This is a genomic window from Klebsiella sp. H-Nf2 (assembly GCF_002806645.1).
GTDB classification, from domain to species: Bacteria; Pseudomonadota; Gammaproteobacteria; order Enterobacterales; family Enterobacteriaceae; genus Klebsiella; species Klebsiella variicola.
Window position 1 is genome coordinate 1 of the sequence record NZ_PIBL01000010.1, and the last position, 202,894, is coordinate 202,894.

Here is a 202,894-nt window from a genome sequence, read left to right on the forward strand (position 1 = left end):
TAAACTTCGTAATGAATTACGTATGTTCACTCAGAGACTTGGTGTTCATTTTTCGTCCGAGGACGTTAAGAATCCATGTCACTTTGAGTGCCCACACAGATTGTCTGATAAATTGTTAAAGAGCAGTTGCGACGCGCTTTAGCGCTCTGTCGCGAGGTGGCGTATATTACGCTTTCCTCTTTCAGAGTCAACCCTGAATTTCAGGATTTTTCTCTTCAACCGAACTGGCTGTTTGTGTGAAGTGATTCACATCTGCCGTGTCAGTGGGAGCGCATTATAGGGAGTTCGCCGGAAGTAGCAAGCGTTAAAATAGAAAAATCTTATCGACCGCTCATTATTTGAACTTTTCGCTTATTCATCTTCTTACCATTCAAGGCGCCATCCCAGTGTTCATGCGGCCTGCAGCGCAGTTTACGCTAATATCGTTTTTTGGCAAAAATGTGATTTTTCTCTCTTACCCAACGCCATTATCACGCCGATGGTGAATTAAGCACCACTCTTGACCCACGACAAAGCGCCCACCTGGCCCCCGTTTCTATAATCAGGCCCGTTTCTTCTTACTGGTAATAATCGATGGCTTATCAACTCAACATTAACTGGCCCGAGTTTTTAGAGAAGTACTGGCAAAAACAGCCGGTGGTATTAAAAAACGCGTTTCCGGACTTCGTCGACCCGATTACCCCGGACGAGCTGGCCGGATTAGCCATGGAGCCGGAAGTCGACAGCCGGCTGGTCAGCCTGACCAACGGCAAATGGCAGGCCAGCAATGGACCTTTTGAACATTTCGACGGGCTGGGCGAAACCGGTTGGTCGCTGCTGGCCCAGGCGGTAAACCACTGGCATATGCCCGCCGCCGAGCTGGTGCGCCCGTTCCGCGTACTGCCGGACTGGCGCCTGGACGACCTGATGATCTCCTTCTCCGTCCCGGGTGGCGGCGTCGGCCCGCATATCGATCAGTATGACGTCTTTATTATTCAGGGCATGGGCAGCCGCCGTTGGCGCGTGGGCGATAAGCTGCCGATGCGTCAGTTCTGCCCGCATCCGGCACTGCTGCACGTCGATCCGTTCCCGCCGATCATTGATGAAGATCTGCAGCCGGGCGACATCCTCTATATTCCACCAGGATTCCCGCACGATGGCGTGACCCACGAAACCGCGCTGAACTACTCCGTCGGCTTCCGCGGGCCAAACGGTCGCGACCTGATCAGCAGCTTCGCCGACTATGTGCTGGAGAACGATCTTGGCGGCGAGCACTACAGCGATCCGGACCTCACCTGCCGCGAGCATCCGGGCCGGGTTGAAGAGTATGAACTCGAACGTCTGCGCACCATGATGATCGACATGATTCGCCAGCCGGAAGACTTTAAACAGTGGTTCGGCAGTTTCGTGACCACCCCGCGTCACGAGCTGGATATTGCGCCGGCGGAACCAGCGTATGAAGAAGAGGAAGTAGTCGATGCGCTGCTGGGTGGCGAAAAGCTTTCCCGCCTGAGCGGCCTGCGCGTTCTGCATATCGGCGACAGCTTCTTCGTGCATAGCGAACAGCTGGACACTACCGATGCCAAAGCGCTGGATGCGCTGTGCCGCTATACCTCATTAGGTCAGGAAGAGCTCGGCAGCGGCCTGCAGAATCCGGCGTTCGTGAGCGAACTGACGCGGCTGATTAATCAGGGCTACTGGTACTTCGAAGAGTAAGAGAGCGGCAATACTGCGGGCGGCCACCTGGCGCTGCCCGCTGGCTTTCAGCCGTTATTGCGCCTATTTCGGCAACACCACAATAAACCGCGTCGAACGCCGATCGGACTGCACCGCCACGCTGCCGTGATGGGCGCTGACAATCGATTTCACAATCGCCAGACCGATACCGCTACCCTCGCCTTTGCGCTGGCGCGAGGGGTCGACGCGATAGAAACGGTCAAACAGCCGCGGAAGATGCTCGGCGGCAATCGGCGTGCCTGGGTTCTCCACCACCAGGCGGATCGTCTCGGCGCTTTCGCTCAACTGGATGGTCACCGCCTGGCCGGCCGGCGTGTAGCGGATCGCGTTCGACAGCAGGTTGCTGATCGCTCGCCGCAGCATCAGCGGATCGCCCGTCACCCGGCAGTGGCTACCGACAAAGCGCAGCGCCACCGCTTTCTCTTCCGCCCACGCCTCGAAAAACTCAAACACCTTATGCACTTCCTCGGCCAGATCCAGCGCCCGTTGTTCGGGGATCAGTTGGTTATTATCCGCCTGGGCGAGAAACAGCATATCGCTGACCATCCGTGACATCCGCGAGAACTCTTCAAGATTGGAATAGAGCACCTCTTCCAGCTCCTGCTGGCTGCGGCTCTGGCTTAAAGCGATTTCGGTTTGCGTCACCAGGTTGGTAATCGGCGTGCGGATTTCATGGGCGATATCGGCGGAGAAGTTGGACTGGCGGGTAAAGACATCCTCTATGCGCTCCAGCATATGGTTAAACGACAGCGCCAGCCGCTCCAGCTCGATAGGCACGGCCTGCGGGTCGAGGCGCACGTCGAGATCCCGCGAGGTAATATTCTGGATCTGGCGGCTTATCTGGCGGATGGGCTTATGCCCCTGATAGACCACAAACAGCACGATGGCGATGATCAGCAAACTGATTATCGTCGCCGCGGAAATCAGCTTCGCTTTCAGCTCATTAATATAGTGCAGGTGAAAATCGATGGATAAGGCCATCAGCAGGTGGTACGCCGGTTTGCCGTCCGCCTGCTTGCCCAGCGGCAGCATGATCAGCCGCCAGGCGCGGGTCTCCATTTGATGATTATCATGAACCATCTTCCGCGGCTGCGGGTCAGTCCATGAAATCACATTCCCGTCGCGCAGCTGCATCGCCAGCCCCGGCGTACTCAGTATATGGCTGAGATCCGGCCCGTCGGGCGACTGAAACAGAATATTGCCCTGGCCGTCGTCCAGACAGATAAAGACGTTGGCGTAACCCGCAATGATATTCCTCACGATCTCCAGCCGCCGCGCCTGCGGGTAGTCGGCGTGGTTGAGCACCGTCTCCAGCGTGGTGCTGAGCTGCCTGAGATCGTGCACGTCGCGCTCTTCAAAGTGGGCCTTCACCGAATGGATCATGATCCAGGTGAAAGCAAAGAAGGCAATGATGGTGGCGAGGCTAATAAAGAAGGTCAGCCGGGTGGCCAGGGAAAAGGGGCGCTTAGCGGCCATCCGGCACCTCAAGCATATAGCCGACGCCGCGCACGGTCTGGATAAGCTTCGGCTCGAAGTCGTTATCAATTTTGGCGCGCAGCCGCTTCACCGCCACGTCAATGGCGTTAGTGTCGCTGTCGAAATTCATATCCCAGACCTGCGAGGCAATCAGCGAACGCGGCAGCACCTCGCCCTGATGGCGCAGGAAGAACTCCAGCAGGGTAAACTCTTTGCTGGTCAGGGTGATACGCGTCGCGCCGCGCGTCACCTTGCGGCTGACCAAATCAACGCTGAGATCCGCCGCCTGAAACTGGCTTTCGACGATGACCGCTGCTCCACGGCGCAGCAAGGTCCGCACTCGCGCCAGCAGCTCCGCAAAAGCAAATGGCTTCACCAGATAGTCGTCGGCGCCCAGCTCCAGGCCCTTCACCCGATGCTCAATAGTGCCGAGCGCGGTGAGCAGCAGGATCGGCATCCCTTTATTGGCGGCGCGCAGCATGCGGACGATATCCCAGCCGTTCACGTCCGGCAGCATGATATCGAGGATCAGCAGATCGTAGTCGCTGGTCATCGCCAGGTGATAGCCGTTGAGGCCGTTATCGGCCAGGTCGACGACGAAGCCGGCCTCGGTGAGCCCTTTGGTCAGGTACTCTCCGGTTTTCTTCTCATCTTCGACAATCAAAATCTTCACGGCAGGCTCCTTCACGCGCGTTCTGTGCGGGTATTCAATTTTAGAGGAGCGCCTCCGGATAGCAATGAAATATCAGGAAAATGACAGCTTTGTCATTTTCCTGTCACGCCCTGAACAGAGCCCGCTACGTAAAGTAGCTGCCATGGATAAATCGTCGAAACCGTCTGCCGCCATGCGCCCAATAAAGCTTCTTACTCTCAGCGTGATATTCGCCTTAACCGGCTGTCTGTCACTTGCTCCGGACTATCAGCGCCCCGCAGCGCCGGTGCCGCAGCAGTTCTCTCTCAGCCAGAACAAGCTGGTTACCGCGACGGCGGGTTACCAGGAGACCGGCTGGCGCACCTTTTTCGTCGACCCGCAGGTGAAAAGCCTGATCGGCACCGCGCTGATAAATAACCGCGATCTACGGATGGCGACGCTGAAAGTGCAGGAAGCCCGCGCCCAGTATCGGGTTACCGACGCCGACCGTTACCCGCAATTGAACGGTGACGGCAGTACCACCTATGGCGGCAAGCTTAAAGGCGACACCACCACCAGCAGCGATTATGCCGCCGGCCTGAATCTCAGCTACGACCTCGACTTCTTTGGCCGGTTGAAAAACCTCAGCGAGGCCGACCGGCAGAACTTCTTCGCCAGCGAAGAGGCGCGGCGTGCGGTGCATATCCTGTTGATTGCTAACGTTTCACAAAGCTACTTCAACCAGCGGCTGGCGGCAGCGCAGTTGCAGGTGGCCAACGACACCTTACAGAACTATCAGCAGTCTTACGCCTTCGTTGAAAAACAGCTGCTGACCGGGAGCACCACCGTGCTGGCGCTGGAGCAGGCGCGCGGGATGATCGAGAGCACCCGTGCCGATATCGCCAAACGTCAGGGCCAGCTGGCGCAGGCCAATAACGCCCTGCAGCTGCTGCTCGGCAGCTACCAGCATCTGCCGGACGATAACGCCAGCAGCGCCATCGATCTGCAAGGCGTCACTCTGCCGCCATCGCTCTCCTCAGCGATCCTGTTGCAGCGGCCGGATATTTTAGAGGCCGAACACAGCCTGTTGGCGGCCAACGCCAATATCGGCGCCGCGCGGGCGGCCTTCTTCCCGTCGATTACCCTGACCAGCTCGCTCTCCGGCAGCAGCAGCGAGCTCTCCAGCCTGTTTAACGCCGGCAGCGCGATGTGGAACTTCATCCCCAAAATTGAACTGCCGATTTTCAACGCCGGGCGTAATCAGGCCAACCTCGATCTGGCGGAGATCCGCCAGCAGCAGCAGGTAGTCAACTATGAACAAAAAATTCAGTCCGCCTTTAAAGAGGTGGCCGACGCGCTGGCTCTGCGCCAGAGCCTGGCCGATCAGATTGCCGCGCAGGAGCGCTATCTCGCCTCGCTGAATATCACCCTGCAGCGCGCCACCGCGCTCTATCGCAACGGTGCGGTCAGCTATATCGAAGTCCTGAGCGCCCAGCGCGACATTTTTACCACCCGACAAACCCTGCTGGAACTCAACTATTCCCGTCAGGCGAATGAAATCACCCTGTTCACCGCCCTCGGCGGCGGCTGGATGGAATAACCCAAGGAGTCCCGATCATGAATTCACTCTCTAAAGTCGCCCTGTTCACTCTGATTTCTGGCGCGGTGTTCGCCGTCCAGGCCGCCGACCCGCACGCCGGCATGGCGATGCATGAACAGCCCGCCGCCGCGCAGGCGCAAAGCATCAGCGGAAAAGGCGTCATTAAAGCTATTGATATGGATAGCAAAAAAATCACCATCGCCCACGAGGCCATCCCGGCGGTGAACTGGCCGCCGATGACCATGCGCTTCACCATCACCCCGCAGACGCAGCTCAACAATGTGAAGAATGGCGACAGCGTGGACTTCACCTTCGTTCAGCAGGGCAACCTGTCGCTGCTGCAGGATATTCGCGCCAACTAATGGCCCGGCGACGGTAAGCCCCTCAACGACTAAATGGACGACACATGGCATCCCTGACACTGAAAAATACGGCGCTGATCCTCGGCAGCATGGTGATTGGCGGCGCGCTTACCGCGGCGCTGTACGCCCGATGGGCACCGACCCACGCTGCCGCTCCGGCGGCTGAGCAGCAGCGTAAAGTGCTGTTCTGGTACGACCCGATGTACCCGAACACCCGCTTCGATAAACCGGGTAAATCGCCGTTTATGGATATGGATCTGGTGCCGAAATACGCCGATGAGGAGAGTACCGCCGCCGGTGCGCCGGGGGTGCGTATCGACCCGACGCAGACCCAGAATCTCGGCGTAAAAACCGCCGCGGTCACCCGCGGGCCGCTGCGCTACGCTCAGACCTTCCCGGCCAACATCAGCTATAACGAGTACCAGTATGTGATTATGCAGGCGCGGGCGGCGGGCTTTATCAATAAAGTCTATCCGCTGACCGTCGGCGACAAAGTGAAGCAAGGCACGCCGTTACTCGAGCTGACCATCCCGGACTGGGTGGAAGCGCAGAGCGAATATCTGTTGTTGCAGGAAACCGGCGGCACCGCCACCCAGGTCGAGGGGATCCTCGAGCGTCTACGCCTTGCCGGAATGCCGGATGACGATATCCGCCGCCTGAAAGCCACGCGTAAAATCCAGACCCGCTTTACCCTCAAAGCACCGATCGATGGCGTTATTACCGCCTTCGATCTGCGTGCCGGAATGAACATCGCCAAAGATAATGTGGTGGCGAAAATTCAGGGCATGGATCCGGTGTGGGTCAGCGTGGCGATACCGGAATCCATCGCCTGGCTGATTAAAGACGCCTCGCAGTTCGCCATTCAGGTTCCCGCCTGGCCGGGCAAAACTTTCAGCATCAGCAAATGGACCCTTCTCCCCAGCGTCGATAGCGCCACCCGCACCCTGCAGCTGCGCCTGCAGGTCAACAACCCGGATGAAGCGCTGAAGCCGGGGATGAATGCCTATCTGCAACTGACCAGTGAAAGCGAACCGATGCTGCTGATCCCGTCAAAAGCGCTGATCGACAGCGGCAGCGAGCAGCGAGTGATTACCGTAGATAATGAGGGCCGCTTCGTGCCGAAAATCGTGCAGGTATTCCATGAATCCGCTGGCGTCACGGCCATTCGCAGCGGGCTGCAGGAGGGTGAGAAAGTCGTCGCCAGCGGCCTGTTCCTGATCGACTCGGAAGCCAATATCGCCGGTGCGCTGGAGCGCATGCGCGCGCAGGCTCCCGATGTCGCGGCCCCTGCCGCCCACGCGCACTGAGGAACGGAACCATGATTGAATGGATTATCCGCCGCTCGGTGGCCAACCGCTTCCTGGTGATGATGGCGGCACTGTTTCTCAGCATCTGGGGCACCTGGACCATCATCCACACCCCGGTAGACGCCCTGCCGGACCTCTCCGACGTGCAGGTGATCGTCAAAACCAGCTATCCGGGGCAGGCGCCGCAGATCGTCGAAAATCAGGTCACCTGGCCGCTGACCACTACCATGCTGTCGGTACCCGGCGCCAAAACGGTTCGCGGCTTCTCGCAGTTCGGCGATTCCTACGTATATGTGATATTTGAAGACGGCACCGATCCTTACTGGGCGCGCTCGCGGGTGCTGGAGTATCTCAACCAGGTACAGGGCAAACTGCCCGCCGGGGTGAGCGCCGAAATGGGCCCGGACGCCACCGGCGTCGGCTGGGTCTTCGAGTACGCGCTGGTCGACCGCAGCGGCAAACACGACCTCGCCGAACTGCGCTCGCTGCAGGACTGGTTCTTAAAATATGAGCTGAAGACCATCCCTAACGTCTCGGAAGTGGCGTCGGTGGGCGGCGTGGTCAAGGAGTACCAGATTGTCGTCGACCCGATGAAGCTGACCCAGTACAGCATCAGCCTCGGCGAAGTGAAATCGGCCCTGGATGCCTCTAACCAGGAGGCGGGCGGCTCTTCCGTCGAACTGGCGGAAGCCGAATATATGGTGCGCGCCAGCGGTTATCTTCAGACCCTCGACGACTTCAAAAATATCGTGCTGAAAACCGGTGACAACGGTGTACCGGTCTATCTCGGCGACGTCGCGCGGGTGCAAATCGGCCCGGAGATGCGCCGCGGTATCGCCGAGCTTAACGGCGAAGGCGAAGTGGCCGGCGGCGTGGTGATCCTGCGCTCCGGCAAGAACGCCCGCGAAGTGATCTCCGCGGTCAAAGCGAAGCTGGCGTCGCTGCAAAGCAGCCTGCCGGAAGGGGTTGAAGTAGTCACCACCTACGACCGCAGCCAGCTTATCGACCGCGCCATCGACAACCTCAGCCACAAGCTGCTGGAAGAGTTTATCGTCGTCGCGCTGGTCTGCGCCCTGTTCCTGTGGCACGTGCGCTCGGCGCTGGTGGCGATTATCTCGCTGCCGCTCGGCCTGTGCTTCGCCTTTATCATGATGCATTTCCAGGGGCTCAACGCCAACATCATGTCGCTGGGCGGGATCGCGATTGCGGTGGGGGCGATGGTCGATGCCGCCATCGTGATGATTGAGAACGCCCACAAGCGGCTGGAGGAGTGGGAACATCAGCACCCGGGAGAGAAGCTCAGCAACGACACACGCTGGAAAATCATTACCGATGCCTCGGTGGAGGTCGGCCCGGCGCTGTTTATCAGCCTGCTGATCATCACCCTCTCGTTTATCCCGATTTTCACCCTCGAAGGCCAGGAGGGCAAACTGTTCGGTCCGCTGGCCTTCACCAAAACCTGGTCGATGGCCGGGGCAGCGCTGCTGGCGATCGTGGTGATCCCGATCCTGATGGGCTTCTGGATCCGCGGCAGGATCCCGGCGGAGAGCAGCAACCCGCTGAACCGCTTTTTGATCCGCATTTATCACCCGCTGCTGCTGAAGGTGCTGCACTGGCCGAAGACCACCCTGCTGATCGCGCTCCTGTCGATCCTGACGGTGATTTGGCCGCTTAACCGGGTCGGCGGCGAGTTTCTGCCGCAGATCAACGAGGGCGATCTGCTGTATATGCCGTCAACGCTGCCGGGGATCTCAGCTGCGCAGGCGGCGGATATGCTGCAGAAAACCGATAAGCTGATCATGACGGTGCCGGAAGTGGCCCGGGTGTTCGGCAAAACCGGCAAGGCCGAAACCGCTACCGACTCGGCGCCGCTGGAGATGGTAGAGACCACGATTCAGCTTAAGCCCCAGGATCAGTGGCGACCGGGGATGACCATGGAGAAGATCGTCGAGGAGCTGGATAAAACCGTGCGCCTGCCGGGGCTGGCGAACCTGTGGGTGCCGCCGATCCGCAACCGCATCGACATGCTCTCCACCGGCATCAAGAGCCCGATTGGCATTAAAGTTTCCGGCACTAACCTGGCCGATATCGACGCCATCGCCGAGCAAATTGAAGGGGTGGCGCGCACCGTGCCGGGAGTCACTTCGGCGTTAGCCGAGCGGCTGGTCGGTGGGCGCTACCTCAACATTGATATTCACCGCGAGAAGGCGGCCCGCTACGGGATGACCGTCGGCGACGTGCAGCTGTTCGTCTCGTCCGCCATCGGCGGGGCGATGGTTGGCGAGACCGTGGAAGGCGTCGAGCGCTACCCGATCAACATCCGCTACCCGCAGAGCTATCGCGACAGCCCGCAGACCCTGCGCCAGCTGCCGATCCTCACCCCGCTGAAGCAACAGATCGTTCTCGGCGACGTGGCTGAGGTGAAAGTGGTCACCGGACCATCGATGCTGAAAACCGAGAACGCCCGCCCGACCAGTTGGATCTACATCGACGCCCGCGACCGCGACATGGTGTCGGTAGTACACGATCTGCAGCAGGCCATCGGCAAGGAGGTGAAGCTGAAGCCGGGCATCAGTGTCTCCTACTCCGGGCAGTTTGAGCTGCTGGAGCGCGCCAATCAGAAGCTGAAGCTGATGGTGCCGATGACGCTGATGATTATCTTCGTGCTGCTATACCTGGCGTTCCGCCGCGTCGGCGAGGCGTTGCTGATCATCACCAGCGTGCCGTTCGCCCTTGTGGGCGGGATCTGGTTTCTCTACTGGATGGGGTTCCATCTGTCGGTAGCCACCGGGACCGGCTTTATCGCCCTCGCCGGGGTGGCGGCGGAGTTTGGCGTGGTGATGCTGATGTACCTGCGCCACGCCATTGAGGCGGAGCCATCGCTGGAGAATCCGCAGACTTTCAGCGTCGATAAGCTCGACGAGGCGCTGTACCAGGGGGCGGTGCTGCGCGTGCGGCCGAAGGCGATGACCGTGGCGGTGATTATCGCCGGCCTGCTGCCGATTTTATGGGGCACCGGCGCCGGGTCGGAAGTGATGAGTCGCATCGCCGCGCCGATGATTGGCGGGATGATCACCGCCCCGCTGCTGTCGCTGTTTATCATTCCGGCAGCGTATAAACTGATGTGGCTGTACCGGCATCGGAACAAACGTAGCGAATAGCCCGCCGCGTTTACGCCGGTCCGGGAAATTGGCTATAGTGGCGCCATTCTTCTGGCCGGCGTGAACGTCCCTATGAATCTGAACCTGGTATGTTATTCCCTGCTGCTGCTCACCGCCGTGGGCAGCGCCCTGCTGCCCTACCCGCTGGCGATGTGGTTTTTACTGAGCAGCCTTCTGACATGGCTTATCTATGGCGCCGACAAGCTGGCGGCGCGCAAAGCCTGGCGACGGGTGCCGGAAACCACGCTGCTGGTACTGGGCCTGGCGGGAGGCTGGCCGGGGGCCATCCTCGGCCAGCAGTGCTTTCGTCATAAAACGCAAAAGCAGCCCTTCCGGCGGTGGTTTTTCGTCAGCGTGGCGCTGAACGTGGCGGCGCTGGCCGGGCTGTTCGTGGTTTATACCCACCTGCTCAGCCGCTAAGCGGCGAGGCTAGCGCGGCGTCTGGCGGATCCACACCAGGCGATCGACGTCAAAGCCCAGCTCGCGCGCGGTATTCAGGTAATCCTGCTTCACCGCCGCCGGAATGGTGGGGGTGCGCGACAGGATCCACAGATAGTCGCGGTTGGGGCCGCTGACCAGCGCGTACTGGTAGTCGTCGTCCAGGCGGATCACGTTATAGCCGCCGTAGAATGGCCCGAAGAACGACACCTTCAGCGCCGCGGTGGTGGGGGCGCCGGTGAAGTAGGCTTTTCCGTCGCTCTCATTCCAGCGTTTTTTGACCGGGTCATAACCGCGATTGACGACGCTGATCCCCCCATCGCTGCGGGTGCCGTAGGTGGCGGTCACCTGCTCCAGACCTCGCTCGAAGCGATTCTCCAGGCGGGCGACCTCATACCATTTTCCGAGGTAACGGCTGGCGTCAAACCCGCTAATCGGCTGAACGCCCTTCGGCGGTGTGGGCGATTTGCAGGCCACCAGGGTCAACGCGATAGCGACGCCAGTGACAACAGGCCATAGCTTCATGAGAACTCCTTTCATTTACGCGGTTGGGGGAAAGTGTAGTGCAAAGCCGCTACACTTCACGCCAGCCGACATGATTCGTAGTATATTGAGAATATTCTTTGTTAACAGGTGGCCTCCATGCCTTACTCCATCGGCGAATTTGCCCGACTTTGCGGGATAAATGCGACCACGCTTCGCGCCTGGCAGCGCCGCTATGGCCTGCTCAAGCCGCTGCGCACCGATGGTGGTCACCGTCAGTACAGCGATGATGACGTCCAGCAGGCGCTGAAGATCCTCGACTGGGTGAAAAAAGGGGTACCGGTCAGCCAGGTGAAGCCCCTGCTGTCGCGCCCCGGCGCACGGCGCACCAACAACTGGCTGACGCTGCAGGAGACCATGCTGCAGCGGCTGAAAGAGGGAAAAATCGAGTCCCTGCGCCAGCTGATCTACGACGCCGGGCGCGAATATCCGCGCCAGGAGCTGGTCACCGAAGTGCTGCGTCCGCTGCGCAGCCAGGTCTCCGCCAACGTGCCGGCCATCATGACGCTACGCGAAATCCTCGACGGCATCATCATCGCCTATACCTCGTTTTGCCTTGAAGGCGACAAGAAGGCGCCCGGGGATAACTTTCTGATCACCGGCTGGCACCTGACCGACGCCTGCGAAATCTGGCTTGAGGCGCTCAAACGTACCGGCCAGGGTCATCGCATCGACGTCCTGCCGGTGCCTCCCGCCGCCCTGGCGCCGGAGATTTTCCCGGAGCGCAACTGGCTGCTGGTCACCAGCGGTAAACTCTCCGCCGCCCGTCAGAGGCAGGTCGAACTCTGGCAGCAGCAGGTCGTCTCCCTCGAGGTGATTCCGCTCTAACCCCCTGTTTTAACTTACCCCCACTCTCTGTTCCGCCAGCGCCCGGTGGCGCGGCGGGCTCACGCTTGCCCTTCGCACCACCCGCGATTTACCCCCTCTTAAAACACCAATCATAACAACATGATTTTTAACACAAATAAAATATATTTTTCCACAAACTTGGACAAATAATTTTATTTGTGTAAGTTTTAAGTATGCCATTACAGCACCGTATCTAGCCAGGATGTGATCCATGAGTACCTCGCTGTCCGTGATTCGTCGTTTCGTTGAGTACTACGCCGGGCTGGATGCGCAGCCGCCCGCGGCGCTGGCCGCGCTGTACCATCCGGACGCGACGCTGAGCGATCCTTTTGGGCAGCATCAGGGGCTGTTCGCTATCCAGCGCTACTTTACCCATCTGCTGGCCAACGTGGAGCAGTGCCGGTTCACCATCGACACGCCGCTTTGCGACGGCCAGCGGTTCGCCGTGACCTGGACCATGCACTGGTCGCATCCGCGCATTGCCGGTGGAGAAACCCTGGCCCTGCCGGGTTGCTCCGTGGTGGGCATCGCCGGGGAGCAGATCCTCCACCAGCGCGACTACTACGATGCCGGGGAGATGATCTACGAACATCTTCCCCTGCTGGGCTGGGCGGTGCGCGGCGTGAAGCGGAGGGTACGATCATGATGACGGTGCTCATCACCGGCGCCAGCTCCGGGATCGGCGCCGGTCTGGCGAAATCCTTCGCGGCGGATGGCCATCTGGTTATCGCCTGCGGGCGCGATGCTTCGCGCCTGTCGGCGCTCAAGCAGTTCAGCCCCAACATCAGCGGGCGCCTGTTCGATATGACAGACAGGGACGCCTGTCGCCAGGCGCTGACGGGCTGTTTTGCTGACCTGATCATTCTCTGCGCCGGGACCTGCGAATACCTCGACCATGGGCAGGTGGATGCCGCCCTCGTGGAGCGAGTGATGGCCACCAACTTCCTCGGGCCGGTGAACTGCCTGGCGGCGCTGCAGACGCAGCTGGAGGCAGGCGATCGGGTGGTGCTGGTCAGCTCGATGGCGCACTGGCTGCCCTTCCCGCGCGCGGAAGCCTATGGCGCCTCCAAGGCGGCGCTGACCTGGTTTGCCAACAGTCTGCGTCTGGACTGGGAGCCGAAAGGGGTGGCCGTCACGGTGGTCTCTCCGGGCTTCGTCGACACCCCGCTGACGCGCAAAAACGACTTCGCCATGCCTGGCCAGGTGAGCGTGGATCGGGCGGTGGCGGCGATCCGCCATGGCCTGGCGAAAGGCAAAAACCACATTGCCTTCCCCACCGGCTTCAGCCTGGCCCTGCAACTGCTGGCCAACCTGCCATCGGGTATCCAGCGCCTGCTGTTGCGCAGGATGGTGCGCTCATGAACATCGCCATCATCGGCAGCGGTATCGCCGGGCTGACCTGCGCCTGGCGGCTGGCCGGACACCATCAGGTGACGCTGTTCGAAGCGGGCGCCACGCCGGGCGGCCACACCGCCACCGTGGATGTCGCCACGCCGCAGGGCACCTGGGCCATCGATACCGGATTTATCGTCTACAACGATCGCACCTATCCGCGCTTTATGGGCCTGCTCAGCGAGCTGGGGATCGACGGGCAAAAAACGCAGATGAGTTTCTCGGTTCACAACCCGACCAGCGGCCTGGAGTACAACGGTCACAGCCTGACCTCGCTCTTCGCCCAGCGGCGCAATCTGCTGAAGCCAGCCTTCTGGGGGCTGCTGAGCGAGATCGTCCGCTTTAACCGGCTGGCGAAACTGGCGCTAACCGAGGCGCTGGATCCGGGGGCGACGCTGGAGAGCTTCCTCGCCCGCCACCGCTTCAGCCCCTTCTTCGCCCGCCACTATATTCTGCCGATGGGGGCAGCGATCTGGTCGTCGTCGCTGCAGGAGATGCGTCGCTTCCCGCTGCCGCTGTTTTTACGCTTCTTTGAACACCACGGCCTGCTGGATATTCGCGATCGCCCGCAGTGGTACGTGGTGCCCGGCGGTTCCCGGGAGTACGTTCGCGCCCTGCTCGCCAGGCTCGGCGATCGTCTGGATCTGCGGCTCAACGCGCCGGTACAGCAGGTGGACCGTCACCCGACGGGGGTCACCCTGCGGCTGGCGTCCGGGGAGGCGCATTTTGACCAGGTGATTTTCGCCTGCCACTCCACGCAGGCCCTGGCGATGCTGGCGGCTCCCACCGACTCCGAACGCGAAGTCCTCGGGGATATCGGCTGGCAGCGTAACGAGGTGGTGCTGCACAGCGATCCGCGCTGGCTGCCGGAGCGCCAGCGCGCCTGGGCCAGCTGGAACTATCGCCTGAGCGACGGGGATCGGGCCCGGGCCTGCGTCACCTACAACATGAATATTCTCCAGGGGCTGCCCGCGGGCGCGCCGCTGTTCTGCGTCACCCTGAACCCGGACGCGCCGGTGGACGATCGCTATGTTTGGCAGCGCTTCGTCTATGAGCATCCACTGTTTAACCCGCAAAGCTGGTCTGCCCAGCTGCGGCGCGAAGAGATTAACGGCCAGCAGCGGAGCTGGTACTGCGGGGCCTACTGGTACAACGGCTTTCATGAGGACGGGGTGCGCAGCGCGCTCGACGTGGTGCAAGGCATCGCCGCGGCGGAGGGCAACTGAGATGAACAGCTGCCTCTATCAGGGCGTCCTGCGCCACCGTCGCCTGCAGCCGAAGGCGCACCACTTCGTCTACCGCCTGTTTATGGCCTGGCTCGACCTCGACGAACTGGACAGGCTGCCTGAGGCGGGTATCCGCCGCAACCGCCTGGCCGCCGCCGCCTGGTACGACGCCGATTATCCGCTGGGCGCGCCGCTGAAGGCCCAGGTGCTGAACCGGCTGGAGAGCCTGACTGGCAGCCGCCCGGCGGACCGCGTGATGCTTCTGACCCAGCTGCGCTACTTCGGCTTCCATTTTAATCCGGTCAACTTTTACTACTGCTATGACGAAGCCGACACCCTGCGCTGGGTGCTGGTCGAAGTGCGCAACACGCCGTGGAATGAGCGTCATTACTATGCGGTGGACGGCCAGCAGGCGCGCCCGCTGGAGAAAGCCTTTCACGTTTCGCCGTTTAACCCGATGGACATGGTCTATCACTGGCGCTTCAACGCGCCCGGCAAAACGCTGCACATGCATATTGAAAACCATCAGGCCAGCAAGGTGTTCGACGCCACGCTGGCCCTGAGCCGCGTGCCGTTGACCCGCGCCAACCTGCGCGGGCTGCTGCTGCGTCTGCCGCTGATGACCCTGAAAACCGTCCTCGCCATCTACTGGCAGGCGCTGCGGCTGTGGCTGAAGCGCGTGCCGCTGTACAACCATCCTGTCAGCAGGAGTGAACGCTCATGACCGATCCCGTCTTTGCGCTTGAACCCGATGTGCCGCGCAACGTGCGGCTCGCGCGCTGGCTGCTCTTTCGTCTGTTGAGCGGCCTCCGCGAAGGCTCGCTCACCGTGCGCGAAGGGGCGCAGATTTTTCATTTTGGCGACCCCGCCGCCGCACTGCGCGCCGAGGCGCGGGTCTGCACGCCGGAAGTGTACTGGCGTCTGCTGACCGGCGGCAGCCTGGCGGCGGCCGAGGCCTGGATGGACGGCGACTGGGAGAGCCACCAGCTGACGGCGCTGCTGCAGATCCTCGCGCGCAACGGCGAGGTGCTGGGGCGTCTGGAGCGCGGCTTTCGTCTGCTGGGCAAGCCCGTCGCCCGCCTGCACCACTGGACCCGCCGCAACACCCGCGCCCAGGCGCGGGAGAATATCGCCGCCCATTACGACCTCGGCAACGAATTTTATGCCCACTTTCTGGATGACGACCTACTCTACTCCAGCGCGTTGTTTACCGATGACCAGCAGGATCTGACCCAGGCCCAGCGGGCCAAGATGGCGCGTCTGTGCGACCAGTTGGCGCTCACTCCCGGCGATCATCTGCTGGAGATTGGCACCGGTTGGGGGGCGCTGGCCGAGTACGCCGCCCGCCATTACGGCTGCCGGGTCACCACCACCACCCTTTCCCGGGAGCAGCACCGCTGGGCTACCGAGCGCATGGCCCGCGCCGGGCTGCAGGATCGCGTCGAGGTGCTGCTCTGCGACTACCGCGATCTGCGCGGCGAGTACGACAAACTGGTGTCGGTGGAGATGATTGAGGCGGTGGGCCAGCGATACCTCCCGGCCTTCTTCCGCACCTGCCAGGCGCGCCTGCGTCCGGGTGGCAGAATGGCCCTGCAGGCGATCACCATCCAGGATCAGCGCTATCGCGACTACAGCAAAAGCGTCGATTTTATCCAGCGCTACATCTTCCCGGGCGGCTTTTTGCCCAGCATCACCGCGATGAGCGAGCTGATGACCCGCCATACCGATTTTGTGGTGCGCAACCTGTTCGACATGGGCCCGGACTACGCCCGCACCCTGGCCCACTGGCGGCAGCGTTTTACCCACGCCTGGCAGGATATTGAAAAGCTCGGCTTTGATGAGCGCTTCCGCCGGATGTGGCTCTACTACTTCGGCTACTGCGAAGCCGGATTTAACGCCCGCACCATCAGCGTGGTGCAGCTCACCGCGGAGCGGGTATGACACGCCCGGCGCAGCACCTGCTGATGGCCCTCGCGTTCGATGTTTACTGGACGCTGGTGGTGATGTTGCGCGAGCGCGGCCTGCTGATCTGGCTGACGCTGGCGATCTTCGCCTGGCTGCGGTTGCCGGCGGCCAGCCGTCCGCCCGCCCTGCTGTTGGCCGCGGCGGGCTGCAGCCTGGACGCCTGCTGGGCGCTGGCGGGGCTGATCGATTTTCGCGGCGACAGCCTGCTGCCCCTGTGGATGGTGGCCCTGTGGCTGATGTTCGCCGTCGTCTGGACCCGGCTGACCCGCACCACGACGCTTCCCGGCTGGGTGCTGGCCACGGCGGCGACCGTCGGCGGCCCGGTGGCCTACCTGATCGGCGCTCGCCTCGGAGCCATGACCCTGCTGGTGCCGATGGCGCTTGCCGTGGCCGCCATGGCCTGCGGCTGGCTGGTGCTCATGCTGTTATTCCATCTGGGGATGGGGAGGCGAAAATGAGATTCGCCCTGTTACTGCTGTGGCTGACCACCCTTGCCCCGGCGGCCCACGCCGCCGACTGGCTGACGTGGCGTCGCGTTGGCGAGGCGACCCTCACCTGGGGGCCATTCACCGTCTATCACTCGCAGCTGCGCACGCCCAATGGCCGGTATGACGGCCCGCAACAGGATCGGGCGCTGATCATTACCTACCAGCGCGACATCGATCGCGATGCGCTGGTGGACGCCACCCGTGACCAGTGGCAGGCGCAGGGCATTCTGCAGCAGGAGCCGCGCAGCGAAGCCTGGCTGCGCATGCTGCAGGGGATCTGGCCGGATGTTGCGCCGGGCAGCCAGCTGGCGTTCGTGGTCAGCGGCGGCGAGGGGCAGTTCTGGTACCGCGCCAGCGCCGCGCAGACCCCCTTTACCCCGCTCGGCCCGCGCCAGTCGGCGGCGTTCAGCACCCGCTTTCTCGCCATCTGGCTCGATCCGCGCACCACTTATCCCGAACTGCGTCAGCAGTTGATCGGAGGTACACCATGAAACGCATTCTGACCCTGGGCCTGGCGCTGCTGATGCTGATCCTCGCCGGCTGCAGCACCGAGGTCACGGAGTACCGGCAGCAGCAACCCGCCCTCGACATCTTTCACTATTTTCAGGGGCGAACCGAGGCGTGGGGGATGGTGCAGGATCGCAACGGCAAGCAGCTGCGCCGCTTCCATGTAGCGATCGATGGCGACGTCGTCGGCGACACCCTGACCCTCCATGAGCGCTTTGTCTATGACGACGGCGAGAAGCAGCAGCGGGTGTGGCGCATTCGCCGCACCGGCGATAACCGTTACCAGGGCACCGCCGGCGATATCGAAGGCGTGGCCAGCGGCCAGGCGGCAGGCAATGCCTTTCACTGGCGCTACAGCATGAACGTCGAGGCCAGCGGCAGCCGGTGGCTGCTGCACTTTGACGACTGGATGTTCCTGCAGGACGGCAGCCATTTGTTTAACAAAACCGAGATGAAGAAATTCGGCATTACGGTCGCCACCGTGACCCTTTTCTTTACCCGAACCACAGCAGAAGAGAGGACAGCGCCATGAACACGCAACCTGTCATTGGGATCAGCGGATGTTTAACCGGCTCAGCCGTGCGATTCGACGGCGGGCATAAGCGTATGGGCTTTGTGATGGATGAGCTCGCGCAGTGGGTGGCGTTTAAACCCGTCTGCCCGGAGATGGCGATCGGCCTGCCCGTTCCCCGCCCGGCGCTCCGCCTGGTGCAGACCCCGGTCGGGGAGATCCGCATGCGCTTCAGCCACGCCCCGCACGAGGATGTGACGGAGAAGATGGCTGATTTCGCCAGCGCCCACCTGGCAACCCTGGGCGAACTGTCGGGCTTTATCGTCTGCGCCAAATCGCCGAGCTGCGGGATGGAGCGCGTGCGGTTGTACGATGAAAAAGGCAATCGCGGGCGTAAGGAAGGCGTGGGGCTGTTTACCGGCGCCCTGATGGCGCGCTACCCGTGGCTGCCGGTGGAAGAGGATGGCCGGCTGCACGATCCGCTGCTGCGGGAGAATTTTGTCGAGCGCGTTTTCGCCCTGCATGAACTCAACGCCCTGCGCGCCCGCGGCCTGACCCGTCACGGCCTGCTGGCCTTTCACAGCCGCTACAAGCTGCAGCTGCTGGCTCACCACCAGGCGGGCTACCGGGAGATCGGCCCGTTCGTCGCCTCGCTGCATGAATGGGAGGATCTGGAGGCTTTCTTCGAGGTCTATCGCGAAAAGCTGATGGCGATCCTCAAGCAGCCCGCCTCGCGGAAAAACCACACCAACGTGCTGATGCATATTCAGGGTTATTTCCGCGACCAGCTGAACAGCCGCCAGCGCGGCGAACTGCGGGAGGTGATCCTCAACTATCGCGCCGGGCTGCTGCCGATCCTCGCCCCGCTGACGCTACTTAAGCACTATCTGGCCGAGTATCCGGATCGCTACCTGCAGGCGCAGAACTATTTTGACCCCTACCCGCAGGATCTGGCCCTGCGCCTGACGGTGAACTGAGGGAGCCTGGGCCAGTTGCCCGGCGGCGCTGCGCTTGCCGGGCCTACGGGGGGATCCCGTAGGCCTCCTCAGTCGTAGCCCGGCTAAGCGTAGCGCCAGCCGGGAACGCTCCTTCGACAACGTTATCGCATCAGAACCACGCCTCAAACATCCCGCCGACGTTCAGCGAATCCAGCTGCTGGTCCTGGGTGCCGTTGACCTTCGCGGTATGCTCGTTGTCCACCTGGCCACCGGTCACGTAGAAGCGCAGCATCGGGCGGAACTCCGGCCCCATGCCGATGGCGATGTTCTGCGACAGCGTCAGCTTCCAGCCGTGGTTATCCCCGCCCTGGTCGTAATCCACGCGCTGGTAGCCCGCTTCCAGCCAGGTGGAGTGCACGTCGTTCCAGAAATACATCGGCCGCACGATGGCGCCGTAGTTTTTACGGTTGTCGGTGTTGTCCTTGCCGTTGTCGTAGTCGTGGAAGGCCAGCAGGTATTCGATCTGCGCCTGCTGGGTGAACTTATGGCTGCCCTCGAAGCTGGCGTAGACCGTGGTCAGGTCGTCGGTTTTGTTGTAGACGCTGTTATCCGAGTTGTCGGAGTAGCGCAGGATCACCTTGTTCACCCCGCTGTCGTTGGTGTGGCTCAGCACCAGGCCGCCCTGCCAGGCTTCGAGGCGCGCGTCGCTGTCCACCGCCTTCGAGTCAAAACCGTAGTTGGCATACACCTCGACGTCGATCGGTCCGGCCTTGATGTTGTGGGTTTTGGTGGTCAGCGCGTAGTGGCCGTTGTCGCCGGTATCGGAGCTGCCGGTACAGGTGATACGCGACGGGTTGGTCTCGTCGGCCATCACTTCCGGACTACAGGATTTCACCTGCGAGACCGTCGCCACGTCAAACTGCACGCCGCCGATATCAAAGTTCTTCACCCCGGCGCCCTGGCCGTCGTGGTTCATCCAGAAGTAGTCGTTGATCCCCTGTTGCGGACGCTGGTGGAAGTCGCGCCCGGCCCAGATATAGGCGTTGGGGTTGGAGTCGAGGACGTTGGTGACGCCGACGTAGGCCTTCTTCAGGTTAACCTCGTCGCTCCAGTGGTCGAACATGACGTTGAGATCCCAAATGGCCCCCTGCGCGCTTTTGAAGGCCTTGCTGATCTGGAATTCGCCGCCGTTGCTTTCGTTGCCGAGACGGCCGATCGCCGAGGCGCCGTTATAGGAGCCGTCGACGCCGACATATTTCTGGTCGCCGGTCTGGAAGTGGGCGCCATAGCGGGCATAGCCGCTGAACTTGAGGCCAAACGGAATGGCCATATCCGGCGAGGCGGCGGTGGTCTGCGGGTTAGTGATCACGTCGACCTTTTTGTTGGCCGCGGCGTCGATTTTCGCCTGGCGGTCGGCCAGCGCTTTATCAACGGCTTTGGCGACGATGGCGTCGATCTGTTCCTGAGTAAATTCTTGCGCCATTACAGAGGTAAGCGGAAAAAACGCGGCGATAACCGCCATGGTTAATGGAAGCTTTTTTATCATTGTCATGAGTTTCTCAATATAGGTTAATTTTATTCAGACAATAACCAGCCTATTCTGAGCTGACAGAATATGTCGCTATCATCAGAACAAGTTATTTTTTATTTTGTACGGTCACAGAGGCATTACACAATTATCGCTACTTTCCCTCCTTCGCTGGTATTAAACAGGCGGTCTTTCGCCACTGACAAAAAACACAGCACGAACAAATAAACGCTATTTTTCGGCAGCGGACAAACAGCGTAATACATGCCCCCGCAGGGGCATGTCAGCAAAATTTAACCAAAGATATAGGTATTGACGAGATTTTCGAGTAATTCCTGACGCCCGCTCTGATGCTGCGGATTCAGATTATGCTGCTCAGCGTATCGGGCAATATTATCCAGCGACATCTGCCCGGTCATAATTTTCTGCCCCAGCTCGCCCTGCCAGCCGGCATAGCGTTTTGCCAGACCCTGATCGAGCTTGCCATCCTCAATCATGCGCGCGGCCAGCTTAAGGGACAGCGCCATCACGTCCATGGCGCCAATATGGCCATAGAACATGTCGTATTTGTCGGTGCTCTGCCGACGAACTTTGGCGTCAAAGTTCAGGCCGCCGGTGGTGAATCCCCCGGCTTTGAGGATCTCGTACATCACCAGGGTATTTTCTTCCACGCTGTTCGGGAACTGGTCCGTATCCCAGCCGAGCTGCGCATCGCCGCGGTTGGCATCAACGGAGCCGAAGATCCCCAGCGCGATGGCGCTGGCGATTTCATGGTGGAAAGAGTGCCCCGCCAGAGTGGCGTGGTTGGCTTCAATGTTCACCTTGATCTCATTTTCCAGACCAAACTGCTTCAGGAAACCATACACCGTCGCGACATCGTAATCGTACTGATGCTTGGTGGGCTCCTGCGGTTTCGGCTCGATAAGCAGCGTGCCGCCAAAGCCAATCTTATGCTTGTGCTCCACCACCATCTGCAGGAAGCGGCCAATCTGCTCGCGCTCCTGACGCAGGTCGGTATTCAGCAGCGACTCGTAACCTTCGCGGCCGCCCCAAAGAACATAGTTTTCGCCGCCGAGCTGGTGGGTGGCGTTCATGGCGGTCACTACCTGCGTGGCCGCCCAGGCAAACACCTCCGGATCGGGGTTGGTCGCCGCTCCGGCGCCGTAGCGCGGGTGGGTAAAGCAGTTGGCGGTGCCCCACAGCAGTTTCACGCCGGTTTGCTGCTGTTTCTCCGCCAGCACTTCGGTCATCACGGCGAAATTGTGCAGATATTCTTTCAGCGACGCGCCTTCTGGCGAGACGTCGACATCGTGGAAGCAGTAATACGGCACGTTGAGCTTGTAGAAAAATTCAAACGCCACGTCCGCTTTGCGTTTGGCCATTTCCAGCGCATCGCCCGCGGCCTGCCAGGGACGCTCAAACGAACCGGCGCCAAACATATCCGCGCCATTCCAGCAGAAGTTATGCCAATAACAGGCGGCAAAACGCAGATGCTCTGCCATGCGTTTTCCCAGCACGATTTCATCCGGATTATAGTGGCGAAACGCCAGCGGATTATCGGTTTTGGGTCCGGCAAAGCGAACGCGATCTACCTGGTCGAAATAGGTCTGCATGATGAACTCCGAAATTGAGAAACAGGAAAATTAACAACTGTGACACATCGTGTATTCTCATCGTCGGTTGCTCAATTACGTTATTTCACTCGGCGATTGAGAAAATGCTCAAATGTGAGCCATCTCGCAAATAAAACTATTTTAAATATCTCGCTTCGCGCGCGTATAGAGTACACTTCCTGGGGAATTCAGGTCTCCATACCAAATTAAAATGCCGGTTTTGTCACAATGCCTGCCTGCCAAAAAATTAGCGGCGGATAGCGGTTCAACGCAGGCGATACAGGCCTTTGCTTCGAAGATCACAGAAGTAAAAAAACATAATTATGTAATTTAAAAACGTAATAGATTCTTCCAGGTCAACTGTGTCAGAAAGTGTTTCACCTACACAAAACAAACCGGAGTCTGCTTAGAATGAGTAAAAACATAATGCACAGTCGGCATGAGGAATATCATAAATTAACCCGTGGAGAACGAATTGGTTATGGCATGGGCGACTTTGCGCAAAACCTGGTTTTCGGCACAATTGGGGGTTTTCTGGCTTTGCATATGCTGACGGTAAATACCATCAGCACGGCAACGGCAGGCTTTATTTTTCTTTTTGTCCGTATCATTAATGTGTTTTGGGATCCGATGGTCGGAACCTACGTGGATAAACGAACCTCGAAAGCGGGGAAATATCGTCCGTGGCTGTTACGAGCCGGCGTTCCACTGGTGATCCTGTCGGCATTACTGTTCGCGCCAATCCCTGGAGTGAAAGGTTCGGTGGCTTTCGCCTTTATTATTTATCTGGCGCTGGACCTGGTTTATTCCTTAGTCAATATTCCCTATGGCTCGCTGAATGCGTCACTGACCCGCGACCCGGAATCGATCGATAAACTGACCAGTACCCGCATGATGCTGGCCAACAGCGCCAACCTGCTGGTCTATACCCTGTTCCCGATGTTTGTGCAGATGGCGGCGCCTAAAGATCGCAGCCTGAAAGACACCGGCTTTTTTGGCCTTGAGCTGAATCTGGGCAACTATACCGATCCGTCGGCGAACTACGCCTGGTTTGGCGTGTATGCCATCTATATGATCATCGGCGCGGTGGCCCTGTTTATTTGTTATAAATTCACCAAAGAACGCGTTGTCGCGACCGCCGAGCAGACCGCCAACGTCAAAACCACTGACCTTTTCCACGAACTCAGACATAACCGCCCGCTGGTTATTCTCGGCATGTTCTTTATGCTGGCCTTTACCTTCATGTTCTTCATGAACACCGTTAACGGCTTCTTCAACCAATTCGTCGTCGGCCACTCCGAATGGATGGGCGCCGTGGGTCTCGTCGCGTCTATTCCAGGCATCGCCTTCCCGGTGTTCTGGCCGAAACTGAAAAAAATCTTTGGTAAAAAAGGCTTCTTCCATCTGTTCCTCGCCATGTTCATCGTCGGCGAACTGCTGACCTACGTCTGGTCACGCGAAGGGATGCACGACGCCCTGTGGCTGGCCTACATCGCCACCTTTATTAAACAGTGGGGCTTAACTTCCGCCACCGGCTTTATGTGGGCGCTGGTACCGGAAGTCATCGCGTACGGCGAATTAAAATCTGGCAAACGCAATGCCGCCATTATCAATGCCATTATGGGACTCTTCTTCAAGATCGGCTTCACCATCGGCGGCGCTATCCCGCTGTGGCTGCTGGCGGTGTATGGATTTAATGAAAGCGGCGCCATGCAGAGCGCCAGCGCCATCGACGGGATCATTATGACCGCGGTGTGGATCCCGATCGCGCTGGCCGCTATTTCGATGGTGATTATCCAGGCTTATCCGATCTCCGATAAACATGTTACCGACATTAACCGTCAGCTGGATGAGATCCGCGTGTAGTTAAAAAAATTATAAATCAGACCGATTCGTCACTTTCCATTTTAAAAGGTGTAATGAAATGTCACTTATTCAAAACCCGATATTACGCGGCTTTAATGCCGACCCCAGTATTATTCGCGTCGAGGATACGTACTATATTGCCAACTCGACGTTTGAGTGGTTCCCGGGCGTGCGTTTACATGAGTCGAAAGACCTGAAAAACTGGAACCTGCTGCCTTCGCCGCTCTCTACCACTACCCTGCTGGACATGAAGGGCAACCCCTCCTCCGGCGGCATTTGGGCGCCGGCACTCTCCTGGGCCGATGGGCAATTCTGGTTGGTGTATACCGATGTGAAGGTCACCGAAGGCGCCTTTAAAGACATGACCAACTACCTGACTACCGCGAGGGATATTCGGGGCCCGTGGAGCGACCCGATCAAGCTGAACGGCGTCGGGTTTGACGCCTCGCTGTTCCATGACGACGATGGCCGGAAATACATCGTCCAGCAAACCTGGGATCACCGGGAGTACCATCACCCCTTCGATGGCATTACCTTAACGGAGCTGGATACCAACACGCTGAAGTTAATGCCGGAAACCGCGCGCACCATTTACCGCGGCACCGCCGTGGCGCTGGTCGAGGGGCCGCACCTCTATAAACTGAACGGCTACTACTATCTGTTTGCCGCCCAGGGCGGCACCGTGTTTACCCACCAGGAGGTGGTGGCGCGGTCGAAAACCCTCGAGGCCGACAGCTTCGAAACCGAACCGGGCGACGTGTTCTTAACCAACGTCGATACCCCGGACAGCTACATCCAGAAACAGGGCCATGGCGCACTGGTCTCCACCCCGGAAGGCGAATGGTATTACGCCTCGCTCTGCGCCCGGCCGTGGAATCGCCCGGGGGAATCCATCTACGACCCGCGCGGCTGGTCAACCCTCGGCCGGGAAACCGCGATCCAGAAAGTGTACTGGGACGACGAGGGCTGGCCGCGTATTGAAGGCGGTCACGGCGGGAAAACCTTCGTCGAAGGGCCAAAAGACGCCATCTTCACCGAAAGCGCCAGCGATAATAGCCAGCAGGATGACTTTACCTCGCCAGCGCTCGACCCGAACTGGAATACCCTGCGGGTGCCGTTTACGGCCAAAATGGGCACCACCGGCAACGGCAAATTAACCTTAATCGGCCAGGGTTCGTTAGCCAATACGCATGACCTGTCGCTGATTGCCCGCCGCTGGCAGGCCTTCTATTTTGACGCCGCGGTGAAGGTAAAATTCGAGCCCTTCAGCTACCAGCAGATGGCCGGGTTAACGAATTACTATAACGACCGCCACTGGAGCTTTGTCTTCCTGACCTGGAATGAAATTAACGGCAAGGTCATCGAAGTCGGCGAAAATAACCGCGGGAAATACACGTCGTACCTGAAAGATAACGCCATCAAGGTGCCGGACGGCGTCGAATACGTCTGGTTCCGGACCAAAGTCCGCAAGCAGACCTACAGCTATGAATACAGCTTCGATGGCGTGACCTTCACCGAGATCCCGGTCCAGCTGGATGCCGCGGTGCTGTCCGATGACTATGTATTGCAGAGCTACGGCGGGTTCTTTACCGGCGCGTTCGTCGGCCTAGCGGCGGTAGACTACGCCGGGTACGGCACCCAGGCTGAGTTTTATCAGTTCGAGTATCAGGAGCTGGGCGATAGGTTAGCGGCCGATGGGAGTTATAGCTGGGAGGCTGGCGAGACGCGGGATAAGTAAGAAAGAGCGGGCCCACGCTACCGGTAAGGTAGCGTGGGGTTTGTGGTGTGCGGGAACGCAACGGTTATGCGCTTCCGATTTTTTCAGGCTTGCGTCGCAGGAGGCGAACGCGGTCTCCACTCCCACAGCAAGATCCGTCGTAATACTTAAAAAGCGATCCACCTGGAATCGCCGCATCTGGTGGGTTGATCGGCAAGGATTTTGCGAGCATCATCGCATTTATTTAGCTGCCAATGTCACACTATGCCCTCCAGCACGACCCTGCAACACGCGATCGAGAACATCACCATCTGGCGCAAAGGCGAACAGCGTGCGCCGCATAAGCCACTGTTGCTGCTGTATGTCCTCTCTCAGTACCAGCGCGGCCATGCGCGGATGTTCGATTACGCCTCGGAGATACGCGATGAGCTGCATAGCCTGCTGGAACGCTTTGGCCCGCAGCGCCGCCAGTACCGGCCGGACATGCCCTTCTGGCGCCTGAAAGGCGACGGCTTCTGGGAGCTGCACAACAGCGAGCAGTGTTCAACCCAGGGCAGCCGACAGCCGCCCGGCAAAGAGCTGGAGCTCTGCCACGTCGCCGGCGGCTTCGATGAGCCGCATTTTGCGCTACTCAACAGAAATAAGAAGCTGATCAATACCCTCGCCCATCAGATCCTCGAGGCGCATTTCCCGGAGAGTATTCAGGAAGAACTGGCTGAAGAGATGGGGTTTGATCTGCTGCAGATCCGTAAAGAACGCGACCCGCATTTTCGCCAGCAGGTGCTGCGCGCCTATAACTATGAGTGCGCGATCTGCGGCTTCAATATGCGCCATGATAATACCTCCGTCGCCCTGGAAGCGGCCCATATAAAATGGAAGCAGCACGGCGGCCCATGCGAAATCCCTAACGGCCTGGCGCTCTGCGCGATTCACCATAAGGCTTTTGATAAAGGATCCATTGGTCTGGATGAGGATATGCGCATCCAGGTTTCACCGGCGGTGAACGGCGGGGGCATCGTTGGCAGGCTGTTCTGGGATTTTGATGGTAAGCCGATTACCTTACCGCAGGGGAAAGAATGTTATCCCCAGGAGGGGTTTGTGGCGTGGCACCGGCGGGAGGTGTTCAGGGGGTGAGGGGGTATGGGGATGGTGATAAGCGGGTTTCGATGCTGCCTTCTCGCTCCTGAACATCAACAGATCCTTTCGTGTCTGCGCCACCATCGTCTTTAAGCCACATATACGGAGGAATTGGCATCTCATTTGCTACTTATCGTTGAAATTAACTGCAATGTCATAATGTAGAGTACAGTTGAAAGGCATATCACTATTATTAGCGATATATAAAAGAAAGTGTCATACATCGTATCGGCGTTCACACTCCCGAACAAGAAGTGGCAAATATCCCTTGCGATATCATAATCGAGATAGACTTCCGGCCTTGGAAGTGCACGTCCCAGAACCAAAAACAGCAATATAAAATAAATAATCTTACTGATTTTACGGGCAAGCGTTATTAGAGCCACTGGCAACAACCTCCACCCAACCGCGAGCCCTCAGGGAACGCATGCAGGGAACCTGTACTAACGATGTATTCATAAGCGCATTCCGGATTATGGCAAAATCAGAATTATGGGCGATAGTAATACAACCCTCGAAAACCGTCCCCGGATGCAAACGGAAATTACCGCGTTTCACACCTTTACCCACCTCTCATCGTCGATTCCGTGGTCGCCACGCCATAACGCAAACCAATCGCTATTCCCCCACCGTAGTTCGCGGAAGGATGTAATGAAACGATTGGTATTAGCCTGCTTTTATTTATTTTCAAAGATTTGGCTGTAGCTTCCGTTCTCACGCCGGGAGCGGATATCACTCTGGTGAATTCGTCAATGTTTGCTCGTGAAGGATATCGACGGCACAACATGATGCTGTCGATGTGTTCACATACCCCCCTGTTCATGAGTCATAAACCTGTTTCTGCCATGAACAAGTCAGAGCAAACACATATAAACTAATAATTTTAACATCCAAATTTTTTGCGTATCCAATCACTTATCGAATACTTATATGCGCTTTATTATTTATTAAATTAATACATCTCACACCAAGATAATCCATCATAATAATCAACCGTAAAGTGATATACTATGATGTTTTACGCCTTATTTAAATCAATGGTTCAAAATCATTTTGCAATACAATTTGTAACAATTAGGTTATGGTAACACTTATCAAGTTATTTATTCTCTTGTAAATTACCATCGATTATTTCTTGCAAAAATGATGTACATCCTCAGTCATTTATTTAAACATAGGATAGCTATATGGCAGACATAGAAGGGATAGCGCGGAAGTTATATAACATCATTATCTCTCCTGATACAGTTACAGGGCTTATCAATGGTGGATTATCTGTTCCTTTAGATTATGGTTATCTGATTTACGGTATCTTTGATACGGATACAAGATATGAACGTGAAACAGAAAGAATCCGTATGATGACCGCGATAAGACATGACATTCTTAACTATGAAAATATCGTTAATGCAGTTAAATTAATCTTTCAGTTATTTAATAAATATCTATCCGAATCAGAACAAGATAGAATATACAGAAGTGTAGTTACCTCTATCGTGGGTAGAATCTCTACGAATATTATCGCATCGAACATTGCTAAAGCCGTTATAGAAAAAACGTCATTTACTTATGTAGTATTTAAGGGGAAAGGGAATCCAATAGCTTTTTTAAGTACTATCCTCTTGTTTGGTGGAATGGCAGAGCGTTCCATCAGGACGTCTAATAAACTCAGGAATGAAGCGCCCGAGGTATACTCGTTGTTAAGGCCCTGCGATTATGATCTTCTTTATTTCTTATTTGCCGATGCGGTACAACCTTTTGTGGATGCCATCCATGCAGGGTACACTGAGGGCAACCCTGTGTTCGACAAGATTATGAAAAGAGTGGAAGATCATTTAAATACGAATGCTAAGGCTGAGTGATATGAAAAAAATTATCACGCCACTCGTCGATATAGTTCTCTGCACCTATATTATTACTGCATGCTTTATTTGCTTGACTGAGTTTAATAACTGGCAGAATAAAATAATCGCAGTAACGATTACAATCGGCAGCGCTTATATCATCGCCATTGCGTTGAATAGATTTCTGGGAACAAAGATAGGTGTGTTAAGCGGTGTTTTTAATTTACTATCAGGCCCGCTACTAATTATAGGCGCTATTGTTTGCATAGCCTTATTTGACCCGTGGCCGGTTAAGATTATTGGTCTGTTTTTATGGGTCATTATAATGTTTTGTTTACCTTCATTTATAAATAGAGATAAGGAATAATCATGTCAAATCCAGCATATCTTTGGCTAACCGATACAAACGGCTCCCCTATAACGGGTAGTTCTCTCGTTACAGGGCGTATTGGCGCTATTGAATTAAAAGCGGTAACGCACCACCTATCCATTCCTGTGGATGGAAACACCGGGAGATTAACAGGAACCAGAGTACATACGCCTATTACGGTACAGAAAGATTTTGATAAAACAACGCCCCTTTTATACAAAGCGCTGAGTGAGAACCAAACATTAAAGTCGGCAACCATAAAGATGTATCAGATCCTTGATGCAGGTGTTGAAAGCGAATATTTTAATATTATATTAGAGAATGTAAAAGTAACTGGAATTACCCCCAACTTATTTCCTGATTCTGGTACAGGCACACATAGCGAAACGATTCAGTTAAGGTATGAGGCCATCACCTGGAAACATTGCGATGGGAATATCATTTACAAAGATTCCTGGAATCATCGGGCAACAGCATAAACTCCCCTTAGACTAAAGGCCATTCAAAAAAGTGGCCTTTTCTAAGTTTAACTGATGATTTAAACCACCCTCGCCAAACAAGCCATCCAAATGCAACCGCATGGTTTGGAGGCATAGTATCTTAAGCCTATACCTCCTTGAGTATAACTGAATTAATTCAGCCCATTCGATACCTGCATTGCGATAAACCCCTATAACTTCCGCTGCTCCAGGCTGGAATAAATCGCTCTAATTTCCGCTTGTAAGCTTTCGCCACGGTATACCATCGACGTATCGTATCGTTTACAAGTGGCTACGGGCGTGGGGTCAGTCCATATTTAGAGCCATTAGGGTGAACGAAAAGATGCATACCGTTGCCATCGGTCAGCTTATATTGTTTGTCCGCTGGCATAGCTGTTCCGACTTCGATATCTTGTAACGCCATGCTTATCCCCTCCCTACTGGTAACAGCGTTATCGAACTTGGAATACCATCATTTATACCTATATCTGTTGGTAGATGTGCATTGAAGTGGGTTGACCTTGAGAGAGCCAGTATCGCGGGCGCAGGAATGACAGGTAAGCACTAAATTTCAGGCACAAAAAAAGTGCCCTTAAGCGACTTGATTGTGTCTTTTGGTGCGAAGGCCGGACTCAAACATCAACTCAACACAATGAAAAACAACAGATAAATAATTAACAACATGATTTATGCCCCCATTTGTGCCCCCAACCATTTTTTCACCACCATTCACCTTAGCTATCTGATATGACTTACAAAAAAAATTTTGAAAGCTTCTTTTGGTTAGGATCCGTAACTCGGAACCTAACCGGGACAAAGATGCTATAAAAAAGTTTTTTTGCATTTAACTACTCACACTGTTCACCTCTGACTTTTATATAATTATTTCATGGTATTAAGTGATGACCAGACGGTGAAGGGTGAACAGTCGATTGTTCATCCGTTGGGATAATCAGGCATAAAAGACCGGCGGGTGCCGGTCTGATGGTGGGTTATGTCGCTGCGGGTTCGTCGCACTTCGGCAGCCCGTCGCCGTTGCTGCCCCTGAGCTTCAGGTTAGTCTGTGTCCCCTGTTTTATCTGCCGCTTCTCGTAATTCATCCCGTACTCTTTCAGTATCACGGTTAGCCCCGGCCCGAACATTTCAGGCTGAGCACGTTTCTGTACCCGTTAGCCTTCATATCTACCTCACTTATCAACATAAGCAGATACGCCAAATCAATGCTATCAAGCTTGAAGCTTTAAACCTAAGTCCCATGGAAAAGTATAGATGTATGAGGTGCTTGAAACTGCTGCCCAGTTGATTTTTACGTTTTGTGAGTTGCTCAGAAGAGTTTCACTCTCCCTATCCCATTCGAAATCACTCGGTAACAACTGCCCAGGGACATGAGGCGACAATGCCCCAAAGGCAACATAATTCCATGCTCCTGGTGGCCCTTCTCTTCCTGAAACTACGAGTTCTTGATGCCGTGAGGATTCCCTATACTCCAAAGTTAAGTGTTCCTCTTCCATAAGGTCTTTTAGGGTTAATCTTCCCAGCGGTGGGAAGCAAAGGTGCCAAGATGGAAATTCGAAAGTTGTATCAGGGTCAATCAATGCCACTGCAATGGTTTCGATAGAATCATTTGTGTTGAATGTCAGAGAAACCAGTGAGTCTGAATACCTGTATCCCCACCATTTATCACCTATGCGGTTAGGAACACCTAGTTGCTGCTCAACCCAGCGAGATGGAGCACCAAGCTCTATCCCTGTGAATATATTTTCAGGTGTTCTACGTCGTTCGATACGAACATTAGGTCTTGCTAACTTTGACCTTAAAACACGAACTCCATGCTTACTCATTGCGAGCCAAATGAGTGCTATACCACCAACAAAACTTCCAACCGCATTAACCATAATATCCTTGACGGGTATATGATTTAATAGCATCTGCAATTGCACAATCCAGGCATCCTGCGCCATTGTTAACCTCACTGAATGCGGACGATTTGTCCGCCCTTAATATTTTAAAAATTACCTTCAAAATAATACCGTGACCACAGTACAGAATTATATGGTAGTGAGCAGAGTGTTGAGGATGATAAAAAGTTTTTTTGCATTTAACTGTTCACACTGTTCACCTTCTTATTTTTCTTTTTAATATCATAATGATAGATGGTGATCAGTTGGTGAAGAGTGAACAGTCAACTCTTCACCTCAGCGCGTTCCTGGCCTGTTTCCGGCGACCATCACCGTAATATGATGGTGATGAGGGGGGTAAAAAGTTTTTTTGGGTTTAACTGTTCACACTGTTCACCTTTTGTTTTTTATTAATACTTTCATAGTGATACAGGGTGAACATACGGTGAAGGGTGAACAGTGGATTGTTCACCCTTGAGGGAGGGGCAGATACAAAAAGACCGGCTGTTGCCGGTCCGGATAGGTTATGTAGCGGTGGGTTCGTCGCACTTCGGCAGCCAGTCGCCGTAGCTTTCCTCTTTCAGCGACAGGTTGGTTTGTATCCCCTGCTTTGTGTGCCGCTTCTCATAATTCATCCCGTACTCTTTCAGCATCATGGGCAGTCCCAGTCCGAACATTTTCAGGCTGAGCACATTCCTGTACCCGTTGGCCTCCATATAGGCCAGATACGCGTGATAGAGATATTTACGGTAATTACGCGGGATGATACTGGCATTACCAATAAACATCCCGTTGGTCTGCGGCAGCGCCTCCAGATAGCCACAAAAATCAAAGGTCGGGTCAGCGTCGCGCTTGATGCTGAGCGCCTCATTGGAGTTCTGCTGCGACTGGAGCAGCGCGCGGGCACTCATCGGGTCGCTGAACTGCTGCATCAACTGGCGCACGATCACGGCCAGCTCGCGGGCGATTTTATCCCTGAGCTGCGGGTCGCGCTCCTCCGGGGCTATCTGCTCCGGAAAGTGGATGATTACCCGGCGACGTGACACGCCGCCGCTGCGGTCGGTGAAGCGCATCGGATTGTTGTTCACGGCCAGAATCACCGCCGGAATATGCGTCGAGTACGGATTCTGGTATTTCGGGTCAACGGAGACCGCATCACCGCCGGTGATGGCCTTGAGCCCGGCACCGTCACCGCTCCATTTCTCCTGGTCAGGCAGACGAATGAGCGAGAAGCCAATCAGGGAGGCACGCTTGCGCGGGTCTTCCAGCGTGTCGATGTCCGCTGACGTGGCGTTATCCTCTCCGGCCAGCATCGTGGCGATTTCAGCCAGGATACTTTTCCCGCTGCCGCCGGGGCCGGTGACTTCGAGAAAGAGCTGCCAGTCGTAGCGGTTCGCCAGCACCATAAACAGTGCGGCCAGAATCACGTTACGTTTTGTCGGGTTGCCACTGGCCGCCCGGTTGAGCCAGCGCCAGAAGTTCGGCGCGTGGGTCTCCAGCGTTTCGCCCTCCACCGGCGGGGTGAAATCCACGTCACACAGGGTGCGCAGCCAGTGCGATTTACTGTGCGGGCTGAATATACCTGAGCTGGTATCGAGCACCCCGTTGCGAAAACCAATCAGACGGCGTGCCGGTGCATCCTGCTGGGGAATAATCAGTTTCAGGGTCTCCACCACCGAGGCAATTCTCCCCGATGAGAACGGGGCGCGCAGCCGCTGGAACAGCCCGGCCACATCGCGGGCAAAATCAGACGGCGTTATCACCTTCCAGATGCCGTTTTCATAGCGGGACAGAAGCTGGCCGTTGGCGTCCACGGCCAGCGCTTCACCGTAATGCTCATGCACCCGCATCGCCTTATCGCTGGCGCTCATGGCGGTAAATTCCGCCTCGCTCATGGTATCGAACGGGCTTTGGGCCGCTGGCCGGATGACGGCATAAATGGCTTTCCGCGTGGCGTCTTCGCCTTTCAGCATCACCGCATCATTCCAGTCACCGTACACCGGCGGCAGGGCGACAATGCCCTCACAGGCCTGAGCGGCTGCGGTGGCTTTGTTCTGGCCGGTGCCGTTCAGGTCACGGTCAGCGGCGAGGATAATCTGACAGGCCGGGTGCTTGCTGCGGGCCAGGCTCGCCAGAGAAAGGAGGTTCACGGACGACAGCGCCACCATGACGGTTTCTCCGGTCAGGTGATGCACGGTAAGCGCGGTCGCATAACCCTCCGCTATCCACAGGCGTTTCCCGGCCTGTTTCTGCCCGTCGATGAGATGGCATGCCCCTTTGACCTGCCCGCCCTTCAGGGTGCGCTTGAGCCCCTCAGCATTAATAAGCTGGAGGTTAACCAGCGCGCCGGTCCCGTCATACAGCGGCACCACCACATCACCGGCGCGGTAGGCCACGCCGCCGGTTTTGTGCGACGCGGTCAGCGTCAGACACTCACGACCGGCAAAGCCCTTGCGGGTCAGGTAGGCGTTGCCGGTGGCCGGGCGCGTTTTCTCCAGCAGTCTGACGGCCAGCGCGGCCGCTGCTTTACGGTCGGCCTCCGTTCCGGCGTCTGCGGCTGCAATCATCTCCGGGGCTACCGGCGGCAGGTGGCCGGTGACGGCGTTCACCTTCCGGGCGGCCTCAGGTGCCGATATGCCGAACACCTTCTCAACCAGTTTCAGGCCGTCACCGGCGCCGCACCGGTTGCAGTACCATGTGCCGCGCCCTTCCTGGTCATCAAAGCGAAAGCGGTCACTACGGGCATCACCGCCACAAATCGGGCACGCCTGAGGCCGGTTTTTTATCACTTTCATGCCCAGCGCCGAGAGAATGCGCGGCCAGTGGCCGCACGCCTGTTTTACGGTGTCCGTTACGTTCATTTTCATGGTTTTTTCTCCCTCAGTGCAGTACAGGCGATGTCAGATGGCGGGCGCAGAGCTCATCCATCACGGCGAGCCCGAGGAAGGACAGCGACGGGGCGGCTTTCAGCGGCCCGGCCTGCATCAAATCTTCCAGTAATGCACAGGCAATCAGACGGCCTTTTTCCTCGCCATGCTGGCGCAGGTAGAAGCCCTCCAGCTCGGCGGCGATGGCACTTTCCAGCGCGTCGAGGGTGAGGTGAGGATAGCGGTGCTGGCGTTCGCACAGGGTCAGCCAGGCACAGGCCACGGCGCGGCGATACAGGGCGGCACGCAATACGGGTGGCAGAGGCGTTTTCATACGTTGCCCTCCCCGGTGAACCAGCGGTGGTTGCAGCGCTCGACCACGCCGTCGAGCTGGGCGGTCATGAGGTAAATCACGGAAGTGAGCTGTAACTGCTGGGTCGGGTCACGACGCAGGGAAGTACAGTCCTGCACCTGCATCAGCTCGCCGACGAACTGACCGACGTTACGCAGGTGCTCCAGGCATTCGAGGTCTTTGACGGTGATGGCGGGCTGTTTCATGCGCGCACCTCCGCCACCGGCAGACGACCGGCAAACGAGAGGACGTAATCGCGGACGAGGGAAAGGCGTGCGGTGTGTTCATCCCCGGCGACAGCGCGGAGCATGCAGATACGGGGCTGACGGTCTGCGCGACGGACGGCGGCAAACACAAAGACAAATTGCGGGTGTGACGGGGTGAGGATAGTAGCCATGACGGCAGCCTCCTTGAAGTAGTTTGAAAAACTACCACCGGAAACGCCAATTTCACTGGTGGCAGCCCGAGCGGGGTTGGCGTAACCGGCCTTCAAGGGAACCGGCCAGCCCGAAGGCTGCCCCGCCCGGACTACCATTATCAGAAAAGAACCCTGGTGCACGAATAAACACCACAGCCCTGAAAATGGGTGTGCCTGAGCAACGACATAAAAAAACACGCATGGCGCGTGTCGTGTCGCCTTGAAGTTATTCGGAACGCCAATTCCGGCTGTCGATTTTGCGACAGCGGCAAAACTATACCTGGAAACGGCGAAGGGAAGCAAGCCAGAAAAAGGGGCTTTTTGCGGAACGGGCATCATCATGCGTCATAGCCCCGGTTGCGTTCGGCGATGCGGTCGGCCATCCACCCGGTGATTTCTGACTGCGCCCACGCCACGTTTTTTCCGCCGAGGGAGATTTGTTTCGGGAAAGCCTCCCGGCTGATGAGGTCGTAAATCGTGGAGCGGGACAGCCCGCACAGATGTATCACTTCGGGCAGACGGATAAAGCGCTCCTGAACGGCATCAGAAACCGGCATCAGCGGCGCGGCAGGGGCAGAAGACGGGGAAGAAAAAGCGGTGTGCATCGGGCTACCTCATAAAGTCCATACAGTGCCGGTCGTGTCCGTCCGGCCTCGGGTAGCTCCCTATTATGTTTATATTTTCTCTCGGGTCATGTGAGATTTTCGGGAAAACAAACATTGACTTTTCTCAGACTCAAACAGTGGCAAACGTTGGCAAACAGATGCAAATCACTGCATTACATTACAACAATATCTATTACTTTTAGTTATAAATATTTATCTATTAATCGAAATAAAGTCTAAGTGATATCGTCACTGCGAAAACCGAGGGTGAACAGTGGTGAACAGTGGGTGAACAGTCACCCCCTCAACTGTTCACCCATTATCTTACTGTATTACTTATATTTTTTCTTATGGTGAACAGTGGTGAATAGTTAACAGTAAAAAAACAAACGGTGAGTATGCTTTTCCTGAGACCTTTCTCTGGCAAGCCGGGTTTTAACGTCCTGTTTGTGCCAGAACTGCCACAACCGCAACAGGTCGTGTTGTTGTGTGTGCCCCGGCAGAATCACCTCAAGTTGAAACCACGAGGAAACCTGCCATGACCGACACCACCTTTATCCCTGATTACCTGAAACCGGCGCTGGAGCGACTGGCCGCCGCCAGAGCGGCCCATCTTGAACAGGCCCGCCGGATGGAAGACACCCTGACGGCCATCACCCGTGCGGAGGAGCAGAAAGCGGCGCTGGAGCAGGACAACGGCAGCGATACCCGCACCTGGCGCGCCGCTTTCCGTGCCGGGGGTGCCATGCTGACCGATGAGCTGAAAAGCGGCCATATCGAACGCGTGGCCCGCCGGGAGCTGGCGCAGGAATGTGACAACCTGACCGAAGTGCTGGCCTTTGAACGTGACCTGCTGAAAGTCGCCTGCAACAGCACCGCGCGGGCATTCCGCCAGGCGCATCATGCTGTACTGTCTGAATATGCGAAGGAAGAGCTTAACCGCGCGCTGAACGACACCCTCGGGCCACTGGTCCGGGCGATGGTGCTGAAAGCGGATGTGATGGCAAACCCGCTCGCCAACACCATTGGCCATCAGGGCTACATCGAGCCGGAGAAAGAGGTCATGCATCAGGTGGTGACCTTCCTGACCGGGAAAGTGAGCGCCTTCTCCGTCACGCCAGCCGATGAGCCGGTGCTCTCCCTGACCGGCTTCCCGGCCGTCGCGCTTCCGCACATGGACCACGACGCCGCCAGCACACCTGGCCAGCTAAAAGTCTGGCAGGAGAAAATCCGTCAGCGCGAGGCTGACCTGAAAGCGCGGGGGCTGCTGCCATGATGCACTGTCCGTTCTGCAAAAAGTCGGCGCATGCCCGCACCTCCCGCTATCTGTCGGAGAACGTCAAACAGCGCTATCACCAGTGCACCAATATTGAGTGCTCGGCGACGTTCCGCACCACTGAAGCCATCGACGAGGTTATCCGGCCCCCGGCGGAGAAAACGCCGCCTGTCGCGGAGCCGGTCACACCCCCGGCACCCCGTAAAGTTCAGGGCTGCTACAGCTCGCCATACCGTCATTAATCAGGGGAGAACTGACCATGACCAGCCTTACTCTACAGCAGGCTTTTGAAGCCTGTCAGAAGAACGAAACCGCCTGGCTGAACTGTAAAGCCGAACTGGCGGCCGCAGAGCAGGAATACCGGGAACAGGTGCTGGCCGGGGATGACCGTATACCGGGCAGAATGCAGAAATTACGCGACATTATCGATGTCAAAAAATGGGAGATAAATCAGGCCGCCGGGCGCTATATCCGCTCCCATGAAGCGGTACAGCGCATCAGTATCCGCAACCGGCTGAATGACTTTATGCAGGCACACGGGACAGAGCTGGCCGCCACGCTTGCCCCGGAGCTGATGGGACTCAGCCAGCAGCCCGCACTCCTGACCGGCCATGCGCTCGACCGTTCGGCGCATTACCTGCGCGAAGCGCTGTCCGTGTGGCTGAGTACCGGTGAAGAAATTAATTATTCGGCAGAAGACAGCGATATTTTAACGGCCATCGGATTCAGGCCTGACGCGGCTTCGCGGGTGGATAATCAGGAAAAATACACCCCCGCACAGAGTCTGATTTATGCCCGCCGGCGCACGGAACTGGCCAGCAGGTAGTCCCGCAAAAATCCCCGAAAATACCGCTATTTTTCCCGAATTAAGCCATGCATCCACAGGGTGCATGGTTTTGCATGCGTTCCTCCGTCCCGTCACTCCCTTCGCAGCCCTGTCCCGGCGCGGCCTGAGCCTGCCCATGCACCTGCATGAAAACCGACCCACGAAGCGTGCAGGCGAGGCGGGGAAAGCACTGCGCGCCAGCGGTAAAGTATTTATTTAATGATATTTAATTTCGCGGCCTGAGCGCGTCGCTGCGCTGCACGGGTTCACGGGAGTATCGATGGGTGGTGCGGTGCTGTTCGGGGGCGTGGCGAGCCTCTGAGGCGGTCAGGAGAAGTGCAGGAAAAGGTCGCCCGGCGGTGGACGAAACTAGTCATTCCGGCGTTATTTATATCGTTTCTAAAGCTGCCATTTCCCTGACGTATCCGGGCCTGTGGCAGCCTGAGCCTCGCCATGTACCTGCATGAAAACCGCCCCACGAAGCGGACAAGCGAGATGGGGAGAGCATTGCGCGCAAATATCCAAGTGATTTATTTAGTAATAAAAACAAACATATGTTATAAGCTCGAAAAGCCAACAAAAATCACAAATGGCGAATCCATCTCTATTCATCGGAAACAACCAAATAGAAATTATTTGCATTAGAAAGGAACTAATATGATAAATGCTTTTGAAAAATCCAACCTTTGGCAATTAACTTTGGGCTTGGACGACAATGAAGATATTGAAAGATTGAGGAATAGCTATTTTGACTTTAGAAGAAAAATTGAACCCTTAGTAAAAAACATTGAATTTGAAATCCCTGGGCTAACCATCCATGATATATCTCACATAGATTCACTTTGGGAAGTGGCCGATCAAATAATAGGTGAAACTCTTTATTTAAACCCCATTGAATCATATGTTTTAGGGGGCGCATTCCTGTTACACGATGCAGCTCATGTAAGTGCAGCATACAATGGTGGTTTCACTGCTTTAAAAGAAAGAGATGAATGGAAAGATCTTATCTCACTAAAATACAATAATACTGAGCCAGAAAAAAATTCCGAATCAGAAAAAATGGCTTTATTTGAAGTCGTTAGACAATTACATGCAAAACAAGCAAGAAATTTAATTCAACATTCTTGGAAATCTGAAACAAACCAGAACTATTACTTTCTTATAGCTGATGAAGAGATTAGAGACTATTACTCAGAAATAATTGGGGAAATAGCTGAAAGCCACCATTGGTCAGCAAAAAAAGTCAATGACAATTTCTCAGGAAGAATAATTAACCCCCCTGCATTCTTCAAAAGTACAAATTGGGAAGTCGATCCTCTCAAAATTGCATTTATTCTGCGTACAACTGATGCATCGCATATAGATTCGAGAAGAGCACCTACCTATGCATACAATATCCTTACCCCGCAAGGCCTTTCCAAGGATCATTGGCATTTCCAAAATAAACTTGGTAGAGCTAAATTGGTTGATGGAGAAAACCTTAGAATATCATCGGGTTCCTCATTTAACGAGGATGAACGTAACGCATGGTGGTTAGCATTCGATACAGCACGAATGATCAATAGAGAGCTTAAAGATGCTAATAGTTTTTTAATCGAATCAGGCCGCCCTCCTTTAGCAGCTAAATCAGTATTAGGCGCAGAATCACCAAAGTCTTTTTCAAAATATGTACTAGCAAATAATTGGGAACCTGAAGACATTTCAGTTCATGTGAGTAATCTTCCAAGGCTAATTTCAACATTAGGAGGGAAAGCACTATATGGGGAAAATAAATACGTAGCTCTAAGAGAATTAATCCAAAATGGGTTTGACGCTATCACTGCAGCTCGAAACCTTGGCTATCTTGAAAGTTTTGAAGGTCATATAACCATCCAACTAAATAAAATTGACAACAAGAGTTGGATGTTAAATATAACTGATAATGGCTTGGGAATGAGTAGATATGTGTTATCTGATGTCCTGCTCGATTTTGGTAAATCATTATGGAACCATGATACTGTCAGGTATGAACACCCAAAACTTGCGCAGACTGGTTTTAGTTCCATTGGTCAATTTGGAATTGGTTTTTACTCGGCATTCATGATATCTAACTATGTAAAAATCATAACGCACCGATATAAGTTGAAACCTGATGAATCCAATTCCCATTGGAAATTAACCTTCCCTAACGGCCTTGAAGAAAGACCATTCATTTCAAAACCAAATAGCCAAGAGGAATTAAAAAAACATGGTACTACTATCTCACTTCGCATTGAAAATGACACTCTAAATGATTTATTAAAAAAAAAGGAAGGAGAAATAATTAGTGAAGAGGAAGCACATGACGAACTCAAAAAACTAATAATGTGGATATTTCCTGCTTGTGAAATAGACTTGCATCTAATCACTAAAGAAAAAAGAGAAAAAATAATATCCGCAAATGATTGGCTGACAATATCTGACAAAGATCTACTTATAAGAATAAACAATAAAAGAACAGATAGCAAACTTTATCCATTGAAGATTGATGGGCGTACTGTCGGACGTGTAAGAATCACTAACCATTCTTATTATTTTAGTGATGAACATTCACCTTTGATTGTATCCTTCAAAGGCGCTCGTGCAGGAAAAATTTATGGTCTCGATGGTTTATGCTTATCGTTTGAAAATAACGGAAAAGCAGAGAGAAATGATGCATTACCGAACTATCCTCTTGAAAGCTGGGTTGATTGGGCTAAAGAAATTGTCAATTCAGAACCAATGCTCTCGATTCAATCTTTACTTAAACTTCACGTTCTCTTGCCAAATGATGATCTAAATGTTTGGTTAGACAGTCATAAAAGATGTTCGTTAGCAGAGATTAAAAATATGCTGGTTGTTTCAGATGAAATTCTCTTTCATGACGGATCTATCGATTACGATGACGATGATGGCGTAAGAAGATCAGATTTCGAAGGTGACTTAACGCTCGTAAATAATATTTTAATCATAAATTCAAATTTAAGCTATTATTTACACAGCGAATTCACATTTGAGAAATTAATTGAAAAATTTAATCTTCCTAGTATTAGTTATGTAGAAAAACTAGAAGGTTTGATTAAAGAGATTTGGGGGGGTTTTGAAGAAAAAAGTGACTACGAAACAATTGGGTTAGTTAACGGCACTGAAATAATAAGGTCTGTGACAAAATATTCTAAATTTACCTCTAAGTAACAAAAAGCATTGCAGCGAAAAGTTAAAAAATCGTTGCAATGCTTTTGACTATTATAATTTAGCAAAATCAAACGGAGTTACTAGTCTAAGTCTATTTATTTCAAGGTAATCAGCCCACCATTGAACCATCAGTCGGCGCTCATCTAAATGTTCAGATGTATGAATATACGCTGCACGTACATTATTACGCTCCGAATGGCTCAACTGCCGTTCTATCGCGTCATCGCTCCATAACCCTGACTCACCGAGCGCACCTCGCGCCATCGTCCTGAATCCATGCCCGCAAACCTCGGTTTTCGTGTCATACCCCATGGCACGCAACGCACTATTCACCGTGTTTTCACTCATAACTTTGGCCGCGTCGTGATCCCCTGGGAACAGCAGCTCTTTATCACCACTAATCTGCTTAAGCTGCTCTAACAAAATCATCGCCTGTCGACTGAGAGGAACAATATGCTCCTCTTTCATCTTCATGCCACGATACGAGTAACGCACACCTTTAATTTCTTCTCGTTTTGCAGGTACTCGCCATAGAGATTTATCGAAGTCGAATTCATCCCAACGCGCAAAGCGTAACTCGCTGGAACGTACAAAAGTTAGCAGAGAAAGCTCAACCGCGATCCGCGTCATTACACGGCCACGATATGCAGCAAGACGAGCAAGAAACTCAGGGAATCGGCTAGAGGGTAAAGCAGGATAGTGTCGTGCTTTGGTTGTTGATAAAGCACCGGCCATATCGCTAGCGGGATTAGAGTCGATGTAATCGTTCTGAACAGCATAACGCATAATGGCCGTGACACGCTGCTGAAGACGCTGGGCAACGTCATGCTTGCCACTAGCATCAACCTTTTTAATCGGGGCTAACAGGTGGCTGGTTTTGAGCTGGCGAATGTCAGACGAACCGATATGAGGGAAGATATAAAGCTCAAGATAGCGAAGAACGCGCGATCGATGGTCTTCACTCCATCGCTTGTTACTGGCATGCCATTCGCGAGCAATGGTTTCAAAAGTATATGCTCCCGCGTTTTCGGCCTGAGCTTCTTTCTGTTCGGCTTTTGGGTCAATGCCCTGTACTAACAGCTTTTTAGCTTCGTCGCGCTTGGCCCTTGCCTGAGCAAGCGTCACGGTAGGCCAAACACCAAAAGCAAGGCGATCCTCTTTTTTGTCAGAGGGGCGTCTGTATTTCATGCGCCAGTATTTAGACCCCTTAGCCGAAACTTCGAGATACAAACCGCCGCCATCGGCCATTTTGTAGGTTTTGTCTTTGGGCTTTGCGGTCTCTACCTGCCTGGCGTTGAGCTTCATTTTGGGGGCACATTTCTAATCGAAGTTAAGATGCCCCCAATTATGCCCCCAATGACATCCGGATTTCAACGGACAACCTCGGACAACTCAGGACGTAAAAATCGCTGCAAGCATTGATTTTTAAGGGATAATTGGACTTTCTCGGATGGTCTTGGAAGTACTAATGGTGCCGAAGGCCGGACTCGAACCGGCACGTATTTCTACGGTTGATTTTGAATCAACTGCGTCTACCGATTTCGCCACTTCGGCACTGAAGGGGATGTGGAAACGTTCTGGATTATACCTGTCGGCGGCGGCCATGCAAGCGACAGCGTGTCGTCATTGCGCTAAGTGTTGAAAAAAACAGCGCTATCCTGCGCGGCGTCACCTTTTGCTGCTATTCCAGGGCGCCAATGCCACCAGCAATCACCACTGCCCCCTCCTGCAAACCCAGCTCCACCTGCCAGCCCCCCCTCTTCTCCCCAAGTGCCCCCAAACCCCACTCAATCTTATCTCAACTTGTTCTCACCCCACTCTCACCAACATCCCCAACACAACCCAACAATCCCCATCCATCCCCAATATCCACTCCCACAATATTCCCCCAACCCCTACCACCCTCACCATTCCCATATATTCCAGAAAGTTTTAGCCAATGCCTTTTTGTTATTCATCCGCTCCGCAGCCAAATATTAATTTCATCAATATTTTTATAACTTTACATTAATGAAAAGTTTTCTTTTTGCCGTTTATTCCAGGATTTTCCTCAGGCGTGAAGGGTTCCGGTAAACACTATTTTTACTAGTCGCTGTACGAGTCTTGATGGACATATTCACTCGATGAATTAACTCAGGAGAATACTTGTGACGACGTTAAAACCTTTGCTGGCCCGCAACCGCAGCTGGGCGCTGCAGAAGTGTCAGCATGACCCGGACTATTTCGAAAAATGGATCGACGGGCAGCGGCCCCACTCGCTGTGGATCGGCTGCTCCGACAGCCGCGTTCCCGCCGAGGTGCTCACCGGCAGTCAGCCCGGCGAGCTCTTTGTCCACCGTAATATCGCCAACATGCTCGATCCCGCCGACGACAACGTCATGAGCGTCCTGCAATATGCCCTTCACTACCTTGAGGTGGAGCGGGTGGTGCTCTGCGGCCACTACGGCTGCGGCGGCGTGCAGGCGGCGCTCTCCCTGCCTACCCTGCCGCTGGCGCAGGAGTCCTCGGCGCTGGCTCGTCGCATCGGCCAGCTGCGCCACACCCTGCATCACGAAATTGTGCAGATCGCCGATGGGTGTTGTGTTGAGGCTTCCCCCGGCGCCGGAGCCAGTGCCAGCACCGACGTTAAGCGCACTCGCCATGCGCTGGACGCCCTGGTGGAAGTCAACGTTCGCGCCCAGTTCGCCCGTCTGCTGGAGGGTGAACCGGTGCAGACGGTGCTCGCCAGCGGGCGGCCGCTCAGCCTGCACGGCTGCGTCTACGATCTGGCTTCCGGCCATTTAACCACCCTCGTCGAACACCTCTCACCGCAGGAGCACGCCCCATGAACACGCTTCGTCAGGACTCTCTCGCCGGCATCGTCGTCTTCCTTGTCGCCCTGCCGCTGTGCCTCGGCATCGCCCAGGCCAGCGGCTTACCGCCCTTCGTCGGCCTGCTGACCGGCATCATCGGCGGCCTGGTCGTCACCACCCTCAGCCCCTCCCGTTTCGCCGTCAGCGGCCCCGCCGCCGGACTGGTCACCATCGTCGTCGCCGCCATTGAATCCCTGGGTTCCTTCTCCGTCTTCCTGATGGCGCTGGTGCTGGCCGGCGTGCTGCAGCTGCTGTTCGGCATCCTGCGGGCCGGGCGCTTTATCTCGCTGGTTCCCGCCAGCGTCATCAAAGGCATGCTGGCGGCGATCGGCATCCTGCTGATTATGCAGCAGATCCCCGTCGCGCTCGGCACGGCGGAAGAGACCGGGCTTGCCGATGTGGTGCAAGGCAATGCCGCTTTCTCCATCAAGGCGATTGCCGTCGCCGCGGGCGGTCTGCTGGTGCTCTGGCTGTGGGGCTCGCCGCTTATCCGCCGGGTGAAGAGCCTGCGCTGGATCCCCGGGCCACTGATCGCCGTCCTGCTCGGCTGCGTAACCACCCTGCTGCTGACCCATTTTGCGCCGCAGCAGCTGGCCGCCCTGCCGCGTATTACCCTGCCGGCGTTCGGCAGCCTCGGCGATCTGCTGGGCGAGCTGGAGTCTCCCGCATGGAGCGCGTGGCGCAATCCGTCGGTGTGGGTGGTGGCGGTGACCCTGGCGCTGGTCGCCAGCCTCGAAACCTTGCTCAGCCAGGAGGCGCTGAAAAAGCTGCGCCCGCAAAATCCGCCGCCTTCGCCGAACCGCGAAATGGTCGCCCAGGGCGTCGGCAATCTGCTCTCCGGCGTGCTGGGGGCGATGCCGATCACCGCGGTGATCGTCCGCAGCTCGGTGAACGTCAGCAATGGTGCGCAGAGCAAACTGTCGATCTTTATCCACGGCGTGCTGCTACTGATCTGCGGCCTGTGGTTCAGCGGCCTGCTAACCCTGATCCCGCTCGCCAGCCTCGCCGCCGTGCTGCTGTATACCGGCTATAAGCTGGCGACGCCGCGGCTGTTCATCGAGCAGTTCCGCCAGGGTGCGGCGCAGTACGTCCCGTTCCTCGCCACCATCGGCGGGATTATCGCCTTCGGCATGCTGGCGGGGATCGGGATTGGTCTTGCCACCCAGATGGCGTTCAGCCTCTGGCGCAGCCATCGCCACTCGCTGCAGCTGGCGCGCTACGATGACCACTACGTGCTGCGCATCCAGCAAAATCTGACCTTTATGCACAATCCGCACCTGCTGGCCCTGCTGGCGAAGATTCCGGAAAAGAGCGTGGTGATCGTCGAGCACGACAGCGTCGGCTATCTCGACCCGGACGTGCAGGCGGTGCTGGATGATTTTGCCGAGAGCGCGCCGCAGCGCGGCATCCGCCTTAATCAGTGGCCGCTGGCCAGCCGCTGACCTTAACGGGCGGCTGGTCCGCCCGCTTCACGACCCCTCCGATTGCCAAGCGCCGGGGAATACCATGCTCTACACTTTCTCGGTTATTACGCCAACCCCAAGGAAATGAACATGAGCATCATTAAAAGCTACGCCGCCAAAGAAGCGGGCGCCGATCTGTCGCTGTGGGAGTACGATGCCGGCGAGCTGCAGCCGGAAGATGTCGAAGTTGAGGTGGAGTACTGCGGGATCTGCCATTCAGACCTGTCGATGATCGACAACGAATGGGGGATGTCGAGCTACCCGCTGGTGGCCGGCCACGAGGTGATTGGCCGGGTGGCGGCGCTGGGCAGCGCGGCGCAGGATAAAGGACTGAAGATTGGCCAGAAGGTCGGCATCGGCTGGACGGCGCGCAGCTGCGGCCATTGCGACGCCTGCATCAGCGGCAATCAGATCAACTGCCTGGAAGGCTCGGTGCCGACCATTCTTAACCGCGGTGGCTTCGCCAATAAGCTGCGCGCTGACTGGCAGTGGGCGATCCCCCTGCCGGAGAGCATCGATCTGGCGTCCGCCGGCCCGATGCTGTGCGGCGGCATCACCGTCTTTAAACCGCTGCTGACCCACCACGTCACCGCCACCAGCCGCGTCGGGGTGATCGGCATCGGCGGCCTCGGCCATATCGCCATTAAGCTGCTGCGGGCGATGGGCGCGGAAGTGACCGCCTTCAGCTCCAACCCGGCTAAAGAGCAGGAAGTGCTGGCGATGGGCGCCGATCGCGTGGTGAACAGCCGCGATCCTGAAGCCTTAAAAGCACTGGCCGGTCAGTTCGATCTGATCATCAACACCGTGGCGGTAGACCTCGACTGGCAGCCGTACTTCGAAGCCCTGGCTTACGGCGGCAACTTCCATACCGTCGGCGCGGTGATGAAGCCGTTCCCGGTGCCGGCCTTTACCCTTATCGGCGGCGACCGCAGCATCTCCGGCTCGGCGACCGGTAACCCGTCCGAACTGCGCACGCTGATGAAGTTCGCCGGGCGCAGCAAAGTGGCCCCGACCACCGAGCTGTTCCCGATGTCGCAGATTAACGAAGCGCTGAAGCACGTTCGCGAAGGCAAAGCCCGCTACCGCGCGGTGCTGAAAGCCGACTTCTGATGATTCTCACCCGCCGGGCGGCCCGCTCGCCCGGCGTTTTCCCCGTCGCTTCATCAAACCGTCATCTCCCCGCCATGCCTCTGTAGTCATTGCTTCCCACAATCCGGGCTTCGATAAATGGCTGAACGAGATGCGCGTCACCATGAGAAAGACCTGGCTTCCCTGGCTGATCCTGTCGCCTTCCCTGCTGTTTTTACTGCTGTTTACCTGGTTCCCGCTGGGGCGTTCGGTGTATGACAGCCTGTTTGATACCCGCATGGCCAGCGACGGCGCACAGTACGTCAGGCTGGATAACTTCGCCCGCCTGTTTGCCGATAACGTCTTCTGGCAGTCGCTGGGCAATAACCTGCTCTATATCCTGCTGACGGTGGTGCCTGGGGTGACCCTCGCCCTGCTGCTGGCGATCGCCCTGAGCGAGAACCATCGCGTCAACCGCTGGCTGCGCACCGCCTTCTTCTTCCCGATGATTATCCCGATGGTCAGCGCCGCCGCGCTGTGGCTGTTTATCTTTATGCCCGGCCTCGGCCTGCTCGACCACTATCTGGCGAAGCTGTTCGGGCCGATGAACAACAACTGGCTGGGGCGCAGCAACAGCGCGCTGCTGGCCCTGGCGCTGATCGGCGTATGGAAGTTCGCCGGCTACTACATGCTGTTTTTCCTCGCCGGGTTGCAGAGCATTCCGGCCTCGACGCGGGAAGCGGCGCTGATGGAAGGGGCCAGCCGCACCCAGGTGTTTTTTAAGGTCACGCTACCGCTGCTGCGCCCGACGCTGAGCTTTGTGATCACCACCGCGCTGATCTACTCCATCACCCAGATTGACCACGTGGCGGTGATGACCCGCGGCGGGCCGGACAACGCCACCACCGTGCTGCTCTATTACATCCAGAATCTCGCCTGGGATACCCACGACCTCGGCAAAGCCTCCGCCGCCACCTTCCTGACCCTGGCCGGGCTGTTCGCCTTCTCGCTGATTAACCTGAAACTGCTGGAGAAAGGAGCCCACTATGAGCGCTGAAATCTCGCCGCTGCTGGTCCGCACGCCCGCCGCCGCCCGTCCGCTGTGGCTGCGCCTGCGCCGCTCGTCGCCCTTTACGCTCACAGTATTAATGTGCTGCCTGGCGCTGCTGTGGATCAGCCCGTTTATCTGGATGCTGGCGACCTCGTTCAGCGCTACCACCTTCGGTGACGATATGGCCTCGCTGCTGCCGCGCCTGCCGCTGACCCTCGATAACTTCCGCGACGCCTGGAACAGCGCCGACTGGCTGAGCCTGTATGCCAACACCATTATCTTCACCTTCGGCACCTTCTTCGTGCAGCTGTTGACCATCACCACCGCCGGCTACGTCTTCGCCTGCCACGAGTTTCGCGGCAAGCAGACGCTGTTTCTCCTGTTCCTGGTGCAGCTGATGATCATGCCGGTAGTGATGATGGTGCCGAACATGCTGACCCTGAAAACCTTCGGCCTGCTCAACACCCTCACCGGGGTGATGATGCCCTACTTCACCTCGGCGTTCGGCGTGTTCCTGATGCGTCAGGCGTTCCTCGCCATCCCGAAAGAGCTGGAGGAGGCGGCGCTGATGGAGGGCTGCCGCTGGTGGCAGGTGCTGTTCCGCGTGCTGCTGCCAATGTCCTGGCCGTCGGTGCTGGCCTTCGCCACCGTCAGCATTACCTACCACTGGAACGAGTACCTGTGGCCGCTGATGATGCTCAACGATCCCGATAAGCAGGTGCTGACCGTCGGGCTGGTCTCCTTCGCCATGGGCGCCGAATCCGGCGGCCAGTGGGGCACCATCGGCGCCGGGACGCTGATGGTCTGCCTGCCGCTGATGCTGGCGTTCATCCTTTTTCAGAAACAGTTCCTGCGGAGCTTCGGCTTCTCCGGGATCAAATAAGGAGTGATTCATGCTGTTAGCGCACATTTCCGATACCCATTTCCGCAGCCGCGGCGAGAAGCTGTACGGCTTTATCGACGTCAATGCCGCCAACGCCGACGTGGTCTCCCAGCTTAACGCGCTGCGCGAGCGCCCGGACGCGGTGGTGGTGAGCGGGGATATCGTCAACTGCGGCCGCCCGGAGGAGTATCAGGTGGCCCGCCAGATCCTCGGCAGCCTGAACTATCCGCTGTATCTGATCCCCGGCAACCACGACGACAAAGCCCATTTTCTGGAGCATCTTCACCCGCTGTGCCCGCAGCTGGGCAACGATCCGCAAAATATGCGCTATGCGGTGGATGACTTCGCCACCCGCCTGCTGTTTATCGATTCCAGTCATGCCGGCACGTCAAAAGGCTGGCTGACCGACGAGACCATCGGCTGGCTGGAAGCCCAGCTGTTCGAGGGCGGCGACAAACCGGCAACGGTGTTTATGCACCACCCGCCGCTGCCGCTGGGCAATGCGCAGATGGACCCGATTGCCTGCGAAAACGGCCACCGTCTGCTGGCGCTGGTGGAGCGTTTCCCGTCGCTGACGCGCATCTTCTGCGGCCATAACCACAGCCTGACCATGACCCAGTATCGCCAGGCGCTGATCTCCACCCTTCCCGGCACCGTCCATCAGGTGCCGTACTGCCACGAAGACACCCGGCCCTATTACGACCTCTCCCCGGCCTCGTGCCTGATGCACCGTCAGGTCGGCGAGCAGTGGGTGAGCTACCAGCACTCGCTGGCCCACTACGCCGGGCCGTGGCTGTACGACGAAAACATCAGTTGCCCAACGGAAGAGCGCTAACCGCCATGCTCAGTCTGCAAAACATCAGTAAACGTTTCGACGGCAAACCGGCGCTCAGCGCCCTGTCGCTGGATATTCACGAAGGCGAATTCGTGGTGCTGGTCGGCCCGTCGGGCTGCGGGAAAAGCACCCTGCTGCGCCTGCTCGCCGGCCTTGAGCCGGTCAGCGAAGGCCAAATCTGGCTGCATGATGAGAACATCACCGCCACCACGCCGCGCGAGCGCAACTTCGCGATGATCTTCCAGAACTATGCCCTGTTTCCGCATCTGTCGGTGCGCGACAACATCACCTTCGGCATGAAGGTGCGCAAGGAAGAGAAAAGCGGCTGGCAGCCGCGGGTGGACAAAGTGGCGCAGATGCTGCAGCTGGAGGCGCTGCTCGACCGCAAACCGGCGAAGCTCTCCGGCGGCCAGCGCCAGCGGGTGGCGATGGCCCGGGCGATCGTGCGCAATCCGCGGCTGTTCCTGATGGACGAGCCGCTCTCCAACCTCGACGCCCGCCTGCGCAGCGAAGTGCGCGACAGCATTATGGCCCTCCACCAGCAGCTGAAAACCAGCACCATCTATGTGACCCACGATCAGACCGAGGCGATGTCGATGGCCGACCGCATCGTGGTGATGAACGGCGGCCACGTACAGCAGGTCGGGCGCCCGGAGTATCTGTATGCCAACCCGGCCAACCTGTTCGTCGCCGGATTTATCGGTTCGCCGGCGATGAACCTGCTGTCGCTGCCCTGCGCCAACGGTGAAGTACTGTTGGGAGAACAGCGCCATCCGCTGCCGCCGCGCCACCGGGATCAGACCCGCGTCTGGCTGGGCGTTCGCCCGGAACATATTACCGACCGCGTGGAGGAGGGCCATCTGCGCCTGCCGGCCACCGTTCTGCAACGAGAACTGATGGGAGCCGATTACCTGCTCCACGTCAGCACCCCGATCGGCACCCTGCGCTTTAGCCGCCGCCACCGCGGCACGGTGCCGGAGAAAGGCGAGTCGCTACTGGTCGGCTTCTCACCTGCCGATGTGCATATTTTTCATGCTGAGACCCAGCATAATTTACTGATGGAGTGTAATCATGTTTAAACCTCTTACGGTAGTCGCGGTTGGCCTCAGTCTTGCCCTGAGCGGCGCGGCGCTGGCGAAAGAAAAAATAGACTTCATGTTCCCGGCGCCGGTGGACGGCAAGCTGACCATGGAGATGACCCGCGTCATTAAGCAATTCAACGACTCGCAGCAGGATGTCGAAGTGCGCGGGATCTTCACCGGCAACTACGACACCACCAAGATCAAAGCCGAATCGGCGCAGAAGGCCGGCCAGCCGCCGGCGCTGGTGATCATGTCCGCCAACTTCACCACCGATCTGGCGCTGAAGGATGAGATCCTGCCGATGGACGAGCTGTTTAAATATGGCGATCAAAAGGCCGGCGATTTTCTGCAAAAGGAATTCTGGCCTGCGATGCATAAGAACGCCCAGGTGATGGGCACCACCTATGCGATCCCGTTCCATAACTCGACGCCGATCCTTTACTACAACAAGACGATGTTCGATCAGGCCGGGATCAAACAGCCGCCGCAGACCTGGGCCGAGCTGCTGGCCGATGCCAAAAAGCTGACCGACGAAAGCAAAGGCCAGTGGGGGATCATGCTGCCGTCGACCAACGACGACTACGGCGGCTGGATCTTCTCGGCGCTGGTGCGCGCCAACGGCGGGAAATACTTTAACGAAGACTATCCGGGCGAGGTCTATTACGACTCGCCGACCGCCATCGGCGCCCTGCGCTTCTGGCAGGATCTGATTTACAAGGACAAGGTGATGCCGTCCGGGGTGCTGAACTCGAAGCAGATCAGCGCCGCGTTCTTCTCCGGTAAGCTCGGGATGGCGATGCTCAGCACCGGCGCGCTGGGCTTTATGCGCGAGAACAGCAAAGACTTTGAGCTTGGGGTGGCGATGCTGCCGGCCAAAGAGCAGCGCGCGGTGCCGATCGGCGGCGCCAGCCTGGTAAGTTTTAAAGGCATCAACGAGGCGCAGAAGAAAGCAGCGTATCAGTTCCTGACCTATCTGGTGAGCCCCGACGTGAACGGCGCGTGGAGCCGCTTCACCGGCTACTTCTCGCCGCGCAAGGCGTCATACGATACGCCGGAGATGAAGGCCTATCTGCAGCAGGATCCACGGGCGGCGATCGCGCTTGAGCAGCTGAAGTACGCCCATCCGTGGTACTCCACCTGGGAGACCGTGGCGGTACGTAAGGCGATGGAAAACCAGCTGGCGGCGGTGGTCAATGATGCCAAAGTGACGCCGGAAGCGGCGGTTCAGGCGGCGCAGAAGGAAGCCGACGCGCTGATGAAACCTTATGTGGATAAGACCGCGCTGGCGGAAGTGAAATGACGCTTTACCCGTCATCGTCACCCTCACCCTGGCCCTCTCCCTGAGGGAGAGGGGACGGTACGGCGTCGTGGTTGAGCCCTGAGTCCGGTTGAGGAAGGAAAAAAAGCAGGCCATACCCGGTATGGCCTGAAAATGTCACAACGATTAGATCCCTGCCGTTTCGCGGATATATTTGCGCGCTTTGACGGCGTATTCGAAAGGATTGGCCAGGGCAGGATCCTGCTCGGCTTCCACCACCATCCAGCCTTTATAGCCAAAATCGTCCAGCAGCTTGAACACCGGACGGAAATCGATCACCCCGTCGCCCGGGACGGTGAAGGTGCCTTTTTTCACGCCGTCGAGGAACGACAGGCCGTCGCGGCGCACCTGGTCGATCACCGGCGGACGGACGTCTTTCAGGTGAACGTGGTTGATGCGCGGCAGATACTTTTTAAGGATCGCCAGCATCGGCGCTTCGCCGCCTTCGGAATACCAGGCGTGGCCGGTGTCGAACAGCAGGAAGACGCGCTCGTCCACCAGCGACATAAACTTGTCGATTTCCGCGGTGGTCTGAATGCCGGTGCCCATGTGGTGGTGCAGACAGACCTGCATCCCCTTCTCCGCCGCCAGGCGACCGAGGGTGTTGTAGCCTTCCGCCACCCGCTGCCACTCTTCTTCGCTGAAGCACGGCTTCGCATCGCCGAGGATCGGTTTATCCAGCCCCTGGATGCTGCCGCTCTGCTCGGAGCAGCCAATCACTTTCGCCCCCATCGCATGAAGGAAGTTCATGTGATTGACGAATTCATCAATGGTTTTTTCCCGCTGGCCGTTGGCGAAAAAGGTGCTGAACCAGGCGTTGCAGATCTGAATGCCGCGGATGTCCAGCATCGGCTTGAGAACCGCCGGATCGCGCGGATATTTGCTGCCGACTTCACTGCCGGTAAAGCCGGCCAGCGCCATTTCGCTGACGATCTGCTGGAAGGTGTTTTCGCTGCCGAGTTCCGGCATATCATCGTTAGTCCAGCCGATCGGGGCGATAGCCAGTTTGACGTTATCTTTGTTCATAGTAGGGCTCCTGCCGCTGCGCCTTACCGGCGCAGCAATTCACGTTCAATGAGTTCACGGGTTTCCACTGCCTGGTATTTCATTTTTTCCGGGTAGCCAAACAGCGAGGTGGCGACAATAGGCTCCCCGCCGACCTTGAAGGTCTGCTCGGCGAATTTCATTTCGCGCAGGGTGCGGAACAGCGCGTCGAAATCCACATCCCCTTCCCCGACGCCTACGTGCTGGTGCACCACGGCATCCACGCCCGGCGGGTTAACGATATAGCGGCAATGTTTCGTATGATTGCGGGTGTCCGCAATCAGGACATGGGAGAGATCGCTCCCGGCGTAGCGCAGCATGCTCGCCACGTCGCCGACGCCTTTGTCGTAGAAAAAGGTGTGCGGCACGCTGTAGACGTACTTCACGTTATCGCTGCGGAACGACTTCACGATATCGACGGTTTCATTGTTCTCTTCGCAGAAATCCCAGGGATGCGCCTGGATCTCCACGCGGATGCCTTCCCGCTCAAAAATCGGCAACAGCTCTTCCATGGAGCGATAGAACATTTCATCGCAGATCTCAGGCTGATTCGGATCGCCGGAGAACTCGGTGTTGATCACCTGAACGCCCATCTCCACCGCGATTTCCACCAGCCGTTTCCAGTTTTTCACCGCCGCCTGACGGCGCAGTTCGTCCGGGCCGGACCAGCGGTAGACGCAGATAAACGACGACAGCTCAAGGCCGGTATCGCGCAGCGCCTGCTTGTACTCCGCCATGATCTCCCGGCTGGCGCGCGGGTGCTTGTAGAACGGGTTAATCTGCGGGTGCGGCGACTGTTCAATGTACTTGTAGCCCCACTCCGCTACCTGATGGACCATGCGGGTGATCCCGAGGTCCTTAATGACATCCACATCAAAGGCAATTTTCATCGTCGTTACCTGTGCAAAGAAGTTCCGTCAGCAAAACGCGCTTAACGTTTGTAGAATGCCGGGCACTCAGGCAGCGTCACCTCAACCGGCTCGCTGGTTCCCTGCGCTTTAATGCAGGCGTCCGCCGCCACCGACGCCGCGTAGCCGTCCCAGGCCGACGGGCCGTGCAGCTGGCCGGCTTTGACGTCGTTGATAAAGGCCTGCAGCTCGACGTCGTAGGCTTTGATAAAGCGGTCTTTCCAGTCGGTCAGAATGGCGGTCGACAGGCTGGCGGACTTGCGCATCTGGACGGCAGACGGCTCCGGCAGACGGGCAATCCCGGTCTCGCCAACCACTTCGCACTGGATGTCATACCCGTACTGGCAGTTCACGAACACTTCGACGTCGATCAGGGTGCCTTTTTTGGTTTCAAAGGAGACGATCTGCGGATCTTTCAGGCGCGCATGGGTGTGTGAGGTGGAGCGCGGGAAGCGCACCTGTACGGAACGGTAGTCATCGTTCAGCAGCCAGCGCAGTACATCCAGCTCGTGGATCAGGGTGTTGGTGATCGCCATATCGGTGGTGTAGTTCTCGCCGACCGACTGGTTGCGGTGGGCGCAGCGCAGCATCAGCGGCGCGCCGATATCGCCATCGTCGATCACTTTTTTCAGCGCCAGATAGCCTTCGTCGTAGGGGCGCATAAAGCCAACCTGCACCAGACGACGGCCGGCCTTCATTTCAGCATCGACGATGCGGCGGCAGCCTTCCGCAGACATCGCCAGCGGTTTTTCGCAGAACACTGGCTTACCAGCGGCGATGGCGGCCAGGGTGTACTCTTCGTGGGTCGGGTCCCAGGAGGTGACCAGGATGGCATCGACATCGCTGGCGTTAATCACGTCGTGGCCGTCGGCGTAGACTTCCGCCTGCACGCCCGGCAGCGCGACCGCCGCACGGGCGTTGTCGGCATTGATATCAGACACCGCCACAACGGTGGCGCCCTGCAGAACCTGGGTGCAGCGACGGATGTGTTCTTTACCGATAGCGCCAGCGCCGATGACACCTAATTTGAGCGACATAATGGTTTTCTCCGTAAGTCTGTAGGATTCAGGGTAGAGGTTCGTTTTAGTAATCACGCGCCTGGGCGCGCTTTTCATTAATCATTTGCGCCACCTTGCGGATCCGCTCAGAGAGCGCCGTCTGGGCGACCCCAACGTTCCACCAGCTGCCGTATTTGTGCACCATGGTCTTCGGCAGCACTTTAATATCAATCAGGGTGCTGACCGTTTCGCGACGGGCGGCGTCCAGTGCGTGGCGCAGTTCGTCCAGGGTGGTGACGCGCCAGGTTTTGCAGCCGTAGCCGGCGGCGATGGTGGCGAAGTCCACCGGCACCAGACCGCCCTGCAGCTGGCCGGTTTCCGGCTGGCGGTAGCGGAACTCGGTGCCGAAGCTGTCCATCCCGTGCTCCATCTGCAGGTTGTTGATGCAGCCGTTGGCCATGTTGTCGAACAGCACGACGTTGATCTTCGCCCGCTCCTGCAGGGAGGTGACCAGCTCAGAGTGCAGCATCATGAATGAGCCATCGCCGACCAGGGAGTAGACTTCGCTCTGCGGCTGCGCCAGCTTCACGCCCAGCGCCGCGTTGACTTCGTATCCCATGCAGGAGTAGCCGTACTCCACGTGGTAGGTGTTTTCCGCGCGGTTGCGCCAGACGCGCTGCAGATCGCCGGGCAGGCTGCCCGCCGCCGCGACGATCACCGCCTCGGCCGGCAGCGTTTCATTCAGTACCCCAAGGACGCTGCTCTGGGTCAGGGTGGAGTCGGTGATCTGGCGGAACTCGCGATACACCGATTCGCGATCGAGATGATCGTCGATCTCCGGCACAAAGGATTTTTCCTGCCACACCGCCTGGTAGACGCGCTGGGTCTCTTTTAACTGACGGCTCTGCACGCTCTCGATCTGCGCGCCCCAGCCGGCCTGCCAGCCGCTGTCCGCCAGCGCCGCGTCGAGGGCGGTCATCGCTTCCCGGGCGTCCGCCAGCATGGCAATGCCGTCCAGCTTCCAGGCGTCGAAGTTGCTGACGTTAATATTCAGGAAACGCACCTCCGGGTGCTGGAAAATCCATTTCGAGGCGGTGGTAAAATCGCTGAAGCGGGTGCCGACGCCGATCACCAGGTCGGCCTCTTTCGCCAGCAGGTTCGCCGCCAGACAGCCCGTCTCGCCGACGCCGCCGACGTTCAGGGGGTGAGAAGAGACCACCGTCCCCTTCCCGGCCTGGGTTTCGGCGAAGGGCACCCCGTAGCGCTCGGCGAAACGGGACAGCGCTTCGCCCGCGCCGGAGTATTTCACTCCGCCGCCGCAGACGATCAGCGGTTTACGGCTGGCTTTGATGGCCGCGACGGCGTCCGCCAGCTGCGCGGCGCTGGCCGGGCGGCGGTCGAGACGGTGCACGCGGCGCGCAAAGAAGGATTCCGGGTAGTCCCAGGCTTCGCCCTGCACGTCCTGCGGCAGGCATAGCGTCACCGCGCCGGTTTCCGCCGGATCGGTCAGGACGCGCATGGCGTTGATGCAGGCGCTCATCAGCTGTTCCGGGCGGGTAATGCGGTCCCAGTATTTGCTGACTGCGCGGAAAGCGTCATTGGTGCTGATGCTGAGATCGTAGCTCTGTTCAATCTGCTGGAGCACCGGGTCCGGCTGGCGGGTGGCGAAGACATCGCCCGGCAGCAGCAGCAGCGGAATGCGGTTGGCGCTGGCGGTGCCGGCGGCGGTGATCATGTTGGCCGCCCCCGGGCCGATGGAGGAGGTGCAGGCGATAATCTGCCGGCGCAGGGCCTGGCGGGCAAAACCGGTGGCCGCGTGGGCCATTCCCTGCTCGTTACGCCCCTGATAGACGCGCATATCGCCGCTGTCCTGCTCCAGCGCCTGCCCCAGCCCCAGGACGTTGCCATGGCCGAAAATCGCGAAAATGCCTTTCACGAATTTCAGCTCTTCGCCATCCACTTCCAGGTACTGGTTATCGAGGAACTTCACCAGCGCCTGCGCCGTTGTCAGTCTCAGTTTGCCCATGATGCACAATCCTTATTGTTCAGTATTTGTGTGTGGCGTCGCGCCGATGCCGCCGGGGCCGTCGTTCACGTCACTGGAATACCTGTGGATTATAGGCAAACATTTTTTTCATTAAATACAAATACAGAAGAAATATTTCATTTTGCGAGAGGGATCAAACTCTCTACCCATTTCATACGTTTCATTGACATTCCTGACAGGTTTTCGGGCGCTGTTTTGCCGCGCCAGACGGCTATATCCCCTTAAAAATCATAGGTAAAGAAACCGCTTCCGGCGTTTCATTTTCCCCCAGGTCGACAGAGGGGGCGATCCGCGCTCACGCGAGGCTCAGTGCGGCAGAGTGGTAGATCCCTCACACTTTTGGTTTTTTAATTTCGAACGAGTTTGCAAATGAAATATTTATTTCTCAAACTAAGGGTAACCAATAACCCTCAGGCTGTTCACGGAGTCGACGTCGGGATCCCGACCCTTCCAGGCAGCAGACACCAAAAAGGAAATCCTAGCTATGAATGCAGCAGTAAAGCGGCTCGACGTCATCTGTATAGGTCGGGTGGCCGTCGACCTCTATGCCCAGCAGATCGGTTCGCGGCTAGAAGACGTTGCCAGTTTCGCGAAATATCTGGGCGGCTCCTCCGGCAACGTGGCCTATGGCACCGCCATTCAGGGGCTGAAATCGGCCATGCTGGCGCGCGTTGGCGATGAACACAACGGCCGTTTCCTGCGTGAAACGCTCAACCGCGCCGGGGTGGATACCGAGTATCTGATTACCGACAAATCCCGCCTGACCGCGCTGGTGATGCTGGGGATTAAGGATCAGGAGACCTTCCCTCTGATTTTCTACCGCGATAACTGCGCCGATATGGCCTTAACGCCTGACGACATTAGCGAGGAGTATATTGCCTCCTCCCGGGCGCTGGCGGTGACCGGCACCCACCTGTCGCACGCCAACACCCGCGCCGCGGTGCTGAAGGCGCTGGAATACGCTCGCCGTCACGGCCTGCGTACCGCGCTGGATATCGATTACCGTCCGGTGCTGTGGGGGCTCACCTCGCTCGGCGATGGCGAAACCCGTTTCATTGAGTCCGGGCCGGTCACCAGCCAGCTGCAGGAAGTGCTGCATCTGTTCGATTTGGTGGTGGGAACCGAAGAAGAGTTTCATATTGCCGGGGGCAGCACCGATACCCTGACCGCGCTGAAAAATGTGCGCAATGCCACCAAAGCCACCCTCGTGTGCAAGCGCGGGCCAATGGGCTGCGTGGTGCTGGAAGGCGACATCCCGGACAGCTGGGACCAGGTGCCGCTGCAGCAGGGCGTGCGCGTGGAGGTTCTCAACGTGCTGGGCGCCGGGGATGCCTTTATGTCGGGCCTGCTGCGCGGCTGGCTTAACGACGAAGGCTGGGAGCAGGCTTGCCGTTACGCCAACGCCTGCGGCGCGCTGGTGGTTTCCCGCCACGGCTGCGCGCCGGCGATGCCGACCAAAGTCGAACTCGATGACTACCTGCTGCGTGCCGAATCGGTGCCGCGCCCGGACGTCGACGAGCGCCTCAACCACCTGCACCGGGTCACCAGCCGCCGTCAGCAGTGGCCGGAGCTGTGCATTTTCGCCTTCGACCATCGCAAACAGCTGGCCGACCTGGCACGGGAGACCGGGCGCGATGAAGCCTGCATTCCGCAGCTCAAGCTGTTGTTGTTAGCCGCGGCCGAAGCGGCGGCGCAGGAGGCGGGTCTCGATCAGCGCAGCGGCATTCTGGCCGACGGCACCTATGGCCAGCGTGCGCTCAACGCCATTACCGGCAAGGGCTGGTGGATCGGCCGCCCCATCGAGCTGCCCAGCTCGCGACCGCTGCGTCTGGAGCATGGCAACATCGGCTCGCAGCTGATCGACTGGCCGCTGGAGCATGTCGTCAAATGCCTGGTCTTCTATCATCCTGCCGACCCGGCGGCGCTGCGTGAAGAGCAGGACGCCCTGCTGCTCGAGGTGTGGCAGGCCTGTAACAAGTCAGGCCATGAGCTGCTGCTGGAGGTGATCCTGCCGGAAAATGGCCCGGACAAAGACGAGCGCCATTACCACACCATGCTGGAACACTTCTATCAGCTGGGGATCAAGCCGGACTGGTGGAAGCTGCCGCCGCTCTCCAGCGCCAGCTGGCAGCAGATCACCGCGCTTATCGAGCGCGAAGATCCGTGGAGCCGCGGGATCTTGATCCTCGGCCTCGACGCGCCTTCCGACAAACTGCGCGCCGGTTTCGCCGAGGCGGCCGCACACCCGATGATCAAAGGTTTCGCCGTCGGGCGCACCATCTTTGGCCTGCCGTCGCGGCGCTGGATGCAGGGTGAGCTCAGCGATGAGGCCCTGATAGAGGAAGTGAAACGCAACTACCTGACGCTCATTGGCTACTGGCGCGAAGCCCGCCGCTGATCCCCCGACGCCCGTCTCCGTCACCTTGCGGAGCGGGCGTTTTTCTGTTTCTTCGTGAAATGAATCGCGTATTTCGTCGCAATAAATGAAAAATTCGCTTCATTTGGTACACTGGAAGCCATATTCCTTCCATTTTCTCAGAGCGCACTCTATGGCCAATAACCCAACACAGCTGACCATCCTGCAGGATGAAATCAGGCGTCGCTACGATACGTTAAGCAAACGCCTGAAACAGGTCGCCCGCTATATCCTTGATAACAGCAATAGCGTGGCTTTCGATACCGTGGCCTCCATCGCGCAACAGGCGGATGTTCCCCCTTCCACGTTGATTCGTTTTGCCAACGCCTTCGGCTTTAGCGGCTTTAACGAAATGAAACAGATGTTCAAGCAACATTTGATGGAAGAGACCGCCAACTATACCGAGCGCGCCCGTCTGTTCCGCCAGACCACCAGCGATGAGTCCAGCCCGCCGGAAACGCCGACGGAAATCCTCAATATGTTCACGATGGTGAACAACCAGGCCCTGCAGCAGCTGGCGATGCAGACCTCCAGCGATGATCTGGAGCGCGCGGTGGCCCTGCTGGGCGAAGCGGAAAATATTTACGTCATTGGCCTGCGCCGGTCGTTCAGCGTCGCCTCCTATCTGACCTATGCGCTGCGCCACCTCGATCGCAAAGCCTTTCTGATCGACGGCCTCGGCGGCATGTTCACCGAGCAGCTGAGTCTGGTCGGCCCGAAAGACGTGGTGGTGGCGGTGAGCTTCTCGCCGTACGCCCGGGAAGTGGTCGAGCTGGTGGAGCTGGGCGCGCAGCGCAAAGCGCGGCAGATCGCGATTACCGACAGTCAGGTCAGCCCGCTGGCGGCCTTCAGCGATGTCTGCTTTGTGGTGCGTGAAGCGCAGGTAGATGGCTTCCGCTCGCAGGTTGCTTCCCTGTGTCTGGCCCAGACGCTGGCGGTTTCGCTGGCGCTGAACAGCAGTCAGGAGTCCGAGGCCAAGCAGAAGGCGTGAGATAAGCCGCCTGGCGTTAGTTGCCCGGCGGAGTTGTATAAGCCTGCGGGAGGATCCCGTAGGCCGGATAAGGCATTTATGCCGCCATCCGGCACAGCCACGGGTACGGTGCCTGACTGCCCGGCGGCGCTGCGCTTGCCGGGCCTAAGGTATATGCGCCTGCGGGGTGCCGGAGAGACTGTTATCGGTTTGCAACTTTCTCAGCCAGGCAAAAGCGTTTATCACGTGTAACTTCAGCGAAATTTGCGCTCCCGGTTAATCGTCTGCGTTATGTCACTCATGGCGCAGGGAGCGCACAGGGGGCGGCCAGTCGCCGCCGCCCCCTGTACCCCCGGGCTCCGGCCAGCAAAATCGCCACTGCGTGGTACCTTCGACTTATCCCTGCAGGCTTCGGGTCGGGCCGAGGCAGCGTCCCTGCAAAACACGGCCCTCAGCCCGCATCCATGCGGGCTGCCCCGGCCTTCCGGGAACGTCTCAGCGATTTTGAGGCCGTCAGCACCGGCAGTTTCAGTCGCACAAGTGGGTCAATCAACGGCAGGTCGCACGAACCCCAGGCCGGGCAAGGCGTGAGCCGCCGCCCGGCACAAAAACGGGTACGGTGCCTGCGGTGTCCTGCCCGGCGGCGCTGCGCTTGCCGGGCCTACGGTATAGGGGCTTAGGGAGGATCCCGTAGGCCGGATAAGCATAGCGCCATCCGGCACAAAGGCGGGTATGGCGCCGGAGGTGTCCTGCCCGGCGGCGATGCGCTTGCCGGGTCGGGGAGTGGGATTTCGCGGAGCGTTTCGCTAAAAAACACCCGCCGCCTTCAAACAAAAAGGCCGGTTAGCATCGCTAACCGGCCTTTTTTATCCGCTTCTGCAAAGCGCGTCAGTCGTGGCGCGGGTACTCCGGCGTGTTGATCCAGGCGTGGTCATCTTCCCAGGTGAACAACCATTTCCGATCCGGCCCGGCCATCACGTTCAGATAGTAGCTGTCATAACCGGCAATCGCCGCCACCGGATGGTAACCGCGCGGCACCATCACCACATCGTGGTTGTAGGGCGCCATACAGGCGTCCAGGCTGCGGTCGTCGGTGTAGACCCGCTGGAAGGCAAAGCCCTGCGGCGGATCGAAGCGGTGGTAGTAGGTCTCTTCCAGCTGCGTCTCTTTGCCCGGCTGGGCAGTATCATGCTTATGCGACGGCCACGAACTGGTGGCCCCCTCGTCGGTGTACACCTCCACCACCAGCAGGCAGTCCGCCTCGGCGCTGTCCGGCAGAATATTATGCACCCGGCGCTGGTTGCGCCCTTTCCCGCGATGCTCTACGCCGACGTCTTCCGGCCGAATGAGGCGTGCCGGGAAGCTGCCTTTGCCCGGCGCACTGCATACCGCCAGCTCCAGATCGGAATCGGCGGTTACTTCGACTTTATCCTGCGGCGGCACATATACCGACCACGGCGGGGTGCGTTCAAACGGCGACATCCGTTTACCAAGATTCGGGAAATCGGCATGCTGCGTTTTCACCGACGCCAGCCCGGCGACCAGCACCAGGCACAGCTCGCGATCGCCGCTCTCCAGCGTCACGGTCTGCCCTTTTTTCAACATCCAGACATCAAAGCCGATATAGCGCCAACCGGCGCTTTGCGGCGTAATATGCTGGATCTGTCCCTCTTTTCGCGATTTAGCCAGTAACGACATGGCGCTCTCCTTCGCCGATTAACCTAATGTCGGCATGCTGAATTCAGATACGGTCTGCTGCCCTGCCGGCCAGCGTACGGTGGCGGTCTTCATGCGCGTGTAGAAGCGCACGCCGTCCGGCCCGTGGACGTTCAACGCGCCAAACACCGAGCGCTTCCATCCGCCGAAGCTGTGGAACGCCATCGGCACCGGGACCGGCACGTTCACCCCAACCATCCCCGCCTGCACGTCGTGGACGAATTCACGCGCGGTGTGACCGTTGCTGGTGAAGACGGCGCTGCCGTTGCCAAACTCATGGCTGTTGACCAGCTCAAGGGCGCTGTCATAGTCCGCCGCGCGCACAATTCCCAGCACCGGGCCAAAGATCTCTTCGCGCCAGATTGTCATCTCCGGGGTGACGTGATCGAACAGGGTGCCGCCGACATAATAGCCTGCGTCATAACCCGGCACGCGCAGTTTGCGGCCATCGACCACCAGTTTTGCCCCTTCGCTTTCACCTTTATCAATATAGCCGAGCACTTTTTTCTGGTGGGTATCAGACACCACCGGCCCCATCTCGTTCTCTTCCTGGCCGCGCATGCAGCCCGGCCCCACTTTCAGCGCTTCCACCAGCGGCTTCAGGCGGGCGATCAGTTTGTCGGCGGTTTCATCTCCCACCGCCACCACCACCGGCAGCGCCATGCAGCGCTCGCCTGCGGAGCCAAAAGCACCGCCCATAATGGCGTTAACGGTGGCGTCGAGATCGGCATCCGGCATCACAATCGCGTGGTTTTTGGCGGCGCCGAACGCCTGCACGCGCTTGCCGTGGGCGCTGGCGGTCTTATAGATATACTCCGCCACACCGGAGGAGCCGACGAAGCTCACCGCCGCAATACGCGGGTCAGTGTACAGCTGCTCGGCATCTTCATTGCTGCAGTGTACGACGTTAAACACGCCGTCCGGCAGACCGGCTTCTTTCAGCAGCTCTGCCAGACGCACGGCGGCCGTCGGCGCCAGCGCGGGCGGCTTGAGGATGAAGCTGTTGCCGCAGGCCAGCGCCAGCGGGAACATCCACATCGGCACCATCGCCGGGAAGTTGAACGGGGTGATCCCGGCCACCACGCCCAGCGGCTGCATCAGCGAGTAGCTGTCGACGCCGGTGCCGACGTCAGAGGAGTATTCGCCTTTAATCAGGTGCGGGATCCCGCAGGCGAATTCGACCACTTCCATGCCGCGGGTCAGCTCGCCCAGCGCATCCGACCACACTTTACCGTGCTCGCTGACGATGATCCCGGCCAGCTCTTCCACGTGCTGCTCCAGCAACATTTTGAAGTTGAACAGCACCCGAGCGCGGCGCAGCGGCGTAGTACGGGACCAGCTGTCAAACGCATCGCGAGCAACCTGAATCGCCTCAGAGACTTCCTGCGCGGTTGACACCGTGACTTCGCGCACCGCTTTGCCCGTCGCCGGGTCGTACACCGGCATCGTTTCGTTGCTGCTGCTGATAACGGTTTTCCCGCCAATAAAGTTTCCTGTGATCGTCATGTTCTCGCCTCATAGTGAAGGGGGCCAGCGCACACCGGCCCGTCGCTGATTCTGCTGTGCTATAACCGTAGTAAAATGAAATTTATATTTCAACATTGTCGTGAAATGAAATTTCATTTTGGTGATAACAGTCGCATTTTGCGCCGACGGATTGCCTGTGCGCTTCCCGCATCACGCCTCGTTGCCTCTCGACGCCAGGCTTCCCGCCGCTGTCGCCCCCGTAGTCGGGGCCAGTGATATTTTGCGAGACAGCTCAAACATTCATCATTTCCATTCTTGCTAATTTTGGAATAAACGTTTTGACTGTTAGCCAATTGAACGAACCTCCCCCCTCTTCCGTCAGGAGTGTCCTATGGCCATCGCAATGCAACGTTTTTGTATTAACCGCAAAATCGCGCCAGCGCTCAGCATTGAAGCGTTTTTCCGTCTGGTGAACCGTCTGGGCCTGAATAAGATTGAGCTACGCAACGATTTACCCAGCGGAAAGGTGACCGACGATCTGAGCCATCAGCAGGTGCGCGAGCTGGCGGCGCGCTACCACATCGAGATCCTGACGATTAACGCGGTCTACCCCTTTAACCGTCGTAGCGAAGAGGTGCGGCAGCTGACCGAATCGCTGCTGAAAGAGGCCCAGGCCATCGGCGCCAAATCGCTGGTGCTCTGTCCGCTTAACGACGGCAGCGAAGTGCCGGCCAGCGAAACCCTGAGCGCTCTGCGTGATCTGTCGCCGCTGTTTGCGTTCTATGGCATCCACGGCCTGGTGGAGCCACTGGGCTTCCCACAAAGCTCGCTGCGCTCTGCTCACCAGGCGCAGACGCTGATCCATGACGCCCGCGTGCCGTTTAAGCTGCTGATCGACACCTTCCATCACCATCTCTACCCGCAGGCGGCGGACGAGTTCAGCCAGGTGGAGGTGGCGGACATCGGTCTGGTGCACCTTTCCGGGGTGGAAGATACCCGTCCGCGCGAGCAGCTCACCGATGCCGAGCGCATCATGCTAACCCCGCAGGATCGTCTCGGCACCTGCGAGCAGGTTAAAGCGCTGGAAGCCCGCGGCTATCAAGGGGTATACGCTTTTGAACCCTTCGCACCTGAGCTGGCGCAGTGGAGCGAAGCGGATATCGAGCGCGAAATTGAGCAGAGCATCGCGCTTATCCAGCGCCACTGCGCCTGAAGCCTGCTCTGGACAGCGTGCGCGGCGCGTGACGATTTTCCCAACGCCGGACGACGAGGTTGCCTATAATCGTCGCAGGATAAATGGAGGAATCGATCATGAGCTCACCCTTGTTGATTGCGCGCACGCTGGATAACGCGCTGTATTTGCTGCCCGCGATGGCCAACCGCCATGGGCTTATCACCGGTGCGACCGGCACCGGTAAAACCGTCACCCTACAAAAGCTGGCTGAGTCGTTCTCGGAGATTGGCGTGCCGGTATTTATGGCGGACGTCAAGGGCGACCTGACCGGCATTGCCGCCGCGGGGCAGAGCTCAGAGAAACTGCAGGCGCGGCTGGAGAAGATCGGCGTCAGCGACTGGGAGCCGCATGCCAACCCGGTGGTACTCTGGGATATCTTTGGCGAGAAGGGCCACCCGGTTCGGGCGACGGTTTCCGATCTTGGCCCCCTGCTGCTGGCGCGCCTGCTCAATCTCAACGAGGTGCAGAGCGGCGTGCTGAACATTATTTTCCGCATCGCTGACGACCGCGGCCTGCTGCTGCTCGACTTCAAAGACCTCCGCGCCATCACCCAGTTTATTGGCGACAACGCCAAATCGTTCCAGAACCAGTACGGCAATATCAGCAGCGCCTCGGTCGGCGCCATCCAGCGCGGGCTATTGACCCTGGAGCAGCAGGGTGCCGAACATTTCTTCGGCGAACCGATGCTGGATATTGCCGACTGGATGCGCGTCGATGCCAGCGGTAAAGGGGTGATCAATATCCTCAGCGCCGAAAAGCTCTACCAGATGCCGAAGCTGTACGCCGCCAGCCTGCTGTGGATGCTTTCCGAGCTCTACGAGCGTCTGCCGGAGGCGGGCGATCTCGAAAAACCCAAACTGGTGTTCTTCTTCGATGAAGCGCATCTGCTGTTCAACGACGCGCCGCAGGTACTGCTGGATAAAATCGAACAGGTGATCCGCCTTATCCGCTCCAAGGGTGTCGGCGTCTATTTCGTCTCGCAGAACCCGGCGGATATTCCCGACGCCGTGCTCGGCCAGTTGGGCAACCGCGTGCAGCATGCGCTGCGCGCCTTTACGCCAAAGGACCAGAAGGCGGTGAAAACCGCCGCCCAGACCATGCGCGCCAATTCGGCCTTCAGTACCGAACAGGCGATCCAGGAGCTGGGCACCGGCGAGGCGCTGATCTCCTTCCTCGATGAAAAAGGCAGCCCGTCGGTGGTCGAGCGGGCGATGGTTATCGCCCCCTGCTCGCGGATGGGGCCGGTCAGCGATGACGAGCGCAATGGCCTGCTGAATCACTCGCCGCTGTACGGCAAGTATGAGGAGGAGGTGGACCGCGAGTCGGCCTTTGAGATGCTGCAGCAAGGGGTGCAGGTCGCCACCGGGCAGCAGTCGGCCCCACCGGCAAAGGGTCAGCAAAGCGGTGATGACGATGGACTGCTCGGCGGCCTGAAAGATATTCTGTTCGGCAGCACCGGTCCGCGCGGCGGTAAACGCGACGGTATCGTGCAGACGGCAGCGAAAAGCGCGGTTCGCCAGGTCACCAATCAGATCGTCCGCGGCATGCTGGGCAGCCTGCTGGGCGGACGCAAGCGCTAAAAAAAAGCCCCCTCATCGTTGAGGGGGCTTATACGTTCCGGGCTTAACCCGCTAGGCCTTGCGCATCATCAGCCAGAGGCTTATCAGGAAGAAGCTGGCGCTCGGCAACAGCGCGCCGATGATCGGCGGTATGCCGTAGACCAGGGTCAGCGGGCCGAAAATTTGGTCCAGCACGTAGAAGATAAAGCCGAAGCTAATCCCCGTCACCACCCGCACGCCCATCGGCACGCTACGCAGCGGGCCAAAGATAAATGACAGCGCCATCAGCATCATCACCGCCACCGACAGCGGCTGGAAGATTTTGCTCCACATATTGAGCTGATAGCGTCCCGGATCCTGGCCGCTGGACTTCAGGTATTTCACATAGTTGTGCAGACCGCTGATCGACAGCGCATCCGGATCCAGGGCAACCACGCCGAGCTTATCCGGCGTCAGGTTCGTTTTCCAGGTGCCGCTCACCATCTGCGACCCGGTCACCTGCTTTGGATCGGTCAGGTTGGATTCATCCACCTGCGACAGGCGCCACACTTTATTTTCACTATCGAACTTTGCCGAGGCGGCATAGCGTACCGACTCTAAACGACGCTCCGGGTTGAAGGCATAAATGCTAACGCCCCCCAGCTCATCGTTGCCTTTCACGCGTTCGATATAGACAAAGTTGTGGCCATCTTTCGCCCACAGCCCTTGCTGAGTCGACAGCAGCGAACCGCCGTACATCTGCTGGGCGCGGTAGTTGCGCGCCATCTGTTCACCCTGGGGCGCCACCCACTCGCCGATCGCCATGGTCAGCAGCACCAGCGGGATCGCGGTTTTCATTACCGCCAGCGCTACCTGCAGCCGGGTGAAACCGGATGCCTGCATCACCACCAGCTCGCTGCGCTGGGCCAGCATCCCCAGCCCCAGCAACGCGCCAAGCAGCGCCGCCATCGGGAAGAAGATCTGGATATCCTTCGGCACGCTGAGGATGGTGTAGAGACCAGCGCCCAGCGCATCGTAACTGCCCTGCCCGGACTTTTTCAGCTGATCGACAAACTTGATAATGCCGGAGAGCGACACCAGCATGAACAGGGTCATCATGATGGTGTTGAAAATCGTCTTACCGATATAACGGTCAAGTACGCCAAACGCCTGCATCAGGCCGCTCCTTTATTAAAACGGGCGCGGAAGCGGCGCATCGGCACCGTGTCCCACAGGTTTAACAGCACCGCCAGCGCAAAATAGAGCAGGTTAATCGCCCACATCCAGATAGCCGGGTCCATTTTGCCTTTGCCGCCGTTCGACTTAATCGACGTTTGCAGCAGGAAGAACACCAGGTAAAGCAGCATCGCCGGCAGCATCGACAGCACGCGCCCCTGACGCGGGTTCACCACGCTGAGCGGCACCACCATCAGCGCCATAATGAAGACGGTCGCCACCAGCGTGAAGCGCCAGTGCAGTTCGGCACGCGCGCGGTCGGTGTGGGTTTGCCACAGGGTGCGCATATCCATCTGTTCGGTATTGTCCGGATCGGAGGTCACCGCCTGGTGGCCGATGATAGCCTGATAGTTATTGAAGTCGGTGATGCGGAAGTCGCGCAGCATCGCCGTGCCTTCAAAGCGGGTGCCCTTGTTGAGGGTCACCACCTGCGAACCGTCTTTCTGCTGCGACAGTTCGCCAGAATCCGCGACCACCACGGAGGGGCGCGCATTGCCTTTCGGACGCAGCTGGGCAAGGAAGACGTCATGGAAGCGGTTGCCGTTGACGCTCTCGATAAACATCACTGCGTTACCATCGCTGGCCTGCTGGAACTGGCCCTGGGCCAGCGCCGCCATGCCGGGGTTGGCTTTGGCTTCGGCCAGCACTTCGTCCTGATGGCGCGACGACCACGGCCCCGCCCACATGACGTTGACCGCCGCCACCGCGCCGGTGAACAGCGCGAGGATCATCGCCGCCTTGATCAGCACGGCTTTGCTCAGACCGCAGGCGTGCATCACCGTAATTTCACTTTCGGTGTACAGCTTGCCCAGGGTCATTAGCAGGCCAAGGAACAAACTTAACGGCAGGATAAGCTGCGCCATCTCCGGGATGCCGAGCCCCAACAGCGAGAGCACCAGATTGGTTGGGATATCGCCATCCACCGCAGCGCCGAGGATCCTGACTAATTTCTGGCAAAAGAAAATCAGTAACAGGATGAATAGGATCGCCAACTGGCTTTTCAGCGTCTCACGAACCAGATATCTTATGATTATCACTATAAATACGCCCGTAAAAACCCGTTTTATTGCAGGAAAATTGCTTGTTTCATGGCTTAAACGTCATTTATTCTCTTTGGTCGTTGAAAACATCGCTAAGATTAAATGACTCATCGGTTCTGCATGTCAGGATCTTTTCTGACGAACCCAGGCCTTAATAACGTTAAGATTAACACGAAGTCACCGCAACAGCGGACATGAGTTACGAAAGCTTGCAATTATATACTCAATGGATTTCGAGTTGTAAGAAGGCAGCAGGGCTGTGACCCCTGGCGCGCGCGTTATGCCCGCATCAGGTAAGCAGGCGCAGCCGGCGCATCTGCAACTTGAAAGGCGACGAGTATAGCCGTAGCCACCACTGTTGTCTTTAAGATTCAGGAGCATAGTGCATGGAGTTCAGTGTAAAAAGCGGTAGCCCGGAGAAGCAACGGAGCGCCTGTATCGTGGTCGGCGTCTTTGAACCACGTCGCCTCTCCCCCATCGCCGAACAGCTCGATAAAATCAGCGACGGCTACATCAGCGCCCTGCTGCGTCGCGGCGAGCTGGAAGGCAAACCTGGCCAGACGTTATTGCTGCACCATGTGCCAAACATTCTGTCTGAGCGCATTCTGCTGATTGGCTGCGGTAAAGAGCGCGAGCTGGATGAGCGTCAGTATAAGCAGGTCATCCAGAAAACCATCAACACCCTGAATGATACCGGCTCAATGGAAGCGGTCTGCTTCCTGACCGAGCTGCACGTCAAGGGCCGCAACAACTACTGGAAAGTTCGCCAGGCCGTTGAAACCGCCAAAGAGACGCTGTACAGCTTCGACCAGTTGAAGACCAACAAAAGCGAGCCGCGTCGCCCGCTGCGTAAAATGGTCTTTAACGTGCCGACCCGTCGCGAGCTCACCAGCGGCGAGCGCGCCATTCAGCATGGCCTGGCGATTGCCGCCGGCATCAAAGCAGCGAAAGATCTCGGCAACATGCCGCCGAACATCTGTAACGCCGCCTATCTGGCTTCCCAGGCGCGTCAGCTGGCTGACACCTACAGCAAGAACGTCATCACCCGCGTGATCGGCGAACAGCAGATGCGCGAGCTGGGGATGAACTCCTATCTCGCCGTCGGCAATGGTTCGCAGAACGAGTCGCTGATGTCGGTCATCGAGTATAAAGGCAACCCGTCTGAGGACGCGCGCCCTATCGTGCTGGTCGGTAAAGGCCTGACCTTCGACTCCGGCGGTATCTCCATCAAGCCTGCCGAAGGCATGGACGAGATGAAGTACGACATGTGCGGCGCCGCGGCGGTATACGGCGTGATGCGGATGGTTGCCGAGCTGCAGCTGCCGCTGAACGTCATCGGCGTGCTGGCAGGCTGTGAAAACATGCCTGGCGGTCGCGCCTATCGTCCGGGCGACGTTCTGACCACCATGTCCGGCCAGACGGTGGAAGTGCTGAACACCGACGCCGAAGGCCGCCTGGTGCTGTGCGACGTGCTGACCTACGTCGAGCGCTTCGAGCCGGAAGCGGTTATCGACGTCGCAACGCTGACTGGCGCCTGCGTGATTGCCCTCGGCCATCACATCACCGGCCTGATGTCGAACCATAACCCGCTGGCCCATGAGCTGATCGGCGCCTCCGAACTGGCGGGCGACCGCGCCTGGCGTCTGCCGCTGGCCGACGAGTTCCAGGATCAGCTGGAATCCAACTTTGCCGATATGGCAAACATCGGCGGTCGTCCTGGCGGCGCCATTACCGCCGGCTGCTTCCTGTCGCGCTTTACCCGTAAGTACAACTGGGCGCACCTCGACATCGCCGGTACCGCCTGGCGTTCCGGCAAGGCCAAAGGCGCCACGGGTCGTCCGGTCGCCCTGCTGTCGCAGTTCCTGCTCAATCGTGCGGGTTTTAACGGCGAAGAGTGATTGCCGTCTGATGCCCGGTGGCGCTACGCTTACCGGGCCTACGGAAAGATGCCGTTTGTAGGCCGGGTAAGCGTAGCGCCACCCGGCTTTGCATTTAAATCCACGACAAGAAGCCCCATATATGAAGAATGCAACGTTCTACCTTCTGGACAACGAAAACACCGTCGAAGGCCTGAGCGCCGTCGAGCAGTTGGTGTGTGACATTGCCGCAGAACGTTGGCGCAACGGCAAGCGCGTCCTGATCGCCTGTGAAGATGAGCAGCAGGCTATTCGCCTCGACGAGGCGCTGTGGTCGCGGCCGCCGGAGAGCTTTGTGCCGCATAATCTGGCGGGCGAAGGCCCGAGAGGCGGCGCACCGGTGGAGATTGCCTGGCCGCAGAAACGCAACAGCAGCCCGCGGGACATTCTGATCAGTCTGCGGCTTAACTTTGCAGATTTTGCCACCGCTTTCACAGAAGTGATAGACTTTGTCCCTTACGAAGAAAATCTGAAACAACTGGCGCGCGAACGCTATAAGGCGTACCGCATGGCTGGTTTCAACCTGAACACGGCAACCTGGAAATAATGGAAAAGACATACAACCCACAAGATATCGAACAGCCGCTTTACGAGCACTGGGAAAAGCAGGGCTATTTCAAACCGAATGGTGATGAAAGCCAGGAGAGCTTCTGCATCATGATCCCGCCGCCGAACGTCACCGGCAGTTTGCATATGGGTCATGCCTTCCAGCAAACCATCATGGATACCATGATTCGCTACCAGCGCATGCAGGGCAAAAACACCCTGTGGCAGGCCGGTACCGACCACGCGGGTATCGCCACCCAGATGGTGGTTGAGCGTAAGATTGCCGCGGAAGAAGGGAAAACCCGTCACGACTACGGCCGCGATGCCTTCATCGACAAAATCTGGCAGTGGAAAGCGGAATCCGGCGGCACCATTACCCGCCAGATGCGCCGCCTCGGTAACTCCGTGGACTGGGAGCGCGAGCGCTTCACCATGGACGAGGGGCTTTCCAATGCCGTGAAAGAAGTCTTTGTTCGCCTGTACAAAGAAGACCTGATCTACCGCGGTAAACGCCTGGTTAACTGGGACCCGAAACTGCGCACCGCCATTTCCGACCTCGAAGTGGAAAACCGCGAATCGAAAGGTTCCATGTGGCACATCCGCTACCCGCTGGCCGATGGCGCGAAAACCGCTGACGGTAAAGATAACCTGGTGGTCGCCACCACCCGTCCGGAAACCCTGCTGGGCGATACCGGCGTGGCCGTTAACCCGGAAGATCCGCGTTACAAAGATCTGATTGGCAAATTCGTGGTGCTGCCGCTGGTTAACCGTCGCATCCCGATCGTGGGCGACGAACACGCCGACATGGAAAAAGGCACCGGCTGCGTGAAGATCACCCCGGCGCACGACTTTAACGACTACGAAGTGGGCCGTCGTCATCAGCTGCCGATGATCAACATCCTGACCTTTGACGGCGACATCCGCGAAAGCGCGGAAGTCTACGACACCAAAGGTAACGAATCCGACGTCTACTCCAGCGAGATCCCGGCAGAGTTCCAGAAACTGGAACGCTTCGCGGCGCGTAAAGCCGTTGTTGCGGCGGTTGACGCCCTCGGCTTGCTGGAAGAGATTAAACCGCACGACCTGACCGTCCCTTACGGCGATCGCGGCGGCGTGGTTATCGAACCGATGCTGACCGACCAGTGGTACGTGCGCGCCGACGTGCTGGCCAAGCCGGCAGTGGAAGCCGTTGAGAATGGCGACATTGAGTTCGTGCCGAAGCAGTACGAAAACATGTACTTCTCCTGGATGCGTGATATTCAGGACTGGTGTATCTCCCGTCAGCTGTGGTGGGGTCACCGTATCCCGGCATGGTATGACAACGACGGCAACGTCTACGTGGGCCGTACTGAAGACGAAGTGCGTCAGGAAAACAACCTGAGCGCCGACGTTGCCCTGCGTCAGGATGAAGACGTTCTCGATACCTGGTTCTCCTCCGCGCTGTGGACCTTCTCCACTCTCGGCTGGCCGGAAAACACCGACGCCCTGCGTCAGTTCCATCCGACCAGCGTGATGGTTTCCGGCTTCGACATCATCTTCTTCTGGATCGCCCGCATGATCATGATGACCATGCACTTCATCAAAGATGAAAACGGCAAGCCGCAGGTACCGTTTAAGACCGTCTACATGACCGGTCTGATCCGCGACGACGAAGGCCAGAAGATGTCCAAATCCAAGGGTAACGTTATCGACCCGCTGGATATGGTTGACGGCATCACCCTGCCGGAGCTGCTGGAGAAACGTACCGGCAACATGATGCAGCCGCAGCTGGCGGAGAAAATCCGCAAACGCACTGAGAAACAGTTCCCGAACGGCATTGAGCCGCACGGCACCGACGCCCTGCGCTTCACCCTGGCAGCGCTGGCCTCTACTGGCCGCGACATCAACTGGGATATGAAGCGTCTGGAAGGTTACCGTAACTTCTGTAACAAGCTGTGGAACGCCAGCCGCTTCGTGCTGATGAACACCGAAGATCAGGATTGCGGCTTCAACGGCGGCGAGATGGTGCTCTCCCTGGCCGACCGCTGGATCCTGGCGGAATTCAACCACACCGTGAAAGCGTATCGCGAAGCGCTGGATAACTTCCGCTTCGATATCGCCGCCGGCATCCTGTACGAGTTCACCTGGAACCAGTTCTGCGACTGGTACCTGGAACTGACCAAGCCGGTGATGAACGGTGGCAGCGAAGCGGAGCTGCGCGGGACTCGCCATACGCTGGTGACCGTGCTGGAAGGTCTGCTGCGCCTGGCGCATCCGATCATTCCATTCATCACCGAGACCATCTGGCAGCGCGTGAAAGCGATCTGCGGTATCACCGCCGATACCATCATGCTGCAGCCGTTCCCGCAGTACGATGCTTCTCAGGTCGATGAAGCGGCGCTGACCGACACCGAATGGCTGAAACAGGCGATCGTCGCCGTGCGTAACATCCGTGCGGAAATGAACATCGCCCCGGGCAAACCGCTGGAACTGCTGCTGCGCGGCTGCAGCAAAGAGGCCGAGCGTCGTGTGAACGACAACCGCAGCTTCCTGCTGAACCTGGCGCGTCTGGAAAGCATTACCGTGCTGCCTGCCGATGATAAAGGTCCGGTCTCTGTGACCAAGATTATCGACGGCGCCGAGCTGCTGATCCCGATGGCGGGCCTCATCAATAAAGAAGATGAGCTGGCGCGTCTGGCGAAAGAAGTGGCCAAAATCGAAGGTGAAATTGGCCGCATCGAGAGCAAGCTGTCCAACGAAGGCTTTGTCGCCCGCGCGCCGGAAGCGGTGATCGCTAAAGAGCGCGAGAAGCTGGAAGGCTACGCGGAAGCGAAAGCGAAGCTGATTGAGCAGCAGGCGGTGATCGCCGCGCTGTAATTGCTCGCGGCTGTAATTGCTCGCGATAGAAAAAAGGCCGGAGCTTGCTCCGGCCTTTTTACATTACAGGAACGGCAGCATCGGAAAAAAACCGCCGCACAGTTTGTCCGATACCGTCGGCTGCGGTGGCGCCGCCGGCTGCAGATCGAGCGAATCGAGCTCACCGACCATCGTCGTGTTTTCAGCAATATAGCGTAGCAAATCAATCTTAAACCAGGGATAGGCCAGCCCCAGCGTCAGCGGTGTGAGAAACGTCAACGCCAGTAAACGCGGAGCAAGACCGAAAAACGTCAGGGTGGAACGAAAATGAACGCTGTCCCCCAGCACCAGGTTATTCATCGCGTGATTACGTAAAGCCACACGAAGGTATGCCATGGATAACACGATACCGATAGTGAGGAATACATATCCCCCTAATACCGCCCCAAGATGCCGCAATGCCATAAACAGGGCCGAACCTTCACTGCACAGACCAAACATACAGCCCGTAAGCAGTTGAGCGAATGCGGAAAATAAAAAGCCAATAAAAATGACGATAAACGGCAACAAAATCGCCGTTGCCCATAAAAAAATCACCACACAACGCTTAGTACTCACATAAATATTAAATTTATTTTTGCCTAAGGTTGCGCCTTTGCCGATGAGATCAAGCCAGTGGCTGTAAACCACACCGCTGGTTATCGCCATAATAACCAGCGCCAGCAAAAACAGCACAACGATCCCCAGCAGCATGCTATTTAGGCCATTGTAAAAGAGACGACTCCCCAGCATGGCGAACACCACCGCCGTTAGCACGTATATCAGCAAGGGTAAGCCGAGCATAATCCACCATCCGCGCAGCAGATGACACTGAACCCCAAAGCGAATATTCGCGAAAGAGGTCATGGTGGCATGGTAGCTTAACCCCTTAATTATCATTACCGGCAGCAGGATAAGAAATGCCAGCGTCTCCATCCCTTCACTACCGGGAGAGAAAATGGCAAGCGCTAAGCTGAGTAAAACCAGCACGACAAATATCAACAGCCAGCTGAGTAAAATCGTGATACCGCGCCCGTGATAGGCAAAGCGGGCGCCATTAACCTCCATATTCTCACAAAGATAACGGCGACTCCGTACCCATGCCCATGGAATAAATAACCCACAAGTAATTACAGAAAAAATAACATTAACCAGACAAATAATAAAATAGCGCCCGGCCTGACCATGAAAAACAAAAGAATGGCCAGAACGCTGCAATTGTCCTGAAATCATACTCATAAAAAAGTCGTCCTTGTACTTTAAACCATATATAAAAATAATAAATAATGCGCATCGGCATTAAGCGAGCAGAATATATTATTTTGAATTTTCCCGGCAATACATTTCACGCGCACCTTGCGCCTGTAAACGAATAATGGTATTAAAGAAATGTATGGTTATTTAAGCTAAAATTGAGTGATTCTATGAATCTTGCCGCGCCACAGACCTTTACTTTACGCCGTATCGCGGTACAGGATAACGCTGCGATAGCGGCCGTCATCCGCCAGGTATCGGCAGAATATGGCCTGACCGCCGATAAAGGCTATACGGTCGCCGACCCGAATCTCGATGAACTGTATGAGCTGTACAGCCAGCCGGGCTCTGCCTATTGGGTGGTGGAGAAAGAGGGTGAAGTGGTTGGCGGCGGTGGCGTCGCGCCGCTCGCCTGCAGCGAGCCGGATATCTGCGAGCTGCAGAAAATGTATTTTATGACCAGCGTCCGCGGCCAGGGACTAGCGAAGAAGCTGGCGCTGTTGGCGTTGGACTATGCCCGCGAGCAGGGGTTTAAACGCTGCTATCTGGAAACCACCGCCTTCCTGACGGAAGCGATCGGCTTATATGAACATCTCGGCTTCGAGCACATTGACGGGCCGCTGGGTTGCACCGGCCACGTTGACTGTGAAGTGCGGATGCTGAAAACGCTGTAACGCCTCGATATCGCAGGCGTCCCCGGTAGCGCTACGCTTACCGGGGCTACAGTTCGGTAGCCCCGGTAAGCGTAGCGCAAGCCGGGGGGATGTCCCGTGCTCGCGGTGCCGTTTTTTTGTCGGGTGGCGGCTAACGCCTTACCCGACCTACGGGCCCATACCCTTGCGAGCTGAAGCTCTCAACGCTATCTCTCTCCCCATGGCTACTGAAACTGCCGGTGTTAGTGGCTACCGGGGCTACAGGGCCCGAATACCGAGGGTTACGCCGCTACCGGCACACCGCTGTGAAAGCGGAACTCGGCCTCCGGCCTGAGGATCAGCGCCGCTTCCGCCTCGCCAAGCTGGCGCACCCGCTCGCTGATATCGTCTCCGGCAATCTTCTGCGCCAGATCCAGATAGTCCTGATAGTGACGCGCCTCGGAGCGCAGCAGCGACAGATAAAACTTCTGCAGATCGTCATCCAGCCACGGCGCCAGCGCCGCAAAGCGTTCGCAGGAGCGGGCCTCGATATAGGCGCCGCAGATCAACTTATCGATCAGCATCACCGGCTCGTGCGAACGCACCTCCCGCCGCATGCCGCGGGCATAGTTGCTGGCGGTGATTTTGACGTAGGGGATATCGCGCGCCAGCATCATCTCCCGCACCTGCCAGAAGTGATGTAGCTCCTCTTTAATCAGCAAAATCATGCTGTCCAGCAACTGGCGGCCCCACGGGTCGTCGGTCTGCGGCATGGCGCTTTTGTTGATCCGCTTATGCAGGGCGACGAAATCCGGCTCCGGCCCCCAGCGGTAGGTGAAGTCTTCATACGGCTTCAGGCAGGCCAGCAGCTCGTCGGCGTCGGCTTTATCCGCGACGTAGCGACGCACCAGCAGCATGGCGTTCTGCGCCGCTTTCAGTTCGCACACCATATGGTCGGTCAACAGCAGCGGCAGGTTTTCCGGCTTGCGGGCTTCGTCAATCCACGCCTGCGGCGTCGGGCAGTGCAGGAAGTTGATAATCGGGGAGAGTATCTGCGGGTAATCCATGGAGGTTCCTTGCTATACGGCGGCAGGCGCCGCCGTATCCATCTGCGACTTAGTGACGAACACCATCGTCGTCTTCATCGACAAAATCTTCGTCATCGTCGCCGTCGCCGTCTTCTTCACCGTTCGGGTCCTCATAGTAGGTGCCCCAACCGTCATACTCGACGTCATATTTTTCTGCCAGCGTCATCAGCTGTTCCACCTGGGCATCGATCAGGTCTGCATTCAGCGCGCATTCGCTCAGAATATCGCAGCAGATGACCATGTCACCCTCTTCCACTTCCAGCTCTTCGGGCTCGGTCACTTCATAGCCCAGCTTGAACGCTTCCACCGCCACTTTCTCCAGCGTTTCGAAATCGTCTGCAGAGAGGTGATGCTCAATCGTGTACAGTGCGTCCGGATCGCTGCCATCCTCCAGCAGCTCTTCGATAATCAGACGCGTCTCTTCACGCTGTTCTTCCAGGTGTTCCGGGTTTGCCATGGCTCGTTCCTCATAATGTGCGGCAGTTGTCCCTATTGTCACATACCGCCGTCATTGCCTCCACTTCTCAGTGAAAGATTTCGATCACAGACTTGCAAATGAATATTCATACATATAAATTGAATTTTAATTCAATTAGTGGCCTATGCCAGGTGAGGGAACCATGTCTGCGTTTTACCAGAAGCATTTTTTAAAGTTACTCGATTTTACGCCTGCAGAAATCACCGCCCTGCTCGAGCTGGCGGCAAAGCTCAAAGCCGATAAGAAAAACGGTATCGAAGTCCAGAAACTGGCAGGAAAAAACATCGCGCTCATCTTCGAAAAAGACTCAACCCGTACACGATGCTCTTTCGAAGTTGCCGCATACGATCAAGGCGCCCGCGTGACCTATCTGGGGCCAAGCGGCAGCCAGATTGGCCATAAAGAGTCGATCAAAGATACCGCCCGCGTGCTCGGACGGATGTACGATGGCATTCAGTATCGCGGCCACGGCCAGGAGGTGGTGGAGACGCTGGCGCAATACGCCGGCGTGCCGGTATGGAACGGCCTTACTAACGAGTTCCACCCTACCCAGCTGTTGGCGGATCTGCTGACCATGAAAGAGCACCTGCCGGGCAAAGCCTTTAACCAGATGACGCTGGTCTACGCCGGCGATGCGCGCAACAACATGGGCAATTCGATGCTCGAAGCCGCAGCGCTGACCGGTCTGGATCTGCGCCTGGTAGCGCCATCTGCCTGCTGGCCGGAGTCTCAGCTGGTGGAGACCTGTACGGCACTGGCCAAACAGCAGGGTGGCAACATCACCCTGACGGAAGATATCGCCGCGGGGGTGAAAGGCGCCGATTTTATCTATACCGACGTCTGGGTATCGATGGGCGAGGCGAAGGAAAAATGGGCCGAACGTATCGCCCTGCTGCGCGATTATCAGGTTAACAGTGCGATGCTGACGCTGACCGGCAATCCGCAGGTCAAGTTCCTCCACTGCCTGCCAGCATTCCATGACGACCAGACCACGCTGGGTAAACAGATGGCCGCCGATTACGGCCTGCACGGCGGCATGGAAGTGACTGACGAGGTGTTTGAGTCGGCGGCGAGCGTGGTGTTTGACCAGGCGGAAAACCGGATGCATACCATCAAAGCGGTGATGGTGGCGACGCTGGGCAAGTAGCCCCTCGCTGGCGGTCAAATCCCGGATGGCACGGCGCTTATCCGGGATTCGGCTCACCATTTTACGCCATCAACATCTTCACTACCGCTTTGCGCACCTTCGCCGGGGCGCCTACGGCGCACAGCGGTTTATGCACTTCACCGGGATAAAACACCACAAAATCCCCTTCGTTGAGGATCACCGTTTTCTCCTGCTGGCCTTCGGCAAGAAAAGCGATGTCTTTCTCCGCCAGCCAGTCGGTCTGTGGTTCTCCCGCCGGTAAGGCACTGAAAGTCATCCCCTCAATGCCGCGGAGCACAATCTGGATATCGAGATAGCGGGCATGATATTCCGCCCGGCGCGCGGCCTGCGGCTCAGTGGTGTCTTCGGAAATCAGATAAAACAGGTTATTGCCGTCGATATCGTGTTTACCCAGCGGCGTCGCCTCGTTGACATGGGCGATGACGTGCTCAATGGCCTCGCGCAGCGCGGCAGGCAGCCATGGCTGCAGATGGTGGATATTGCCAATAATCATCACTTACCTCGAATATAAAACAGCATTTCATTTTACTGTTTTATACCCCCATTGCCACTGCCATACCAGTACAGTTTCACGGTTCTTTGCGCTGGCGCACTTTTCTGCAGGCAAACGATTACCTGTTTGTGAATGAATCGCTTGATCGTCATAACGGTCTGCGTATAATGCCAGTCGTTTTGCCGGGAGGAAGCATGGCCAATTGCGTACGACATTCTGTCTTAGCGCGTCTGAACGCAGACGCTGGCCTGGCGTTTTTCTTTCCGTTGCTCATTGGATTCCCGAAGCCCCTTATTTAAGGGGCTTTTTTTTTGCCCAGGCGTCAGGAGATAAGCATGGCTAACCCGCTATATCAAAAACATATCATTTCCATAAACGATCTCAGCCGCGAAGACCTCGAACTGGTGCTGGCGACTGCGGCAAAGCTGAAAGCCAATCCGCAACCCGAGCTGCTGAAGCATAAGGTTATCGCCAGCTGTTTCTTTGAAGCCTCGACTCGTACCCGTCTCTCTTTTGAAACCTCGATGCACCGTCTGGGTGCCAGCGTGGTCGGCTTTTCTGACAGCGCCAACACCTCGCTGGGCAAAAAAGGGGAAACCCTGGCGGATACCATCTCCGTCATCAGCACCTACGTTGACGCCATCGTGATGCGCCATCCGCAGGAGGGCGCCGCGCGCCTGGCGACCGAATTTTCCGGCGGCGTGCCGGTGCTGAACGCCGGCGACGGCGCCAATCAGCATCCGACCCAGACCCTGCTCGATCTGTTCACTATTCAGGAGACCCAGGGACGCCTCGAGAACCTCAACGTGGCGATGGTCGGCGATCTGAAATATGGCCGTACCGTGCACTCCCTGACCCAGGCGCTGGCGAAATTCAGCGGCAACCGCTTCTACTTCATCGCCCCGGACGCGCTGGCCATGCCGCAGTACATCCTCGATATGCTGGATGAAAAAGGTATCGCCTGGAGCGTGCATAGCGCCATCGACGATGTGATGGCGGAAGTGGATATTCTGTACATGACCCGCGTGCAGAAAGAGCGTCTGGATCCGTCGGAATACGCCAACGTGAAAGCGCAGTTCGTCCTGCGCGCCGCCGACCTCGAAGGGGCGCGCACCAATATGAAAGTGCTGCACCCGCTGCCGCGCATTGACGAAATCACCACCGATGTCGATAAAACGCCGCACGCCTGGTACTTCCAGCAGGCCGGCAATGGCATCTTCGCCCGCCAGGCGTTACTGGCACTGGTACTGAATAGCGAGCTGGCACTGTAAGGGGGAAATGAGAGATGACACACGACAATAAACTGCAAGTAGAAGCCATTAAACGCGGCACCGTGATTGACCATATCCCGGCGCAGGTCGGCTTTAAGCTGCTCACCCTGTTCAAACTGACCGAAACCGACCAGCGTATCACCATCGGCCTGAACCTGCCCTCCGGTGAGATGGGCCGTAAAGATTTAATTAAAATCGAAAATACCTTCCTCACCGACGAGCAGGTCAACCAGCTGGCGCTGTACGCCCCGCAGGCGACAGTAAACCGCATTGATGAGTACGAAGTAGTGGGCAAATCCCGCCCGAGCCTGCCGGATCGCATCAACAGCGTGCTGGTCTGCCCGAACAGCAACTGTATCAGCCATGCTGAACCGGTTTCTTCCAGTTTTGCAGTGAAAAAACGCGCCGATGATATCGCACTCAAATGCAAATACTGTGAAAAAGAGTTTTCTCATTATGTGGTGCTGGCCAACTAAATGCGGTTGGTATTGGTGGTAGGCCTCCCTATAATGGCTACCACCCTACGCTTCGTCCTTCAGGCGGCGTCTGCGCCGGCGGCACAGCGCTTACCCTCTGGCGGCAACCTGAATGATTTTGCGTAACATTACTCAGTTCATCTGGAGATAACATGAGCAAAACTATTGCGACGGAAAATGCACCAGCAGCAATTGGCCCATACGTTCAGGGCGTTGACCTGGGCAGCATGATCATCACCTCTGGCCAGATCCCGGTCGACCCGAAAACCGGCAGCGTCCCGGAAGACGTGTCCGCGCAGGCGCGCCAGTCGCTGAACAACGTGAAAGCGATCGTTGAAGCCGCAGGCCTGACCGTCGGCGACATCGTCAAGACCACTGTTTTCGTGAAAGATCTCAACGATTTCGCTACCGTTAACGCCACCTACGAAGCGTTCTTCACCGAGCATAATGCCACCTTCCCGGCGCGCTCCTGCGTGGAAGTCGCACGTCTGCCGAAAGACGTGAAGATTGAGATCGAAGCCATCGCGATCCGTCGCTAATCGCTTCACTGCCCTCACCCCAGGCGCTTGCGTCATCCACGGGGTGGGGGAATTACCCTATTTTATCTTCGTTGCCCGCAACAGTTTCTCCAGCGGATAGACCGCCGCAATCACCAGTTCATCCTGGGTTTTCGCCGCACTATCCAGTTGCGCCTGAATGGAGGCGTACTCTTTATCGTCCAGCGTTCCCTGTCGTACCACCAGATCGGTCAAGCGCAGCCCCAGACTCGCCAGCTTATCAACCTGCTGCACAACGGGTTTCATCGCTGCCAGCTGATAGTTGCCGTCGGTCAGCGCCAGCGCATCGCCACTGTTGTTCTGCCAACGGGTAAAGACGTGGCGCAGCGCATCAGCGCTCTCAGTATCCTCGGCATCGCTGATCAGCCGCTCCGCCCACTGATTCAGGCTGCGTACAGTGTCGCTCTCCGCCGGTAGCGCATCGACCAGCCGGTTAAGCGGTTCGAATTGATGATAATTGTTCGCCTGGAACTTCAGGTGCTGGCGGGTGTAGTAGTGCGCTGGCTCCAGCGCCTCGGCGAGGATCTGCAGCGCCAGCGTATGGCCGCTGTTCGCCAGCCGGGTGAACTGCTCCAGTTGCTGGGCATGTTGCTGCAGGCCGACGGAGACCGTTGACCAGCTATCCATCGCCTGCAGGCGCTGATACATATTGTCGCTGTCTTTGACGTCTTCGGCCGACCAGAGCCGCTCCGCCACCGCAAAAGCCCGCGGCCACAGCTTGATGTCGATCACCGGCGCGGCGACGTTCTCCGCCCACAGCGCGGCCTCACCGCCGAGCAGATTCTTCTGTTGCTGCGCGTCAGGCAGCGTCGGCTGAATGCCCTCCGGCACGGCGTCCAGCCGCTTGCCGTCAACCGGATAGCGCGTGTTGCCGAGGAGGAAGTAGCCGCCGAGCGTGTCGTCGTTAATGGTCAGCACCGGGCGGGTTTCCCCCATCCAGGTATCGACGCGGAATGTCACCTGATTGTCGCCCAGCCATTCGATATCCTGCACCGCGCGGCGTGATTTACCTTTAAAATCAATAAATCCGCGCCAGCCGCTATCGCCTTTTACCAGCGTAAAGCGGCCCTCTACCGCGCTGCCCTTCAGGCGCGGCATCGAAAACTGCCAGCTCTGAGCGCTGTCGCTATCAGTTATCGTATCCACACCGTTGAGCCCCTGCGGAATAATTTCATTACGATAGTGATAAGCGGTGTACTGCGGCTGATCGAGATAAAAACCGGTGGAGAGAATGCCGCGATAGCCGTGTTTAGCGACTTCGCCTAATGCGTCCTGCCCCTGCCACGACTGGATCAGAATGCTCTTCGGCAAATCAGGATGGTAAATCTCATCCCAGCCGACCATCTGCCGGTGATGTTTTTCGAGTAGCGTCTCCAGCCGCCGGTTGAAGTACGCCTGCAGCGCGTGGCTGTCCGCCAGCCCCTTCTCTTTGAGGAATTTCTGGATGGCCGGAATGGCGCGCCACTGGCTGTCATCCACTTCATCGCCGCCAATATGCAGATACGGATCGGGGAAGATAGCCGTCAGTTCGCTGACCATCGCCTCGGCAAAGGCGTAGGTCGCTTCTTTCGTCGGATCGAGTACCGGTTTCAGCACGCCCCAGTGGCGCTCCATCGCGTAAGGCCCCGGCGCGCTCATCAGTTCCGGATAAGCCACGGCGATCGCCGAGGCGTGTCCCGGCATATCGATTTCCGGCACCACGCGAATACCGCGTTCGGCGGCATAGCGCACAATGTCTTTCATCTGCGCCTGGGTATAAAACAGGCCGTCGCTTGCCTGCTGCTGCAGCTTCGGATAGCGGCTGGAGGCGAAACGCCAGCCCTGATCGTCGGTCAGATGCCAGTGCAGCACGTTAAGCTTTGCTGCCGCCATGCCATCAATCTGCCGTTTGATCGCCGACAGCGGCATAAAGTGGCGGGCGGAATCCAGCAGCAGTCCGCGCCACGGAAAGCGCGGCGCATCATCAATAGTGACGTAAGGAATAGTGGTGCCGTCAGGGCCGTTTTGCACCAGCTGCAGCAACGTTTCCATGCCGCGCAGCGCGCCAAAACGCGTATTCGCTTTCAGGGTAGCGCCCTCAGCGTTAACCTCGAGCTGATAGCTTTCGTCGCTATCCGGCTGCGGCAGGAAAGGGACTTTCTTACTGACGATAACGTTAATGGTTGGGCTTTTCGCCGGCGCCGTCTGCGGCTGCAGCGTCCAGCCCGTTTGCCGCGCAAGGCGTTCTCGCCAGCGGTTAGCCGCCTCGCCCAAATCGTCGCCGCTGACGTTGAGCGTTAGCTGATTATTTAGCGCCAGCGCCCCCTGCGCCTGTGGGCGCTCCACATGGGCGGGCCACGGCATCAGCGGCAGATCGCCGGCCGGGGCGGCAGGCGCCATGCTGCTCAGTACTATTCCGCTGGTCAGCAGACTGTAACGCACAGTGTTAAGCATCAATGTTCCTTTTTATGACGGGCCAAAAAAAAGCAAAACATTGGGTTAACATGCGCACAAAATTGCGTCAACACATGGCGATGACGGACTTCACAACTTGATGAGATTTAAGAGAAATACCGGTAAGCCCCTCTGCCGAACGGCAAAGGGGCGAAACCATTACTGCCAGCCGTAGCGACGGCTGTAGAAACCTTTGACGGTTTGGGTCAACACCATGTAGCCCGCCAGGATCACCACCAGCCACGGGAAGTAGCTGAGCGGCAGCGCCTGCAGCTGCAGGTAGCCCGCCAGCGGCGAGAACGGCAGCGCAATGCCCACGGCCATCACCACCAGAGTCATAGCGAAAAGTGGCCACGCGGCGCGGCTCTGAACGAACGGAATGCGCCGGGTGCGGATCATGTGCACAATCAGCGTCTGCGACAGCAGCCCTTCAATAAACCAGCCGGACTGGAACAGAGTCTGCATCTCCACGGTATTGGCGTGGAACACCCACCACATCAGGCCGAAGGTGAGGATATCGAAAATCGAGCTGATCGGTCCGAAGAAGACCATAAAGCGCCCGAGATCGGCCGGGTTCCAGCGCTGCGGTTTACGGATCTGTTCATCATCGACGTTATCAAACGGGATCGCCACCTGGGAGACATCGTACAGCAGGTTCTGAATCAACAGGTGCAGCGGCAGCATCGGCAGAAACGGCAGGAAGGCGCTGGCCACCAGCACGCTAAAGACGTTACCGAAGTTGGAGCTGGCGGTCATTTTGATGTACTTGAGCATGTTGGCGAAGGTGCGGCGGCCTTCGATCACCCCCTCCTCCAGCACCATCAGGCTTTTTTCCAGCAGAATGATATCCGCCGCCTCGCGGGCGATATCCACCGCGCCATCAACCGAGATGCCAATATCCGCCGCGCGTAACGCCGGGGCGTCGTTGATGCCGTCGCCCATAAAGCCCACCACGTGACCTTCGCGTTTCAGCAGCGTCACGATACGCTCTTTATGCAACGGCGCCAGACGCGCAAACAAAGTGGTGCGCTTCGCCAGCGCCGCCAGGTCATCGTCGCTCATGGCTTCAATCTGGCTGCCAATCACCACTTCGCCCGCATCCAGCCCCACTTCATGGCACACCTTCGCCGCCACCAGTTCGCTGTCGCCGGTGAGGATTTTCACCGTGATGCCGCTGGCCTTCAGCGCCTTCAGCGCCGGGGCGGTGGTCTCTTTCGGCGGATCGAGGAAGGCGATGTAGCCTTCGAGGATCAGGTCGGATTCATCGGCGCGCTGGTAGTCGCCCTCGCGCGCCGGCAGGTATTTGGTTGCCACCGCCACCACCCGCAGTCCCTGACGGTTCAGGGTATCGGTGACCCGGCGGATGCGGCGCAGCATGGTGTCGTCCAGCGGTACGATTTCGCCGTTATAGCGCACCTGAGTCGAGACGTTAAGGATCTCCTGCAACGCCCCTTTACAGATCAGCTGATGCGCGTCGTCCTGCTCTTTTACCACCACCGACATGCGGCGGCGTTCGAAGTCGAACGGGATCTCATCCACCTTCTGCCAGCGCTCCGCGAGGCCGCGGGCGGCCTCCAGCTCCACGCCTTCCAGCACCGCGGTATCGAGCAGGTTTTTCAGCCCGGTCTGGTAATGGCTGTTGAGCCAGGCGGTATGCAGCACTCTCTCGCTGGACTTACCGGAGACATCGGTGTGGTTCTCCAGCACGATCTTGTCCTGAGTCAGGGTGCCGGTTTTATCGGTGCAGAGAATATCCATCGCGCCAAAGTTCTGAATGGCGTCGAGGTGTTTGACGATCACTTTTTGTTTCGACAGCTTCACCGCCCCGCGCGCCAGCGTCGAGGTGACGATCATCGGCAGCATCTCCGGCGTCAGGCCGACCGCCACCGACAGCGCGAACAGCGCCGCTTCCCACCAGTCGCCTTTGGTGTAGCCATTAATCAACAGCACCACCGGGGCCATCACCAGCATAAAGCGGATCAGCAGCATGCTGACCCGGCTGATGCCCTTCTGGAAAGCGTTCGGTTCGCTTTCCTGCTCGCTGACGCGCCCGGCCAGCTGGCCGAACCAGGTGTTGCCGCCGGTGGCGTAGACGATGGCCTGCGCCGAGCCGCTCACCACGTTGGTCCCCATAAAGCACAGGGTGTCGCATTCCAGCGGGTTCTGCTGCAGCGGGTCGCGGCTGCGCGCGACTTTCTCTACCGGCAGCGATTCACCGGTCAGCGAGGCCTGAGCGACAAACAGATCGCGTGCCTGAATAATGCGCAGGTCCGCCGGGATCATATCTCCCGCCGACAGCTTGACGATATCTCCTGGCACCAGTTGGTCGATAGGCAGTTCAAGCCAGCGGCTCTCCCCCTGCTCGTTCACCACCCGCAGCACCGTGGCGGTATTGCTGACCATCGCCTTTAGCGCATCCGCCGCTTTGGTGGAGCGCGCTTCCTGGATGAAGTTAAGCAGCGTCGAGATGCCGACCATCAGCGCGATAACGCCCGCGGCGAACAGATCTTCGGTGGAATAGGAGACGATGCCGAGCACCGTCAGCAGTAGGTTGAACGGGTTGCGATAGCAGGTCCACAGATGCACCCACCACGGAGAGGGCTTCTGCGCCGGGATCTGGTTGTCACCATGTTTGAGGATCTTTGCCGCCACTTCGCCTTCATTGAGCCCTTCAGGGTGGCTGTCAAAGGCACGCCAGATCTCCTGGTCATCCATCGCCGCAACGTCCAGGCAGCGCTTGCCGAGCGAGTCCGGGATCGGCACGCTGCTCAGGTTACGGGCATCAGGCAGCGGATCGCGCTGGACCAAACGGCGTGGCAGATGGCGGCTAAGCTGCACGAACAGCTGCCGGGTATAATTCTTCAACATAAACAGTCCCTCCGCGCTCGCGCGAGCGAACGCAGCGTTGCCAACAGGCGTAGCAAAGCCTACCTGTCAGGCATGTAATTTTTATGGCAGGGACATCAAGGACGTCACTGCTTTACGCTTTCCGGTAAAGCAGTGTTAAACAGGCTTACCGGAAAGAAAGGTTGCTCCATCGAGGGTGAGGAGTGGGATCGGGGTCCATAAATTCTCCGGTAAGTGAATATAAACGGCGCGGATTATAGCGCGCTCGTTGAGACATGTGTGGCATTTATGGCGATGATAAGCCCGCGCAACTAAACCGAACGTAAACCAGACTTTGCTCATTGCGGTTTGGTTGAGTAGCATTAGGCTCACTTCTACCAACCCTGACGAGAATTCCGCATGCAGAACCGGCTGACCATCAAAGATATCGCGCGTTTAAGCGGCGTAGGAAAATCGACGGTATCCCGCGTCCTTAACAACGAGAGCGGGGTCAGCGAACGGACCCGCGAGCGCGTCGAAGCGGTGATGCAGCAGCACGGTTTCTCCCCCTCCCGCTCCGCCCGCGCCATGCGCGGCCAGAGCGATAAAGTGGTGGCGATTATCGTCACCCGTCTGGATTCCCTGTCGGAAAACCTTGCCGTGCAGACCATGCTGCCCGCCTTTTACGAGCAGGGTTACGATCCGATTATGATGGAGAGCCAGTTCTCCCCGGGACTGGTGGAAGAACATCTCGGCATGCTCGCCCGGCGTAATATTGACGGCGTGGTGCTGTTTGGTTTTACCGGCATTGATGAGGCGATGCTCGCCCCCTGGCGCGATACGCTGGTGCTGATGGCCCGCGATGCCCCCGGTTTCGCCTCGGTGTGCTATGACGACGAAGGCGCCATCACGCTGCTGATGCAGCGGCTCTACGATCGCGGACATCGCCACATCAGTTTTCTTGGCGTACCGCACAGCGACGTCACCACCGGCGAACGCCGCCATCTCGCCTACCTCGCTTTCTGTAAAAAGCATTGCCTGACGCCCACCGCCGCTCTGCCGGGCTTGGGCATGAAACAGGGGTATGACACCGTCGCCAGCGTGCTGACGGCCGAAACCAGCGCCCTGGTCTGCGCGACGGATACCCTCGCCCTCGGCGCCAGCAAGTACCTCCAGCAGCAGGGCCGCGCTGCGCTGCAGCTCGCCAGCGTCGGCAGCACGCCGCTGATGAAGTTTCTCCACCCGGAAATCTTGACCGTCGATCCCGGCTATGCCGAGTCCGGACGCCGGGCCGCCCGGCAGTTGATCGAGCAGATCGCCGGTAGCGTCGATCCCCGCCAGATCGTGATTCCCGCCGCCCTGAATTAATCTCGTTCGGACGATTTATGTGATCGTCGCCGGGTTTCGGGAACGTTCCCATTTTGCAAATCAAGCGAAACGGTTAGGATGCCCTCAAGGTAAAAACGGCATCTCTCCCCTCTGTTTTTGAGGCTTCATCATGAGCAAAGTAAACCAGCAGGACATCGATAAACTGATCGAACTGGTGGGCGGGCGCGGCAACATCGCCACCGTCAGCCACTGTATTACCCGTTTGCGCTTTGTGCTGAACGACCCGGCCATCGCCAAACCAAAAGAGATTGAACAGCTGCGCATGGTGAAGGGATGCTTCACTAACGCCGGTCAGTTCCAGGTGGTCATCGGCACCGAGGTGGGCGATTACTACAAGGCCCTGCTGGCTACCACCGGCCAGACCTCCGCCGATAAAGAGCAGGTCAAGCAGGCCGCGCGGCAAAATATGAAGTGGCATGAGCAGTTGATCTCGCACTTTGCCGAGATCTTCTTCCCGCTGCTTCCTGCGCTAATCAGTGGCGGTCTGATCCTCGGTTTCCGTAACGTCATCGGCGACTTACCCATGAGCAACGGCCAGACGCTGGCTCAGATGCACCCGTCGCTGAAAACCATCTATGACTTCCTGTGGCTGATTGGCGAAGCGATCTTCTTCTATCTGCCGGTGGGGATCTGCTGGTCAGCGGTGAAGAAGATGGGCGGCACGCCGATCCTCGGGATCGTCCTTGGCGTCACCCTGGTTTCCCCGCAGCTGATGAACGCCTATCTCCTCGGCCAGCAGGTGCCGGAGGTGTGGAACTTCGGCCTGTTTACCATTGCCAAAGTCGGCTACCAGGCGCAGGTGATCCCGGCCCTGCTGGCGGGCCTGACGCTGGGCTTTATCGAGACGCGCCTCAAGCGCATCGTGCCTGACTACCTCTATCTGGTGGTGGTGCCGGTGTGCTCGCTGATTCTGGCGGTGTTCCTTGCCCATGCGGTTATCGGCCCGTTTGGCCGCCTGATCGGCGATGGCGTGGCCTTCGCGGTGCGCCATTTGTTAACCGGCAGCTTCGCGCCGATCGGCGCCGCGCTGTTCGGCTTCCTGTATGCGCCGCTGGTAATAACCGGCGTACATCAGACCACTCTTGCTATCGATATGCAGATGGTACAGAGCATGGGCGGCACCCCGGTGTGGCCACTGATTGCGCTATCCAACATTGCCCAGGCATCGGCGGTGGTCGGCATTATTATTGCCAGCCGTAAACAGAATGAACGCGAAATCTCGGTGCCGGCGGCAATCTCTGCTTACCTCGGGGTTACCGAACCGGCGATGTACGGTATCAACCTGAAATACCGCTTCCCGATGCTGTGCGCGATGATCGGATCCGGCCTCGCTGGCCTGCTGTGCGGCCTGAACGGCGTGCTGGCGAACGGCATCGGTGTCGGCGGCCTGCCGGGCATCCTCTCCATCCAGCCAACCTACTGGCAGGTGTACGCCATGGCGATGGCTATCGCGGTGGTGGTGCCGATTATCCTGACCACCGTGGTGTATCAGCGCAAGTACCGTCAGGGCACCTTGCAGATTGTCTAACTTCTTCTTTCGGGGCGCCTTTGGCGCCCCTCGTTGCAGCAGGAAAGCACTATGAATCATCTTCCCCACTGGTGGCAAAACGGCGTTATTTATCAAATCTATCCGAAGAGTTTTCAGGATACCACCGGCAGCGGTACCGGCGATCTGCGCGGCGTTACCGCCCGTCTCGACTACCTGCAAAAGCTCGGCGTCGACGCTATCTGGCTAACGCCGTTCTACGTCTCGCCGCAGGTAGACAACGGCTACGATGTGGCGAACTACACCGCTATCGATCCCTCCTACGGCACGATGGCCGATTTTGACGCCCTGGTGGCGGAAGCGAAGGCCCGCGGCATCCGCATCGTGCTGGATATGGTGCTGAACCACACGTCGACCGAACACGAATGGTTCCGTCAGTCGCTGAATAAGGAGAGTCCCTACCGTCAGTTCTATATCTGGCGCGACGGCGAACCGGACGCGCTGCCGAACAACTGGCGCTCCAAGTTTGGCGGTAACGCCTGGCAGTGGCATGCCGACAGCGGACAGTATTATCTGCACCTGTTCGCCATTGAGCAGGCGGATCTCAACTGGGAGAACCCGGCGGTGCGCGCCGAGCTGAAAAAGGTCTGTGAATTCTGGGCCGACCGCGGCGTCGACGGTCTGCGCCTGGACGTGGTGAACCTGATCTCGAAAGACCAGACCTTCCCCTGCGATGCGGACGGTGATGGCCGCCGCTTCTACACTGACGGCCCGCGGGTGCATGAATTCCTGCAGGAGATGAGCCGCGATGTCTTTACTCCCCGTAACCTGATGACCGTCGGCGAAATGTCCTCCACCTCGCTGGAGCACTGCCAGCAGTACGCCGCGCTGGACGGCCGCGAGCTGTCGATGACCTTTAACTTCCACCATTTAAAGGTCGATTATCCCGGCGGCGAAAAATGGACCCTCGCCCGCCCGGATTATGTGGCGCTGAAAGCGCTGTTCCGCCACTGGCAGCAGGGGATGCACAATCGGGCGTGGAACGCGCTGTTCTGGTGTAACCACGATCAGCCGCGCATCGTGTCGCGCTTTGGCGACGAAGGTGAGTATCGGGTACCGGCGGCAAAGATGCTGGCGATGGTGCTGCACGGCATGCAGGGCACACCCTATATCTATCAGGGCGAAGAGATCGGCATGACCAACCCGCACTTTAGCAACATCAGCGACTATCGCGACGTCGAAAGCCACAATATGTTTATCGAACGCGCAGCGCAGGGGCAAAGCCCGGACGAACTGCTGGCAATCCTCGCCAGTAAGTCGCGCGACAACAGCCGCACGCCGATGCCATGGCACGCCGGCGAGAACGGCGGCTTTAGCGACGGTGAGCCGTGGATCGGCCTTGGCGATAACTACCGGGAGATTAACGTCGAGGCGGCGCTGGCGGACCCCGATTCGGTGTTTTATGCCTATCAGCAGCTGATTACGCTGCGCAAAACCACGCCGGTGCTGACCTGGGGGGATTATCAGGATCTGCTGCCGGACCATCCATCGCTGTGGTGTTATCGCCGCCAGTGGCAGGGGCAAACGCTGGTGGTGGCCGCCAACCTGAGCCGCGACCTGCAGACCTGGCAGCCAGAGGAAGCCCAGGGCGACTGGAAGATGATCATCAGCAACTATGCCGAAACCACGCCCCGCCCGACCGGTCTGACGCTGCGGCCGTTCGAAGCCGTATGGTGGCTGCAGGCGTAAGGTACTTTTTGCCCGACAGAAACCGGAGCGTAATGCCTGGCATCGGAGGTGGATGCCAGGCATTTTTGCTTATTTTCCAGCCAGATAAATTTACATTTCGTGCCAGCGCCCATCATCCGTACTCTCACCTTTTTACCTTGTTCTGGGTCAATAAAATCGCAAACATCTTTGATGCAAATCACTACATATAGAACTTAAAATGCGTCCCGGCCCTACATGTTGTATTAATCGTCTATTATGTCACCATATCTTGTCGATGTCTGGCGGTGATGAGATGTGGATAAAACGGGCCGGATCTGAAGGCAAACGGCACTAGCCGTAGTGTGGCGCGTCTTTGGAATAACCTCCGCCTCTGTGGATAACCTGTTCTATATATGGAGTGATCATGACACCGCATGTGATGAAACGTGATGGCTGTAAAGTGCCGTTCAAGTCAGAGCGCATTCAGGAAGCAATTCTACGTGCAGCTAAAGCAGCGGGAGTCGATGACGCAGACTATTGCGCCACCGTCGCAGAAGTCGTTAGCCAGCAAATGCAGGGCCGCGCCCAGGTCGACATCAACGAGATCCAGACTGCGGTAGAAAACCAGCTGATGTCCGGCCCCTATAAGCAGCTGGCGCGCGCCTACATTGAGTATCGCCATGACCGCGATAGCCAGCGCGAGAAGCGCGGCCGCCTCAATCAGGAGATCCGCGGCCTCGTCGAGCAGACCAACTCCGCGCTGCTCAACGAAAATGCCAACAAGGATAGCAAAGTCATCCCGACCCAGCGCGACCTGCTGGCCGGTATCGTCGCCAAGCACTATGCGCGGCAGCACCTGCTGCCCCACGATGTGGTGATGGCCCACGAGCGCGGCATGATCCACTATCACGACCTCGATTACTCGCCCTTCTTCCCGATGTTCAACTGCATGCTGATCGACCTGAAAGGGATGCTGACCCAGGGCTTTAAGATGGGCAACGCGGAGATCGAGCCGCCGAAGTCTATCTCTACCGCCACCGCGGTGACGGCGCAGATCATCGCCCAGGTCGCCAGCCATATTTATGGCGGCACCACCATCAACCGTATCGATGAAGTGCTGGCGCCGTTCGTCACCGAGAGCTTCAAAAAGCATCGCAAAATCGCCGAAGAGTGGCAGATCCCGGATGCCGAAGGCTATGCCCGCTCCCGTACCGAAAAAGAGTGCTACGACGCCTTCCAGTCGCTGGAATATGAAGTGAATACGCTGCATACCGCCAACGGCCAGACGCCGTTCGTCACCTTTGGCTTCGGCCTCGGCACCCGCTGGGAATCGCGCCTGATCCAGCAGTCGATTCTGCGTAACCGTATCGCCGGCCTCGGTAAAAACCGCAAAACCGCGGTATTCCCGAAACTGGTCTTCGCCATTCGCGACGGCCTGAACCATAAGTTCGGCGATCCGAACTACGACATCAAGCAACTGGCACTGGAATGCGCCAGCAAGCGCATGTACCCGGATATCCTCAACTACGATCAGGTGGTGAAAGTCACCGGGTCATTTAAAACGCCGATGGGCTGCCGCAGCTTCCTCGGGGTGTGGGAAAACGAGAACGGCGAGCAGGTGCATGACGGCCGCAATAACCTCGGCGTGATTAGCCTCAACCTGCCGCGTATCGCCCTGGAAGCGAAAGGCGACGAAGCCGCCTTCTGGGCGCTGCTGGACGAGCGCCTGCAGCTGGCGCGCAAAGCGCTGATGACCCGTATTGCCCGTCTGGAAGGAGTGAAGGCCCGCGTGGCGCCGATCCTGTATATGGAAGGGGCCTGCGGCGTGCGGCTGAAAGCCGACGATGATGTCTCCGAGATCTTCAAAAACGGCCGCGCGTCCATTTCACTGGGCTATATCGGTATCCATGAGACCATCAATGCGCTGTACGGCAATCAACATATGTACGACAGCAAAGCGCTGCGTGAGAAAGGTGTAGCCATCGTCCAGCGCCTGCGCGACGCCGTCGATTTGTGGAAGGAAGAGACCGGCTACGGCTTTAGCCTGTACAGCACGCCGAGCGAAAACCTGTGCGACCGCTTCTGCCGTCTCGACACCGCCGAGTTTGGTGTGGTGGAGGGCGTGACCGATAAAGGTTACTACACCAACAGCTTCCACCTTGACGTCGAGAAGAAGGTCAACCCGTACGACAAGATCGATTTCGAAGCGCCGTACCCGCCGCTGGCCAACGGCGGCTTCATTTGCTACGGCGAGTACCCGAACATCCAGCACAACCTGAAGGCGCTGGAAGACGTGTGGGATTACAGCTATGAACACGTGCCGTACTACGGGACCAATACGCCGATCGATGAATGCTACGAGTGCGGTTTCACCGGCGAGTTCGAGTGCACCAGCAAGGGCTTTACCTGCCCGAAATGCGGTAACCACGACGCTGCCCGCGTGTCGGTTACTCGTCGGGTATGCGGTTATCTCGGCAGCCCGGACGCGCGTCCGTTCAACGCCGGCAAGCAGGAAGAAGTGAAGCGCCGCGTTAAGCACCTGGGCAATGGGCAGATCGGTTAAATACCAATGCGCTTTTCCCGGATAGCGGCGCGCAGCGCCTTATCCGGGCTACTGTTTTGCACCGTCCGGTAGCCCGGGTAAGGCGGAACGCCGCGACCCGGGAAATGTCCGCATTCCTTCGTTTTCGCAAAGCAATTAGCGTCAGAGCAAGGCGGCAAACGAGGGAATCCCCGGGAGCGTACATTCAGTACGTGACTGGGGTGAGCGAGCGCAGCCAACGCGGCTATGGCGTTAATTGAGAAGCGAAAAATGAATTACCATCAGTACTACCCGGTAGATATCGTCAACGGCCCCGGCACCCGCTGCACCCTGTTTGTCTCCGGCTGCGTCCACGAGTGCCCCGGCTGCTACAACAAAAGCACCTGGCGGGTGAACTCCGGTATGCCGTTTACCACCGAGATGGCCGACCGCATCATTGCCGACCTCAACGATACCCGCATCAAGCGCCAGGGGATTTCACTCTCCGGCGGCGATCCGCTGCATCCGCAAAACATCGCGGAGATCCTCAAACTGGTTCAGCGCGTGCGCGCCGAATGCCCCGGCAAAGATATCTGGGTCTGGACCGGCTATAAACTGGATGAGCTGAATGAGGCGCAGATGCAGGTAGTGAACCTGATCAACGTGCTGGTCGACGGTAAGTTTGTGCAGGATTTAAAAGACCCGGCGCTGATCTGGCGCGGCAGCAGCAACCAGGTGGTACATCATTTGCGATAGCGTTTAGAGCCGTTTAGTCGCCTGATGATAAACGGCCGCTTTCTCTCAATTGCCATTCGCGCCAGGCTCGTGGATCAAACTCCAGTTCATAGGTCATCCAGACTCACCTTAACCCCCGGCCGTGGGTTTTCCAGCCGTTCGCGAACGGTGCGTAATAACGCCGCTTCGCCATCACTGATGGTCATACTTTTCACCGGCATGCGGCCATTTTCCGCAATGTATTGAAACAGCAGGCGTACCGCCTCCGTTGGTGTCATATCGAGTTTCTCCAGCACGGCATAAGCCTCTTTTTTGAGTTTATCGTCCAGTCGAACATTGAGCGTGGCCATTATGCCTCCAGAAAGGGGAATTTTGTAATGCAGTATAGCATTACATTTGAATTACATTCGAATCTGGAAAACGCCTCTCAAAACCGGCTGACGCATTCCATCGCCACCGTTTTAAACTCATCGAAGCTGCGGGTCGCGGCGAGGCGGCTCATGGCGCGCTCGCGCAGGAAAGTCACGAAAATATCGTAGATCGCCATCGCCTCTTCGTACTCGCGCTTGCTGATGGCGAGCAGGAAAATGATATGGGCGGTTTCGTCGCCCCAGGCGATGCCCTGCGGGGCGATAACGGTATACACCACCGTCTTTTTGGCCAGCAGCCCCAGGGAGTGCGGCAGCGCAATGCCATCGCCGAGCATGGTGCTGACAATCGCCTCACGCTCGACCACCGAAGCATGAAACTCGGCGTCAACAAAGCCTTCCTCCAGCAGTTGCTGGCACAGCTCAGCGAACAGCGTTTGCTGATCCATCGGCTTATCGACCACCCGGAAGTGGGCGGCATCGAAGTACTTATTCAGCATCCACGGACGGGTACGGTCCACCAGCACCAGCTTGCCAATCTGATCCAGCTGATAGTCGGTGGGAAACGGCGCGATGGTCACCACTGGTTTGTCTTTTTCGCTGATGCGCACCGTGGAGATAACAAAATCCGCCTCGATCGCTTCCCGCTGTTCGTACTCGCGCTGGGAAATCGTGGCGGCGATCTCCAGCTGCGGATATTTGCGCTGCAGGATCGCTTCGATCATCCGCACCATCGCATTGCTGGTATCGCACACCAGCAACACCTGCGGTTGACGCTGGTAGCCGATGTTGTAATGGCGCTCCAGCCCGACGCCGATATGTAGCACCAGGAAGCCAATTTCGTTTTCGCTGATGGTATAAGGCGTGTACTTCCCCCAGCTGGAGACCGCGGCGAGGGTCATATCCCAGGCCATCGGGTAGTGCTGTTTGATGTTATCCAGCAGCGGATTGGGGATCATGATCTGGTAGCGCACGCGGGTGATCATGGTCTTAATGTGGGTCAGCAGATCGGCGTGCAGCTGGGCGTCGTCCAGCAGGTTGTAGTTATACTGGCTGTTGATGTAGCGCAGAATGTAATTGACCAGCGCTTCGTCGTCGTCGGCGCTGATGGTTTCCGGATCGACGTCCTGCACCTGGCGGGCGGCGAGATGCACGCACAGCCACTCTTCTTCGGCAGGCGAGAAGGGCTTTCCGGCCAGCCGCTGTAGCTCTCCCGCCAAATCACGCGCGGCGTCACGGACGTTTTGCGCCACATCTTCGGCGCTGAAGTCGGCCAGCGGATAGCCTTCGCTGACGCGGCGTACCACGACCGCGCCGTACAGGCAGATAAAGCGCTCACCGACATCGGTGAGGCGAATATGGTGCCGGGTGAGCGTCTCCTGCAGCATCGGCTCCAGCAGCGCAGGCACTTCCGCCTCCAGCGCCTCGGCGCCGATCAGCGGATTGATACCGTCCTGCTGGGTTAACTCCCACAGCAGATCGGTCAGGCAGGCGCGAATCGACACTTCGCTGCCGAACAACTTCATGCCGTGGCGCGGGCGGGTTTCAAGGGTGAGCTGATAGCGCTGGAAGCGCTCGCGCACCTCGACCATATCATTTTGCAGCGTCGCGCGGCTGACGAACCACTCATCCGCCAGGTCTTCCAGCTTGATGGAGAACGCCGACGTCAGGAAGCGCACCAGCAGGAATGTGATGCGGTCCTGGGCGGTTCGCGGCACATGCTGCGTCTTCGGCGCGGTCGCCTCCAGCGTCTGAAAGCGCGACGGATCGTCAATTTTCAGTTGATAACCGCTGCCGCGGTTGAGCGTAAACTGCGCGCCATACTGCGCCAGTAGCGCATTCAGTGCAGTAATATCGGCGCGCACAGTACGAGTGGAAACCGACAGGCGTTGCGCCAGCTCATCCTGCGGCAGCGTTTCATTCCGCAGCAGGGTGAAGAGTTGCGCTAAGCGTTGGTTGGGAAATCGCATGTCAGTTCCTTGTAATTACGGCTCAGGGTTGGGCGGATATCACCATCTGCGATGGGCTACCGACCGGCGTGTAGTCAGGGGCAAAGGTTAATTTGCCATCCTTCGGCGCCACGCTAAAACGGGTAATATTATCGCTACGCTGGTTCATGACGTACAGCCACTGCCCCTGATTATCCAGGGTCAGCGTACGGGGGTAATCCCCACGCGTCCAGATATCTTCCTGGTGGCTCAGGCGGCCATCCGCCAGCACGCTAAAGTGGGCGATGCTGTTGTGCAGGCGGTTGGCAACGTACAGCTGCTTGCCGTCGTTGCTCAGCGCCAGGCCGGCGGCAAAGCTGGTACCCTTATACTCTTTCGGCAGCGCGGAGACGGTTTTGCCTTCGCGCAGCAGGCCGCTTTGCTTATCCAGATGATAGAAAGTCAGCGTCGACGCTTCTTCGTTGATCAGCCACAGGCCGTCGCCCTTTGGCGTAAAGACGAAGTGGCGTGGGCCGGCTCCCGGCGACGAAGCGGCGATGAACGGCGGATCGTTCGGCGTCAGCTTGCCGCTGGCGCTATCCAGCCGGTACTGATAGATCCGATCCAGCCCCAGATCGGTGGAGTAAACAAATTTCCCGCTGGGATCGGCGGCGATCATATGGGCGTGCGGGCCATTGTGATCGCTGATGGCGAAACTGCCCTCGACGGCAGCCGCCGGGCGTTCGGCGCCTGCCGGGCCTTCATCCTGATGCTTGTCCACTGCCTCGCCCAGGCTACCATCTTCTTTCACCGGTAGCACGGCGATACTCCCGCTGACGTAGTTGGCCACCAGCAGATGTTTACCATCCGGCGTCAGGGAGAGATACACCGGCCCGGCGCCGCCGGAAGCAACCTGGCTGAGTGCGGTCAACTCGCCATTCTTCTCAATGCGCCACGCCTGCACGACGCCTTTTTCGACTTCACTGGCGGCATACAGCGTTTTGCCATCGCGCGACACGGTCAGCTGCGCGACGTTTGGCAACGCGCTCACCAGCGCCTTGTCATGCAGCGCACCGGTGTTGGCATTGACGGTAAAGCGGTACAGACCTTCGCCATTGGGGTTATAGGTACCTACCCAGGCATAGTGGGTTTGCGCGGCGCCCGCGGCGGCGGCAAACAGGGACAGTGAAGCGACAAGCAGATGACGAGCGACAGGCATAGCAACTCCTTGATGGTTCGGTGGGGGATGTTTCCCCTCACCCCGCCCCTCTCCCAAGGGGAGAGGGAGAAAACCAGACGGTCCCCTCTCTCTGAGGGAGAAAACCGGATGGTCCCCTCTCCCTCCGGGAGAGGGTTAGGGTGAGGGACAATGGCACTACTTCACTAACTGTTTGGTCATCTCCAGCAGCTGGCGCACATCGGCCGGGCGGGTGTTGCCGCTGGCTTTATCGATAATCGAGCTGTAGATATGCGGGATGATTTTGCTCACCCCGGCATCGAGGGCGATTTTCAGGATCTCGCTGTAGTTGTCCAGATCGATACCGCCGGTCGGCTCAAGCCAGAAATCGTGCGCGGCGCAGGCTTTCGCCACAGCTTCGAATTCGGCGCGGTGCTTCAGGCCGCCCATCGGGAAGTATTTGATGGAGCTGCCGCCCATGTCTTTCAGCAGCGCGATGGCGGTTTCCAGCGGCACAATGCCATCCGCCGCGCCGCTACTCAGCGGGCCGGTTGAGATCTTCACCATTCCCGGCGTACCGGTGGGCGACACCAGGCCATTCACCACGGTCTCGTTCTGCCCGAGCAGCGCGCGGCTGGTGGCCACGCCGGTGAAGACCTGGTTGACGTGCTGCGGCTGCACCTGGCGCGAAATCTCGCTCACCATCGCCGACTGGTTTGGATCGCCTGCGCCCAGCCCGACGGAGAGCGCGTTATCGATCAGCTTCGCGTAGTCACGCATATCGGCCACCGCGCTGGCGACGTCCGGATAGTTTTTGGAGAGCACGCCGACCAGGACGTGACCTTCCGCCGCGTCGTAAATTTCGCGGGCGTTGTCTTTGCTGCCCGCCAGGACGTTCAGGCACACGCGGTCACGGTAAAAGTTTGGGGTCAGTTTCATGCTTGTTTCTCCTTGTTTAGCACTTCCGCGATGCGGCGGGCGACCACCGCCAGCTGCTCCGCGTTCACGCTGCGGACATCGGCTTCGATAATGCCTTCGTTAGCTTTGTAGCCGCGGAAGTAAATGGCGTATTCGCCCTGCTTCAGCGCGTTAACCAGATCGCCGGTCTTCACGCCGGTCACCGCTTCGTTGAATTTGATTTCGGCGCGGGCGATATCGCGACCCGCGCTATCCCACACCACCCGGGCGGTCACGCCATTAAGCGTGTTGAGCTGTTCGATAAACGGCGTCATCTTCGCCACCATCTGCTGACCGCTCTCTTTGCTCGCCGTCAGGTAGTGTTCAATGGCGCAGGTCAGGCCGAGAATGCCCTCTTTACCCACTTTCATCGCCCGGCCAATCCCCATCGACTGGCGTTTAACCCACTCGACGTACTGCGTTTTGCCGATCACCAGCCCGCTGGTCGGCCCTTCAATGGCTTTCGCGCCGCTGTAGATCACCAGGTCGGCGCCCATGCGGTAGTAGCACTGCAGATCTTCTTCCGCCGCCGCATCGACGATCAGCGGCAAGCCATGCTGACGCGCGACTCCCGCGGCCTGCGCTACGTTGAGCATGCTTTTCTGCACGCAGTGGTGGGATTTGATATACAGGATCGCCGCGGTGCGCGGGGTGATTGCCGCCGCCAACTGATCGGCGGAACATTCGTTGGCGTAGCCCGCTTCCACCAGCTTACCGCCGCCCAGCGCCACCATGGTGCCGACCGGCGCGCCGAAGTTGACGTTGTGGCCCTTCGGCATGACGATTTCGTTATTCTCTATCGGCGTGACGTGCAGGTTCTCCAGCAGCCAGTCGCTATCTTTCACCAGCACCGCCGCCACCGACTGGGCAATCCCCGCGGAGGCGCAGGAGACAACGGTCGCCCCTTCCACATCCAGCAGCCTGGCAATGTACTCGCCGGTTTTATTCACCAGGTCTTTCATTTCAAAGTACTGGTTCATACCGGCCATCGCGGCTTCCACCACTTCCGGGCGCGGCGTGGAAACGCCCAGCGCCGTCATCCGGCCAGAAGTATTAATCACCTGTTTTAAATGGTATTTCTCAAAAATCGAAGGCATGTTCCGCGCTCCCTTGTTCGGTCAGATAGCCTTTGCCCGCGCGGATCGCGGCCAGCGGCACCAGAATGTTGTCAGCCTGGAGGCTCTCTTTTTCGGCATCCACCAGCAGCGTGGGCCGGTGCTCCAGGCGAAATAGCGTTAAATCGGCGTCGAAGCCCACTTCCAGCCGCCCTTTACGCGACAGGCGCAGCCCCTCGGCGGCGCTGACGGTCACGCAGTCAACTACCTGCGGCAGGGTCATGCCGATGGCGAGGAATTTCGACATCACCAGCGCCAGCGAGCGCACCGGGCCGTCGATACGGTTGCGGCAGTAAATGTCGGAGCTGATGGTGTGCGGCAGAATGCCCAGCGCAATCGCCCGCCGCGCCACTTCAAAGCTGAAGCTGGCGGTGCCGTGCCCGACGTCGAGGCGCACGCCGCGCTGCAGAGCGCGAATAATCGAGCTACGCAGTTCGCCGGCGGGATTCAGAATGCGGTTCGGCTTGCCGTTATAGCAGTGAGTAATGATGTCGCCGCGGCTCAGCAGGTCGGCGATTTCATCGAGGTTCGGCGGGTTATTGCCGATGTGCACCATCAGCGGAAGATCGCCGTTTTGCTGCTGAATGGTCTTGGCGCGCGCCAGCGGCGTAATGCCGTTTTCGCCCACCACGCTGCTGCTCATCCGCGCTTTCAGGCCGACGATAAAATCAGGATGACGCTGCACCGCCTGCTTCACCGCCTCGGCGTCGATATTGGCCATATTGGCCAGTTCGTTCTGCGCAATCAGCCCGACGCGGGAGATATTGAGCAGCGCATAAACTTCCGTCGCCGCTTTGCGGGTCAGCTGATAGAAATCGTCAACGTCGTCGGCACCGGTGCTGCCGGCATCAATCACGGTGGTGACGCCGGTGGCGATACCCACGCTATCCGGCTCATCGTGATAAATCGGTGAATTCGGGTAGCAGTGAACATGGGAGTCAATCCAGCCGGCGCTAACGTAGCTGTTGCCGTGCAAATCGATGGTTTTGCGGGAGGGCGCGCTAATCTCGCCCAGCGCCGCGATTTTCCCGTCCTGGATGGCGATATCAGTCAGGGTATCGTCGACGAGGCGCGCACGGCGCAGGAGTAAATCAAACATAGCTATCTCCTGATGAAAAGAGTGTACGGATGGCGAGGTCATCGGCCTACCAATCGCGCTGACGTGTAGGCCTGATAAGCGCAGCGCCATCAGGCGGCTAGCTAATCGCCACCGGGAAGATGGAGCCGAGGATCATCGCGCCGAGGATGGCGCCGCCGGTGATCGGTTTCTGCCAGATGTAGAACAGCAGTGCGCCAACCAGCGAGCCAATCCCGATAGGAATCGAGGCGGTCATCGCGCTGAGGATGATCAAGGGGCCAAGGAAGCGGCCAGAGGCGTTACCGGCCCCCATCATTACGTCGGCACCGTAGGTGGAATCGCTCTGGTTGATGGTGAACTTACGCGCCAGAATGATGATGTAACCCACTGCCAGACCAAGGACCAGGCCGGTGACCAGCGACGCGGCGAAGTTCGCCACCGGGAAGACAAAGCCCGCGCCGAGCAGCAGCGCCGGAACGCCGAGGCCAATACCGGTTTGAATGGCACCGCCGATATCCAGAATCCCCACCAGCGACCCTTCGATAATGCGGGCGAACAGGAAGCTGGCGCCGAATGCCGCCACCGCGCCGTACGCGCCGGTATCAATCCCTGCCTTCAACATCGCCACGAAGGCCACTTCGTTAAAGGCGCCGATGCCGTACAGATAGTACATGTGCGTCCCGGCGAAGACGCCGGAGGAGAGCAGGCCAACAAAGATCGGGAACGACCAGTCGGCATACCAAAAACCTTTATTCTGTTCCATTATCAGGCTCCCGTTACTTGCCGCTGAGTGAGTTGTGGATCATGTCCAGCCAGTTCGGCACGGTCAGATGGAAGGATTCGAGCATCTTCATGTCGAAGCCGCGGAAGAAGCCGCTGAGGACAAACAGCGCGACAATGGCGATCATCATCACTTTGGTTACCCGGTTCCAGCCGCTCTCCTCTACCCCTTTACCGATCAGAATACCCAGTACCAGACCCGGTACGGCGTTCCCCATAATCAGCTGCGCCGCGCCGCCGAAAATCGTCGCCCAGAAGCCTGATTTCTTACCGGCATCGATAGCCGCCAGCCAGAAGATCACCGGCATCACGGTATTCACCAGCAGGTTTGCCGCCGGCACCAGCACCTTAACCGCGGTGACCTGCAGCGCTTCCGGTACGGAAGAGGCGGTCAGGTTAAGGAAGGCGACGACGATCATGCCGATGATGCCGCAGGCAATCGCCATTCTTTTCGGATCGTGCAGGGTTTCGCCAACGTTACGATTTTTTAGCATCAGCGCCGCCGCGCCCCAGTTAGGGATAATGCGGTGGTCGACGTCCTGGGTGAAGGAACCTGCTGCAACGGAAGAGGCCCAGGCGTTAAAGAAGAAGCCAAGGCCAAAGGAGAAGTGAGAGGCCGGATCGCCTTCACAGGAGTTAAGCTCGCCCAGGGTACGAAACGCCCCCATCCCCTGCGTGGTGGGGGCGTGAAACATGCGTGCCGCTCCGGCGCCCACGCCGACGCCGACCAGGCCGCCGATAATGAGCGATTTTATTAAAATTATCAGGAACATAGTTAGACCCTTTGCTAACAATCAGGTTTGCGTGACGAAAGCCACTTTATCGAGATCGATGGCGGTCACGTTGACGGTGACGTCCAGCTCCACGCTGTAAGTCCGTCGTTCACGGCGCAAAAAGAAGAACAGAAAGGCCTCTTTTCGTACCGCTTCGCGCGCATGAACAACCGTCACGTCCTGTGGCTCAATACGCAGCAGAATGTGCGATGACGTTTTCATCACCGCAGCCTGCACATGGTTCAGGGCATCGGCGAAGGCCCGTGATTTGCTTTCGCCTTTGCCGGCAACCCTCACCGTGGTGGTGAATTGCTCTTTCATACTTATGCGCCGTATTTCTTTTTCCAGGCTTCAACCAGGCGCTCGCCCAGCTCTTCTTTATCCATAAAGCCGAAGCCCAGCACGTTGCAGCCTTCGTTAATGGCGGTGACGCCCTCTTCAACGGAACGCATGCCATATTTCGCTTTGTAGCCGTATTTGGTCTGCGCGGTGATGGCCCCGGCGCCGCCGCTGCCGCAGAAGGAGATGCCGAAGGTGGCGTTTTCCGCTTTCATCATGTCGCCCAGTTTCATATCGGCAGCAACGCCAGGGACGACCACAGCACGTGCGCCCGCTTTCTCAGCGCCTGCAGCGACTTTTTGTCCTTTGCCCAGGCGGTCGCCAATAACAACGGTGATTTGTTCCATGTTTTGCTCCTTACAGGTTTTCTTTTGCGACTTCGAAATGGACGGACAGCAGCCAGGCCTCTTCATCAGGCAAGTTGCCAAACTGCGCGACCACTTCGCGGGCCAGCATCATTGAATCTGGTGAAATCTCTTCGAACAGGCTGGCATCCACTTCCGGCAGCGGTTCACCGCTGATTGACCGGTGGGCCATGGCCCGCACGTGGGAAGTCAGCATTTGCTCCTGAACGTCGTTAGGGACGATGCCGTGACGGTTTAACAGGGCAAAAACCTGCTGCAGCATCTTGTCAGCCAGGCGTTCGGTCTGCGCTGCCTGCTCCCCTTCGTCGTGTGTTACCGCTCCGTTATTCACTTCTGATACCCCGCTGATGTCTCTGGGAATCAAAGTAGCGCCGGGGGGAAGGAGTTTGTAGCGAGTTGTTTTCCACTTCGAAGTGGAAAGGGAGACGGCAGGCGTGATCGACCCCACATATTCATCGGAAAAATATCAAAACAGGCGCTATGGCGTGAGACGTATCACAACAATGAGCGTGACTGAGCCGCCCGCGGCAGAGGAAAGGCCGGAAAAAGAGAGAGGAAAAGTGTGATATCGGTAGGATTACAGGCGGGAGGCATCGGCTGATGCCTCCCGAAAAGAACGATTAGCGGTACTTCTTATGGTAGGTGTTGCGGGTGGTTTTAAACTCCTCCGCGGCGGCCTGCGCCTCTTTCACCTTGCCTTCGTTCGCCAGCTTCAGCGCACCGTCGATCTGGCCGATCAGAATATCCAGACCATGACGGTAATCTTTCATCTCAGCGCTGTCGGCCGCTTTGCCTTCCAGCTTCGGCGGGGTTTCTTTCTGGGCATCGACCGCGGCGGTACGCATCTTATTCAGCGCCGCTTTCAGCTCGCCGGCGTCGGAGGTCTTCTGTACCACTTGCAGGTTTTCTGCCAGAGTGTCCATGTCTTCGCCCAGGTCGGCGAAGGCCGATGCTGAACCGAGCGCAAAAGCAGAGACAGCCAGCATCGCTAACAGTTTTTTACGCATTGCTCACTTCCTTTTTATTATTTAAGCAAACAGGTGTTATTGCCCGGCGATTTTCATCTCCGGCAGCAGCACAGAACCACACTGAATGTTGCTGCGCGTTTCAATATCATCGCCAATGGTCACGATATTACGCCACATTTCTTTCAGATTTCCTGCAATGGTGATCTCACTGACAGGATATTGAATTTCGCCGTTTTCTACCCAGAAGCCAGATGCGCCGCGTGAGTAGTCGCCAGTGACGCCACTGACACCCTGCCCCATCAGTTCGGTAACCACAAGACCGGTGCCCATCTCTTTAAGCATCTTTGCAAAACTCAGGCCGCGGCCGTTAATGCGCCAGTTGTGGATGCCCCCGGCGTGGCCGGTGCTTTTCATCCCCAGCTTACGCGCCGAGTAGTTGGTCAGCAGCCACTGGGTCAGCACCCCGTCTTTGATGATGTCACGACGCTCGGTGCGCACGCCTTCGCTGTCGAACGGCGTGGAGGCCAGCCCTTTCAGCAGGTGCGGATGTTCTTCGATGGTCAGCCACTCAGGCAAAATTTGTGTGCCCAGCGAATCGAGCAGGAAGGTGGATTTGCGGTATACCGAACCACCGGCAATCGCGCCCACCAGGTGACCAAACAGCCCGGTCGCCACTTCGTTGGCGAAAATCACTGGCGCCTTCATGGTCGACAGCTTACGCGGCGCCAGACGCGACAGGGTGCGGCGGGCGCACTCTTCCCCAACCCATTCCGGTGACTGCAGATCCTCTATCGCCCGGCCAATGGTGTAGGCGTAGTCGCGTTCCATATCGCCGTCATCTTCCGCGATGACGCAGCTGGAGAGCGAATGGCGAGTCGAGCAGTAACTTTGCAGCATGCCGTGACTGTTACCGAACACTTTGATGCCGTAGTGGCTGTTAAAGCTGCCGCCTTCGGTGTTAGTGATGCGCTTATCTGCCTTCAGGGCCACTTGCTCCGCGCGAGCAGCCAGTTCGATGGCTTCGTCCGGGGAGACTTCCGCCGGGTGGAACAGGTCCAGATCCGGGGCGTCAAAGGCCAGCAGCTCTTTATCGGCCACACCGGCAAACGGATCCGGGGAGGTGTAGCGCGCAATATCCAGCGCCGCCTGTACGGTGCGGGCGATGGCGTCCGGACTCAGATCGGTCGAGGAGGCGCTGCCTTTACGGTTTTGATGATAGACGGTGATGCCAAGCGCGCCGTCGCTATTGAATTCTACGTTCTCCACTTCGCCATAGCGGGTGCTGACGCCGATGCCCGTCGTTTTGCTGACGGAGACTTCCGCACCGTCAGATTTACCTGCCGCCAGTTCCAGTGCCGTGGTAACGGCTTCTTCCAGCGTCTTACGCTGCTGTGCAACTTGAGAGATGACTTTCATTGCTAATGCCATAATGTAAGAAGGAGTTAACTGAAGTCTAACAGAGAACCGTTTTTCAGTGCGCGCCTTAACTGGTAACATTAGCCTCTTTTTTTAAGGAGCCTGAAGATGACAAAGCAGCCCGATGACTGGCTCGACGACGTGCCCGGTGATGACGTTGAAGATGAAGATGATGAAATCATCTGGGTCAGTAAGAGTGAAATTAAGCGCGACGCGGAAGAACTGAAGCGTCTTGGCGCGGAACTCGTTGACCTGGGGAAAAATGCGCTGGATAAAATTCCGCTGGATACTGACCTGCGTGACGCCATCGAACTCGCCCAGCGTATCAAAAAAGAGGGTCGCCGCCGCCAGCTGCAGCTTATCGGTAAGATGCTGCGCAACCGCGATGTCGATCCGATTCGTCAGGCGCTGGACAAGCTGAAAAACCGCCACAACCAGCAGGTTGCGCTGTTCCACAAGCTGGAGCAGATCCGCGATCGACTGATTGACGATGGGGATGACGCTGTCGCTGAAGTGCTGAACCTGTGGCCAGATGCTGACCGTCAGCAGCTGCGTTCGCTGATCCGCAATGCGAAGAAAGAGAAAGAGGGCAACAAGCCGCCGAAATCGGCGCGCCTGATCTTCCAGTATCTGCGCGAACTGGCTGAAAACGAAGGCTAAGTCCCGCTATTTTTGCCCGCAATAGTCTCCCGGATGGCGGCGCGCTGCGCCTTATCCGGGCTACAGTTCCCTATATATCAAACGGTTACTCTGTTTCGTAGGCCCGCGCAAGCGCAGCGCCGCCGGGCAACCTGTACCTGACTCCGTTCCCGACGTTGTGCCGGATGGCGGCTAACGCCTTATCCGGCCTACGGGACCCTATATATCAACCGGTTACTCAACACCGTAGGCCCGCGCAAGCGCAGCTCCGCCGGACAACCTGTACCAGACTCCGTTCCCGTCGTTGTGCCGGATGGCGGCTAACGCCTTATCCGGCCTACGGAACCCTATATATCAAACGGTTACTCTGTTTCGTAGGTCCGCGCAAGCGCAGCGTCGCCGGGCAACCTGTACCAGACTCCGTTCCCGTCGTTGTGCCGGATGGCGGCTAACGCCTTATCCGGCCTACCTTCACCCCAGTTCTAAGGCCTGCGCCAGCAGGGATGTACCCTTCGCATAGCCTGGATCCCCTCATCCACACCACGATACGTTTGTTTATTGCCTGACTTACCAAGCTGAATCGTTAAAGCTGAAAACAATGTAGATCACATATTGTGGTGATAAATTCGCATTACTTAGCAAAATAATACGACTCTCATCGCATTTAACATCATCAAAACGGCCACTTTCTCACCAGGTGAGGCGCTTCACATTTTAATCACCCCCATGCCGGTAGATTTCACACGTCAATGACACAATCGATTCAGCAAAAAGGGAATAAAAATGAAAAAGACATTGGTTCTGACGACTATCGCCCTGCTGGTTTCTGGCTCAGCCACGGCAAAAACATGGGTGCTGACGAACGCTGAAGAGGGTATGGATAAAGGAAACTGGCAGATCAGCAGCGATCAGCTGAAGGTAAAAGACCATGCGTTCAGCATTGAGCAAAAAGTCCTGCACGGCGGTAAGCAGGAAGGCAGCAAAATCCTCACCATTCACAGTAAAGACGGCCTGACCATCACCCTGAGCCCGACACGCGGCATGAACTTACTGCGTATTGAGGGTTTCGGCAGCCGGATGGGCTGGGATTCGCCGGTTAAAGAGGTCGTCAACCCGGCGTTTATCAACCTGGAAAGTCGCAATGGCCTCGGCTGGCTGGAAGGATTCAACGAGATGATGGTCCGCTGCGGCTATGAATGGACCGGCCATCCGGTGACCGCGGACGGGCAGATTTATACCCTGCACGGCAAGGCGGGCAATACCCCGGCGTCGCGGGTAGAAGTCGAGGTGGCTGACAGCGCGCCGTATGAAATCCGCATCCGCGGGCTGGTGAAAGAGAGCACCTTCAAAAAAGCCGATCTACAGACTTTGACCGAACTGCGCTACGTCCCGGGCAGTAACAGCTTCAGCCTGCATGATGTCTTAACCAACCATGCCGACTATCCGCATGATTATCAGATTATCTACCACAGCAACTTCGGCACCCCGATCCTCGAAGAAGGCGCGCGCTTCCTCGCCCCGATGTCCAGCATCAGCCCGTTCAATGATTACGCGAAGAGCGGGTTAAAAACCTGGCAGACCTATCAGGGACCGACCAAAGATTTTGACGAGATGGTATTTAATATTCAGCCGCTGGCCGATGAAAATCACCAGACCCTGGCCGCGGTGGTCAACAAAGCGGGCGATAAAGGGGCATCCATTCAGTTTGATACCCGTCAGCTGCCGGTCCTGACGCTATGGAAAAATACCGACACCATCAAACAGGGCTACGTCACCGGTATCGAACCGGGCACCAGCTACGCCTATCCGGTCACCATTGAACGCGAACAAAAACGCGTGAAGCAGCTGCAGCCGGGCGCCAGCGCGCAGTTTGATCTGACCTACACTCTGCTGCACGACAGCGCCCAGGTGGCCGCCGTTGAGCAGAAAATCGCTCAGATTCAGGGCGACAATAAAGTCGCGGAGAACGAGACGCCGATCGCCAAAGAGTAAGGTTGTAACCAGTGAATTCCCGGAGCGGGGCGACGCCCCGTTCCGGGCTACTCCCGCCCCATCACCTCGCGCCCGAGATCCCGGGCAAACTGCTGGTACTGTCGCTCATCGATCGGCTGCGGGTAGCTCAGCACCAGCAGCTCATGATCCGCGATGCCCTGATGATAGCTCGGGTGATGATGCGCCCACGCATTGGCATGAAACCCCATCGACTGATAAAAACGCAGCCGTTTGTGAGCGATCGCCGTCGTCAGCGGATCGATTTCCAGAATGGTCAGCGGCGCGCGCGTCAGGATCTGCGCCAGCAGCTGTTTACCATAGCCGCGGGAGCGCAACGTATCGTCGATCGCCAGATGTTCGATATAACCGTAGCCGGCAAACTGCCAGCAGCCGCTGAGGCCGATAAATATGCCGTCATCGAACCACGCTTCCAGCGCGTAGTGCGGGTTGCTCAGCGCCTGACGTTTGGCCTCGCTTTCGCGCTGCTCGTGCCACGGAAAGGCGCGCGCGTAGAGCGCGTCCAGCGTGGCGAAATGGGGCGAGTCGGTAGAACGTAATCTTTCGCAGATCAGCATGGCACAATCCCTGGTGGCGAAAACAAAACTGCCCTCACACGGAGGGCAGTGATCGGAGGCGTTCGCGCTTATTCTGCCGCGGCCGCTTTTTGCGCCAGCTTATCCAGCAGCTTTTGATGAATGCCGCCGAAGCCGCCGTTGCTCATCACCAGGATATGGTCGCCCGGGTGGGCGGTTTTGACCACCATGTCCGCCAGGGTATCGACGTCGGCGCTCCAGTGGGCTGGCTGGACGCAGGCTTCCGCCACTTCAGCCACCTGCCACGGAATATGCTGCGGCTGCAGGAGAAACACTTCATCAGCGCGACCAAGCGACGGCGCCAGATCGTCCTTGCAGACGCCCATTTTCATGGTGTTAGAGCGCGGCTCCAGCACGGCGAGAATACGCGCGGTGCCGCCCACTTTGCCGCGCAGCGCCTGCAGCGTGGCGAGGATCGCCGTCGGATGATGGGCGAAATCGTCATACACGGTGACGCCGTTGGCTTCACCGCGCAGCTCCAGGCGACGGCGGGCGTTGATAAAACTGCCCAGCGCGTTCGCGGCATCCGCCGGCAGTACCCCGACGTGACGCGCCGCGGCAATCGCCATCAGGCCGTTATGCATATTATGCTCGCCGACCAGCGCCCACTTCACCTCGCCGACTTTTTCGCCGTCGAGCAGCACTTCCCACTGCGAGGCGTCGGCGTTCAGTTTCTTCGCCTGCCAGTGGCCCTGCTCGCCCACCAGCTCCTGCTCGCTCCAGCAGCCCATCGCCATCACCTGCTTCAGGTTGATATCGTTCTCCGGCAGGATGATTTTGCCTTTGCCCGGCACGATGCGCACCAGATGGTGGAACTGTTTCTGAATCGCCTTCAGGTCGTCAAAGATATCCGCGTGATCGAACTCAAGGTTGTTGAGGATCAGCGTCCGCGGGCAGTAGTGAACAAACTTGGAGCGCTTGTCGAAGAAGGCACAGTCGTATTCATCCGCTTCAATGACGAAGAAGGGGCTGTCGCCCAGACGCGCAGAGACCTCGAAATTACCCGGCACGCCACCGATCACGAAGCCCGGTTTATAGCCGCAGGCTTCGAGGATCCAGGTTGCCATCCCGGCAGTGGTGGTTTTGCCGTGGGTCCCGGCGACGGCCAGCACCCAGCGATCGCGCAGCACGAAGTCGTGCAGCCACTGCGGGCCGGACATATACGGAATATTATTTTCCAGCACCGCTTCAACGCACGGGTTGCCGCGGGTCATGGCATTACCGATGATCACCAGATCCGGCCGGGGCTCCAGCTGGCTGGGGTCATAACCCTGAATTAAATCAATCCCCTGGTTTTCCAGCAGGGTGCTCATCGGCGGATAGACGTTAGCATCCGACCCTGTTACCTCATGACCGAGGGAGCGCGCCAGCATGGCCAGGCCCCCCATAAACGTGCCACAGATTCCTAAAATATGAATGCGCATTCGTCATTTCCTTCTCTTATCCGGGGCACATTTTACCCATATCCCGGGCCCTGGCGAAATGCATTTCAGGCGAATCTGTATTTTGCTGGCGCGATTCACCAGTGCGCACTTTTTTGATTCTTTGTTAAGATTGTTGCGTTCGTTTTACTCAACATAAAAATGCAGGGAACGAGTTATGAAAACGTTAGGTGAGTTTATTGTTGAAAAGCAGCACGAGTTCTCCCACGCCACCGGTGAGCTGACTGCTTTGTTGTCAGCAATAAAGTTGGGCGCCAAGATCATCCACCGCGATATCAACAAGGCCGGTCTGGTCGATATCCTGGGTGCCAGCGGTGCTGAAAACGTTCAGGGCGAGGTTCAGCAAAAACTCGATCTGTTCGCTAATGAAAAATTAAAAGCCGCACTGCGAGCACGCGATATTGTTGCCGGGATCGCCTCCGAAGAAGAAGATGAAATTGTTGTCTTCGAAGGGTGTGAACACGCCAAATACGTGGTGCTGATGGACCCTCTGGATGGCTCCTCTAACATCGACGTTAACGTCTCTGTCGGAACGATCTTCTCTATCTACCGCCGCGTCACGCCTGTCGGCACGCCGGTGACAGAAGAAGACTTCCTGCAGCCGGGTAACAGGCAGGTGGCCGCGGGCTATGTGGTCTACGGCTCTTCGACGATGCTGGTATATACCACCGGCTGCGGCGTCCACGCCTTCACCTACGACCCGTCCCTCGGCGTCTTCTGTCTGTGTCAGGAACGCATGCGCTTCCCGGAGAAGGGCAATACCTACTCCATCAACGAAGGCAACTACATCAAATTCCCGCAGGGCGTGAAGAAGTACATTAAGTACTGCCAGGAAGAGGACAAAGAGACTCAGCGTCCTTATACCTCACGCTATATCGGCTCGCTGGTGGCGGACTTCCACCGTAACCTGCTGAAGGGCGGCATCTACCTGTATCCGAGCACCGCCAGCCACCCGGACGGCAAGCTGCGCCTGCTGTATGAATGCAACCCGATGGCCTTCCTCGCCGAACAGGCGGGCGGTAAGGCCAGCGACGGTAAAGAGCGAATTCTGGATATTATCCCGGAAAGCCTGCACCAGCGCCGCTCCTTCTTTGTCGGTAACAACCACATGGTTGAAGACGTCGAGAACTTCATTAAAGAGTTCCCGGACGCCTGATCCCTGCCCTCCCTTCCCGCCTTGCGGGAAGGGAGTTCCCTGTTAGCGACTCCCCGCTCCGCTCACCCGCGTCACCGCTGCATTCTGCCGATTTTCCCACAGCACGGTCAGCCCACGCTGCAGTGCGATAAAGATAAACAGCAAAATACCGATAGCGATTTTCGTCCACCATGAGCTGAGGGTGCCGTCGAAGTTGATGTAGGTCTGAATTAACCCCTGAATCGCCACCCCGAACAGCGTTCCCAGCACGGTGCCAACACCGCCGCTGAGCAGTGTGCCGCCGATCACCACCGAGGCAATCGCGTCCAGCTCCACGCCGACGCCCGCCAACGCATAGCCTGCCTGGGTATAAATGGAAAAGACGATCCCGGCCAGCGTCGCCAGCCCGGTGGAAAGCATATAGATACGGATCGTGGCGCTGCGAGTTGAAATCCCCATTAAATTCGCCGACGTCGCGTTGCCGCCGATGGCATACACCTGGTTGCCAAAGCGGGTGCGATGGGCCACAAAAATACCGGCCACCACCACCAGCAGCATCAGTAGCCCCATGGCGCTGAGACGACCGCCGCCGGGGATGGTCCATGCCAGCCCGGACAAGGTGTCGTAGACCGGATGGTTAATCGGAATCGACTCCTCCGACACCAGATAGCTGACGCCGCGCAGGAAAAACATGCCGGCGAGCGTGATGATAAAAGCCGGGATCTTTAGCGCGTCGATAAGCAGCCCCATAAACGCACCGAAGGCACAGCCCATCACCAGCACCAGTGGAAACGCCACCAGCGGTGATATTCCCCAAAAGCCAATCGCTTTGGCGAGGAAGACGCCGGTAAAGGCGATCACCGACCCCACCGACAGATCGATCCCGCCGGAGAGGATCACAAAGGTCATGCCGACGGCGATGATCCCAAGGAAGGCATTATCTGTCAGGATATTGCAGATCACCCGCGTTGAGGCAAAGCCGGGGAATTGCGTCAGGCAGTAGAGGTAGCCCAGCACAAACACCGCAAGGGTGATCATCAACGGTAAATTACGTTTTATCATGGCCGCGTACCCCTTTCAGTAAACCGATAAAGCGCGGCGACTGGACAATCAGTACGCACAGCACCACCACCGCTTTCACCACCTGGTTGAGCTCCGGCGGGAAGCCAGAGAGCAAAATCCCGGTATTCATCCCCTGGATAATCAACGCCCCCACCACCGACAGCAGCAGGTTGAAGCGCCCCCCCATCAGGGAGGCGCCGCCGATGACCACCGCCAGAATGGCGTCCAGTTCGAGCCACAACCCGGCGTTATTAGCATCCGCACCGCGTATATCCGCCGCCACGATGATCCCGGCAATCGCTGCGCAAACGCCGCTCAGCACATAGGCCAGCATCACCACGATACGAGTATTCACGCCGGCGTTTTTCGCCGCGCGAATGTTGATCCCCACCGCTTCGATAAACATGCCCAGCGCCGTTTTACGGGTAAACAGCCAGAACAGCAGCAGCGTGGCGGCGGCGATGATCACCGGCGTCGGAAACAGCAGAAACGATCCGCTGCCGAGCCATGCCAGGGCCGGGGAATCAAAGGTGACGATCTGCCCCGAGGTGATTAACTGCGCCACCCCGCGTCCGGCCACCATCAGGATCAGCGTCGCCACGAAAGGTTGGATCTTAAGGATCGCCACGAGGATACCGTTCCACAGACCGGCCAGCGCACCGGCCCCCAGTGAGGCCAGCACCACCACCGCCAGGCTGTGCCCGGCGACGGTCATCGAGGCGGCCGTCGCGCCGGCAATCGCCATTACCGCCCCCACCGACAGGTCGATACCGCCGGTGGCTATCACCAACGTCATGCCGATGGCCAGCAGCGCCACCGGGGCGGCGCGGTTAAGAATATCGATCGGGCTGCCAAACAGGCGGCCGTCCTGGAGCACCACCTGATAAAAATGGGGCGCGACCAGGCTGTCGACCAGCAGAACCAGCAGCAAGGCAATGATCTGTGGGGTGCCCTTCGGCCAGCTGAAGCGTCGCTTCTCAGGGCCGGTTTGCGAAATAGATCGAGGCATCATGAGTTACTCCTTATGCCGCAATAGCGTTCATGATCGCCGGTACAGAGAGCTCGGCGAGCGGGATCTCCGCTACCTGTCGGCGATCGCGCATGATAATGACCCGATCGGCGTAACCCACCAGCTCCTCCAGTTCAGAGGAGATGACCAGCAGCGCCAGACCATCGGCGCAGAGGGTTTCAATCAGGCGAATAATTTCCGCATGGGCGCCGACGTCGATGCCGCGGGTCGGCTCATCGAGGATCAGGAACTGCGGTTTGGTCAGCAACCAGCGGGAGAGCAGCACCTTTTGCTGGTTGCCGCCGGAGAGAAACTCGATCGGCTGCTCCGCGCTCGGGGTACGGATCCCCAGCTGGCGAATAAAGCGCTCGGCGATCTCGTTCTGTTCGCGCCGGGGGATCGGCCGCAGCCAGCCGCGCTGCGCCTGCAGGGCGAGGACGATATTTTCCCGCACCGAAGCGGCAGCGATAATGCCGTCGGTTTTGCGATCTTCAGGACAGAAGCCGATCCCGAGGCAGGAAGCCTGATGCGGAGAGCGCAGGGTCTGCGGTTTGCCTTTGATCCACGCCTTCCCGCTGTCCGCCGTTTTAATGCCGAAGATCACCTCGGCGGTTTCCGTGCGTCCGGAACCCAGCAGGCCGGCGAGACCCACAATTTCGCCCGGACGGACCTGCAGGTCGAACGGCGCGATAGTGCCTTTTTTACCGTAGCCTTCAAACGCCGCCACCGGCTTATCGCTCAGCAGGGTACGACCCGCCCGCTGCAGGGCATTGTGGTCCAGTTCGCGACCCAGCATCATTTTCACCAGCTCAATCTGCGGCAGTTCGCGGGTCTCGCGGCAGCCGACGAAACTGCCGTTACGCAGCACGGTGATCCGGTCGCTGACCGCATAGACCTGGTCGAGAAAATGGGTGACGAAGATCAGGCTGACGCCGTTATCCCTGAGCTGGCGCATCAGGGTGAACAGCATCTCCACCTCCTGGGTATCGAGGCTGGCGGTGGGCTCGTCGAGGATCAGCACTTTGGCCGACAGGTCGATGGCCCGACAGATAGCGACGATCTGCTGCATCGCCACCGAAAAGCGGTTCAGCGGTTCGCGCACGTCGAGGGAAAAGCCATAGGAAGCCATCAGCGCCGTCGCCCGCGCTTCCATCTCTTTACGTCGCAGCAGGCCAAACCGCCGCGGCTCACGGCCGATGAACAGGTTATCCGCCACCGACATATTGGGCAGCAGGTTCACTTCCTGGTAGACGGTGCCAATCCCCAACTGCTGGGCATGGGCGGTATTTTTGGGCGAAATAGCCTGACCTTCCAGCCAGATGGTGCCGCGATCGGCATGGTAAACGCCGGTAAGCGCTTTGATCAGCGTCGATTTTCCGGCGCCGTTTTCGCCCAACAGGGCCATGATTTCGCCGCGCCGCAGGCTAAAGTTGACGTTATCCAGCGCCTTAACGCCGGGGAAGAATTTACTGAGTCCTTCGGTGCGAAGGATCTCCTGGTGTGCCTCGGCGCTCATAATCGATGTCACCTTCAAATGATGTCAGGTTACCCCGGGTCGCACTGGACTTCCCGGGGTTACTGGAACGCTGCTTTTCACCCTCTCCCACTGGGGAGAGGGATGGAATGAGGGGCTCCCCACTCAGTAGCCCATATTTTTCTTCTTCTCTAACTCTTCTTTCGCCGTATCCGGCAGATACAGCGTCGATTTGGTAATGGTCAGCTTCTCAGGCAGGGTGCCGTCTTTTTTGTATTTCTCCAGCGCATCAAACGCCGGGCCGGCCATGTTTGGCGTCAGTTCGACGCTGGCGTTGGCTTCACCAGCGATCATGGCTTTATAGATATCCGGCACGCCGTCGATGGAGCCCGTGAGGATATCTTTGCCCGGCTTCAGGCCCGCCTCTTTAATGGCCTGGATGGCGCCGATCACCATGTCATCGTTATGGGCGAAGACCATGCAGATGTTTTTGCCGTTATTCTCAGCTTTGATAAAGCTCTCCATCACCTCTTTCCCTTTGCTGCGAGTGAAGTCGCCGGACTGAGAGCGGATAATTTTGATATTCGACGCTTTGGCAATCGCGTCGGCGAACCCTTTCTTACGATCGATAGCCACGCTGGCCCCAACGGTGCCCTGCAGTTCAACGACGTTACACGGCTTACCGTCGACCGTTTTCACCAGCCAGTCGCCAATCAGCTGGCCTTCCAGCACGTTGTTGGCGGTCACGGTGGTCATGTAGAGATCTTTATCTTTAACATCAATGGAACGGTCGAGGAGGAAGACCGGGATCTTGGCCTCTTTCGCCTCTTTCAGCACCGGTTCCCAGCCGGTGGCCACCACCGGTGCAATGAAGATCGCGTCGACCCCCTGAGCGATAAAGGAGCGCACTGCTTTGATCTGGTTTTCCTGTTTTTGCTGACCATCTGCGATCTTCAGGGTGATACCGCGCTTGGCGGCCTCCTCTTTCGCGACGCTGGTTTCCGCCGCACGCCAGCCGGATTCAGAACCGACCTGCGAAAAACCTACGGTTAGCGGGGCAGCTATCGCCATAGACGACATAGCTGCGGAAACTGCTGTGACAAGAAGTAAGCGCTTCCACATAAGGGTATCCTCGTAGGGTTATTGTTGGTTAAAGTCTCACCTGCGAACAAACTATAGACAATCGGTGATGTAACTGAATGCGTTACATCACACTTCAAAAAAGTAAATGAAATGTTAATGCTCGCCTCTTTGCCCAGCGGAGATCCGATAAGGCTTCGCGAGGAGCGCGGCTGTTGCGGTTTATGACGTTTTTTTAAGCGGTTTGATAAATCAATCACATGCAATGAAAACGTTTACATAAATTTATTCATGATGTAGCTATGTTTATGGATTTTCATGTCATTTTTGCGCGCAAAATTCAGAGCACTCCGCGGCGATATGGGGAAAAAGAAGCGAAGACTTTCGATGTGAGTTGGCTATAATACCGAGCACTTGTTTGCCATACATTTTAAAGGAAACAGACATGAGCTTACTCAACGTACCTGCGGGCAAAGATCTGCCGGAAGACATCTACGTCGTGATCGAAATCCCGGCGAACGCAGACCCCATCAAATACGAAGTCGACAAAGAGAGCGGTGCACTGTTCGTTGACCGTTTCATGTCCACGGCGATGTTCTATCCGTGCAACTACGGTTACATCAACCACACCCTGTCCCTGGACGGCGACCCGGTTGACGTGCTGGTCCCGACGCCGTACCCGCTGGAACCAGGTTCAGTTATCCGCTGCCGTCCGGTTGGCGTTCTGAAGATGACCGACGAATCCGGTGAAGATGCGAAACTGGTTGCGGTACCGCACACCAAGCTGAGCAAAGAATACGATCACATCAACGATGTGAACGACCTGCCGGAACTGCTGAAAGCCCAGATCACTCACTTCTTTGAGCACTACAAAGATCTGGAAAAAGGCAAGTGGGTTAAAGTCGACGGTTGGGACAACGCGGAAGCAGCGAAAGCTGAAATCGTTGCCTCTTTCGAGCGCGCTAAGCAGAAGTAATTCTGTCTCAGGCAGGGTCATCCCCTGCCTGATTGCGGCACGGATAGCCGCGATAACACCATGGAGGGTGTCCCGTGAAAAGCGTTCGCTATTTCACTCTGAACTATACCGGTTTCACCACCGCCGCCTGTGAAAAACAGCGGTATCTGCGCCTTATCGCTGGCGAACATGTCTTTTATACCGATAAACGCTATTTTAAAGACCCCGCGCTTTTTGACCGCCTGAAGATCAATCAGACTCTGCATCTTGGCGTCCGCTGCCTGGACAACGGCAGTTACTGGATCCACTGGCTCAGCGATGGCGAAACGCTCCTTGAGCCCAGTCAACGCGTAAAGCGCTGGGCCCGTCCGTTACTGCTTATCAGCCTGCTGACGCTCATCGTCACTCTTATCCCGCTCGTGATGAGCACCTCAGAATGGGGAAGGTTCGGCTGCGGCATTATCGCGATACTGGCCTTCATCGCGCTGTTAACAGGACTCTGCGAGCGACTGTTCCACCCGGCGCTAAAACGGCACCCCGCCATGCGCGATCTACTGGCGAAGATGGCAATGGCCCGCCGCCGCGACTTTTCGTTTTGCCAGCGGCTACCTGCAACGGCGCGGGCCGTCCGCCAGTCGGCGATGCCTGTTACGCAAGCCCTGCCGGAACGCTATGCCGTTAGGACAGAAATAATCACCGAAACCCACTTTAAAAAGTGGTATGCGGGCAACCCAACCCGGGAATATCACGGCCTCGGGATACAATGCGGCTCCGTACCGCTGGCCTTCTGGTGGCAGGCAGGCTGCGCCAATTTCGCGCTGCATCCCGTTCTCTATCGTCGTCAGCCACCGTTTATCGCCATTGGCGATCGCCTCGTCGCCGTGTACGAGCGCGACAGCCGTGCGATCCACGCGCTATACAATGCCAGCGACGGCGCGGCTTATATAAAAAACCATCCACTCTACCCAGGTCGCCGACAACTGGCGCTGCTCTATTACCTGTTTTACGGCCTCGCGCTGGTGATGTATCTGCTATTTCTCGCTGTTGAACTCATCAGTGCCCTTCAGTCAGGCCGGAGCGTCTGGTGGCAGGTTCAGGATTCACTGGACATGCTGTCCCTATTATTACTCAGTTTCGGCGGGATCCTGGCGGTACTGGAGCTGATTGGCCCGACGGCCTGGTTATTATCACACCGGGTGGCTGACTGGCTGAAGATGCGCTCGGCGATGCGGCGCTACCTGCAGGGAGTGGCCCGCCATACCGCGCTCGAGGAGATCATGTAATGTTCAGCACCCCCACACGACGATTATTCTTTCTCGCGCTGACGACGCTGGCTTCCGCGATGTGGCTGGCGAAGGATCATCTGCCACTCTGGTAAGGCGCCGGGGCAGAAAAAACAACGCCACCCGAAGGTGGCGCTGTCGTGGTTAGTACTGGTCGCGATCCAACCAGTTGCCGTTCGCTATCAACGTGCATCCCTCAACGGAACGTTGATACACATACATCCATGCGCTGCCGTAAGGCGTCTGAATGAGGTGGCGCGCATACTCGCCCCCCTTCGTGCGTAGCGCATCCAGTTCGGCTAGCGTCGATGCATCAATACGATAAACTTCACCATGTACTGTGCCTTCGCCGGGCACCGCGCCTGGATAGTGGCCCAGGCTGTACAGCTGATAATCGTTGACACTATGAGCGCCCAGCCACTGAGCGTTGGTCATCCAGTGGCTGTTGCCTTGTTTGCGTCGTAAACTGCCGTAAACAAATATTCGCATTGCTAAAACTCAAACTGATAGAGCAAATCGAGCGCCTGGTCAATGCCAGACACCGCTTCCACATATAGCCTAGGCATCAGGCGATAACGTAAAGTCAGCGTCGCCAGGGAATCGAAAATACCGACCCCGTATTTTACCTGCAGACCCGGCAGTACATAGCCGCTGACCACCACCTGGGAAGAGTCGCCTACCCCTTCGGTGTCCAACGCCAAATTGCTTACGCCAAACGTCTCGCCGATTTTACCCACAACCTGACCACTTTGTGCAACCCCCATTCCAATAAGCATTGAGGTCATTGCGGCACTATCGCTCTGTCCGCTGCTCAAACCCTGGCCGCGCAGCAGATAAGACAGCGCTTCCTGCTGGGACATCACCGGGTCAGAGAAGATCTCCGCTTTCGGCTGATCGGCGGAACCGGTGACGCGAACGCCGGCGATCACATCGTCTTCGGTGGCATCCGGGTTACGAATCGCTTCGATATTCAGCAGCGGCTGATCCGGCGGACCGGAGAACAGCAGCTCCCCTTTGCGAACAATCAGATCCTGACCATAGGCGTGGAAGCGGCCGTCCGGAATGTTGATCTGCCCGTTGAGGCCCAAGCCTTGTTTATCCTGTGCCACTTTCAAATCACCGGTCAGACGCGCTTTCAGACCGAAGGCTTCCAGACGCACGTTGTTGCCGACGTGAATCGTCAGGTTGCTGTTGATCGGGATACCGGCGCTCTGCTGGTTAATCGGCTTGAGGTTTTTATCCAGCATCACTTCATCAGAAGACACGCCAACCGCGCTCTCCGGCACCTCGTTGACCACGATCCGCGCCCAGGGCACATCCACCTTGCCATCAAGGCTGAACAGGCTCGGCGTGGCGGTAAACACCACGTCCGGCGACACATCGAGACGTACCATTGGCGGCACCGTGATCCGAACCCGGCTGCCCTTCGCCGCAATCTGTGCCCGCCAGTTATCGATCTGCGTCCAGTCGGCGTTGCCGCTGAGAGCGATTTGCCCCTGGCGGGTGTTCACCGTCCCCTGCAGGGTCGAGCGCGTGCCGTTGAAGTTCATCGCCAGCTGGCTCGGCTGCATATCAAACGGCATGAAGTTGCCATCGATATCCACCCCGCTCAGCTGCATCTGGCCGAACAGCTGCGGGCTTTTCACGTTGCCGCCCAGACGCAGACGGGCGTTGAGCCTCCCCTCGGCTTTTTCGCCGCGTGCGAAAATCGGGTTGATCATCGCCAGCGAGAAGTTGCTGATATTGACGTTGCCGCCGAGATTACGCCGCCCCTGCGGGTCGGTGACCTGCACCTGCCCATCCAGTTGGCCATTGTTGGTCAGGCGGATAAGCCAGCCCAGCTCGGCGCGATTGTTATGCAGGTCGGCGCTGAGATTCAGCGTATCGAACGCCACCGGCAGCGGCGCGTCATTGACCACCTGGGTCACCTTGACGTTGCGCCCGCTGAGGGTCACTTTGCCCTGCGGCAGCCCCTCTTTGGTGGTATCCCAGCTCACATCGGCATTACCGGTAAAGACGCCGCTGGCCTGGGTCGCCTCCGGCATAAACGGCTTGAGCATCGCCAGATCGAAGCGGTTGAGATTCACTCGCGCTCGCCCGCTGGCGCCCGCGTCGATGGTCTCAGGGACGCAGAGCTCGGCGTTCGGGTTGCTCCAGCAGTGTGGCCCGATGCTGATTTTCTGCTCCTGGTTGCGGTAGTCCAGCGCAATGCTGCGCGTCAGCGCTACCGGCCCCACCGGCGTCTGGAAGCGGGTATCACTCAGGGAGCCTCTCCAGCGTTCGGCCTGACGATCGAAGCTGCCTGCCAGCGTCAGCTGGCCGGAAACCGGATCGCCCTGCACCCGCAGCCGCAGCTCATGCTGCTTCTCAGTGCCTTTGGCATTGAGCTGCACCAGACTGATATTGACCCCCGGCTGGCTAATGCGATCTACCCGCACATCCAGGTTACCGCCAATCTGATCGGTGGATTTCACGTCCCCTTTGACGTTGACCTGGGCGATGGTCAGTTCCTGCCAGCGCAGCGCCCGGGCGGTGATGTCGGCCAGCAGCTGCGGCGCATCGACAGTGCCGCGCACTTTCACCAGCCCCTTCGCCGTTCCGCCGAGCCCCGGCAGCGCATTATCCAGGTGCGGGGCATCGATAGTGGCGTCGAGGTTAAGATCTTTCACCCCCAGCTCGCCTTTGATATCGGCGCTGTTCGGACCTAACGCCAGGTGCAGTCCCGGGATTTTCCACTGCAGATAACTGTTACCCTGCAGCGAGCCCGAAACATCCACTTTGTTCTGCTTCACGTTGCCGGTAATTTTCAGCTCCGGCACCGACATCTGCCAGCTGCCGCCGTACAGGCTGCCCTGGGTCTTGATCATGCCGTTGAGCTTCGACGGCCAGTCCGGCACCTCTTTGGCGGTGTTGATCCCGTCGAGGGTCAGCTCGCCGCGCCAGCTGATCGCCTGCTGCCAGTCGAGCAGCGCCTTCAGCTCGGTTTTCCCTTCCAGGGCGTTGACCGTCAGCTTGTCGAGATTAATCTGCCGCTCATTGCCTTTGGCGTTGAGGGTGATTTTCGCCGGCGGCAGCGACTGTCCTTTCACCGCCGTGGAGAAGGCCAGCGCGTAGTCGGTCATTTTGCCGCTGAACTTCAGTTGAACATCGTCGGCCTGGAACTGCTTCTCGCCGCTGAATGGCCAGGCGAGCTGCTTACTCTTCAGCTCCATATTGAGCGGCAGCCCGGCCTCCGCCAACTGCGCATCTGCCCGCAGCGTGGCCGCAACCGGCCCGCTTAAGTCCACCCCGACCTTGAGCGTTTTACGTACTTCGCCGCCCACCTTCAGCTGCACCTTCTCCCCTTTCATCGGGTCAACGTTCAGCGTTCCGGCGAGGGTAATGTCCACCGGCCAGTTATCCTGCAGCTGCGCGCTGCCCGAGGCGCTGACCTTACCCTGATCGGAGTCGATATCGAGGGCGTCGAGCTTCATCTGGCCGTCGATACTGCTGACTTTCAGCAGCAGGTTATACACGGTGATGTCGGTATCGCCGGTCAGGCGCAGTTGTTCTCCGCGGAACGCCTGAATATTGAGGTTCAGCGGCAGATGGACATCGGTCATTGCCGGCAGTACCGGCTGCGAGAAGAGGTCGGTCATCGTCTCGCCGAGCGGTTTTTCCTGCGGCTGCGGGTTGTCGATTTTCGGCTCGACCACCTGCTCCTGCGCCACTTTCGCCACCTTCGGCAGGGCGATCAACAGCCCCTGCAGCGAGGTCGGCGTCAGGGTCAGGTTTTTCTCCTGCCAGTTCAGGCCGGTGGAAAAATCGCGCACGGACACTGCGGTATCGTCGATTTTAACGTTGACGTTATGCAGTGCGACGCGGCTGAGGGTGATCGGATAAGGGGTGGAGAGATTCAGCGGCCCGCTGTCTTCTTCCTCGACCGGCGCGGCGGGCGGCATCTTCTTCGTATCGACGGCGACGTAAATATCGCGCAGCGCGATGTCGTTCACGCACAGGCTGCTGTCCCACAGGCAGCGCAACCGGACGCTGAGGTGAAACTGGCCGGCGGTGACCGCCACCCCGGGCTGCTCGTAGCGAACATTATCGAGGGTTAAATCACGCCAGCCACCGGTGACTTTGCCGATATCCAACCCCGGTACCCAGCGATCCGCCGCTTTGAACACCAGATGCAAGCCGGTGGTCGTCCCCACCAGGAACCCGACGGTGCCCAGCAGGAGCACCAACACGATTAAGACGCCGAGGCTTATCTTCTTCCATAAACTCATAATTCAGGCCCCAGACCGATGTAAAACTGTAAACCATGCTCTTCTTTGTCGCCGATCGGCCGGGCGATATCCAGCTTGATCGGCCCCACCGGCGACTGCCAGCGCACGCCCACCCCGGCGCCGGTTTTGAAATCACTCTCGCGAATATCGCTGACCGCTTCGCCGCTATCGACAAACACGGCCCCCCACCATTTACCACTGACGTTGTACTGATACTCCAGCGAGCCGGTCGCCAGCTTCGAGGCCCCGATCAGCTTGCCGTCATCGTCCTTCGGCGAGATAGATTTGTATTTATAGCCGCGAATACTGCGGTCGCCCCCGGCGAAAAAGCGCAGGTCCGGCGGCACCTTGTCAAAGTTGTCCGCTTCGATCCAGCCAAGGTTGCCGCGCACCACAAAGCGGTGGCGGTCATAGAGGGTACGGATCCAGACGTCCTGGGCCTGCATCACGATGAAGTTGATGTCCGAGCCCCACATGGTGTTGGAGTAGTCCACGGAGTAGCGCTGTGAATCGCCCCAGGTGGGCATCAGACCGCCGCGAGAGCGGGTGCGGTTCACCGAGACCCCAGGGTAAATCAGCATGGTGGTGTTGGTGACGTTCGCCTGGGTAAAGTGGTCCAGGCTCCAGCGCAGGTTGATCGCCCGCTGCCAGCCGCTCGACATCTCCCAGAAACGCGACACCCCAAGCGTGGTGGAGTCGGCCTGGGTGTCATTAAGATCGGTGCGCTTAAAGCCGCCCTGCATCAGATAGTACTGCTCCAGCGGGCTCTTCAGCAGCGGGACTTTGTAGGTAAAGTCGAACTGCTGCTCCGGGGCAGAGAGACTGATACTGGAGGTCAGGCTGTGGCCATACGAGTTCATCCACGGTTTTTTCCACGTGGCTTTCACGCGCGGCCCGACATCGGTTGAAAACCCGCCTCCGGTTTCCACGGTGTTCTCTTTGCGTGGCGAAACAACGCCCTGCAGAGGCAGCACCTTGGTTTTCCGTGATTTCGCAAAATCAGGCGCCACCACCACCGAACTGAACCAGCCGGTCGCCGCCAGGCGGCGGTTTAACTCAGCCAGGTCCTGCGAGGTGTAGTAGTCACCCTCTTTAAACGGCACGAGGTTTTGCAGGTATTCATCGCGAATTTGCGATCCGGAGAAGGTGACGTGACCAAAGCGATAGCGCTCGCCGCTGTCGTAATCGATATCCCAGAACGCCTGGTGGAGGTCAAGGGAGACCCCGAGCTGGCTTTTGTTGAACTCGCTGTCAAAGTAGCCTTTGCGCAGGGCGACGCGGGTCAACGAGCTCTTGAAACCGTCATAATCGCCATGGTTCAGCACCGTCCCGATGGCCGGACGCGTTTTTAGCAGCGCCAGATAGTCGCTATCGGTACGGGCGCCGCCGCGCAGAATCACCTCGGTTCCGCCAATGCGCACCGGTTCACCCGGGGTCACTTTGGCGATCAGCACCTGACGCCCCCTTTGCGGCGGCGGACGTAAATCAAATTCAATCGTCGGCTCGTAATAACCCAGCGCTTTCAGACCTTCGCGAATGGCGTCATCGACGCGCGCGCGAAAGCGACGATCCGGCGTGACTTCATCACTCTGGATCGTGGAAAGCTGGGCGCGAACGTTTCTCTCCAGCTCCCCGGATAATCCCTCAACCTGCAAACGCACATTCGCTGCGCTGGCGACCCCGCTGACCAGCAAAAGGCTGGTGATACATAACTGGCGGATTTTTAGCACATTTTCTCCTGAATATCCCTGTTTCCCCCCACAGGAAACACTGGCGCCGCTCCACGGCTTAACAAAACCCTAACAACCAGGGTTGAAAAAGTGGCAATAACCCAAATAATTCTTATGTATTAATCTAGACGTATTACGCGTGTTTATTGTGTTAAAAGACACGCTTCGTTACAACCTTAACGACGATTTCTGTATTGAGAGGCCAACCGTGAGTCTATTTGATAAAACGCATCTTGTCGCCCAGGCGGATGCGCTGCCTGGACGCAATACCCCCATGCCAGTGGCAACGCTCCACGCAGTTAACGGCCACTCGATGACCAACGTCCCGGCGGGGATGGAAGTGGCGCTGTTCGCCATGGGTTGCTTCTGGGGAGTTGAACGCCTGTTCTGGCAATTGCCGGGGGTTTACAGCACCGCCGCAGGCTACACCGGCGGCTATACGCCGAATCCGACCTATCGCGAAGTGTGCAGCGGCCAGACCGGCCACGCGGAAGCGGTGCGCGTGGTTTACGATCCGCAGGTGATTAGCTATGAGCAGTTATTGCAGGTGTTCTGGGAAAATCACGATCCGGCGCAAGGCATGCGACAGGGGAACGATCACGGTACCCAGTACCGTTCGGCGATTTACCCGCTGACGCCGGAACAAACGGCAGCGGCAAAGGCCAGTCTCGCCCGCTTCCAGGCGGCGATGAATGATGCGCACGATACCCGCCACATCACTACCGAGATCGCTACCGCCAAACCGTTCTACTATGCCGAGGACGATCATCAGCAGTATCTGTATAAAAACCCGCACGGCTATTGCGGCATCGGCGGCATCGGCGTGTGCCTGCCGCCTCAGTAACAACCCGATTGCGCTATCGGGAAGTGGTGGTTAATCAGAAAAGACCGGGCCCGCAGGGAAGTGGGCCAGAAATGCCGTCACGGTTAACCATTCACGCAATGACGGGAACGTCATCTCTTTTTCTGCCAATGCCAGATCGAAAGCAACCAGCGAATCGATGCCCCCCGTTCCGAACACACCCCCGGCCCACAGTATTCTTTGCGCCTGGTCCCGCGCCCAGCCACTCTCGCTACGCCAGGCAAGGATATGCAGCAGAGCCTGTAATAAAGAGGCGACGTGGGTGCGCTGCTCTTTCACCAGCCGGCGGTAAACAGGCAGAGCAACACTTCTTATAATGTCGAAACTCTCCCATGCCGCCTCGTCTTTCAGCAGCCTCCCGGCCTCTTCGCACAGACGATTATGGGTAATAGCCTCTTTTTTCTCGATGGTCTTCCCGGCAGCAATCACCACCCCGCCCAGCAAATAGAGCGACTCTGGCAATAATGGCAAAACAACCCGCCGTTCTCTGGCAAGCTGCTGTCCGGCATAAAGGCAGTTCACCACTGTTTTTTGGGCGTTGTATGGCTCGCTGTGACTATCGAGGAGGTGTAACTCAGGTACCAGGTGATTCACTAAATCAACCGCCCGGACAGAGTGAAGAATAATGCTGCTCTGTTCGGAGGTCTGTATTCTCTGCACATCCAGTAAAACAGTCTCTTCCATTTTATTTTCCCTCTGTTATACGCACTTGCACAACGCCCATGCCGGGACGCATCTGATTCCAGCCTTCGCTTAACCGCGCAGCATCTGCCATACCCCACCTCAAAACAGGGTTGAAAGAGAGGACATAAACTTAGGTAAGGTATTTATCAGCGCAACGAGAGTGAGCAACAAACAAAAGAGATAGCTGATCGCCATGCATATTTGTAATAACCGTGGCGCCTTGTATCCTTTATTAATATCTTTTCGCCACAGCAGCAGACAAATAAACAGGCCGGCGACCGGCGTGGATACCGCCGTAGCCACATTCGCTAAGTAAATTAACTGCACCGGCGAACCGCCAAAGCTAAAGCAAATCAACCCCGCCACCACCAGCACCACCATGGATCCCCACTGAACCGCTTTACTTTCCAGCCCGGTAGATTTGTTGAACCCCGAATTGAGCAGCACAACCCCACGCTGAGTATTTCCCAGTAAAGATGAGAAACCCGCCCCCAATAACGCGATACCCATAATGTATTTTGCCGCCCGCCCCATGCTTGGCGTTAGCAAATCGGCCAGCTGCGTCGGCGTATTGATTGATATCCCCTGCGGAAAAAGGACGATGGCTCCTACCAGAATAATCGCCCCGCTGATCAGCAGCACACCGATAATATGGGCGACGGTATCCGCCACCATCACGCCATTAAAGAGGTCATCTTTCTTCCATTTTTTCTCTTTGCCAAGGTAAGTGCCGTAGATCCCGGTCGTGAGGGAGGCATTGGTACTGATAAAGCCCAGGGCGGTGACTAAACTACCCGCAGGAAACATCCAATGCGTTAACCCTTCGCCACTGGCTTTCCAGTCTGGTCCCCCCGTTCCCACCAGGGTGATATAAAAGGCGATAATCATTGCCACAATACAAATAGTGATCCCTTTTTCGACTTTGGAATAAACGCCTTTAGAGAAATAGCAATAGCTCATCACCGCAATCATAATTAATGCACCGAGTTTCCAGTCAATGCCGAAAACCAGGTTCATGCCGGCCCCGGTCCCCGAGATGTTCCCCATGGTAAAAAAAAGACAGGCTAAAAAAGTAGCCACCCCCACAAACCCCGAGGCGACTTTACCGTAATAGTGACGTATCGCCTCGATTGACGGCATTCCGGTGAGCATAGAGATACGATAGGTCGTCAACATAAATGTGATCCCCATAAAAGCAATGGGGATCAGCAGCCATAGCAGAGAGTAGCCATAGTCCGCCCCTAACATCGACGCGGTGGTGATAGCGCCGGGGCCGACAACGACTCCGGTAAGAACAATGCCCGGACCAATACGGCGAATTAATTGAGCGAAGGGAAGTTTTTCTATTTGTGCGGGTACAGCGGAAGATGTTTTTTCTAAATTATTCATGACAGCCTCATTATATTATCTTTACAGAATATTATATGGCCAACCTTATATGTTGAATAAAACCGGATAGTCCCTGGTAAAACCAACCCGTATTCATGATGAATACGGGTTTAACATTCAAATAATGAATTAAATAACCGCTTTTTTAATACCTGCTTCACGGATAGCCGCTTTGATCTCTTCTTCCGCGCCCGGTTCCAGCGGTAACAGCGGTGAACGAACGGTAGCATGTTCCAGAATGCCACGTTCAACCAGAGCATGTTTCAGCGCGACCGTGCCTTCCATATGTGAGCCACGGTGATAAACGGCCCTGGTGACCGGCAGCAGACGGTCGTGAACCGCTTTGGCCTTGACATAATCCTGCGCTTTACCGGCTTCCAGCAGCTCTAACAGGAGTTCTGGCGCAATATTGCCATACCCCACCAGGAAACCATCAATATCAAAAGCGGTATGCAGCAGATATTCATCATGGCAGCTGAGGATCTGTAAGTCGGGGCGTTCGCGGCGAATAACCGGAATTTCCGTATCCCAGCGGCGCATATTCCGCACGCCATTTTTCATCGCAAAGACTCCCGGTTGCGCGGAGATATCCAGCATCGTTTCGAGGTTATAGGTGGCTTTAGTGACATCCGGATACTGGAACAAAATAAGAGGTAAGCCGCTCTCTTCGTATACCACGCGATAGCGATCCTGCGGAGCGCCTTTTTGGTAGCCAAAACGCAGCCAGCCATGGGAAGGATACAGCAGGCCAGCAGAGGCGCCAGCGTCGACAGCACGCTGTGCTTCCAGCGCCGCCACTTCCGTCCCTTCGCCAGTAATACCGGCGATGACCGGCACGCGGCCTTCGGTCGAGTCAACAAAACTACGGATAACGTCGGCCTGCTCCTGATGCGTCAGGAAGGTACCTTCCCCGGCATGTCCCAGCACCACCAGACCTTTCACGCCTTTCACGCTGCCAAGCCAGGAACCTAAGCGTTTGATCGCTTTATGATCGATGCGTCCATCACGGGTAAAAGGGGTAACGGGGGCTGGAACAATACCACGCAAATCAAGTGCTTTCATGTTAACTCCTTACACATTTCAACAGATAAAGATGATAAAATCCCCTTCTTGAAATCGATTGCAGGAACGATTGCAAGTGAATTGAAATGTCTTCCCTTTACTCCGCAAGATCAAGGGTACTCTGCGAATAAATGCAATTCGAATCACAAAAAAGAGCGACTTAAATGTTTATCAATCTGCATTACGTGATCTATTTCCCACATTATTTCCTGTTACCGCTCACGCCAATTAAGTTGCGTGGGCGAAATAACTACGAATACAATCTCAGCTGAATTTAAACAGGGAATCGGTCATGGGAAATCAGTCATCTTCAGAGCAAAATGGAAGAACGATCACGATGCAGGATGTGGCACGCGCTGCAGGCGTGAGTGTTTCAACTGTTTCACGCGTGCTGGATGAACGTCTCCCCCCGTCCCGCAGCCCTTCTGCTGAAAAAATACGCGAAGCGGCGAAGCAGTTGGGCTATCGACGTGACTACGTGGCATCAAGTCTGCGCCGCGGTGATACGGGCACGATAGGCGTACTGGTCCCCAGATTGACTGACACGGTGACGGCGATGTTCTATGAAGCCGTCTCTCAGGCCGCTGCGCGCCATGGGTATTTCACGGTCGTGGCCACCTGTGGCAACGATCCAGAAACGGAAGAGCGCGCCACGCAATCTCTGTTAGACCGCCGGGTGGACGGCCTGATCCTTTCCACCTGCCGCCTGGGCGATCGCCTGCCCCAGCAGCTACGGGAAAAACAGATCAACCATGTTCTGGCGCTACGCACCGACGGCATTAGTCCATCGGCCATTGGTGATGACGAACTGGGGGGTTATCTGGCGACCCGCCATTTACTGGATTTAGGGCACCGGGAAATCGGCATCATTGCCGGGCCGAATTTTTCATCGAGCACCTTAAACCGGCAAAAGGGTTTCCTGCGCGCCATGCAGGAAGCGCAGGCCGAGGTGAATCCCCAGTGGTGGCGAGATTCCGATTTTACCATTGTGGCCGGTGAAAACGCCGGTTATGAAATACTGAATAGTCCTGCGCGCCCCAGCGCCATTTTCGCCGTCAATGATGACCTGGCGATCGGCGTGATGGCGGCGGCACATCGACTCGGACTGGAGATTGGCCGCGACGTTTCGCTGGTGGGTTATAACGACATTCCTTTGGTCAGCCGTCTGCCGATCCCCTTAACCTCGGTAAAAACGCCGCTTGATCAGCTTGCCAGCCATGCTGTCGAGTTACTGTTAAGCAACCATGTGGAAAATCCTCAGCGCTATTCTCTACCCACGCTGATCCCGCGCGCTTCCACGCGGCCTTATCGCTAAGCGGCGAAGGTTCCCGGCCCAAAGGGCGTGACAGGGCCGGGGCAGTATTCAATATTATGCCAGCTAATGTTAGCCGATATTGACTCTTGCTCGTCAGGGTGAGGTTATAGCGTAAACGTCATGCCAATACGATACCGTGATTCTGAGATTTTATTTTGGCCGTCATGGTAGCCCTGTTTCCCGAGATAATCATATTCGATATAGGGACTAAACCAGTCATTCCATTTATAGCGTAGCGTGAGCGCATTTTCTGTCGCCGAAGACTTATCATTTTTATATTTATAGTCGTCATTGACGTGGCGATAGACCGTGCCTTGATATAAGGCGCTCCATTTCGCATTAAATTTATAGGCAACATATAAATCCAGACGATTGACGCTATCCCGATGCGACTCACCGGCACTATTGGCCGTTTCATAAGTGTTGTAGTCATAGCGATAACGCAGCCCAAAGGTAAGGTCGGGGGTGGCTTTATAATTAACGCGCAGATAAGGCCGTAGCTGAGTGCCTTTGCTGCTCCAGTGATAGATGCCGCCAGGCTGAAACACCCACTTATCGGCGAATGGCCAGCTATAGTTAGCCTCTATTTCATTATAATCGACTGTGCTGTCGCCAAAAGAATGGGAACCATCAGCTCTGTCGGTACCCTGGTTGCCCTGATGGTTATTTTTGTTGTTTTTGTTATCCATCTCCATACTCGCCCACCAGCCTGTTTCCCATCCCTGGCTGACCTTATAGCGGGACTCGTAAGAGTGGCTTCCCGCCCGATATCCTCCCCTGACATCAAAGGTCAGCGCGTGACCGGCGGCAGGAATGCCAAGAACGCAACACATAATAAAAGCGGTTTTGGTATGCATATTTTATCCCTAAAATTAATCATCTTGAAATGAAACGGAAAAGAATATGACGGTATCTATATATTATCTAAACCAATGTGAAATCGTTTGCGGTATCGTTTTCAATTACAGATATATTTCTATTACTAAATACGAATGGTCAAGACGATAAAAATACCGATGCTATTCTCATCACAAATTTTCATCCGTTATTATCATGGCAGATGAATTTCTGTGATCGACCCCGCTCCCTTTATTAGCGGATCATCGACTTCCCTTTCACCTGCAGATGAGTCGTTCTTGTTGCGGGAATTATCCTGCGACGCACCTGTCATCATAAGTACGCGTTTACGCTGACGCGTGGCGGAGAGATAACCGCGTAATTAACAATGATTAATCAATGCTCTGGCGATTTTGCTGACTGTTACGCTATACTACCTTCTGAAATTGCCAGCCCGCGCCTGTGGGCGGGTGTTCAAGTAGCTCCCTTATAGTTCGATCAACTTCCCTTCCGAGGATCTGACCTCTACGGTCAGAAAAGATATGTTAAACAGTATTTTAGTAATACTCTGTCTGATAGCCGTCAGTGCCTTTTTTTCGATATCGGAAATCTCACTGGCCGCCTCACGTAAAATCAAACTGAAACTGCTGGCCGATGAAGGCAACGTCAACGCACAGCGCGTGCTGAAGATGCAGGAGAACCCAGGTACCTTCTTTACCGTCGTGCAGATTGGCCTCAACGCCGTTGCTATTCTTGGTGGTATCGTGGGCGACGCAGCCTTCTCCCCGGCTTTTTATAGCCTGCTCAGCGGGTATATGTCGCCGGAGCTCTCCGAGCAGCTGAGCTTCATCATCTCTTTTACCCTGGTCACCAGCTTGTTCATCCTGTTTGCTGACCTGACTCCGAAACGCATCGGTATGATTGCGCCCGAAACCGTGGCCCTGCGCATCATCAACCCGATGCGCTTCTGCCTGTTAGTCTTCCGCCCGCTGGTGTGGTTGTTTAACGGCATGGCCAACATGATCTTCCGCATCTTCAAACTGCCGATGGTGCGTAAAGACGATATTACTTCCGACGATATCTATGCCGTCGTCGAAGCCGGCGCGCTGGCCGGGGTGCTGCGCAAGCAGGAGCACGAGCTGATTGAGAACGTGTTCGAGCTGGAGTCCCGTACCGTTCCTTCCTCCATGACCCCGCGCGAAAACGTCATTTGGTTTGATTTACACGAAGACGAGCAGAGCCTGAAGAATAAAGTGGCCGAACATCCGCACTCGAAATTCCTCGTCTGTAATGAAGATATCGACCACATTATCGGTTACGTCGATTCAAAAGATCTGCTCAACCGCGTGCTGGCAAACCAAAGCCTGGTGCTGACCGGCGGCGTGCAGATCCGCAACACGCTGATCGTGCCGGACACCCTGACCCTGTCGGAAGCGCTGGAAAGCTTCAAAGCCGCCGGGGAAGACTTCGCGGTGATCATGAATGAATATGCGCTGGTGGTCGGCATTATCACGCTGAACGACGTGATGACCACCCTGATGGGCGACCTCGTCGGCCAGGGGCTGGAAGAGCAGATCGTCGCCCGTGATGAAAACTCGTGGCTGATCGATGGCGGTACGCCTATTGATGACGTGATGCGTGTGCTGGATATCGACGAGTTCCCGCAGTCCGGGAACTACGAGACCATCGGCGGCTTTATGATGTTTATGCTGCGTAAAATCCCCAAACGTACCGACGCGGTGAAGTTCTCCGGGTATAAGTTCGAGGTCGTGGATATCGATAACTACCGGATCGACCAGCTGCTGGTGACCCGTATCGATAACAAGCCAACGGTGCTGGTGCCCAAGCAGGCCGAAGCGGCGGAAAGCCAGAACGCCTGAGCGTAACCCTTTTTCTATTTTCAGGGCGGATGACTATCCGCCCTTTTTATTGCCCGAATGTGACGTCCTCGCACCCGCTTAACAAAATTGCGTTATCGGTGGGCGACAGCGATCCGGTCTGGTTCTCCCGCTTGTTTCGTAAACATATATACGGAAAGCAAGGGCTGAAAACATCAACGGCTCCCATCGGGAGCCGTCTTTTACCTACTACGTACTGCTACGTTTCAGGTTATGCCATCTCAGTTTGCAGACGCAACACCTGACGATTGACTTCGGACATCACTGACAGATGCAGCTTGTCCTTTACCTTCGGGATAAGGATTTTGCCCTTATCAAATTCAAATGCGCCAACGTCCTTGATGTACAACCGTCCACGAAACAGGATCTTCACGTACTTCGCCACTTGCAGCGGATTGTAGCGTTGGAAAATTTTCATTCTTCTCTCCTGCCAGGGTTACGCTCCTGTGGTGCCACAGTTAGCCCACGTATCGGGAGCGCAAATTTTAATGCCCTAAAACTATAGTCCAGAATCTCAGAGGGACCCAGTGTGTATAAGTTTATTTACCGTTTGATGACAATAATTCAGAATTTTCGTTTCGGACATACGATGAAGTAAGTATAAGTCGCCGTTTTTCTATTGATTTGTGCGTCAACACACAAACTGGCATCCTCATTGCGGGTAATCGCCGCCAATCGCACTTATGATTAAACGAGACCAAGTGGTCGGATCACCTGCATAAAAATGATTAAGGATTGCGCATGACCCTACGTAGCATACTAGCCGCCTCGTTACTCCTTCTCCCGCTGCTGGCCACAGCGCATAACTTCGTCGACGGCCAGCGTGTGGCGCCGGTTGGCGTCGCGGATCGGGGAGAACTCATTCTGGATAATGATAAGTTTAGCTATAAAAACTGGAATAGCTCGCAGCTGGTGGGCAAAGTGCGAGTCATCCAGCACATCGCCGGACGCTCGTCAGCAAAAGAGAAAAATGCCAACCTGATCGAAGCGATTAAAGCGGCAGGCTTCCCGCACGATCGCTACCAGACCACCACTATCGTCAACACCGACGATGCCATTCCGGGCACCGGCATGTTCGTGCGCAGCAGCATTGAGAGTAATAAAAAGCTCTTCCCGTGGTCGCAGTTTATTGTCGACAGCAATGGGCTGGCGCGTAAAGCCTGGCAGCTGGACGAGAAGAGCTCGGCGATCGTGGTGCTGGATAAGGATGGGCGCGTGCAGTGGGCCAAAGACGGTGCGCTGACCCAGCAGGAGGTGCAGCAGGTGATCGACCTGCTGCATAAGCTGCTTAATAAATAGAGACCCGGAAGCCGGGGTTGAGGAAGGATTCACGCGGCGTGTAATCGAGGGTTTTGCCCTGCCAGTCGTGAACATGCGCCCCGGCGGCCACCGCGACCGCGTGGCCGGCGGCGGTGTCCCAGGTGCTGGTCGGCCCGAAGCGCGGATAGAGCTGGGCCTGACCTTCCGCCACCAGGCAGAACTTCAGCGAAGATCCGATAGAAGTGGTTTGATGCTCGCCCAGTTGCTCAAGGTACTCCTGCAGCTCCGGATCGTTACCGTGAGAGCGGCTGATGACCACCAGCGGCGGACGGGCATCGCGGACCTGGATCTGCTTGCGCACGCCGCACTCTTCTTTCCACGCTTTGCCTTTTTCCGCGCTGTACATCACCTTCATCACCGGCGCATAGACGACGCCCAGCGTCGGCTTGCCGTTTTCAATCAGCGCGATATTGACGGTGAATTCGCCGTTACGCTTAATAAATTCTTTGGTACCGTCCAGCGGGTCGACCAGCCAGTAGCGCTGCCAGTGCTGGCGTACCTCCCACGCTGGCGGGTCCTCTTCGGAGAGAACCGGGGTGTCAGGATCCAGCGCTTGCAGACCGCTGATGATGACGTTGTGCGCTGCGATATCCGCCGCCGTGACCGGAGAATCATCTTTCTTGCTGGCCACGTTAATCGGCTGGTTTCCATCGTAGACTTCCATGATGGCATCGCCCGCGTTCCGTGCAAGCTGACATACTTGTTCTAACATTCTCCACCTCGTCTGGTTACAGTGGCGTTAACTCGTTGTTTTATTTATATCGCATCACTGCGAGTTCCGCTATCTGTGATAACGATGGCGGTTTCTCTGCCCGCTTTTCTGGCAAGATTCACATTTCTGTAAGCAACAGAATATAAATACATTTTCTTCTGTGCTATCGCTCATAAAAAAAGGACGCCTCTGATGATTAAGTTTAGCGCAACGCTCCTGGCCACGCTGATCGCCGCCAGCGTCAACGCCGCAACGGTCGACCTGCGGATCATGGAAACCACCGATCTGCACAGCAATATGATGGACTTTGACTATTACAAAGATGCCGCCACGGAGAAATTCGGTCTGGTGCGCACCGCCAGCCTGATCGAACAGGCGCGGGCAGAAGCGAAAAATAGCGTGCTGGTAGATAACGGCGATGTTATTCAGGGTAGTCCACTGGGCGACTATATGGCGGCAAAAGGACTCAAAGAGGGTGATGTGCATCCGGTGTATAAGGCGATGAACACCCTGAATTACGCCGTCGGCAACCTGGGCAACCATGAATTCAACTACGGTCTCGACTTCCTGCACAAGGCGCTGGCCGGGGCGAAATTCCCCTACGTGAACGCCAATATCATCGATGCCAAAACCGGCAAATCGATGTTCACCCCGTACCTGATTCAGGATACCCGGGTCGTGGACAGCGACGGTCAATCCCACACCCTGCGCATCGGCTATATCGGCTTTGTGCCACCGCAGATCATGACCTGGGATAAAGCCAATCTTAGCGGCAAGGTGACGGTCAACGATATTACCGAAACCGCGCGCAAATACATCCCGGAGATGCGCGCGAAAGGCGCTGACGTGGTGGTGGTGGTCGCGCACTCCGGCCTCTCCGCCGACCCGTATCAGGCGATGGCCGAGAACTCAGTCTACTACTTAAGCCAGGTGCCCGGCGTTGACGCCATTATGTTCGGCCACGCCCATGCGGTGTTCCCAGGCAAAGACTTCGCCACGATTAAAGGCGCGGATATCGCCAAAGGGACGCTGAACGGCGTACCGGCAGTGATGCCAGGGATGTGGGGCGACCATCTCGGGGTCGTCGATCTGGTGCTGAACAACGACAGCGGCAAATGGCAGGTCACTCAGAGTAAAGCGGAAGCGCGGCCAATCTATGACGCGGTGGCGAAGAAATCGCTGGCGGCGGAAGATGGCAAGCTGGTGGCGGTGCTGAAAGCCGATCATGACGCCACCCGCGAATTCGTCAGTAAACCGATCGGCAAGTCCACCGACAACATGTACAGCTACCTGGCGCTGGTGCAGGACGATCCGACGGTGCAGGTGGTCAACATGGCGCAAAAGGCCTACGTCGAACACTACATTCAGGGCGACCCGGACCTGGCGAAGCTACCGGTGCTCTCTGCCGCCGCGCCGTTTAAAGTCGGCGGGCGTAAAAACGATCCAGCGAGCTTTGTCGAAGTGGAGAAAGGCCAGCTCACCTTCCGCAATGCCGCCGACCTCTATCTCTACCCCAACACCCTGGTGGTGATGAAGGTCAGCGGGAAAGAGGTCAAGGAGTGGCTGGAATGCTCCGCCGGACAGTTTAACCAGATCGATCCCGCCAGCAGCAAACCGCAGTCGCTGATCAACTGGGACGGCTTCCGCACCTATAACTTCGACGTGATTGACGGGGTAAACTACCAGATTGACGTCACCCAGCCGGCCCGCTACGACGGCGAATGCCAGATGATTCACCCGCAGGCAGAGCGCATTAAAGACCTGACCTTTAACGGTAAACCCATCGATCCGCAGGCCATTTTCCTGGTCGCGACCAATAACTATCGCGCTTACGGCGGCAAATTCGCCGGCACCGGTGAGAGTCATATCGCCTTTGCCTCACCGGATGAAAACCGTTCAGTGCTGGCGGCGTGGATAGGCGCGCAATCGAAAAAGGATGGCGCGATCCATCCGGCGGCGGATAACAACTGGCGTCTGGCGCCGATCCACAGCAACACGCCGCTGGATATTCGTTTTGAGACCTCGCCAGGCGACAAAGCCGCGGCGTTTATCAAAGAGAAAGCGCAGTATCCAATGCGCCAGGTGGCCACCGATGATATCGGCTTCGCCATTTATCAGCTGGATTTGAGCAAGTAATGCCTGTTCCCCGGTGGCGCTGCGCTTACCGGGGCTACAAACCGGTGCTGACGGGTAGCCCGGATAAGGCGCCAGCCGCTATCCGGGAATATCCCCCCCCGGTGGCGCTGCGCTTTCCGGGGCTACAAACCGGGGCTGACGGGTAGCCCGGATAAGGCGCCAGCCGCTATCCGGGTACATCTCCCCGGTGGCGCTGTGCTTACCGGGGCTACAAACCGGAGCTGACGGGTAGCCCGGATAAGGCACCAGCCGCTATCCGGGTACATCTCCCCGGTGGCGCTGCGCTTACTGGGGCTACAAACCGGGGCTGACGAGTAGCCAGGATAAGGCGCCAGCCGCTATCCGGGAATATCTCCCCGATGGCGCTGCGCTTACCGGGGCTACAAACCGGGGCTGACGGGTAGCCCGGATAAGGCGCCAGCCGCTATCCGGGTACATCTCCCCGGTGCCGCTGCGCTTACCGGGGCTACAAACCGGGGCTGACGGGTAGCCCGGATAAGGCGCCAGCCGCTATCCGGGTACATCTCCCCGGTGGCGCTGCGCTTACCGGGGCTACAAACCGAAGCTGACTGGTGGCCCGGATAAGGCGCCAGCCGCTATCCGGGAATATCTCCCCGGTGGCGCTGTGCTTACCGGGGCTACAAACCGGAGCTGACGGGTAGCCCGGATAAGGCGCCAGCCGCTATCCGGGTACATCTCCCCGGTGGCGCTGCGCTTACCGGGGCTACCAACCGGAGCTGACGGGTAGCCCGGATAAGGCGCCAGCCGCTATCCGGGAATATCCCCCCGGTGGCGGGGCTACAGGGAGTGATACATTTTCACTCCCCGTGGTTAGCCAACACCGCAGGCAGATTGCTCTCGATCCAGTCCGCCAGCGCCGCCACTTTCTCGCTCACCTGCAGGCCGAGCGGCGTCAGGCTATATTCAACGTGTGGCGGTACCACCGGATAAGAGACGCGGTCGATAAAACCATCCTGTTCCAGCGACTGCAGCGACTGCGCCAGCATCTTTTCGCTGACCCCACCCATTTTGCGGCGCAGATCGCTGAAGCGATGGGTCCCCTCGCGCAGCGCCACCAGAATCAACACGCCCCAGCGACTGGTGACATGTTTAAGCACATCGCGCGACGGGCACTGTTCCGCAAACAGGTTGCCGTTGCGCAGTTTCTCGCTCAGCGTCGGTTCGGCCATTTTCACACTTACCTTTTTGTACGTACTTACTAAAAGTTAGTTAAGGTGTTAGCTTACCATAACTGCCAATAAACACGAAGGAGAAGACCCATGATCGCCCTTACCGGTGCCACCGGCCAGCTTGGCCACTACGTTCTGCAAGACCTGTTAAAAACCGTTCCTGCCAGCCAGATTGTGGCGATTGTCCGCAACCCGGCAAAAGCCCAGGCGCTCAGCCAGCAGGGCGTTGTCGTCCGCCAGGCCGAGTACGGCGATGAAGCGGCACTAACCGCCGCGCTGCAGGGCGTGGATAAACTGCTGTTAATCTCCTCCAGCGAAGTCGGTCAGCGCGCCGTTCAGCATCGCAACGTCATCAACGCCGCCAAAGCCGCTGGGGTGAAATTCATCGCCTACACCAGCCTGCTGCACGCCGACACCTCGCCGCTGGGCCTGGCCGGTGAACACATTGAAACCGAGCAGATGCTGGCCGACTCTGGTATCGCTTACGCCCTGCTGCGCAATGGCTGGTATACCGAAAACTATCTGGCCAGCGCGCCGCCGGCGCTGGAGCATGGCGTGTTTATCGGCGCCGCTGGCGAGGGTAAAATTGCCTCCGCCACCCGCGCGGATTATGCCGCCGCTGCCGCCCGCGTTATCGCCGGTGAAGGCCATGAAGGGAAAGTTTACGAACTGGCGGGTGATAACGCCTGGACGCTGAGCGAGCTGGCTGCCGAGCTGAGCAAGCAGAGCGGGAAAAACGTGGTCTACCAGAACCTCAGCGAAGCTGATTTCGCCGCCGCGCTGAAAAGCGTTGGTCTGCCAGCGGGTCTGGCGGATATGCTGGCGGATTCCGACGTCGGCGCGTCGAAAGGCGGGCTGTTTGACGACAGCCGTACCCTGAGTACGCTGATCGGCCGTCCGACCACCTCCCTTGCCGAAAGCGTGAAAGGCATTCTGTAACCGCCCCTCTCAGCTTTTGCGGTTGCGTCCCGGCGGTTCCTCTCTCATATTGAAGGGATAACCGTCGGGAGGCAGGCATGCAGGGCGTACCACCCCAATTTAGTGATGAAAAAGATCGCGCGCGCTTTCGCCATCTCGAACAGCTGCCCGGGGTGGAGCTTTACCACGCCCATATCTCCCGCTACGCCTTTGAACCCCATACCCACGAAGCCTTCGGCATCGGCGTGATTGAGCAAGGCGCTGAGCGCTTTCGCTACCGCGGCAGCCAGCATATCGCCGCCGCAAACGCCATTGTCACCATGAATCCCGACGAGCTGCACACCGGCGAAGCGGAAACCGCCGACGGCTGGCGCTACCGGATGATTTATCTGGAGCCGGACCGTCTGGAAGCCATCACCGGGGTGCGAGACTGGTGGTTCAGCGAGGTGGTCCGCGAGGATACTCTACGTTCCCGACAGATTGGCCAGCTGATTTATGGCCTGTGGCATAGCGACGATCCGCTGGCCCAGCAGGGACTGCTGCTCGACCTCATCGACGCCTTCCGCCCTCTGGCCCACCATGCCTCTGCGCAGGGTGAGGCCGGGCATCGCTTCGACCGCGTGCGCGACTACCTGCACGATAACTATATGCGCGCCATCACCCTCGACGAGCTGGCGCAGGTGGCGGCGCTTAGCCCGTACCACTTTCAGCGCCAGTTTAAAGCCCACTATCACGTGACGCCCCATCAGATGCTGATGGCCATCCGTCTGTGGCGCGCCAAGGCATTTCTCACCCACGGTATGCCCGCCGCCGAAGTGGCGATAGCCGTCGGCCTCACCGACCAGTCCCACCTGACCCGCGCCTTCACCCTGCGTTACGGTATTACGCCGGTGCGCTATCAGAAGCAGGTCGCCAGGCGCTAATGCGCAATCTCATACAATATTCCTGCCCGGCCCCCTTCTACACTGCAGACAACTGTGATGACAACGGATGCAATGATGATTAGTGGTGTGTTGTACGCCCTGCTGGCGGGGCTGATGTGGGGATTAATCTTTGTCGGGCCTTTGCTGGTGCCAGAATATCCGGCGACGCTGCAGTCGATGGGACGCTATCTGGCGCTGGGCCTGATCGCCCTGCCGCTGGCGTGGCTCGGACGCGCGCGTTTGCGCCAGTTGAGCCGGAACGACTGGTGGACCGCGCTGGGCCTGACGATGATGGGGAATCTTATCTATTACGTCTGCCTGGCCAGCGCTATTCAGCGCACCGGGGCGCCGGTCTCCACCATGATTATCGGCACGCTGCCGGTGGTATTGCCGGTGTTCGCCAATCTGCTCTACAGCCAACGCGACGGAAAGCTGCCGTGGCGGCGTCTGTTTCCGGCGCTGGTCTGCATCGCCGTCGGCCTGATCTGCGTTAACGTCGCAGAACTGCGCCAGGGGCTGCCTGATTTTAGCCCGTGGCGCTACGGATCCGGCATCGCGCTGGCGCTGGGATCGGTGGTCTGCTGGGCCTGGTATGCGCTGCGCAACGCTCGCTGGCTGCGGGAAAACCCGCATCAACCGCCAATGATGTGGGCTACCGCTCAGGCGCTGGTGACGCTTCCGGTTTCGCTGGCCGGCTATCTCGCCGCCTGCGCCTGGCTGCACGGTCAGCAGGCCGGGTTTCCCCTGCCCTTCGGCCCGCGCCCGGCGGTGTTCATTACGCTGATGCTGGCCATCGCGGTGCTCTGCTCATGGGTCGGCGCGCTGTGCTGGAATATTGCCAGCCAGCGGCTGCCGACGGTGATCCTCGGGCCGCTGATCGTCTTCGAAACCCTGGCCGGGCTCCTGTATACCTTTCTGCTGCGGCAAAGTTTACCACCGCTGTTAACCCTGAGCGGGATCCTGTTGCTGGTGCTCGGCGTGGTCTCCGCCGTACGCGCCAGACCGGAAAAACCGATGCTGCAGCCGCTGGCGGATGAAAAAAAGTAGCCAGGCCTCCTTAAGGGGTATTCCCTCGCCATAAAGATGCATTTAAAATACATCTTATATTCCTGATGACGAGGTAACTGCTATGGCTTTCCGTGACCAACCTTTAGGCGAGCTGGCGCTGACCATCCCGCGCGCCTCCGCCCTGTTCCGTCAATACGATATGGATTACTGCTGCGGTGGCAAACAGACGCTGGCGCGCGCTGCATCGCGCAAAGCGCTGGATGTCGCGGTGATTGAAGCCGAGCTGGCGAAACTGGCCGAGCAGCCTCTCTCCCGCGACTGGCGCGCGGCGCCCCTCGCAGAAATTATCGACCATATCATCGTTCGCTATCACGACCGGCACCGCGAACAGCTGCCGGAGCTGATCCTGCAGGCCACCAAGGTTGAACGTGTGCATGCCGATAAACCAAACGTGCCGAAAGGACTGACTAAATACCTGACCATGCTGCATCAGGAACTCTCCAGCCACATGATGAAAGAGGAGCAGATCCTGTTCCCGATGATCAAACAGGGGATGGGTGCCCAGGCCGGGGGCCCGATCAGCGTGATGGAAAGTGAGCATGACGAAGCGGGTGAACTGCTGGAAGTCATTAAGCACATCACCCATAACGTCACGCCGCCGCCGGAAGCGTGCACCACCTGGAAGGCGATGTATAACGGTATCAACGAGATGATTGACGATCTGATGGAGCACATCAGTCTGGAAAATAACGTGCTGTTCCCGCGCGCCCTCGCCGGAAAGTAAAGAAAAAGGCGCCCGCAGGCGCCCTCGACATTGTCCGTCTTTTTGGCCACCCCGGGTGGCCTTTTTTATGACGGGCCGTTGCAAGCAACGTTAAAATTTTCTTTTATTTCGCCAGACGTTTTTTGCCGGCAAACAGCCAGCCCGCGCCCAGCAGAACAAACCACAGCGGGGTGACCATCAGCGCTTCACGGGTATCATCTTCCAGGGTCAACAGCACCAGTACGAAGACGAAGAAGGCCATACACACCCAGCACATGAATTTGCCCAGCGGCATCTTATATTTGGACTTCTCGTGCAGCTGCGGGCGCTGTTTACGGTAGACCAGATAAGAGCAGAGGATAATCGTCCAGACGAACATAAACAGGATCGCCGACACCGTGGTGATCATGGTGAATGCAGCAATCACGCTCGGGTTGACCATCAGCATGACCACACCGCCCAGCAGGCACATGCAGGAGAAGGTTAAACCCTTCGCCGGCACCGCACGCTTCGACAGCTTAGCGAACATCTTCGGCGCCTGACCATCCTGCGCCAGACCGAACAACATACGGCTGGTAGAGAACACGCCGCTGTTGGCCGAGGAGGCTGCGGAAGTCAGCACCACAAAGTTAATCAGGCTCGCCGCCGCCGGCAGGCCGACCAGCACGAACAGCTCGACGAACGGGCTCTTGCTCGGCACCACGGAGCTCCACGGCGTCACCGACATAATCACAATCAGCGCGAAGACGTAGAACATAATAATACGCAGCGGAATAGAGTTAATTGCCCGCGGCAGGGATTTCTCCGGGTCTTTGGTTTCGGCGGCGGTGGTACCGACCAGCTCAATCCCCACGAAGGCGAACACCGCTATCTGGAAGCCAGCAAAGAAGCCGCTCAGCCCTTTCGGGAACCAACCGCCGTCATTCCACAGATGGGCGAAAGAGGCTTCGACGCCGGTCGGCGATTTGAAATGCATCATGACCATCACCAGGCCGACGACGATCAGCGCCACGATGGCGACGATTTTGATCATCGCGAACCAGAACTCCATTTCGCCAAACATTTTGACGGTGGCCAGGTTCAGGCCCAGCAGCAGCAGGATCACCGCCAGCGACGCAACCCAGTCGGAGAGTCCGGGAAACCAGAACTGCGCGTAGGCGGTGATCGCCACTACGTCCGCCATTCCGGTGACGACCCAACAGAACCAATAGGTCCAGCCGGTAAAGTAACCCGCCCACGGCCCCAGCAGATCGGCCGCAAAATCGCTGAAGGATTTATATTCGAGGTTCGACAGCAGTAATTCGCCCATGGCTCGCATAACGAAAAACAGCATAAAACCGATAATCATATAAACAAAAATAATAGATGGCCCGGCAAGGCTGATAGTTTTGCCAGAACCCATAAATAACCCAGTGCCGATCGCCCCGCCAATCGCAATCAGCTGAATATGTCGGTTTGTGAGATTTCGCCGTAGCGATTGTTCAGTCGGCTCCTGCTCAATAGCAGCGACTTTAACCTGATCTACCATGTGATTTCTTCCTGTTGTACCTGTCTGTGTTGTTCAGGCTCTGATGGCCCGTCGTCTGTCATTAACCCCAGCAAGGGCTAGTCGATATTAGGTAAGAATCGGAGGGATGAATACTATGATTTAGATATAATGTTAATTTTATGTTTAAAGTGAGTGTTATATCACTCATCCACCGCGAAATAGCTCACAAAAATACACCCATACGCGATGAATGCAAAACATAATTCTAATTAATTTTTAACTTAAGGATTTTACGCTATTTTTGCGGCTTCCCCCACCTCAGGGGAAGAGGAAGCCTCTGCTGTTTAGATAATATCCAGCAGTTCAACTTCGAAGATCAGGGTGCTGAACGGAGGAATCGACGCGCCAGCGCCGCGTTCGCCGTAGGCCAGGTTGTGCGGGATCGTCAGTTCCCATTTAGAACCGACCGGCATCAGGGTCAGCGCTTCAATCCAGCCGCCAATCACGCCGGTCACCGGGAATTCAGCAGGCTCACCACGGGCGACGGAGCTGTCGAAGACGGTGCCGTCGATCAGTTTGCCGGTGTAGTGCACGCGTACGCGGTCGGTACGTGCCGGGATCGGGCCTTCGCCCTGGGTCAGTACGCGGAACTGCAGACCAGATTCGGTGCTGTTCACCCCCTCTTTCTCGCGGTTTTCATCGAGGTATTTCTGGCCGTCGGCGGCCATAGCCTGGAAACGTTCGCGGCGTACGGCGTCAGCACGCTCGTGGATTTCACGCAGCGCACGGTGAACGGCTTCTACCGGCACCTGCGGCTGGTTACCTTCCAGCGCATCAGCGATACCCGCCACCAGCGCTTCCGGCAGCAGCCCCTGCAGGCCGGATTCGCTCAGCTGTTGTCCAACCTGCAAGCCGATACCGTAACTTGCCTGCGCTTCGATAGTGTCAAAAGTTGGGGTTGCCATCTTTGTTCCTTTTTGGGTGATAAACATCAAGAGAAAAGCGTGCGAAAGCATAACAGCCATAGCGAAATGGGTAAAACTTTGTCGGCGGATGATGACAAATCTCAGCGAAACAGAAACAATAGGTGGCAGCAGGTTAACTTTACTTTGTTCCGGTCATCAGGACGTTAGCCATCTATACTCATATGCAGGATAAAAATATGCGGAGCAGGAGGAAAGCCATGCCCGGGCGCTTTGAACTGACATCTACCCTGGCGAAGATCTGGCACGCCCCGGATCATTTTCGCCTCCTGGACCCGCTGCCCCCGATGCACCGCCGGGGTATCATCGCTGGCTTCCTGTTGGTCATTATCGGTATCCTTCTTCCTTCCGACGATAGCCAAAGCCCGGCGACAAACAGCCGCGAAGCGAACCTGAATCTTCAGTCGCAGTCCCAGCCGCAAACTGGCGGCAATCAGGCCGTTCCGCTGCCGCCGATCACCAATACGCCGACCGTGAGCGATGCCGATCAGATGGCGCCCGTCGCCCCGGAGCCGATTCAGGACGAGCAGCCAGATCAGGCGCAGACGCAGACGCAGCAGCCAGCGTCCCAACCGTATCAATCCTCGCAGCAGCAGTCCGCACCGGGCATTGAGCAGCAGTGGCGGACCTATCGCATCGAGTCAGGCAAAACCCTGGCCCAGCTGTTCCGCGATCATGGGCTGCCGGCCACCGACGTCTACGCGATGGCGCAGGTTGAAGGCGCTGGCAAACCATTAAGCACGTTGCAGAGCGGACAGACGGTGCAAATTCGGCAGAACGCCAACGGCGTAGTCACCGGCCTCACTATCGATACCGGCAACGGCCAGCAGGTGTTGTTTACCCGCCAGTCGAACGGCAGCTTTGTGCGTGCGCGATAGCGGAGAAGACGACAGCAAGCGTTACGCCGCCGCAAAATGAAAGGCGCTAAAAAGCAAAACGCCGGCACAAGGCCGGCGATTTGTTGTTACCAGAACGTCAGAGGCCGATTACTCAGCAACCACGTTGATGATAACTTTAGCGAATACTTCGCTGTGAACCTGGAAGTCCACTTCGTGCTCGCCAACGTTACGCAGAACGCCGTTCGGCAGGCGAACTTCGCTCTTAGCAACTTTAACGCCTGCTGCAGTAACAGCGTCAGCGATGTCGCGAGTACCGATGGAACCGAACAGTTTACCTTCGTCGCCAGCTTTGGACGCGATGGTTACGGATTCCAGGGCGTTGATCTGCGCAGCACGAGCTTCAGCAGCTGACAGAACGTCAGCCAGTTTGGCTTCCAGTTCAGCGCGACGTGCTTCGAAGAATTCAACGTTTTTCTTGGTAGCAGGAACAGCTTTACCCTGCGGGACCAGGAAGTTACGAGCGTAGCCCGCTTTAACGTTAACCTGATCACCCAGGCTACCCAGGTTTGCTACTTTATCAAGCAGAATAACTTGCATTACCTTATCCTCTCAAAGTCGTATTAATGGACCGTGACCGATTACTGATGACGATCAGTGTACGGCAGCAGGGACAGGTAGCGAGCGCGTTTGATAGCGCGAGCCAGCTGACGCTGGTATTTTGCACGGGTACCGGTGATACGGCTCGGGACAATCTTACCGCTTTCGGTGATGTAGTTTTTCAGCGTAGCGATATCTTTATAGTCGATCTCTTGAACGCCTTCCGCGGTGAAACGGCAGAACTTGCGACGACGGAAATAACGTGCCATATGGCTAGTCTCCAGAATCTATCAATTCAATCTGCTCGGCATGCAGAACCATTTTGCTCAAGCCGTTCTTTGCCTTATGGCAAGAGATGAACCCTCGAACGGTTACTGCGCTACCGACCGTTATACTGTGAGTAATGGCCTGGTTCTCGTGACCGCTAATAATAACGGGCATTTGACACCATGCCTGCCGGTGAAAACCGGCTTCCTCCTGCACTGAACGATGCTCAAGCACGAACTGGCAGTGAGGAATTCCTGACGGGCTGACCTTACGAAGTGGAGTCCTGCAAATAATGCCGGACAGCTCCAGACGGTTGGTCATCAGGATTACTCTTCAGAATCCCCAGCTTCAGAATCATCTGCGGTTTCGTTGGCGAAATCTTCGCGACGCTCACGGCGCTCGTCTTTCGCTTTAACCATCGGAGATGCTTCGGTAACAGCGTGCTTAGTACGCATTACCATGCTGCGGATAACGGCGTCGTTGAAGCGGAAGTTAGTTTCCAGCTCATCGATCGCTTCCTGCGGTGCTTCAACGTTCAGCAGAACGTAGTGAGCTTTGTGCAGTTTGTTGATCGGATAAGCCAGCTGACGGCGGCCCCAGTCTTCCAGACGGTGGATCGTACCTGCTGCTGCAGTGATTGCACCAGTGTAACGTTCGATCATGCCCGGAACCTGTTCGCTCTGGTCAGGATGGACCATAAAAACGATTTCGTAATGACGCATCGAATTGCTCCTTACGGATTATTCAGCCTCCTGTCTGGGTCAGCCGCGGCCCATGGAGGCAAGGAACGTGTTAAAGGGCGGCTGAAAAATTGACGCGTCATTCTAATGGCGCCCCCCCAGGAACACAAGCGCATTTGCACAATTAATTCGCACTAAGCGCCAAGTTGCGCTAAGTGGGTGATTTAAAATTAACCAATAACGGAAGCGGCATTTTTTTGAACAACTGCATCAGAAAAGGTCGCCATGCGCCGGATACGCAGCGATTACACTTAAATCAGAAACCCAATGCCCACAGGAGAGCCCCCGAGTCAGCGTCAGGACTGTCAGTCAGGAGCGTAGTATATGAAACTGAAAATCATCGTCATGATGGCCGCGCTTTTCTTCAGCGCCAACGCGCTGGCAGCTATCCAAATCACCGAACGACAGGCCCGCAACATGGACGACGTGCAGAGCCTCGGCGTTATCTATATCAATCATAATATGGCCACTGAGCACGAGGCCGAGCAGGCCCTTAGCCAGATGAGCGATGCGCAGGGGGCGAAATACTTTCAGCCCATCCTGATGCACGAACCAGAAACCAATGGCCCGCTTCGCGCCAGCGCGGTGATTTACCGCTAACGCCTGCCCGATTCTTCGCCTCTCCTCGCGAGGGGCGAAGCAAGGCCTGCGCCTAAACGCAATTGAGAATTATTTTACAAACCGACTTATCAGCGTCATCACAACCTGATTTAATCAGCCACTCGCCTTTCGATAATCAGGAGTGATTGATGGTTCCGCGTTTCGCCACCTTAGGCCGTATCCCCAAAGGCGTTTGGGTACTCGGCGGCGTCAGCCTGCTGATGGATGTCTCCTCCGAGATGATCCACAGCCTCTTACCGCTGTTTATGGCCACCACCCTCGGCGCCAGCGTGATAATTATCGGTCTTATTGAGGGGCTGGCAGAAGCCACCGCCCTGATCCTGAAAGTCTTCTCCGGCGTGATCAGCGACTATGTCGGTAAGCGCAAAGGACTGGCGCTGCTGGGATACGGCCTGGGCGCGCTCAGCAAGCCGCTGTTTGCCATCGCCCCCACCGCCGGAGTGGTGTTTAGCGCCCGCATGATCGACCGCGTGGGTAAGGGCATTCGCGGCGCGCCGCGCGATGCGCTGGTTGCTGACGTCACGCCGCCGGAGATCCGCGGCGCTGCCTTCGGGCTACGTCAGGCGCTGGATACCGTCGGCGCGTTTCTCGGTCCGCTGCTGGCGGTGCTACTGATGTTTATCTGGGCCAACGATTTCCACGCCATTTTCTGGGTGGCGGTCATTCCCGCCGTGTTCTCCATTCTCCTGCTGGGTTTTGGCCTGCAGGAGCCAAAATCCGCCATCGCCCATAAACGCAGCAATCCGCTGAAGCGCGAAAATCTGCAAAAGCTCTCCGCCGCCTACTGGTGGGTGGTCGCCATCGGCAGCATCTTCACCCTCGCCCGCTTCAGCGAGGCCTTTCTGGTGCTGCGCGCCCAGCAGATGGATATCCCGCTGTTTACCATCCCGCTGGTCATGGTGGCGATGAACCTGGTCTACAGCCTCACGGCCTACCCGTTCGGTAAACTCTCAGACAGCATGAGTCACAGCAAACTGCTGCAGTGGGGACTGCTGGTGCTGATCCTCGCCGATATTGTGCTAGCGCTCAGCGGCCACTGGAGTACGCTGCTGCTCGGCGTTGCGCTGTGGGGAGTTCATATGGGAATGACCCAGGGCCTGCTGGCGGCGATGGTCGCCCATACGGCGCCGCCGGAACTACGCGGTACGGCATTCGGCATGTTCAATCTGATGAGCGGCCTGGCGCTGCTGCTGGCCAGTACCGGCGCAGGGGTACTGTGGGAAACCTTCGGCGCCGCCTCGACATTTTACGCTGGCGCGATGATTTGCGTGGTCACGCTCATCGGCATGCGCGTGATGCCATCGGCCTATCGTCAGGATTAAAAACGGCTCCGGGGCCAGACCAGTTGCTTCACCGTGACGGTGAAAGCCCCGGAGCACGCTGTTTACTTCTGCCCGTAGTAGGCGTTTGGCCCGTGTTTACGCAGAAAATGTTTTTTCATCAGCCAGCTGTCGATTGGCTGCAGCTGCGGATTAATGCCGCGGGCAATCCACGCCATGCGCGCCACTTCTTCCATCACCACCGCGTTGTGTACCGCCTCGTGGGCGTCTTTGCCCCAGGCAAACGGCCCGTGCTGATAGACGACGATCCCTGGCGTATGCAGCGGATTCGACGCACCCAGCGTTTCGATAATCACCTGCCCGGTGTTCAGCTCGTAAGCCTCGTCCACCTCCTGTGCGCTAAGCGCCCGGGTGCAGGGGATATCACCGAAGAAATAATCCGCATGAGTGGTGCCGAGCGCCGGGATCGCCAGCCCCGCCTGCGCCCAGGCGGTGGCGTGCGTCGAGTGGGTATGCACCACCCCGCCAAGGTCGGGATAACGACGATAGAGCGCAAGATGGGTGGCGGTATCAGAGGAGGGGCGATACAGCCCTTCCACCACGTTGCCCTCAAGATCCACGACAACCATATCGTCCGCCTTCATGGTCTCATAGGCGACGCCGCTGGGCTTAATCACCACCAGCCCGCGCTGCCGGTCAATGGCGCTGACATTGCCCCAGGTGAAGGTCACCAGGCCGTAGCGCGGCAGATCCATATTGGCCTCGAACACCTGCTGTTTCAGTTGTTGCATTACGCCGCCTCCATCAGGCCCGCGCGGGCCATCCGCGCCTTCACCCAGTCACGTGCCTTCGCCACCTCCGCCAGCGGGTCAGCGCTGGTTTCGCTCCACATCTCAATCAGATACGGGCCACAGTAGCCGGTTTGCTTGAGCGTTTCGAAGCAGCGTTCAAAATCGACCACCCCTTCGCCGAACGGCACGTTTTTAAAGACGCCAGGTTTCGTGTCTTTGACGTGTACCGCCACGATATGCCCGCTCCCCGCCTTCAGTTCCATCTGGACGTCGTTATCCCACGCTGACAGATTGCCGATATCAGGGTAAAGCTGGAACCACGGATTATTCAGGTAATGGGCGTAGCCTAAGGCCTTACTGATCGAGTTCATCAGCGGGTAATCCATGATTTCCATCGCCAGCGTGACCTGGGCACGGCTGGCCATCTCGACGCTCTGTTTCAGGCCGTCGCGAAAGCGGCGGCGCGTCTCATCGTTCGCCTGCTGGTAATAGACGTCGTAGCCTGCCAGCTGGATCACCCGGATCCCCACATCCTGCGCCAGCTGGATGGCTTTACGCATAATTTCCAGCCCCTGATGACGCACCGCGTCGTCTTCACTACCCAGCGGAAAACGGCGATGGGCGCTAAGGCACATCGATGGTACCCGGACGCCGGTGTCAGCCACCGCCTTGACCAGCGCCAGACGCTGCTCGGGGCTCCAGTCCAGTCGCGCAAGGCGAACGTCCGTTTCATCGAGAGACATTTCCACAAAATCAAAACCCAGCGCCTTCGCCAGCTGCAGCCGCTCCAGCCAGCGCTCCCCGGCGGGGAGCGCTTTTTCATAGATGCCGAGCGGAATGGATTTCGCCAACATAACCGCTCCTTAACCCCACAGCTGGGCGATAGAGCGTTTAAACTGGCGCGCCGCTTCCACCGGCGAGGCTGCATCGCGGATGCTGCGCCCGGCAATAAAGACGTGGATAGGGATCCCGGCGAACAGCGGCAGGTCTTCCAGCACCAGCCCGCCGGTGACGGTCACTTTGAAGCCCATATCGGACAAACGTTTAATCGCGCTGATATCCGCCTCGCTCCACGCCACGCCTGCCGCCTGTGCGTCGCGGCTGCGGTGATAGACCACCTGCTGAATACCCGCCTCTCGCCATGCCTGCGCCTGCTCCCAGGTCCAGAAGCCGGTCAGCTCAATTTGCACATCGCCGTTAAATTCTTTGGCGACGTCCAGCGCCCCTTTGGCGGTATTGATATCGGCACAGCAGATCACCGTGACCCAGTCGGCGTTGGCTTCAAAGCACATCCGCGACAGGATCTTGCCGGCGTCGGCAATTTTGGCGTCTGCCAGCACGATTTTATGCGGATACAGCGCTTTCAGATCGCGCACCGCACGCACCCCTTCGCCGACGCAAAGAATAGTGCCGACTTCAATGATATCCACCTCTTCGGCGATCAGGCGGGTCGTTTCATAGGCGCTGGCCAGCGTTTGGTTGTCCAGAGCGACCTGTAACATAGGTAATGACATGATGGTGTTCCTTTTAAACAGCCGCCGCGGTGGCGTTTTTGATTAAATCCAGCACTTCCTGCTCGCTACGGCAGGCGCGTAAACGGTCGAAATTGGCTTCATCGTCAAACAGGTTAACGATCTGCATGATGCCCACCTCCTGGTGGGTGGTGGCATCAACCGCCGCCATGGTGATCAGGATGTCGACCGGGTCGTTATCTTCATGGTTGAAAATCAGCGGTTTTTTTAGCGTCACCAGCGCAAAGCCGGTTTTTTTGACGCCCTCTTCCGGCCGCCCGTGCGGCATCGCCAGCCCCGGCGCGATAACAAAATAGGGGCCATGCTGCGCGACGCCGTCGAGGATCGCCTGGTAGTAGCGCGGTTCCACTACGTCGGCGGCCACCAGCAGATCGACGCCGATTTTCACCGCCTCCTGCCAGGTTTCCGCTTCCGCCTGCAGGCGAATGGAGTGGTTCTGCGCCAGTGAGTCATGCAGTTTCATGGCCGCTCCTTATTTCACGTCCTGCGGGAAGTGAGCTTTGATCACCTCCAGCAGTTTTGGGCCGAAATCCGCCGGCGACAGCATATTGCGTACGCCCACCACGTGTTTATTGCCGGAGACGGTAATCTCCCCCGCGATATGGGTTGAAGCGATGATGATATCCGCGCCGTTGAGTTCGCTTTTGTATTCACCTACCGCGCAGCTGTTTACCGTGTGGTCGATGTTGGATTGCGTCAGGAACTGATCCACCTTCATTTTCATGATCATAGAACTGCCTTGCCCGTTGCCACACACAGCCAGAATACGTACGGTCATAATCAGAACTCCTTATTGGGCAGAGGCCTCTGCCAGTTGTTTTTCCGCGTCTTCCTCGGCGCGCAGTGCGCGGCCGGCGAAGAACATATAAGCCAGTGCAATCAGGATGATGACGGCCATAAACGCCAGCCCGATGGAGGCGAAGCCCTGCATCATCGGCGGCGCCAGAATCGACCAGTCCGCCATCCCCATCCAGGCGCTCATACCGGTGAGCTTCACCGCCCATACGCAGCCGAAGATTTCAATCATGCCCATCACCAGGCAGATCTTGAGCGCCGCGCGCCAACCGCCGAAGTGGTTGGCAAAAACGCCAATCGTCGCGTTGGAGAAGAACATCGGGATAAAGCCTGGAATAATCAGAATTGAAGAGCCGATGCCGACCAGAATGCCGACGGCAATCAGCTGGCCGATGGTGCCCCACATAAAGCCCCACACCACCGCATTCGGCGCAAAGCTGTAGATCGCGGCGCAGTCAATCGCCAGCACCGCGCCGGGGATCAGGCGTTGCGAGATACCGTTGAAGGCTTCGGACAGTTCGGCGACGAACATCCGCACGCCCTGGGTAATGATGAAAATGGCCACCGCAAAGGAGAAACCGGTCTGCAGGATATAGACCGTCCAGTGGGTTTTACCCGCCATCGCCTGCACCACATCAATACCGAAGGAAAGCAGGATCGCGCCAAAGAAAATGGTCATTACAATCGCGGTAGAGACAATGTTGTCATGGAAGATATTCAGCCAGCCGGGCAGCTTGAGGTCTTCGACGCTCTCCTCTTTTTTCCCCAGATACGGCGCCACTTTGTAGGCAATCCACGAGGCAAACTGCTGCTGGTGACCGATGGAAAAACCGCAGCCGTCGGTGACCAGTTGAGTCGGCTTGAACATCATGTTGGAGGTGATCCCCCAGTACAGAGAGACCAGTACCGCGGTGCAGATAATGGTCGTCCACATCCCGTAACCAAAGATGAAGAACGAGACCGCAATCAGCCCCGCCTGCTGAAACATGATATGGCCAGTCAGCATGATGGTGCGGATACCGGTAATGCGCCGCAGCAGGACATAACAGATGTTGAGCGCAAGTGCCAGGAGCACCGCATACCCCACCCAGCTGTAGGCCTCGCCCATCCGGTCGATGGTCGCCATCATCGAGGCGTAAGTGTCGGAAATCGCGCCATTGATGCCATAGACCTCTGACATTTTCGCCACCACCGGCTTAAAGGTGCTGGTGAGGATGCCGGAACCGGCTTGTAACAGCATGAAACCAATGATGGTTTTTATCGTACCTTTGATAATCACGCTGACGCTTTTACGCAACAGGATATAGCCAAGGCAGGTCACGATACCCAGCAGCAACGGGGCATTGGTCATGACCTGATTAAAGAAGACGGTAAAGATGTTGTAGAGGATCTCCATAACACACTCCAGAAGAGGAAGGCTTTGAACGCGCATGTCGCTCAGCAGTTGTCGTCGCCTTCACTCTAATAATCAAAAATAATCACAACAAGATTGAATTTGATTAAATGTGACGTACGCCGCAATAATCCTTACTTTCCCTCAGGCCATTACCAATTATGTACGTAGAAACACAAATAAACATTTTTAAATCATATAGATAAAACAACACCTAACGTCAATTCGGGCGGATAGAGCCCGGAGATTATGCGCGACGCCTCGCAAAAATGCAGGAAAACAAGATTGCAATCTTGAAAACACAGTGACAACATAAATCAAAACCAATCAAATACTGATTACTTTTGAAAATGCATGAGGAAGACCGCGATGAGTAAAGTCCAAACCATCACCCGAGAATCATGGATCCTGAACACCTTTCCGGAATGGGGTAGCTGGCTGAATGAAGAGATTGAACAAGAGCAGGTTGCGCCAGGCACCTTCGCCATGTGGTGGCTGGGCTGTACCGGCATCTGGTTAAAATCCGAGGGTGGGGCTAACGTCTGCGTCGATTTCTGGTGCGGCACCGGCAAACAGAGCCACGGCAATCCGCTGATGAAAACCGGCCATCAAATGCAGCGGATGGCGGGGGTGAAGAAACTGCAGCCGAACCTGCGCACCACGCCGTTCGTGCTCGATCCGTTCGCCATTCGCCAGATTGACGCCGTACTGGCGACCCATGATCATAACGATCATATTGACGTCAACGTCGCCGCCGCCGTGATGCAGAACTGCCCGGCCGATGTGCCCTTTATTGGGCCGAAAACCTGCGTCGACCTGTGGATCGGCTGGGGCGTACCGAAAGCGCGCTGTATCGTCATGAAGCCTGGTGATGTGGTGAAGATCAAAGACATTGAGATCCACGCGCTCGACGCGTTCGATCGCACGGCGCTGATCACCCTCCCGGCGGATCAAAAAGCCGCTGGCGTGCTGCCGGACGGCATGGACCAGCGCGCAGTCAACTATCTGTTTAAAACGCCAGGCGGCAATCTTTACCACAGCGGCGATTCCCACTACTCCAACTACTACGCGAAACACGGCAACGAGCATCAAATTGACGTCGCCCTCGGCTCGTATGGCGAGAACCCGCGCGGCATCACCGACAAAATGACCAGCGCCGATATCCTGCGTATGGCGGAGTCGCTCAACGCCAAAGTGGTGATCCCGTTCCACCATGATATCTGGTCAAACTTTCAGGCCGATCCGCAGGAGATCCGCGTCCTGTGGGAAATGAAAAAGGATCGTCTGAAGTACGGCTTCAAGCCGTTTATCTGGCAGGTCGGCGGCAAATTTACCTGGCCGCGGGATAAAGACAATTTCGAATATCACTACCCGCGCGGCTTCGATGACTGCTTCACCATTGAGCCGGACCTGCCGTTCAAATCCTTCCTGTAAGCCGCCTCCGGCAGGCACTGCCTGCCGGAAATACCCCGTCTCAGGGTTAGTATTTTCACATGATTTCAAATATCATCTTTGCCGTTCACTTTTAATCGGATTCGCTCATGACGGAAGCGCAAAGGCACCAAATTTTGCTGGATCTGCTCGCCCAAACGGGGTTTGTTACCGTAGAGCAGGTGATGTCGCGGCTCGGGATCTCACCCGCAACCGCCCGACGTGATATCAACAAGCTGGATGAAAGCGGCAAACTGAAAAAGGTTCGCAATGGCGCGGAAGCCATTAGTGAGCAGCGCCCCCGCTGGACGCCGATGAACATCCACCAGGCGCAAAATCTGGATGAAAAAGTGCGTATTGCACGCGCCGCTTCGCAGCTGATCGCGCCGGGGGAAAGTATCGTCATTAACTGCGGCTCCACCGCCTTTCTGCTGGGACGGGAATTGTGCGGTAAACCGGTGCAGATCATTACTAACTATCTGCCGCTGGCTAATTATCTGATCGATCAGGAGCACGACAGCGTGATTATCATGGGTGGACAGTACAACCGCAGCCACGCCATCACGCTCAGCCCCCACGGTAGCGAAAACAGCCTGTATGCCGGGCACTGGATGTTCACCAGCGGCAAAGGACTCACCGCCGAAGGGCTCTACAAAACCGATATGTTGACCGCCATGGCCGAGCAGAAAATGCTCAGCGTCGTCGGCAAACTGGCGGTGCTGGTCGACAGCAGCAAGGTCGGCGAGCGCGCCGGGATGTTATTCAGCCAGGCCGGGCAAATTGACGTGGTGATCACCGGGAAACAGGCTGATGCCGCAATCCTCAAACAGCTTGAGGATCAGGGCGTCAGCGTGATCCGCGTTTAAAGATGCTGGCGGAAAAAGGCGACCGTCGCGGCCAGCGCCTCTGGCGTAATGCGATGGCGAACGCCCTTTTGCCAGACGCAGGTCAGCCTGGCGGCAAGATCGCCTTGCCGCAGCGCCTGCTCAAGACGGAAGGTCTCTTCCGGCGGCACCACATCGTCAGCGTCCCCATGCCAGAGCAACAGCGGCCGCCGGGCAAGGGACGCCAGCTGATGGCTGACATCCCATTCGCGGAGACTGTCAGCATCAAAGCCAGGCGAGGGAAACAGGGTTTGCGACAGCGAACGAAAATAGCCCGACCCCATCAGACAAGCGACGCTGTTCAGTTCGGGATGGTGCGTCATGATGCCCAGCGCCGTCATCCCTCCCATCGAGGCGCCAGCCACCGCCAGCCGCTCTCCCTCCAGCCATCCCTCGGCGATAATCGCCTCGCGCAGCGCGGGAAACTCCCTGAAATTCTGCTGCAGGATCGGCCAGAAGCGCTGCATCCGCCCGGCCTCGTCGCCCTGATAACGCGCCCCATGCTCCGGGGCGTCCGGCATGATCACCCTGAAGCCCGCCTCGGCCAACGCCACCGCAAAGTAGCTGTAGACCAGCTTCGAGGAGGTAAAGCCATGATAAAAGACGATACAGGGCAAAGGTTTATCCAGACTCTCCTGTGGGCAGGCATGCAAAATTTCACCGCCGCCGAGGTTGCGCATTTCTAGTGCAATCATTTATCGTCTCCCTTCTCTATCGTGGTTAGGCGTCATGGGAAAATTCATTCACCAGGCAACCCGGTTTGCTACGATTCATAATGTTGAGAACCTGGTTACGCTTTCACAACATTTTCATTCGAAAATCGCGTCAGAGATAACAGTTCGGGAACATTCCCCGGAAATCCTGTTAAGGCTACCACTACACTATCACTATCAGGAAACGAGATATGGTTATGCGCAGGTTTTCACCGTGGTTACTGGCTATCGTGCTCAGCGGGTGTAGTGCCCTGCAGGGGACGCCGGAAGCCCCGCCGCCCGCCACCGACCATCCGCAGGAGATCCAGCGTAATCAGACGGCTGGCCTGCAGAAAATGGCCACGGTGAGTGTGCTGATGTACGGTTCGCCGATGGATGTCGAAGCGGCGTTGAAGGCCAAAGCAGAAGCGGCCAAAGCCGATTACTACGTCATCATCATGATCGATGACACCATGGTACCCGGCCAGTGGTATTCGCAGGCGATCCTCTATCGTCGATGACGAGGCGGCGTCTTTAAATCTGCTTTACACAGCTTTGCGTCCATTCACGTTCTCCTGTGCATAATAACGTTCGGCCAGCCACCTGGCAGGACGTTAGCAACGGACTGCCCTTGGGACTACGTGAAATGGAGCTGATGATGAAACGATCTTTTACCCTACCCAGCCTGCTGTTTACCGCTGCGACGGCCAATACGTCCGCGCAGTCAGCCGAATTCGCCAGCGCGGATTGCGTCACTGGCCTGAATGAAATCGGTCTGATCTCCGTCACTAATCTTTCCGGCAGCCAACAGGATGTGGAGCACGCCATTGCCCGCAAAGCGGACGAGCAAGGCGCCTCCTGGTATCGCATTATTCAGATGTACGAAGAACAACAGCCGGACAGCTGGCGCGTGCAGGCCATTCTCTACGCCTGAGGCGCCTGCCGCCCGCGCCCCATGGCGCGCAGCAGCAGGTCGTCGAGGGTCGGCGCATCAAGACGCATGCCGCCGCGGGTGTCGAGCATCATCCGACACCAGGCTTCAGCCAGCGGCGGCGAAGCGTGGCGCAGCATCTGCGCCCCCGCGCCAAGACGATAGACCAGCCGGGCAATCTCTCTCCCCTGCTCTTCGGCGGGCCGTCTCAGCAGCTGCTGCAGTTGACGCCACGCGCGGTCGAGATGGCGATTCTGTCCTTTCACCTCCGCGCACTCTGCCGCCAGCAGCTCCATCGCCGCCGGCTGCTTGCTGAGCACCCGCATGACATCGAGACACATAATGTTGCCGGAACCTTCCCAGATGCTGTTGACCGGCATCTCACGGTAGAGGCGCGGGAGTTCACTCTCCTCGCAATAGCCGATGCCGCCGAGCACTTCCATCGCCTCGGCGACAAACGGGATACCGGCCTTGCAGATGGCAAACTTGGCCGCAGGCGTAAACAGGCGCGCCCATGCGCTTTCCCGGGCATCATCCCGACGGTCCCAGGCGCGAGCCAGACGAAACAGAAACGCGGTTTGCCCCTCCAGACGCAGCGCCATTTGCCCCAGCAGCTGGCGCATCATCGGCTGATCGACCAGGTTTTTGCCAAACGCCTGACGCTGTAGCGCGTGATACAGCGCCACCGAGAAGGCGCGACGCATCAGGGCATGGCTGCCCAGCGCGCAGTCAAAGCGGGTCAGGCCGCCCATCCTGAGGATCTGCCGCACGCCGTCGCCCTCTTCGCCCACCAGCCAGCCGCAGGCATCATAAAACTCCACTTCACTGCTGGCGTTGGAGCGGTTGCCGAGCTTCTCTTTTAAGCGTTCAAGACGCACGCCGTTGCGCTGCCCGTCGGGCAGCAGACGCGGCACAAAGAAGCACGACAGTCCCGCGGGGGCCTGGGCCAGCACCAGGTGGGCATCGCTCTGCGGCACTGAGAAGAACCACTTGTGTCCCACCAGCCGGTAAAACCCTTCAGCCGTTTTCTCCGCGCGGGTGGTATTGCTCAGCACATCGGAGCCCCCTTGCTTCTCGGTCATCCCCATGCCGATCAGCAGTCCGCGCTTCTGGCCGCCAGGCACGAGGTGGGGATCGTAACGGTCGCTAAGCAGTGGCGACAGCCAGTCATGAAAGGGCGCGGGCAGGGCGTGCTGCAGCAGCGGCGTCGCGGCGAAGGTCATGGTAATTGGGCACAATGTCCCAGCCTCCACCTGGGCATGGAGCAGAAAGCGAGCGGCGCGCGCCACAAAAGCGCCTTCACGGGCATCCTCCTGCCAGGCGAGGTTATGTACCCGGTTTGCACACAGCCCCTGCATCAGCAGGTGCCAGGCGGGATGAAAGCGCACGTCGTCCAGCCGGGCGCCGGTGGCGTCATAACGCAGCAGCTCCGGTGGGTTACTGTTGGCCAGGCGTCCTAGCTCCAGTGATTCGGCGGTCCCCAGCTGCTGGCCAATGCTGGCGAGCAGATCGCCATCCCAGCCGGCGCCTTCGCGGACCACCGCTTCACGCAGGGCGGTATCGGACAAGAAAAGATTACTGTTATTCAGCGGAGTCGGTTGATTAAAAACGGTGTGCGTTTGCCAGTGCATCGTGTCTCCCTCCATCAATGGCGATAGCCATAAGTATGGTTTTCCTGGGGGATTCTCGCCCGCGAATGCGGTCACAAAAAAGCCATCCCGAAGGATGGCTTTTTTTGATTCGTCGACGGTTCAGCTTAGCTGCGCTGGCGGACCGCTTCAAACAGGCAGATGCCGGTGGCCACCGAGACGTTCAGCGAGGAGACGCTGCCCGCCATCGGGATGCTGATCAGCTCATCGCAGTGCTCGCGGGTCAGACGACGCATACCTTCGCCTTCAGCGCCCATCACCAGCGCCATCGGGCCGGTCATTTTGCTCTGGAACAGCGTATGGTCGGCTTCGCCAGCGGTCCCGACGATCCAGACGTTTTCTTCCTGCAGCAGACGCATGGTACGCGCCAGGTTGGTCACGCGGATCAGCGGGACGTTCTCCGCCGCGCCGCAGGCTACTTTCTTCGCCGTCGCATTCAGCTGAGCGGAACGATCTCGCGGCACGATCACCGCATGCACGCCGGCGGCGTCGGCGCTACGCAGGCAGGCGCCGAGGTTGTGCGGATCGGTTACGCCGTCGAGGATCAGCAGGAACGGCTGATCGTGCTGCGCCAGCAGATCCGGCAGATCGTTCTCCTGATACTGACGTCCTGGCTTCACGCGGGCAATGATCCCCTGATGCACCGCGCCTTCGCTCTTCTCATCGAGGAACTGGCGGTTGGCCACCTGAATCACCACGCCTTGCGCTTCAAGGGCATGGATCAGCGGCAGCAGGCGCTTATCCTCACGGCCTTTCAGAATATAAACTTCCTGAAAACGCTCAGGTGCGCGTTCCAGCAGTGCCTGCACCGCATGGATGCCGTAAATCATTTCACTCATTGATGTACTCGTTTTAGGTTCTGTTATCCGTCCCCTTCACCCCGTTCTGCGCCAGCAGACTTCTGGAGTGAAGGGACGTCAATCACTCGGCGATTTTCTTCTTTGCCGCGCGCTTGGCTTTGGTCGCGGCGGCGATTTTCTGTGTTTTCGCCGACGGTTTTTTCGCTTTCTTCTCGCCTTTGGGCTTCGCTTTAGCCTGCTCTTTTTCTTTGCGGAACGCGCTATCCGGCTCGAAGTTCACCTGTTTACCCACCTGGCGGCGACGGCCACCCGGTTTGCCAGAGGTGCTCTTTTTCGCTTTCTCACGGGCGGTTTTGCCAACATTACGCGGCGCACGCTCGCTGGAAATCAGGCTGAAATCAATCTTACGCTCGTCCATGTTGACGGCTTCCACGCGGACTTCCACACGGTCGCCCAGACGATAAGTCTGGCCGCCGGACTCGCCGATCAACCGCTGGCCAACCTGGTCAAAACGGTAATAGTCGTTATCCAGGGAGGAGACATGCACCAGACCATCGATAAACAGATCGTTCAGGCGGACAAAGAAGCCAAAGCCGGTCACGCTGGCGATGACACCGGAGAAGGTGTTGCCCACCTGATCCTGCATGAAGTCGCACTTCAGCCAGTCGGACACTTCGCGCGTCGCTTCGTCGGCGCGGCGCTCGGTCATCGAACAGTGCTGGCCCAGCTGCAGCATCTCTTCCATGCTGTAGTGCCAGCCGCCGGTCTCGGTGCTATTCCCTTTATGTCCCTGCTCTTTTGCCAGCAGATACTTGATGGCGCGGTGCAGCGACAGATCCGGGTAGCGGCGGATCGGCGAGGTGAAGTGGGCGTATGACTGCAGCGCCAGGCCAAAGTGACCACGGTTTTCCGGATCGTAAACGGCCTGCTTCATGGAGCGCAGGAGCATCGTTTGCAGCATTTCTGCATCCGGACGATCGGCAATGGAGGTCAACAGTTCGGCGTAATCGCGCGGCTCCGGCTTGTTGCCGCCCGGCAGCTCCAGTCCCAGCTCAGCCAGCACGGTACGGAACGAGGTAATCGCTTCGGTGCTTGGCTTATCGTGGATACGAAACAGTGCCGGCTCCTGCGCTTTCTCAACGAAACGCGCGGCGGAGATGTTCGCCAGGATCATACACTCTTCAATCAGCTTATGCGCATCGTTACGCTGAGTCTGTTCGATACGCTCAATACGGCGTTCGGCATTGAAGATGAATTTAGCTTCTTCACTTTCAAATGAGATACCGCCGCGCTCTTCGCGGGCGCTATCCAGCACTTTGTAGAGGTTATGCAGCTCTTCAATATGCTTCACCAGCGGCGCGTAGTGTTCGCGCAGCTCCTGATCGCCCTGCAGCATATGCCACACTTTGGTGTAGGTCAGGCGAGCATGTGAACTCATCACCGCTTCATAGAACTTAAAGCCGGTCAGGCGGCCTTTTGACGAAATCGTCATCTCGCACACCATACACAGGCGATCGACCTGCGGGTTCAGCGAGCACAGGCCGTTCGACAGCACTTCCGGCAGCATCGGTACTACCTGCGACGGGAAGTAGACCGACGTCCCGCGGCTACGCGCTTCACCGTCCAGCGGCGTACCAGGGCGCACATAGTAGCTCACGTCGGCGATAGCCACCCACAGACGCCAGCCGCCGCCGCGTTTCTTCTCGCAGTACACCGCGTCATCGAAGTCGCGGGCATCTTCGCCATCAATAGTGACCAGTGGCAGAGAGCGCAGATCGACGCGTCCGGCTTTCGCCTCTTCCGGCACCTGCTCTTTGAGGCCGGAAACCTGTTTTTCCACCGCTGGCGGCCAGACGTAAGGAATTTCATGGGTACGCAGCGCCATATCGACGGCCATGCCGGTGCCCATGTTGTCGCCCAGCACTTCGACGATTTTCCCGACCGCTTTGGTGCGGCGGGTTGGGCGCTGGGTCAGTTCGACCACCACCACGTAGCCCATCCGCGCGCCCATTATTTCTTCAGGCGGGATCAGGATATCGAAACTCAGGCGGCTGTCGTCCGGGACGACGAAGCCGACGCCAGCGTCGGTGAAGTAGCGGCCAACAATCTGGCTGGTTTTCGGTACCAGCACGCGAACGATGCGCGCCTCGCGGCGACCCTTACGGTCCGCACCCAGCGGCTGGGCCAGCACCTGGTCACCGTGAATACAGGTTTTCATCTGCTCTGACGACAGATACAGATCGTCCTTGCGCCCTTCAACGCGCAGGAACCCAAAGCCATCACGGTGGCCAATAACGGTACCTTTGAGGAGATCAAGGCGCTCCGGCAGCGCATAGCACTGGCGGCGTGTGAAGACCAGTTGACCGTCGCGCTCCATCGCGCGCAGGCGGCGGCGCAGCGCTTCTATTTGTTCTTCGCCCTCAATATTTAACTCGATGGCCAGCTCATCGCGGCTGGCAGGCTTTTCCCGTTTGGTTAAATGTTCGAGGATAAATTCCCGGCTCGGGATGGGATTCGCGTACTTCTCAGCTTCGCGTTCCTGGAATGGATCTTGTGACATATCGGTTCCTCCGTTGTCATCTCCGGCAGAGTGGTTCACTCCACCAGTAATAATTTATAAAGCGGTTGATTCTTCTCAACCAAATCAGCCAGCGTATAGTTATCCAGCTCCTTGAGAAAACTCTGCGCGGCTTCAGCTAGCGCCTGTTTCAGACGACAGGCTGGTGTGATGTGGCAAAATTCGCTGCTGCAGTTGACCAGCGATAAGGGTTCAAGATCGCGCACCACGTCACCCACGCGGATCTGCCCTGCTGGTTTACCGAGGCGAATACCCCCATTCTTCCCCCGCACGGCAGTCACGTAGCCCATACGGCTTAACTGATTGATTATTTTAACCATATGATTACGGGAGACGCCATAGACCTCGGTCACTTCCGAGATGCTGGTCATGCGTCCTTCCGGCAGCGACGCCATATAAATCAGCGCGCGTAATCCGTAATCGGTGAAACTCGTTAACTGCACATAAACCTCAGGGAAAAGAAAACAGGGTATGTCGAGCGACATCATTATTATTGATGATAAACCAGCCAGCGCTCAGGCCGCTAATTTATTTGAAATGGGGCGGGCGAACAGCAAAAACAAGGGCGCCCGAACGGCGCCCCTTGAGAGTGATTACGCGTCGAACGGGTCGCGCAGAATCATGGTCTCGGTACGGTCTGGACCAGTAGAGATGATATCCACCGGCACGCCGGTCAGCTCTTCAATACGCTGGATGTAGTTCAGCGCTGCCTGCGGCAGACCGCTGCGCTCTTTCACGCCAAAGGTGGTTTCGGACCAGCCCGGCATGGTTTCGTAGATAGGCTCGATACCTTCCCAGTTGTCGGCAGCCAGCGGAGTGGTGGTCACTTCGCGGCCATCCGGCATACGGTAGCCGACGCAGATTTTCACTTCTTTCAGGCCGTCGAGGACGTCCAGTTTAGTCAGGCAGAAGCCGGACAGCGAGTTAATCTGCACCGCGCGGCGTACTGCAACCGCGTCCAGCCAGCCGGTACGACGACGACGGCCGGTGGTGGCGCCGAATTCGTTACCCTGCTTGCACAGGAACTCGCCAGTTTCATCAAACAGCTCGGTCGGGAACGGACCCGCGCCTACGCGAGTTGAGTAAGCTTTGATGATGCCCAGTACGTAATCCACATAACGCGGACCCAGGCCGGAGCCGGTTGCCACGCCACCCGCAGTGGTGTTGGAGGAAGTCACATACGGATAGGTACCGTGGTCGATATCCAGCAGGGTACCCTGCGCGCCTTCGAACATCACGAAGTCGCCGCGCTTACGCGCCTGATCCAGCAGATCGGATACGTCCACCACCATGGCGGTCAGGATGTCGGCAATCGCCATGACATCGTCCAGCACTTTCTGGTAGTCAACCGCTTCTGCTTTGTAGAAGTTCACCAGCTGGAAGTTGTGATATTCCATCACTTCTTTCAGTTTGTCAGCGAAGGTGGCTTTATCAAACAGGTCGCCAACGCGCAGGCCGCGACGAGCAACTTTATCTTCGTAAGCCGGGCCGATACCGCGACCGGTCGTACCGATAGCTTTCGCACCGCGTGCTTTCTCACGTGCGACGTCCAGCGCCACGTGATAGTCGAGGATAAGCGGGCAGGCTTCGGACAGCAGCAGACGCTCACGAACAGGGATACCACGGTCTTCCAGACCTTTCATCTCTTTCATCAGCGCAGCCGGAGACAGCACAACACCGTTACCGATGATGCTGGTTACATTCTCACGGAGAATACCTGATGGAATAAGATGGAGGACGGTTTTTTCACCGTTGATTACGAGAGTATGGCCTGCGTTATGGCCACCCTGGTAGCGCACAACATATTTAGCCCGTTCTGTCAGGAGATCGACGATCTTCCCTTTACCTTCGTCACCCCATTGGGTGCCCAGTACGACGACGTTGTTACCCATTTTTCAAAATCACCGTTTGCTTAAAAATGGATTCTACCATCGCTTTTTCAGAGTTACAGCACTTTTTGCATCCAAAATAAGGCAAATCCGACCACTTTTTGATCAGCCAATCGATTTCCTCAACATGTAGTAGATCACAATCCCTGCAACCACAAGTCCGCCGCCAAAGCGACGCAATAAATTATCCGGTAACTGGCTCAGACTGGCGACCATTTTACGCCAGGCGCGTGGATAGAGCAGCGGGCCGAGCCCTTCGAGTACTAAAACCAGCGCCAGCGCCAGCCAAATGGTGGAGTTCATTATCAACCCTAATTGAAAAGTATTATTGCCGCCCGCGCGGGCGTCATCGGCCAGCATGGTGAATTCATTCACTCATTTCACATTGTCCCGTATTTCATCTTCATTATGAACCGGCAAGGTGAAACAAAATTCACAACTAATTGTATTGCTGGATATTTTTTAAATTGTAACTATGCCATCGCGTACTACAACCCGGTACGTCTACATAATCAGGAAGATTATCATGAGAGAATTAACCGCATTTGAAATTGAAAATGTGAGCGGCGCAGGCTGGTTACAGGATGGCCTGGCTTCCTTAGGCAGCAAGGTCGGTGCCGCCGTATGGACGATGGGTACCGATGCCCTGAGCATCAATCTGCCGCTGATTGGCACCATCAATCTGGCCGACCTTTCGCCTGACCTGGGCAAAACTCTGGGCGAAAGCGTTGGGTCGACCATTGGTGGCACCATCGAAAGTACGCTGGCAAGTCTGCCGGTGATCGGTGGCCTGCTGAACAAACTGCTCGGCAACTAATTAGCCTTTGCAGGATGAAAAAAGGCGCCTGTTTCAGGCGCCTTTTCGCGTTAGCACTTCAGGTTTACATCCTCTACGGCTTATTTACGCGCCGAATCCGGTGAACGCATATAGCGGAAGAAATCGCTGTCCGGGCTCAGGACCATCACATCCTGGTTGCTCTGGAAGCTCTTCTCATAAGCGCGCAGGCTACGGATAAAGGAGTAGAAGCCTGGATCCTGGCTGAACGCATCGGCAAACAGTTTTGCCGATTCCGCATCACCTTCACCACGCAGGATACGACCCTGGCGCTCGGCTTCCGCCAGCGTCTTGGTGACTTCGTAGTCTGCAGTCGCGCGCAGTTTCTCAGCTTCTTCCTGACCCTGTGAACGGTGGCGACGAGCAACCGCTTCACGCTCCGCGCGCATACGATTATAAATCGCTTCCGACACTTCTGCCGGCAGGTTGATCTGTTTGATACGCACGTCGACAACTTCGATACCCAGTGCCGCCATACTGTTCGGGTTGATCACCTGCACTTTGCCGTTGGTTTCTGCTTCAACACGCTCAGCGGCTTTGGCGATAGCGTCATCAGCCGCCGGGGTGCTGACCTCATCTTCAGTGCCAGCAGAACCCGAGTTCAGCGCATCGCGCACTTCCAGCGTCAGGCGACCACGGGAGTCAGTAACGATGTCTCTCACATCCAGACGACCAATTTCAGAACGCAGACGGTCAGAGAATTTACGCTTCAGCAGAACCTCGGCCTGGGAGACGTCGCCGCCGCCGGTTGCCAGGTAGTAACGGCTGAAGTCGCTGATGCGCCATTTGATATAGGAGTCGACGATCAGGTCTTTCTTCTCTTTGGTCACAAAACGGTCAGCCTGGTTATCCATAGTCTGGATACGCGCATCCAGCATCTTCACTGATTCGATAAACGGGATCTTGAAGTGCAGGCCCGGCGCATACACCAGCGGCTTGTTCTCATCGTCGCGCAGGACTTTGCCGAAGCGCAGCGTAATCCCGCGCTCGCCTTCCTTCACCACAAAGACTGACATGTAGAGCACTACCAGCACGACGACAATGATCGCGATAACAGATTTACGCATCGTTATTCCCCCTGACGCTGGTAGTCGTTACGCTGCGCGTTAGCGCGGCGTTGGTCCATAATGCTACCCCCGGTTGAGCTCGAGGTTGATGAGGTGCTGGCGCTGCCGGTGCTGGATGCAGGTGGCAGACGCAGCAGATCGCTGGCGTCACTGCTATCGCTCTTTGCTGCCGGCGCGGCGGCGCCTTTCAGCATCTGGTCAAGCGGCAGAACCATCAGATTGCCGTTTTTGCTGTCGTTCACCAGCACTTTACGGGTGTGGCTCAGCACTTTTTCCATGGTTTCGATATACAGACGCTCACGGGTAATTTCCGGCGCGGCTTTGTATTCCGGCAGGAGCTTAGCAAAGCGAGCCACTTCACCCTGGGCTTCCAGGACGGTCTGGGTCTTGTAGGCACGCGCCTCTTCAAGGATACGCTGCGCCTGGCCATTCGCCCGCGGCTGTACTTCGTTGGTATAAGCTTCCGCTTCACGGATGTACTGCTGCTCGTTCTCACGCGCGGCAATGGCATCGTCAAACGCCGCCTTCACCTCTTCCGGCGGACGTGCCGTCTGGAAGTTGACGTCCAGCAGGGTGATCCCCATGTTGTACGGGCGGATAGTCTCTTCCAGCTCGCGCTGGGTATCGCTACGGATCACGGTACGACCTTCGGTCAGAATGCGATCCATGGTGTATTTGCCGATCACGCCGCGCAGCGCGCTGTCAGTCGCCTGACGCAGACTGTCATCCGCGCTGGTGACGCTAAACAGATAGCGTTCCGGATCGGTGACGCGGTACTGCACGTTCATCTCAACGCGCACGACGTTTTCGTCAGAGGTCAGCATGACGCCGGAAGCGGCCAGTTCACGTACCGACTCCACGTTCACCGCCTGAACGTTATCGATAAAGGTCGGTTTCCAGTTCAGGCCTGGCTCAACCAGATGGCTGAACTTACCAAAACGGGTCACGACGCCGCGTTCGGCTTCTTTAATGGTATAAAAACCGCTGGCCGCCCAGATAATCACTGCCGCCGCGGCAACGATGCCGACAATACGCCCGCCCATCGGTCCACGAGGCGTCTGCGCGCTATTACCACCGCCCAGTCCGCCCTTGCCGCCGCCGAGCCCGCCAAGTTTCTTACTTAACTTGCGGAAGATATCATCCAGATCCGGCGGCCCCTGCTCGCGACCACCTTTGTTGCCATTTCCCTCAGAGTTGCCGCCAGGTTTGCTGCTCCCCCACGGGTCGCGGTCCTGTCCGTTATTACCGGGCTGATTCCACGCCATGTATATGCTCCATATTTGTTTTTGATATCCCCACAGGGGTCAATATCTTCAGGCAAGCTGCAAGGTTAAACCACATAGTCAACAAGCGTTGGCTCTTGCTTACAGAGGCGCCGCCAGTCAACGATCGGCATGCGCACCTGCAGACTCACGCTGCCGTCATCCTCCATCCACTCTTTTTCTATCGCCTGAAGCTGATAGAAACGGCTTCTCAGTCGCCCTTCTTTCGGCGGTAAGCGCAGCGTATGCTGGGCCACTTCACCGGAAAGACGTTCCGTTAATGCCTGAAAAAGCAGTGGTACGCCAACCCCGGTCTGCGCTGAAAGCCAGACCCGAATCGGTTTATTTTCATCGTCGCGATCGATGCGCGGTTCAAAATCGTCAAGCATGTCGATTTTGTTCATCACCAGCAGCGCTGGGATCTCATCGGCCTCAATCTCAGCGAGAACCGTATTTACCGCATCAATGTTTTCCTGCACGCGGACATCCGCCGCGTCAATCACATGCAGCAGCAGCGTCGCCTGACGCGTCTCCTGCAACGTCGCTTTAAACGCGGCTACCAGATCGTGCGGCAGATGGCGAATAAAGCCGACGGTATCGGCCAGCACCGTTTCGCCGACGTCAGGGACGTCAATGCGGCGCAGCGTCGGGTCCAGGGTGGCGAACAGCTGGTTCGCGGCATAGACCTCGGCAGCGGTGATCTGGTTAAAGAGCGTTGATTTTCCGGCGTTGGTGTAGCCCACCAGCGACACGGTTGGAATATCGGCTTTCGCGCGCGACCGCCGCCCCTGCTCACGCTGTTTCTCAACTTTTTCCAGTCGCGACAGGATCTGCATGATACGGTTACGCAATAAACGACGGTCGGTTTCGAGCTGGGTTTCACCCGGGCCACGCAAACCAATCCCGCCCTTTTGTCTTTCAAGGTGGGTCCAGCCGCGGACGAGGCGGGTCGCCATATGGCGCAACTGCGCCAGCTCAACCTGCAGTTTCCCTTCATGGGTGCGCGCGCGCTGGGCGAAAATATCTAAAATAAGACCGGTACGATCGATAACCCGGCATTCGCACAGGCGTTCCAGGTTGCGTTCTTGTGCCGGACTCAGGGCATGATCGAAGAGCACGACCGACGCGCCGGTCGCTTTAACGGCTTCCGCAATTTCGACTGCCTTACCTTCACCAACAAAATACTTCGGGTGCGGTGCTTTACGGCTACCGGTAATCACCTGCATTGCTTCGACACCGGCGGAAGAGGCCAGAGTTTCAAACTCCTGGAGATCTTCCATATCTTTGTCTTGCGAAAAATAGATGTGTACCAGTACCGCCTGCTCACCGGCGTCATAACGGTCAAACAAGCGTAAACCCCTTATAAAATACCAGCGGGGAACGCAGAAAACCTGGCTCCCCGGCGTGGAAAAACAGCACTGGCCTTATTCGGCGTCGTCGCTGTCTTGTTGCGGCGCAGAAGAGCCCTGCGCGCTACCACCGTGGTGATAGTTACTGGAACCGCCGCCAGCATTATTGCTGTGGTGAGACACCGGGCGAGACGGGACAACAGTAGAAATTGCGTGCTTATAGACCATCTGGCTGACCGTGTTCTTCAACAGGATCACGAACTGATCGAAAGACTCAATTTGCCCTTGCAGCTTGATACCATTCACCAAATAAATAGAAACCGGAACACGTTCCCGACGCAAAGCGTTCAGGAACGGATCTTGTAAAGATTGCCCCTTAGCCATTCTCTCTTTTCCTTATATGTATGCTTGTTTTGTACTCAGAACCTTACGATTCTTAAAAAAAATTACGCACGATACCGTTTAATTGTACACGTTCAGTTCTGGCTCGCACCAACAACCTGTAATACTTTGTTGAGCGCTTGTTCAGGTTGTTCACTGTCTAACCAGTGCACACCTTCCCAACCGCGCAGCCAGGTGACCTGACGTTTGGCTAACTGTCTCGTGGCGCAAACACCTCGATAAACCATCTCATCATACGGGATCTCGCCATTGAGGTATGACCACATCTGGCGGTATCCAACACAACGGATGGAAGGCATATCCGTATGCAAATCTCCGCGGGCAAAAAGCGCCCGTACTTCTGCTTCAAAACCTGAAGCTAACATCTGATGAAAACGCTGTTCTATGCGTTGATGGAGCAGTTCACGGCTCGCCGGGGCGATGGCGAACTGATGCACCTGATATGGCAGAGCGTCTCCTGACGTTTGCGTCAGTTCCGTTAAAGTTTTACCCGAAATGAAAAAAACTTCCAGTGCCCGGGAAAGCCTTTGCGGATCATTTGGATGAATACGCGCAGCAGCCACGGGATCGATCGCCTGTAATTGCTGATGTAACGCGTTCCACCCCTGCTCTGCGGCCTGCTGCTCAATCCGCGCTCTGACCTCTGGGTCAGCCGACGGTAAGGGCGACAATCCTTCCAGCAACGCTTTGAAATACAACATCGTTCCGCCGACTAACAGCGGAATTCGCCCGGCGGCGACAATATCGGCCATCGCCGCCAGCGCGTCGCGGCGAAAATCAGCCGCGGAATAGGCTTCTGCAGGATCCAAAATATCCAGCAGCCGGTGCGGCGCAGCGCTAAGCTCCGCGGCATCCGGTTTGGCAGTGCCAATATCCATTCCCCGATAAATGAGGGCGGAATCAACACTAATCAACTCTACTGGCAAAACTTTACGTAAGGCTATCGCCAGCGCGGTTTTGCCTGAGGCCGTCGGGCCCATTAAAAAAATTGCCTTGGGCAGGCTCGCCTCGGTTACATCATTCATCTTTCAGGGCATTCATCGCCGAATGGAGATCTACAGGTTGTAACAGGCCGCCCGGCGGCGTTTTCACCAGCTGCGGGCAAAGACGTTCGACGTCCGCCAGCAACGCAATCGCCTGCGCCATATTCCATGACGCCTGTTCGCTCGTCAGATTACGCGCCATCCATTGGGCGATGTTGCCGACGTCGAATGCGTTTTGCTGCGCCAGGTAGCCTATCAGTTCAGGAATCAAGATTTGTAAATTTTGTTGTCTTAAGGGTAAAGGGACCGCGCGCACCGTCACGTGCAGGGCATCGGTATGGAGCTCGATCCCCAGCTGCGTTAGCGCCGACTGCGCGGCGGCCAGCGCCCGCTTCTCCCCTTCCGTGACTTTTAACCGCAACGGGATCAGCAGCGGCTGGGCACATACCGCTTCCGCCCCCGGCGTCAACTGCGCCTGGCGCAGCCAGCGCTCGGCAACGGTCAACGACAGCAGCGCCAGACTGCCCTCGCGCTCCAGCAGCGCGCAGTCGCCGCCGACAATCGTCAGCACTCTGCCAAAACTCTGACTGTGACCAGCCAGTTCCGCCGGGGCGACGGACGGCTGCGCGGGTCGCGGCGCGGCGGGCGTGTCGAGCAACTGACGATAAAGCGCCCCCTGCTGCTTCTGGTAACCCGGCTGTGCATGCGGCCAGCTCGCGCCGCCCGAACTGCCGCCGGAGGCAGCCGGCTCACGCGACGATGTAATACTGAATCGGGTTGCCGGTTCACGCGCTTCCGACGGGCGAGCAAACTGATTGCCGCCTGCGGCGATGCGGTTCTCCGGCATCTGGCGCGGCGCCGGCGGGTCGTCTTTTTCCGCCAGCGGCGCGTCAAGCTGCTGCTGCAGCACGCTCAGTACGCCCTGGTAGATAAAGTCATGCACCAGGCGCGACTGATGGAAACGCACCTCATGCTTGGCCGGATGGACGTTCACATCCACCTGATGGGGATCGATCTCCAGATACAGCACAAACGCCGGCTGCTGATCGGCCCCCAGCTTGTCTTCACAGGCCTGGCGGATAGCATGGTTGATCAGCCGGTCGCGCATCATCCGCCCGTTGACGTAACAATACTGAATTTCCGCCAGCGCCGGGGTGGTATGGAGCGGATCGGCAACCCAGCCGCGCAGGGTCAGATCGCCATGCTGCCACTCGATCGCCAGCGCATGTTCGAGAAAAGCGGTGCCGCAAATGGTTCCCAGCCGCCGCTCCCGCTGGCCATCCTGCGCCACTGCCCGATACTGGCGCATCACCTTGCCGTTATGGCTGAGGTTAATGGTGACGTCGAAGCGCGCCAGCGCAATGCGGCGCACCACTTCGTCAATATGGCCGAACTCGGTTTTTTCGGTGCGCATAAATTTGCGCCGCGCCGGCGTGTTGTAGAACAGATCAAGGACTTCCAGGGTGGTGCCGACCGGGTGCGCCGCCGGCTTCACCGTTACCGCCTGATCGCGGCCTTCGGCATAAGCCTGCCAGGCTTCCTGCTGCTCCGCCGTCCGCGAAGTCAGCGTTAAGCGCGCCACCGAACTGATACTGGCCAGCGCTTCGCCGCGAAAGCCGAGGCTGATAATCGCCTCCAGATCGTCAAGCGAGGCGATCTTGCTGGTCGCATGACGAGCCAGGGCCAGCGCCAGCTCGTCTTTTTTGATGCCGCTGCCGTTATCGCGGATGCGAATGAGCTTCGCGCCGCCGCGTTCGATATCAATGTCAATCCGCGTAGCGCCAGCATCAAGGCTGTTCTCAACCAGCTCTTTCACCACCGACGCGGGCCGCTCCACCACTTCGCCGGCGGCAATCTGGTTGGCGAGCTGCGGCGGCAGAACCTGAATCGGCATCCCCTGCTCCTTAGTTAATCAACATCCCGCCTGGCGCTGCGGCGCTGGCGGTCTGCGCCGCCTCCCCTCGAGGCGCCGACTGCAGCGGATGCTGCATAAAGTAGTTACGCAGGCCGTTGTAAATCGCCTGTGCGATCTGCTCCTGGTAATCCTCACTCCCCAGCAGCCGCTCTTCACCGTTGTTACTGATAAAGCCTGTTTCCACGAGGATCGACGGGATATCCGGCGAGCGCAATACACCGAGGCTGGCATGCTCCGGGCGGCGTTTGTGCAGGTTGCCAATGCGCTGCAGCTGGCTCAGCACGTTGGTCGCCACATCGTAGCCGACGCGCTGGGAATGACCGAACTGCAGATCCAGCACCGCCTGGCTCAGGTAAGGGTCGGCCTGGCTGTTCGCCAGCACGTCGCCTGCCCCGCCGAGCAGTTCAGACTGCTTCTCATGCTGCTCGAGCCAACCGGCCATTTCGCTGTTGGCGCGACGGTTCGAGAGCACCCACACCGAGGCGCCGGTCGCATCGCGGTTTGGCGCGGCATCAGCATGGATAGAGACGAGGAAGTTGGCGTTTTGCTTACGCGCCACGTCCGAGCGCCCCATCACCGAAATAAAGTAATCGCCGTCGCGGGTCAGCACCGGCTTAAACTGCGGATCGGCGTTCAGTAACGCCCGCAGCTTGCGCGCGATAGCGATAGTGACGTTCTTCTCTTTGGTGCCGTTCGGACCAATCGCGCCAGGATCCTGACCGCCGTGTCCAGCATCGATGGCGATAATCACCTTATCATCCGCCGACACCGTGCGGGCCGCCGGGCGAGTCACGGTCTGATTGTTGGTCATCGCTGGCTGAGAGGACGTCATCGCTGTCTGCCGTTCATGACCCGACGAGCTGAACGGGTTACGCCCTGACGTCGCCGTCCGGGAAGGCATCACCGGCGGCGGGTCGGCCCGTTTCACCACCACGGGCGGCGGTGGCGGTGGCGGTGGCGCGTCGGCGTTGATGGTAAAGACCACCGTGTAATTTGCCCCGTTCTGCTGCTTCACCGCTCGCGTTTTACCATCTTCCGTCAGATCCACCAGCAAACGCAGCGTCTGCGTATCCTGCGGCGTACCGGCGCGAATACTTTTCACCAGGTTGCTGCCACTAAACTGCAGCGGTAGTCCCTGCAATACGCCGGTCTGCTTGATATCCAGTGCCACCAGACGTTTGCCCTGTGGGGTAAAGGAGTACTCCGGCTCACCGACAAAGCTCAGGGTAATACGGGCCTGCTGGTCTCCGTTGGAGACCTGGATATCGGATAAACTCGCCGCAGTGGCGTGAAGACTCGACAGCATTAGCGCAGCGGCAAGCCAGGTGGTTATGCGATACTTCATCCCGTCATCCTTCAGGCTAAATGGCTAAACGCGCCAGTAAAGACTCACCCCGTGAGGAGATCGCGGTAATACGCGCCTCACGCCCTTGTGCCTGGTAATCAAGGTGAATTTCAACGTCCGGGTCAGGCAGGACACCTGCGCCTTGCTGCGGCCATTCCACCAGGCAGATGGCATCGTCGGCAAAATAATCACGGATCCCCATAAATTCGAGCTCCTCAGGATCCGCCAGTCGGTAGAGATCGAAGTGATACACCATCAGATTATCGAGGGTATACGGCTCCACCAGGGTATAGGTTGGGCTTTTGACATTGCCGCGGTGACCGAGCGCCTGCAAAAAGCCGCGGCTGAAGGTCGTTTTCCCCGCGCCTAAATCACCATACAGATAAATCACGGTGGCGCCGATACAGACCTGCGCGATGCGGTCGCCAAGGGCCAGCGTGGCCTGCTCATCGGGTAAAGGAATCACTCGGTTAATCATGGTCTACGTCAATCACATCCGGGTTAACAACACGCCTGAGCGTGGAAAAGAGATCGGTCGCCAGCATGCCGCGGGTGCCCTCGCGGGCGGCCAGTCGGTCGGCGGCGTCGCCATGAGCGACGCACCCGGCACAGGCTGCATCATACGGCGTCAGGTGCTGTCCTAACAATGCGGCAATAATGCCGGTAAGCACATCGCCCATCCCGCCGCTGGCCATTCCGGCATTGCCGGCATCGATAATGCCCATCGCCCCGCTTTCACTGGCCACCACCGTGCCCGCGCCTTTCAGCACAACCACGCCACCATACCGTTTTACCAGACGCTGCGCAGAAAGTAAGCGATCGCTTTCAATTTCTGCCACGCTGACATTCAGCAGACGGGCCGCTTCGCCGGGGTGCGGCGTTAGCACGCGATTGTGACGTTTATCGGGATTGAATGCCAGCAGGTTCAGCGCGTCGGCGTCCCAGACCATCGGTTTGTTAAAACTTTCCACCGTGCGCAGGGCGCTGCGCCCCCATTCGCGCTGCCCCAGGCCCGGGCCAATCGCCACCACATCAGCCCACTCCAGCGCGGCTTTCAGAGTCTGCGGCGTCAGTTCATCCACCATTAATTCCGGCCGCACGGTGACAATGGGCGCGATGTTCTCAGGGTGAGTAAGCACTCGCACCAGCCCTGCACCGCCGCGTAGGGCCGCTTCACCGCACATACGGATAGCGCCTGCCGTGCCGTGATCGCCGCCGACAATCACCAGCTTGCCGTGATCGCCCTTATGGGAGGTGGCCCGCCGCGGCGGCAGCCAGTCGGCGAGGTGGGCGGCGCAAAACCGCGTCAGAGGAGTACTTTGCCCGGCGAGCCAGCGCTCGAGCCCGAGGGCATGATGATGGAGATGCCCGACGACATCCCGCGCCTTGCCGGTCAGCAGCCCGGGTTTGAGGGCGATAAAGGTCAGGGTGTGGTCGGCCTGAACCACTGCACCTGGCGTCGCGCCAGTCTGCGCGTTCAGGCCGGAAGGGATATCCAGCGCCACCACCGGCGCCGGATGGTGGTTCGCCTGGTGAATGAGCGCCGCAACGGGATCGCGCGGCGCGCTGCGCAGACCGGTGCCGAGCAGGCCATCAATAATCAGTGAGATATCGTCGGGCCAGGGGATGGTCGCCGCATGGATCACGCCGCCGGCGTTAAGCCACGCCTCCCGCGCCGCCTGCGCCTCTTCCGGTAGCGGGCTGTCACTCTCCACCGCCAGCAGCGTCACCCGCCGCCCCGCGGCCTGCGCCAGACGCGCGACGACATATCCGTCGCCGCCGTTGTTGCCATGACCGCAGAGGATCAGCCAGTGCGCACTGGCGGGATAAGCGCGGCTGGCCAGTTGAAAGCCCGCCTCGCCCGCGCGCTGCATCAGTTCGAACAGCGTCAGCCCCAGGCTGTCCGCCGCCTCTCGTTCGGCCAGGCGCAGCGCCTCCGCAGGCCAAATGTTGTATGGTATACTGTCAGGGTTTTTCGTCATTGTATGGTCCATCATGTCACAGCCCCTCGATCTCGTTCAGTTAGCGCAACAAATCAAACAATGGGGCACAGAGCTCGGGTTCCAGCAGGTGGGTATCGCCGATACCGACCTCAGCGCCAGTGAACCCAAACTGCAGGCATGGCTGGATAAACAATACCACGGCGAAATGGAGTGGATGGCCCGTCACGGAATGATGCGCGCCCGCCCCCATGAACTGCTGCCCGGTACGTTACGCGTTATCAGCGTGCGGATGAACTATCTGCCCGCCAACGCCGCCTTTGCCCGCACCCTGAAAGATCCCGCGCTGGGTTACGTCAGCCGTTATGCCCTCGGGCGTGATTATCATAAGCTGCTACGTAATCGCCTGAAAAAACTGGGGGAGAAGATTCAGGAACAGTGTGCTTCGCTCAATTTTAGACCTTTTGTCGATTCCGCGCCTATCCTGGAACGGCCAATCGCAGAAAAAGCGGGCCTTGGCTGGACAGGTAAGCACTCACTTATCTTAAGCCGCGACGCGGGGTCATTCTTTTTCCTCGGCGAACTGCTGATCGATCTGCCTCTACCGGTCGACAGCCCGGTTGCGGAGGAGTGCGGACGCTGCGTCGCCTGCATGACCATCTGCCCCACAGGCGCCATCGTTGAGCCCTACACCGTCGACGCCCGGCGCTGCATCTCCTATCTCACCATCGAGCTGGAAGGCGCTATCCCGGAGGCGTTCCGTCCGCTTATCGGCAACCGTATTTACGGTTGTGATGATTGCCAGCTCATCTGCCCGTGGAACCGTTTCTCACAGCTCACCGATGAAGAGGATTTCAGTCCACGCAAAGCGTTGCATGCGCCACCGCTGGTGGAGCTGTTCTCCTGGAGCGAAGCGTGGTTTCTGAAGGTAACCGAAGGGTCGGCGATTCGTCGCATTGGCCACCTGCGCTGGCTGCGCAATATCGCCGTCGCGCTGGGCAATGCGCCCTGGGATGAAGCCCATCTTCGCGCGCTGGAGAGTCGCCGGGGTGAGCACCCGCTTCTCGACGAGCACATCGAATGGGCTATCGCTGAGCAAATAAACAAGCGGAACGCTGACGCCGTCGAAGTACAGCTGCCGAAAAAATTACGTCTGGTCAGGGTGGTAGAGAAAGGCTTGCCGCGCGACGCCTGATTCATTCACAGGCTGTGAATAAAATCTAAAACACATTGCGTTTCAAGGCGCAGACCGAGGTCAAGTGATCGGATTAACATTTCGAAATGAAATTTAATTGTTAAATTTCAATGGTATATAAAGATACTATTTACAAAGCGAAGCATTTACGCCGTCAAAGACGGAACGACAACCTGTGGATAACTCTGTTCACAGTATTTCTGGATATCAAATGAAAATCATCCCCGGCGCTGGATTGCACTGTGGATAAATAAGAGATGGAAGAAAATTTGGAGCGGGAAACGAGACTCGAACTCGCGACCCCGACCTTGGCAAGGTCGTGCTCTACCAACTGAGCTATTCCCGCTTAATCATCGTCATTCAAGCTACCGTGTAGCAACCTGAATACTGCGACTGGTGTGGTATGTCTTTCAAATTTTGGAGCGGGAAACGAGACTCGAACTCGCGACCCCGACCTTGGCAAGGTCGTGCTCTACCAACTGAGCTATTCCCGCTTAATCTTCGGCTTTCGCCTCGCATCTGCGAGTTGAAATCCTGTGATCAGGATGGTGCTTTCAAATTTTGGAGCGGGAAACGAGACTCGAACTCGCGACCCCGACCTTGGCAAGGTCGTGCTCTACCAACTGAGCTATTCCCGCGTTACTGCTTTTTTTGCCATATTTTGATGGCGTCGTAATTTGCATTTCTGCGTCGTTACGGGAGGCGCATTATACGAGAATTCGATGCCCCTGCAACCCCCTGACGATCACTTTTTTGCGTTTTTTGTTTAAGTGGACATTTTCTCGCCACCTACGCCGCTGAATTGTATAAATAAGCGTCATAACGGGCAAAATTGCTTTTTCCGTCCGGCTGAATGACGCAAAATCGCTCGCATCATATTGCGGTGGCGCGACGTATAACGCGGCCACCACGACGCCAAACAGGGAATTAGCATGAGAAAAGTCCTCACCGTCCTGCTGCTGAGCACGCTGGCCATCGGAACCGCGTCAGCCGAGACGCTCCATTTTGGCACCACCACAGCCAATCCGCCATTTGTCACCACCAACGGCAAAAATCAGCCCGTCGGCTTTGATATCGATCTCGCTCACGCCCTGTGCCAGCAGATGCAGGCGCAGTGCCAGTTTACGGCGCAGCGTTTCGATACCCTGATCCCGGCATTGCGCTTTAAGAAGTTTGATGCGGTGATTGCCGGTATGGAAGTGATCCCAATGCGCGAGAAGCAGGTCGCCTTTAGCCGCCCTTATCGCCAGGCGCTCTCCGGGGTGGTGATCGTCAATAAAGATGTTGCCCATACCTTTGCCGATCTGAAAGCCAAAAAAATTGGCGTGGTGAAAGGCACGCTGCATCAGCACTATCTGCGCGATAAGCAGAAGGCCGTGCAGGCGATCCCTTACGACGACGTCGCTAGCGCTTTAGCCGCGCTGAAAGCCGGCGAAATAACCGGCGTCATGAGCGACTTCGCCACCCTTGACGCCTGGCAACAAGAGAACCCTGACTACGCCATCATGGATGAGCGGGCCACCGACCCGGCTTATTACGGTAAGCAGTATGCGATTGCGGTGCGCAAAGACGATCCGGAGTTGCTGAATGCCATCAACGATGCCCTGACCGCGGTCATGGCGACGCCTGACTTCCAGCAGATGCAGCAAAAGTGGTTTAAATAAACAGAAAGATGTACCGGGCCGCACCAGGCCCGGTTTTCACAGCCAGTCGTGGTTTACAGCTTAATGAAATGCTCGCGATAGTAAGCCAGCTCGGCGACCGACTCGCGGATATCGTCCATCGCCTGATGGGTGCCCTGCTTTTTAAAGCCGTCGAGAATTTCCGGCTTCCAGCGGCGAGCCAGCTCTTTCAGCGTGCTGACGTCCAGATAGCGGTAGTGGAAATAGGCTTCCAGTTGCGGCATGTACTTAAACAGGAAGCGACGATCCTGGCCGATGCTGTTGCCGCAGATCGGCGACTTGCCCGCCGGCACCCACTGCTTAAGAAACTCAATAGTCGCCAGTTCGGCATCGTGCTCGCCGACGGTGCTGGCCTTCACGCGATCCACCAGTCCGCTGCCGGTATGCGTCCGCACATTCCACTCGTCCATTAATGCCAGCTGAGCGTCTGACTGATGCACGGCGATGGTCGGCCCTTCAGCCAAAATGTTCAGGTTGGCATCGGTCACCAGGGTGGCGATTTCGATAATGCGATCGCGCTCCGGATCCAGCCCTGTCATCTCAAGATCGATCCAAATGAGGTTGTTTTCATTTGCACTCATGCTATTTTCCACCCTTCTTGCGTGACTATATTCATCTAAAATAGCGTGTATCATAGAGGTTTTGCCCCATCAGGGCGACCAGGAGCCAGTTCGATTGAGTAAAAATAAACTCTCCAAAGGCCAGCAGCGCCGCGTCAACGCCAACCACCAGCGCCGCCTGAAAACCACTGCGGAGAAGGCCGACTACGATGACAACCTGTTTGGCGAAACGTCGGAAGGCATTGTCATCAGTCGTTTTGGCATGCATGCCGACGTCGAATCCGCTGACGGCAGCGTCCATCGCTGCAACATTCGCCGGACAATCCGTTCGCTGGTCACTGGCGACCGCGTGGTCTGGCGGCCAGGTAAAGATGCCGCCGACGGCGTAAACGTCAAAGGGATCGTCGAAGCGGTGCATGAGCGCGCCTCCGTCCTGACGCGTCCGGATTTTTACGACGGCGTGAAGCCTATCGCTGCCAATATCGATCAGATCGTGGTGGTTTCCGCGATCCTGCCTGAGCTGTCATTGAATATTATCGATCGTTATCTGGTAGCCTGCGAGGCGCAGGATATCGAGCCGTTGATCGTCCTGAATAAAATCGATCTGCTGGATGACGATGGCCTGCGCTTCGTCAATGAGCAAATGGACATCTACCGCAATATCGGCTACCGCGTGCTCATGGTCTCCAGCCGGACTCAGGACGGCCTCAAGCCGCTGGAAGCGGCCCTGACCGACCGCATCAGCATTTTCGCCGGGCAGTCCGGGGTCGGTAAATCGAGCCTGCTGAATGCCCTGCTGGGGCTGAATGAGGATCAAATCCTCACCAATGATGTCTCGGACGTTTCCGGCTTAGGCCAGCACACCACCACCGCGGCGCGCCTCTACCACTTCCCGCACGGCGGCGATGTGATTGATTCGCCGGGCGTTCGTGAATTCGGCCTCTGGCATCTGGAAGCGGAACAAATCACCAATGGCTTTGTCGAATTCCATGATTATTTAGGCCATTGCAAATACCGCGACTGTAAACACGATAACGATCCTGGCTGTGCGCTTCGCGAAGCGGTAGAGAACGGCAAGATCGCTGAAAGCCGTTTTGAGAACTACCACCGCATCCTCGAAAGCATGGAGCAGGTACAGGTAAAAACGCGTAAAAACTTTTCCTCGTCCGATGACTGATCATTAAGCTGAGCCTCACGTCAGGCTCTGCCAGGACGCGGTCAAACTGCGACTAACGCGGATGCCATTTGGCGAGATTTACGTATAGAATCGTCCCCTTTTTTCAGGTCCCCGCCCGCGGGCGGGGTCAGGAACGACATATCATGGCCTGGAGGCTACTTTGTTAAACGATCTTAAACTTTCACTGCAATACATTCTGCCTAAACTGTGGCTCACCCGCCTCGCAGGCTGGGGTGCGAGCAAACGCGCAGGTTGGTTGACGAAACTGGTCATCGATCTGTTCGTGAAATACTACAAGGTCGATATGAAAGAGGCGCAGAAGCCGGATACCGCGGCTTATCGCACCTTCAACGATTTCTTTGTGCGTCCGCTGCGCGACGACGTTCGCCCGCTGAATACCGATCCCAACGTGCTGGTGATGCCGGCAGACGGCGTGATCAGCCAGCTTGGCGCCATTGAAAACGATAAAATCCTGCAGGCCAAAGGTCATGACTACAGCCTGGAAGCCCTGCTGGCCGGCAACTATCAAATGGCCGACCTGTTCCGTAACGGCAGCTTCGCCACCACCTATCTGTCGCCGCGCGACTATCACCGCGTGCACATGCCGTGCAACGGCATCCTGCGCGAAATGATCTACGTTCCTGGCGACCTGTTCTCGGTTAACCATCTGACGGCGCAGAATGTGCCTAACCTGTTCGCCCGTAACGAGCGCGTCATCTGCCTGTTTGATACTGAGTTTGGCCCGATGGCGCAAATTCTGGTGGGCGCGACTATCGTCGGCAGCATCGAGACCGTGTGGTCCGGCACCGTGACCCCGCCGCGCGAAGGCATTATTAAACGCTGGACCTGGCCCGCGGGTGACAGCGAAGGCTCCGTCGCCCTGCTGAAAGGCCAGGAGATGGGCCGCTTCAAACTGGGTTCCACCGTGATCAACCTGTTTGCCCCGGGCCAGGTGAAGCTGGTCGACTCGCTGCAAAGCCTGTCCGTGACTAAAATCGGCCAACCGCTGGCGACCGCCGTGGAAGCCAGCACCGCTGCTGAACCCGCGCCGTTACCGGAAGAAGAGATCCGCGCCGAACACCGCGCCAGCCCGCTGGTTGACGATACACAAGACCAAGGTTAATTCTTCAGCAAAAAGGGTTATGCCGTGCGCCTGATATACACTTTCCTGTTGGCCTTGAGCCTCAGTTTCGGGGCGTACGCTGCGACAGCCCCGGATGCTAAACAGATAACCCAGGAACTGGAACAGGCGAAGGCGGCAAAGCCCGCCCAGCCTGAAACCGTTGAAGTTCTGCAGTCCGCGCTGAACGCGCTTGAGGAGCAAAAATCGTCCCTCGAGCGCGCCCGTCAGTATCAGGACGTTATCGATAATTTCCCCAAACTGTTTCAAAGCCTGCGCTCCCAGCTCAACAATCTGAGCGAAGAACCGCGCCAGGTGCCAACCGGCCTGACCGCCGATGCGCTGAACCAGGAGATCCTGCAGGTCAGCAGCCAGCTGCTGGAATCGAGCCGCCAGGCGCAGCAGGAGCAGGATCGCGCGCGTGAAATCGCCGACTCCCTGAACCAGCTGCCGCAACAGCAAACCGATGCCCGTCGTCAGCTCAATGAGGTTGAGCGCCGCATCGGCACGCAAACCGGCAACAATGCTCTCGCCCAGGCGCAAAATCTTGCCCTGCAGGCGGAATCGGCGCGCCTGAAGGCGCTGGTGGATGAACTCGACCTCGCCCAGCTTTCCGCCAACAACCGCCAGGAGCTGTCGCGCGCTCGTTCCGAGCTGGCACAAAAGCAGAGCGAACAACTGGATGCCTATTTGCAGGCGCTGCGCAATCTACAGAACAGCCAGCGCCAGCGGGAAGCGGAAAAGGCGCTGGAGAGCACCGAACTGCTGGCGGAGAACAGTGAAAACCTGCCGCCGGACATCAACGCGCAGTTCAAGGTCAACCGGGAGCTCTCCCAGGCGCTGAACCAGCAGGCGCAGCGCATGGATCTGGTGGCGTCCCAGCAGCGGCAGGCGACGAATCAAACGCTGCAGGTGCGCCAGGCGTTAAACACCCTGCGCGAGCAATCGCAGTGGCTGGGCTCTTCCAACCTGCTGGGCGAAGCCCTGCGCGCCCAGGTAGCGCGGCTGCCGGAGCGCCCTCGCCCACAGCAGCTGGATACGGAAATGGCGCAGTTGCGCGTGCAGCGTCTGCGCTTTGAAGATTTACTCAGTAAGCAGCCGCAGCTGCGGCAGATCCGTCAGGCCGACGGCGAACCGCTGACCAGCGAGCAGAACAAAATCCTGCAGGCGCAGCTGCGCACGCAGAACGAGCTGCTGAACTCGCTGCTGCGCGGCGGCGATACCCTGATGCTGGAGCTCACCAAGCTGAAGGTCGCCAACGGCCAGCTGGAAGACGCGCTGAAAGAGATCAACGAAGCGACTCACCGCTATCTGTTCTGGACTTCGGACGTTAGCCCTATCGGCTTCTCCTGGCCGCTGGAGATTGTCCAGGATCTGCGGCGCCTGATCTCCCTGGATACCATCAGCGAACTGGGCAAAGCCAGCGCGATGATGCTCACCAGCAAAGAGACTCTGCTACCGCTGTTTGCCGCCCTGCTGCTGGTTGGCTTCAGCATCAGCTCGCGGCGCCATTTCACCCGCTTCCTTGAGCGCTCCAGCGCCCGGGTGGGGAAAGTCACCCAGGATCACTTCTGGCTGACGCTGCGCACGGTCTTCTGGTCGATACTGGTGGCCTCGCCGCTGCCGGTGCTGTGGATGACGCTCGGCTATGGCCTGCAGTCCGCCTGGCCCTTCCCGCTGGCGGTGGCGATAGGCGATGGGGTCACGGCGACCGTGCCTTTGCTGTGGGTGGTGATGATCTGCGCCACCTTCGCCCGGCCAAACGGGCTGTTTATCGCCCACTTCGGCTGGCCGCGTAACCGCGTGGCGAAAGCGATGCGCTACTACCTGATGAGCATCGGGCTGATTGTGCCGCTGATTATGGCGCTGATCATGTTTGATAATCTTAACGACCGCGAATTCTCCGCTTCGTTGGGCCGCCTGTGCTTCCTGTTGATCTGCGGCGCGCTGGCGGTGGTCACGCTGAGCCTTAAGCACGCCGGTATTCCGCTCTATCTGGATAAAGAGGGGAATGGCGAGAATATGGTGAACCGCCTGCTGTGGAACCTGATGCTTGGCGCCCCGCTGGTGGCCATGCTGGCGGCTGCCGTCGGCTATCTCGCCACCGCCCAGGCGCTGCTTGCACGTCTGGAAACCTCGGTCGCCATCTGGTTCCTGCTGCTGGTGGTCTATCACATCATCCGCCGCTGGATGCTGATCCAGCGCCGCCGGCTGGCCTTCGACCGGGCCCGCCACCGTCGCGCGGAAATTCTCGCTCAGCGTGCCCGCGGCGAAGATGAGCCCGTTCACGTCAGCAGCCCGGAGGGGTCGGTGGAAACGGAGATCAGCGAGGTCGACCTCGATGCCATCAGTACTCAGTCGCTGCGGCTTGTGCGCTCCCTGCTGATGCTGATTGCACTGCTGTCGGTCATCGTGCTGTGGTCGGAAATTCACTCGGCGTTTGGCTTCCTTGAGAATATCTCGCTGTGGGACGTGACCTCGACGGTACAAGGGGTGGAAAGCCTTGAGCCGATCACGCTTGGCGCGGTGTTGATTGCCATTCTGGTGCTGATCATCACCACTCAGCTGGTACGCAACCTGCCCGCGCTGCTGGAGCTGGCGATCCTCCAGCATCTCGATTTAACGCCCGGCACCGGCTACGCCATCACCACCATCACCAAGTATCTGCTGATGCTCGTCGGCGGGCTGGTGGGCTTCTCGATGATCGGTATTGAGTGGTCGAAGCTGCAGTGGCTGGTCGCCGCGCTGGGTGTGGGTCTCGGCTTTGGCCTGCAGGAGATCTTCGCCAACTTTATCTCCGGCCTGATTATCCTGTTTGAGAAGCCGATCCGTATCGGCGATACGGTCACCATTCGCGACCTGACGGGCAGCGTCACCCGCATTAATACCCGTGCGACCACCATCAGCGACTGGGACCGGAAAGAGATTATCGTGCCGAACAAGGCGTTCATTACCGAACAGTTTATCAACTGGTCGCTGTCGGACTCGGTCACCCGCGTGGTGCTGACGGTGCCGGCCCCCGTGGACGCCGATACCGATGAGGTAACGAAAATTCTCATCGCCGCGGCGCATCGTTGCTCGCTGGTCATCGATACCCCAGCACCAGAGGCGTTTCTCGTCGACCTGCAGCAGGGGATCCAGATTTTCGAGCTGCGTATTTTTGCCGCCGAGATGGGGCACCGCATGCCGCTGCGTCATGAGATGCATCAGTTGATCCTGGCGGGCTTCCGCGAGCATGGCATTGATATGCCGTTCCCTCCGTTCCAGATGCGTCTGGAAAGTATCGACGGCAGACAAAGCAGTAAAACCATGACCTCGGCCGGGAAAACCAGCCGCCGTACAGCTGGCGGACTGTAAGTCATCACCTGCCCGGCAGCAACGCCGGGCAGTCTCTCTAACTCTCCATCACCAGCGCGCCGGACGCCATGCGCCGACGGTAGCTTTCGTAGATCCCCAGCGCCAGCAGTGAGAAGAAGATCGGCCCACCGACCATCCACAGGGTGCTGTTCCAGTCCCCGCTGTCGATGACGGGTTGGATAATGGTGAAGATATTGGCGAAGGTCACCACCAGCAACACCACGCCGGTCGCCAGCAGCGTCGACGGTCGGTTTTTGAAAATCACGAACGGCCGGTCGAGATGCGTTTTCGCCTTGAAGAACGGGAAGGCGATGGTCAGGAACAGGTAGGGCAAGGTCATGGAGACATTGGCCATCAGCGTCAGCTTGTTATAAAACGCCGAAGCGCTATCCCCGCCGAACGACACCAGCACAATAAACACCCCGACCAGCAGGCACTGCAGCCACATCGCCGCGGCAGGCATGCCGTTGACGTTAAGACGGGTCATCACCGACGGCCAGAGCGCTTTTGGCGTGCCCTGAATAATCGCTTTCAGGGGCGAATAGCTGAGGGTGAAGAACGCGCCGGTGTAGGCGAGAAACATCGACAGGCCGGTAATACGGGCGAACCAGACTCCGGTCAGGGCCGCCGACTCTGGCGTCAGGTGCAGAGCCTGGCCGAGCGTCGTCCCAAGGCTGGTCATCAGCACATAGGTGATGTTGCCGAGGTTGGTCGAACGCGCGCCAAGCACCTGCTGCCAGTTGGCGCTCACGCCCCACAGCACAATCGCCAGCGAGTAACCGACCGAGATAACGATCGCCGCGATGATAATGCCTTTGGCAAAGTTCTTTTCCGGCTTATCGGTCTTATCCACTAAGCCGCCGACCGCCTCAATTCCGCCATAGGCAAAGATGGCAAATACCACAAACGACAGCATCGCCATGCCCGACTGATACCCGGGATTAGGTGAAAGGGTGAAGTTTAACAGTTGGGCGAAATGGCCGCCGTTGAGCAGGAGGATCGCCCCACTCACCAGCAGTAGCACCAGGTTAAGCCCCATCACCGCGATACCGCCGACGGCGGTGATTTTGGCGATTTTATTGATCCCTTTGACGGCAATAAAGGTCACGATGCCCATCCAGCAGGCTGCCAGAATGCCCACCGTCTGCGTCGGGGTCAGGCTAGCCAGCGCCCAGGTCTGGGTTTTGTCCGCGCCAAACAAAAAGGTGGATAACGGCACCCAAATTTTAGCCGCCGTACTCACCATCCACACCACGTACGACGCAAACCACATAAAGGTGCCGATGAAAGCAAAGCGCGGCCCGACGCTGTGGTTCATCCAGGAATAGATCCCGCCCTCTTCGCGACGATAAGCCGAGCCCATCTCCGCCATCATCAGCGCGAACGGAATAAAGAAAAAGAGGGCGGAAAAAAGATAAAACGGCATCGCACTGTAGCCCATCAGATAAAACGCCGACGGGCTGTTGGCAAAGCCAAACACCGAAGTGAAGATCATCAGAATCAGCCCAATCAGGCTCATCTTCTTGAATTGTTGATGCATAAATCTATCCAAACGTGGGCATCGCCCAACAGGCAACACCTGGCCTCAAAAAATGAGCGCGGATAGTAGCAAAAGCACGGAAGGAGATTGTGGGTATTCGGGCGAAAACCGGGATAGCGTGAGGGAGGATCGGTCAGGGCGGGTCTGTCACCTCCCCCGCTCTAAGGCGGCAGGAGGTGACAGCGCCATCAGGCGCGGTCGACCGTAAAGGCGATCACCTCGCCGATGCTTTCGGCACCCAGCGCCAGCATCACCACACGGTCAACGCCCAGCGCCACGCCGGAGCAGTCCGGCAGGCCCGCCTCTAGTGCCGCCAGCAGGTTGTTATCGATAGGCTGCTGCGGAAGGCCGCGCGCGGCGCGTTTGCGGTTGTCCTGCTCGAATCGCAGGCGCTGTTCGCGGGCATCGGTCAGCTCGTGGAAACCATTCGCCAGCTCAATACCTTTGTAGTAAACCTCGAAGCGCTCAGCGACCCGATGATCTTCCGGGCTGATCTGCGCTAAAGAGGCCTGGGTGGCCGGGAAATGATAGATAAACGTCGGCCGATCTTTGCCGATGTGCGGCTCCACGCCCATGGTGAACAACAGTTGCAGCAGCGTGTCGCGATCTTCTTCAGTATCGGCGATATTGCTTAAATCCAGCTTCGCCGCGACTTCACGCAGCTGCGTTTTATCAGCAGAGAGCGGATCAATATCCAGATGACGCTGGAACGCCTGCTGATAGGAGAGGCTTTCCGCTGGCTGACACTCCAGCACCTGCTGCAGCAGGTCGTCCACCTCGTTGATCAGGCGATACATGTCATAGCACGGACGATACCACTCCAGCATGGTGAACTCCGGATTGTGATGCCGGCCCATCTCTTCATTACGAAAGCTGCGACACAACTGGAAAACCGGACCGCAGCCCGCCGCCAGCAGGCGCTTCATATGGTATTCCGGACTGGTCATCAGGTACAGATTGAGTCCCTGTGAATGGCCCGGGCCGACGAAACGGGTTTCGAACGGGAACAAATGAATATCCGTTACCGTCGCCTGACTCATGCAAGGCGTCTCCACCTCCAGCACGCCGCGATCGGTAAAGAAACGGCGAATTTCCGCCATCACCGCCGCGCGTTTCAACAGATTGGGAATGGGTGCGCTCGGCTGCCAGGTTGCCGTCTCGCTCATGGTACTTTCTCCGGTTACAAACAAGGGCACGAAGTCTACTCGCAACCGGCGAGTGAAACAAATTTTGTGCAATCCCCGGCAGATTACATGCCATTAATCTATCGTTAACCTGAATGCATAAATATCACTGATAAATAACCGCACATATCGATAAAAAAATCGAACACGTCAATTTTCCATACTGACCCTACGGCTATACTCCTGTACCTATAAAGGAGCAGTGATACTTTTTCGCCAGCCCGGCGGCGAAATACACTAAAACTGGAGGAATGTCGTGCAAACTTTTCAAGCCGATCTCGCCGTAATTGGTGCCGGCGGAGCAGGCCTTCGTGCCGCTATCGCCGCCGCACAGGCCAACCCCAATGCCAAAATCGCCCTGATTTCTAAAGTCTATCCGATGCGCAGCCATACGGTCGCTGCAGAAGGGGGATCCGCAGCCGTTGCCCAGGATCACGATAGCTTTGAGTACCATTTTCACGACACCGTCGCCGGAGGCGACTGGCTGTGCGAGCAGGATGTCGTCGACTATTTCGTTCATCACTGCCCGACGGAAATGACCCAACTGGAACAGTGGGGATGCCCGTGGAGCCGCCGCCCTGACGGCAGCGTCAACGTCCGGCGCTTCGGTGGTATGAAAATCGAACGCACCTGGTTTGCCGCCGATAAAACCGGCTTCCACATGCTGCATACCCTCTTCCAGACCTCCCTTCAGTTTCCCCAAATTCAACGCTTTGATGAACACTTCGTCCTTGACCTGCTGGTCGATGACGGGCAGGCCCGCGGCCTGGTGGCGATGAATATGATGGAAGGCACCCTGGTGCAGATCCGCGCCAACGCGGTCGTGCTGGCCACCGGCGGTGCCGGGCGCGTCTATCGCTACAACACCAACGGCGGCATCGTTACTGGTGATGGTATGGGTATGGCGCTGGGCCATGGCGTGCCGCTGCGCGATATGGAATTTGTTCAGTATCACCCGACCGGTCTGCCGGGCTCCGGGATCCTGATGACCGAAGGCTGCCGTGGGGAAGGCGGGATTCTGGTCAACAAAAACGGCTATCGCTACCTGCAGGATTACGGCATGGGCCCGGAAACCCCGCTCGGCGAACCGAAGAACAAATATATGGAGCTGGGTCCACGCGACAAAGTTTCCCAGGCCTTCTGGCACGAATGGCGGAAAGGGAACACCATCCCGACGCCACGCGGTGACGTGGTCTATCTCGATCTCCGCCACCTCGGCGAGAAAAAGCTGCTGGAGCGCCTGCCGTTTATCTGTGAGCTGGCGAAAGCCTACGTCGGCGTCGACCCGGTGAAAGAGCCGATTCCGGTGCGACCGACCGCGCACTACACCATGGGCGGTATCGAAACCGATCAGCAATGCGAAACCCGGATTAAAGGGCTGTTTGCCGTGGGCGAATGCTCGTCCGTCGGTCTGCACGGCGCCAACCGTCTGGGTTCCAACTCGCTGGCCGAGCTGGTGGTCTTCGGCCGTCTGGCCGGGGAACAGGCCATGCAGCGCGCCGCTCAGACGACCGAGGCGAATAGCGCCGCACTGGATGCGCAGGCTGCGGATGTGGAGCAACGTCTAAAAGCGCTCGTGAACCAGGAAGGTAACGAAAACTGGGCGAAAATCCGTGACGAAATGGGCCTGTCGATGGAGGAAGGCTGCGGCATCTACCGTACGCCGGAGCTGATGCAGAAAACTATCGATAAGCTGGCTGAGCTGCAGGAACGCTTTAAGCGCGTGCGCATTACCGACAACTCCAGCGTATTCAACACCGACCTGCTTTACACCATTGAGCTGGGCCACGGCCTGAACGTTGCCGAATGTATGGCGCACTCGGCCATCGCGCGTAAAGAATCGCGCGGTGCGCATCAGCGTCTGGATGAAGGCTGTACCGAGCGCGACGACGTCAACTTCCTCAAGCACACCCTCGCCTTCCGCGAGGCCGATGGCACCACCCGTCTGGAATATGGCGACGTGAAGATCACCACGCTGCCACCGGCAAAACGTGTTTATGGCGCCGAAGCGGAAGCGGCCGAGAAGAAGGAGACCACCCATGGCTGAGCTGAAAACCCTGAAAGTCGAAGTGGTGCGCTACAACCCGGAGGTCGACACCGCACCGCATAGCGCGTTCTATGACGTGCCCTATGATGAGCAAACCTCGCTGCTGGACGCGCTGGGTTACATTAAAGACAACCTGGCGCCGGACCTGAGCTACCGCTGGTCCTGTCGGATGGCGATCTGCGGCTCCTGCGGCATGATGGTCAACAAGGTGCCGAAGCTGGCCTGCAAAACCTTCCTGCGTGATTACACCAAAGGTTTAAAGGTTGAGGCGCTGGCCAACTTCCCAATCGAGCGCGATCTGGTGGTGGATATGACCCACTTTATCGAAAGCCTGGAGGCCATTAAGCCGTATATCATCGGCAATAACCGCACGCCGGACCAGGGGCCAAACAAGCAGACCCCAGCCCAGATGGCCAAATACCATCAATTCTCCGGCTGCATCAACTGCGGGCTGTGCTATGCCGCCTGCCCGCAGTTCGGCCTGAACCCGGAGTTCATCGGCCCGGCGGCGATCACGCTCGCCCACCGCTACAACGAAGACAGCCGCGACCACGGCAAAAAGGAACGTATGGCGCAGCTTAACGGCCAGAACGGCGTCTGGACCTGCACTTTCGTGGGCTACTGCTCGGAAGTGTGTCCGAAGCACGTCGACCCGGCGGCCGCGATCCAGCAGGGCAAGGTGGAAAGCTCGAAAGACTTTCTTATCGCGACCCTGAAACCACGCTAAGGAGTGCATTATGACGACGAAACGCAAACCCTACGTGCGGCCGATGACCTCCACCTGGTGGAAAAAACTGCCGTTTTATCGCTTCTACATGGTGCGGGAAGGCACGGCGGTACCGACGGTATGGTTTAGCATTGTGCTGATTTACGGGCTGTTTGCCCTCAAGCACGGCGCCGAAAGCTGGGCGGGATATATCGGATTCCTGCAAAACCCGGTGGTGGTGATCCTCAATCTGATCACTCTGGCGGCGGCGCTGCTGCACACCAAAACCTGGTTTGAGCTGGCGCCGAAAGCCGCCAACGTCATCATCAAAGGCGAAAAAATGGGGCCAGAGCCGGTCATTAAAGGGCTCTGGGTGGTGACGGCAGTGGTCACCGTGGTAGTCCTGTTTGTCGCTCTGTTCTGGTAAGGAGGCTGAGATGATTAATCCCAATCCAAAACGTTCCGACGAGCCCGTATTCTGGGGGCTGTTTGGCGCTGGCGGTATGTGGGGCGCGATTGTCGCGCCGGTGATGGTGTTGCTGGTCGGCATCTTGCTGCCGCTGGGGCTCGCCCCGGCCGACGCCTTCAGCTATGAACGCGTGCTGGCCTTTGCCCAAAGCTTTATCGGCCGCGCGTTCCTGTTTCTGATGATTGTCCTGCCGCTGTGGTGCGGTCTACACCGTATTCACCACGCCATGCACGACCTGAAAATCCATGTGCCCAACGGTAAGTGGGTCTTCTACGGCCTGGCAGCAATCCTCAGCGTCATCACCCTCGTTGGCGTACTGTTTATCTGATCCTGCAAGAGCCCGGCCGCATTTCTGCTACCGGGCTCGCTTCATGTAAAAATCTTGCCGCATTTTCCCTGCTGGACTCTACACTTAGCTTAAAAGCCAGCAAGGAGCATGCCATGCGTATCCTGCCGATAATCACCGCGATTGCCGTCTCGTTCCTGTCTGTCGCCTGCAGCACGCCCACCCCGCCGCCGGGCGTCACCGTGGTCAGTCCCTTCGACGTTCAACGCTATCTGGGTACCTGGTATGAAATCGCCCGCTTTGACCACCCTTTTGAAAGCGGGCTGGAAAAGGTCACGATCACCTGGCACCCACGCGATGACGGCGGCCTGGACGTGGTCAATAAAGGCTATAACCCCGACCGCGGTATGTGGCAGAAAACGGACGGGGTGGCGTACTTTACCGGGGAGCCCAGCCGCGCCGCACTGAAGATCTCCTTCTTCGGCCCTTTCTACGGCAGCTATAACGTCATTGCGCTGGATAAGGAGTATCGTTACGCGCTGGTATGCGGCCCCGATCGCGACTATCTCTGGCTGCTGGCGCGGGCGCCCACCATCGCTCCGGAGGTCAGGCAGCAGATGCTGAATATTGCTACCCGGCAGGGCTTTGATGTCAGCAAACTGATCTGGGTCAATCAGCGCTACAACTAGTGCGCGCTAATCTTCAGGCCAATGATGCCGACCACGATGCAGGCGAGACTGGCGATACGCATAGCGCTGGCGGATTCACCCAACAGCACAATACCGGTCACTGCGGCGCCCACGGCGCCGATTCCGGTCCAGACCGCGTAGGCGGTACCGACAGGCAGGGTTTTCATCGCCCACGAAAGCAACGCCATGCTGACGACCATCGCCACGATGGTGATGACGCTGGGAACCAGCCGGCTAAAGCCATGGGTATATTTCAGGCCGACGGCCCATACCACTTCCAGCAGACCAGCGATAAACAAGACAATCCAGGACATAAGGCTCCTTTGCTGGGGCCGTCCCCGGATGAGAAACGCCTACGGGTCGTCCCGTAAGGTGGATGAAAAGTCGCAGTGAGTATAGCCAACAGGATGGGGGAAGTGAAGAACGGTACGGCGTAAAACCGTACCGTCGACGGCGTTTATTGCTGAGCTTTGGTTGCTGCGCCAGAGATTGCGCTGCCGCCTTCGGAAATATCCTGACCCACTCCGCGCGTAGTGTTACAAGCAGTCAGTGCTGAAGAGAGGACCAAAACCGTAAAGAACGCTGCAATCGTTTTTTTCACCATAATGTCATCCTTAGTGTCAGTTTTGTTTTCATGCCCTATAAGCATAGACAAACCGTCCACAGATGAAGGGATCTTTGCGTTTTTTAAGAGAAAAGGAGTATTCGTGGAGGAAGCTGGCACACCGGGAGGCAATCGCTACTGGCGAAACGGAAGGAAATTTAGCTCACAGCGTGAGAGATGGCGTGCCCCAAGCCCTGGATATCTTCACCCACACCGCGGGCGGTATTGCAGCCAGCCAGTAGTGCGCTGCTCAGAATGAGTAACACCAGAAGTTTTACGCTGCGCTTCATGTTCGAGCTCGTCGTGCCTGTACGGAAAGAGCAGCGCAGCACGGAGGCTGCGCCAGTCATCATGACGCGAAATTATTTCACGCGGGATACGTATTCGCCAGAGCGAGTATCCACTTTGATCACTTCGCCAATCTGGACGAACAGCGGAACTTTAACCACGGCGCCAGTAGACAGAGTCGCTGGTTTACCGCCGGTACCCGCGGTGTCGCCTTTCAGACCTGGATCGGTTTCAACGATTTCCAGTTCAACGAAGTTCGGCGGAGTGACCGAGATCGGCTGGCCGTTCCACAGGGTCACGATGCACTCAGCCTGATCCAGCAGCCATTTAGCGTTGTCACCGATCGCTTTCGCGTCAGCAGACAGCTGTTCGAAAGTTTCGTTGTTCATGAAGTGCCAGAACTCACCGTCGTTGTACAGGTAAGTCAGGTTCATATCGACAACGTCCGCGCCTTCTGCGGAATCGGTAGATTTGAAGGTTTTCTCAACGCGGGTGCCAGTCAGCAGGCGGCGCAGCTTAACGCGCGCAAACGCCTGGCCTTTACCTGGTTTAACGAATTCGCTGGCTTCGACCGCATAAGGTTCGCCATCTAACATGATTTTAAGACCAGCACGAAAATCGTTGCTATAGTAAGTCGCCATAAGGCCCTCTGAAATTGTTTAACTGGTAGCTAAGCCACAAAATGGCGCATATTGTAACCCTAAATACCCCATCCAGAGAAGATTGGATAACGCAACTTGCCAATGTTGTGACCAGTCCTGATGAACTGCTGCGTCTTTTAAATGTAGACGCTGATGAAAAACTGCTGGCCGGACGCGAGGCCAGACGCCTGTTCCCGCTGCGCGTCCCACGCGCGTTTATCGCCCGCATGGAGAAAGGCAACCCTAACGATCCGCTGCTTCGTCAGGTACTTACCGCCGAGGAAGAGTTTATCGTCGCCCCCGGCTACTCCACCGATCCGCTGGAAGAACAGCACAGTGTAGTGCCCGGCCTGCTGCATAAGTATCGCAACCGGGCGCTGCTGCTGGTGAAAGGCGGTTGTGCGGTAAATTGTCGTTACTGCTTCCGCCGCCACTTCCCTTATGCCGAAAATCAGGGCACCAGGCGCAACTGGCAGACGGCGATGAACTACATAGCTGAGCATCCGCAGCTCGATGAAATCATCTTCTCCGGCGGCGACCCGCTGATGGCGAAGGACCATGAGCTCGACTGGCTGATGACCCAGCTGGAAGCTATTCCGCACGTTAAGCGTCTGCGTATTCACAGTCGCCTGCCGATTGTGATCCCGGCGCGCATCACCGAAACGCTCGCCAGTCGCTTCCAGCGTTCATCGCTGCAGGTGATCCTGGTTAACCACGTCAATCATGCTAATGAAATTGATGCTGAGTTTCGTGAGGCGATGGCCATGCTGCGCCAGGCGGGCGTCACGCTGCTCAACCAGAGCGTGTTGCTACGCGGAGTGAACGACAACGCGCAAACCCTGGCTGACCTCAGCAATGCGCTGTTCGATGCCGGGGTGATGCCCTATTACCTTCATGTGCTGGACCGGGTACAGGGGGCGGCGCACTTCATGGTCAGCGATGATGAAGCACGTGAAATCATGCGTGAACTATTGACCCTCATCTCCGGCTATATGGTGCCGAAGCTGGCGCGCGAGATCGGCGGGGAACCCAGCAAGACGCCGCTGGATTTAGGGCTGAAGCAGCGATAATCGCCAGACACCTTCGTCTGCCAGCCAGCCTGGCAGACAATCTATTTGGAACTATCGTTTAGGATGCAGATTAAGGTAACCGTCTCCCCTGTTATTGCATAGCATGTATAAACTTCAGCGGCGACGAACTATCGGTGCAGCACCACCAGTACAATAATATTAATCACAATCATCACCATGATCAGTGCGATTAACCATGTGGGCACCTTAAAATTCACATGTAATCGCTCCGATTCTTTTCCTGCTATCTCCGCTTTATTTTCTATCAAATTATCACTCTGAATTGCTGAATTTTCAGTTAGTAGAATACCTAATTGTTCGTCAGAATGCTCTCTACTCTCAGTAATAACATCGGCAACCTTATTATTCTTATAATGCGTTAATGTTACCCGATTCATATTCTCACACTCTTCATCAGAGAGAGGGATGATCAGAGTATCTGGCGCGACGCTAAACCCTTTTTGCCTGACGGTGATGATGATATCCTCAGAGAGCCCAGCTTTGAGCAACGATTTTCGCAGCAAAGAGATATTTTGATAGAACGTATTTTGTGAAACCACTACCCCTCTATTTTCCCAGACGGCCGCCAGAAACTCATCCCGAGAAATCACTTTGCCGCTATTCTGTAAGAGTAAAAGTAAGCATCTGGCGGTGGGCGCATTCAGGGTGACACACTCTCCGTCGCCAGAAAGCGGTCGTAATTCATTCATATTGGCATTAAAGACAATCTCATGATTAATCATACACCCATTAAATAATACAGCATCATCCATATCCCTGCCCCACGAAACACCGTTATCCATAATAGAATCAAATATAATCAGCCAAACTATAACATAAACATTATCCCCTTCAAAAAGTGGGAAGTGCAGTTCATATTGACTGTCATCGCACAGGATACAGCACATAAAAAGACATGCGACAGTTATCTCGTTTAGCCTCCGAATTTTCAGATTAAATTCATCTAAAATAGAGGCCATATATCAACATAGTATAAAAGCATTAAATTCACGGGCATTTCATAAAGAATTCACAAGCATTTTTTGCACCAGACTTTTAAATTACCCCCGCTTTCCCATGGTTCGCTATGGCAAGCGATATGGTAGCGTCGTTCAACAGGATGATTAGTCTCAGCACTATATAAAGGAATGCTGGCGCTTATTTTCAATATCAATGCGAATGCATACTCCATTCCCTTGATAACTGTTATCGATTCTACACAGGACTAAGTATCTATATATGGATTAATTAAATGAAAAAGACAATCGTAGCTGTAATGGTCGCTGCATCTGCAGTTCTGAGTGCTCAGGCAATGGCAACTAACACTGCTCAGGTAACTGTGCTGGGTGAAGTAGCTGATGCGGCTAACTCTTGCGTCGTGACTCCGACGGGTACCCTGAACAACGGTATCGTTCAGCTGATCACTGTGACCACTGTTGAAGCGAATGGTCAGGCGGCCGGTACTCTGTTCAAAGAGCAGGACTTCGGTTTTGACGTGAAAGATTGTGCACAGGGCAGCGCCACTCCGGTTACCGGCGTGACTGTAAACGTTTCTGGCACCACTTCCAGCGATAAAACCATCCTGGACAACACCGCTGCTAATGGCGCATCCGGTATTGGTATCGGTATCCAGCGCGTCAGCGATGCGCATCGCGTAGCCTTCGATGGTTCTGACACCATGACTGAAACCTACTCTGCTACCAACGGCACTCAGCTGAAATACAAAACTGGTTATGTGAAAGTGAACGCTGCCACCCCGGTTACCGAAGGTCCGGTTAAAGGTGTTGCGACCTTTACTATCGATTATACCCTTTAATTTTTCCCCGAAGGGTCCCGCTTCACGGCGGGCCCTTTTTTGCATTCAGAGAAAAGCCATGTTCAGGACTTTATTAACTTTCACCGCCTCCTGTGCATTACTCCTCAGCAGTATTGCCCATGCCGGTATTGTAGTTGAATCCACTCGCTACCTCTATAAAGAAGGTGCGCGCGAAATTACCGCTCAAATAGAAAATAAAGATGACATCCCCTATCTGATTAAATCCTGGGTTGAGGCCCCGGCCGGTAAACCCCCCTCATTTATGGCTACCCCGCCACTATTTCGGCTTGAAGGGAAGCAACAGAATACGGTTCGTCTGTTTTCTACCGGAAACGTAAATGCTCCGACCGACCGGGAATCTATGTACTATTTTAACGTGATGGCGATTCCTCCGGCAGATGATGAGAAAGCCAGCGCCAACACTATTCAACTGGCGGTCCGCCACCGCATGCGTCTGGTCTATCGTCCTAAAACGCTTTTCGATCTCTCCCCTAATACGGAAGCGAAAAAACTCGAATGGCGCAAAGCTGGCACTAAGCTGACGATCAAAAACCCAACGCCCTTTTTCTTCTATTTCCATAGCATCCAGATTGGCGGAAAAGAAGTAAAGCCGGAGGTCAACTCGGTCGCCCCAATGACGACCAAAGAAGTCACGTTAAAAGAAAACATCAGCGCTTCCGGTATTACCTGGAAAATCGTTAATGATTATGGCGGAGCAGGGTCGCTCTATTCCTCATCGCTGTAATAAGAATTTTATTTTATCATTATAGGGATGTGTCTATGCCAAATAAGAATAATGGATTATTCAAACTATCCACAGTTTTCCTTGCAATGCTTCCGGCATTGCTTTCTGGTTTGAATAATAAAGCGCAAGCACGTGACTTTTTCGATCCCTCATTCATTAGCTCATTGAATGGTAGCGATCCATCAACCACTCCCGATTTATCTATATTTCAGACCCAGAACGCACAAGCGCCGGGGGATTATCGGGTCGATATCATGTTTAATGGCCGCTACCTGGATACCAGGACGATAAAGTTTGTCGCCAACAATCGCGCCAGCAGCGATAGCCGCGAACCTGCCCTGGTTCCCTGTCTGAGTCTAAAAGCACTGGCGGAATATGGCGTAAGGATAAAAGCATTTCCTGAGTTAGCCGAGGATAAAAACGGCTGCGCAAACTTTTCAGTCATCCCGGACACCAAAGCGGATTTTGACTTCACCGCCCAGCGCTTAAATATTTCTATTCCACAGGCGGCCTTATCCACCACCGCGCAGGGATATATTCCACCGGATCAGTTTGATGATGGCATCAACGCCCTGCTGGTGAACTACCAGTTCAGTGGCTCGAACGACATGCAGGCTAATGATGAATACTATAGCCTGAACCTGCAGTCTGGCCTCAATGTCGGCCCTTGGCGTATCCGTAACCTCAGCACCTGGAATAAGAATAACAGCGATGCCGGGGACTGGGATTCCGCTTATCTCTATATGCAGCGCAGCATTCGCCCGATCAACAGTAATCTGGTGATGGGCGAGAGCTCATCGCTCTCGACCATCTTCGACAGCGTGCCGTTTACTGGTATTCAGCTGGCCACCGATACGTCTATGCTGCCGGAAAGTATGCGCGGCTATGCGCCGATTATTCGCGGTATCGCTAAAACTAACGCCCGCGTCGTCATTAAACAGAACGGTTATCAGGTCTATCAGACCTACGTGGCGCCAGGGGCATTTGAAATCACTGATATGTACCCGAGTGGCGGTAGCGGCGACCTTTACGTCAGCGTAGAAGAGTCCGACGGGTCGAAACAAGAATTTGTCGTGCCGTTCGCCACGCTGCCGGTGATGGTACGTGAAAATCAACTGGAGTATGAGATTACTTCTGGTAAATATCGTCCTTACGATGGCGGAGTTGATGAGACCCCCTTTACTCAGGCCACCGCGACCTATGGCGTCTCCAGCAGCCTGACGCTTTATGGCGGTATGCAGGCGGCCTCGCGCTACCAGGCGCTGTCGACAGGACTCGGCTATAACCTCGGCGAGCTTGGTGCCGCCTCAGCAGACGTCACCCAGGCATGGTCGAAAAAGAAAGACGATGAAAAGACCTCCGGACAGTCCTGGCGGATACGTTACGGGAAAAACATCGTCGAAACCGGCACTAACGTCACCATCGCGGGCTACCGCTATTCCACCCGCGGGTTTAATACCCTCTCTGAGGTACTGGATAGCTATTCTAATGATGGCAACTATAGCTCACGCTCGCTGCGTAACCGCACCAACCTGACGGTTAACCAAAGCCTGGGTAAAGACCTTGGTAGTCTGTCCGTTAGCGGGTTAATTGAAGATTACTGGGACGATAAGCGCACCAATAAGTCGATCAGCGTGGGGTACAACGGCGGCTTCCGCAATGTGAACTACTATCTGGGCTATAGCTATAACCGCTACACCTGGAGCGGGGATAACTCCGGTAAAGACGCCCAGGACGATCAGCGCATCACCCTGACGGTGACCCTGCCGCTGAGCAACTGGCTGCCGGGTACCTATACCAGCTATCAGTTAACCAACAGCAATCCAGGATCCACCGATCAGTCGGTATCCATAGGGGGGGTCGGGCTGGATAACGACAGCCTCGAGTGGAGCCTGCAGCAAGGTTACAGCAACCGGGAATACTACAGCGGCGATATGCGCGGGACCTATAACGGCGCCCGCGGCAGCGTTAATGCCGGCTACAGCTATGACAATAACAGCCAGCGTATTGACTACGGCGCCAACGGCAGCATTCTTGCCCATGCTGATGGCATCACGCTTGGCCAGGACATCACCGACGCCGCCGTGCTGATTAAAGCGCCGGGGCTGGATAACGTCAGACTGGCCAACGATAACACCATCTCCACCGACTATCGCGGTTACGCCATCGTCCCGTACGTTACTCCTTATCGTCGCACCGATATCACACTGGACAGCACCACGCTTGGCGAAGATATGGAGCTGCCGGAAACCACGCAGAGCGTTGTTCCAACGCGCGGCGCCATTGTGCGCGCCAATTATGCCGGCAATATCGGCCAGCGGGCCTTTGTGCATCTGAAAACGGCCAATGGCCAGGACGTGCCTTATGGTGCGATGGTCCTGCTCGCCGGGGACAGCAAATCGCAGCCAAGTATCGTCAGCGACGCGGGTATGGTCTATATGTCCGGGTTGCAGCAGACCGGGATTCTTAACGTCCAATGGGGCAAAAGCGCCGCGCAGCAGTGCAATGCTTCATTTACTTTACCGGCCAGGGAAGGCAAAGCGACTGGCATCAGTCAAATCGAAGCGGTTTGCCGTTAGTCATCCATAGGGGAATATATTGATGAAAAGAATTTTTATCCTAATAACATTGCTGGTGCTAGGCGGTGAGGCTGCTGCTAAGTGTTCGTATGATGGTAATGTTAAACGCCAGGGGCTAACGCTAAGTAATGTAAAAATCCCGACGGATACCTCCATCCCGGTGGGCGCTGTATTATATAGCCGTAAGTTCGGTACCGGACCATACAAAACATTCACTTGTAATAAAAATATGGATGACCAATATATTATTGATATCGGTGCTGCCGTCGTTCCTGGCGTCACCGGCCTTCAGGGAGGTCCGGTATATGAAACGGGGATCGATGGTATCGGTTTTCAGGTCTCAGATCTGTTACGGAGTAAAAATGGCTCTCTGGTTGCCGCAGCGGCAGGTTCAACGCTGGTTCCCATTTCGAGCTCATCAGAAAATAACTATCAATTCATTACAGTATGGCTAATAAAAACCAAAACTGTAATCGACACAAGTACGAAATCAACGTCAAATCCATCTGTATCGTTCTCTGTAGGAAATTTAAAAACCAACCCCAGCCCTAGTGATCGTTTATTATATGCCGTCTCTTCCATATCAATAAAAGATATTAGCTACCGCACTACTTCTTGTAATATTTCTACGCCACGCTCGCAGGTCACACTAAATCGCATCGATAAAAGTCAGTTAATGTCCCTTGCTCGTGGTGCGGTAACTCCATCGCAGAAGACCATTGCCATGAATATTAGCTGCCCGAATGATTCAGTAGGTAACAAGGTGACCTACTGGTTCAACCCGATAGGTGGGATGAGTTCTTCAGGTAATGGCATTGTCGACAATATGCTTACCGGAACAGGTGCAGCTAATAAGGTGGGAGTCATATTCAAATTATCAGGCAGCCCTGTTACTTTCTATGACACCGACAGCTATTATTATAAAATAAATAACAGCAATGATCTCAATAAAACCATCAATTTGACCGCTGACTACTATCGACAAAGTGACAGTATCGCCGATGTTACACTGGGGCTAGTCAAAGGGATGTTGGAAGTCGTTATTCAGGAAGATTAACCTTTCAATTCAAAAAATCATTGCGAGGGGGCGCCAGCTACGCCCCAATTTCACACAGCATAGATTCCACCTCTAAGTTTCACATTGAATTAAAAGGAGACCTTTAATTTAAAAAACAACTGACATCTGAACTTCATTTTTCAAGATGATATTTACGTCTTGTCTTATTTATGAAGTTGTCAATGAAGAACTTTATTCATATATAATTCATGAAGTTTTTATTGATTATCTTTAAAGATCTACCTAATGTTCTGCAGCGGGCGATTACATCGACCCGTAATTTCAACCCATATAATATTTAAGGGAATAAACGTAATGAAACAATTAACCGTATTTGAAATGGAAGCGATCTCTGGTGGGTATACCTGGGATTTTTCCTCTGCGTCTGCTGCTATTACCTCGCTCGCTAGCAATGCTGTAGAAGCTGTCGGAGCAATGGCTCTCGGTGGTATCGTTACCGCTGTTATCGGAGCTTGGTTTGGTGGTACTCAGTCAGGAACAAATGGTGGTATTTTTGGTTTTGGTTTGATCGCTAACGGTGTTGGTGCTATTGCTGGCTTTATTTTAGGGGCTATCGGTGGGACAGTAGGTTCTCTTGCATTAGGCTGGGATGGCACTCTTGGTTATATGAAAGAATTCCTGGATAAAACTCTTGATGGTACTTTCACACCGGTTCATTAAGAGCAACTAAACAAAACAAAGGCCTCACGGCCTTTGTTTTCCCCATTCGGTACCTGTCATGTGTAATTAGAAATAGTCTATATGAATAATAAGCTTTATCGCAAGGAAGCGATTGAATATAAAAGGCACCACTGGAGAGGCAAAGCATTATTATTGGCTGGATTACCTGCCTGGGCAATCGCTTTACTATCTGCTCTGTTCTTTATTGCATTAGTTTCGGCAATAATCTTATGTAAATTTACCCAAAGAATAGATGTTAAGGGTGAAGTTATTACCTTGCCTCACTCGATAAACGTATTCTCCCCACAGCAAGGATTTATTATTAAACAATATGTACAAATTGGTGATCTGGTGAAAAAAGATCAACCTTTGTATGAGATAGACGTATCAAGGAATACCACCAGTGGTAACGTTAGCGTCGCACAAATAGAAGTTATCAACGAAAAAATTGAAAACTCTAATGATATTATCAAAAAACTGGTTGATAATAAAAACCAGACAATAAATGCATTAGACGCGCAATTAAAAACGTCGACCGACTCGCTGAAAGAGACCAACAGGATGTTGCAAAACACCCAAGCAGGCCTCAAAAAAATGCATGCGAACCTTGCAAGCTACGACAAATATCTTAGTGATGGTCTAATCACTAAAGACCAATATAACTACCAGCACTCTTTGTACTTTCAACAACAGAGTGCTTATCAGTCGCTTGTTAGTCAAAAGATGCAACTGGAATCACAAATCACCCAGTTAAATAGTGACAGAGTAACAAAAGCTGCAGATTTTGATAACCAGATCTCTAGTCAATATAATCAGGCTAACGACTATAAAAACCAGCTGGTGGAATCCAACGCTAATGGTAACCTAATAATTAAAGCGACCAGTGATGGTAGAATTGAATCGTTATCAGCGACGCAAGGTCAGACCGTAGAAAACGGCAGCAGTTTGGCGCAGATAAAACCAACAGGAAATGTGGAGTATTACCTTATCCTTTGGTTACCGAATAATGCCATCCCTTATCTTAAGGTCGGCGACCCTATAAATATTAGATATGATGCATTTCCTGCTGATAAATTTGGTCAATTTCCAGGAAACATTCTATCCATATCTTCCATGCCTGCATCACGGCAGGAGTTATCTGAATACACCAACGTTAATAATGGTAGCCAACAACAAGAACTGGCGCTTTATAAAGCAATCATCAAAATTAAAGATAAACAGTTTAAGCATAATGGAAAAACGTTGAGCTTATCCAATGGTCTTAAAGCACAGGCCGTGGTTTTTCTTGAAGAACGCCCGCTTTATATGTGGATGTTTACCCCTGTTTATAAGATTTCTCAAAGCGTGAGCGGCCCTATCAATGACTAACGAACTGTTTGAAAAAATTATTGCAAAAGTTAATTTTTCTCTCCTGAAAAAAACGCCCGTAATATTACAATCTGAAGCGGCAGAATGTGGTGCCGCCTGCCTGGCAATGGTCTGCGGGTACTATGGACTGGAAATTGACCTGTTTAATTTTCGCCAGCGCTTTGGCAGCCCTTCTCAGGGCGTAACGCTGATGTCATTAAGTAAAACGGCGGAACATGCAGGCTTAAAAAGTCGTGCACTGTCGTTAGATCTGGACGAGATCCGTCAGCTTAAACTGCCCTGCGTGCTGCACTGGGGGATGAACCACTATGTGGTTCTGACAAAAGTCCGCAAATCCAGCTTTATCGTACATGACCCGGCGCTGGGCAAGCGCATCATCGGTAATCAGGAGATGTCAAATTATTTTACCGGCATCGCCTTAGAGCTCTGGCCCGATCACAACTTCCAACAGGAAAAGGCCAAGTCCCGCCTGCGCCTGTTAGACCTGATGCGCAATATTGTTGGCTTAAAATCAGCGCTACTGAAAATTTTTGCCTTCTCCGTAGTGGTTGAAGCCATTGGCTTACTGTTACCGATTGGGACTCAACTTGTTACTGACCATGTGATTATGGCGCACGATCAGAGCCTGCTATCGGTCATCTGTATCGGCCTGGTTTTTTTTACGCTATTTCGCACCTTTATTAGTATGCTGCGTGCCTGGACCTCATTGACACTGAATACGCTAACGAATATCCAGTGGAAAACGACGCTTTTTGATCATCTTACCAGCCTGCCGCTATCTTTTTTTGAAAAGCGCCACTTGGGGGATATCCAGTCGCGTTTCTCCTCCCTGGATACCATTCGCTCAACGTTTACCAACAGCATCGTCAGCGGCATCATTGACTCGATCATGACTATCGGCCTGCTGATCATGCTGACACTGTATGGCGGCTGGCTGACCTGGGTAGTCGTTGGTTTTACCGTCTGCTATGCCATTATGCGTCTGGCGACCTATCGCTTTTATCGCCGCGTAGCGGAAGAGCAGGTAATAAAAGGTGCCCGCTCCAGCTCGCACTTTATGGAGTCGCTGTACGGAATCTCTACCATTAAGGCGCTCAATCTGAAGGGGCGTCGTTCCCAGCACTGGCTCAATATCAATATCGAAGCCTGCAACGCCGGTATTAAACAAACCCGCTTCGACATGATGTTTGGTGGCATAAACACCTTTATTACTACCATAGATCAGGTCGCGGTCCTCTGGCTAGGCGCGATCATGGTTATTGATAATAATATGACCCTCGGTATGTTTATGGCCTTTAACGCCTACCGTGGTCAATTCTCACAGCGCGCTTCAAGTCTGGTCGATCTTTGTATGCAACTGCGCATGCTCTCTTTACATAATGAGCGTCTGTCAGAGATCGTTTTCAGCGAACCGGAACAAGAACTTCCCGCAAGAGAGGTTTTTTCTGCAGACTCGGGGGCCAGACTGGAAGTCAAAAACCTTTGCTATCAATATGACCCGTTTTCTCAGCCTATCTTTTCTAATTTAAATATTACGGTAGAGCCCGGCGAATCCGTAGCACTTGTCTGACCTGCTCCCCGTTGATTAGTACACCCCGATGTTAGTAATGTCTTCATAAGCCACATGAGGACATCCCCATGAAGAAGCGTTTTTCCGACGAACAGATCATCAGTATTCTCCGCGAAGCCGAAGC

At 57.0% G+C, this 202,894-nt stretch carries 187 protein-coding genes, 4 tRNA genes and 6 pseudogenes; 94 read left to right on the top strand and 103 right to left on the bottom strand.

Going from position 1 to position 202,894, the window contains the following annotated elements; translation table 11 throughout:
• Positions 1 to 573 precede the first annotated feature (573 nt).
• A complete protein-coding gene (locus CWM58_RS20460) occupies positions 574 to 1,695 on the top strand; it encodes a cupin domain-containing protein (RefSeq protein ID WP_061155914.1) in 1,122 nt (373 codons plus the stop codon).
• Positions 1,696 to 1,758: 63 nt separating this feature from the next.
• Here the strand turns inward: CWM58_RS20460 and CWM58_RS20465 are convergent, their stop codons facing one another.
• Together CWM58_RS20465 and cusR are read right to left on the bottom strand one after the other, a co-directional pair.
• Positions 1,759 to 3,192, bottom strand: a complete 1,434-nt coding sequence (locus CWM58_RS20465; protein ID WP_100681647.1) for a Cu(+)/Ag(+) sensor histidine kinase — start codon at positions 3,190 to 3,192, stop codon at positions 1,759 to 1,761.
• On the bottom strand, positions 3,182 to 3,865 hold the full coding sequence (cusR, locus tag CWM58_RS20470; protein ID WP_008807068.1) for a copper response regulator transcription factor CusR: 684 nt from the start codon (positions 3,863 to 3,865) through the stop codon (positions 3,182 to 3,184). The genes CWM58_RS20465 and cusR overlap by 11 nt, the downstream gene beginning before the upstream one ends.
• 172 nt (positions 3,866 to 4,037) lie before the next feature.
• Between cusR and CWM58_RS20475 the strand changes: the two genes are divergently transcribed.
• The 5 genes from CWM58_RS20475 (at position 4,038) to CWM58_RS20495 (ending at position 10,673) form a co-directional block, all read left to right on the top strand.
• Positions 4,038 to 5,423 carry an efflux transporter outer membrane subunit gene (locus tag CWM58_RS20475; RefSeq protein WP_061156424.1) on the top strand — a complete coding sequence of 462 codons (1,386 nt, stop codon included), beginning with the start codon at positions 4,038 to 4,040 and terminating at the stop codon, positions 5,421 to 5,423.
• Between the two features lie 17 nt (positions 5,424 to 5,440).
• Positions 5,441 to 5,785, top strand: coding sequence for a cation efflux system protein CusF (cusF, locus tag CWM58_RS20480; RefSeq protein ID WP_049025893.1), 345 nt, complete (start codon positions 5,441 to 5,443; stop codon positions 5,783 to 5,785).
• Positions 5,786 to 5,829: 44 nt separating this feature from the next.
• Positions 5,830 to 7,092, top strand: a complete 1,263-nt coding sequence (locus tag CWM58_RS20485; RefSeq protein ID WP_100681648.1) for an efflux RND transporter periplasmic adaptor subunit — start codon at positions 5,830 to 5,832, stop codon at positions 7,090 to 7,092.
• 11 nt (positions 7,093 to 7,103) lie between these two features.
• Entirely contained in the window at positions 7,104 to 10,253 is a 3,150-nt protein-coding gene (locus CWM58_RS20490; protein ID WP_100681649.1) for a CusA/CzcA family heavy metal efflux RND transporter, read from the top strand.
• 72 nt (positions 10,254 to 10,325) lie between these two features.
• Complete coding sequence (locus CWM58_RS20495) at positions 10,326 to 10,673, top strand: DUF1294 domain-containing protein (RefSeq protein ID WP_074387200.1); 348 nt, start codon at positions 10,326 to 10,328, stop codon at positions 10,671 to 10,673.
• 9 nt (positions 10,674 to 10,682) lie between these two features.
• Here CWM58_RS20495 and CWM58_RS20500 read toward each other — a convergent pair whose 3' ends face one another.
• The gene (locus CWM58_RS20500) at positions 10,683 to 11,216 is read right to left on the bottom strand and encodes a lipocalin family protein (protein ID WP_009309842.1); all 534 of its coding nucleotides are present in this window, start codon (positions 11,214 to 11,216) and stop codon (positions 10,683 to 10,685) included.
• 117 nt (positions 11,217 to 11,333) lie between these two features.
• Between CWM58_RS20500 and CWM58_RS20505 the strand changes: the two genes are divergently transcribed.
• The 10 genes from CWM58_RS20505 to CWM58_RS20550 all read left to right on the top strand — a co-directional run bounded on the left by CWM58_RS20505 (position 11,334) and on the right by CWM58_RS20550 (position 19,149).
• Positions 11,334 to 12,062, top strand: a complete 729-nt coding sequence (locus CWM58_RS20505) for a MerR family transcriptional regulator (RefSeq protein ID WP_061155921.1) — start codon at positions 11,334 to 11,336, stop codon at positions 12,060 to 12,062.
• A gap of 232 nt (positions 12,063 to 12,294) precedes the next feature.
• Positions 12,295 to 12,729, top strand: coding sequence for a nuclear transport factor 2 family protein (locus CWM58_RS20510; protein WP_100681650.1), 435 nt, complete (start codon positions 12,295 to 12,297; stop codon positions 12,727 to 12,729).
• Positions 12,726 to 13,445 (top strand): SDR family NAD(P)-dependent oxidoreductase, encoded by a 720-nt coding sequence (locus CWM58_RS20515; protein WP_100681651.1) that lies wholly within the window; start codon positions 12,726 to 12,728, stop codon positions 13,443 to 13,445. The genes CWM58_RS20510 and CWM58_RS20515 overlap by 4 nt, the downstream gene beginning before the upstream one ends.
• Positions 13,442 to 14,701: an NAD(P)/FAD-dependent oxidoreductase gene (locus CWM58_RS20520; protein WP_100681652.1), complete on the top strand. Its 1,260-nt coding sequence runs from the start codon at positions 13,442 to 13,444 to the stop codon at positions 14,699 to 14,701. The genes CWM58_RS20515 and CWM58_RS20520 overlap by 4 nt, the downstream gene beginning before the upstream one ends.
• A gap of 1 nt (position 14,702) precedes the next feature.
• Entirely contained in the window at positions 14,703 to 15,425 is a 723-nt protein-coding gene (locus CWM58_RS20525; RefSeq protein WP_100681653.1) for a DUF1365 domain-containing protein, read from the top strand.
• The gene (locus CWM58_RS20530; RefSeq protein ID WP_100681654.1) at positions 15,422 to 16,642 is read left to right on the top strand and encodes an SAM-dependent methyltransferase; all 1,221 of its coding nucleotides are present in this window, start codon (positions 15,422 to 15,424) and stop codon (positions 16,640 to 16,642) included. The genes CWM58_RS20525 and CWM58_RS20530 overlap by 4 nt, the downstream gene beginning before the upstream one ends.
• Positions 16,639 to 17,124, top strand: a complete 486-nt coding sequence (locus CWM58_RS20535; protein ID WP_100681655.1) for a DUF2878 domain-containing protein — start codon at positions 16,639 to 16,641, stop codon at positions 17,122 to 17,124. Before CWM58_RS20530 ends, CWM58_RS20535 begins: the two co-directional genes overlap by 4 nt.
• On the top strand, positions 17,121 to 17,645 hold the full coding sequence (locus tag CWM58_RS20540; RefSeq protein ID WP_100681656.1) for a hypothetical protein: 525 nt from the start codon (positions 17,121 to 17,123) through the stop codon (positions 17,643 to 17,645). Before CWM58_RS20535 ends, CWM58_RS20540 begins: the two co-directional genes overlap by 4 nt.
• On the top strand, positions 17,642 to 18,193 hold the full coding sequence (locus tag CWM58_RS20545; protein ID WP_064180971.1) for a DUF3833 domain-containing protein: 552 nt from the start codon (positions 17,642 to 17,644) through the stop codon (positions 18,191 to 18,193). The genes CWM58_RS20540 and CWM58_RS20545 overlap by 4 nt, the downstream gene beginning before the upstream one ends.
• Entirely contained in the window at positions 18,190 to 19,149 is a 960-nt protein-coding gene (locus CWM58_RS20550; RefSeq protein ID WP_004178436.1) for a YbgA family protein, read from the top strand. Before CWM58_RS20545 ends, CWM58_RS20550 begins: the two co-directional genes overlap by 4 nt.
• A gap of 130 nt (positions 19,150 to 19,279) precedes the next feature.
• Here the strand turns inward: CWM58_RS20550 and CWM58_RS20555 are convergent, their stop codons facing one another.
• A complete protein-coding gene (locus tag CWM58_RS20555; RefSeq protein ID WP_072125516.1) occupies positions 19,280 to 20,662 on the bottom strand; it encodes a carbohydrate porin in 1,383 nt (460 codons plus the stop codon).
• Positions 20,663 to 20,931: 269 nt separating this feature from the next.
• The gene (xylA, locus tag CWM58_RS20560) at positions 20,932 to 22,251 is read right to left on the bottom strand and encodes a xylose isomerase (RefSeq protein WP_032736746.1); all 1,320 of its coding nucleotides are present in this window, start codon (positions 22,249 to 22,251) and stop codon (positions 20,932 to 20,934) included.
• Between the two features lie 426 nt (positions 22,252 to 22,677).
• Between xylA and CWM58_RS20565 the strand changes: the two genes are divergently transcribed.
• From CWM58_RS20565 to CWM58_RS20575, 3 genes are all read left to right on the top strand, one after another.
• Entirely contained in the window at positions 22,678 to 24,117 is a 1,440-nt protein-coding gene (locus CWM58_RS20565) for an MFS transporter (RefSeq protein WP_165455226.1), read from the top strand.
• 58 nt (positions 24,118 to 24,175) lie between these two features.
• On the top strand, positions 24,176 to 25,855 hold the full coding sequence (locus CWM58_RS20570; protein WP_100681657.1) for a glycoside hydrolase family 43 protein: 1,680 nt from the start codon (positions 24,176 to 24,178) through the stop codon (positions 25,853 to 25,855).
• Between the two features lie 243 nt (positions 25,856 to 26,098).
• On the top strand, positions 26,099 to 26,968 hold the full coding sequence (locus CWM58_RS20575; protein ID WP_042936901.1) for a phosphorothioated DNA-binding restriction endonuclease: 870 nt from the start codon (positions 26,099 to 26,101) through the stop codon (positions 26,966 to 26,968).
• Positions 26,969 to 26,996: 28 nt separating this feature from the next.
• Here CWM58_RS20575 and CWM58_RS29065 read toward each other — a convergent pair.
• The 3 genes and pseudogenes from CWM58_RS29065 to CWM58_RS20585 all read right to left on the bottom strand — a co-directional run.
• A pseudogene (locus tag CWM58_RS29065) lies at positions 26,997 to 27,089 on the bottom strand (type VI secretion system tube protein Hcp); the annotation flags it as partial.
• Position 27,090: 1 nt separating this feature from the next.
• Positions 27,091 to 27,357 (bottom strand): hypothetical protein, encoded by a 267-nt coding sequence (locus CWM58_RS29335; RefSeq protein WP_100681658.1) that lies wholly within the window; start codon positions 27,355 to 27,357, stop codon positions 27,091 to 27,093.
• Positions 27,332 to 27,600 (bottom strand): annotated as a pseudogene (locus tag CWM58_RS20585) (tlde1 domain-containing protein); the annotation flags it as partial. The pseudogene CWM58_RS20585 and the gene CWM58_RS29335, both read right to left, overlap by 26 nt.
• Positions 27,601 to 28,158: 558 nt before the next feature.
• Between CWM58_RS20585 and CWM58_RS20590 the strand changes: the two are divergent.
• From CWM58_RS20590 to CWM58_RS20600, 3 genes are read left to right on the top strand one after another with little or no spacing between them, the layout of a single operon-like run.
• The gene (locus CWM58_RS20590; RefSeq protein ID WP_100681659.1) at positions 28,159 to 28,833 is read left to right on the top strand and encodes a hypothetical protein; all 675 of its coding nucleotides are present in this window, start codon (positions 28,159 to 28,161) and stop codon (positions 28,831 to 28,833) included.
• A 1-nt stretch (position 28,834) separates the two neighbouring features.
• The gene (locus CWM58_RS20595) at positions 28,835 to 29,182 is read left to right on the top strand and encodes a hypothetical protein (protein WP_100681660.1); all 348 of its coding nucleotides are present in this window, start codon (positions 28,835 to 28,837) and stop codon (positions 29,180 to 29,182) included.
• A gap of 2 nt (positions 29,183 to 29,184) precedes the next feature.
• Positions 29,185 to 29,664: an Hcp family type VI secretion system effector gene (locus CWM58_RS20600; protein WP_004192264.1), complete on the top strand. Its 480-nt coding sequence runs from the start codon at positions 29,185 to 29,187 to the stop codon at positions 29,662 to 29,664.
• Positions 29,665 to 29,977: 313 nt separating this feature from the next.
• Here the strand turns inward: CWM58_RS20600 and CWM58_RS20610 are convergent.
• The 9 genes and pseudogenes from CWM58_RS20610 to CWM58_RS20645 form a co-directional block, all read right to left on the bottom strand.
• Positions 29,978 to 30,088 (bottom strand): annotated as a pseudogene (locus CWM58_RS20610) (DUF4102 domain-containing protein); the annotation flags it as partial.
• A 568-nt stretch (positions 30,089 to 30,656) separates the two neighbouring features.
• A pseudogene (locus tag CWM58_RS29575) lies at positions 30,657 to 30,844 on the bottom strand (primase-like DNA-binding domain-containing protein); the annotation flags it as partial.
• 46 nt (positions 30,845 to 30,890) lie between these two features.
• Positions 30,891 to 31,625 (bottom strand): hypothetical protein, encoded by a 735-nt coding sequence (locus CWM58_RS20620; protein WP_074440718.1) that lies wholly within the window; start codon positions 31,623 to 31,625, stop codon positions 30,891 to 30,893.
• A gap of 461 nt (positions 31,626 to 32,086) precedes the next feature.
• Complete coding sequence (locus CWM58_RS20625) at positions 32,087 to 34,429, bottom strand: primase-like DNA-binding domain-containing protein (RefSeq protein ID WP_100681662.1); 2,343 nt, start codon at positions 34,427 to 34,429, stop codon at positions 32,087 to 32,089.
• A 13-nt stretch (positions 34,430 to 34,442) separates the two neighbouring features.
• Positions 34,443 to 34,763 (bottom strand): DUF5375 domain-containing protein, encoded by a 321-nt coding sequence (locus tag CWM58_RS20630; RefSeq protein ID WP_002889897.1) that lies wholly within the window; start codon positions 34,761 to 34,763, stop codon positions 34,443 to 34,445.
• Positions 34,760 to 34,987, bottom strand: coding sequence for a hypothetical protein (locus tag CWM58_RS20635; RefSeq protein WP_004098168.1), 228 nt, complete (start codon positions 34,985 to 34,987; stop codon positions 34,760 to 34,762). The genes CWM58_RS20630 and CWM58_RS20635 overlap by 4 nt, the downstream gene beginning before the upstream one ends.
• Complete coding sequence (locus tag CWM58_RS29410; RefSeq protein ID WP_257964679.1) at positions 34,984 to 35,178, bottom strand: host cell division inhibitor Icd-like protein; 195 nt, start codon at positions 35,176 to 35,178, stop codon at positions 34,984 to 34,986. The genes CWM58_RS20635 and CWM58_RS29410 overlap by 4 nt, the downstream gene beginning before the upstream one ends.
• 24 nt (positions 35,179 to 35,202) lie before the next feature.
• Positions 35,203 to 35,541, bottom strand: a pseudogene (locus CWM58_RS29415) (ash family protein); the annotation flags it as partial.
• The gene (locus CWM58_RS20645) at positions 35,538 to 35,804 is read right to left on the bottom strand and encodes a helix-turn-helix transcriptional regulator (protein WP_044613203.1); all 267 of its coding nucleotides are present in this window, start codon (positions 35,802 to 35,804) and stop codon (positions 35,538 to 35,540) included. The gene CWM58_RS20645 and the pseudogene CWM58_RS29415, both read right to left, overlap by 4 nt.
• A 538-nt stretch (positions 35,805 to 36,342) precedes the next feature.
• Here CWM58_RS20645 and CWM58_RS20650 point away from each other — a divergent pair.
• From CWM58_RS20650 to CWM58_RS20670, 4 genes are all read left to right on the top strand, one after another.
• Complete coding sequence (locus CWM58_RS20650) at positions 36,343 to 37,080, top strand: glycoprotein 3 (protein ID WP_100681663.1); 738 nt, start codon at positions 36,343 to 36,345, stop codon at positions 37,078 to 37,080.
• Positions 37,077 to 37,322, top strand: coding sequence for an ogr/Delta-like zinc finger family protein (locus CWM58_RS20655; protein WP_004136116.1), 246 nt, complete (start codon positions 37,077 to 37,079; stop codon positions 37,320 to 37,322). The genes CWM58_RS20650 and CWM58_RS20655 overlap by 4 nt, the downstream gene beginning before the upstream one ends.
• 17 nt (positions 37,323 to 37,339) lie before the next feature.
• The gene (locus tag CWM58_RS20660; protein WP_100681664.1) at positions 37,340 to 37,906 is read left to right on the top strand and encodes a phage polarity suppression protein; all 567 of its coding nucleotides are present in this window, start codon (positions 37,340 to 37,342) and stop codon (positions 37,904 to 37,906) included.
• A gap of 657 nt (positions 37,907 to 38,563) precedes the next feature.
• Positions 38,564 to 41,098 (top strand): ATP-binding protein, encoded by a 2,535-nt coding sequence (locus CWM58_RS20670; RefSeq protein ID WP_100681666.1) that lies wholly within the window; start codon positions 38,564 to 38,566, stop codon positions 41,096 to 41,098.
• A gap of 51 nt (positions 41,099 to 41,149) precedes the next feature.
• Here the strand turns inward: CWM58_RS20670 and CWM58_RS20675 are convergent, their stop codons facing one another.
• Together CWM58_RS20675 and CWM58_RS20680 are read right to left on the bottom strand one after the other, a co-directional pair.
• Positions 41,150 to 42,403, bottom strand: a complete 1,254-nt coding sequence (locus CWM58_RS20675) for a tyrosine-type recombinase/integrase (protein WP_100681667.1) — start codon at positions 42,401 to 42,403, stop codon at positions 41,150 to 41,152.
• Positions 42,404 to 42,567: 164 nt separating this feature from the next.
• Positions 42,568 to 42,652, bottom strand: a tRNA-Leu gene (locus CWM58_RS20680).
• Positions 42,653 to 43,245: 593 nt separating this feature from the next.
• Here CWM58_RS20680 and CWM58_RS20690 point away from each other — a divergent pair.
• From CWM58_RS20690 to CWM58_RS20725, 8 genes are all read left to right on the top strand, one after another.
• Positions 43,246 to 43,926 carry a carbonic anhydrase gene (locus tag CWM58_RS20690; protein ID WP_100681669.1) on the top strand — a complete coding sequence of 227 codons (681 nt, stop codon included), beginning with the start codon at positions 43,246 to 43,248 and terminating at the stop codon, positions 43,924 to 43,926.
• Entirely contained in the window at positions 43,923 to 45,392 is a 1,470-nt protein-coding gene (locus CWM58_RS20695) for a SulP family inorganic anion transporter (protein ID WP_100681670.1), read from the top strand. Before CWM58_RS20690 ends, CWM58_RS20695 begins: the two co-directional genes overlap by 4 nt.
• Before the next feature lie 111 nt (positions 45,393 to 45,503).
• Positions 45,504 to 46,523 carry an NADPH-dependent aldehyde reductase Ahr gene (gene ahr, locus CWM58_RS20700; protein WP_100681671.1) on the top strand — a complete coding sequence of 340 codons (1,020 nt, stop codon included), beginning with the start codon at positions 45,504 to 45,506 and terminating at the stop codon, positions 46,521 to 46,523.
• Positions 46,524 to 46,653: 130 nt separating this feature from the next.
• On the top strand, positions 46,654 to 47,538 hold the full coding sequence (locus tag CWM58_RS20705; RefSeq protein WP_165785829.1) for a carbohydrate ABC transporter permease: 885 nt from the start codon (positions 46,654 to 46,656) through the stop codon (positions 47,536 to 47,538).
• Complete coding sequence (locus tag CWM58_RS20710) at positions 47,528 to 48,415, top strand: carbohydrate ABC transporter permease (protein WP_100681673.1); 888 nt, start codon at positions 47,528 to 47,530, stop codon at positions 48,413 to 48,415. The genes CWM58_RS20705 and CWM58_RS20710 overlap by 11 nt, the downstream gene beginning before the upstream one ends.
• 10 nt (positions 48,416 to 48,425) lie before the next feature.
• A complete protein-coding gene (locus tag CWM58_RS20715; RefSeq protein WP_100681674.1) occupies positions 48,426 to 49,250 on the top strand; it encodes a phosphodiesterase in 825 nt (274 codons plus the stop codon).
• A 5-nt stretch (positions 49,251 to 49,255) separates the two neighbouring features.
• A complete protein-coding gene (locus tag CWM58_RS20720; RefSeq protein ID WP_100681675.1) occupies positions 49,256 to 50,329 on the top strand; it encodes an ABC transporter ATP-binding protein in 1,074 nt (357 codons plus the stop codon).
• Positions 50,322 to 51,632: an ABC transporter substrate-binding protein gene (locus CWM58_RS20725; protein WP_100681676.1), complete on the top strand. Its 1,311-nt coding sequence runs from the start codon at positions 50,322 to 50,324 to the stop codon at positions 51,630 to 51,632. The genes CWM58_RS20720 and CWM58_RS20725 overlap by 8 nt, the downstream gene beginning before the upstream one ends.
• A 144-nt stretch (positions 51,633 to 51,776) precedes the next feature.
• Here the strand turns inward: CWM58_RS20725 and iolE are convergent, their stop codons facing one another.
• The 4 genes from iolE to iolD are packed head-to-tail and all read right to left on the bottom strand — an operon-like array spanning position 51,777 to position 56,626.
• Positions 51,777 to 52,676 (bottom strand): myo-inosose-2 dehydratase, encoded by a 900-nt coding sequence (gene iolE / locus CWM58_RS20730; RefSeq protein ID WP_004192343.1) that lies wholly within the window; start codon positions 52,674 to 52,676, stop codon positions 51,777 to 51,779.
• Positions 52,677 to 52,699: 23 nt separating this feature from the next.
• Positions 52,700 to 53,584 carry a sugar phosphate isomerase/epimerase family protein gene (locus tag CWM58_RS20735; protein ID WP_004152193.1) on the bottom strand — a complete coding sequence of 295 codons (885 nt, stop codon included), beginning with the start codon at positions 53,582 to 53,584 and terminating at the stop codon, positions 52,700 to 52,702.
• A gap of 41 nt (positions 53,585 to 53,625) precedes the next feature.
• The gene (locus tag CWM58_RS20740) at positions 53,626 to 54,639 is read right to left on the bottom strand and encodes a Gfo/Idh/MocA family protein (RefSeq protein ID WP_004152192.1); all 1,014 of its coding nucleotides are present in this window, start codon (positions 54,637 to 54,639) and stop codon (positions 53,626 to 53,628) included.
• Positions 54,640 to 54,685: 46 nt separating this feature from the next.
• Complete coding sequence (iolD, locus tag CWM58_RS20745; RefSeq protein WP_023291779.1) at positions 54,686 to 56,626, bottom strand: 3D-(3,5/4)-trihydroxycyclohexane-1,2-dione acylhydrolase (decyclizing); 1,941 nt, start codon at positions 56,624 to 56,626, stop codon at positions 54,686 to 54,688.
• 505 nt (positions 56,627 to 57,131) lie between these two features.
• Between iolD and CWM58_RS20750 the strand changes: the two genes are divergently transcribed.
• Positions 57,132 to 59,045: a bifunctional 5-dehydro-2-deoxygluconokinase/5-dehydro-2-deoxyphosphogluconate aldolase gene (locus CWM58_RS20750; RefSeq protein WP_100681677.1), complete on the top strand. Its 1,914-nt coding sequence runs from the start codon at positions 57,132 to 57,134 to the stop codon at positions 59,043 to 59,045.
• 151 nt (positions 59,046 to 59,196) lie between these two features.
• Entirely contained in the window at positions 59,197 to 60,054 is an 858-nt protein-coding gene (locus tag CWM58_RS20755) for a MurR/RpiR family transcriptional regulator (RefSeq protein WP_004152190.1), read from the top strand.
• Positions 60,055 to 60,921: 867 nt separating this feature from the next.
• Here the strand turns inward: CWM58_RS20755 and iolB are convergent.
• Both iolB and CWM58_RS20775 read right to left on the bottom strand, forming a co-directional pair.
• The gene (gene iolB / locus CWM58_RS20770) at positions 60,922 to 61,731 is read right to left on the bottom strand and encodes a 5-deoxy-glucuronate isomerase (protein ID WP_004177654.1); all 810 of its coding nucleotides are present in this window, start codon (positions 61,729 to 61,731) and stop codon (positions 60,922 to 60,924) included.
• An 18-nt stretch (positions 61,732 to 61,749) separates the two neighbouring features.
• Entirely contained in the window at positions 61,750 to 63,255 is a 1,506-nt protein-coding gene (locus CWM58_RS20775; protein ID WP_061155952.1) for a CoA-acylating methylmalonate-semialdehyde dehydrogenase, read from the bottom strand.
• Between the two features lie 352 nt (positions 63,256 to 63,607).
• Between CWM58_RS20775 and CWM58_RS20780 the strand changes: the two genes are divergently transcribed.
• Both CWM58_RS20780 and CWM58_RS20785 read left to right on the top strand, forming a co-directional pair.
• On the top strand, positions 63,608 to 64,429 hold the full coding sequence (locus CWM58_RS20780) for a TIM barrel protein (protein ID WP_100681678.1): 822 nt from the start codon (positions 63,608 to 63,610) through the stop codon (positions 64,427 to 64,429).
• Between the two features lie 98 nt (positions 64,430 to 64,527).
• Positions 64,528 to 66,030 carry a helicase HerA-like C-terminal domain-containing protein gene (locus tag CWM58_RS20785; protein WP_100681679.1) on the top strand — a complete coding sequence of 501 codons (1,503 nt, stop codon included), beginning with the start codon at positions 64,528 to 64,530 and terminating at the stop codon, positions 66,028 to 66,030.
• Between the two features lie 51 nt (positions 66,031 to 66,081).
• Here CWM58_RS20785 and lptG read toward each other — a convergent pair whose 3' ends face one another.
• Together lptG and lptF are read right to left on the bottom strand one after the other, a co-directional pair.
• Positions 66,082 to 67,164 (bottom strand): LPS export ABC transporter permease LptG, encoded by a 1,083-nt coding sequence (gene lptG / locus CWM58_RS20790; RefSeq protein ID WP_008807120.1) that lies wholly within the window; start codon positions 67,162 to 67,164, stop codon positions 66,082 to 66,084.
• Entirely contained in the window at positions 67,164 to 68,261 is a 1,098-nt protein-coding gene (gene lptF / locus CWM58_RS20795) for an LPS export ABC transporter permease LptF (RefSeq protein ID WP_100681680.1), read from the bottom strand. The genes lptG and lptF overlap by 1 nt, the downstream gene beginning before the upstream one ends.
• Before the next feature lie 389 nt (positions 68,262 to 68,650).
• Between lptF and pepA the strand changes: the two genes are divergently transcribed.
• The 3 genes from pepA to CWM58_RS20815 all read left to right on the top strand — a co-directional run bounded on the left by pepA (position 68,651) and on the right by CWM58_RS20815 (position 73,582).
• Positions 68,651 to 70,162 (top strand): leucyl aminopeptidase, encoded by a 1,512-nt coding sequence (gene pepA / locus CWM58_RS20805; protein ID WP_008807121.1) that lies wholly within the window; start codon positions 68,651 to 68,653, stop codon positions 70,160 to 70,162.
• 121 nt (positions 70,163 to 70,283) lie between these two features.
• Positions 70,284 to 70,727, top strand: a complete 444-nt coding sequence (gene holC, locus CWM58_RS20810) for a DNA polymerase III subunit chi (RefSeq protein WP_008807122.1) — start codon at positions 70,284 to 70,286, stop codon at positions 70,725 to 70,727.
• Entirely contained in the window at positions 70,727 to 73,582 is a 2,856-nt protein-coding gene (locus CWM58_RS20815; protein ID WP_100681681.1) for a valine--tRNA ligase, read from the top strand. The genes holC and CWM58_RS20815 overlap by 1 nt, the downstream gene beginning before the upstream one ends.
• Before the next feature lie 63 nt (positions 73,583 to 73,645).
• Here the strand turns inward: CWM58_RS20815 and CWM58_RS20820 are convergent, their stop codons facing one another.
• Positions 73,646 to 74,839: a YjgN family protein gene (locus CWM58_RS20820; protein WP_100681682.1), complete on the bottom strand. Its 1,194-nt coding sequence runs from the start codon at positions 74,837 to 74,839 to the stop codon at positions 73,646 to 73,648.
• Positions 74,840 to 75,024: 185 nt separating this feature from the next.
• On the opposite strand from CWM58_RS20820, the gene CWM58_RS20825 reads away from it, so the two are divergent.
• Entirely contained in the window at positions 75,025 to 75,528 is a 504-nt protein-coding gene (locus tag CWM58_RS20825) for a GNAT family N-acetyltransferase (RefSeq protein WP_061155958.1), read from the top strand.
• Between the two features lie 260 nt (positions 75,529 to 75,788).
• Here CWM58_RS20825 and miaE read toward each other — a convergent pair whose 3' ends face one another.
• Positions 75,789 to 76,553 carry a tRNA isopentenyl-2-thiomethyl-A-37 hydroxylase MiaE gene (miaE, locus tag CWM58_RS20830; RefSeq protein WP_008807125.1) on the bottom strand — a complete coding sequence of 255 codons (765 nt, stop codon included), beginning with the start codon at positions 76,551 to 76,553 and terminating at the stop codon, positions 75,789 to 75,791.
• Positions 76,554 to 76,602: 49 nt separating this feature from the next.
• Positions 76,603 to 77,031, bottom strand: a complete 429-nt coding sequence (gene rraB, locus CWM58_RS20835) for a ribonuclease E inhibitor RraB (RefSeq protein ID WP_061155960.1) — start codon at positions 77,029 to 77,031, stop codon at positions 76,603 to 76,605.
• Positions 77,032 to 77,129: 98 nt separating this feature from the next.
• Between rraB and argL the strand changes: the two genes are divergently transcribed.
• Together argL and argF are read left to right on the top strand one after the other, a co-directional pair.
• Positions 77,130 to 77,225, top strand: coding sequence for a putative translational regulatory protein ArgL (gene argL / locus CWM58_RS29580; protein WP_370736902.1), 96 nt, complete (start codon positions 77,130 to 77,132; stop codon positions 77,223 to 77,225).
• Positions 77,195 to 78,199 (top strand): ornithine carbamoyltransferase, encoded by a 1,005-nt coding sequence (gene argF / locus CWM58_RS20840; protein ID WP_061155961.1) that lies wholly within the window; start codon positions 77,195 to 77,197, stop codon positions 78,197 to 78,199. The genes argL and argF overlap by 31 nt, the downstream gene beginning before the upstream one ends.
• 61 nt (positions 78,200 to 78,260) lie before the next feature.
• Here the strand turns inward: argF and CWM58_RS20845 are convergent, their stop codons facing one another.
• Positions 78,261 to 78,713, bottom strand: a complete 453-nt coding sequence (locus CWM58_RS20845; RefSeq protein WP_061155962.1) for a YhcH/YjgK/YiaL family protein — start codon at positions 78,711 to 78,713, stop codon at positions 78,261 to 78,263.
• Positions 78,714 to 78,907: 194 nt separating this feature from the next.
• Between CWM58_RS20845 and CWM58_RS20850 the strand changes: the two genes are divergently transcribed.
• The 5 genes from CWM58_RS20850 to ridA all read left to right on the top strand — a co-directional run bounded on the left by CWM58_RS20850 (position 78,908) and on the right by ridA (position 80,999).
• Positions 78,908 to 79,012, top strand: a complete 105-nt coding sequence (locus CWM58_RS20850; protein ID WP_012969080.1) for a pyrBI operon leader peptide — start codon at positions 78,908 to 78,910, stop codon at positions 79,010 to 79,012.
• Positions 78,987 to 79,046, top strand: a complete 60-nt coding sequence (locus CWM58_RS29420) for a pyrBI operon leader peptide (protein ID WP_227650304.1) — start codon at positions 78,987 to 78,989, stop codon at positions 79,044 to 79,046. The genes CWM58_RS20850 and CWM58_RS29420 overlap by 26 nt, the downstream gene beginning before the upstream one ends.
• Positions 79,047 to 79,048: 2 nt before the next feature.
• On the top strand, positions 79,049 to 79,984 hold the full coding sequence (gene pyrB, locus CWM58_RS20855; protein ID WP_074387240.1) for an aspartate carbamoyltransferase: 936 nt from the start codon (positions 79,049 to 79,051) through the stop codon (positions 79,982 to 79,984).
• A gap of 14 nt (positions 79,985 to 79,998) precedes the next feature.
• The gene (pyrI, locus tag CWM58_RS20860) at positions 79,999 to 80,460 is read left to right on the top strand and encodes an aspartate carbamoyltransferase regulatory subunit (RefSeq protein ID WP_061155964.1); all 462 of its coding nucleotides are present in this window, start codon (positions 79,999 to 80,001) and stop codon (positions 80,458 to 80,460) included.
• Between the two features lie 152 nt (positions 80,461 to 80,612).
• The gene (gene ridA, locus CWM58_RS20865) at positions 80,613 to 80,999 is read left to right on the top strand and encodes a 2-iminobutanoate/2-iminopropanoate deaminase (RefSeq protein WP_061155965.1); all 387 of its coding nucleotides are present in this window, start codon (positions 80,613 to 80,615) and stop codon (positions 80,997 to 80,999) included.
• Between the two features lie 57 nt (positions 81,000 to 81,056).
• On the opposite strand, the gene CWM58_RS20870 is transcribed toward ridA, so the two are convergent.
• The 3 genes from CWM58_RS20870 to mgtL all read right to left on the bottom strand — a co-directional run bounded on the left by CWM58_RS20870 (position 81,057) and on the right by mgtL (position 86,583).
• The gene (locus CWM58_RS20870) at positions 81,057 to 83,450 is read right to left on the bottom strand and encodes a beta-N-acetylhexosaminidase (protein WP_100681683.1); all 2,394 of its coding nucleotides are present in this window, start codon (positions 83,448 to 83,450) and stop codon (positions 81,057 to 81,059) included.
• A 159-nt stretch (positions 83,451 to 83,609) separates the two neighbouring features.
• The gene (gene mgtA / locus CWM58_RS20875) at positions 83,610 to 86,318 is read right to left on the bottom strand and encodes a magnesium-translocating P-type ATPase (protein ID WP_100681684.1); all 2,709 of its coding nucleotides are present in this window, start codon (positions 86,316 to 86,318) and stop codon (positions 83,610 to 83,612) included.
• A 145-nt stretch (positions 86,319 to 86,463) separates the two neighbouring features.
• Complete coding sequence (gene mgtL, locus CWM58_RS29585; RefSeq protein WP_353074613.1) at positions 86,464 to 86,583, bottom strand: mgtA regulatory leader peptide MgtL; 120 nt, start codon at positions 86,581 to 86,583, stop codon at positions 86,464 to 86,466.
• 113 nt (positions 86,584 to 86,696) lie between these two features.
• On the opposite strand from mgtL, the gene treR reads away from it, so the two are divergent.
• The 5 genes from treR to nrdG all read left to right on the top strand — a co-directional run bounded on the left by treR (position 86,697) and on the right by nrdG (position 94,138).
• Complete coding sequence (treR, locus tag CWM58_RS20885; protein WP_100681685.1) at positions 86,697 to 87,644, top strand: trehalose operon repressor TreR; 948 nt, start codon at positions 86,697 to 86,699, stop codon at positions 87,642 to 87,644.
• 130 nt (positions 87,645 to 87,774) lie between these two features.
• Positions 87,775 to 89,193: a PTS trehalose transporter subunit IIBC gene (gene treB / locus CWM58_RS20890; protein WP_100681686.1), complete on the top strand. Its 1,419-nt coding sequence runs from the start codon at positions 87,775 to 87,777 to the stop codon at positions 89,191 to 89,193.
• A 51-nt stretch (positions 89,194 to 89,244) separates the two neighbouring features.
• On the top strand, positions 89,245 to 90,900 hold the full coding sequence (gene treC / locus CWM58_RS20895; RefSeq protein ID WP_100681687.1) for an alpha,alpha-phosphotrehalase: 1,656 nt from the start codon (positions 89,245 to 89,247) through the stop codon (positions 90,898 to 90,900).
• A gap of 385 nt (positions 90,901 to 91,285) precedes the next feature.
• Positions 91,286 to 93,424, top strand: a complete 2,139-nt coding sequence (gene nrdD, locus CWM58_RS20900; protein WP_100681688.1) for an anaerobic ribonucleoside-triphosphate reductase — start codon at positions 91,286 to 91,288, stop codon at positions 93,422 to 93,424.
• Positions 93,425 to 93,673: 249 nt separating this feature from the next.
• Entirely contained in the window at positions 93,674 to 94,138 is a 465-nt protein-coding gene (gene nrdG, locus CWM58_RS20905; RefSeq protein WP_061155975.1) for an anaerobic ribonucleoside-triphosphate reductase-activating protein, read from the top strand.
• 86 nt (positions 94,139 to 94,224) lie between these two features.
• Here nrdG and CWM58_RS20910 read toward each other — a convergent pair whose 3' ends face one another.
• From CWM58_RS20910 to pmbA, 13 genes are all read right to left on the bottom strand, one after another.
• A complete protein-coding gene (locus CWM58_RS20910) occupies positions 94,225 to 94,467 on the bottom strand; it encodes a type II toxin-antitoxin system RelB/DinJ family antitoxin (protein WP_002886901.1) in 243 nt (80 codons plus the stop codon).
• Positions 94,468 to 94,544: 77 nt separating this feature from the next.
• Positions 94,545 to 96,455 carry a BglG family transcription antiterminator gene (locus CWM58_RS20915; RefSeq protein WP_100681689.1) on the bottom strand — a complete coding sequence of 637 codons (1,911 nt, stop codon included), beginning with the start codon at positions 96,453 to 96,455 and terminating at the stop codon, positions 94,545 to 94,547.
• A 22-nt stretch (positions 96,456 to 96,477) separates the two neighbouring features.
• Positions 96,478 to 97,632 (bottom strand): lactonase family protein, encoded by a 1,155-nt coding sequence (locus tag CWM58_RS20920; RefSeq protein WP_100681690.1) that lies wholly within the window; start codon positions 97,630 to 97,632, stop codon positions 96,478 to 96,480.
• 156 nt (positions 97,633 to 97,788) lie between these two features.
• Positions 97,789 to 98,529 (bottom strand): 2-dehydro-3-deoxy-phosphogluconate aldolase, encoded by a 741-nt coding sequence (gene dagF, locus CWM58_RS20925; RefSeq protein WP_008807137.1) that lies wholly within the window; start codon positions 98,527 to 98,529, stop codon positions 97,789 to 97,791.
• Positions 98,526 to 99,644 carry a DgaE family pyridoxal phosphate-dependent ammonia lyase gene (locus tag CWM58_RS20930; protein ID WP_100681691.1) on the bottom strand — a complete coding sequence of 373 codons (1,119 nt, stop codon included), beginning with the start codon at positions 99,642 to 99,644 and terminating at the stop codon, positions 98,526 to 98,528. The genes dagF and CWM58_RS20930 overlap by 4 nt, the downstream gene beginning before the upstream one ends.
• Positions 99,628 to 100,761, bottom strand: a complete 1,134-nt coding sequence (locus CWM58_RS20935) for an amidohydrolase/deacetylase family metallohydrolase (RefSeq protein ID WP_100681692.1) — start codon at positions 100,759 to 100,761, stop codon at positions 99,628 to 99,630. Before CWM58_RS20935 ends, CWM58_RS20930 begins: the two co-directional genes overlap by 17 nt.
• A gap of 97 nt (positions 100,762 to 100,858) precedes the next feature.
• On the bottom strand, positions 100,859 to 101,503 hold the full coding sequence (locus tag CWM58_RS20940) for a DUF4310 family protein (protein ID WP_061155982.1): 645 nt from the start codon (positions 101,501 to 101,503) through the stop codon (positions 100,859 to 100,861).
• A 13-nt stretch (positions 101,504 to 101,516) separates the two neighbouring features.
• Complete coding sequence (locus CWM58_RS20945) at positions 101,517 to 102,293, bottom strand: DUF4311 domain-containing protein (RefSeq protein ID WP_100681693.1); 777 nt, start codon at positions 102,291 to 102,293, stop codon at positions 101,517 to 101,519.
• Between the two features lie 21 nt (positions 102,294 to 102,314).
• Positions 102,315 to 102,614, bottom strand: a complete 300-nt coding sequence (locus CWM58_RS20950; RefSeq protein ID WP_061155984.1) for a DUF4312 family protein — start codon at positions 102,612 to 102,614, stop codon at positions 102,315 to 102,317.
• 2 nt (positions 102,615 to 102,616) lie between these two features.
• The gene (locus tag CWM58_RS20955; protein WP_004206501.1) at positions 102,617 to 102,979 is read right to left on the bottom strand and encodes an SFCGS family glycine-rich protein; all 363 of its coding nucleotides are present in this window, start codon (positions 102,977 to 102,979) and stop codon (positions 102,617 to 102,619) included.
• Positions 102,980 to 102,989: 10 nt separating this feature from the next.
• Positions 102,990 to 103,328, bottom strand: a complete 339-nt coding sequence (locus CWM58_RS20960; protein WP_100681694.1) for a PRD domain-containing protein — start codon at positions 103,326 to 103,328, stop codon at positions 102,990 to 102,992.
• Positions 103,329 to 103,617: 289 nt separating this feature from the next.
• Entirely contained in the window at positions 103,618 to 104,004 is a 387-nt protein-coding gene (gene cybC, locus CWM58_RS20965) for a cytochrome b562 (protein WP_002886893.1), read from the bottom strand.
• Positions 104,005 to 104,040: 36 nt separating this feature from the next.
• Complete coding sequence (pmbA, locus tag CWM58_RS20970; protein ID WP_061155986.1) at positions 104,041 to 105,393, bottom strand: metalloprotease PmbA; 1,353 nt, start codon at positions 105,391 to 105,393, stop codon at positions 104,041 to 104,043.
• 96 nt (positions 105,394 to 105,489) lie between these two features.
• On the opposite strand from pmbA, the gene yjgA reads away from it, so the two are divergent.
• On the top strand, positions 105,490 to 106,041 hold the full coding sequence (yjgA, locus tag CWM58_RS20975) for a ribosome biogenesis factor YjgA (protein WP_074387255.1): 552 nt from the start codon (positions 105,490 to 105,492) through the stop codon (positions 106,039 to 106,041).
• Positions 106,042 to 106,502: 461 nt separating this feature from the next.
• On the opposite strand, the gene CWM58_RS28820 is transcribed toward yjgA, so the two are convergent.
• Complete coding sequence (locus tag CWM58_RS28820; protein WP_165785830.1) at positions 106,503 to 106,619, bottom strand: hypothetical protein; 117 nt, start codon at positions 106,617 to 106,619, stop codon at positions 106,503 to 106,505.
• A gap of 184 nt (positions 106,620 to 106,803) precedes the next feature.
• On the opposite strand from CWM58_RS28820, the gene CWM58_RS20980 reads away from it, so the two are divergent.
• Complete coding sequence (locus CWM58_RS20980) at positions 106,804 to 108,012, top strand: aldose 1-epimerase family protein (protein WP_100631246.1); 1,209 nt, start codon at positions 106,804 to 106,806, stop codon at positions 108,010 to 108,012.
• Positions 108,013 to 108,059: 47 nt separating this feature from the next.
• Here CWM58_RS20980 and CWM58_RS20985 read toward each other — a convergent pair whose 3' ends face one another.
• Both CWM58_RS20985 and mpl read right to left on the bottom strand, forming a co-directional pair.
• Complete coding sequence (locus tag CWM58_RS20985; protein ID WP_100681695.1) at positions 108,060 to 108,587, bottom strand: GNAT family N-acetyltransferase; 528 nt, start codon at positions 108,585 to 108,587, stop codon at positions 108,060 to 108,062.
• Between the two features lie 68 nt (positions 108,588 to 108,655).
• Entirely contained in the window at positions 108,656 to 110,029 is a 1,374-nt protein-coding gene (gene mpl, locus CWM58_RS20990; protein ID WP_100681696.1) for a UDP-N-acetylmuramate:L-alanyl-gamma-D-glutamyl-meso-diaminopimelate ligase, read from the bottom strand.
• 175 nt (positions 110,030 to 110,204) lie between these two features.
• Between mpl and fbp the strand changes: the two genes are divergently transcribed.
• Entirely contained in the window at positions 110,205 to 111,203 is a 999-nt protein-coding gene (fbp, locus tag CWM58_RS20995) for a class 1 fructose-bisphosphatase (RefSeq protein WP_061155990.1), read from the top strand.
• 42 nt (positions 111,204 to 111,245) lie between these two features.
• On the opposite strand, the gene yjfF is transcribed toward fbp, so the two are convergent.
• The 4 genes from yjfF to ytfQ form a co-directional block, all read right to left on the bottom strand.
• Positions 111,246 to 112,244, bottom strand: a complete 999-nt coding sequence (yjfF, locus tag CWM58_RS21000; protein ID WP_002886825.1) for a galactofuranose ABC transporter, permease protein YjfF — start codon at positions 112,242 to 112,244, stop codon at positions 111,246 to 111,248.
• Positions 112,231 to 113,256 (bottom strand): galactofuranose ABC transporter, ATP-binding protein YtfT, encoded by a 1,026-nt coding sequence (ytfT, locus tag CWM58_RS21005; protein WP_100681697.1) that lies wholly within the window; start codon positions 113,254 to 113,256, stop codon positions 112,231 to 112,233. The genes yjfF and ytfT overlap by 14 nt, the downstream gene beginning before the upstream one ends.
• 10 nt (positions 113,257 to 113,266) lie before the next feature.
• Positions 113,267 to 114,769 carry a galactofuranose ABC transporter, ATP-binding protein YtfR gene (ytfR, locus tag CWM58_RS21010; protein WP_008807146.1) on the bottom strand — a complete coding sequence of 501 codons (1,503 nt, stop codon included), beginning with the start codon at positions 114,767 to 114,769 and terminating at the stop codon, positions 113,267 to 113,269.
• A gap of 123 nt (positions 114,770 to 114,892) precedes the next feature.
• Positions 114,893 to 115,849 carry a galactofuranose ABC transporter, galactofuranose-binding protein YtfQ gene (gene ytfQ / locus CWM58_RS21015; RefSeq protein WP_008807147.1) on the bottom strand — a complete coding sequence of 319 codons (957 nt, stop codon included), beginning with the start codon at positions 115,847 to 115,849 and terminating at the stop codon, positions 114,893 to 114,895.
• Between the two features lie 403 nt (positions 115,850 to 116,252).
• Between ytfQ and ppa the strand changes: the two genes are divergently transcribed.
• Positions 116,253 to 116,783, top strand: coding sequence for an inorganic diphosphatase (gene ppa / locus CWM58_RS21020; RefSeq protein WP_061155991.1), 531 nt, complete (start codon positions 116,253 to 116,255; stop codon positions 116,781 to 116,783).
• Between the two features lie 74 nt (positions 116,784 to 116,857).
• Entirely contained in the window at positions 116,858 to 118,045 is a 1,188-nt protein-coding gene (locus CWM58_RS21025) for a hypothetical protein (RefSeq protein ID WP_100681698.1), read from the top strand.
• A 144-nt stretch (positions 118,046 to 118,189) separates the two neighbouring features.
• Here CWM58_RS21025 and CWM58_RS21030 read toward each other — a convergent pair whose 3' ends face one another.
• The 3 genes from CWM58_RS21030 to tamA are packed head-to-tail and all read right to left on the bottom strand — an operon-like array spanning position 118,190 to position 124,043.
• Positions 118,190 to 118,534: a gamma-glutamylcyclotransferase gene (locus CWM58_RS21030; RefSeq protein ID WP_008807149.1), complete on the bottom strand. Its 345-nt coding sequence runs from the start codon at positions 118,532 to 118,534 to the stop codon at positions 118,190 to 118,192.
• A 2-nt stretch (positions 118,535 to 118,536) separates the two neighbouring features.
• On the bottom strand, positions 118,537 to 122,313 hold the full coding sequence (tamB, locus tag CWM58_RS21035; RefSeq protein ID WP_061155995.1) for an autotransporter assembly complex protein TamB: 3,777 nt from the start codon (positions 122,311 to 122,313) through the stop codon (positions 118,537 to 118,539).
• Entirely contained in the window at positions 122,310 to 124,043 is a 1,734-nt protein-coding gene (gene tamA, locus CWM58_RS21040; RefSeq protein ID WP_100681699.1) for an autotransporter assembly complex protein TamA, read from the bottom strand. The genes tamB and tamA overlap by 4 nt, the downstream gene beginning before the upstream one ends.
• A 208-nt stretch (positions 124,044 to 124,251) precedes the next feature.
• On the opposite strand from tamA, the gene msrA reads away from it, so the two are divergent.
• A complete protein-coding gene (gene msrA, locus CWM58_RS21045) occupies positions 124,252 to 124,887 on the top strand; it encodes a peptide-methionine (S)-S-oxide reductase MsrA (RefSeq protein ID WP_008807152.1) in 636 nt (211 codons plus the stop codon).
• A gap of 30 nt (positions 124,888 to 124,917) precedes the next feature.
• On the opposite strand, the gene CWM58_RS21050 is transcribed toward msrA, so the two are convergent.
• From CWM58_RS21050 to CWM58_RS21060, 3 genes are all read right to left on the bottom strand, one after another.
• The gene (locus CWM58_RS21050) at positions 124,918 to 125,589 is read right to left on the bottom strand and encodes a hypothetical protein (RefSeq protein WP_100681700.1); all 672 of its coding nucleotides are present in this window, start codon (positions 125,587 to 125,589) and stop codon (positions 124,918 to 124,920) included.
• 99 nt (positions 125,590 to 125,688) lie between these two features.
• The gene (locus CWM58_RS21055; RefSeq protein WP_100681701.1) at positions 125,689 to 126,978 is read right to left on the bottom strand and encodes an Nramp family divalent metal transporter; all 1,290 of its coding nucleotides are present in this window, start codon (positions 126,976 to 126,978) and stop codon (positions 125,689 to 125,691) included.
• A gap of 129 nt (positions 126,979 to 127,107) precedes the next feature.
• On the bottom strand, positions 127,108 to 128,040 hold the full coding sequence (locus CWM58_RS21060) for a dihydrodipicolinate synthase family protein (RefSeq protein ID WP_100681702.1): 933 nt from the start codon (positions 128,038 to 128,040) through the stop codon (positions 127,108 to 127,110).
• A gap of 292 nt (positions 128,041 to 128,332) precedes the next feature.
• Between CWM58_RS21060 and CWM58_RS21065 the strand changes: the two genes are divergently transcribed.
• A complete protein-coding gene (locus CWM58_RS21065; RefSeq protein ID WP_023339457.1) occupies positions 128,333 to 129,355 on the top strand; it encodes a LacI family DNA-binding transcriptional regulator in 1,023 nt (340 codons plus the stop codon).
• 104 nt (positions 129,356 to 129,459) lie between these two features.
• Here CWM58_RS21065 and CWM58_RS21070 read toward each other — a convergent pair whose 3' ends face one another.
• Positions 129,460 to 130,212, bottom strand: coding sequence for an oligogalacturonate-specific porin KdgM family protein (locus CWM58_RS21070; protein ID WP_061156000.1), 753 nt, complete (start codon positions 130,210 to 130,212; stop codon positions 129,460 to 129,462).
• A gap of 522 nt (positions 130,213 to 130,734) precedes the next feature.
• Between CWM58_RS21070 and CWM58_RS21075 the strand changes: the two genes are divergently transcribed.
• Entirely contained in the window at positions 130,735 to 132,072 is a 1,338-nt protein-coding gene (locus CWM58_RS21075; protein ID WP_061156001.1) for a hemolysin family protein, read from the top strand.
• 229 nt (positions 132,073 to 132,301) lie between these two features.
• Here the strand turns inward: CWM58_RS21075 and CWM58_RS21085 are convergent, their stop codons facing one another.
• Positions 132,302 to 132,508, bottom strand: a complete 207-nt coding sequence (locus CWM58_RS21085) for a DUF1107 domain-containing protein (protein WP_002886707.1) — start codon at positions 132,506 to 132,508, stop codon at positions 132,302 to 132,304.
• A 323-nt stretch (positions 132,509 to 132,831) separates the two neighbouring features.
• On the opposite strand from CWM58_RS21085, the gene CWM58_RS21090 reads away from it, so the two are divergent.
• A complete protein-coding gene (locus tag CWM58_RS21090) occupies positions 132,832 to 133,389 on the top strand; it encodes a YtfJ family protein (protein ID WP_061156002.1) in 558 nt (185 codons plus the stop codon).
• Here CWM58_RS21090 and cysQ read toward each other — a convergent pair.
• Positions 133,379 to 134,122, bottom strand: coding sequence for a 3'(2'),5'-bisphosphate nucleotidase CysQ (cysQ, locus tag CWM58_RS21095; protein ID WP_074387262.1), 744 nt, complete (start codon positions 134,120 to 134,122; stop codon positions 133,379 to 133,381). The two genes, CWM58_RS21090 and cysQ, sit on opposite strands and share 11 nt — an antisense overlap.
• A 192-nt stretch (positions 134,123 to 134,314) precedes the next feature.
• Between cysQ and cpdB the strand changes: the two genes are divergently transcribed.
• Positions 134,315 to 136,258 carry a 2',3'-cyclic-nucleotide 2'-phosphodiesterase gene (gene cpdB / locus CWM58_RS21100; protein ID WP_100681704.1) on the top strand — a complete coding sequence of 648 codons (1,944 nt, stop codon included), beginning with the start codon at positions 134,315 to 134,317 and terminating at the stop codon, positions 136,256 to 136,258.
• An 818-nt stretch (positions 136,259 to 137,076) separates the two neighbouring features.
• Here cpdB and CWM58_RS21105 read toward each other — a convergent pair.
• A complete protein-coding gene (locus tag CWM58_RS21105) occupies positions 137,077 to 137,448 on the bottom strand; it encodes a winged helix-turn-helix transcriptional regulator (protein WP_061156005.1) in 372 nt (123 codons plus the stop codon).
• 90 nt (positions 137,449 to 137,538) lie between these two features.
• On the opposite strand from CWM58_RS21105, the gene CWM58_RS21110 reads away from it, so the two are divergent.
• From CWM58_RS21110 to ytfE, 4 genes are all read left to right on the top strand, one after another.
• On the top strand, positions 137,539 to 138,387 hold the full coding sequence (locus CWM58_RS21110) for an SDR family oxidoreductase (protein WP_100681705.1): 849 nt from the start codon (positions 137,539 to 137,541) through the stop codon (positions 138,385 to 138,387).
• Positions 138,388 to 138,464: 77 nt separating this feature from the next.
• On the top strand, positions 138,465 to 139,289 hold the full coding sequence (locus CWM58_RS21115) for an AraC family transcriptional regulator (protein WP_100681706.1): 825 nt from the start codon (positions 138,465 to 138,467) through the stop codon (positions 139,287 to 139,289).
• A 75-nt stretch (positions 139,290 to 139,364) separates the two neighbouring features.
• The gene (locus CWM58_RS21120; RefSeq protein ID WP_061156008.1) at positions 139,365 to 140,336 is read left to right on the top strand and encodes a DMT family transporter; all 972 of its coding nucleotides are present in this window, start codon (positions 139,365 to 139,367) and stop codon (positions 140,334 to 140,336) included.
• A gap of 82 nt (positions 140,337 to 140,418) precedes the next feature.
• The gene (gene ytfE, locus CWM58_RS21125) at positions 140,419 to 141,081 is read left to right on the top strand and encodes an iron-sulfur cluster repair protein YtfE (protein ID WP_061156009.1); all 663 of its coding nucleotides are present in this window, start codon (positions 140,419 to 140,421) and stop codon (positions 141,079 to 141,081) included.
• A 103-nt stretch (positions 141,082 to 141,184) separates the two neighbouring features.
• Here the strand turns inward: ytfE and cycA are convergent, their stop codons facing one another.
• Entirely contained in the window at positions 141,185 to 142,588 is a 1,404-nt protein-coding gene (gene cycA, locus CWM58_RS21130) for a D-serine/D-alanine/glycine transporter (RefSeq protein ID WP_023323511.1), read from the bottom strand.
• Between the two features lie 305 nt (positions 142,589 to 142,893).
• Entirely contained in the window at positions 142,894 to 143,514 is a 621-nt protein-coding gene (fklB, locus tag CWM58_RS21135; protein ID WP_002886687.1) for an FKBP-type peptidyl-prolyl cis-trans isomerase, read from the bottom strand.
• 218 nt (positions 143,515 to 143,732) lie between these two features.
• On the opposite strand from fklB, the gene CWM58_RS21140 reads away from it, so the two are divergent.
• Entirely contained in the window at positions 143,733 to 144,410 is a 678-nt protein-coding gene (locus CWM58_RS21140) for a LysM-like peptidoglycan-binding domain-containing protein (RefSeq protein ID WP_100681708.1), read from the top strand.
• A gap of 108 nt (positions 144,411 to 144,518) precedes the next feature.
• Here CWM58_RS21140 and rplI read toward each other — a convergent pair whose 3' ends face one another.
• The 4 genes from rplI to rpsF are packed head-to-tail and all read right to left on the bottom strand — an operon-like array spanning position 144,519 to position 145,957.
• Positions 144,519 to 144,968, bottom strand: coding sequence for a 50S ribosomal protein L9 (gene rplI / locus CWM58_RS21145; RefSeq protein ID WP_008807173.1), 450 nt, complete (start codon positions 144,966 to 144,968; stop codon positions 144,519 to 144,521).
• Between the two features lie 41 nt (positions 144,969 to 145,009).
• Positions 145,010 to 145,237: a 30S ribosomal protein S18 gene (gene rpsR, locus CWM58_RS21150; protein ID WP_000135199.1), complete on the bottom strand. Its 228-nt coding sequence runs from the start codon at positions 145,235 to 145,237 to the stop codon at positions 145,010 to 145,012.
• 4 nt (positions 145,238 to 145,241) lie between these two features.
• Positions 145,242 to 145,556 carry a primosomal replication protein N gene (priB, locus tag CWM58_RS21155; protein ID WP_002885722.1) on the bottom strand — a complete coding sequence of 105 codons (315 nt, stop codon included), beginning with the start codon at positions 145,554 to 145,556 and terminating at the stop codon, positions 145,242 to 145,244.
• Positions 145,557 to 145,561: 5 nt separating this feature from the next.
• Positions 145,562 to 145,957 carry a 30S ribosomal protein S6 gene (gene rpsF / locus CWM58_RS21160; RefSeq protein WP_008807174.1) on the bottom strand — a complete coding sequence of 132 codons (396 nt, stop codon included), beginning with the start codon at positions 145,955 to 145,957 and terminating at the stop codon, positions 145,562 to 145,564.
• 342 nt (positions 145,958 to 146,299) lie between these two features.
• Here rpsF and CWM58_RS21165 point away from each other — a divergent pair, with 342 nt between their 5' ends.
• Positions 146,300 to 146,575, top strand: coding sequence for a DUF1471 domain-containing protein (locus CWM58_RS21165; RefSeq protein WP_061156018.1), 276 nt, complete (start codon positions 146,300 to 146,302; stop codon positions 146,573 to 146,575).
• A 149-nt stretch (positions 146,576 to 146,724) separates the two neighbouring features.
• Complete coding sequence (locus CWM58_RS21170; RefSeq protein ID WP_100681709.1) at positions 146,725 to 147,918, top strand: MFS transporter; 1,194 nt, start codon at positions 146,725 to 146,727, stop codon at positions 147,916 to 147,918.
• A 62-nt stretch (positions 147,919 to 147,980) separates the two neighbouring features.
• Here CWM58_RS21170 and CWM58_RS21175 read toward each other — a convergent pair whose 3' ends face one another.
• From CWM58_RS21175 to ulaA, 6 genes are read right to left on the bottom strand one after another with little or no spacing between them, the layout of a single operon-like run.
• On the bottom strand, positions 147,981 to 148,667 hold the full coding sequence (locus CWM58_RS21175; protein WP_100681710.1) for an L-ribulose-5-phosphate 4-epimerase: 687 nt from the start codon (positions 148,665 to 148,667) through the stop codon (positions 147,981 to 147,983).
• Complete coding sequence (locus CWM58_RS21180; RefSeq protein WP_100681711.1) at positions 148,667 to 149,521, bottom strand: L-ribulose-5-phosphate 3-epimerase; 855 nt, start codon at positions 149,519 to 149,521, stop codon at positions 148,667 to 148,669. Before CWM58_RS21180 ends, CWM58_RS21175 begins: the two co-directional genes overlap by 1 nt.
• Before the next feature lie 9 nt (positions 149,522 to 149,530).
• Complete coding sequence (gene ulaD, locus CWM58_RS21185) at positions 149,531 to 150,181, bottom strand: 3-keto-L-gulonate-6-phosphate decarboxylase UlaD (protein WP_100681712.1); 651 nt, start codon at positions 150,179 to 150,181, stop codon at positions 149,531 to 149,533.
• A gap of 13 nt (positions 150,182 to 150,194) precedes the next feature.
• The gene (gene ulaC / locus CWM58_RS21190; RefSeq protein ID WP_008807180.1) at positions 150,195 to 150,662 is read right to left on the bottom strand and encodes a PTS ascorbate transporter subunit IIA; all 468 of its coding nucleotides are present in this window, start codon (positions 150,660 to 150,662) and stop codon (positions 150,195 to 150,197) included.
• Positions 150,663 to 150,671: 9 nt separating this feature from the next.
• Positions 150,672 to 150,977: a PTS ascorbate transporter subunit IIB gene (gene ulaB, locus CWM58_RS21195; RefSeq protein WP_002885682.1), complete on the bottom strand. Its 306-nt coding sequence runs from the start codon at positions 150,975 to 150,977 to the stop codon at positions 150,672 to 150,674.
• 12 nt (positions 150,978 to 150,989) lie between these two features.
• Positions 150,990 to 152,390 carry a PTS ascorbate transporter subunit IIC gene (gene ulaA / locus CWM58_RS21200; RefSeq protein WP_046622924.1) on the bottom strand — a complete coding sequence of 467 codons (1,401 nt, stop codon included), beginning with the start codon at positions 152,388 to 152,390 and terminating at the stop codon, positions 150,990 to 150,992.
• A 366-nt stretch (positions 152,391 to 152,756) separates the two neighbouring features.
• Here ulaA and ulaG point away from each other — a divergent pair, with 366 nt between their 5' ends.
• Together ulaG and ulaR are read left to right on the top strand one after the other, a co-directional pair.
• The gene (ulaG, locus tag CWM58_RS21205; RefSeq protein WP_100681713.1) at positions 152,757 to 153,821 is read left to right on the top strand and encodes an L-ascorbate 6-phosphate lactonase; all 1,065 of its coding nucleotides are present in this window, start codon (positions 152,757 to 152,759) and stop codon (positions 153,819 to 153,821) included.
• Positions 153,822 to 153,928: 107 nt separating this feature from the next.
• Positions 153,929 to 154,684 carry an HTH-type transcriptional regulator UlaR gene (ulaR, locus tag CWM58_RS21210; protein ID WP_100681714.1) on the top strand — a complete coding sequence of 252 codons (756 nt, stop codon included), beginning with the start codon at positions 153,929 to 153,931 and terminating at the stop codon, positions 154,682 to 154,684.
• Here ulaR and yjfP read toward each other — a convergent pair.
• On the bottom strand, positions 154,681 to 155,397 hold the full coding sequence (yjfP, locus tag CWM58_RS21215) for an esterase (RefSeq protein ID WP_061156023.1): 717 nt from the start codon (positions 155,395 to 155,397) through the stop codon (positions 154,681 to 154,683). The two genes, ulaR and yjfP, sit on opposite strands and share 4 nt — an antisense overlap.
• A gap of 209 nt (positions 155,398 to 155,606) precedes the next feature.
• Here yjfP and bsmA point away from each other — a divergent pair, with 209 nt between their 5' ends.
• Together bsmA and yjfN are read left to right on the top strand one after the other, a co-directional pair.
• Positions 155,607 to 155,915, top strand: coding sequence for a biofilm peroxide resistance protein BsmA (gene bsmA / locus CWM58_RS21220; protein WP_008807185.1), 309 nt, complete (start codon positions 155,607 to 155,609; stop codon positions 155,913 to 155,915).
• A 137-nt stretch (positions 155,916 to 156,052) separates the two neighbouring features.
• A complete protein-coding gene (gene yjfN, locus CWM58_RS21225) occupies positions 156,053 to 156,328 on the top strand; it encodes a DUF1471 family protease activator YjfN (protein WP_008807186.1) in 276 nt (91 codons plus the stop codon).
• Here the strand turns inward: yjfN and CWM58_RS21230 are convergent.
• The 6 genes from CWM58_RS21230 to CWM58_RS21255 form a co-directional block, all read right to left on the bottom strand.
• On the bottom strand, positions 156,319 to 157,956 hold the full coding sequence (locus CWM58_RS21230) for an isovaleryl-CoA dehydrogenase (protein ID WP_100681716.1): 1,638 nt from the start codon (positions 157,954 to 157,956) through the stop codon (positions 156,319 to 156,321). The two genes, yjfN and CWM58_RS21230, sit on opposite strands and share 10 nt — an antisense overlap.
• A 125-nt stretch (positions 157,957 to 158,081) precedes the next feature.
• Positions 158,082 to 158,813 (bottom strand): 23S rRNA (guanosine(2251)-2'-O)-methyltransferase RlmB, encoded by a 732-nt coding sequence (gene rlmB, locus CWM58_RS21235; RefSeq protein ID WP_061156025.1) that lies wholly within the window; start codon positions 158,811 to 158,813, stop codon positions 158,082 to 158,084.
• A gap of 82 nt (positions 158,814 to 158,895) precedes the next feature.
• Entirely contained in the window at positions 158,896 to 161,334 is a 2,439-nt protein-coding gene (rnr, locus tag CWM58_RS21240; RefSeq protein WP_061156026.1) for a ribonuclease R, read from the bottom strand.
• A gap of 35 nt (positions 161,335 to 161,369) precedes the next feature.
• A complete protein-coding gene (nsrR, locus tag CWM58_RS21245; protein ID WP_002885667.1) occupies positions 161,370 to 161,795 on the bottom strand; it encodes a nitric oxide-sensing transcriptional repressor NsrR in 426 nt (141 codons plus the stop codon).
• A 150-nt stretch (positions 161,796 to 161,945) separates the two neighbouring features.
• Positions 161,946 to 163,244 (bottom strand): adenylosuccinate synthase, encoded by a 1,299-nt coding sequence (locus CWM58_RS21250; RefSeq protein WP_100681717.1) that lies wholly within the window; start codon positions 163,242 to 163,244, stop codon positions 161,946 to 161,948.
• A gap of 102 nt (positions 163,245 to 163,346) precedes the next feature.
• Positions 163,347 to 163,544, bottom strand: coding sequence for a DUF2065 domain-containing protein (locus tag CWM58_RS21255; protein ID WP_002885664.1), 198 nt, complete (start codon positions 163,542 to 163,544; stop codon positions 163,347 to 163,349).
• Positions 163,545 to 163,767: 223 nt separating this feature from the next.
• Between CWM58_RS21255 and CWM58_RS21265 the strand changes: the two genes are divergently transcribed.
• A complete protein-coding gene (locus CWM58_RS21265) occupies positions 163,768 to 164,058 on the top strand; it encodes a hypothetical protein (RefSeq protein WP_061156027.1) in 291 nt (96 codons plus the stop codon).
• Between the two features lie 80 nt (positions 164,059 to 164,138).
• Here the strand turns inward: CWM58_RS21265 and hflC are convergent, their stop codons facing one another.
• From hflC to nnr, 9 genes are all read right to left on the bottom strand, one after another.
• Positions 164,139 to 165,143: a protease modulator HflC gene (gene hflC, locus CWM58_RS21270; RefSeq protein WP_061156028.1), complete on the bottom strand. Its 1,005-nt coding sequence runs from the start codon at positions 165,141 to 165,143 to the stop codon at positions 164,139 to 164,141.
• Between the two features lie 2 nt (positions 165,144 to 165,145).
• Entirely contained in the window at positions 165,146 to 166,408 is a 1,263-nt protein-coding gene (hflK, locus tag CWM58_RS21275; RefSeq protein ID WP_061156029.1) for an FtsH protease activity modulator HflK, read from the bottom strand.
• 65 nt (positions 166,409 to 166,473) lie between these two features.
• Positions 166,474 to 167,754, bottom strand: a complete 1,281-nt coding sequence (gene hflX, locus CWM58_RS21280; protein ID WP_004146725.1) for a ribosome rescue GTPase HflX — start codon at positions 167,752 to 167,754, stop codon at positions 166,474 to 166,476.
• Between the two features lie 75 nt (positions 167,755 to 167,829).
• The gene (gene hfq / locus CWM58_RS21285; protein ID WP_002885659.1) at positions 167,830 to 168,138 is read right to left on the bottom strand and encodes an RNA chaperone Hfq; all 309 of its coding nucleotides are present in this window, start codon (positions 168,136 to 168,138) and stop codon (positions 167,830 to 167,832) included.
• Positions 168,139 to 168,230: 92 nt separating this feature from the next.
• Positions 168,231 to 169,181 (bottom strand): tRNA (adenosine(37)-N6)-dimethylallyltransferase MiaA, encoded by a 951-nt coding sequence (miaA, locus tag CWM58_RS21290; RefSeq protein ID WP_061156030.1) that lies wholly within the window; start codon positions 169,179 to 169,181, stop codon positions 168,231 to 168,233.
• Positions 169,174 to 171,033: a DNA mismatch repair endonuclease MutL gene (mutL, locus tag CWM58_RS21295; RefSeq protein ID WP_100681719.1), complete on the bottom strand. Its 1,860-nt coding sequence runs from the start codon at positions 171,031 to 171,033 to the stop codon at positions 169,174 to 169,176. The genes miaA and mutL overlap by 8 nt, the downstream gene beginning before the upstream one ends.
• A 10-nt stretch (positions 171,034 to 171,043) precedes the next feature.
• Positions 171,044 to 172,399: an N-acetylmuramoyl-L-alanine amidase AmiB gene (gene amiB / locus CWM58_RS21300; protein WP_100681720.1), complete on the bottom strand. Its 1,356-nt coding sequence runs from the start codon at positions 172,397 to 172,399 to the stop codon at positions 171,044 to 171,046.
• A gap of 16 nt (positions 172,400 to 172,415) precedes the next feature.
• On the bottom strand, positions 172,416 to 172,877 hold the full coding sequence (tsaE, locus tag CWM58_RS21305; RefSeq protein ID WP_100681721.1) for a tRNA (adenosine(37)-N6)-threonylcarbamoyltransferase complex ATPase subunit type 1 TsaE: 462 nt from the start codon (positions 172,875 to 172,877) through the stop codon (positions 172,416 to 172,418).
• Complete coding sequence (gene nnr, locus CWM58_RS21310) at positions 172,870 to 174,381, bottom strand: bifunctional ADP-dependent NAD(P)H-hydrate dehydratase/NAD(P)H-hydrate epimerase (protein WP_165785831.1); 1,512 nt, start codon at positions 174,379 to 174,381, stop codon at positions 172,870 to 172,872. The genes tsaE and nnr overlap by 8 nt, the downstream gene beginning before the upstream one ends.
• A gap of 13 nt (positions 174,382 to 174,394) precedes the next feature.
• On the opposite strand from nnr, the gene queG reads away from it, so the two are divergent.
• Positions 174,395 to 175,534, top strand: coding sequence for a tRNA epoxyqueuosine(34) reductase QueG (queG, locus tag CWM58_RS21315; RefSeq protein WP_100681723.1), 1,140 nt, complete (start codon positions 174,395 to 174,397; stop codon positions 175,532 to 175,534).
• A gap of 270 nt (positions 175,535 to 175,804) precedes the next feature.
• Here the strand turns inward: queG and CWM58_RS21320 are convergent.
• From CWM58_RS21320 to CWM58_RS21330, 3 genes are all read right to left on the bottom strand, one after another.
• Positions 175,805 to 175,880, bottom strand: a tRNA-Gly gene (locus tag CWM58_RS21320).
• Between the two features lie 72 nt (positions 175,881 to 175,952).
• Positions 175,953 to 176,028 (bottom strand) — tRNA-Gly (locus tag CWM58_RS21325).
• A gap of 68 nt (positions 176,029 to 176,096) precedes the next feature.
• Positions 176,097 to 176,172: transfer RNA gene (locus tag CWM58_RS21330), tRNA-Gly, on the bottom strand.
• A gap of 294 nt (positions 176,173 to 176,466) precedes the next feature.
• Here CWM58_RS21330 and CWM58_RS21340 point away from each other — a divergent pair.
• Positions 176,467 to 177,198 carry a transporter substrate-binding domain-containing protein gene (locus CWM58_RS21340; RefSeq protein WP_012543116.1) on the top strand — a complete coding sequence of 244 codons (732 nt, stop codon included), beginning with the start codon at positions 176,467 to 176,469 and terminating at the stop codon, positions 177,196 to 177,198.
• Between the two features lie 53 nt (positions 177,199 to 177,251).
• Here the strand turns inward: CWM58_RS21340 and orn are convergent, their stop codons facing one another.
• Positions 177,252 to 177,797, bottom strand: coding sequence for an oligoribonuclease (gene orn, locus CWM58_RS21345; RefSeq protein WP_074387286.1), 546 nt, complete (start codon positions 177,795 to 177,797; stop codon positions 177,252 to 177,254).
• 94 nt (positions 177,798 to 177,891) lie between these two features.
• Here orn and rsgA point away from each other — a divergent pair, with 94 nt between their 5' ends.
• The 3 genes from rsgA (at position 177,892) to mscM (ending at position 183,430) form a co-directional block, all read left to right on the top strand.
• Positions 177,892 to 178,953 carry a small ribosomal subunit biogenesis GTPase RsgA gene (gene rsgA, locus CWM58_RS21355; protein WP_061156037.1) on the top strand — a complete coding sequence of 354 codons (1,062 nt, stop codon included), beginning with the start codon at positions 177,892 to 177,894 and terminating at the stop codon, positions 178,951 to 178,953.
• A 160-nt stretch (positions 178,954 to 179,113) separates the two neighbouring features.
• The gene (gene asd, locus CWM58_RS21360; RefSeq protein WP_100681724.1) at positions 179,114 to 180,076 is read left to right on the top strand and encodes an archaetidylserine decarboxylase; all 963 of its coding nucleotides are present in this window, start codon (positions 179,114 to 179,116) and stop codon (positions 180,074 to 180,076) included.
• A gap of 24 nt (positions 180,077 to 180,100) precedes the next feature.
• Positions 180,101 to 183,430 (top strand): miniconductance mechanosensitive channel MscM, encoded by a 3,330-nt coding sequence (gene mscM, locus CWM58_RS21365; RefSeq protein ID WP_061156038.1) that lies wholly within the window; start codon positions 180,101 to 180,103, stop codon positions 183,428 to 183,430.
• Positions 183,431 to 183,467: 37 nt separating this feature from the next.
• Here the strand turns inward: mscM and yjeM are convergent, their stop codons facing one another.
• Positions 183,468 to 184,970 carry a glutamate/gamma-aminobutyrate family transporter YjeM gene (gene yjeM, locus CWM58_RS21370; RefSeq protein WP_100681725.1) on the bottom strand — a complete coding sequence of 501 codons (1,503 nt, stop codon included), beginning with the start codon at positions 184,968 to 184,970 and terminating at the stop codon, positions 183,468 to 183,470.
• A gap of 188 nt (positions 184,971 to 185,158) precedes the next feature.
• Positions 185,159 to 186,136, bottom strand: a complete 978-nt coding sequence (gene epmA, locus CWM58_RS21375) for an elongation factor P--(R)-beta-lysine ligase (protein ID WP_008807206.1) — start codon at positions 186,134 to 186,136, stop codon at positions 185,159 to 185,161.
• Positions 186,137 to 186,410: 274 nt separating this feature from the next.
• On the opposite strand from epmA, the gene frdA reads away from it, so the two are divergent.
• The 5 genes from frdA to CWM58_RS21400 all read left to right on the top strand — a co-directional run bounded on the left by frdA (position 186,411) and on the right by CWM58_RS21400 (position 190,351).
• Positions 186,411 to 188,201 (top strand): fumarate reductase (quinol) flavoprotein subunit, encoded by a 1,791-nt coding sequence (frdA, locus tag CWM58_RS21380; RefSeq protein ID WP_061156040.1) that lies wholly within the window; start codon positions 186,411 to 186,413, stop codon positions 188,199 to 188,201.
• Complete coding sequence (locus tag CWM58_RS21385; protein WP_061156041.1) at positions 188,194 to 188,928, top strand: succinate dehydrogenase/fumarate reductase iron-sulfur subunit; 735 nt, start codon at positions 188,194 to 188,196, stop codon at positions 188,926 to 188,928. Before frdA ends, CWM58_RS21385 begins: the two co-directional genes overlap by 8 nt.
• 10 nt (positions 188,929 to 188,938) lie before the next feature.
• The gene (frdC, locus tag CWM58_RS21390; RefSeq protein ID WP_074387291.1) at positions 188,939 to 189,334 is read left to right on the top strand and encodes a fumarate reductase subunit FrdC; all 396 of its coding nucleotides are present in this window, start codon (positions 188,939 to 188,941) and stop codon (positions 189,332 to 189,334) included.
• 10 nt (positions 189,335 to 189,344) lie between these two features.
• Positions 189,345 to 189,704, top strand: a complete 360-nt coding sequence (gene frdD / locus CWM58_RS21395; RefSeq protein WP_061156043.1) for a fumarate reductase subunit FrdD — start codon at positions 189,345 to 189,347, stop codon at positions 189,702 to 189,704.
• Positions 189,705 to 189,817: 113 nt separating this feature from the next.
• Positions 189,818 to 190,351, top strand: coding sequence for a lipocalin family protein (locus CWM58_RS21400; protein ID WP_100681726.1), 534 nt, complete (start codon positions 189,818 to 189,820; stop codon positions 190,349 to 190,351).
• On the opposite strand, the gene sugE is transcribed toward CWM58_RS21400, so the two are convergent.
• The 4 genes from sugE to efp all read right to left on the bottom strand — a co-directional run bounded on the left by sugE (position 190,348) and on the right by efp (position 191,884).
• Complete coding sequence (gene sugE, locus CWM58_RS21405; RefSeq protein WP_008807209.1) at positions 190,348 to 190,665, bottom strand: quaternary ammonium compound efflux SMR transporter SugE; 318 nt, start codon at positions 190,663 to 190,665, stop codon at positions 190,348 to 190,350. The two genes, CWM58_RS21400 and sugE, sit on opposite strands and share 4 nt — an antisense overlap.
• 143 nt (positions 190,666 to 190,808) lie before the next feature.
• Positions 190,809 to 190,955, bottom strand: a complete 147-nt coding sequence (ecnB, locus tag CWM58_RS21410) for a lipoprotein toxin entericidin B (RefSeq protein WP_004206423.1) — start codon at positions 190,953 to 190,955, stop codon at positions 190,809 to 190,811.
• 158 nt (positions 190,956 to 191,113) lie between these two features.
• Positions 191,114 to 191,245, bottom strand: a complete 132-nt coding sequence (locus CWM58_RS21415) for an entericidin A/B family lipoprotein (RefSeq protein WP_061156045.1) — start codon at positions 191,243 to 191,245, stop codon at positions 191,114 to 191,116.
• Between the two features lie 72 nt (positions 191,246 to 191,317).
• A complete protein-coding gene (gene efp, locus CWM58_RS21420; RefSeq protein ID WP_007372714.1) occupies positions 191,318 to 191,884 on the bottom strand; it encodes an elongation factor P in 567 nt (188 codons plus the stop codon).
• A 41-nt stretch (positions 191,885 to 191,925) separates the two neighbouring features.
• On the opposite strand from efp, the gene epmB reads away from it, so the two are divergent.
• Positions 191,926 to 192,954 carry an EF-P beta-lysylation protein EpmB gene (epmB, locus tag CWM58_RS21425; protein WP_061156046.1) on the top strand — a complete coding sequence of 343 codons (1,029 nt, stop codon included), beginning with the start codon at positions 191,926 to 191,928 and terminating at the stop codon, positions 192,952 to 192,954.
• A gap of 128 nt (positions 192,955 to 193,082) precedes the next feature.
• Here the strand turns inward: epmB and CWM58_RS21430 are convergent, their stop codons facing one another.
• Positions 193,083 to 193,727 (bottom strand): winged helix-turn-helix domain-containing protein, encoded by a 645-nt coding sequence (locus CWM58_RS21430; RefSeq protein WP_100681735.1) that lies wholly within the window; start codon positions 193,725 to 193,727, stop codon positions 193,083 to 193,085.
• A gap of 479 nt (positions 193,728 to 194,206) precedes the next feature.
• On the opposite strand from CWM58_RS21430, the gene CWM58_RS21435 reads away from it, so the two are divergent.
• The 7 genes and pseudogenes from CWM58_RS21435 to CWM58_RS21465 form a co-directional block, all read left to right on the top strand.
• On the top strand, positions 194,207 to 194,770 hold the full coding sequence (locus tag CWM58_RS21435) for a fimbrial protein (protein WP_100681727.1): 564 nt from the start codon (positions 194,207 to 194,209) through the stop codon (positions 194,768 to 194,770).
• Between the two features lie 58 nt (positions 194,771 to 194,828).
• Entirely contained in the window at positions 194,829 to 195,515 is a 687-nt protein-coding gene (locus CWM58_RS21440; protein ID WP_100681728.1) for a molecular chaperone, read from the top strand.
• A 35-nt stretch (positions 195,516 to 195,550) separates the two neighbouring features.
• Entirely contained in the window at positions 195,551 to 198,094 is a 2,544-nt protein-coding gene (locus CWM58_RS21445; RefSeq protein WP_100681729.1) for a fimbria/pilus outer membrane usher protein, read from the top strand.
• 22 nt (positions 198,095 to 198,116) lie between these two features.
• The gene (locus CWM58_RS21450; RefSeq protein ID WP_100681730.1) at positions 198,117 to 199,151 is read left to right on the top strand and encodes a fimbrial protein; all 1,035 of its coding nucleotides are present in this window, start codon (positions 198,117 to 198,119) and stop codon (positions 199,149 to 199,151) included.
• Positions 199,152 to 199,466: 315 nt separating this feature from the next.
• Complete coding sequence (locus CWM58_RS21455; protein ID WP_100681731.1) at positions 199,467 to 199,832, top strand: hypothetical protein; 366 nt, start codon at positions 199,467 to 199,469, stop codon at positions 199,830 to 199,832.
• An 81-nt stretch (positions 199,833 to 199,913) separates the two neighbouring features.
• Positions 199,914 to 201,200: an HlyD family secretion protein gene (locus tag CWM58_RS21460; RefSeq protein ID WP_100681732.1), complete on the top strand. Its 1,287-nt coding sequence runs from the start codon at positions 199,914 to 199,916 to the stop codon at positions 201,198 to 201,200.
• Positions 201,193 to 202,767, top strand: a pseudogene (locus CWM58_RS21465) (peptidase domain-containing ABC transporter); the annotation flags it as partial. The gene CWM58_RS21460 and the pseudogene CWM58_RS21465, both read left to right, overlap by 8 nt.
• Positions 202,768 to 202,894 lie beyond the last annotated feature (127 nt).

Excerpts from the sequence above, each read along its gene's own strand:
- CWM58_RS20460 (WP_061155914.1), top strand. The coding sequence starts at position 574 with ATGGCTTATCAACTCAACATTAACTGGCCCGAGTTTTTAGAGAAGTAC.
- CWM58_RS20465 (WP_100681647.1), bottom strand. The coding sequence starts at position 3,192 with ATGGCCGCTAAGCGCCCCTTTTCCCTGGCCACCCGGCTGACCTTCTTT.
- CWM58_RS20475 (WP_061156424.1), top strand. The coding sequence starts at position 4,038 with ATGCGCCCAATAAAGCTTCTTACTCTCAGCGTGATATTCGCCTTAACC.
- cusF (WP_049025893.1), top strand. The coding sequence starts at position 5,441 with ATGAATTCACTCTCTAAAGTCGCCCTGTTCACTCTGATTTCTGGCGCG.
- CWM58_RS20485 (WP_100681648.1), top strand. The coding sequence starts at position 5,830 with ATGGCATCCCTGACACTGAAAAATACGGCGCTGATCCTCGGCAGCATG.
- CWM58_RS20490 (WP_100681649.1), top strand. The coding sequence starts at position 7,104 with ATGATTGAATGGATTATCCGCCGCTCGGTGGCCAACCGCTTCCTGGTG.
- CWM58_RS20495 (WP_074387200.1), top strand. The coding sequence starts at position 10,326 with ATGAATCTGAACCTGGTATGTTATTCCCTGCTGCTGCTCACCGCCGTG.
- CWM58_RS20500 (WP_009309842.1), bottom strand. The coding sequence starts at position 11,216 with ATGAAGCTATGGCCTGTTGTCACTGGCGTCGCTATCGCGTTGACCCTG.
- CWM58_RS20505 (WP_061155921.1), top strand. The coding sequence starts at position 11,334 with ATGCCTTACTCCATCGGCGAATTTGCCCGACTTTGCGGGATAAATGCG.
- CWM58_RS20510 (WP_100681650.1), top strand. The coding sequence starts at position 12,295 with ATGAGTACCTCGCTGTCCGTGATTCGTCGTTTCGTTGAGTACTACGCC.
- CWM58_RS20515 (WP_100681651.1), top strand. The coding sequence starts at position 12,726 with ATGATGACGGTGCTCATCACCGGCGCCAGCTCCGGGATCGGCGCCGGT.
- CWM58_RS20520 (WP_100681652.1), top strand. The coding sequence starts at position 13,442 with ATGAACATCGCCATCATCGGCAGCGGTATCGCCGGGCTGACCTGCGCC.
- CWM58_RS20525 (WP_100681653.1), top strand. The coding sequence starts at position 14,703 with ATGAACAGCTGCCTCTATCAGGGCGTCCTGCGCCACCGTCGCCTGCAG.
- CWM58_RS20530 (WP_100681654.1), top strand. The coding sequence starts at position 15,422 with ATGACCGATCCCGTCTTTGCGCTTGAACCCGATGTGCCGCGCAACGTG.
- CWM58_RS20535 (WP_100681655.1), top strand. The coding sequence starts at position 16,639 with ATGACACGCCCGGCGCAGCACCTGCTGATGGCCCTCGCGTTCGATGTT.
- CWM58_RS20540 (WP_100681656.1), top strand. The coding sequence starts at position 17,121 with ATGAGATTCGCCCTGTTACTGCTGTGGCTGACCACCCTTGCCCCGGCG.
- CWM58_RS20545 (WP_064180971.1), top strand. The coding sequence starts at position 17,642 with ATGAAACGCATTCTGACCCTGGGCCTGGCGCTGCTGATGCTGATCCTC.
- CWM58_RS20550 (WP_004178436.1), top strand. The coding sequence starts at position 18,190 with ATGAACACGCAACCTGTCATTGGGATCAGCGGATGTTTAACCGGCTCA.
- CWM58_RS20555 (WP_072125516.1), bottom strand. The coding sequence starts at position 20,662 with ATGACAATGATAAAAAAGCTTCCATTAACCATGGCGGTTATCGCCGCG.
- xylA (WP_032736746.1), bottom strand. The coding sequence starts at position 22,251 with ATGCAGACCTATTTCGACCAGGTAGATCGCGTTCGCTTTGCCGGACCC.
- CWM58_RS20565 (WP_165455226.1), top strand. The coding sequence starts at position 22,678 with ATGCACAGTCGGCATGAGGAATATCATAAATTAACCCGTGGAGAACGA.
- CWM58_RS20570 (WP_100681657.1), top strand. The coding sequence starts at position 24,176 with ATGTCACTTATTCAAAACCCGATATTACGCGGCTTTAATGCCGACCCC.
- CWM58_RS20575 (WP_042936901.1), top strand. The coding sequence starts at position 26,099 with ATGCCCTCCAGCACGACCCTGCAACACGCGATCGAGAACATCACCATC.
- CWM58_RS20590 (WP_100681659.1), top strand. The coding sequence starts at position 28,159 with ATGGCAGACATAGAAGGGATAGCGCGGAAGTTATATAACATCATTATC.
- CWM58_RS20595 (WP_100681660.1), top strand. The coding sequence starts at position 28,835 with ATGAAAAAAATTATCACGCCACTCGTCGATATAGTTCTCTGCACCTAT.
- CWM58_RS20600 (WP_004192264.1), top strand. The coding sequence starts at position 29,185 with ATGTCAAATCCAGCATATCTTTGGCTAACCGATACAAACGGCTCCCCT.
- CWM58_RS20620 (WP_074440718.1), bottom strand. The coding sequence starts at position 31,625 with ATGGCGCAGGATGCCTGGATTGTGCAATTGCAGATGCTATTAAATCAT.
- CWM58_RS20625 (WP_100681662.1), bottom strand. The coding sequence starts at position 34,429 with ATGAAAATGAACGTAACGGACACCGTAAAACAGGCGTGCGGCCACTGG.
- CWM58_RS20630 (WP_002889897.1), bottom strand. The coding sequence starts at position 34,763 with ATGAAAACGCCTCTGCCACCCGTATTGCGTGCCGCCCTGTATCGCCGC.
- CWM58_RS20635 (WP_004098168.1), bottom strand. The coding sequence starts at position 34,987 with ATGAAACAGCCCGCCATCACCGTCAAAGACCTCGAATGCCTGGAGCAC.
- CWM58_RS29410 (WP_257964679.1), bottom strand. The coding sequence starts at position 35,178 with ATGGCTACTATCCTCACCCCGTCACACCCGCAATTTGTCTTTGTGTTT.
- CWM58_RS20645 (WP_044613203.1), bottom strand. The coding sequence starts at position 35,804 with ATGCACACCGCTTTTTCTTCCCCGTCTTCTGCCCCTGCCGCGCCGCTG.
- CWM58_RS20650 (WP_100681663.1), top strand. The coding sequence starts at position 36,343 with ATGACCGACACCACCTTTATCCCTGATTACCTGAAACCGGCGCTGGAG.
- CWM58_RS20655 (WP_004136116.1), top strand. The coding sequence starts at position 37,077 with ATGATGCACTGTCCGTTCTGCAAAAAGTCGGCGCATGCCCGCACCTCC.
- CWM58_RS20660 (WP_100681664.1), top strand. The coding sequence starts at position 37,340 with ATGACCAGCCTTACTCTACAGCAGGCTTTTGAAGCCTGTCAGAAGAAC.
- CWM58_RS20670 (WP_100681666.1), top strand. The coding sequence starts at position 38,564 with ATGATAAATGCTTTTGAAAAATCCAACCTTTGGCAATTAACTTTGGGC.
- CWM58_RS20675 (WP_100681667.1), bottom strand. The coding sequence starts at position 42,403 with ATGAAGCTCAACGCCAGGCAGGTAGAGACCGCAAAGCCCAAAGACAAA.
- CWM58_RS20695 (WP_100681670.1), top strand. The coding sequence starts at position 43,923 with ATGAACACGCTTCGTCAGGACTCTCTCGCCGGCATCGTCGTCTTCCTT.
- ahr (WP_100681671.1), top strand. The coding sequence starts at position 45,504 with ATGAGCATCATTAAAAGCTACGCCGCCAAAGAAGCGGGCGCCGATCTG.
- CWM58_RS20705 (WP_165785829.1), top strand. The coding sequence starts at position 46,654 with ATGCGCGTCACCATGAGAAAGACCTGGCTTCCCTGGCTGATCCTGTCG.
- CWM58_RS20710 (WP_100681673.1), top strand. The coding sequence starts at position 47,528 with ATGAGCGCTGAAATCTCGCCGCTGCTGGTCCGCACGCCCGCCGCCGCC.
- CWM58_RS20715 (WP_100681674.1), top strand. The coding sequence starts at position 48,426 with ATGCTGTTAGCGCACATTTCCGATACCCATTTCCGCAGCCGCGGCGAG.
- CWM58_RS20720 (WP_100681675.1), top strand. The coding sequence starts at position 49,256 with ATGCTCAGTCTGCAAAACATCAGTAAACGTTTCGACGGCAAACCGGCG.
- CWM58_RS20725 (WP_100681676.1), top strand. The coding sequence starts at position 50,322 with ATGTTTAAACCTCTTACGGTAGTCGCGGTTGGCCTCAGTCTTGCCCTG.
- iolE (WP_004192343.1), bottom strand. The coding sequence starts at position 52,676 with ATGAACAAAGATAACGTCAAACTGGCTATCGCCCCGATCGGCTGGACT.
- CWM58_RS20735 (WP_004152193.1), bottom strand. The coding sequence starts at position 53,584 with ATGAAAATTGCCTTTGATGTGGATGTCATTAAGGACCTCGGGATCACC.
- CWM58_RS20740 (WP_004152192.1), bottom strand. The coding sequence starts at position 54,639 with ATGTCGCTCAAATTAGGTGTCATCGGCGCTGGCGCTATCGGTAAAGAA.
- iolD (WP_023291779.1), bottom strand. The coding sequence starts at position 56,626 with ATGGGCAAACTGAGACTGACAACGGCGCAGGCGCTGGTGAAGTTCCTC.
- CWM58_RS20750 (WP_100681677.1), top strand. The coding sequence starts at position 57,132 with ATGAATGCAGCAGTAAAGCGGCTCGACGTCATCTGTATAGGTCGGGTG.
- CWM58_RS20755 (WP_004152190.1), top strand. The coding sequence starts at position 59,197 with ATGGCCAATAACCCAACACAGCTGACCATCCTGCAGGATGAAATCAGG.
- iolB (WP_004177654.1), bottom strand. The coding sequence starts at position 61,731 with ATGTCGTTACTGGCTAAATCGCGAAAAGAGGGACAGATCCAGCATATT.
- CWM58_RS20775 (WP_061155952.1), bottom strand. The coding sequence starts at position 63,255 with ATGACGATCACAGGAAACTTTATTGGCGGGAAAACCGTTATCAGCAGC.
- CWM58_RS20780 (WP_100681678.1), top strand. The coding sequence starts at position 63,608 with ATGGCCATCGCAATGCAACGTTTTTGTATTAACCGCAAAATCGCGCCA.
- CWM58_RS20785 (WP_100681679.1), top strand. The coding sequence starts at position 64,528 with ATGAGCTCACCCTTGTTGATTGCGCGCACGCTGGATAACGCGCTGTAT.
- lptG (WP_008807120.1), bottom strand. The coding sequence starts at position 67,164 with ATGCAGGCGTTTGGCGTACTTGACCGTTATATCGGTAAGACGATTTTC.
- pepA (WP_008807121.1), top strand. The coding sequence starts at position 68,651 with ATGGAGTTCAGTGTAAAAAGCGGTAGCCCGGAGAAGCAACGGAGCGCC.
- holC (WP_008807122.1), top strand. The coding sequence starts at position 70,284 with ATGAAGAATGCAACGTTCTACCTTCTGGACAACGAAAACACCGTCGAA.
- CWM58_RS20815 (WP_100681681.1), top strand. The coding sequence starts at position 70,727 with ATGGAAAAGACATACAACCCACAAGATATCGAACAGCCGCTTTACGAG.
- CWM58_RS20820 (WP_100681682.1), bottom strand. The coding sequence starts at position 74,839 with ATGAGTATGATTTCAGGACAATTGCAGCGTTCTGGCCATTCTTTTGTT.
- CWM58_RS20825 (WP_061155958.1), top strand. The coding sequence starts at position 75,025 with ATGAATCTTGCCGCGCCACAGACCTTTACTTTACGCCGTATCGCGGTA.
- miaE (WP_008807125.1), bottom strand. The coding sequence starts at position 76,553 with ATGGATTACCCGCAGATACTCTCCCCGATTATCAACTTCCTGCACTGC.
- rraB (WP_061155960.1), bottom strand. The coding sequence starts at position 77,031 with ATGGCAAACCCGGAACACCTGGAAGAACAGCGTGAAGAGACGCGTCTG.
- argL (WP_370736902.1), top strand. The coding sequence starts at position 77,130 with ATGAATATTCATACATATAAATTGAATTTTAATTCAATTAGTGGCCTA.
- argF (WP_061155961.1), top strand. The coding sequence starts at position 77,195 with ATGTCTGCGTTTTACCAGAAGCATTTTTTAAAGTTACTCGATTTTACG.
- CWM58_RS20845 (WP_061155962.1), bottom strand. The coding sequence starts at position 78,713 with ATGATTATTGGCAATATCCACCATCTGCAGCCATGGCTGCCTGCCGCG.
- CWM58_RS20850 (WP_012969080.1), top strand. The coding sequence starts at position 78,908 with ATGGCCAATTGCGTACGACATTCTGTCTTAGCGCGTCTGAACGCAGAC.
- pyrB (WP_074387240.1), top strand. The coding sequence starts at position 79,049 with ATGGCTAACCCGCTATATCAAAAACATATCATTTCCATAAACGATCTC.
- pyrI (WP_061155964.1), top strand. The coding sequence starts at position 79,999 with ATGACACACGACAATAAACTGCAAGTAGAAGCCATTAAACGCGGCACC.
- ridA (WP_061155965.1), top strand. The coding sequence starts at position 80,613 with ATGAGCAAAACTATTGCGACGGAAAATGCACCAGCAGCAATTGGCCCA.
- CWM58_RS20870 (WP_100681683.1), bottom strand. The coding sequence starts at position 83,450 with ATGCTTAACACTGTGCGTTACAGTCTGCTGACCAGCGGAATAGTACTG.
- mgtA (WP_100681684.1), bottom strand. The coding sequence starts at position 86,318 with ATGTTGAAGAATTATACCCGGCAGCTGTTCGTGCAGCTTAGCCGCCAT.
- mgtL (WP_353074613.1), bottom strand. The coding sequence starts at position 86,583 with ATGCCACACATGTCTCAACGAGCGCGCTATAATCCGCGCCGTTTATAT.
- treR (WP_100681685.1), top strand. The coding sequence starts at position 86,697 with ATGCAGAACCGGCTGACCATCAAAGATATCGCGCGTTTAAGCGGCGTA.
- treB (WP_100681686.1), top strand. The coding sequence starts at position 87,775 with ATGAGCAAAGTAAACCAGCAGGACATCGATAAACTGATCGAACTGGTG.
- treC (WP_100681687.1), top strand. The coding sequence starts at position 89,245 with ATGAATCATCTTCCCCACTGGTGGCAAAACGGCGTTATTTATCAAATC.
- nrdD (WP_100681688.1), top strand. The coding sequence starts at position 91,286 with ATGACACCGCATGTGATGAAACGTGATGGCTGTAAAGTGCCGTTCAAG.
- nrdG (WP_061155975.1), top strand. The coding sequence starts at position 93,674 with ATGAATTACCATCAGTACTACCCGGTAGATATCGTCAACGGCCCCGGC.
- CWM58_RS20910 (WP_002886901.1), bottom strand. The coding sequence starts at position 94,467 with ATGGCCACGCTCAATGTTCGACTGGACGATAAACTCAAAAAAGAGGCT.
- CWM58_RS20915 (WP_100681689.1), bottom strand. The coding sequence starts at position 96,455 with ATGCGATTTCCCAACCAACGCTTAGCGCAACTCTTCACCCTGCTGCGG.
- CWM58_RS20920 (WP_100681690.1), bottom strand. The coding sequence starts at position 97,632 with ATGCCTGTCGCTCGTCATCTGCTTGTCGCTTCACTGTCCCTGTTTGCC.
- dagF (WP_008807137.1), bottom strand. The coding sequence starts at position 98,529 with ATGAAACTGACCCCAAACTTTTACCGTGACCGCGTGTGCCTGAACGTC.
- CWM58_RS20930 (WP_100681691.1), bottom strand. The coding sequence starts at position 99,644 with ATGCCTTCGATTTTTGAGAAATACCATTTAAAACAGGTGATTAATACT.
- CWM58_RS20935 (WP_100681692.1), bottom strand. The coding sequence starts at position 100,761 with ATGTTTGATTTACTCCTGCGCCGTGCGCGCCTCGTCGACGATACCCTG.
- CWM58_RS20940 (WP_061155982.1), bottom strand. The coding sequence starts at position 101,503 with ATGGAACAGAATAAAGGTTTTTGGTATGCCGACTGGTCGTTCCCGATC.
- CWM58_RS20945 (WP_100681693.1), bottom strand. The coding sequence starts at position 102,293 with ATGTTCCTGATAATTTTAATAAAATCGCTCATTATCGGCGGCCTGGTC.
- CWM58_RS20950 (WP_061155984.1), bottom strand. The coding sequence starts at position 102,614 with ATGAAAGAGCAATTCACCACCACGGTGAGGGTTGCCGGCAAAGGCGAA.
- CWM58_RS20955 (WP_004206501.1), bottom strand. The coding sequence starts at position 102,979 with ATGGAACAAATCACCGTTGTTATTGGCGACCGCCTGGGCAAAGGACAA.
- cybC (WP_002886893.1), bottom strand. The coding sequence starts at position 104,004 with ATGCGTAAAAAACTGTTAGCGATGCTGGCTGTCTCTGCTTTTGCGCTC.
- pmbA (WP_061155986.1), bottom strand. The coding sequence starts at position 105,393 with ATGGCATTAGCAATGAAAGTCATCTCTCAAGTTGCACAGCAGCGTAAG.
- yjgA (WP_074387255.1), top strand. The coding sequence starts at position 105,490 with ATGACAAAGCAGCCCGATGACTGGCTCGACGACGTGCCCGGTGATGAC.
- CWM58_RS20980 (WP_100631246.1), top strand. The coding sequence starts at position 106,804 with ATGAAAAAGACATTGGTTCTGACGACTATCGCCCTGCTGGTTTCTGGC.
- CWM58_RS20985 (WP_100681695.1), bottom strand. The coding sequence starts at position 108,587 with ATGCTGATCTGCGAAAGATTACGTTCTACCGACTCGCCCCATTTCGCC.
- mpl (WP_100681696.1), bottom strand. The coding sequence starts at position 110,029 with ATGCGCATTCATATTTTAGGAATCTGTGGCACGTTTATGGGGGGCCTG.
- fbp (WP_061155990.1), top strand. The coding sequence starts at position 110,205 with ATGAAAACGTTAGGTGAGTTTATTGTTGAAAAGCAGCACGAGTTCTCC.
- yjfF (WP_002886825.1), bottom strand. The coding sequence starts at position 112,244 with ATGATAAAACGTAATTTACCGTTGATGATCACCCTTGCGGTGTTTGTG.
- ytfT (WP_100681697.1), bottom strand. The coding sequence starts at position 113,256 with ATGATGCCTCGATCTATTTCGCAAACCGGCCCTGAGAAGCGACGCTTC.
- ytfR (WP_008807146.1), bottom strand. The coding sequence starts at position 114,769 with ATGAGCGCCGAGGCACACCAGGAGATCCTTCGCACCGAAGGACTCAGT.
- ytfQ (WP_008807147.1), bottom strand. The coding sequence starts at position 115,849 with ATGTGGAAGCGCTTACTTCTTGTCACAGCAGTTTCCGCAGCTATGTCG.
- ppa (WP_061155991.1), top strand. The coding sequence starts at position 116,253 with ATGAGCTTACTCAACGTACCTGCGGGCAAAGATCTGCCGGAAGACATC.
- CWM58_RS21030 (WP_008807149.1), bottom strand. The coding sequence starts at position 118,534 with ATGCGAATATTTGTTTACGGCAGTTTACGACGCAAACAAGGCAACAGC.
- tamB (WP_061155995.1), bottom strand. The coding sequence starts at position 122,313 with ATGAGTTTATGGAAGAAGATAAGCCTCGGCGTCTTAATCGTGTTGGTG.
- CWM58_RS21050 (WP_100681700.1), bottom strand. The coding sequence starts at position 125,589 with ATGGAAGAGACTGTTTTACTGGATGTGCAGAGAATACAGACCTCCGAA.
- CWM58_RS21055 (WP_100681701.1), bottom strand. The coding sequence starts at position 126,978 with ATGAATAATTTAGAAAAAACATCTTCCGCTGTACCCGCACAAATAGAA.
- CWM58_RS21060 (WP_100681702.1), bottom strand. The coding sequence starts at position 128,040 with ATGAAAGCACTTGATTTGCGTGGTATTGTTCCAGCCCCCGTTACCCCT.
- CWM58_RS21065 (WP_023339457.1), top strand. The coding sequence starts at position 128,333 with ATGGGAAATCAGTCATCTTCAGAGCAAAATGGAAGAACGATCACGATG.
- CWM58_RS21070 (WP_061156000.1), bottom strand. The coding sequence starts at position 130,212 with ATGCATACCAAAACCGCTTTTATTATGTGTTGCGTTCTTGGCATTCCT.
- CWM58_RS21075 (WP_061156001.1), top strand. The coding sequence starts at position 130,735 with ATGTTAAACAGTATTTTAGTAATACTCTGTCTGATAGCCGTCAGTGCC.
- CWM58_RS21085 (WP_002886707.1), bottom strand. The coding sequence starts at position 132,508 with ATGAAAATTTTCCAACGCTACAATCCGCTGCAAGTGGCGAAGTACGTG.
- CWM58_RS21090 (WP_061156002.1), top strand. The coding sequence starts at position 132,832 with ATGACCCTACGTAGCATACTAGCCGCCTCGTTACTCCTTCTCCCGCTG.
- cysQ (WP_074387262.1), bottom strand. The coding sequence starts at position 134,122 with ATGTTAGAACAAGTATGTCAGCTTGCACGGAACGCGGGCGATGCCATC.
- cpdB (WP_100681704.1), top strand. The coding sequence starts at position 134,315 with ATGATTAAGTTTAGCGCAACGCTCCTGGCCACGCTGATCGCCGCCAGC.
- CWM58_RS21105 (WP_061156005.1), bottom strand. The coding sequence starts at position 137,448 with ATGGCCGAACCGACGCTGAGCGAGAAACTGCGCAACGGCAACCTGTTT.
- CWM58_RS21110 (WP_100681705.1), top strand. The coding sequence starts at position 137,539 with ATGATCGCCCTTACCGGTGCCACCGGCCAGCTTGGCCACTACGTTCTG.
- CWM58_RS21115 (WP_100681706.1), top strand. The coding sequence starts at position 138,465 with ATGCAGGGCGTACCACCCCAATTTAGTGATGAAAAAGATCGCGCGCGC.
- CWM58_RS21120 (WP_061156008.1), top strand. The coding sequence starts at position 139,365 with ATGATTAGTGGTGTGTTGTACGCCCTGCTGGCGGGGCTGATGTGGGGA.
- ytfE (WP_061156009.1), top strand. The coding sequence starts at position 140,419 with ATGGCTTTCCGTGACCAACCTTTAGGCGAGCTGGCGCTGACCATCCCG.
- cycA (WP_023323511.1), bottom strand. The coding sequence starts at position 142,588 with ATGGTAGATCAGGTTAAAGTCGCTGCTATTGAGCAGGAGCCGACTGAA.
- fklB (WP_002886687.1), bottom strand. The coding sequence starts at position 143,514 with ATGGCAACCCCAACTTTTGACACTATCGAAGCGCAGGCAAGTTACGGT.
- CWM58_RS21140 (WP_100681708.1), top strand. The coding sequence starts at position 143,733 with ATGCCCGGGCGCTTTGAACTGACATCTACCCTGGCGAAGATCTGGCAC.
- rplI (WP_008807173.1), bottom strand. The coding sequence starts at position 144,968 with ATGCAAGTTATTCTGCTTGATAAAGTAGCAAACCTGGGTAGCCTGGGT.
- rpsR (WP_000135199.1), bottom strand. The coding sequence starts at position 145,237 with ATGGCACGTTATTTCCGTCGTCGCAAGTTCTGCCGTTTCACCGCGGAA.
- priB (WP_002885722.1), bottom strand. The coding sequence starts at position 145,556 with ATGACCAACCGTCTGGAGCTGTCCGGCATTATTTGCAGGACTCCACTT.
- rpsF (WP_008807174.1), bottom strand. The coding sequence starts at position 145,957 with ATGCGTCATTACGAAATCGTTTTTATGGTCCATCCTGACCAGAGCGAA.
- CWM58_RS21165 (WP_061156018.1), top strand. The coding sequence starts at position 146,300 with ATGAAACTGAAAATCATCGTCATGATGGCCGCGCTTTTCTTCAGCGCC.
- CWM58_RS21170 (WP_100681709.1), top strand. The coding sequence starts at position 146,725 with ATGGTTCCGCGTTTCGCCACCTTAGGCCGTATCCCCAAAGGCGTTTGG.
- CWM58_RS21175 (WP_100681710.1), bottom strand. The coding sequence starts at position 148,667 with ATGCAACAACTGAAACAGCAGGTGTTCGAGGCCAATATGGATCTGCCG.
- CWM58_RS21180 (WP_100681711.1), bottom strand. The coding sequence starts at position 149,521 with ATGTTGGCGAAATCCATTCCGCTCGGCATCTATGAAAAAGCGCTCCCC.
- ulaD (WP_100681712.1), bottom strand. The coding sequence starts at position 150,181 with ATGTCATTACCTATGTTACAGGTCGCTCTGGACAACCAAACGCTGGCC.
- ulaC (WP_008807180.1), bottom strand. The coding sequence starts at position 150,662 with ATGAAACTGCATGACTCACTGGCGCAGAACCACTCCATTCGCCTGCAG.
- ulaB (WP_002885682.1), bottom strand. The coding sequence starts at position 150,977 with ATGACCGTACGTATTCTGGCTGTGTGTGGCAACGGGCAAGGCAGTTCT.
- ulaA (WP_046622924.1), bottom strand. The coding sequence starts at position 152,390 with ATGGAGATCCTCTACAACATCTTTACCGTCTTCTTTAATCAGGTCATG.
- ulaG (WP_100681713.1), top strand. The coding sequence starts at position 152,757 with ATGAGTAAAGTCCAAACCATCACCCGAGAATCATGGATCCTGAACACC.
- ulaR (WP_100681714.1), top strand. The coding sequence starts at position 153,929 with ATGACGGAAGCGCAAAGGCACCAAATTTTGCTGGATCTGCTCGCCCAA.
- yjfP (WP_061156023.1), bottom strand. The coding sequence starts at position 155,397 with ATGATTGCACTAGAAATGCGCAACCTCGGCGGCGGTGAAATTTTGCAT.
- bsmA (WP_008807185.1), top strand. The coding sequence starts at position 155,607 with ATGGTTATGCGCAGGTTTTCACCGTGGTTACTGGCTATCGTGCTCAGC.
- yjfN (WP_008807186.1), top strand. The coding sequence starts at position 156,053 with ATGAAACGATCTTTTACCCTACCCAGCCTGCTGTTTACCGCTGCGACG.
- CWM58_RS21230 (WP_100681716.1), bottom strand. The coding sequence starts at position 157,956 with ATGCACTGGCAAACGCACACCGTTTTTAATCAACCGACTCCGCTGAAT.
- rlmB (WP_061156025.1), bottom strand. The coding sequence starts at position 158,813 with ATGAGTGAAATGATTTACGGCATCCATGCGGTGCAGGCACTGCTGGAA.
- rnr (WP_061156026.1), bottom strand. The coding sequence starts at position 161,334 with ATGTCACAAGATCCATTCCAGGAACGCGAAGCTGAGAAGTACGCGAAT.
- CWM58_RS21250 (WP_100681717.1), bottom strand. The coding sequence starts at position 163,244 with ATGGGTAACAACGTCGTCGTACTGGGCACCCAATGGGGTGACGAAGGT.
- CWM58_RS21255 (WP_002885664.1), bottom strand. The coding sequence starts at position 163,544 with ATGAACTCCACCATTTGGCTGGCGCTGGCGCTGGTTTTAGTACTCGAA.
- CWM58_RS21265 (WP_061156027.1), top strand. The coding sequence starts at position 163,768 with ATGAGAGAATTAACCGCATTTGAAATTGAAAATGTGAGCGGCGCAGGC.
- hflC (WP_061156028.1), bottom strand. The coding sequence starts at position 165,143 with ATGCGTAAATCTGTTATCGCGATCATTGTCGTCGTGCTGGTAGTGCTC.
- hflK (WP_061156029.1), bottom strand. The coding sequence starts at position 166,408 with ATGGCGTGGAATCAGCCCGGTAATAACGGACAGGACCGCGACCCGTGG.
- hfq (WP_002885659.1), bottom strand. The coding sequence starts at position 168,138 with ATGGCTAAGGGGCAATCTTTACAAGATCCGTTCCTGAACGCTTTGCGT.
- miaA (WP_061156030.1), bottom strand. The coding sequence starts at position 169,181 with ATGAATGATGTAACCGAGGCGAGCCTGCCCAAGGCAATTTTTTTAATG.
- mutL (WP_100681719.1), bottom strand. The coding sequence starts at position 171,033 with ATGCCGATTCAGGTTCTGCCGCCGCAGCTCGCCAACCAGATTGCCGCC.
- amiB (WP_100681720.1), bottom strand. The coding sequence starts at position 172,399 with ATGAAGTATCGCATAACCACCTGGCTTGCCGCTGCGCTAATGCTGTCG.
- tsaE (WP_100681721.1), bottom strand. The coding sequence starts at position 172,877 with ATGATTAACCGAGTGATTCCTTTACCCGATGAGCAGGCCACGCTGGCC.
- nnr (WP_165785831.1), bottom strand. The coding sequence starts at position 174,381 with ATGACGAAAAACCCTGACAGTATACCATACAACATTTGGCCTGCGGAG.
- queG (WP_100681723.1), top strand. The coding sequence starts at position 174,395 with ATGTCACAGCCCCTCGATCTCGTTCAGTTAGCGCAACAAATCAAACAA.
- CWM58_RS21340 (WP_012543116.1), top strand. The coding sequence starts at position 176,467 with ATGAGAAAAGTCCTCACCGTCCTGCTGCTGAGCACGCTGGCCATCGGA.
- orn (WP_074387286.1), bottom strand. The coding sequence starts at position 177,797 with ATGAGTGCAAATGAAAACAACCTCATTTGGATCGATCTTGAGATGACA.
- yjeM (WP_100681725.1), bottom strand. The coding sequence starts at position 184,970 with ATGCATCAACAATTCAAGAAGATGAGCCTGATTGGGCTGATTCTGATG.
- epmA (WP_008807206.1), bottom strand. The coding sequence starts at position 186,136 with ATGAGCGAGACGGCAACCTGGCAGCCGAGCGCACCCATTCCCAATCTG.
- CWM58_RS21385 (WP_061156041.1), top strand. The coding sequence starts at position 188,194 with ATGGCTGAGCTGAAAACCCTGAAAGTCGAAGTGGTGCGCTACAACCCG.
- frdC (WP_074387291.1), top strand. The coding sequence starts at position 188,939 with ATGACGACGAAACGCAAACCCTACGTGCGGCCGATGACCTCCACCTGG.
- frdD (WP_061156043.1), top strand. The coding sequence starts at position 189,345 with ATGATTAATCCCAATCCAAAACGTTCCGACGAGCCCGTATTCTGGGGG.
- CWM58_RS21400 (WP_100681726.1), top strand. The coding sequence starts at position 189,818 with ATGCGTATCCTGCCGATAATCACCGCGATTGCCGTCTCGTTCCTGTCT.
- sugE (WP_008807209.1), bottom strand. The coding sequence starts at position 190,665 with ATGTCCTGGATTGTCTTGTTTATCGCTGGTCTGCTGGAAGTGGTATGG.
- ecnB (WP_004206423.1), bottom strand. The coding sequence starts at position 190,955 with ATGGTGAAAAAAACGATTGCAGCGTTCTTTACGGTTTTGGTCCTCTCT.
- CWM58_RS21415 (WP_061156045.1), bottom strand. The coding sequence starts at position 191,245 with ATGAAGCGCAGCGTAAAACTTCTGGTGTTACTCATTCTGAGCAGCGCA.
- efp (WP_007372714.1), bottom strand. The coding sequence starts at position 191,884 with ATGGCGACTTACTATAGCAACGATTTTCGTGCTGGTCTTAAAATCATG.
- epmB (WP_061156046.1), top strand. The coding sequence starts at position 191,926 with ATGGCGCATATTGTAACCCTAAATACCCCATCCAGAGAAGATTGGATA.
- CWM58_RS21430 (WP_100681735.1), bottom strand. The coding sequence starts at position 193,727 with ATGGATGATGCTGTATTATTTAATGGGTGTATGATTAATCATGAGATT.
- CWM58_RS21435 (WP_100681727.1), top strand. The coding sequence starts at position 194,207 with ATGAAAAAGACAATCGTAGCTGTAATGGTCGCTGCATCTGCAGTTCTG.
- CWM58_RS21440 (WP_100681728.1), top strand. The coding sequence starts at position 194,829 with ATGTTCAGGACTTTATTAACTTTCACCGCCTCCTGTGCATTACTCCTC.
- CWM58_RS21445 (WP_100681729.1), top strand. The coding sequence starts at position 195,551 with ATGCCAAATAAGAATAATGGATTATTCAAACTATCCACAGTTTTCCTT.
- CWM58_RS21450 (WP_100681730.1), top strand. The coding sequence starts at position 198,117 with ATGAAAAGAATTTTTATCCTAATAACATTGCTGGTGCTAGGCGGTGAG.
- CWM58_RS21455 (WP_100681731.1), top strand. The coding sequence starts at position 199,467 with ATGAAACAATTAACCGTATTTGAAATGGAAGCGATCTCTGGTGGGTAT.
- CWM58_RS21460 (WP_100681732.1), top strand. The coding sequence starts at position 199,914 with ATGAATAATAAGCTTTATCGCAAGGAAGCGATTGAATATAAAAGGCAC.